The sequence below is a fragment of the Leclercia adecarboxylata genome, from assembly GCF_023639785.1.
Classification (GTDB): Bacteria; Pseudomonadota; Gammaproteobacteria; order Enterobacterales; family Enterobacteriaceae; genus Enterobacter; species Enterobacter adecarboxylatus_D.
Window position 1 is genome coordinate 2,744,780 of the sequence record NZ_CP098325.1, and the last position, 226,395, is coordinate 2,971,174.

Sequence of the window (226,395 nt, forward strand, 5' to 3'; positions counted from 1 at the left end):
CCTGAACTTCTTCATGGCGCTCGTGCAGCGCTTCCAGTTTGGCGACGATAGAGGGCTTCATAGGCGTAAGTGCACCTTTTAATTATAAAATGGGTATGGCGCGCTATTCCAGCCCGAGGCTGTCGCGCAGAATGGTCAGGCGTTCGTCGTCCCCGTCACGGGCAGCCTGTTGAAGTGATTTGGTTGGCGCATGGATCAGACGGTTGGTCAGTTTCCATGCCAGTTCCTGCATAATGACCTGCGGATCGCCGCCCTGCTGAAGGGCCGCCATCGCTTTGGCAGTGAGTTCATTACGAACCTGCTCCGCCTGACCGCGGTATTCGCGGATAGTCTCGCTGACGCTTTGCGCGCGCAGCCAGGCCATAAATTCGCTGGTTTCCTGCTCGACAATCGTTTCGGCCTGCACCGCCGCCGCTTTACGCTGGGCGAGGTTATGGGAAATGATGCTCTGCAGATCGTCCACGCTGTACAGATAGGCGTTCGCCAGCTTGCCGACTTCCGGTTCAACATCACGCGGGACGGCGATGTCCACCAGCAGCATTGGCTGATTGCGGCGGGACTTAAGGGCGCGTTCCACCATGCCTTTACCGATGATCGGCAGCGGGCTGGCGGTGGAGCTGATGATGATATCCGCCTCGTTCAGACGGGCGTCGATGTCGCTCAGGGCGATCACTTCCGCGCCCACCTCATCCGCCAGCGCCTGGGCGCGCTCACGGGTACGGTTGGCGATAATCATCTTCTTCACTTTGTGCTCGCGCAGATGCCGCGCGACCAGCTCGATAGTTTCGCCCGCGCCGACCAGCAGCACAGAGACCGTCGAGAGGGATTCAAAGATCTGGCGCGCCAGCGTACAGGCGGCAAACGCAACGGAAACCGCACTGGCGCCAATGTCGGTTTCGGTTCGCACTCGCTTGGCGACAGAGAAGGATTTCTGGAACATGCGCTCCAGCTCGCTGGCCTTGAGATGGCCTTTTTGCGAGTCGGCAAAGGCTTTTTTGACCTGCCCGAGGATCTGCGGTTCACCCAGAACCAGCGAGTCAAGGCCGCTGGCCACGCGCATCAGATGGCTGACCGCATCGTTATCCTGATGCCAGTAGAGGCTGTTGCGCAGCTCTTCTTCGTTCAGGTTGTGGTATTCGCATAACCAGCGGATAAGCGCTTCGTGCAGGTTATCCTGCTCTTCCACGCTGAGATAGAGCTCAGTCCGGTTGCACGTCGACAGCACCACGCCCCCCTGCACCATTGGCTGGGCAAGCAGACTTTCCAGCGCCTGGTCGAGCGTATCCGGCGAAAACGTCACGCGTTCTCGCAGTGAAACCGGGGCCGTTTTGTGGTTAATACCGAGTGCTAAAAGGGTCATATGAGCGGGAGTAGTACCAGCGTTAATAAGGTTAGCAGGCCGCATCATACAGGATGCGCGAGATCAATAAAAGAGACTGCCCCCTTTCGGAGTAATAGGTTACCAGTTGCTCTTAACCGCTAATTTGATGATTTAGGACAACTTGAGCGTAGACGCTCCCGTGCCCGGGCGCTAGCATTAAGGATTATAACCGCCACGTATCTCAAGGATTTGTCCTCATTATGACCAGACTGATTCGCCTGCTGCCCCTCGCCGCGCTGGTGCTGACCGCATGTTCTATTACGCCACCTAAAGGGCCCGGCAAAAGCCCGGATTCGCCGCAGTGGCGTCAGCACCAGCAGGAGGTGCGCGGTTTAAGCCAGTACCAGACCCGCGGTGCTTTTGCGTATCTGTCGGATCGGCAGAAAGTGTATGCCCGCTTCTTCTGGCAGCAGACCGGCCAGGACCGCTATCGCCTGCTGTTGCTTAACCCGGTGGGAAGCACGGAGATGGAGCTGATTGCTCAGCCAGGCAGCGCGCAAATCACCGACAATAAAGGGCAGAAATATACCGGCACCGATGCTGAAGAGATGATCGGCAAGCTGACCGGGATGCCGATTCCGATCACCAGCCTGCGTCAGTGGATCCTGGGGCTGCCGGGCGATGCCACCGACTACAAGCTCGACGACCAGTATCGTCTGAGTGAGGTGAACTACAGCCAGAACGGTAAAAACTGGCACGTGGTTTACGGCGGCTACGACAGCAACACCAAACCGGCCCTGCCGACCAGCCTTGAGCTGACCGAAGGCGGCCAGCGCATCAAGCTGAAGATGGATAACTGGATTGTCAAATGATGACCCACTGGCCCTCTCCCGCAAAACTGAACCTGTTTTTATACATCACCGGCCAGCGTGCTGACGGTTATCACACCCTGCAGACGCTGTTTCAGTTTATTGACTACGGCGACACCCTTTCGGTTGAACCTCGTCAGGACGGGCTGATTCGTCTGCTCACCCCGGTGGAAGGCGTGGCGGATGAAGATAACCTGATCGTCCGCGCTGCCCGCCTGCTGATGGCCGCGGCGCAGCAGAGCGGTCGCCTGCCAGCGGGAAGCGGCGCGGATATCAGCGTGGAGAAGCGCCTGCCGATGGGCGGCGGTTTGGGCGGCGGGTCGTCAAATGCCGCCACCGTGCTGGTGGTGCTCAATCACCTGTGGGGCTGCGATCTTTCGGTGGATGAACTGGCTGCGCTCGGGCTGACGCTCGGCGCCGATGTGCCGGTGTTTGTCCGCGGGCATGCCGCCTTTGCCGAAGGCGTGGGTGAGATCCTCACCCCGGCAGAACCTGCCGAAAAATGGTACCTGGTGGCCCACCCGGGCGTCAGCATTCCGACCCCGGTTATCTTTAAGGATCCGGACCTTCCACGCGATACGCCCGTCCGGTCAATAGAAACGTTATTAAACTGTGAATTCAGCAACGATTGCGAGGATATCGCAAGAAAACGTTTTCGCGAGGTTGATGTCGCGCTTTCCTGGCTGTTAGAATACGCGCCGTCGCGCCTGACTGGCACAGGAGCCTGTGTCTTTGCTGAATTTGATACGGAATCCGCCGCACGTCAGGTGCTCGAGCTGGCTCCAGAGTGGCTGCATGGTTTCGTAGCGCGTGGTATGAACATCTCCCCGCTACAGCAGGCCATTCTGGCGCAATCTGAGTTTCGGTGACAACGTCACCCTGTTCCAGACGTTGCATCGCGCTCTTTAATACACCGCCTGGATAGCGTTCGCCTGGCCCGCACAGTTTACGGCGACACTATCCACCACTGGACGCATGCCTGAGGTTCTTCTCGTGCCTGATATGAAGCTTTTTGCTGGTAACGCCACCCCGGAACTAGCACAACGTATTGCCAACCGCCTGTACACTTCTCTTGGCGACGCCGCCGTAGGTCGCTTTAGCGATGGCGAAGTCAGCGTACAAATTAATGAAAATGTACGCGGTGGTGATATTTTCATCATCCAGTCCACCTGTGCTCCAACTAACGACAACCTGATGGAACTGGTTGTTATGGTCGATGCCCTGCGCCGTGCTTCCGCTGGCCGTATCACTGCTGTAATCCCTTACTTTGGCTATGCCCGCCAGGACCGTCGCGTCCGTTCCGCACGTGTGCCAATTACCGCAAAAGTTGTTGCTGACTTCCTCTCTAGCGTCGGCGTTGACCGTGTTCTGACGGTTGACCTGCATGCCGAGCAGATCCAGGGCTTCTTTGATGTTCCGGTTGATAACGTATTCGGCAGCCCAATCCTGCTGGAAGACATGCTGCAGCTGAACCTGGATAACCCGATTGTGGTTTCTCCGGATATCGGCGGCGTGGTTCGCGCCCGCGCTATCGCCAAACTGCTGAATGACACCGACATGGCGATCATCGACAAACGCCGTCCACGCGCTAACGTTTCTCAGGTGATGCACATCATCGGTGACGTTGCTGGCCGTGACTGCGTGCTGGTTGACGACATGATCGACACCGGCGGCACTCTGTGCAAAGCCGCCGAAGCGCTGAAAGAGCGTGGTGCTAAACGCGTATTCGCTTACGCAACTCACCCGATCTTCTCCGGCAATGCCGTAAACAACCTGCGCAACTCCGTCATTGATGAAGTTGTCGTGTGCGACACCATCCCACTGAGCGACGAAATCAAAGCACTGCCAAACGTGCGTACGTTGACCCTGTCCGGGATGCTGGCCGAAGCGATTCGTCGTATCAGCAACGAAGAATCCATCTCTGCGATGTTCGAACACTAATCGGCCGCAGTCTGAAAACCCGCTACGGCGGGTTTTTTTGTCTGTGGCATCTATTTGTATGATTAATGCCTCCTTCACCTGCCATTGATATGACAGATGATGCGCAACTGGATAATGATTGTGAAAAACGCTTCCTCTCATGTTCTTCCCTTCCGCGCCCTCATCGACGCCTGCTGGAAAGAGAAATACACCCTGTCGCGGTTTACCCGTGACCTGATTGCCGGGATTACGGTGGGTATTATTGCCATCCCGCTGGCGATGGCGCTGGCTATTGGCAGCGGCGTGGCGCCGCAGTATGGCCTGTACACTGCCGCCGTCGCCGGGATTGTGATTGCCCTGAGCGGCGGGTCTCGCTTTAGCGTCTCCGGGCCCACCGCGGCCTTCGTGGTGATCCTCTATCCGGTTTCTCAGCAGTTCGGGCTTGCCGGATTGCTGGTGGCGACCCTGATGTCCGGGGTATTTTTGATTCTGTTCGGCCTGGCGCGCTTTGGCAGGCTGATTGAGTACATCCCGCTTTCCGTCACCCTGGGCTTCACCTCCGGGATCGGTATTACCATCGGGACCATGCAGATTAAGGATTTTCTTGGCCTGCAGATGGCCCATGTACCGGAACACTACCTGCAAAAAGTGGGGGCGCTGGTGATGGCGCTGCCGACCACCAACCCCGGCGATGCCGCGATCGGCGTGGTGACGCTGGGCACGCTGATCCTCTGGCCGCGACTGGGCATCCGCCTGCCGGGGCACCTGCCCGCCCTGCTGCTGGGCTGTGCGGTGATGGGGGTGGTGAACCTGCTGGGGGGCCATGTCGCGACGATTGGTTCACAGTTCCACTATGTGCTGGCCGATGGTTCACAGGGTAACGGTATCCCGCAGCTTCTGCCCCAGCTGGTACTGCCGTGGGACATGCCCGGCTCAAGCTTTACCCTAAGCTGGGACGCCCTTCGCGCCCTGCTGCCTGCCGCGTTTTCCATGGCGATGCTGGGGGCGATTGAGTCGCTGCTTTGCGCCGTGGTGCTGGACGGCATGACCGGCACCAAACATAAAGCCAACAGCGAACTGGTGGGTCAGGGGCTGGGCAACATCATCGCCCCGTTCTTCGGCGGGATCACCGCCACGGCGGCCATTGCCCGTTCAGCAGCGAACGTTCGCGCCGGGTCAACCTCACCGGTTTCGGCGGTGATCCACTCCCTGCTGGTGATCCTCGCCCTGCTGGTGCTGGCGCCGCTGCTCTCCTGGCTGCCGCTCTCGGCCATGGCCGCCCTGCTGCTGATGGTGGCGTGGAACATGAGCGAGGCGCATAAAGTGGTGAACCTGCTGCGCCGCGCGCCGAAGGACGACATCATCGTGATGCTGATCTGCATGTCGCTGACCGTGCTGTTTGATATGGTCATTGCGATAAGCGTTGGCATTGTGCTGGCCTCCCTGCTGTTTATGCGCCGTATCGCCCGTATGACCCGTCTGGCCTCGGTGAACGTCACGGTGCCGGATGACGTGCTGGTGCTGCGGGTTATCGGTCCGCTGTTCTTTGCCGCTGCCGAAGGTCTGTTCAGCGAACTGGAGTCGCGCCTGGCGGGGAAACGGATCCTGGTGCTGAAGTGGGACGCGGTACCAGTGCTGGATGCTGGCGGGCTGGACGCCTTCCAGCGTTTTGTGCAACGCTTGCCGGAAGGCTGTGAACTGCGGGTGACCAATCTCGAATTCCAGCCCCTGCGCACGATGGCGCGCGCAGGAGTGCAACCCATTGCGGGTCGTCTGGCGTTCTATCCGAACCGCGAGGCGGCGTTAGCGGATCTGTGACATCCTCCGCTGCATCATGATCCCGATCGCCTGCTGGAGCCACTCAAGCACCGCAGGCGTCATCCAGGTCCCCTTCATCAGATGCGGCTCCTGCTGCATGGCCAGGCGGAATTTTTGCTGGGTAACGGGGTCAGTCCCGGCATAGGACTGGAACAACGCCAGCCAGTTCTCCGCCAGTTGCTGCGCTTGTGGAGTCTCTGCGTTCAGCCCTTCCCGGCTCGCCTGATGCAGCTTTGCCACCAGGGCAGGCCACTCCATCATGCGATCAAAATAGTGCGCGCGGGTGAACGCCATCTCTTCTGGCGTCAGGTAGCGCGCCCAGATTGCCAGCTTGCTCTCGGCAAACGCCCGGGTGATGTAATCAAGGATTTCAGCGTTGATCCCCGTCTGCTCGCGCATTTGCGGCTCCACGCTGTGCATTTCATTCAACCGGGTCAGGAATGCCGGATTGCTCGCGGTATCCTGCTCAAGCTGCGTCATCCAGCGCGTTGCCAGATCGGTAGCGCGCGGGTCGGCAACGTCCACCTTTTCCACCAGCAGGCTCTGCACCTCTGCCACCAGCCCTGCCCAGATCCCGTCCAGGGCGTCGCTCTGCTGCGCAAAGGGTAATACCTGTAACTCTTCTTTACTGAACCAGCGATCGTACATCGTCATTAACTCCAGCGTCTGTAACCAGGATTCCAGATCGGGCTCGGCACCTGCGGCCATCGCGCCCCGCAATCCCATCAGCTGGTCCCGCAGCGTCTGTATGCCACGCAGCTGTTTATCCAGCAGGGCGATTTGCCCACTCAGCACATCCACCATGGAGCGGGGATCCCGATCGAGAATCTGTTTGATTTCGGCAAGTTCCAGCCCCGCTTTGGCCAGCACCTGGATTCGGTGCAGCCGCTGTACGTCCGCGAGGGTATAAAGTCGGTAACCTGCCGCACTTCTGGCGGAGGGAAGCAGCAATCCGGTTTGCTCATAATGGTGTAACGTACGAACGGTGATCCCCGCTCTCTTCGCCAGCTGGCCAACCTGGATTAACATGACTGCTCCTTTTATCTCGCCATCAGGGTCACTCTGGCGCCTTACGTTACGTGAGGGTCAAGTAAAAAGGCAAAAAAAAACGGCTTCCGAAGAAACCGCTTTTCGCGCTGTGACAGGTTAACTGTGCTTATGCTGATCGCGACGGCAGCGTTTATCGTAATGGCGCACCCACCAGTATTTGTCGCAAACCTGTTCGTGGCCGCTGACGCGAGCCCCCGCCAGCCACAGCACTGCACCCAGGAAGATGCTCAGCACCGCGCCATGCGCGAAGTATTGCGGCAGGTCAAGTTGCGGGAGCTGGTTTAAAATGGAATAACCGACGCCGACAACCATGACGACTAATCCCAACCCCATCAACATGTTACCGAGTAGCGAAGCGTTTTTGCGTTTCATATGTCACCTCCGGAACTTTGGGTTGTCAGGGAATAATCTCCCTAATCCTTGTGTGTAAAGTATAGACAACACCCTTTTTGCGGAGTGCGCGAGCGATCACAAATACGGACTTCTGAGCAACAAAACTTTACAAATAAGCCTTTGAGTAGCATGAAATTCTAATGGTTCAAAGGCGGTATTATTCAGATTTTGCACGTTGGCACGCAGAATTTTGTCAACCGACGCGGCAGACAGTACACTACGCGCCAGTCTTAGCACTTTCAGGAACAAAAACGTGACGATTAAACTGATAGTCGGCCTGGCCAACCCCGGCGCGGAATATGCGGCTACCCGCCATAATGCTGGCGCATGGTATGTAGATCTGCTGGCCGAGCGGTTGCGCGCTCCCCTGCGTGAAGAACCTAAATTTTACGGGTTTACCTCACGCATTAACCTGGCCGGAGCCGATGTGCGTCTGCTGGTGCCGACCACGTTTATGAATTTAAGCGGTAAAGCCGTTGCCGCTATGGCGACTTTTTATCGCATTAACCCGGATGAAATTCTGGTGGCGCACGACGAACTGGATCTGCCGCCGGGCGTGGCAAAATTCAAACTGGGCGGCGGCCACGGCGGGCATAATGGCCTGAAAGACATCATCAGCAAACTGGGCAATAACCCCAACTTCCACCGCTTACGCGTGGGGATCGGCCATCCGGGGGATAAAAACAAAGTTGTCGGTTTTGTCCTCGGTAAGCCACCGGTTTCCGAGCAGAAACTGATCGACGAGGCGGTAGACGAAGCGGCGCGTTGCACTGAAATCTGGCTGCAGGATGGGTTAACCAAAGCCACTAACCGTCTGCACGCTTTCAAAGCGCAATAACCGGGGCAAAGCGCCTTTTTTGCCCCGCAGCCTGCGGGTTACGTGTATAATAGGCGTAGTTATTTACTTTTCTTCGACTCGTTAATGTTAACGTGTTGAATATCAAGACATTAAGGTGATTCAGAAATGGGATTCAAATGCGGTATCGTTGGTCTGCCTAACGTTGGCAAATCCACCCTGTTTAACGCGCTGACTAAAGCGGGCATCGAGGCGGCGAACTTCCCGTTCTGTACCATCGAGCCAAACACCGGTGTCGTACCCATGCCCGATCCGCGTCTGGATCAGCTCGCGGAGATCGTAAAACCGCAGCGTATTCTGCCGACCACCATGGAGTTCGTGGACATCGCAGGTCTGGTAAAAGGTGCCTCCAAGGGCGAAGGTCTGGGTAACCAGTTCCTGACCAACATCCGTGAAACCGAAGCAATCGGCCATGTTGTGCGCTGCTTCGAGAACGACAACATCATCCACGTGAACAACAAAGTGGATCCGGCTGACGACATCGACGTCATCAACACCGAGCTGGCGCTTTCTGATCTCGACACCTGCGAGCGCGCCCTGCACCGCGTGCAGAAGAAAGCCAAAGGTGGTGATAAAGACGCAAAAGCGGAACAGGCTGCGCTGGAAAAATGTCTGCCACAGCTCGAAAACGCAGGCATGCTGCGCGCGCTGAAAAACCTGACCGACGAAGATAAAGCGGCGATCAAATACCTGAGCTTCCTGACCCTGAAGCCAACCATGTATATCGCTAACGTCAACGAAGACGGTTTTGAAAACAACCCATACCTGGACAAAGTGCGCGAAATCGCGGCGGCGGAAGGTTCTGTCGTTGTGGCCGTGTGTGCGGCTGTCGAGTCTGATATCGCCGAGCTGGACGATGCCGACCGTGAAGAGTTCATGGCCGAGCTGGGTCTGGAAGAGCCAGGTCTGAACCGCGTGATCCGCGCCGGTTATGAGCTGTTAAACCTGCAGACCTACTTCACCGCGGGCGTGAAAGAAGTGCGCGCATGGACCATCCCTGTCGGCGCCACTGCTCCGCAGGCGGCGGGTAAGATCCACACCGACTTTGAGAAGGGCTTTATCCGTGCCCAGACCATCGCGTTTGAAGACTTTATTGCTTATAAAGGCGAACAAGGCGCGAAAGAAGCCGGCAAGATGCGTGCGGAAGGTAAAGACTACATCGTTAAAGATGGCGATGTGATGAACTTCCTGTTTAACGTTTAATGTCTTAATTAAGCCGCTTGCCTTGGCTTATTCAGATATAAAAATCCACGCGCTTGCGTGGATTTTTTATTGGAAGAAGCTTATTGAAAGTACAGTCGGAAGGAAAACGCTCCACCCATTTTGACACCATCCACATAGGCTTCTCCTTTCGGATATCTGTCTACAGCACCGGGTCCAAATCTGTTTAATAAAAAGACTGAGGCTTCATATTCCGGCTTCAAGGCCCACCAGGTGATGGCATTATCTGACGTACACTCAGCACATGTGAGACGCAATGTATATTTCTGTTTTTTAATAATTTTCACCTGGTTAAAATCAAACCATGCGTAAGCATTGTCTTCAAGAGTTTCCATATTGATAACCTCATTGGCTACCTTCTTTCCTGACTGATCCAGTAACGTCAGCGTTAAGGGGCCATGATTTTGTCGTGCAAAGGTAGCCAGCATCAATTCAACCCCTTTGAGGGTATCCGTTTCGGCGATAATGGTCTGTTCAAAGTAACGACCTGGGATGAGATACCCGTAACTGGTATTAAACAGAGGTTGTTCAACAATCTCGGAGTGCCACGTTCTGAGATCTAAAATTTTTACTGTCGCAGGGTAAGTCGCTGTGAATAGACCTGTTATCATCACCAGAGAAATGATGGTTTTTACAACCTTATTTCTCAGGTACGCAATCACCTTTGCTATTACTAAAGAACATGCGGGTAAAAATCCAAAGAAATATCTGGCCTGCATTGCACCTGTATAGCCCGTTTTTAAATGCATGTCTCTGATAGTAAAGAAGTATATAATAAAGAAAATAAAAAATGCCACGATCAACGAGCATGTGACAGTGAAATAAGATCCATGCCTGGATGGCCTTTTAATTAATACATATCCAAACATCACCGCCAACATAGTCAAAATTGTTTTAACGACGAATATTCTAATTTCACTGTCAGCAATATAAATATGCCCATAGGGGATAGTCAGGGTGACCAGATTGCCGTTGAGAAAGTTACCAACAAAATCAGCCAGGGCCAATCTTGTTGCAGTCGGGTTTTCAACGAAAAACCATGTTGCAGGCGTGCCCTGCGGGGCAGGATAAAATCCCCCATATGTTCTATGTACGCTAATAAAATAGATAACTACGACCGCAACTGATAAAATTATAACTATCCCTTGTTTTACAGATAAATTCTTAACAATTTTTATTACTCTGGCAAAATTAAGGCTCGCAACGCAGAACATCATGCAGATTATCGCCAGTGAACCCGTGGCTTTACTGAGTGAAGCAATAAGCCCGCCTGCGCAAATGGAAATAATAAAGGCCGTTGATGGTTTTCTATCGTTATCAATCTCTATCAACCCTACCAGGCCATAGATTACTAAAGTACAACCGAGCATATTTATCTGATCGTTAGTGACTGCGCTACCTAAAAGTACAAACATTGGAATAACTAATAAGAAAGTGCCACCCAAAAAGGTAGCAAGACTGGACCCTGTGGTCTGGTATAACATCCGACATGTGAGCGCAATGATAAGAAGAGAGATAAACATGTTTACATATCGGCCTACATATGCAAATACATCCTGCATATGTAATATCTTGGTTAACTCGCCTACAATAACGTAATATAATGCTGGATGATTCAGATAATTAAATTTAGTACTCGCGTAAATCAAACCTGCATTGTAGTCCGGAAAACCATTTTTGATAACATCAATAATATATCCCATATGAGCAAACCCGTCAGGGAAGAATCCAGGGCTATAGGATTGAGAATAACCTACTGCCAGCATCAGATAAAACAAGCAAAGAAAAATAACGATAACAACAACACTGAGTTTTTGTTTTTTCATCTCAGTCATCTCAGGCTAAGGGAGTATAAGTAAAAAAAACAATCGCCAACAACCGTTGTTATTCGACTTAATATTACCGCCATGACAATGTCAATCTCAGCAAAGAAAGGTTTTAACAACAGAATCAGCAAAAATTCCCGGATACCCACCCCTGCGGGCGAACCCGGTGTGACCAAACCTGCAAGCCACGCGATGACATAGGCTCCAATGAGAGGCAAAGTCTGGGCGAGAGTCAAGGTCCAGCTATCGACAATTGAATAGAGTACGCAAAGGAACACGGTACCTGATATAAGCAGGAACAAAAAGTAACGGATAACTGCCTTAATTAAACCACTCTGACCTCGCCATTTAAGGCCCCATGCAACTAATAGTACGGTAATAATAAAGAGGGACAGGCCATATACAATGCTGAAAGCCGGATATAACAAGGGTAACATCCACAGGACAAATCCGGCACCGGTCAGAACCAATAGCAGTAACTCCAGAAAAGCGCTTTTGGCTATCGCTTTTCCGGAAAAGCCGTAAGACATTGCCAAAAATTGCCTTCCGGCAAACTGGAATATATTGCCAGGCACATATTTCGCCAGTTGGGTCAGCCCATATATTCGGGTGGCAATCCGGGCACTGATAGTTTGCTCAAGCCCGAGCATCAGCAATCGCCACGCTGCGGCAAGGATAATATTCGCCGCACCGTAAACGCCTGCCAGCAGCAAAATTAACAGCAGCAACGTAACGGTAAACGTATTATCCGGCACCTGTGACCAGTATGCATTGATTCTGTGGACAACAAACAGGACACTCAACAGGGCAATAACGCTACCAGCATAATTGAGTGCCTTACGTAGGTTACTCTTTGTCATACGGCACGCACAGCAACATAGTCCAGGGGAAAGGAGAGGAAACTTCAAGTACCTTGAAATACTGGCCGGTAAAATTGATAAAAGCATTTTTTGACCAGTGCTGAATATGTCCGGGCGTGTTACCGAATTTTTTCAAATACTTACCGCGAGCCATATTCAGCGCGCACCACACAGGTTCACGTGGAACGCTAACGATAAGATAATGTTTAACCAGACTCTGCAAGACTTTCATCGCCTGGTCTGGATCCTCCAGATGTTCCATCACTTCACAGCATACGACGAGATCCGCACTATCACTTTCAGGTTTGAGATTGTAGATACTTTTAGCGTTGAATACATCAGCCATAAGACCCGCACTTGCCGCATTTTCTCGCGCTATAGAGATAACATCATGAGAAAAATCACTGCCAACCGCCTGTAATCCCTGCGCGTTCCACTTGTTGACCCAAAAACCTTCCCCGCAGCCAACCTCATGAATAGTCTTTGGATTAGCTCGGCTCACAAAGTTCTCGAGAGAGGAGTCAAATCCCTTCATCATCCATTTTACAATGGGATTTTTAGATCCGTACTTATCAAAAGCGTTTCCGAAAACTACCCCGTCTTCTGATTTTCCGCCCGATACTTTAAAACCCATAAACACCTCTTCTATTTTTGATCTTTATTATTAGCGTGAGTAGTTGGGCCGGACTCGAGTTGAGCGACCTTAAAACGCAGATCTTCCAGAAGCTTTCTGTTAGCGGATAAAAGATCCGTAACAAAAGCAACCAGAATGGTCTGAAAACCCATACCCATTAGTATCGATGCCAGGATTAATGACTGAACATAACCATTACCGTCGCCGGTAAGGTATTTATAGAGGAAACGAACGCCTAATAAAAATCCGGCAGAAAAAAGTACGATGCCTATCGTGCCAAAAAAGCGGAATGGGCGATAAATAATAAAAATCCGGACAATAGTAATAATACTTCTTTTGATATAGGAAGAAACACTTTTTACCAGACGCGAAGGCCGTAAGTCGTCGTTGACACGAACTGATACTGAGGTAATGGTAATATTTTTTTGTCCGGCCTGAATAATGGTTTCTAATGTATAAGTATAGTCATTGAATACCATTAATTTTTGCGCAGTTTCACGCGACATAGCCCTGAAACCGCTCGGCGCATCGGGAATAGTGGTATTACTTGCCACACGTACCACCCAGCTTCCGATTTTCTGGAGGTATTTTTTTATGGGTGAAAAGTGTTCAATAGTGGAAATGGGTCGTTCACCGATGACCATTTCTGCGCGATGCTCGAGTATAGGCGCCACAAGCAGCGGTATGTCATCAGCACTGTATTGGTTATCAGCATCCGTATTCACAATGACATCAGCATTCAAATTCAGACATGCATCCAGGCCTGTCATAAAAGCTTTAGCAAGGCCTTTATTACCTGCATGCTTAACAATATGATCAACGCCGTTTTGTCTGGCCACGTTAACAGTGTCGTCGGTACTGCCGTCATCAACAATCAGCCATTCCACCGTATCAAAACCAGCAATCTGTCTGGGTAGGGCTTTCAAAGCAATTGCAAGAGTTTCAGCTTCATTAAAGCAGGGGATTTGTATGATTAATTTCATTACCCTTCACCTTACATTTCTTCTTGATTGATTTTTCTACCGCTTCCTTATTGAAGGTTACACTTTATATACAAAAAGTTTGCTTTACAAACTTCACCTCTATGAAGTTTTGTTTTAATGATGACATTCTAAAAAGTGTTGCCTGGATCGCAAAGTTACTAAAATATATTCTGATAACTTATGGTTTGCTATTTTACCGTTCGGAATCGGGCGAGAATAATAGTGATATATCCGCTGTGTTCTGAGGCATATAAGTATTCTCTTTCCAACACTAACTTGTATAACATTCTGCCAGGTTAGTCCCCTGACGCAGCAAACCCCCTCCGGTACGCCAAAGGCGTCGTCGACAGCTGATTCCTGAAATGATGGCGCATCGTCGCCACGCTGCCAAACCCCACCTCTTCCGCGATACGCTCAATCGACAGCTGGCTGTTTTCCAGCAAGTCCTGGCTGCGGCTCAGGCGGGCATTGAGCAGCCACTGGGCGGGGGTTTTACCGGTTGTCGCGGCAAAGCGGCGCAAAAAGGTTCTCGGGCTCATGCCGACAAATTTCGCCAGCGACCCGACGCTGTGCGGGGCGGCAAGGTTTGCCAGCAGATGATCGAACAGCGCGCCCAGACGGTGCCCCTCATAGGCAACGGGCACCGCCTGCTGGATAAACTGGGCCTGGCCGCCGTCGCGATGCGGCGACACCACCAGCCGACGCGCCACGCGGTTCGCCGCTACGCTGCCATAATCCCGGCGCACCAGGTGCAGGCAAAGATCGATACCTGCCGCGCTGCCGGCGGACGTCAGCACATCGCCGTTATCGATATACAGCACGTCAGGGGTCACCTGAATGGCCGGGTAGCGCTGCTGCAATAAATCGGTGTAACGCCAGTGGGTGGTGGCCTGGCGGTTATCAAGTAATCCTGCGGCGGCGAGCACAAACACGCCGGAACAGATCGACAGGATCCTCGCGCCACGACGATGCGCCGCGACAAGCTGCTCGCACAGCGCGCCGGGAACCGGGACATCCGCCCCCCGCCAGCCGGGTACGATAATGGTTCCCGCCTCACTCAGCAGTTCCAGCCCACCATCCACCACCAGCCTGAAACCGCCCGTTGCGCGCAGCTCTCCCGAATCAACACCCGCCACCGCAAAGCGATACCAGTCGTCGCCCATCTCGGGACGGGCAAGGGCAAAAATTTCAACGGCAATACCAAATTCAAAGGTACAGAGTCCGTCATAGGCCAGCACAACGACAAGAGGGTTATTCATCACAGCACTCAATGCTTTTTGTCATGATCTTGATGTTATATGGCATTTCTGCCAGCTGTCAAAACCGCTTCTCAACCGTAGAGTAAAGACTCAATTACGGAGGTGTTTATGAGCTATGTGACTGATTATCCTGCTGCGCCAGCAGAAACAGCGGTGAACCATTTTTTACAGCGCCTGAGTGTGGAAACGGACTGCGATGATGTCCACACCGCATTCAAGGAGGGCGATATCGATTTTGTCCTGTTGCACGTGGTGGGAAGCCCGGAGGCGTTTGCCCGTCGCCATATTCCGGGTGCGCTACACCTGCGCCACCGGGATATGACCGAGCAAAGAATGGCGGAGTGGCCTGCCGACACCCTGTTCGTGGTGTATTGTGCCGGGCCACACTGCAACGGCGCCGACAGAGCCGCGCTGAAGCTGGCGCAGATGGGCCGTCCGGTAAAAATTATGATTGGCGGCATGACCGGATGGGCCGACGAAGGCTTTGCTTTTAACCCTCAGTAACATACAGCGCCCCGTTATTTTGCGGGGCGCTGTGATCCTCTTACCTGCCCGATGCCGGGTAGATCGTCTCTTGCGGCAGCACCCGACGGTCAAAACGTCGCAAGCCATAGTAGAGCGCCGCGGTACAGAACCAGCCAATCACCCATGAGACATCATTGTCGGCAAAAATCCAGGTCAGTGACCCCTGGTAGAGCGGGTTTTCAATAAACGGCAGCTGGATCAGCACCCCAACGGCATAAACGCTGATAGCAAACAGGTTCCAGTGGCCATAGCGTCCCTGGGCATCAAACAGCGCCGGGATATCCACCGCTTTACGGGAAATAATAAAGTAATCGGTCAGGCTGATGGCACTCCACGGCACAAAGAACGCCAGCAGGAACAACAGGAAATGGGTGAAGTGTTTCAGGAACGCAGGTTCGCTGAGCAGCGCAATCACGCAGGAGATCGTGACCATCAGCACCACAAAGGCGATTCGGCTCTTCTGGCTCAGCTTGGTCTGTTTACGAAAACCCGACACGATGGTGGTGAGCGACATAAAGCTGCCGTAGGCGTTCAGGGTAGTAAAGGTGATTTTGCCGAAGCAGATCGCAAAGTAGATCACCATCGCCATCGCCTCGCTTTTGCCCAGCCCGACAATGTAACTCACCTCATGGCCCTTGAAGGCGCTGCCGGCAATCGCCGCGGTGATCACCCCGAGGGTCATCGAGGCCTGGGTGCCCAGCACAGTGCCGCTGAAGACGGACAGGAAAGTTTTCACCCCGGAAACGTCGCGCGGCAGGTAGCGGGAGTAGTCAGACACATAGGGGCAAAACGCGATCTGCCACGAAGATGAGAGCGACACCGCCAGCAGGAACATCGGCATTGAAAAGTGATTGTTTTGCGCGACAGCACTCAGATCGCTGGACATCAGCAGGGCGATAAACAGGTAGACGAATGCCAGCACCCCCACCACGCTGGCGACCTTTCCGAGTTTGTGGATCACGCGATATCCCAGCACCGCAATGACGATGATGATCGCACTGAAGAGGATCATACCGGCCACGTTCGACACCGACAGCAGCCGGGCCATGGCTTGCCCGGCCAGCACCGTACCGCTGGCGGAGAAGCCAACATACATCACACACACCAGCACCAGCGGAATGACGGCACCGAGCACGCCGAACTGGGCGCGGCTGATGATCATCTGCGGCAGACCGAGGCGCGGCCCCTGCAGGGCGTGAAACGACATCACCACTGCGCCCAATACCTGCCCCACCAGCAGGCCAACAATCGACCACACCACGTCGCCACCCAGCACCACCGCCAGCGCACCGGTCACAATGGCGGTGATCTGCAAATTGCCGCCAAACCACAGCGTAAACTGACTGAAGGGGTGGCCGTGCCGTTCATTATCCGGGATGTAATCGATGGATCGCGTTTCCGAGATCCGCGCTCCGCTTTTCCTGGATTGCTCTTCTGAAGATGAAAAAGACGACATAGTTTCCTCTCTCAATGGATGATTCATGACCGTCAGACACCCTGCCTGTAATGCGCAACGCCATATGACAGAACATGTATATACAACCATGCCGTCCCCTCCACACCCGTCGAATGATGAATTTGTGAACTGAACTGTGAATAATTTGTAATTAATATGAAAAATATCTGTATCTCGGACCAGGCATCAGTCCACACTCAGAGAAGGCATCGTCGCTGCTGACACACATTCAGCGCCATCATAAATACCCGACAGGAGTGCAGATGAGTAACAACAGACGAGCGGTTCCCGGCATTCGCCACTACGCCGGTCCGGCGGGGGGCTGGGGAGCCTTAAAAGCCACCGCGATTGCCGTGCGCACCCAGATGGACGCCTTCGACGCCCCCGCCACCCTGCTGCGCACCAACCAGCCGGACGGCTTTGACTGCCCGGGCTGCGCCTGGCCCGATAAAGAACACAAATCCACCTTTCAGTTCTGCGAGAACGGTGCCAAAGCGGTGACGTGGGAAGCCACGACAAAGCGCGTCACACCGGAATTTTTTGCGCAGCACACCCTAAGCAGGCTATGGGCGAAAAGCGACTATGAGCTGGAAGGCTACGGACGTCTGACCCATCCCATGAAGTACGACCCGCAGAGCGATACTTTCCGCCCGGTAGAGTGGGACGAGGCCTTTGCCCGTATCGGTGAGGTGTTGCGCGGCCTGGCGCCGGAACAGGTGGAGTTTTACACTTCCGGGCGCGCCTCGAACGAAGCTGCGTTCCTGTATCAGCTGTTTGCCCGGGAGCTGGGTACCAATAATTTCCCCGACTGTTCCAATATGTGCCACCAGGCCACCAGCGTCGGTCTGCCCCGCTCCATCGGCATCGGTAAAGGCACCGTCTCGCTGGAAGATTTTGACCATACCGACCTGGTAATTTCCATCGGCCATAACCCGGGCACTAACCATCCGCGAATGATGGGCACCCTGCACGAGCTGGCCCGCCGCGGCGTGCCGATTATCGTCTTTAACCCGCTGCGCGAAACGGCGCTGGAGCGTTTTGCCGATCCACAAAGCGTGCGTGAGATGGCGACTTACAGCGCCACCGATATCGCCTCAACTTACTATCAGGTGAAAGCCGGGGGCGACGCCGCCGCCTTAAAAGGCATCGCCAAACATCTGCTGGTGCTGGACGCTTTAGATCATGACTTTATCGCCGCCCACACCCAGGGGTTTACCGACTTCGCTGCCGATATCGCCGCCACGAGTTGGGAGGCCATTGAACGCGAATCCGGCCTGAAGCGCGCCGATCTGGAGAGCGTGGCGCAGATCTACGCTAAATCCAGCGCCGCCATCATTACCTACGGCATGGGGATCACCCAGCACAACAAGGGCACCGCTAATGTGCGCCTGATTGCCGATCTCCTGCTGCTGCGGGGCAATTTCGGCAAACCCGGGGCGGGCATCTGCCCGCTGCGCGGCCACTCTAACGTGCAGGGCAACCGTACGGTGGGGATCACTGAAAAGCCGACCGCGGCGTTTCTGGATAAACTGGGCAGGGTGTTTGGCTTTACTCCCCCAGCCGCCCACGGCCATGACGCGGTGCAGGCCGCCCAGGCGATGATCGACGGCCAGGCAAAAGCGCTCCTCTGCCTTGGGGGCAACTTCGCGGTGGCGATGCCCGATCACGATAAAGCCTTTCCGGCGCTGAAAAGCCTCGATCTGAATGTCTGTATCGCCACCAAGCTGAACCGCACTCACCTGCTGGTCGGCAAGGAGACGTATCTGCTCCCCTGCCTCGGTCGCACGGAACTCGATATGCAGCAGAGCGGCCAGCAGTCGATCACCGTCGAAGACTCTATGTCGATGGTGCATGCCTCCAGCGGCAAGCTGAAACCCGCCTCTCCCTGGCTGCGTTCTGAACCGGCCATTGTCGCCGGGATCGCCCATGCCACGCTGCCAGACAGTAAAACCGACTGGCTGGGGCTGGTAGAAGATTACGACCGCATCCGGGATTATATTGAGCAGACCCTGCCCGGCTTTGAGAACTTCAACGCGCGCATCCGGGTGCCCGGCGGATTCCGCATGCCGCTGCCGCCGACAGAGCGCGTCTGGCCCACCGCCAGCGGCAAAGCGATGTTTTCACTGTTTGATGGCGTGGCGGAGAACAGCCCGGGCGTTGGCGATGACGTGCTGCGCCTGGTCACCTTAAGAAGCCACGACCAGTACAACACCACCATTTATGCTCTGGATGACCGCTATCGCGGGGTGTTTGGCCGTCGCGACGTGCTGTTTATGAACGAAGAGGACATGCAGCGACTGGGACTGGAGCATGGCGATCGGGTGGATATTCACACTGCCCTGCCCGGCTCAGGGCAGCGCCTGAACGACATCACCCTGGTGGCGTACAGCATCGCGCCGGGCACGGTTGCCGCCTATTACCCGGAAGCGAACGTGCTGGTTCCCCTGAATTACCTTGATAAAGAGAGCGGCACGCCGTCTTATAAATCGGTGCCCGTGCATTTAACCCTGCGTTCAAAACAGATCCGCTCCCTGTAATTTCCCGCCACGTCCTTAACCGATCCGGCGTTTCGCCCGGATCGGTTAGCCGTCTTCATATAGACAAAATAATCATTTTAGTCCACACTGAGACATAACCTTTTTACCCGATGCGGGAGTATTCCATGACCAGGCATCTTAATCCTGCCTCTGACACTCGCGGCGATCGCGACCTTATCGCCATCCGGGCGGCGATGAACATCCTCGATAAGTGGGGCTGCACACCCGAGCAGCAGCAGAACATCCTGCAGCTTTCCCGGGCGGCGCTGTACAAGTATCGTCACGGTGATACCAAATCCGCCTCCCTCAGCCACGATCAGTTAACCCGCATCAGCTACCTGCTGAACATGCACTCGGCGCTGCGCATCGTGTTCAGCAACCCCGAGAACGTGTACGGGTTTATGACCATGGCCAACCACAATGCCTACTTCAACGGTGCCACGCCGCTGTCGCTCATTGAGGGTGGAGAATTCGGCAATCTTCACGAAGTGGCGAAACGGGTGGACGTGCTGCGCGGAGGCCTCGCCGGATGATCCATCCCGACATCCCCCGTACCGCGGTGGTGCCCATTAAGGGCTACCGACTGCTGCACACTAAGTACCCTGCCATCTATGTGTTTGAAGACGTCGCCACGCCCGAGGCGTTTGACGTGCTGTATGAGATCCAGAAGCTCACTAACCCGCGTCTGTCGGATGAGGTGGGCAATCTCAGTCTGTTGCCGCGTAAGGAGTGGGTGCTGGGGATACGCGGGGCGCACTACGCGATGGCCGCCTTCACCCACGTCAACCCGGACGGCAGCCGCTTTTCCAACGGTGATTATGGCGTCTATTACCTCGGCGACAGCAAAGAGACGGCGCTGGCCGAAATCGTCTACCACTGCGATCTCTACTGGCATAACGTGCCGGGCCTGAAATTCGAACGCTTCGAGTACCGCTGCCTGGAGACCGAGCTGGGCGGCTGTGCTTTCGCCGACATCACCGGCCTGTCGGACGCACATCCCTGGTATCATCCCACCGACTATAGCGAGCCGCAGCGGTTGGGTGCCAGCCTGCGCGTGGCGGGCGAGACTGGCGTAACCTATCGCTCGGTGCGCAGGCCGGGCGGCATCTGCTGGGCGCTGCTCACCCCCAAACCGATAACCAGCATTATCCAGACCTCGCTGCACCAGATTATCTGGGACAAAGGCATCGTCAGCGTCGGCCTGGTCACGCCGGTCAGCAAATAATCTGCTTCAGACGGTTTCGGCAGGCTCAACATCCAAAACAGAGGTACCGTAAGAGTTATCGATGGTACACAGCCAGCGGTCGTTTTCCAGACGGAAGACATAAGTCGCACGACGGGTTACCGCTGTCGTGCCGCCCTCTTCATCCGGGAAGAAAAGCTGGGTCTCCATGATAACCAGCGCGTCTCCGCCCCCTTCGATGATCTGCATTTCGCCCTGCTTCACGATGAGCTGATCCTGAAAATAATCAGCGATGGAGGTAAAGGCGCTGCGGATATTGTCTTTACCTTTCACGATCATACCGGGCTTGACCACCAGCGAGGCGTCCTCAGCGTAATGCTCCATCAGCGAGTCGAAATCTTTGGCTGTGATCGCCCTGTCACACGCCTTGATGATCTGGCGAAGCGGATGTTCGTACATGTGCGTTTTCCCTGTTCAGTGGTTGACTGTATTGAATCTACCATCAGACTGCCAATTGTGCAGACCGGGCAAGCAAAAGTGCATCCGACTGGCATTTCTGGAAGACGTCTCGCAAAGCCTGTCGTATTGCAGACTACGCCAAAAAGTACCCCGCCGCACAGAACGCCACGACTCCGGCAATCACCGTAGCAAATAGCCCACGGGTAATAATGCCCACCAGGGTAGCGACCGCAGCCGCCAGCAGCGAGATGCTGATCCCGGAGTCCGTCATGGCGGGTTTACTCATCAGCTCGGCGGCGACCAGGGCGGCCATAATGGCGGTGGGGATAAAGCTCAGCCACTGCAGCAGCACCTCCGGCAGGCGAAAGCGGGAGAGCAGTAATACCGGCACGGTGCGCATCAGGGCGGTGACCAGCGCAGAGGCGAGGATCGCCAGCAGAATATTTCTTTCCATCTTATTTTCCTTTCCGGGCGCGTAACAGCAGCGTCGCCAGCGTGGCGGCAAGGGATGCGGCGACAATCACCACCATACTGAGCGACGTGCTCCCGGCCATCAGCAGCGTGATGACCACCGCGACGGCAATGTTCAGGGTTTCCAGCACTTTTCTCCGACTGGCAAACCACATCATCAGGATCAGGCCGATAAACATCGACACCAGGCTGAAGCCCAGCCCCTCCATCAGTGACGCGGGCAGCGCGGTTGCCAGCCAGGCCCCGGCCACACAGGCGATAATCCAGTTCAGCCAGGCTGTGATATTCAGCCCCAGCATCCACGGATAGCTGATTTTGCCCTGCGGGCTGGCGCGCTGCACCGCCACGCCAAAGGTTTCGTCCGTCAGCAGCAGCCCGCTGACCACTTTCTGCAAGGTGGTGTAGTCGCGAAAAAAGACGCTCATGGAGGAGCTCATCAGCAGATAGCGCAGGTTGACCAGCAGCACGCTCAGCACCACCGACGCCATTTCCGCCCCTGCGGCCCACAGGGAGTAAAACAGAAACTGCGCCGAACCGGCGTAGAGGGCACTGGCCAGCAGCGCGATTTGCCCGGTGGTAAAGCCGGAGAGCGTGCCGATTGCCCCGGCAGCAAAACCGATGCTCCAGTAGCCTGCAATGGTGGGGAGACAGGCGGTAATACCGGCCCGAAATTCGTCCGTCGCGGACGACCGCAGCCCGGCATGTAACTTCATCAACATTGTTTAATCCTATATATTGCTCACTTAAGTAACTATCTTAAGAATCATTAACAATCGCTATAGTAAAATCCTGCTCAGCAGTGAAATTTACTCAGGTGAAGGAGACGCGGCGTGGGGCAAGTAAAACGCGATGAGATAAGCCTGTGGCGCGACAGCCAGCTGCACGGCGGGATGGAGATCCTGCAAGCCACCTGCTACGAACACAGCTACCCGCCCCATTTTCATGATGAGTTTGTCATCGCCGCCTTTGCCCGCGGGGCGCAGCGCACCCGGGTGTGCCGACAAAACGGGATTGCCGCCGCAGGGTCGGTGATGGTTATCGCCCCCGGCGAGGTCCACACCGGCGAGGCAGTGCAGCGGGACGAAGGCTGGGATTACTGCGCATTCTATCCGGGCGAGACGCTGGTCAACGAAGTGGCGCAAACGGTGCTCAGCGGCAAGGGCGAGGTGAATTTCGGCCAGGAGGGCATTCGCCACGACCCGCTTATGGCCCGCCGCATGCTGCAGGCCGCCAGCGTGATGAAGCAGAGCAACGACCCGCTGGAAAAAGCGTGCGTGATGTACCAGATCCTCAACCTGCTGGTGGGTCATTACGGCGAGCGCAGCGTCAAAGGCGCACGCCAGCCTTTTTTGCGCGCGGATATCCGCCAGGCGATAGACTTTTTGCACAGCCACTCTGCCCTGCCCCTGACGGTAAAAGAGATTGCCCAGGCGGCAGGCTTGAGCGAATTCTATTTTATGCGCACCTTCCAGAAGATGACCGGCCTGTCGGTGCATCAGTACCTGACGCAGATCCGTCTGATGCGCGCCAAAGCGTTACTGGCCAAAGGGATTGGCGCCGCGCAGGTTGCCAGCGATATCGGCTTCTTTGACCAGAGCCATTTGATCAAACATTTTCGCGCCCATTTCGGTACCACGCCGGGGGTGTTTGCGGCGGCGTCTGTTTAAGATTTTGTAGGCCGGGCAAGCGAAGCGCCCCGGCACTCTTCTTTAGTACAAAACTTACTTAAGGAACCGTATATGACTGCACATTTTTATAGCAAATAACCCGGTCATAAAGACCGGGTTCAGCCAGGCGAATCCCCTTCTCCCGGCGTGCTCATGAATACTCCCGTCGTCAATGCGGCCTCAGGCTGAAGAGGATATTTCCGGGCTCTTTAGCATTGCAATCAACGCGATACTGCCCAGGATGACGACCGCAGCCAGTGACACCATCTCCTGAAGACCAACGGCCGCCGCTATCTGCCCACCTGCAAGTGCGCCGGTGCCTATGGCAGCATTGAAGATGGCAACATAGATGGCTGATGCAGGCTGAGCAGCCTCTTTCGCGCAACGGAGCAGCCAGGTCTGCAATCCGACGAACACAATAGCGATAGCGGCGCCCCACGTCGCCAGAAGCACACCTGTGAACCAGAGAGGAAGTGAGGCAAAACGCTTCATACCCAGTAACCCCAGCGCACCCGTGCTGAGGAGCAATGAGACCAGAATCAGCAACTTAATATGACGATCAATCAGCTTACCGGCAACGACATTCCCCAGCAGTCCGGACAGGCCTGAAATCAGTAACAGACCAGAAACAGACGCCGTTGGAACATCCCGGGTTTTGGTCAGCAAGGGCTCAAGGTAGGTGAATGCCGCAAAATGCGCCGAAATAATGCAGGCAGTCGCCCCATAGATAACCAGAAGTAACGGATTTTTAACCAGGCCACGATAAACATCCAGCCTCAGTGGCTGGGGGGCCTTCAGGGTTGGGAGCGACCAGAGTAAGGCAAAGGCGGCAGCCAGTGACAGCAGGGAAATCATCGTAAATGCGTGACGCCAACCGGTCATCTCTGCAACAAAACTGGCCAGGGGTACACCCATCACGCTGGCCGCCGAAACGCCGCCAAAAATCACTGAGGTGGCCAGACCCAGCCTGTCTGGCGGAACAAGTTGTACGGCTACTGAGCCGATCAGGGCCCAGAAAACACCGTGTGCCAGTGCCCCCGCCATACGTGCCGTCATAAACAGACTCATGGTGTGAACCTGCGTGACGGCCAGGCAAGAGAGCGCCAGAAACAGCATCAGTACAACAAGCAGCGCCTTACGCGATATGCGCGACGGCATCGCTCCGGACAACAAAGCGGCCAGTGCGGCAACCCAGCCATAAGCCGTCACGGCAAGGCCCGCTCCGGATTCAGTCTGATTCAAATCTTTCGCCAGCGCGCTGAGCATACCCACCGGGGCAAGCTCGCTGGTGACAATTGAAAATGCGCTGATGCCGAGCGCAGTGACGGCTAACCAGGTGCGTGCAGGCGCCGGGCTTACCTGTAAAACGGTATCGTTCATGTCATAAATACTCTTCAAAGAAAGCGGGGAAATATCTGAAGCGCTTCGGGGTCGGACAGAATCAGGCTCCCACGCCTTTCATTCCTTCTGGCGTGTAGCGTTCTCCCACAACCGGGAGAGTGGATAGCGCGATACGCAACGCGTCCAGTTCGGCACAGCTGAGCCTGACATCAAGCGCCACGGCGTTTTCGCTAAGATGCTTAAGATTGCAGGTGCCCGGTATGGGGACAATGTTGTCTCCCTGCGCAAGTAACCAGGCCAGCGCAATCTGGGGAGGCGTGCAGGATTTGCTGACCGCCAGAGCGGTTATCACCTCCACAAGAGAGTGGTTTTTTGCCAGATTTTCGGTCTGGAAGCGCGGCAGCGTGCTGCGAAAATCCCCGTTTTGAGGTACCGGCTCATGTTGGAATCTGCCCGTCAGAAAGCCCCGTCCCAGAGGTGAATAGGCCACGAATCCGATCCCAAGCGCTTTACACAGGGGAATGACGCTGGCCTCTGCCTCGCGACTCCAGAGAGAATATTCTGTCTGAACCGCCGCGACAGGGTGTACCGCGTGAGCGCGGCGGAGCGTCTCGGCACTCACCTCGCATAACCCGATATGACCAATTTTTCCCTCCTTAACCAGCTCCGCCAGACCGGCCATCGTCTCTTCAACAGGGGTTTTACCGTCAATGCGGTGCACGTAATAGAGATCAATGTGCTCCACGCCAAGACGTTTAAGCGACGCTTCGCAGCTCTGGCGCGCATAGTCCGGGGTATTGCAGAGTTGTCTTTTGTACTCGCCGGGCTGACGCACAATGCCAAATTTTGTGGCCAGCTTCAGGGTTGGCCGACGCGTTTTGATGAATTCCCCGAGTAACGTCTCATTATGCCAGGGGCCATAAGTATCAGAGGTGTCGAGAAAGTTAATCCCCAGGTCCAGCGCCCTGTCCAGCACGGCCAGTGAGGCCTCGTCGTCACGGGGACCATAAAATTCGCTCATGCCCATACAACCCAGGCCAAGTGCAGAGACAGTGAGGGATGACGTCAGATTACGTTTTTGCATGTTTATCTCCTTGTGAGGAATGCAGTATCATCCTGCGATAAGTGATAAAACAGAGCTGAAAACGGATACCCGTTTTCCATAATCGGAAAATATGAAAGCAGATTTTAACTGGGATGATACGCGGGTATTTCTGGCCATTGCCCGCGCAGGTACGCTGAGTGGCGCAGCCGAGGCCATGAATATGGGCATCGCCACGCTCTCAAGAAGGCTGGATCGCCTTGAAAGTTCACTGGCGGTCCCGTTGTTCAGCAGGCATCAGAGCGGGTATCGCTTAACGGATGACGGTGAGGCGCTTCTGGAACGTGCGGAGGCGCTTGAAAGTGCAGGGCTGGCCTTCGGAGAGTCTGCAAGGTTACAGATTAACGTCGCCGGGCTTGTCCGGCTGGCGACATCCGACAACCTGGCCACGCATTTTATTCTTCCCTCGCTTACCGGATTGCTGGATAACTATCCCGACCTGCGGGTGGAGGTGCTCAGCGGCGTGTCGTCGGTAAATCTGCACCGCAGGGATGCCGATTTAGCGATACGTATGGTTAAGCCTGACAGCGGAAATCTGACGCTGAAGCGACTTGGCACCCTGGGCTTCGGGCTCTACGCCGACAAGTCATATTTAAAAAAATGGCAGGGCGAGGCCACAGAGTTACTGCTCAGTCACGGGCAGTATGTTGGCTGGTCAGAATCTCATCAGCACCTGCCCGCAGCCCGGTGGATAACGCGAATGCTGCGGGGCAGGCCCTGCCGGTTAGAAGCGAATACGCTGGTGGCACAATTATCGGCCGTTGCAGCGGGTCTGGGGCTTGGCATTTTGCCGCACTTTATGGCAAGGACACACGCGCTGCACTGCGTCAGTTCAGACATCGGCGTGGATCAGACATTATGGTTAGTGATGCACTCAGACCTGGCACACTCCCGGCGTGTCAGGGTCGTTGCGGATCACTTAATCGCGGTATTTGAAGAGAGCAAAGATAGCCTCGCCATGCCCTGAACATTCGCACACACCGGGCCCGCTGACTGCAGGCCCGGGGATATCACTCACTCCTTCACGCGCGCCCTTTTCCCTCTCTGCTCCTCCTCACTCTCCGCCGCTTTCACCAGCGTAAAGTTAAAGTTCACCTCCGTATGCTCCCCATCCAGATCGCGTGCCTGGGCCACCGCCGCGTCCGTAATTTTCACCGGATCCGCAATCAGCTCCGCACGCGTGGCGAAGGCAAAGTCATCCCACAGATATTCATCCCCGTTCAGGTTGATCTGGGTGGTCAGATGCTTGTACCCCGGCGCCGACACAAAGAAGTGCACGTGGGCCGGGCGGTTGCCGTGGCGGCCAATGGCGGTCAGCAGCTTCTGGGTTGGACCATCCGGCGGGCAGCCGTAGCCGCACGGCACAATGCTGCGCACGGCGTAGCGACCGTCGTTGCCGGTGCGCACGCGGCGGCGCAGGTTGTATTCGCTCTGGGACTGGTCGAAGAACGAGTAGCCGCCGAGGGTGTTGGCGTGCCAGATATCCACGATAGCGCCTGCCACCGGCTTGCCGTTCAGATCGGTTACCTGGCCCTGCAGCCACATCGTTTCCGCCTGCTCCTGGCCGTCGTCCATGCGGGCAAAGCCTTCGCTCAGCGGGGCGTTGGCCACGTACAGCGGCCCTTCGATGGTGCGCGGGGTGCCCACATGGTTGCCGGATGCCGCCTCTTTCTCGTCGGCACGCATGTCCAGATAGTGTTCCAGCCCCAGGCCGGCCGCCAGCAGCGCCGCCTCCTGGCGGCCGCCCAGCTCGTTAAGGTAGTTCACCGCAATCCAGAACTCTTCATCGGTCACGTCGAACTGCCTGATGGTCTTGCACAGATCGCTCAGCAGCTGGTGCATGATGTTCTTTAAACGGTCGTTGCCGCCGGTAGAATTCAAGCCGCTGCTGATAGCCAGTAAGGTGTCCAGTTCGGTTTGGTGTACAGGATTCACAGACATTGCCTCTTCCTCTTTGTAGGGTACTTGTTGTAGTTATTGCGACGACGAGTTTTTGTTCTGAATGGATGACGGATGCGTACACAGAGGCTGGACGCTAATCTCCATCCACGGGTAGAGCGGCAGTCCGGTCAGGATGTCGTGCAGCTCCTGGTTGTCCGCCACGTCAAAAATGCTGACGTTGGCGTACTGCCCCACCACGCGCCAGATGTGTGGCCATTTGCCTTCGCGCTGTAAGCGCTGGGAGTAGGCTTTCTCTTGCGCTTTGATGGCTTCGACGTCTGCCGAAGGCAGCGACGACGGGATGTTGACCGTCATTTCTACTTTAAAAAGCATCGGGTTTTCCTTTAGTTACGTGCGTAATGACGCAGCTTGTCTTCGTCGATCTCAATGCCTAATCCCGGCCCCTGGGGTAATGTCACCTCTCCCTGGCTGAAATCCAGCGGACGTACCACGATGTCATCCTTCAGCAGCAGCGGGCCGAACATCTCGGTGCCCCATTGCATCTTCACCGTCGACCAGGCGTGCAGCGAGGCGACGGTGCCGAGGGTCCCTTCCAGCATGGTGCCTCCATAAAGCGCCACCCCTGCCGCCTGAGCCACGTGCGCCAGCTTCAGGGCCTGTACCGGCCCGCCCGCTTTGGCGATCTTCAGGGCATACACGCCGGTAAAGCCGCCGCTCGCCAGGGCGTAGCCGTCATGGCTGGTCGCCACCGCTTCGTCGGCCAGGATCGGCACCGTAAAACGCTGGCTGAGGGTGATGAGCCCTTGCCGGTCCCACAGCGGGATCGGCTGTTCCACCAGGTCGATACCGCCCGCCTGCAGCCGGGTCATGCCTTTGATGGCAGTGGTCAGATCCCAGGCCTGGTTGACGTCCACCCGCACGCTTACCTCGTCGCCCAGCGCGGCCTTGATCGCCAGGGCGTGACGAAGGTCCACCTCCAGCCCGCGGGCGCCAATTTTCAGCTTGAAGGTATTGTGTCGCCCCTCCGCCAGCAGGCGTTTGCCCTCTTCGATGTCTTTTTGCGTGTCGCCGCTCGCCAGGGTCCACAGCACCGGGAGGCGATCCGTCAGCGCCCCGCCCAGCAGCGCGCTTACCGGCTGCCCCAGCGCCTTGCCCTGCGCATCAAGAAACGCGCTTTCGAGGGCCGATTTAGCAAAGGTGTTGCCCTTCACATGGGCATTCATTTTGTCGGCGAGCGGTGCCACGCCGCTGAACGACTGGCCGCACAGCAGCGGCGCCAGATAGGTCTCAATGGCGGATTTGATCGCCTCCGGGCTTTCCGGGCCGTAGCTCATGCCGCCGATGGTGGTGGCTTCGCCCCAGCCGGTGACGCCGTTTGCACAGGTCATTCTGACAATAGTGAGGGTCTGGCAACCCATGGTCGCCATCGACAGCTTGTGCGGGCGAATGGTGGGAATGTCCACCAGCCAGCAGGCCAGGGATTCAATGGTGAGGGTCATGTCGTGCTCCTGCGGGTTAAAAAGGTCAGCACCTGCTGGTTAAAGGCCTCCGGGCAGGCGACGTTCGACAGGTGCGAGGCCGGTAGCGTGACGGACTCCGTCTGCTTCGCCTGGGCCGCGAGCCAGCGGGCGTCCTGCACGGTCGTAACCGGATCCTCCTCACCTGCGATGGCCAGCATCGGGTGCCGCATGGCGGAAACCTCTTCGCGCAGATCGGCGCTCGCCAGCGCTTCGCAGCAGGCGGCGTAGCCTTCAGCGGGCGTGTCGGCCAGCGCGTCGATCAGTAGCTTCACCCTTCCGGGATTGCTTTGACGATATTCCGGCGTGAACCAGCGCTCCGCCGCCGTGCTGGCGACCGGGTCCATCCCCTGCTGGCGCACGGTTGCGGCCCGCTGCTGCCAGCCGCTGTATTCGCCGATTTTCGCCGCGGTGTTCGCCACCACGATGCGTTCAAAGCGCGACGGGGCGTGGCGGTTGAGCCACAGCCCGGTCATCCCCCCCAGCGAGATGCCGCAAAAACAGGCCTGATCCACATCCAGATGATCCAGCAGGGCAATCACGTCCTGGCCCAGGGTGGCGAGCGTGACGCCCGCGTCCGGCAGCGGCGAGCGGCCGTGGCCGCGGGTGTTGTAGCGCAGTACGCGAAAATGGCGGGTAAAGTCGGCCATCTGCCCCTCCCACATCTGCCAGGTGGTGCCCAGCGAGTTGGAGAGCACCAGCAGCGGCGCCGCGTCCGGTCCGTCGAGGCGATATTCCAGATCCATTCACGCCTCCTCGGTTTCAGCGTTAAGGGCGAAGGTCAGCGCCACCGGGGTGACGGACTGGAGATACTCCGCCGTCACGTCGCCAAAGAGTTCACGCACCAGGATGCCGTCCGCCGTGATATCCATCACCGCCATGTCGGTGTAGATCCGGTCGATGCAGGCCATGCCGGTCAACGGATAGGTGCAGGCCTTGACGATCTTGCACTCCCCCTGACGGGTCAGATGTTCGGTCATCACATAGACGCGCTTCGCGCCGATCGCCAGATCCATCGCCCCGCCGACCGCCGGGATCGATGCAGGTTCCCCGGTGCTCCAGTTCGCCAGGTCCCCGCGCTCCGACACCTGATAGGCCCCCAAAACGCAGATATCCAGGTGGCCGCCGCGCATCATGGTGAACGAGTCGCCGTGGTGGAAATAGCAGCCGCCTGCCAGCAGCGTCACCGGCTGTTTTCCGGCGTTAATCAGCTCGGGATCCTCTTCTCCTGGCGCAGGTGCCGGGCCCATGCCGAGGATGCCGTTTTCGCTGTGCAGGAAGATCTCGCGATCGGCGGGCAGATAGTTGGCAATCCGGGTCGGCAGGCCGATCCCGAGGTTCACGTACGCCCCTTCCGGAATGTCCCGGGCGATGCGTTCAGCCAGCTGTTGGTGGGTCAGTTTATTCACGGGTTCTCCTTATGCGGTCTGCGGCAGGCGTTGCGGCGCAACCGTCACCACGCGCTGGACAAAAATTCCCGGCGTGACCACCGCCTCCGGGTCAAGCTCGCCGAGGTTCACCGTCTCGCTCACCTGCGCAATGGTGCAGCTGGCGGCGGCGGCCATGATCGGCCCGAAGTTGCGCCCGGTTTTGTCATAAACCAGGTTGCCCCAGCGGTCGGCCTTCAGGGCTTTAATCAGGGCGAAATCGGCTTTCAACGGGTACTCCAGCACGTAATCCTTGCCGTCGATGTGCCGGGTCTCTTTGCCCGCCGCCAGCTCGGTGCCAAAACCGGTGGGGGTGAAGATCGCCCCCAGCCCGCTGCCGCCCGCCTGAATGCGTGCCGCGAGGTTGCCCTGCGGGACCAGCTCCAGCTCCACTTCGCCACGACGGTAGAGGTCGTCAAACACCCAGGAGTCGGTCTGGCGCGGAAAGGAGCAGATCACCTTTTTCACGCACCCGGCCTTCAGCAGCGCCGCCAGGCCATAGTCGCCGTTCCCGGCGTTGTTGCTGATCAGGGTCAGATCCCGTGGTCTGCGGCGGATCAGGGCATCCAGCAGCTCGGCAGGCTGTCCGGCCGCGCCGAAGCCGCCCACCATCACCACCGCGCCGTCAAACATGTCCGCCACGGCGGCATCGGTGGCGGCAATCCGTTTATCAATCATTTGCTTACCTCGTTGTTATTCGTTGAGGGCAGGCTGCGCAGGGCGATCCACGCCAGCAGCGCATAGGCCATCAGCAGCAGGGAGACCGGCCAGGAGGCGTCAAAGTGCATCAGCAGCGCCACCGCCAGCATCGGCCCCAGACCGCCGGAGAAGATCGAGCCCACCTCATGCCCCAGCGCCAGGCCGGAGTAGCGCACGCGCACCGGGAACAGATCGCTCATGATGCAGGGCTGGGTGCCGATCATCGCCCCGTGGCAGAACGGCAGGCCGAGCAGCATCGCCAGCATGATCCAGCCGTAGTCGCCGGTAGAGAGCAGCCAGAAGAACGGGAAGGCCATCACCAGCAGGCCAATGACGCCGATGTAGTAAACCGGCTTCAGGCCGATGCGATCCGAGAGCGCGCCCCAGAACAGGATCGAGAAGAACTCCACCAGCATCGCCAGGGTCACGGCACTGATGATCTCCCCGGTGCCGATGCCAATGTGCTTCGCGTAGACCACCGAGAAAGTGAAGAAGATATAGGAGGCGCCGTTCTCCGGCAGGCGCAGGGCGATGGCCTGCAACAGCGCTTTCGGGTGCTCGCGCACCAGCACCATCAGCGGGATCTTCTCGTGTTTTTCTTCGGGCTTCGCCTGGGTAAAGGCCTTGCTCTCCCGGATGTTTTTGCGGATATAGACCCCGACCAGGAAGATGACGATGCTCAGCAGGAACGGCACGCGCCAGCCCCAGCTCATCAGCTCCTCTTCCGGCAGCTTTTGCACCAGATAGAAGGCAAACGCCGAGAGCACAAACCCGCCGGAGACCCCCATCTGACTCCAGGCGGTAAAGAAACCGCGACGGGATGCGGGCGCGTTCTCGCTCAGCATCAGCACCCCACCGCCCCACTCGCCGCCGGACGCCACACCCTGTAAAAAGCGCAGGGTGATAAGCGAGATCGGCGCCCAGATGCCGATCTGCGCGTAGGTTGGCAGCAGGCCGATGATGAAGGTGGTGGCTCCCATCAGGGTCAGGGTCATGATCAGCGTCATCTTGCGGCTGTAGCGATCCCCGATATGGCCGAAGACGATCCCGCCCAGCGGCCGGGCGAGGAAGCCCACCGCAAAGCCGGAGAAGGCCAGCAGCGTCCCCTGCATCGGGTCGCCGCCCACCGGGAAGAACAGCGGGCCAAACACCAGCGCCGCGGCGGTGCCGTACAGGAAGAAGTCATACCATTCCAGCGCATTCCCCAGCACCGAGGCGAACACCAGCTTGCGCATCTGTCCGGCATCCTGCGGTTGTACTGCCGAAGCGGGGGTGTTTTCAGTCACGACATTGCTCATCAGCGTTACCCTTATGGTTGGTTTTACGCTTCCACGTCATGCCCTATGGCATGGTAGCGACGGTTGAAGTAGACCAGCCCGCGCGGCGTCTCGCTGATGCGTATCGCCTGCACCTGGCAGTAGAACACCGTGTGGCTACCCACTTCATGGCAGGTGTCGATCAGACAGTCGAAGCTGGCGACGGACGAGCTCAGCACCGGCGCGCCGCTGGCCATCACCTGCCAGGCGTCATAGGCGAAACGCTGCTCGGAGCGCAGGCTGGCGTTGGCGAAAACCCCGGAGAGATCCTGGTGATCGCTGGAGAGCACGTTGACGCACAGGGCCCGGTTCTGTTTGAAGTGTTCGTTGGCATAGGAGTTGCGGTTCATGCAGACCAGCAGCGTCGGCGGCGAGTCCGTGACGCTGCAGACGGCTGAGGCGGTAAAACCAAACTTGCCCGCCGGGCCGTCGGTGGTGATCACGGAGACCGCACTCCCCAGTTGCGCCATGGCATTACGAAATTCGGTTTGCAGTGTCATAAGGTATTCCTCACAGATCGATCACTAAGCGGGCGCTTTTTGCCCGGGAACAACACAACAGAATCTGGTCGCCGTCGGCTTTCTCTTCGTCGGTCAGGTAGCTGTCCCGGTGGTCCGGCTCGCCTTCCAGCACGTCGGTCAGGCAGCTGCCGCAAATCCCCTGCTTGCAGGAGACGCAGACCTTCAGCCCGGCCAGTGCCAGCGCCTCGACGATGCTCTGGTTCTCCAGCACCTGCACGGTGATGCCGCTGGCGGCGGCGAACACTTCGAAGGCCGCCCCGCCGGTGACCACGTCGGCGCTGAAGCACTCCTGATGCACCTGCTCCGGGCGATAACCGAGGCGGGTCGCCTCGTCGCTGACCGCATCCATCAGCCGCGCCGGGCCGCAGGTGTATACGTGAGTGTTGGCCGGGACGTCACTCAGCACGGCCGCCAGGTTCAGGCGCTGACTGTCGCTGAAGTGCAGATGAACGCGGTCGGCCCAGGCCGCCTGTTCCAGCTGAGAAATAAACACCGCCTGTTCCCGCGTCCGGGCACAGTAGTGCAGGCTGAACGAGCGCCCGCTGGCATGCAGTTCGGCGGCCATCGCCAGCATCGGGGTGATGCCGATCCCGCCGCCAATCAGCAGGCAGTGGCTGGCGGACGCCTCCAGCGCAAACAGGTTGCGCGGATCGCTGACCTGAATGCGATCGCCAACGTTCAGGGCGTGGGCGGCAAGAGAGCCCCCCTGGCTTTTACTCTCTTTCAGAATACCGAGCTGGTAGTGGCGGCGATCTTTCGGGTCGCCGCACAGGGAGTACGGACGCACCAGGTCTTCTGCCAGATGCAGATCGATATGCGCCCCCGCGCTGAAGGGCGGGAGGTCGATACCGTCAGAATGCGCCAGCGTCAGCAGGACCACCTCGCCCTGCAACTCCCGCCTGATAACCTGTAATGTCAGCATGTCGACTCCTTAACGCATAAACAGGCCGCCGTTGATGTCCCAGGTCGCCCCGGTGACAAACGACGCCTGCTCTGATGCCAGCAAGGCCACGGCCTGTGCGACAAACTCTGCCTCACCTAACTTGCCCACCGGGATCATCGCCAGCAGCCCGGCCATCTTCTCTTCCGGTACCAGGGCGTGAACCATCGGCAGATCCATCGGACCCGGGGCAATGGCATTGACCGTCACGCCGGATTTGCTCAGCTCGCGGGCAAAGACTTTGGTGAGGGTCAGGATGCCGCCCTTTGAGGCGGCGTAGTGGGCCCCGGAGGCGGTACCGCCGTTCTGCCCGGCCAGTGACGCCAGGTTGATGATACGGCCGTAGCCTTTCCCCGCGAAGTAGCGCCCCATGGTCTGGCAGCCGACAAAGGTGCCGCGCAGGTTGGTGGCGATCACCCGGTCGAACTCGTCGACGTCAATCTCCATCACCGGGGTGGCGAGGGTCAGCGCGGCGTTGTTCACCAGCACCTCCAGGCTGCCGAAACGCTCGAGGGTGGCTGCCAGCGCTTTGGCAAAATCCTGCGGCTGGCGGATATCCAGCCCCAGCGCCAGGACTCTGCCCTGCCCGTCATCCAGGCGATCCGCCGCCTGCTGCGCCCGGGCGGCATCGACGTCGGTCAGCACCACCTGATAACCCTGCGCCAGCAGGTGGGCGGCAATCACGTTGCCGAGACCGGCGGCGGCGCCGGTCACTAATGCGGTTTGCGTCATGGGGGGCTCCTCAGAGGATGTAGCCGATGCTGTGCAGCACATCGTCGCTGTTGACCAGGCGGATCACCTTCTGGGTAATCAGCAACGTGCCGTCCTGCGGCGTCAGGTGCCAGGTGATGTCCGCCGCGTAGTGGCGGCTGTGCCCCTTGCGGTGCTCCCACAGGGACTGCGCCCCGCGCACCACAATCAGATCCTCGCTGGACGACAGCAGACGGAAGCGCGACAGGGTACGCAGCGTTCTGGCCCGCGGCGTGGTGGAGATCGACTCCCCGCTGTAAAGGCGCTTCACCCGGCGCTCGCGCATGTGGTGATCGTCGCAGGCGTAGTTAAGGGTATTTTTAAAATCGGTTTCGTTCGGGTCGATGGGCACCACGTACAGGCCGTCGCGCTGCCACAGATCCAGCCAGGCGTTGAACTCGCCCTGGTCCAGCAGATCGCCTTCGAGGTTGATTACGGACATGGCCGCAAACAGGACAGAATCTGAGGTCATCATTTTTCGCTCTCCGTCATCAATTTCTTCCACTGCTGATAGGCTGCACGCATGCCGGTTTCGGCGCTGACGTCGCTGCGCAGGCCATCGTCGGTGCGGTACTCTCCGGCGAGTCCCCGGTTGAGCATGATCCACAGGTCGTCCCCTGCGGTGGCCCCGCGCTGAACGCGCTCCCAGGCTTCGGAGTCATCCGGGGTGCCAAAGCCCATCGGCCCCTGGAAGTGTTCGTGCAGACGCAGGCGCGCCTGGTTGGCAATCTCCGGCCCGCCGTCCATGGTGATCACCGCGTGGTGAATTTCGGTTTCCATTACGGAGATGGGCTGCAAAACGCGGAAGAAGGCCATGGAACAGGCGATGTTCGGGAACAGGTTGAGGTTGAAGCCGGAGCCGCCCACCGCGCGCACGATGCGGCGCACCTGATCTTCGTCGTGCTCTTTGCGCAGTTCGTCTGCCAGCCCGACGAAGCGCTCCGGGATCGGCGCGTCGAGGTTAGCATCCAGATCCACCAGCTCGGGGATCATCACCATCACGCTGTGGCCATTGCCGAGATCTTCCACGTAGCCGCTGCCGTCCACGAAGTTGAGCATCTCTTCGGTCTGCTTATCGACGGAGCTCAGGAAGGAGCGGTGCACCACCGGGAAGTGGTAGCCGTCGGTGGTGTTCTCCAGCTGAATTTTCCAGTTGCCCGGGAAGCGGAAGCGGTGCGCAGGCCCGGTCTTGATCGGGTAGCCCGCTCCCTGCTTCATAAACAGATCCATCCACTTCTTCGCCGCGCCGAGGAAATCCTCCAGGGGTTCGATCGCCTCGTTAAAGGTGGCGAAGACCATCCCGGCATACTGTTCGGTACGCAGCGATACCAGCCCCAGCTCGTTTTTCTCCAGCCTGTCGGCATAGCTTTCCGGATGCGGCACGCCGCGCAGGCTGCCGTCGAGGGCGTAGCCCCAGCCGTGATACGGGCAGACAAAGCTGTTGGTCTTGCCGCTGCGGTGTTCGCAGACGGTGGCCGCGCGGTGGCGGCAGCGGTTCAGCAGGGTGTGAATGGCGCCTTTACGGTCGCGCACCACAATCACCGGCTGGGTGCCAATTTCGGTGGTTTTGAAGCTGCCGGTCTCCGGGATCTCGCTGACGTGCGCGACCCAGACCCAGGTTTTGCTGAAAATACGCTCCAGTTCGAGCTGGAAGAGTGCGTCTGAGGTGTAGAGCGACGTGTGGACGCGGTCATGTTTTACCAGGCTCGCAATCTCTTCCCTGCCCGGAACCGTCTGCGCCGTGGTATCGATATTCTTGACATTGATGAGGTGGTCACACTGCATAATCTTTCTCCTGCTGGCGGTCGGGGTTCTAGTTTTTGTCAGGGACAGGTAACGCATCCGCCGCATGCCAGTGGCTCACCGGCCGGCTGAACAGGTTGCGGGTGGTGAAACGGTGCATGGTCATTTCACCCGCCTCGCGACGGAAAATAATCTGCAGCTCGGCGGCATTCAGATGCGCTCCCCCGGCGGTAAAGGCGGAGGTTTGCAGCATCTGCCAGCGGCCATGCAGCTCGCCGTCGGCATCGTAATAGAGGGCTTCGGAGCACAAAAAATGGCCGTTCAGGGCGAAGTGCGCGGGGGTGCGGACGTAGCCCGCCATCATCGCTTCGATTGCCGCCCGCCCCTGGTGTCTACCCAGCCGGGTGGCATAAGGCTCACCCAGCCCTTCCCAGCAGGCGTCTGCGCTGAACAGGGCCCCGATGGCCTGCACCGTCGCCATGTCGTCCAGCCGATCGCACAGCCGCATGTAGGTGCTGATGCAGACCCGGGCTGCCTGCTGATCTTCAAGCTGCTGTAAACGCAGAGCATCCTGTGGGCTCATGACTGACTCCGTTACTGAATAATCAGTTCGCGACCGACGCGGGCTTCGATCTTGCAGTACTTCCACAGCTTGCTGTCGCCGTCGCCCACCGGGGTGGTGCGGAACAGGTTGCAGGCGGCTACCACGCTGTCGAGGGTGTCGGCATCGGCCAGCACGTAGGTGGTCCAGGGCGAGGTGGTGGACGGGCCGACCATCAGGCGGTCATCGTCCATGTTGCCGATAACACGAATGCCCTGGGTTTCGTCGATGCCCTTCATCATCACGCCGAACGCGGCCCACACCTGTTTAGCTTCCGCCGGGGTGGCGTCAAAGAAGTTCTGGTTCACGCCGATGCAAAACAGCACGCGTAAGGTTGTTGTCTGACTCATCTGTTGCTCCTTTGGTAAAAATTACAAATAACCCGGCAGAGGCTGGCCACCGAAATAGACCGTACCGGCGTTGAGATAAGAGAGATCGCCCATGAAGGCGTGCTGGGTGATCACCATGGTGTCGCGCACGTAGCGTTGCAGCGGGCTTTTCATGGTGATGCCGCCCATGCCGTTCAGCGCCAGCGCCTGACGGGTGACCTCGGCGGCCACGCGGGTGACATGGGTGGACGACAGACGCAGGGCGTTGATCTGCCCGCAGGCCGGTTCATCCCCGGCGAGGATGCACTGCCATACGTCGTCGATGGCGTCATAGAACCAGGCCCGGGCGGAGCGCAGATCCGCTTCGCAGCGGGCAATCTGCATCTGCGCCTGGGGACGGTCGGCGAGGCGCGGCGCGCCGGTCACCGACTGCTGGCGATGGGCAATGGCATAGATTTCATTGAGGGCGGCGCGGGCGACGCCGAGGGCCACCACCGACAGCACCTGGGTCGCCAGCGACAGCACCGGGTAGCGGTAGAGCGCCCCGTCCAGGTTAAGCGTCCCGCCGCGAACGAAGGTCCATTCCCGGGGCACAAAGGCGTCGTTCACCACCAGATCGTGGCTGCCGGTCCCGGCCAGGCCAACGGTGTTCCACACCGGGTCGATCTGCACGCTTTCACGCGGCAACACCGCCATGCGCGGGAGGGGTTCACCGCTCTCCGGCAGGATGCCGACGCCAAACACCGAGGCCCCCATGCTGCCGCTGGCAAAGCCCCAGCGGCCGGAGACGCGGTAGCCGCCGTCCGCCAGCACCGCTTTCTGCGGCGGGAAGATGCCACCGGCAAAGACCACGTCCGGACCGTCGCGGTAGAGCTCTTTTAAGGTCTCCGGGGGCAGCGCCCCGAGATAGAACGGGCTCATGCCGAAGCTGGCGACCCAGCCTGCGGAGCCATCGGCGGTGGCAATCTGCTCGATCAGCTCACAGAACTGCGCCGGGGAACACTCCTCGCCGCCGTAAATTTTTGGGACTAATGCGCGATAGACGCCAATCTGCTTAAAGCGGGCGATGATGTCGTCAGAGATATGGCGCTGTTGCTCAAAATCGGCGCTGCGGGTGGCGACTTCATTCAGCAGTGGAACGAGTTCCTCACGAACATGAACGGCAGACATAGCTTCCTCCCAAAAGAGTGTGCGGCCCGCAGAGAGACGAGTGCTGCCGCAATGAGTGGTACTCACTGAGTTATTGTTAAAACTGAAGGGTGAAACGGGATGGTTAGCGGCGTCGTCGTCCGGACAACCACTCAGCCGCCTGGACCAGCAGCCCCTCCTGCCCTTTGGCCGCGACGAGCTGCAGCGCCACCGGGCGTCCGTTGAGGGTGCCCGCGGGCAGGGTCAGCGCCGGATGGCCGCTGAGGTTAAAGGGACGCACCAGCCGGGTGAGGTTCACCACGGTCAGCGGATCTTTCGCCTCGTCCAGCGTGGGCGGCAGTTCGGGCAGGGTAGCCAGCGCCAGCAGCGGGGTCTTTGCCAGTTGGGCATCTACCTGGGCGGTAAACGCCTGGCGGATCGCTTCTGCGGCGGTCAGGGCACCGGCATCGATATCGGCCCCGGCGCGGATGCGGGTGGCGACATCGGCAGAGACCCGCTCATCGCTCAGAAGCGGGTTAAACGCCTGCCAGTTTTCGTGGCTGATGAGGGTCAGCCCGGCGCGATGGGCATCGCCCAGCAGCGGGAGTTCAATCTGATGCGGCCGCAGATCGGCCTGGGCTAAGAAATCCAGCAGCAGCGCGTCGATATCGCTTAGCGCCGCCGGGATAAAACCGATGGCGGGCAACTCCTGCAGCGGGGCGTCAACCGGCAGCGCCAGTCGGATCAGCACATCGCGCAGGACGTCGGCACGGCGGGCGAAAATCCCCACGCAGTCCAGCGAACTCTGGGCGGGCATCACCCCTTTCCGGCTGAGGCGGCCATAGGTCGGCTTTAAGCCGAGGATGCCGCAGCAGGCGGCAGGCATGCGCACCGAGCCGCCGGTGTCGGTGCCAAGCGCAAAATCGACCTCGCCGGAAGCCACTACCCCGGCAGAGCCGCTGGAGGAGCCGCCGGGGATCAGGTCGGGAAATAGCGGGTTCACCGGCGTGCCGCCCCAGGAGTTGATCCCGGTAACGCCAAACGCCAGCTCATGCAGGGCCGTTTTTCCGGTCAGGACGCAGTGCTGCCCGAGAAGGGTCTTAACCACGTCGGCATGTTCAACAGCCGCCGGGTTAGCCGCCAGCGCCGGGCAGCCGGCACGGGTGGGAAAGCCTGCGATGTCGAGGGTGTCTTTCACCGCGAAGCGAAGGTCGCCCTCACCGAGGGTGAACTGCGCGACGTAACCATTGCTCTCAGTAACTGGCTGCATAATTCGCACCTTAACCAGAAAAAACGAATCATATTCGGCCGGGGCAGTCTTCGCTGCGGTTCGACCCACGTTGCTTCAGGTCAATCATGGAATATTTAGATGAATATTCAAGTAATATTTCACGTTAATTTTACGAAAAAATAACACTGAAACATTTTGTTAACACATGTGGATAAGTGGGTCAGGACAATGAAAAATAACAATAAACCCTGAGCAGGAAGGAAAAAAAAGCCGCCCTGTTTACCCGGACGGCTTTTTAAATAAATTCTTTATTTACAGACTGTTATAACAAATATCTACGCCGGTCACAAAACCGCAATTCTCCCGGCACTGGCTTCAGAGCTCGTTGAGATTGTCGAGCACCTTTGAAAGGGAGAGGTTCATTTTTTCCCTCTGGGCGGCCGTCATTCCCTTGAAACCCTTCTCGAAAACCTTGCTGGTCAGACGGTGGGCTTCAGTCACTTTTTCGCGTCCGGCATCGGTAAGCATCACCTCGGTGACCCTGGCATCCTGCATGCTGCTGGCGGTGGTCACCAGGCCGTCATCGCGCAAACGACCGACGATTTTGGTGACGGTGGGCATTTTGGCCATTGCATATTCGGAGATCTGCGAGATGCTGGCCTTACCGTACTGCTCGGTAATCATCAGCACCCGAAAGCGGGACACATCGAGCTGCACCTTTTTCAGTGTGATTTCCATGACTTGCGTGTAGCGCGCATAGACGTTGACGATCCAGTAGAACGGGAACTCTTCGCGGTGAAAGGTGGGGCCGGTGTCTGACGATGTGTTCGTTTGACTCATGAAATGACGTTCCAGAAGTGATGCAATGGCTGCAATTATACCCGCTATTTACCGCCCGCTATAGCCCGATCGCACCCTGCCCCTGGCTGTTAACAAATCTCTGCGCCGCAAAAGCCGATCGATATCGCATTATGATTCGAAAACGCTACGTGATTAACATTTGCGTATCATTTTTTGAACATAATATTGACGTTCATATCTGCGGTTTCCTATACGTTAGCGCACGTGTTCAGGTTGCACGAAATAACAACAATACCTCTAACCGCCATGTGGAGCATTTCATGAACGACAGCCCATCGATGGAACAGACACGTGCCAACGTGCTGGCTCCGCCTTCGTCTGCTGACGGCACGCTCGATCCGCGTCAACAGCGAGTGATCAAAAAGTTATTCCGCAGACTCATCACTTTTTTGTTCATTCTGTTCGTCTTCTCGTATCTGGATCGCATCAACATCGGCTTTGCCGGTCTGACGATGGGCAAGGATCTGGGCCTGACCAGCACCATGTTTGGCCTGGCGACAACGCTGTTTTATGTGATGTACGTCATCTGTGGCATCCCCAGCAACGTGATGCTGAGCGTGGTGGGCGCCCGCCGCTGGATTGCTATTCTGATGGTGGTGTGGGGGATTGCGTCCACGGCCACGATGTTCGCTACCGGCCCTAACAGCCTGTACGTGCTGCGCATGCTGGTGGGGATTGCCGAAGCGGGCTTCCTGCCGGGGCTGCTGCTGTATTTAACCTTCTGGTTCCCGGCGCACTACCGCGCCCGGGCCAACGCCCTGTTTATGATTGCCATGCCGGTGACGATGGCACTGGGATCGCTGGCTTCCGGGTACATTCTCAACCTCGACGGGGTGATGAACCTGAAGGGCTGGCAGTGGCTGTTCCTGCTGGAAGGCTTCCCGTCGGTAATTCTGGGCTTTGTGGTCTGGTTCTGGCTGGACGACAGCCCGGATAAAGCCCGCTGGCTGACCCAGGATGACAAGGCCTGTCTGAAGGAGATGCTGGAGGCGGATCGCCTGAACGCCCAGAGCACCCAGCTGCGGGAGCAGGCGGCGCTGGCGCCGCAGCAGCGCAGCGTGATGCGCGAGCTGTTCACGCCGACTATCATGCTCTACACCCTGGCCTACTTCTGCCTGACTAACACCCTCAGCGCCCTGAGCGTCTGGACGCCGCTGATCCTGCGCAGCATCAGCGAGGAGAGCAGCAACGTGACCATCGGTATTCTGAGCGCCATTCCTCAGGTGTGTACCATTGTGGCGATGGTCTGGTGGAGTAAAAGGTCCGACAAGCGCAACGAGCGGAAAGTCCACACCCTGCTGCCGTATCTGTTTGCCGCCGCAGGCTGGATCCTGACCGCCACCAGCGCGAATCCGATGCTGCAGTTCACCGGGATCGTAATGGCCTCGTCAGGAGCCTTCGCCGCGATGGTGATCTTCTGGACCACCCCGGATCGTTCCATCTCCCTGCGCGCCCGCGCATTGGGTATTGCGGTGATCAACGCCACCGGGATGACCGGTGCCGCGCTGGGGCCCCTGCTGATGGGGCTGATGAAAGATATCACCGGCAACTTCAACGCCGGGATCTTCATGGTGGCCGGTTTCCTCGTGCTGGGCGCGGCGGTGATTGCCTTGATCCCGATGAAGCACGCGACGAAGCAGGCTGAGGCGTTGAAAGGGTTGCCGACGAACGGGTAATTTTTAGCACCTGTGCGAGATTGCCGGGTGGCGGCTACGCCTTACCCGGCCTACAGGTCGATTTTGACTTTGTCGGCCCGGCAATGGAGGTGCCGACAAAGTTCGCCACGCCAAAGCCCAGCAGGATCAGCGAGATGGTCTCCACGCTCACCTGCCCCACCGTCTCAAGGAACGGTCGCAGGTAGGTAAAGAGGGCAAAATGCCCGCTGAAGATCAGAATGGTGGCCAGCAGGCCGCCCACCATCCCCGGACGACGCAGCACCCGCACCAGCAGCCGGGCGTTTACGCGGATTGTCGGCCAGTCAGACGCCACAGGCGATCTGACCGGCCCGGAGAGTTACAGCCAGCTCTGCTGGACAGGTGTGCCTTCGGTGCGATCCGCCCGGGGCATCTCGATGGCCAGCGTTGACAGGTGTTTGGCCCACAGATCGGCCACCCATTTCACGCCGCGGGCGGTAAAGCGTGCCTGCGACCAGGTACGCTCGTTTTCTCCCACCCCGCTGTGCAGGGTAAAGTAGCCCGCATCGATGTGGTGCTGCGGCGGAACCAGATTGCCGCCGACGCGCTGCATGATATTACGCTCCAGCAGGAACTCCCGGAACTGGGGCTCCTTAGCCTTGAGGATCTTACAGAGCTGGCGGAAGCCCAGCGACTCCTTCACCTGCACGAACTGATCAAAGAACGCCGCCTTTGGGGCCCAGAGCGCAAGCTGCTCCTCGGCACGCTGGCGTTTTTCATACTGCTCGGCCCAGGCGCGCGCCGCCGCAGCCGGATTGGTGAAGTCCGGGATGTTGACGTTTCTCTCCTGCTCCTGCCAGCGATCGAGCATGGCGGCCGTGAAGCCCGGGGAGATACGTGAAACCGTCAGCAGGGAGTCCCGTTTGTTCAGCAAAAACTCCTGCCGCATTTCACCTTCGCGCTCATACAGGCTGGTCGTGACCGGCTGCGAAAGACGCTGCGCCGTTTCCAGGCTTTGCACCATGCGCTTCACCTCGGTATGGGCAATACCGGTCAGCTTGGCGATTTCGCGGCTGCTGATGGTGGCAAGCTGGCCACTGGACTGGAAAGTTTCAACAGGAATTACCATAGGTTTCACCCCTCACTCATACATTACTCGGGTAATTTGCTCTAATAGTATACAAATACCTGTTCAAATATCCAGTATAATTTTTAAACGATCGCCATCAAAGCCACGCCACGCCTAAGTTACGGTAATCAGGGCTGTTTCTGGCTCACCCTTTTTTCGGCGACGCCAAAATGCGCCGTATCACCCTGGCCGTGTTCTCCGCTACCCTGCACGCGCTGAAGCTGAATGACCTCGCCGCGCTGCCAGGCGTTGGCGCCTTCTGCAACCGGATGAGCTACGATATCGGCCCGCTGGGCTTTTATCTTTTGCGTATCGATCCTCAGACGACTGTCGCGATCCGCCAGCAGCGCCGGATCGAGCTGCCCCTCTCCGGTAAAGCCCATCATCAGCGCGGGTATGCCAAGCGGCAAGGTTTTGTCGCGATCCGTATGCCAGGTGTGCCAGGTTTTGCCGTAGGTGTTGACGATTTTATTCATCAGCGCCTTGTCGGCGACCGCAGGCAGGCCGGGTGCCACCAGGCTGCCCGATTTCACTTCGTACTGATGGCTGTGCCAGAGCTTTTTCTCCTCCGGCGGCAGGGTATTAAACAGGCGCTCGCTGATGATGTACTCCACCCCCATCAGGCGGGCATCTTTCGTGTTGCCGTCATAGATGACCGCCTGCATGACCTCTTCATTGAGCACGGTCACGTAGTGATGGGCCTCCATCTGCCCGTTTTTATCCCCGCTGTAAAAATGAAAGCCGTCCAGGTAGGCGCTGATGGCCTCCACCGGCGGCCGCGACTGGATAACCTGGGCCCCCGTCTCCAGGGTACTCAGGGTAGCAGAGGTGCCTTTGCCCGGAAGCGGTGCCTGCGGCGGCGTATTATTCGCCCCGCAGCCGACAAGCAGCAGGACAGCAAGATTCAGAGGTAAGGATTTCATTGGCACTCCTTTTCATAAAACCTGGTTATGAAGGTAGTGCAGATGCGGCAAGCCAGCCAGACCGGGTGAGTGGTCTGGCTGGTGCCCGGTCAGAAGAAATACTTAAAGCGCAGACGGCCACCGTAGCGGGCGTCGGTGTCGCCATCAGCCTCTTTCGGGTGGGCATCGATCCAGGACGCGTACGCCCCGAGATAAATATTGAAGTTTTTCATTTTCATGACATTGGGAAACAGATACGACGCATGCAGCGTATGAATATCGTAATTGCCCGGATGAGTTATCCAGCACTCGCCGTCACAGTCGGCGTTCAGTCCGGTCGCGTTAAATCTGTCTATCTCGTTATGGGCGTAGATATAGCCCAGCTCAGCGTTTTTCCACAGGCCGTTGATCGCGGCGGTAAAGTCCGTTTCGTCGCTGGCATCCATGTAGGCGGTATTAAGATTGACCACCACGCCGTTATCGGGATCGGTTTTTTGCCCGTTCCAGCGCATCGTCAGGCCATAGCCGGTACGATCGGACTGATCGATCCAGCGGCCCGTCGCATCCCGGTAACCGTAGGCGTTATCCACCAGGTTGCTCTCCATTGCCACCGCGGTGGAGAAGCGCCCTTCTGACCAGGCGATAACCGGGCGCACATAGGCGACGTTTTTATCGTTATCCAGCGCCATACCGTGATACTGCTTATCGACAAACAGCGAGCTGCCATTTTCCAGCAGGGTGTTAACCTCAAGGTACCAGTTACCCAGATTCTTGCTCAGCAGGAGGTTACCGCCGCTGTCGCTGCGCCCGCGCCCCTCTTTCATCATGTAGATGTAGCCGTAACCGTCGCTGTAGAGATCGTTTGCCGTATTGCCGGAATACTCAACGAAGGTGTCCTGGTTGAGCGGGAACATGTCATAGGCTTCGAAGCGCCCGACTTTGACTTTCCAGTCATTCTCCTGGCCAAAGAAGAATGCCGCGTCATCCAGGTTCATTCTGCCGGTCACATCCGCCAGCGGCTGTACCGAGAAACCGGCAAACTGGCCGTTGTCCATTCGCCGGTAGCCGTCAAAGCCCAGCAGCAGGCGGCCATTGATATCCCAGCGCTCGTTGTTTGACGGAGCCCAGTCTTTGTTGGGGCTGGTGCGCAGGGAGGTCAAACTGCCGCTGCGGCTGGCGGCGTCCATATTCAACTCCACATCGCCATAGAAGCGCAGGTCGCCGTAGCCTGACAGGGTCAATGTGGGCGCAGGCGTCGCCGGAGGTTCGGCGGAGACCAGGTTCACCGTCGGGGCGTGTTGTGCCTGCTCCAGGCGCGCAATCTGGGCTTCGGCTTTTGCCAGGCTGGCTTCCAGCCGGGCGATTTTCTCCTCCATGCTGTCCGTCCGGGTGGCGGCCAGCGTGGTGACAGGAATACAGGCGCTGACCAGCAGCGCAATATAATGTATACGCATAGATTCCATCCTGATGATTTATTATTAATTCCACTGTTGCGTTATGACTTTGCAAATTCACCGTTATTTAAATCCGTCACAACGGCATGCATTTTCTGTTCATCGAGGCGGTAAAATTTAATTGCCACGGCGGTAAACAGATAAAAGAGTGACGGGATGAGGGTAAATAACCAGATCACCCCTTGCACCGCCTGAGGTGATTGCACGGCGGCGCTGGATTGATATTCAAACCCGGCCAGCACCCAGCCCAGAATAGCGCCCCCGACGGCGACGCCTAATTTAATGACAAAAATATTGGCAGCGACGTTCATACCGGTAATTCGACGCTGGGTTTTCCATTCGCCGTAATTATTGGCGTCGGTGATCATAGACCACTGCAGCGCACCGTTTCCGCCCTGCACCGTCTGAATAAGGAAATGGGCTACCAGCGGGATCAGCCAGAATTGCACCGGCAACCAGAAGCAGACGATGCCCAGCCCGGCATTAAGCAGGTTGATCCAGAATGAGAGTTTGATTTTGCAGAAGCGGGAACCCAGCGGCTGCGCCAGTAGCGAACCCAGCATCGAGGCGATCATCCCGCCCAGCATAAACAGCGAGATAATATCCGTGCCCTGGCGCAGGACGGTATTGACGTAATAGACCACCGCCCCGCCGCGGATCACCACCGCTATCAGCATCATAAAGTTGTAGACGGACAGAATGCGCCACTGCTCATTGCGAAACAGAATTTTGACGTCACGGACAACATTGAGGTTTTCTTCCTTAATTGGCTGGACGCGCTCTTTGGTGGTGGCAAAACAGATGATAAACATCAGGCAGCCAATGACCCCGAAAATGGCCATCGCCACCTGAATGCCGCTCGCGCGATCCTGGGGATAGAGATAATCCGCCAGCGGCAGAATGCAGGCAGTGCCCAGAGCCCCACCCAGCGGGGTGATGGCAAAACGCCAGGACTGCAAAGAGAGGTTTTCTCGCGGATCGGAGGTAAGGGCCGCCCCCAGCGAGCAGTAGGGAATATTGATGGCGGTATACATCAGGGTCATAAAGATATAGGCCGCCACGGCATAGACCACCTTGCCGCTGTCAGAGAATGACGGGATGGTATAGACCAGTACGCAGCTGACCGCGAACGGAACGCAGATCGCCAGCAGCCAGGGCCGAAAGCGTCCCCAGCGTGAGGAGGTGGCATCAGCGATGGCGCCCATTATCGGGTCGGTAATGGCGTCCAGCAGTCTGACCAGTAAAAACATTGTCCCCATTACCGCTGGCGGCAGCCCGTAAATATCCGTATAGAAATAGGCGAGGATCGCCACTGATGAATCGAATACGATATGGCTGGCCGCATCGCCCAGGCTGTAACCTATTTTCTCTTTTACCGCTAATTTTTCCGTTGCCGACATTCAGGTTTCTCCCTGTTATTTATGTATCCGGTTATTTCTGCTGTCGACATAATCTCCCCTTAGCTTCCCGTGCAATCCATTATGTTTTCTCGCTAAGAAGTTATGATTTTCCCTTTATGTGATCCGCGTAGTTAAGGGTTATTTACGCAACTAATAAATTGCGCAGGATATATATTTTTGCGTGGATTCCCGGTGCTGAATACGCACCGGTAAATAGTCTGGTTTTGTGCAAAATGTTACTTCTGACACGCGAAGTGACAAATATTCGTCTAAGGTTTTCAGGTGAAAGACGGCAGCGGCCGCGCTGCCCGGAGAATCCAGGAGAACAACCATGATGAGACCTCAGCAGCACGCAGCACTGCGGCTGGCAATTGGCGGCATCCTGCTTGGGATAACTGCCTTCAGCTATGCGGACGAACCGAATGGCGCGAAGAAACAAGCGCCGGACATTCTGTTTGGCCCACTGTTTAACGATGTGCAAAGCGCCAAACTCTTCCCCGATCAAAAGACCTTTGCCGATGCCGTACCGAAAAACGATCCCCAGGCGATCCTCGCCGACTACCACATGCAGCGTAAACAGTCCGGGTTCGATCTCCGCCATTTTGTGGAGATGAACTTCACCCTGCCGACCGAAAAAGAGAAATATGTGCCGCCAGCAGGCCAGACGCTGCGGGCTCATATCGACGGGCTGTGGCCGGTGCTGACGCGCACGACCTCCAGTGCCGGGAAGTGGGATTCGCTGCTGCCGCTGCCGCAACCCTACGTGGTGCCGGGCGGACGCTTCCGTGAGATTTACTACTGGGACAGCTACTTCACCATGCTCGGGCTCGCAGAGAGCGGCCACTGGGATAAAGTCGCCAGCATGGTGGACAACTTCGCGTATGAGCTGGACAGCTGGGGCCACATTCCCAACGGCAACCGCAGCTACTACCTGAGCCGCTCCCAGCCGCCGTTCTTTGCCCTGATGGTGGAGCTGCTGGCGACGCACGATAAAGAGGCGCTGAAGAAGTACCGTCCGCAGATGGAAAAAGAGTATGCCTACTGGATGGAAGGGGTTGATGCCCTTCAGGCAGGCCAGGCCAGCCAGCGGGTGGTGAAGCTGGACGATGGCGCAGTGCTTAACCGCTACTGGGACGACCGTGACACGCCGCGCCCGGAATCCTGGCTGGATGATATCAACACCGCGAAAAAATACCCCAGCCGCCCGGCAACGGAGATCTACCGGGATCTGCGCGCTGCAGCGGCTTCCGGCTGGGACTTTAGCTCGCGCTGGATGGACGATCCGAAGCAGCTGGGGACGATCCGCACCACCAGCATCGTGCCGGTGGATCTGAACGCCCTGATGTTCAAAATGGAAAAACTGCTGGCGAAGGCCAGCCAGGAAGGGGGAGACAGCGAAGCAGCCAGCCGCTATGAGGGGCTGGCCGCCGACCGTCAGAAAGCCATGGAGCGCTACCTGTGGAATGATAAACAGGGCTGGTACGCCGATTACGATCTGAAAACCAAACAGGTGCGCGACCCGTTAACCGCCGCGGCCCTCTTCCCGCTGTACGTCAATGCGGCCTCGCAGGAGCGCGCGGACAAAACGGCGAAAGCCGCCGAAGCCCAGCTGCTGAAAGCCGGGGGGATCTCGACCACCACCGTCAACAGCGGCCAACAGTGGGATGCACCTAACGGCTGGGCGCCATTGCAGTGGGTGGCTACCGAAGGGTTGCAGAACTACGGCCATAAAAAAGTGGCGATGGACGTGACGTGGCGCTTCCTCACCAACGTGCAGCACACCTACGATCGCGAGCAGAAGCTGGTGGAGAAATATGATGTCTCTACTACCGGCACAGGCGGCGGCGGTGGCGAATATCCGCTTCAGGACGGCTTTGGCTGGACCAACGGCGTAACGCTGAAGATGCTGGACCTGGTATGTCCGCAGGCCAACCCTTGCGACAAAGTACCCGCCACGCAGCCCGCGGCCAACGATGAACCGGCAGAAACGCAGAAAAGTGTCGGACAGCAGTAATACACAGGCCGGATTGCCCGGCGGCGCTACGCTTGCCGGGCCTACAAGGTCAAAGGCGACATGTAGGCCGGGTAAGGCGTAGCCGCCACCCGGCATCTGCACCGGTGCGGCCGATACCCCCTCACCCTGACCCTCTCCCTCAGGGAGAGGGAGAACAGCACAAAAAAAACGGCTCTTTTTAAGAGCCGTTTTTATGGGTTTCAGGCGCGTCGCACCATCCTGTAAACCAGCAGCACGATAATGGCACCCACCACAGCCACCAGAAAACTTTGCAGGTTAAATCCGGATACACTGCCGCCGATGCCAAACATCGTTGCCAGCCAGCCGCCGACAACCGCACCTACGACCCCAAGGATACAGGTCACAATAAAGCCGCCGCCATCACGTCCCGGCATGATGAATTTTGCGATAACGCCAGCAATCAGACCAAATACAATCCAGGCGATGATACCCATAGTAATGCCCTCTTGCAGAGTTAAGCTTGCGCGGAACACCGGCCCGCGCAGGTAATACTAAGTATAGGCAATCGCGGGAAAACCAGTTTTACTACACCGACTTAATTGCGGATGAGGCGAAAAAAATAATTAGCGGTTTGTATTAAGTTCCGCTATGGCGTGCCGATAACGCATCCACAGACTGTCATCAATGAAGGAGCCCCGGGGCGTGAGTAATTACAGTGAGCAGTTCCTGAAAACTAATCCGCTGGCTGTTTTGGGTGTACTACGCGATCTGCAAAAAAATGATGTGCCCGTGCGTATCAGCTGGGGAAACAACCAGTTCATCAGCAAAATTCTGGATGCGACGCCGGAGCGTCTGGTGATGGATTTAGGCAGTCAGGAGTATGAAAACCGCTCGGTGTTACGCGCAGAAAACATCACCGTGGCCGCCGACACGCAGGGTGCCAAGGTCGAGTTCGGGCTGCCGCGGCTGGAACAGGGGAACTACCAGGCGCTGCCCGCTTTTATCTCGCCGCTGCCGGCCTCGGTATGGTGCATTCAGCGCCGGGAATATTTCCGCATCAGCGCCCCGCTGCATCCGGCCTACTTCTGCAAAGCCAGAATGCCAGACAAAAGCGTGATCCGTTTTCGTCTGCACGACCTGTCGCTGGGCGGCATGGGCGCCCTGATGGATACCGCCAAACCGGAAGGTCTGGTTGAGGGGATGCGTTTTTCGCAGATCGAACTGGATATGGGTGGCTGGGGCCGCTTCTTTTTCGATGCGCAGCTGATCACGGTGAGCGAACGTAAAGTGGTGGACAGCAAAAATGAAACCATCACTACGCCGCGTCTGAGCTTCCGTTTTCTCAACGTCGGGCCAGGCCCGGAACGCGAGCTACAGCGGATTATCTACTCGCTGGAGCGTGAAGCGCGGGAACGCGCTAACAAAGTGCGTTGATCGCGACCGGGCAGCGCATGGCTGCCCGGCAGCAGATTACATGGCGTCCATCGCTTTTTGCACTTTCCAGATATAGCGCGGTGCCTGCGGTGCGGGGTGGTTATTAACGACATGCTCAAAGAACTCGTCTTTATCCATATCGTTGATTTCGGCTATTGCCTTTTTGCGATCCGACGAGAAGGTACGCAGCAGCGCGCCCGCGCCGTTAACGTACGACACCACCAGCGCATACTGCATCACTTCCGGATCCTCAATCCCTTTCAGGATCCCGTGCTCCAGAATGCTCAGATAGGCGGTACCCATGGAGATATTGCGCTCCGGGTTTTTCAGCTCGCTGGTGGAGGGTTGCCCGCTCCAGCCCATATGCCGGTAAACCTCGCGTCCGGCGGTGGACGCTTTAAGCTGCATCAGGCCCACCGCGTTGGATTTACTCACCAGATTCGGGTTGCCGCCCGACTCCACCGCAATAATGGCGGTTACCAGACGTGGGCTGACGCCCCAGGCCTCACCGGCTTTTTCGCTGATCGGCATCCACTGCATCGCCCGTTTAACCGGAACTTCCGGGTTCCAGTCCGGCTTCTGGTAATCCTGCTTTGAACTGCATCCTGCAAGCAATACAATCAGAAAAGCAAACCATCTCAATTTCACGTCATCTGTCCTTATGGTCATTCATCGCTGTTACCCTATCCTCCGCTTGATGAAGGACGCGCTCAGGCGGCATGATATATACATTCAGCTTTATAAGTCAGCAAGGAAATGCCATGTCTCAGTTTCATCTCATCGCACCATCAGGTTACTGCATTAATCAGGAAGCGGCGCAGCGGGGCGTGGCGCGATTACTGGAAGAGGGCCATCAGGTACAAAATCAGACGATTATACCCCGCCGCCAGCAGCGATTTGCCGGTACAGAGGCAGAGCGCTTGCAGGATATCAACGCCCTTGCCCGCCTGCCCGGTGCCAGTCAGATTGTGCTGGCGGTGCGCGGCGGATATGGTGCCAGCCGTCTTCTGACGCAAATCGACTGGCAGGGGCTGGCGAAACGCCAGCAGCAGGATCCGCTGCTGATCTGCGGCCACAGTGATTTCACTGTGATTCAGCTGGGCCTGCTGGCGCTGCACAACGTCATCACCTTCAGCGGCCCGATGCTGGCGGGCAACTTTGGCGCGCCAGAACTGAACGCCTTCACGGTAGACCATTTCTGGCGCGCGCTGTGCAACGAGACCTACTCCGTCGAGTGGCAGGGGGAAGGTCCGCAGTGCAAACGCGAAGGCCAGCTGTGGGGCGGCAATCTGGCGATGGTCGTGTCGCTTATCGGCACCCCCTGGATGCCCGCCATTGAGAACGGCATTCTGGTGCTGGAAGACATCAACGAACACCCGTTCCGCGTGGAACGTATGCTGCTCCAGCTGCACCACGCGGGCATTCTGGACCGCCAGCAGGCGATTGTGCTGGGCAGCTTCAGCGGCTCGGCGCCTAACGATTACGATGCCGGATACGATCTTGCGACCATGGTGGATTACCTGCGCGCCCGGGTGTCAGTACCCATTATCAGCGGGCTCGATTTCGGCCATGAACAGCAAACCGTCACCCTGCCGCTCGGGGCGCAGGCAACGCTGGTTCACGCGGCGGGGGATACCCGTTTAACTCTCAGCGGCCACCCAACGCTCCAGGCGTAAAAAAAGCCCCAAAAGGGCCGGATTTCCACGGCTTAAGGGGCGCGAATATGATAGGGTTTTAATAACAGTCACCACGTCAGGCAGGGAGTACGCACACATTGGATGCCGCAGCAATAATCAGTCTTTTTATCCTGGGTTCAGTTCTTGTAACCTGCAGTATTTTATTGAGTTCATTTTCATCGCGTCTTGGCATCCCCATTCTGGTTATTTTCCTTGCTATCGGCATGCTGGCGGGTGTTGATGGCGTCGGCGGCATTCCCTTCGATAACTATCCCTTTGCGTACATGATCAGTAACCTCGCCCTGGCAGTGATCCTGCTGGATGGCGGAATGCGCACCCAGGCCAGTTCGTTTCGCGTGGCGCTGGGCCCGGCCCTGTCGCTGGCGACGGTGGGGGTGCTCATTACCTCCGGCCTGACCGGGATGATGGCGGCGTGGCTGTTTCACCTGGACCTCATGGAAGGCTTGCTGATTGGCGCGATTGTGGGCTCAACCGACGCCGCAGCGGTCTTCTCGCTGCTGGGCGGCAAGGGGCTGAACGAGCGTGTCGGCTCGACGCTGGAGATTGAATCCGGCAGTAACGATCCGATGGCGGTGTTTCTCACCATCACCCTGATTGAGATGATCCAGCAGCATGAAACCGGCCTGAGCTGGATGTTTGCCTGGCACATCATTCAGCAGTTTGGTTTAGGCATCCTCTTTGGCCTCGGCGGGGGCTACCTGCTGCAACAGATGATCAACCGTATTTCGCTGCCGGCCGGGCTTTACCCGCTGCTGGCGCTGAGCGGGGGGATTTTGATTTTCGCCCTCACCACGGCGATGGACGGCAGTGGCATTCTGGCGGTCTACCTGTGTGGCTTCCTGCTGGGTAATCGCCCTATCCGCAACCGCTTTGGCATTCTGCAAAACTTCGATGGCCTGGCGTGGCTGGCGCAGATCGGCATGTTCCTGGTGCTGGGGCTGCTGGTAACGCCGTCGGATCTTCTGCCGATTGCTGTTCCGGCGCTGATGCTGTCGCTATGGATGATCTTCTTTGCCCGCCCGCTGTCGGTGTTTGCCGGTCTGCTGCCGTTCCGGGGCTTTAACCTGCGCGAGCGGGTGTTTATCAGCTGGGTGGGGCTGCGCGGTGCGGTGCCGATCATCCTCGCGGTATTCCCGATGATGGCCGGGCTGGAGAACTCCCGTCTGTTCTTTAACGTGGCGTTCTTCGTGGTGCTGGTGTCGCTGCTGTTCCAGGGTACCTCCCTCTCCTGGGCGGCAAAAAAAGCCAAAGTGGTGATCCCGCCGGTGGGCTGGCCGGTCTCCCGCGTGGGGCTGGATATTCACCCGGAGAATCCCTGGGAGCAGTTTGTTTATCAGCTCAGCGCCGATAAGTGGTGCGTGGGCGCCTCGCTGCGCGATCTGCATATGCCTGAAGAGACGCGCATTGCCGCCCTGTTTCGCGATAACGCCCTGCTGCACCCCACCGGCAGTACCCGGCTGCGCGAGGGAGATATTCTGTGCGTGATTGGTCGCGAGCGTGACCTGCCCGCCCTCGGCAAGCTGTTCAGCCAGTCGCCGCCGGTGGCGCTGGATCAGCGCTTCTTCGGGGACTTTATTCTGGAAGCCAGCGCCAAATTCGCCGATGTGGCGTTGATCTACGGCCTGGAGGAAGGGCTGGAGTACCGCGATAACCAGCAGACCCTGGGCGAGATTGTGCAGAAGCTGCTGGGTGCGGCACCTGTTGTCGGTGACCAGGTGGAGTTCGCCGGGATGATCTGGACGGTAGCCGAGAAGGCAGATAACGCGGTGATGAAGGTGGGCGTGCGCGTGGCGGAGGATGCTGAAGAGTAAGGTGCTCTCTGTAGGCCGGGTAAGCGCCGGCGCCACCCGGCGTTTGGCACCGGCGCTGTGCGGCCTGATGCCCTCACCCCGGCCCTCTCGCAAACACTAAAAAGGGCAACTGACGTTGCCCTTTTGCGTTTATATCGTAACGACCGGTACCCGGGGCGCCAGCGCGGTTAACAACTCATACCCGACAGTGCCCGCAGCGGCAGCAACATCGTCCACTTTCACCTCGTTGCCCCACAGCTCAACCGGCGTCCCGATCCCCGCCTGCGGGCAAGGGGTGAGATCAATCGCCAGCATATCCATCGACACGGTACCCACCGTGCCGGTGCGTACGCCATCCACCCACACCGGCGTGCCGGAAGGGGCAATACGCGGATAGCCGTCGGCGTAACCGCCGGCGACAATACCGATCCGCTGCTCGCCCCGGGCGCGATAGCGGCTGCCGTAGCCCACCGTATCCCCCGCTTTCAGGGTCTGAACGCCGATAATCTCGCTGCGCAGGCTCATCACCGGCTTCAGGCCGCTGTTGGCGATATCCTGCCACTGCCCGGACGGTGAGGCGCCATAAAGGATGATCCCCGGACGCACCCAGTCAAAATGCGCCTCCGGATGCCAGAGCGTCGCCGCCGAGTTGGAGAGCGAGCGTGGGCAATCCAGCCCCTCTGCCGCCTGCTCAATGCGCATCATCGGGTCGGCGATGCCGTCCGGTTTTTCCGCATCGGCAAAGTGGGCCATCAGGGTCATCTCGCCAACGTTCTTCAATGCCCGCAGCTGTTGCCAGACGCTGTGAACGCGCTCCGGCTGGAAACCGAGGCGGTTCATGCCGCTGTTCACTTTCAGATAGATATCGAGCGGGGCATGAAGCTTTGCATTTTGCAACGCCTTGACCTGCCAGTTGCTGTGCACGCTGGTGGTCAGGCGGTATTTATCAAACAGGGGCAATTCATCGCTGTGGAAGAAGCCTTCGAGCATCAGAATGGGCCCTTTCCAGCCGCGCTCGCGCAGCAGGATCGCCTCTTCGAGATTGAGCAGCGCAAAACCATCAGTCGCGCTTAATGCACTCCAGACGCGATCCAGACCGTGGCCATAAGCATTGGCTTTGACCACCGTCCAGACGCGTGAAGCTGGCGCAGCGCGACGGACAATTTGCAGGTTATCCTTCAGGGCCTGCAGATCCAGCTGAGCCAGAACGGGACGGGACATGACAGCTCCTTGTTAGTTATGCGCGCCGTGTAAATGCTGTGGACGTGACGGAGTGAATCCCGGACGGTAGCGCGCGACACTTAAATCATCAAACGGAATAGCGGGTGTGCGCCCGGAGATCAAATCACTGAGTAACTGCCCTGACCCGCAGGCCATCGTCCAGCCCAGCGTACCGTGTCCGGTGTTCAGCCAGAGGTTTTTAAAGGGTGTCCGCCCGACCACCGGCGTGCCGTCCGGGGTCATTGGACGCAGCCCGGTCCAGAAGGTCGCCTGTTCAATAAAGCCGCCGCGCGGGAACAGGTCGCCAACGACCATCTCCAGCGTCTCCCGGCGCGGTTGCAGCAGTTCAGTGTTAAAGCCGACGATTTCCGCCATTCCTCCCACGCGGATCCGGTTATCAAAACGGGTGATCGCGATTTTGTATGTTTCATCAAGGATAGTTGAAACCGGGGCACCGCTGTCCTCTTTCACCGGGATGGTGAGCGAATACCCCTTCAGCGGATAGACCGGAATATCCACAATGCCTTTCAGCATGGCGGTGGAGTATGAGCCGAAGGCCATGACGTAGGCGTCGGCCTTGACCACTTCATCGCCACACAGCACGCCGTAGATGTTATCCCCTTCATACAGGAGCTTATCGACGGAGGTGTTGTAGCGGAATTTGACGCCCGCCTGCCCGGCCATCTGCGCCAGATTCTGGGTAAAGAGCTGGCAGTCGCCGGTTTCGTCATTGGGCAGACGCAGACCGCCGGTGAGCTTATGCGCCACCTCGGCGAGCGCCGGTTCCACCTGCGCCAGCTGACTGGCCTCCAGCAGCTGATACGGAACGCCCGCGTCCTCAAGGACGGCGATATCACGGGTCGCGTTTTCGTACTGCTGAGCGGTGCGGAACAGCTGCAGGGTGCCCCCCTGGCGGCCTTCATACTGGATACCGGTGGAAGCGCGCAGCGCCTTCAGGCAGTCGCGGCTGTACTCTGCCAGACGCACCATCCGCCCTTTGTTTTCCATATAGTGCGAGGTGTCGCAGTTGCGCAGCATCTGCCACATCCACTTAAGCTGGAACTGCGTGCCGTCAAGGCTGATGGCCAGCGGCGCATGGCGCTGGAACATCCACTTAATCGCCTTCAGCGGAACGCCCGGTGCCGCCCAGGGCGCCGCATAGCCCGGAGAGATTTGTCCGGCATTCGCAGCGCTGGTCTCCAGGGCTGGACCCGGCTCCCGATCGATAACGGTCACATCATGCCCGGCCTGACTTAAATACCAGGCGCTGGTTACGCCAACGACGCCACTTCCCAGTATGACAACACGCATAGCCACTCCATTTATAAGCAAAAGAACAATCTTCTGGTTACATATTGATAACTCAGTTGAAAATATTATTCAACATAGGCATTTTTTATGGTGACTTACCTCACACCTTCCCCATGTGGCGGGGCTGGCGGGTATTTGGCATCTCCTGCTACGCGGCATTTTTAACCAGCAGATTATGCTGTTGACCACCCTATTTTCACCATCGCCGCGACGGGAAATCGCAAAGAAAAAAAATAGCGTGCCAGCACGCTTTTGAATGCTGTGTTCTATGCTTGAAAAGAGGTTCTCCAGACAGAGAGAGCTACCAACAATGAGGGCGCGCTAATGGCTACTATTGATTCCATGAATAAGGACACCACACGTCTGAGCGATGGACCCGACTGGACATTCGAGCTGCTGGATACCTATCTGGCTGAAATTGATCGGGTGGCGAAACTCTACCGTCTGGACGCCTACCCCCATCAAATCGAAGTCATTACTTCCGAACAGATGATGGACGCCTACTCCAGCGTCGGGATGCCCATCAACTATACCCACTGGTCGTTTGGTAAAAAATTCATTGAGACCGAACGCCTCTACAAACACGGCCAGCAGGGGCTGGCGTATGAGATCGTCATCAACTCCAACCCCTGTATTGCCTACCTGATGGAAGAGAACACCATCACCATGCAGGCGCTGGTAATGGCGCACGCCTGCTACGGGCACAACTCGTTTTTCAAAAACAACTACCTGTTCCGCAGCTGGACCGACGCCAGTTCGATTGTCGATTACCTGATTTTCGCCCGGAATTACATCACCGAGTGTGAAGAGCGCTACGGGGTGGAAGAGGTTGAGAAGCTGCTGGACTCGTGCCACGCGCTGATGAACTACGGCGTGGATCGCTACAAACGTCCGCAGAAGATCTCCCTGCAGGAGGAGAAAGCCCGGCAGAAAAGCCGCGAGGAGTATCTGCAAAGCCAGGTGAATACGCTCTGGCGTACCCTGCCGAAACGGGAAGAGGAGAAAGCGGTGCCTGAAGCGCGCCGTTACCCTTCCGAGCCGCAGGAGAACCTGCTCTACTTTATGGAGAAGAACGCTCCGCTGCTGGAATCCTGGCAGCGTGAGATCCTGCGCATTGTGCGCAAGGTGAGCCAGTACTTCTACCCGCAAAAACAGACCCAGGTGATGAACGAAGGCTGGGCGACCTTCTGGCACTACACCATCCTTAATCATCTGTACGACGAAGGCAAAGTGACCGAGCGCTTTATGCTGGAGTTCCTGCACAGCCATACTAACGTGGTGTTCCAGCCGCCTTACAACAGCCCGTGGTACAGCGGCATTAACCCCTACGCACTGGGCTTTGCGATGTTCCAGGACATCAAACGTATCTGCCAGAACCCGACGGAAGAGGATGAATACTGGTTCCCGGATATCGCCGGGTCCGACTGGCTGGAGACGCTGCATTTCGCGATGCGCGACTTTAAAGACGAGAGTTTTATCAGCCAGTTCCTGTCCCCGAAGGTAATGCGTGACTTCCGCCTGTTTACGGTGCTGGATGACGACCACAATAACTACCTGGAGATTTCGGCTATCCACAACGAAGAGGGGTATCGCGAGATCCGCTCCCGCCTCTCGGCTCAGTACAACCTGAGCAATCTGGAGCCCAATATTCAGGTCTGGAACGTGGATCTGCGCGGGGATCGCTCCCTGACGCTGCGCTACATCCCGCACAACCGCGCGCCGCTGGACAAGGGGCGCAAGGAAGTGCTGAAGCACGTGCATCGTCTGTGGGGCTTTGACATTCTGCTGGAGCAGCAGAACGAGGACGGCAGCGTGGAGTTGCTGGAGCGTTGCCCGGCCAAGGGTAATATGTTGTAGTTCGCTGCGGCCTGTTTGCCGGGTGGCGCTTCGCTTATCCGGCCTGCGCATAAAAAAACCTCTCAAACGAGAGGTTTTTTATTTTAGCGTCCGTGGATGGCCAGATCCCCCGGAAGGGTTTTCTGCATCCGGTGCCAGATCTCGCCGCTTTCGCGGCCGTAGCGACGTACGGTTTCATACACCTGGTCGTGCTGGCCTTCGGCGCAAAGTTCGCTCAGCTTGTGGTAGAAACCCAGCGCCAGGCTGCGGGCTTCCGGGTTGGCGAAGTAGTGACGACCGATGCGGGTATAGAGCCCTTTCATGCCGTTGAGGATCAGCCCGTAGATGGGGTTGCCGGAGGCAAACGCCAGTCCGCGGAAGACGTTGTAATCCAGCAGGGCAAAGGCATCGGCGTGATCTTCTACCGCCGTGGCGCGGGCCAGGACCTCCTGCGCCTTATCCGGGTGCTGGCGAAACGCCGTGCGGATAAAGATGGTGGCGATGTTGGTGCGCACGGAGAGCAGGTTGTCGATCAGCTGGGGCACGCTTTCGTGATCGAGGCGCGCCAGCGTCTCAAGAATATTCAGACCCGACGTTTCCCAGAAGTTATTCACTTTGGTCGGTTTGCCGTGTTGGATCGTCAGCCAGCCGTCGCGTGCCAGTCGCTGCAACACTTCACGTAAGGTAGTACGTGTGACGCCAATCAGTTCAGAGAGTTCGCGTTCTGCGGGAAGGATCGAGCCTGGGGGAAAACGGTTATTCCAGATGCTCTCAATAATGTACTCTTCCGCGAAACCCGCCGGGCTTTGCGCCTTTATGACCATAGTGAGTTTTCCATTCCACTGCTTTTTACAAAATTCACTCATCATACCAGAGGCAGACAGAGGCAGATAGCGCAGCGAGGCGAGAAAAAAGGGATCGCCGTTTTATTTTTATCATTTAAAAAACGCGACATGCGCCCCTCCCCACGCCTCATTTGCGTATACTTAAGGCGTAATTATGTGACGGGCAAGGAAATCTGTTGTGGAAATGTCGTATCGTCGCGCCCTGTGGCGCAATTTTTTAGGCCAGTCCCCTGACTGGTACAAACTGACCCTGGTTGTCTTCCTGGTTGTTAACCCGCTTATCTTTATCGTCAGCCCCTTCGCCGCAGGCTGGCTGCTGGTGGGCGAGTTTATCTTTACCCTGGCGATGGCGCTGAAGTGTTATCCCCTGCTGCCGGGCGGCCTGCTGGCCTTCGAGGCGGTCGCAATCGGCATGACCAGCGCGGAACATGTGAGAGAGGAGCTGGCGGCGAACCTGGAAGTGCTCCTGCTGTTGATGTTTATGGTGGCCGGGATCTACTTTATGAAGCAGCTGCTGCTGTTCATCTTTACCCGCCTGCTGCTGAGCATCCCCTCGAAAACCATGCTGTCGCTGGCATTCTGTCTTGCCGCCGCCTTCCTGTCGGCCTTCCTCGATGCCCTGACCGTGGTCGCGGTGGTGATAAGCGTAGCCGTCGGCTTTTACGGCATTTATCACCGGGTGGCCTCTTCCCAGCCGGAATCCGGCATGCAGGATGACAGCCACGTCGACACCCATCAGCGCGACGTGCTGGAGCATTTTCGCGCGTTTCTGCGCAGCCTGATGATGCACGCTGGCGTAGGTACGGCGCTCGGAGGCGTGATGACCATGGTTGGCGAGCCGCAGAACCTGATTATCGCCAAAGCCGCGGACTGGAATTTTGTGGAATTCTTCCTGCGCGTGGCACCCGTCAGCGTGCCGGTGCTGGTGTGCGGCCTGCTCACCTGCTGGCTGGTGGAGAAGGGCAAATGGTTTGGCTATGGCACCCAGTTGCCCACCCAGGTGCGTGACGTCCTGCGCCGTTACGACGACGAGAGCCGCAGCCAGCGTACCCGCCAGCAGAAGCTGGCGCTGATTTCCCAGGGCATCATTGGCGTCTGGCTGATTATTGCCCTGGCGTTTCATCTGGCGGAGGTGGGGCTGATTGGCCTGTCGGTGATTATCCTGGCGACCACCTTTAGCGGCGTGACGGACGAACACGCTATCGGCAAAGCCTTTACCGAAGCCTTACCTTTTACCTGTCTGCTGACGGTCTTTTTCGCGGTGGTCGCGGTAATCGTCGACCAGCATCTTTTTGCGCCGATCATTCACTTCGTGCTGCAGGCCAAGCCCGACGCCCAGCTGTCGCTGTTTTATCTGTTTAACGGCCTCCTGTCGGCAATCTCTGACAACGTGTTTGTCGGCTCGGTCTATATCAACGAGGCGAAAGCGGCGATGGAGAGCGGTGTGATTGACCGGCAGCAGTTTGAGCTGTTGGCGGTGGCGATCAACACCGGCACCAACCTGCCTTCGGTGGCGACGCCAAACGGTCAGGCGGCTTTCCTGTTCTTACTCACCTCTACCCTCGCCCCGCTGATCCGCCTCTCCTATGGCCGGATGGTGTGGATGGCACTGCCTTATACCGTTGTGCTAACCGCGGTAGGTTTGCTGTGCGTCAAAATTACCCTCATTCCTTTTACCCAATGGATGCTGCAGGCGGGTATACTGGCGACGCATTAAGTGAGTCAGCCGGGCGGTCACGCGCCCGGCTGTTCTCGTGCATGATAAATATCCGATTACGTTATATTTTGCGCGCCGAGGCTGGCGCGCAAATTGATTTCGTTTACACTGCGCTTTCTATACCTGCTCCAGGGAAATGATTATGTTGAAATTTTTGAACCAGTGCTCGCGTGGACGCGGGGCGTGGTTGTTGTTGGCCCTGACCGCCTTCGCTTTAGAAATGGTGGCATTGTGGTTCCAGCACGTGATGATGCTGAAGCCATGCGTGCTGTGTATCTATGAACGCTGCGCGCTGTTTGGCGTGATGGGCGCAGGTCTGGTGGGTGCCATCGCCCCGAAAAGCCCGCTGCGCTATGGCGCTATCGCTATCTGGCTCTACAGCGCCGGTAAAGGCCTGCAGCTGGCCTGGGAGCACACCATGATCCAGCTGCACCCGTCCCCGTTCCAGACCTGTGATTTTGCCGCCAGCTTCCCGAGCTGGCTGCCGCTGGACAAGTGGCTTCCGCAGGTATTCGTGGCCAGCGGTGACTGCGCTGTCCGTCAGTGGGAATTCCTGACCCTCGAGATGCCGCAGTGGCTGGTGGGTATTTTTGCCGCTTACCTGGTCGTGGCGCTGCTGGTGCTGATCGCCCAGCCGTTTAAACCGAAAAAACGCGATTTGTTTGGAAGGTAAAGCAAAACGGCAACGCTGTTGCCGTTTTTAGTGTTTGCGCCCTCTCCCTGTGGGAGAGGGGCGGGGTGAGGGCATCAGGCCGCACTAACAAAAAACCCGCCTCGGCGGGTTTTTTATTAGCTGCGGTTAGGGTGATTCAGGATATGGTCTTCCCAGTCCCGCACCTCAGACTCTCGCACCGCAATGTGGCGCACGGAGATCCGCTCGCCGTGCATCGCAGCTTTCGAGCCAGCCAGCAGCGGATGCCACTTCGGCAGATCTTTCCCTTCCGCCAGCAGGCGGTAGGCGCAGGTGGGCGGCAGCCATTCGAAGGTGGGCAGGTTGTCGCGGGTCAGCTTGATGCAGTCTGGCTCCAGTTCGAAGCGACGCTCGTAGTTGCGGCACTGGCAGGTTTTGATGTTCAGCTGATTACAGGCGACGTTGGTGAAATAGATCTCGTCCGAGTCTTCATCCATCAGCTTATGCAGGCAGCACTGCCCGCAGCCGTCGCACAGCGATTCCCACTCGGCGTCGGTCATGTTGTCGAGAGTTTTGCTTTGCCAGAAAGGGATTTCGCTCATAAGGATGTCCACACGTCAAAATAAAGCGCACCTTATAACCAGTCTGGCACCTCGATGCAAGTTTTGCCGCCCTTTTAAGGCGGCAAGCAGGGATTACAGCACGCGGGTTTTCAGTGACAGGCCGTTGACGGCGATCTCCAGCTCATCGCCGCCGTTCAGCGGGCCGACCCCTTCCGGAGTGCCGGTGAGGATCACATCGCCCGGTTTCAGGGTGAAATAACGGCTCATATAGGCAATCAGCGGCACAATTTTGTGGATCATATCGGACGTGGAACCCTGCTGACGCACTTCGCCGTTAATTTTCAGGCTCAGGGTGGTGTTCTGCGGGTCATCCTGAAATTCCGAGGCCGGTACGAAGCCGGAGATCGGACAGGAATTATCGAAACCTTTGGCTTTTTCCCACGGCTGACCCGCTTTTTTCATTTTGCCCTGCACCTCGCGCAGGGTCAGATCCAGCGCCACACCATACCCGGCAATCGCTTTCTGCACATGATCTTCAGAAGCCTGACGCAGCGTGGCGCCAATCAGCACCGCCAGTTCCACTTCGTGATGAACCGAACCCAGCCCCTGCGGGATCGCCAGCGGCTGGCGGATATCGCAGAGTGCGGTTTCCGGTTTAATGAACAGCACCGGCTCGTCCGGAACCGCGCTGCCCATTTCCTGAATATGCTTTGCGTAATTACTGCCTACACAGACGACTTTACTGACCGGATAATCCAGCAATGCGCCTTGCCAGTTATGATGCTGATACATAATGATCCTCTAAAAAGGTTAATGTAACGCTGACAGATAATTCTTAAACTATTTTTTCCCCTGCGCCTCAAGGTGCTGTTTGAGTAAATTCTCTTGCGGTGGAGGAAGTTGTAAATAATAGCCCTGTTCGGCTAACGCGCTTTTCACTTTTTCCAGATCGGCGTTCTTCAGTTGCTTGCGCCCGTCAAGCGGCATCAGCATCACCATCTGCGGCTTCCCGAAGGTCTTCATCAGTGCCTCAGGCACGCGGGAGAAATCGTCCTTTTTTTCGACATAGAGATAGGTCTGGTCGCGTTGGGTACTTCTGTAGATCACACAAAACATATATTTACTCAGAATTAACGGGGAGGGTGACTTGCCTCAATATAGTTGTGACTATAACATGCCTGATACTCTTCGGAATATCACGACGCATACGCCGTGGTAAAAAGCAAATTGAGTAAGGCCAGGATGTCAAACACGCCAATCGAGCTTAAAGGCAGTAGCTTCACCTTATCAGTGGTTCATTTGCATGAAGCAAAACCCGAGGTTATTCGTCAGGCGTTAGAAGACAAAATCGCGCAGGCGCCCGCATTTCTTAAACATGCGCCCGTCGTCATTAACGTAAGCGACCTCGAAGCGCCGATTAACTGGCAGCAGTTGCAGCAGGCAGTCTTATCCACCGGCCTGCGGATTGTTGGCATCAGCGGCTGCAAAGATGCCGAACTGAAAGCCGAAATCGATGAGGCGGGTCTTCCGCTGCTCAACGAAGGCAAAGATAAAGCCCCACGCGCCGAGTCCCCTGCCCCGCCTGAACTCCCTGTTACCCCCGTCACAAAAACGCGATTGATCGATCTGCCGGTGCGTTCCGGTCAGCGTATTTATGCGCCAAACTGTGACCTGATTGTAACTAACCACGTCAGCGCTGGCGCAGAGCTTATCGCCGATGGCAATATCCATATTTATGGCTCAATGCGGGGTCGTGCACTGGCAGGCGCCAGCGGCGATCGCGATGCGCAAATTTTTTGTACCCACCTGGAGGCGGAGCTGGTCTCCATCGCAGGTGTTTACTGGCTGAGCGATAACATCCCGGCCGAATTTTCTGGCAAAGCCGCTCGTCTGCGTCTGGCAGACAACGCTTTGACCGTTCAACCGTTGAATTGATCCCTTTTTAACAAGGAATTTCTATGGCACGCATTATTGTTGTTACTTCGGGTAAAGGAGGCGTTGGCAAGACCACCTCCAGCGCGGCCATCGCTACTGGTTTGGCCCAGAAGGGAAAGAAAACCGTCGTTATCGACTTCGATATCGGCCTGCGTAACCTCGACCTGATTATGGGTTGCGAGCGCCGCGTGGTTTACGATTTCGTGAACGTGATTCAGGGTGATGCCACGCTGAATCAGGCAATGATTAAAGATAAGCGTACCGACAACCTTTATATTCTGCCCGCCTCACAGACGCGCGACAAAGACGCGCTAACCCGTGAAGGCGTGGAAAAAGTGCTCGATGAGCTGAAAAAAATGGACTTCGATTTCGTGGTGTGTGATTCACCTGCGGGCATCGAAACCGGTGCGCTGATGGCGCTCTACTTCGCCGATGAAGCGATCATCACCACCAACCCGGAAGTGTCGTCCGTGCGCGACTCCGACCGTATTTTGGGTATCCTTGCCTCAAAATCCCGTCGCGCAGAGAATGGCGAAGAGCCGATTAAAGAGCACCTGCTGCTGACCCGCTATAACCCGGGTCGCGTGAATAAAGGTGATATGCTGAGTATGGAAGACGTGCTGGAGATCCTGCGCATCAAACTGGTTGGCGTTATCCCGGAAGATCAATCCGTGCTGCGCGCCTCTAACCAGGGTGAACCGGTTATCCTCGACGCTAACGCAGACGCCGGTAAAGCGTATGCGGACACAGTAGATCGTCTGCTCGGAGAAGAACGTCCTTTCCGCTTCATAGAAGAAGAGAAGAAAGGTTTCCTCAAACGCCTGTTCGGAGGATAAGTTATGGCATTACTGGACTTTTTTCTCTCGCGGAAAAAAAGCACCGCCAACATCGCAAAAGAACGCCTGCAGATCATCGTCGCGGAACGCCGCCGCAGCGATGCGGAACCACACTATCTGCCGCAGCTGCGCAAAGACATCCTGGAAGTGATTTGTAAGTATGTGCAGATCGACCCGGAGATGGTCACCGTACAGCTGGAGCAAAAGGACGGGGATATCTCGATTCTGGAGCTCAACGTGACCCTGCCGGAAGCGGAAGAGTCGCGTTCATAACGGCACAGCCGGGCGGCGCTGCGCGTGCCCGGCCTGTGCTCTTCTATCCCCGGCTGGCCGGGGACAGGTTAATTTTACTGCGGATACTCTTCCAGCAGCGCATTCAGGCGTTCTGCCATTAACTCCCCGCGCCATCCGGCAATCAGTTCCGGCGTCCCGTTTTGCGGTTTCAGCTTCCAGTGCGCGTTCAGCAGCTGGTTGATCTGACGGCGTGAAGCCAGCAGCTCGGCGCTGACTTTGCTCTCCGTTGCGACTTCCTGAACCAGGGCTTTGATTGCCTTGAAGGCTTTGCGATAGCCGGGCATATCCATCAGGTTCAGCAGCGGCTCCGGGAGCGCCTCTTCCGGCAGTTGCTGGGCTTTGGCTACCAGCGCCAGCAGCGTTTTACCGTGGAAACGGATCTCGGAACCCGAAAGGCCGATGCTGTCCAGCTCGCCCAGACTGCCCGGCATGTAACGCGCAACGGCCCACAGATGCTCCTCACGCACCACAAAGTTTACCGCCAGATCGCGCTCGCGGGCCTTGCGCAGACGCCAGTCGGCCAGTAGTTGCAGGCAGGCCAGCTGGCGGGTGCGCAGCTGCCAGGCGTTGCTGATATCGCGCCAGGCCTCTTTCGGATCGGTCACTTCCTTACGGCGCTGCTGCGTCATGCGGCACTCGTTCAGGGCAGCAGGCAGCCAGCCGGAGGTTTCAGCCTCTTTCATCAACTGGCCGGCAATCGGCAGGAGATAGAACACGTCGGCCGCCGCGTAGTCGAGCTGACGCTCGGTCAGCGGGCGCGCCAGCCAGTCGGTACGGGATTCGCTCTTGTCGATAGCAAGGCCGGTGTACTCTTCCACCATGGCGGCAAAGCCCCATGACAGCGGACGCCCGGCAAAGGCGGCGAGGATCTGGGTATCGATCAGCGGCTCCGGCATGATGCCGAAGGTGTTGAGGAAAACTTCCAGATCTTCACTCCCGGCGTGCAGATATTTGGTGATGGCGGTGTCCAGCAGCAGCTCGCGCATTGGCGCCCAGTCGGTGATCCCCAGCGGGTCGATAAGCGATACCTTTTTGCCGTCATACAACTGGATCAGGCCCAGCTGCGGATAATAGGTGCGGGTACGAACAAACTCGGTATCCAGCGCGATGGCGGCTGCATCGCGGGTAACATCGCACAGCGAAGCCAGTTCGTCGTTGGTGGTGATCATCTGGTAGTTCAAATCATATTCTCTTTGGTTTGCGCCCAAAAAAAAACGCTGGCCAGGCCAGCGTTTCTGGGTGACTAACACGAAGCTCAGCCTTTATTGTCCACTTTGGCGCGCGCTTCGTCACGTAATTCTCGTCGTAATATCTTCCCGACGTTCGATTTTGGCAGTTCATCGCGAAACTCCACCAGCTTCGGCACTTTATACCCGGTAAGGTGACGACGGCAGAAGGTGATCAGCGCCTCTTCGCTCAGGGCTGGATCTTTTTTCACTACGAAGATTTTGACCGTTTCACCGCTGCTGCCTCCCGGAACGCCTACCGCAGCCACTTCCAGTACGCCGTTGTGCTGCATAACCACATCTTCGATCTCGTTCGGATAGACGTTAAAACCGGAGACCAGGATCATATCTTTCTTACGATCGACGATGCGTAAGAAGCCTTCGTCATCCATCACCGCGATGTCGCCCGTGTGCAGCCAGCCGTCCTTGATGATTTCGTCGGTCGCGTCCGGACGCTGCCAGTAGCCCAGCATCACCTGCGGGCCTCGGACGCACAGCTCACCCGGTTCGCCATGGGGCACTTCGTTGTCGTCGTCATCCACCAGTTTGGCTTCGGTGGAGGGTACCGGCAGGCCAATGCTGCCGCTGTGATAGTCGATATCATGCGGGTTTACGCTCACCAGCGGGGCGCATTCGGTCAGGCCATAGCCCTCCAGCAGATACTGGCCGGTCAGTTTGACCCAGCGCTCGGCTACCGCCTGCTGCACCGGCATCCCACCGCCCGCCGACAGATGCAGGGTGGAGAAATCAAGCTGCTGGAACTCTTTGTTATTCAAAAGCGCGTTAAACAGGGTATTTACCCCGGTCATGGCGGTGAACGGATATTTTGCCAGCTCCTTCACCAGCCCCGGAATATCACGCGGATTGGTGATGAGTACGTTCTGCCCGCCAAGCTCGATAAACAGCAGGCAGTTCATGGTCAGGGCGAAGATGTGGTAGAGCGGCAGCGCGGTGATCACCAGCTCTTTGCCACGATGCAACAGCGGCCCGTAGGTGGCATTCACCTGTTCGAGGTTCGCCAGCATGTTGCGGTGGGTAAGCATCGCCCCTTTCGCCACGCCGGTAGTACCGCCTGTATATTGCAGGAACGCCAGATCCTGCGCGACGATTTCCGGCTTAACGTACTGCATCCGGTAGCCCTGATGCAGCGCCCGGCGGAAAGAGATGGCATCCGGCAGATGGTATTTTGGCACCAGGCGTTTGACGTATTTAACGACGAAGTTAACCAGCGTCCCTTTGGCGGTGGAGAGCTGGTCGCCCATGCGCGTCAGTATGACGTGTTTGACCTGCGTCTTATCCACCACTTTTTCCAGGGTGTGGGCGAAGTTGGAGACAATCACAATCGCCGAGGCGCCGCTGTCGTTTAGCTGGTGTTCAAGCTCGCGCGGGGTATAGAGCGGGTTGACGTTAACCACAATCATCCCGGCGCGCAGAATGCCGAACAGCGCGACCGGATACTGCAGCAGGTTAGGCATCATCAGCGCCACGCGATCGCCCTTCTGCAGGCCTAATCCCTCCTGCAGATAGGCGGCAAAGGCCCGGCTGCGCTCTTCCAGCTTACGGAAGGTCATTACCTCGCCCATGTTCACAAACGCAGGCTGATCGGCGTAACGCGTCACGGAGTTTTCAAACAGTTCAACCAGGGATTGATAACGGTCAGGATTTATCTCTGCGGGAACATCCGCAGGATATCGGTTAAGCCAAACCTTCTTCACTACATCACCTCTGAAATGCGTGTTCGTCGTCATCACAACCCCGGTTAATAAACAAGTCGTTAACATAATATTAACTCAGCGTACCAGTTTATTTATTGTCCGGATTTAAGGTTGCGAAGCGCGTCACTATTTATTTTTCTTATTACCGTGGAAAAAACGAAACAGCGGACGGGCCGCTGTTTGTTAATCAATAATAACAATCACTTACTCTGTTACTATCGTCCGAACCTGAGCAGGGCCAGGGCCGTAACCTGGCCATCCGCCGTAGCCGTATCCATAGCCATAACGCCATGGATGCGGTCCCCAGTACCAGGGATCCGGCGGCGGCATCATCACCTGCTGCTGTACCCGCCAGCGTTTGTAGCCGTTGGCCTGCATGGTCATGAATTTATACGGAGTATTGCCGACTTTACCCTGCTCTGAGCCAGTGATCGGCCCCACCACGGTGATCAGCTGCCCACGGAAATCCACAGGATCGAGGAAGCCGTTAACGTCGGCGTAGATCCGGCCCCGTGAAGCTTCTCCCAGAACCGGACGTGCGCCGCTGTCCAGGGGCACGGTGGCAATCTCCAGACGGGTTTTACCCTGCTGGTTGATGACTTCCACCACTTTGCCGCCGAAACGGGCCTCCTGGCCGACATAGAGTTCCGGGGCGTTCATCACCCGGACCAGATCCTGCTGCGGCGTCGGGCTGCTGCCCTGAATCGCATCAGGTACCGAAACACATCCCGTTAACGCCAGGGCGAACGCCCCGACGGTCAGCAGACGAAAAGCATATTTTTGAAGCGCCATGATGCGACTCCTTTTTCTCAGGCTCTTATACTGAGATTCACTCCCGGCCCGGAAGTTTCTTCCACGCGACGGTGTTTCGCAAATAAACCGGCTCGGCTTTCTCGACCGCCACGGTTTTACCTGCCTCCAGCATCTGACAGGCAATGGGCAGCATATCTTCAGCCGCGGGCAGCAGCATCTTGCCGTCAACCAGGGTCAGCCCGCTGTCGTTCGCCATATCCGGCCATGCCGGCCAGCCGGTGCCTACCGTCGCCCATTCGCCGGAGAGCTGCTTCATGCGTTCACCTGCCGCTTCTGGCGTAAGCACCGCTTCGCTCTCTTCCCCGTGCCAGACGCCCTGCTCGTCGCGGGTATATTCCGCCCAGTAGACTTCGCCCATGCGGGCATCGATCGCCGCCAGCACGCGGGTCGCGCCGGTAGTGCGCCACGCGCCCTGGGCCATGGTCGCCAGGGTCGAGACGCCGATCATCGGCAGCTCAGCGCCCAGCGCCAGCCCCTGGGCTATGCCGATACCGATGCGCACGCCGGTAAAGCTGCCCGGGCCGCGGCCGTAGGCCAGCGCGTCGAGATCGGTAAGGGAGGTATTGCCCTCGGTGAGGATCATCTTCACCAGGGGCAGGATTCGTTGGGTGTGTTCCCGGGGGCACTCTTCGAAATGCGCACAGAGCGTGCCGTCATTCCACAGGGCAACGGAGCAGGCCTCTGTCGCGGTATCGATAGCCAGAATTCGCATGTGTTGTCGCGCTCTCGCAGTGGTCAGTCACAAAAAGGCGCGCATTTTAGCACACCCATCAGCAAATTACTGCGCCTGCGACGCGGCAAGGAAACGCACCGCGCGATCGATATCCCGGGTGCGCGGCGCCGGAGGCAGGCTGGCAATAAAGGTGGCACCGTAAGGACGCATCACCAGGCGGTTATCGCAGATCACCAGCACCCCGCGATCGTCCACGTCGCGGATCAGACGCCCCACCCCCTGCTTCAGGGTAATGACCGCATCGGGAAGCTGTACCTCATCAAAGGGATCGCCCCCGCGCAGGCGGCAATCTTCCATTCGCGCCTTCAGCAGGGGATCGTCCGGGGAGGTAAAGGGCAGTTTGTCGATGATCACCAGCGACAGTGCATCGCCGCGCACGTCTACTCCTTCCCAGAAGCTGCTGGTCGCCACCAGCAGGGCATTGCCCGCCGTGACAAACTGCTGCAACAGCTGGCCTTTGCTGGTTTCACCCTGCAACAGCACCGGCAGCGTCATGGTGGCGCGGAACTGCTCCGCCAGGTCGCGCATCATCGCGTGGGACGTGCAGAGCATAAAGCAGCGGCCATTGTTGGCCTCAATCATCGGCTTGAGCATCGCCGCCAGATGGCGGGCGGCGCCGGGCTGATTGGGCAGCGGCAGGTTGCGCGGCACGCAGAGCAGCGCCTGGGTAGCGTAATCAAACGGGCTTGGCAGCAGCAGGGATTTGGCCTGCTCAATCCCGAGACGTTCGGTGAAGTGGTGCAGATCGTCATTCACCGACAGCGTGGCGGAGGTGAAGATCCAGCTGCCCGGTTTTTGCACCATCACCTCTTTAAACTTATCGGCCACGGTGAGCGGCGTCAGGGCGAGGGTAAAGTGGCGCGAGTTGCATTCGTACCAGTAGCTGTAACCCGGCTGGTTGAACTCTTTCAGCCGTTTCAGGCGCGCGCGGTAGAGGGTGGCCCGTTCAAAGGCGGCATCGAGCAGCGCAGAGCGTCCGAGCGAGAGCTTCGCCACGTCATAGCAAAGCTCCAGCGCGTCATCGAGCAGTAGCAGCGCGCGCTGAATATGCTGATCGGCCAGCAGTTCGCGCAGATTGCCGCGAAAGCCCGGGTCGCCCAGCTGCATCCGGAAATCCTGAGTGCTTTGCGCCAGGCGGTCGGCGCACTTCTGTAGCTGCTGGGTATCTTTCAGTTCAGTGCGGTAAGCGATGGTGAAATCTTTCGCCAGATCCTGCAGCTGGCGGCTGGAGAGCGACTGGCCGAAATACTGGCTGGCAATGTCGGGGAGCTGATGGGCTTCGTCGAAAATCAGTACCTCGGCTTCGGGGATAAGTTCGCCAAAACCGCCCTCTTTCACCACCATATCCGCCAGGAACAGGTGATGGTTGACCACCACCACGTCCGCATCCATCGCCGTTTTACGCGCTTTCACCACAAAGCAATCTTTGTAGAGCGGGCAGTCGCTGCCCAGACAGTTGTCGTTGGTGCTGGTAACCAGCGGCCAGGCGGGTGAGTCTTCCGCCACGCTGGCGCAGGTGCTGATATCGCCGTCCAGCGTCTGGTTGGCCCAGCTGCGCAGGATGATGACGTCGCTGAGGGTCTGCACCGGCAGATCCCCGCCCGCCAGCGCCTGCTGTTCGAGACGCTCAAGGCAGAGATAGTTGGAACGCCCTTTCAGCAGGGCCAGACGGCCTTTGTACTTGAGGGCCTTAGCGACGGTCGGCAGATCGCGGCTGTAAAGCTGATCCTGCAGCGCTTTCGAACCGGTGGAGATGATCACCTTTTTTTTGGCCCGCAGCGCCGGAGCGAGGTAGGCGTAAGTTTTACCGGTGCCGGTACCTGCTTCTACCACCAGCGGCTCAGCGCTGTCGATGGCATCGGCGACCGCGTGCGCCATCTGGCGCTGCGGCTCGCGCGGCTTAAAGCCAGGAATTGCCTTTGCTAACTGTCCGTCTGCTGCGAAATCGTCTGCCACTCTGCCCCCTGTATTTTTGCACAGGGATTATGTCAGGCCGAGGGTCCTGGCGCCAGTCGAGAGTGACGCAGGCAAAACAATATGGCAGTCTTGCCCGCGGAAACTCACAATAACGAGGAAACGTATATGACAATTGTGCGCATTGATGCCGAAGCCCGCTGGTCAGATGTGGTGATCCACAATCAGACCCTGTACTACACCGGCGTGCCGGCGAACCTGGATGCCGATGCTTATGAGCAGACGGCGAATACCCTGGCCCAGATTGACGCGGTGCTGGAAAAACAGGGCAGCGACAAATCCCGCATTCTGGATGCGACCATTTTCCTTGCCAGTAAAGATGATTTTGCGGCGATGAACAAAGCCTGGGATGAGTGGGTTGTGGCAGGCCACGCGCCTGTACGCTGCACGGTACAGGCGACGCTGATGAAGCCGCAGTATAAGGTTGAGATTAAGATTATCGCTGCGGTGTAAGCGGCGTTACTCCTCTTCATCATCCTCAAAACGCGCCACAATCCGCTCGCCGGTATGGGTGGCGCGAAGCTCTTCAGCCACCTGGGAAATCGCCTGTCCGCTGCTCATCCCCTGGGACATCAGCTCCTGGATGCGCTCGACGGCCTTTTGCTGCTGCTCATGGCTCAGTGAAGGTAAACCTGCAAACATCGTCAACTCCTGCTAAATTATCAGCGCTAATTATTTCACGCTGCCCGGTAGTCTACCACCCATGAACTCGTTATCCCCCACTGTTTTGACATTGCCCTGGCGTCCTGACGCCGCAGAATTCTGGTTTGCCCCCTTAAGCCATCTGCCATGGGCAATGCTGCTGCACTCGGGCCATGCGGATCACCCTTACAGCCGCTTTGATATTCTGGTGGCCGATCCGCGCGCCACGCTGGTGACTCAGGGCGCAGACACGCTGATCAACGGCGTGTCCTCCAATGCCTGCCCGCTGAGCCTGCTCCAGCAGGCTATTGACGATATGCACCTGCCCTGCGCTCCAAATCCGGACCTGCCCTTCCAGGGCGGCGCGCTGGGGCTGTTCGGCTACGATCTGGGCCGCCGCTTCGAGCAATTGCCGGAGATGGCCGAGCGGGATATCGCCCTGGCGGACATGGCGGTGGGCCTGTACGACTGGGCAATTGTCGTCGATCACCACAAACAGCAGGTGTCGCTGGTGTGCCACACTGATATTGACGCCCGGCTGGCCTGGCTCGAAGCACAGCAGAGGCCCGGGAACAAACCCGCATTCCGGCTGACCTCCGGCTGGCAGGCCAATATGACCGCAGCGGAGTACCATGACAAATTTGACCGCGTGCAGGCCTTTCTGCACAGCGGTGACTGCTATCAGGTAAACCTGGCCCAACGTTTCGAGGCGCATTACGAGGGCGATGAGTGGCAGGCGTTTACCCGGTTGAATGCCAACAACCGCGCCCCGTTCAGCGCCTTTTTACGCCTTGAAGAGGGGGCGATCCTGAGCCTCTCTCCGGAGCGTTTTATTCACCTGGCGGAGGGCACCATCCAGACTCGCCCTATCAAAGGCACCCTGCCGCGGCTGGCGGATGCCGAAGCCGATCGCCAGCAGGCGGAGAAGCTTGCCGCCTCGCCGAAAGACAGGGCGGAAAACCTGATGATCGTCGACCTGATGCGCAATGACATTGGCCGGGTGGCAGAGCCAGGAAGCGTGCGGGTGCCGGAGCTGTTCGTGGTGGAGCCTTTCCCTGCCGTGCACCATCTGGTGAGCACCATTACCGCCCGACTGCCGTCGTGCAGAACTGCGTGCGACCTGCTGCGCGCCGCTTTCCCCGGGGGGTCGATCACCGGCGCGCCAAAAGTGCGGGCGATGGAAATTATCGACGAGCTGGAGCCCCACCGCCGTAACGCCTGGTGCGGCAGCATCGGCTATATCAGCCTGTGCGGGGGCATGGATACCAGCATCACCATTCGTACCCTGACGGCGGTAGCCGGACAGATTTACTGTTCCGCAGGCGGCGGGATCGTGGCCGACAGCCAGGCCGCGGCGGAATATCAGGAAACCTTTGATAAAGTGAATCGTATTCTGCAACAACTGGAGCGCTAACTGGTGAATACCCACGATCTGACCCTGGACAACTTTTTATCGCGTTTTCAGCTTTTGCGCCCGCAGGTGAACTACACCGCCCTGAACCAGCGTCAGGCGGCGGTGTTGATCCCGGTGGTCCGTCGGGTGCAGCCGGGCCTGCTGCTGACCCGCCGCTCGGCCCAGTTGCGTAAGCACGCCGGTCAGGTGGCCTTTCCCGGCGGGGCAGTAGACAGTACCGATGCCTCATTAATCGCCACCGCCCTGCGCGAGGCCGAGGAAGAGGTGGCGATCCCGCCGCACAAGGTCGAGGTGATCGGCGTTCTGCCGCCGGTGGACAGCGTGACCGGTTTTCAGGTGACGCCGGTGGTGGGCATTATTCCGCCGGATCTGCCCTACCGCGCCAGCGTTGACGAAGTGGAATCGGTCTTTGAAATGCCGCTGGCGGAAGCCCTGCGTCTGGGGCGCTATCATCCGCTGGATATTCAACGTCGTGGCCAGGATCACCGGGTGTGGCTCTCCTGGTATCAGCATTATTTTGTCTGGGGCATGACGGCAGGAATTATTCGTGAGCTGGCGCTGCAGATCGGCCTGAAACCTTGACTATACTTTACATTCGTCCTTTTTTTGCGCCTTTGCGATCTTCCTCTCGCTATTAGTTTATCCGGCGTTAACCATTAGTTTAATTCATGTGAATAGTTAAGCTGACGACAGGGTTCCCTCTTACACTATGCGAAGTTATTACATCGTTACTGGAAACCCGGTAACCCTGTCAGGAGTGTTAAAGTGATTAGTATATTCGACATGTTCAAAGTGGGGATTGGTCCCTCTTCTTCCCACACTGTAGGGCCGATGAAGGCCGGTAAACAGTTCGTCGATGACCTGGTCGAAAAAGGATTACTGGATAGCGTTACCCGCGTGGCCGTAGACGTTTACGGTTCGCTCTCGCTCACGGGTAAAGGCCACCACACCGATATCGCCATTATTATGGGTCTGGCCGGAAATATGCCGGACACCGTAGATATTGACGCCATTCCGGCGTTTATTCGCGACGTGGAAACGCGCGGCCGTCTGCTGCTGGCGAATGGCCAGCACGAAGTGAATTTCCCTCAGGACGACGGCATGCGTTTTCGCAGCGACAACCTCTCGTTGCATGAAAACGGGATGCAGATCCACGCCTTCAGCGGCGAGAAAGTGATCTACAGCAAAACCTATTACTCTATCGGCGGCGGCTTTATCGTCGACGAAGAGCATTTCGGCCAGGACGTGACGGGCGATGTGAAAGTGCCTTACCCGTTTAAATCGGCGACAGAGATGCTGAATTACTGCAAAGAGACCGGCCTGTCTCTTTCCGGCATGGTGATGCAGAACGAGCTGGCGCTGCACAGCAAGAAAGAAATTGAAGACTATTTCGCCAACGTCTGGCAGACCATGCGCGCCTGTATCGATCGCGGGATCAACACCGAAGGCGTGTTGCCTGGCCCGCTGCGCGTGCCGCGCCGTGCCTCTGCCCTGCGCCGCATGCTGGTGACGACGGACAAATACTCCAACGATCCGATGAACGTGGTGGACTGGGTGAACATGTTTGCCCTCGCGGTGAACGAAGAGAACGCCGCCGGTGGACGTGTGGTCACCGCCCCAACGAACGGCGCCTGCGGTATCGTTCCGGCGGTGCTGGCCTATTACGATCACTTTATCGGATCCGTGAGCCCGGACATCTACATCCGCTACTTCCTCGCCGCGGGCGCGGTAGGTGCGCTGTATAAGATGAACGCCTCCATTTCTGGCGCTGAAGTCGGCTGTCAGGGCGAAGTCGGCGTAGCCTGCTCGATGGCGGCGGCCGGTCTGGCCGAGCTGTTGGGCGCCAGCCCGGAACAGGTGTGCGTGGCCGCAGAGATCGGCATGGAACACAACCTCGGTCTGACCTGTGACCCGGTTGCGGGACAGGTTCAGGTACCCTGCATTGAGCGTAACGCCATTGCCTCGGTAAAAGCGATCAACGCCTCGCGCATGGCGATGCGCCGCACCAGCGAACCGCGCGTCTCGCTGGATAAGGTCATCGAAACCATGTACGAGACCGGTAAAGACATGAACGCCAAATACCGCGAAACCTCCCGCGGCGGCCTGGCTATCAAGGTGCAGTGCGACTAAACCTCTGAAAGCGCCTCTGCGACTTTCGACTCTCATACTCTTTTCGCCCATCTGCTACGGATGGGCGAATTTCATCGACTTTTCTCGTTACCTTTAATCAGGCCTACTACACTAGCCAGGTTGCCACGGGCATTCACGCCAGTGGCTCTTCGGGTGGCCGTGGCATGCAAACAGCTCACAGGATAATTAAAAATTATCGCCGCAAACGCATAATCGTCTGCCTTGCGCTGTCACTTTCTACCCTGGTTTGCACGCTAATAATTGGCTTTATTTCGCAGCGCAATTCAAACCAGCAGTCCACCGTTGCCTTTGTGTCCCATGCTGTCGATACGCTGGACAAGATCCTGCAGCCGCTGGAAACCGGGCGGGACGTGGTGCAGCCCCTGATTGGCCAGCCCTGCGTGGAGATTAATTTTTTACTGCGCAAACAGGCCGCCACCCTGCAAACCGTGCGCTCCATCGGCCTGATCAAAGACGGCGTTCTTTACTGCTCGAGCATGTTCGGCAGTCGCGATATCCCTATCAGCCAGTTCCAGCCTATGCTGCCCGCATCACAGCCTTTACTGCTGCTGACAATGGACCAGCAGGTGATAAAAGGCAGCCCGGTGCTGATCCAGTGGTATCCGGCGCCAGGCAAGAGCGAGGATGGGGTCATGGAGATTGTGAATATCGATCTTATTGCCCGAATGCTGCTGGAGCCGCAGTTGCCCATTATCAGTGACGTTAACCTCAGCGTGGGCGGTAAGCATCTGAATTATGAAGGCAAGCTCTCAGACACGCTGGTCGCCGACGCTGAAGACAACGTTTACCAGCAGGCTTCCCTCCACTTTCCCTTTACCATCAGCGTTAACGGCCCGGGTCTGACCGCGCTGGCGCTGAAAAGTCTGCCGTCACAGCTACCGCTGGCGGTGATCTTCAGCGTGCTGGTGGGGTATATCGCCTGGCTTGCCACCGCCAGTCGCATGAGCTTCACCCGGGAAATTAACTTTGGTCTGGCGTCCGGTGAGTTTGAGCTGTTTTGCCAGCCGCTGATCGATGCCAAAAAACAGGATTGTATCGGCGTGGAAATTCTGCTGCGCTGGAACAATCCGCGCCAGGGGTGGATCGCCCCGGATATCTTTATCCCGCTGGCAGAGGAGCATAATCTGATTGTCCCTCTCACCCGCTACGTGCTCATCGAAACCGTCCGGCACCTCGCAGTGTTCCCCACCGCTCCGGGATTTCATATTGGCATCAACGTGGCCGCCAGCCATTTTCGCGGCGGCGAACTCCTTCACGATCTGAACCGCGTCTGGTTTAGCGCCGAGCCCGCGCAGCAGCTGGTCATTGAATTAACCGAACGCGATACCCTGATAGAAATGGATTTCAACATGGTGGAAGAGCTGCATCAGAAAGGGGTGAAGCTGGCGATTGACGATTTCGGGACCGGCAGCAGTTCGCTCTCATGGCTGGAGAAGCTTAACCCAGAGGTGCTGAAAATTGATAAATCCTTTACCGCCGCCATCGGCACGGACGCCGTCAACTCGACGGTAACGGACATTATTATTGCTCTGGCCCAGCGTCTGAATATTGAACTGGTGGCGGAAGGGGTCGAAACCAGCGACCAGGCGAGACATCTGCGTCTGCATGGCGTTGATATACTGCAGGGGTTTTTGTACGCGCGGCCCATGCCGCTGCGGGATTTCCCGCAATGGCTGGCGGAGCGTTCACCTCCGCCAGCCTCTCACAACGGCGATATGATGCCGTCGATATCCTGATTACTCTTCTTCGTCGTGGGCAGACTGCTCTTTAACAATGCGCACCAGATCAACGCGGTAATCATTGGCGGTCACGATGGTGATCTTCAGCGGCGGTAATTCAAGCACATCGCCCGCACGCGGGATCTGGCCATTTATGGCAATCACCAGGCCGGCGACCGTTGCAATATCCTCATCGTGGTTGGTCAGGTGCTCAAGCCCCAGCGTATGCTGCAGCGCGTGCACATCCGTGGTGCCTTTAACCAGCCAGCCGTCGCCATCATTGACGATTTCAGGCGTTTCGTCGGCATCCGGGAACTCACCGGCAATCGCCTCCAGCACGTCCAGCGGCGTTACCAGGCCCTGCACCACGCCAAACTCGTTGGTCACGATAACAAAGCTGCCGCGGGCACGGCGCAGCACGCCAAGCAGGTTAATCGGGTCAAGCGTTTCCGGTACCACGATAGCAGGCGACGCGGCGGCAATGGCTTCTACGTCCACGCCCTCTTCCAGCGCCACCAGCATCTCTTTTGCACGTACCACGCCGATAATCTCGTCCAGTTCGCCGCGGCACACCGGGAACAGGCTGTGCGGGGAGGAGAGCAGCTGCTGGCGGATTTCCGCCACGCTCAGGCTGGCATCCACCCAGCTGATTTCACCCCGGGGAGTCATGATGCCACGCAGCGAGCGGGAGGCCAGCGACAGCACGCCGTTAATCATATAGCGCTCTTCTTCAACGAAGGCCCCTTCCGGAACCGGCACCGGGACATGGTTATCGTTGTCCTGCTGCGCTTTGGCTTCACGGCGCCCCCCCATCAGACGCAGAATCGCATCAGCGGTACGGGCGCGCAGCGGCTGGTTCGACTGCTGGCGAATAAAGTTGCGGCGGGCAATCTGGTTAAACATCTCTATAATGATTGAGAAACCAATTGCGGCGTACAGATAGCCTTTCGGAATATGGAAGCCGAAACCTTCTGCCACCAGGCTCAGACCGATCATCAGCAGGAAGCTCAGACAGAGCACCACCACGGTCGGATGCTGGTTGACGAATCGTGTCAACGGTTTCGAGGCGAGCAACATCACCGCCATCGCAATGATCACAGCGGCCATCATCACCGGCAGGTGGTTAACCATACCGACGGCGGTAATCACCGCGTCGAGGGAGAAGACGGCGTCCAGCACCACAATTTGCAGTACCACCACCCAGAAGCTAGCGTAGCCTTTACCGTGTCCATCGTCATGCTGGCGGTTTTCCAGCCGTTCATGGAGTTCGGTTGTGGCTTTGAACAACAGGAATATACCCCCCAGCAGCATGATCAGATCGCGCCCTGAGAAGGTGAAGTCGAAAGCGGTGAACAGCGGTTGCGTAAGCGTAACCATCCACGAGATCACCGACAGCAGCGCAAGACGCATAATCAGCGCCAGCGACAGACCGATTAAACGTGCTTTATCTCGTTGTTTAGGCGGAAGTTTATCCGCAAGGATAGCGATAAACACCAGGTTATCGATGCCGAGAACGATCTCAAGCACCACCAGCGTGAGCAATCCTACCCAGATTTGCGGGTCCATTAAGAATTCCATGACAAGCTCCTGCTAAAGGAATGACAAAACGGCGCCGCGAAAGATGCGGGCGAAGCGGTAAAGGACGAAAACAGTGAGTGGCGCGAATCGCCGATTAGGCTGGCCAGAGCTGGCCGGGTGTGTGACTGGCGTCGGTGACGGTCCATACAGTGGGCTGCTGCCCAATACTCCTGACAATTAAACGGATGTTAAACATATCAGAGACATGAGCTTTTTGGCAAAGATTTACTTTCCTTTGCAAACAGATGTTTCCGGGCTTTTTTTGATCACAGAAATATCTCGGTGGCTTAGGCTAAATTACGGATCTTCATCACATAAATTATTTTTTCGATGTCTAAAATAAATCGCGTAAGTCTTAGTTAATTGAACTCTAACCCTTATCTGAATCGATTCGTTCTTTCGAAGATGATCTCTAATGCTCTCCTCACCCGGAGCATTAACGATAATAAAAGGAGGTAGCAAGTGACTATTGCTATTGTTATAGGCACACATGGTTGGGCTGCAGAGCAGTTGCTTAAAACCGCAGAAATGCTCTTAGGCGAACAGGAAAACGTCGGCTGGATCGATTTCGTTCCCGGTGAAAACGCCGAGACACTGATAGAGAAGTACACCGCGCAACTGGCAAAGCTGGACACCAGCAGCGGCGTGCTGTTCCTTGTTGACACATGGGGTGGCAGTCCGTTTAACGCCGCAAGCCGCATTGTGGTCGATAAAGAGCAGCATGAGGTCGTGGCCGGGGTCAACATCCCGATGCTGGTTGAAACGCTGATGGCCCGGGATGACAACCCGAGCTTTGATGAGCTGGTTGCGCTGGCCGTCGAAACCGGCCGCGAAGGCGTAAAAGCGCTGAAAGCGAAACCGGTTGAAAAAGCCGCACCGGTCGCGGCAGCTGCCCCTGCTGCCGTCGCGAAAACCGCCGCCCCGCTTAAGCCAATGGGCCCGAACGATTACATGCAGATTGGTCTGGCGCGTATCGACGACCGACTGATCCACGGTCAGGTCGCCACCCGCTGGACCAAAGAGACCAACGTGCAGCGCATCATTGTCGTCAGCGATGAAGTCGCCGCCGATACGGTTCGCAAAACCCTCCTTACCCAGGTCGCTCCGCCGGGCGTAACCGCCCACGTGGTGGACGTCGCCAAAATGATCCGCGTTTACAACAACCCGAAATATGCGGGTGAGCGCGTCATGCTGCTGTTTACCAACCCAACGGACGTCGAACGTATTGTTGAAGAAGGGGTGAAAATCACCTCCGTTAACATCGGTGGTATGGCTTATCGCCAGGGCAAAACCCAGGTGAACAATGCTGTGTCGGTGGACGAGAAAGACATCGAAGCGTTCAAAAAACTCAACGATCGCGGTATCGAGCTTGAAGTGCGTAAAGTCTCTACCGACCCGAAACTGAAAATGATGGATCTGATCGGCAAAGTCGCGAAATAAGCCAGAGCGGGTCGACAAATTTCACACTTAAGTCTGTTAAAGCTATAGGAGAAGTACAATGGAGATTACCACTCTTCAGATTGTGCTGGTGTTCATCGTCGCGTGTATAGCGGGTATGGAGTCCGTACTAGATGAATTTCAGTTTCACCGTCCGCTGGTCGCCTGTACGTTAATCGGCGCCGTTCTCGGCGATATGAAAACCGGTATCATCATCGGTGGTACCCTGGAGATGATCGCCCTCGGCTGGATGAACATCGGTGCGGCTGTTGCGCCCGATGCGGCTCTCGCCTCCATCATCTCTACCGTGCTGGTTATCGCCGGCCACCAAAACATCGGTGCCGGTATTGCGCTGGCCATTCCGCTGGCAGCAGCAGGCCAGGTACTGACCATCATCGTGCGTACTATCACCGTTGCGTTCCAGCATGCGGCAGATAAGGCGGCAGAGAATGGTAACCTGACGGCCCTGTCGTGGATCCACGTTTCGTCCCTGTTCCTGCAGGCCATGCGTATCGCTATCCCGGCGGTCATCGTGGCAATCTCCGTGGGCACCAGCGAAGTTCAGGGCATGCTGAACGCCATTCCTGAAGTGGTTACCAGCGGTCTGAACATTGCTGGCGGCATGATCGTGGTCGTGGGTTATGCGATGGTCATCAACATGATGCGCGCAGGCTACCTGATGCCGTTCTTCTACCTCGGCTTCGTGACTGCGGCCTTCACCAACTTCAACCTGGTGGCACTGGGCGTAATTGGTGCGGTAATGGCTATCCTCTACATCCAGCTCAGCCCGAAATATAACCGCGTAGCCGGTACAGCGCAGGTTGCTGGTAATAACGATCTCGATAACGAACTGGACTAGCAGGTGAGCGAAATGGTTGATATGACTAAAACTACCCCTCAGAAAAAACTGACCCCGGGTGATATTCGTGGCGTGTTCATTCGTTCAAACCTGTTCCAGGGTTCATGGAACTTCGAACGTATGCAGGCGCTGGGCTTCTGCTTCTCCATGGTACCGGCGATTAAACGTCTGTATCCCGAGAACAACGAAGCGCGTCGTCAGGCGATTAAGCGTCACCTGGAATTCTTCAACACCCATCCTTACGTTGCGGCTCCGGTTCTGGGCGTTACGCTTGCGATGGAAGAGCAGCGTGCCAACGGCGCAGAGATTGACGATGGCGCCATCAACGGTATCAAAGTGGGTCTGATGGGACCGCTGGCTGGCGTGGGTGACCCCATCTTCTGGGGCACCGTGCGTCCGGTCTTCGCTGCACTTGGTGCCGGTATCGCCATGAGCGGTAGCCTGCTGGGTCCTCTGCTGTTCTTTATCCTGTTCAACGTGGTGCGTCTGGCCACCCGCTACTACGGCGTGGCGTACGGCTACCGTAAAGGTGTGGATATTGTCCAGGATATGGGCGGCGGCTTCCTGCAGAAACTGACTGAGGGGGCGTCAATCCTCGGCCTGTTTGTCATGGGGGCGCTGGTGAACAAGTGGACGCACGTGAACATCCCGCTGGTGGTCTCAACCATCACCGGCCAGGATGGTCAGACGCGTGTGACCACGGTGCAAACCATTCTGGACCAGCTGATGCCGGGCCTGGTGCCGTTACTGCTGACCTTCGCCTGTATGTGGCTGCTGCGTAAGAAAGTGAACGCGCTGTGGATCATCGTCGGCTTCTTCGTTATCGGCATCGTCGGTTACGCTATCGGTCTGCTGGGTCTGTAAGTTTTCACTGAATACAGCGGGGGCATGAAGGCCCCCGTTTTTTTATCCGGAGGATGAATGACGGTCACGGACATCGTACTGGTTGTCTTTATTGTTGCCCTTCTGGCGTATGCCATCTACGACGAATTGATCATGCCCCGCCGCAACGGCGAGACGCTGCTTTCAATCCCCCTGCTGCGCCGCGGTCGCGTTGATGGCATCATCTTCACCGGCCTGCTGATGATCCTCATCTATAACAACGTGATGAGTCAGGGAGCATTACTGACCACATGGTTATTATGTGCCTTAGCATTAATGGGGTTTTATCTGTTCTGGGTCCGGGCACCGAAAATAATCTTTAAATCCGCTGGGTTCTTTTTCGCCAATGTCTGGATAGAATATAACCGCATTAAAGAGATGAATTTATCTGAAGATGGCGTGCTGGTGATGCAATTAGAGCAGCGACGCCTGCTTATCCGGGTGCGGAATATTGACGACCTGGAGAAGATATACAAACTACTTGTTAGAACTCAATAAGATAGAATAATAGCACTGGCTATATCTGGCTAAATATTTAGCAATGCTATATAGCCAAGGCTATATTATTTCGTAGAATTCACACTTTAATATTAACGTTATTTTCACAATAATATTTAAATGAAAATCGTTATCAACAAGTGATCTGAATAATACCTGTCTGCTGTTGTTTTATATTCTCAAAATATGTTAAGGTTGCGCCCGTCGTTGGGGAGTAGCCGATTTCCGGTTTGCCGGAAATGTACGTGTCAACATACTCGTTGAAAAACGTGGCACGTACGGATTGTTCTGCTGAAGCAGAAAAATCAGGCGAGACCATAGACGCATCTACTGCTGTTTACTGGGGGCGGTGATGTGTCATATGGATATTCCCGGTCTGGACGCATTTATGAACCTCTCAGCAACACTTCTTCTGGCCTTTGGTATGTCGATGGACGCGTTTGCCGCTTCCATGGGAAAAGGCGCCACGCTGCATAAACCTAAGTTCTCTGAAGCCCTGCGTACTGGCCTTATCTTTGGTGCTATCGAAACCCTGACGCCGCTGATTGGCTGGGGCCTTGGGATGCTCGCCAGCCAGTTTGTCCTGGAGTGGAACCACTGGATCGCCTTTATCCTGCTGACCTTCCTCGGGGGACGTATGGTTATTGAAGGTATTCGTAATGATGTCGATGAAGAAGAGCCCATCCACCGTCACGGGTTCTGGCTGCTGGTGACCACAGCTATCGCCACCAGCCTGGATGCGATGGCCGTTGGCGTAGGGCTGGCTTTCCTGCAGGTGAACATCATTGCCACCGCGCTGGCGATTGGCTGCGCGACCTTTATTATGTCCACCCTCGGGATGATGATTGGCCGGTTTATCGGCCCGCTGTTAGGGAAACGCGCCGAGATCCTCGGCGGCATCGTATTGATCGGTATTGGCGCACAGATTATGTGGAGCCACTTCGCCGGTTAACCGACTCGCTGCCAGCAGTGAAGACTAAAATCTGTCTGGCAGCTGAAATGTTCATGTTTTGCCAGGGCTTCCCACACGTCCGGTTTTGCCCGCCATGCAAAAGGCGTCATCTGTAAAAGCTCCACCGCCTCTTCGCCGCTCAGCGACATGTTATAGGCCAGCGACTGCGCTTCTCTGAGCGCAAAGCCCGTCAGCTGCTCCGAATGGGGCGCATGCAGCAGAACCTCGTCGTAAATCAGCCCTTTCAGCTCCATCAGATGGCGCGGCCCTGGCGTCACGGTGATTACCCAGCCGCCCTCTTTCACTACCCGCGCCAGCTCTTCTCCTTTGCAGGGGGCGTAAATGCGGACGACCGCATCCATACTGTTCTCTTCAAACGGCAAACGATGGCTGGACGCCACGCAGAAGGTCACCTGCGAGTAGCGTTTTGCCGCGGCGCGAATAGCGGATTTCGAAACGTCCAGACCAAAGGTCGCAGCCCCCTTCTCCCGGGCAGTTTGTGCAAAGGCGGCCGTGTAGTAGCCTTCTCCGCAGCCAATATCGAGTACCGACGTCGCGCCAGCGGGCAACAATGCCGCCAGCTTAGCGGCGACCGCGTCGCGCAGGGGTTGATAGTGGCCGGCATCAAGAAAGGCTCTGCGCGCCTGCATCATCTCTGCGCTGTCGCCCGGATCGCGTGACCGCTTATGCTGCACCGGGAGCAGATTGACGTAGCCCTCTTTCGCCATATCGAACCGGTGCCCCTGCGGGCAGGCGTAACTTTTATCCGTTTGCGCCAGCGGCGCGTGGCAAAGAGGACAGCAGAATGTCATGGTAACTCCGGGCAATCATAAAGGGCGAAAGTGTACCGCTAATCGCCCCGCTATAAAACGGCCTTAACGCATTACGATAAGATGGCTTGAGTCGGCCGGGAGCCCATCCGGTTTGATGTTTTCGATGCGCAGCACGTCGCCCATGATCTGACTGAATACCGGCGCCGAGACCGCCCCGCCGTAGTAGGCGCCGTTTTGCGGATCGTTAATCACCACCGCCAGGGCAAAGACAGGCTTACTGGCCGGCGCGACGCCAGCGGTATAGGCCACATATTTGTCGACATAGTTGCCGCCATCATCAATTTTCTTCGCGGTGCCGGTTTTCACCGCCACCCGGTAATCACGCACCGCCGCTTTGATCCCGCCCCCGCCCGGGAGGGCCACGCTTTCCATCATATGTTCCACCTCCTGCACAATCGACGCAGGCATCACCTGGGTGCCGATGACCGGCGGGTCGATGCGGGTGATAGAGAGCGGGCGCTCCAGGCCGTAGCTGCCGATGGTGGCATAGACGTGGGCCAGCTGTAAGGGGGTGACCATCAGCCCGTAACCAAACGCGAAGGTGGCGCGATCGAGCTGGCTCCAGAATTTACGCTCCGGCAGCAGGCCGCTGCTCTCGCCCGTTAACCCCAGACCGGTGGAACGGCCAAAGCCAAACCCGTGGTAGGTATCCAGCAGGCGCTGGATCGGCATCGCCAGCGAGAGACGCGACACCCCCGTATCGCTCGATTTTTGCAAAATGCCGGTCAGCGTCAGCTCCGGGTAGTAACCCACGTCGCGGATGCGGTGTCCGGCCAGGGTATAGGGATGGGTATCAATAACGCTGTCCGGCTGCACCAGCCCCTGCTGGAGGGCGGTCATCAGCACCAGCGGCTTGACGGTGGAGCCGGGTTCGAAGGTGTCGCTGATGGCGCGATTACGAAAATCGTTGAGCGTGGCGCCTTCCCGGTTGTTGGGATTAAAATCAGGGAAGCTGGCCATCGCCAGGATCTCGCCGGTCTGAACGTTAATCAGCACCGCTGCCCCCGATTCCGCTTTATTCCACGCCACGGCGTTGTCCAGGGCATCTTCCGTGATGGTTTGCAGCCGTTCATCAATGCTCAACTGGATGTTGTGCGCCGGAACAGGCGGGATTTCGGTAATGTTTTCGATCACACGTCCGAAGCGATCTTCCCGCACCCGGCGCAGGCCCGGTTTACCGGTTAGCTGTGAGTTAAAGCTCTTTTCGATGCCCTCTATGCCCTGCCCGTCAATATTAGTGAAGCCAATCAGATTGGCGGCCACGTGTCCGGCCGGATAAAAACGACGGGACTCATCGCGCAGGCTGATCCCCGGCAGTCGAAGCTTTTCAATCCATTTGGCCTGAGAGGGGTCGACCTGGCGAGCGAGATAGATAAACCGGCCCTGCGGATTGCCATTGATGCGTGCGGCCAGCGTGGGGAGCGATAAATGCAGCGCGCTGGCTAACGCCTGCCAGCGCTCGTCATATCCGACGCCTCCTTTTGCCAACACCGTTTTTGGATCCGCCCATACCGCCTGCACCGGCACGCTCACGGCCAGGGGGCGCCCCTCCCTGTCCATTATCATTCCCCGGGGGGCGTTAATCGCCACTTCCCGCAGCGAGCGCATATCCTCCTGCTTAACCAGCGGATCGGGCTTGACGATCTGCAGCCAGGCGACCCGGCCCAGCAGAAAGAGCAGACTCCCAAGGATCACCATGCAGAGAAGAGCAAAACGTAACGGCGTAAAATTTGCTGCGGGATTGACGGATTTCTTTTTCACCAGGGCTCCAGGGCTTGATAACAACGCCCTGATTTAACGGCAAATCTGAACGGCACGGGTGAAAACAATGCTAATACTCTCGCAGCTTTGAAACAAACTGCTAACAGAGACGCATGTTGTAACACTTTGAAAAATATGCATTAAAAAGCCCCGCATAGGCGAGGCTTTATATCTCTGCAACTGAAACGTCGGAACGCTTCAGACCAGGCAGGGTTTTGATCAGATAGCGGTTACGTTAACAGCAGCCGGACCTTTCTGGCCGTCCTGAATTTCGAACTCAACGTTCTGGCCTTCGGCCAGAGTTTTGAAGCCGTTACCCTGGATTGCAGAGAAATGTACGAATACATCTTTGCTGCCGTCAGCAGGAGTAATGAAACCAAAACCTTTAGACTCGTTGAACCACTTAACTTGACCTTTAATCTTTGCCATTTGCAAAATTCCTTAGAATGTTTTCTTCGCCCGCGGGCATTCACTGAGATAAAACTGAGACATTACTGCATGAGGCACTAATATAAGGTTCGGCAGAGAAGCGGTATTCAACGACAACGTGTTTACTCAGGACTTCTTTACTGAAAATGCCACACATAAACAGAACTGTACCTCGTTTGACCCAAACCGTGTTATCACACACAACTTAAATAATGGCAAGCCATTTTTAAACGTGTCTCGATCAGCCGCACAAATTCAGGGACTGATTTGCCACAATCTGCACAGTAATCCACGTATGTGTATAGCTGGCCCGTATGTTGCTGGATCAGTGACCGTCAGGGTAGACGCTGTTATCAAAGACTTTTTTACCTTAGACCAATAACTTCATATCGTCCAGCAAGCGAAGCCGATTTCCTGCAACATCTATTTCTGTTAGAACATTTGGTAAAAACTTATGCTGTTTTGATCACAACGGCAGACATTAGTATATCGGTAAAAACAGCCAATATCGCTTCGCTTGTTTAACTTATATACACCCTGAGGTTGAACGCGGCTATGCACCAAAATAATGATATTTTTATGAACCTGCCTCAAAAAAAGGCAATCAAAACGTTTCGATTAAAATAAAATATGAATCGCGTCGATTTAATACGGAATAAGTACTAACGAACACAAAATAGTTTATACGGATAAATATTGACCAATACGCAGTGGCTGAAAGTTTTCGACGTCTGAAGATATATTCTTAAGTGCCTGAGCCAGTTCTTTAACAGGTTCATCCAGTGATTCATCCGCCAGTTCAAACACTCCCCAGTGGATTGGAATCGCCCGCGGCATGCCGAGCTGTTGCCAGAGCGCCACCGCCGACTGCGGATCCATATGATGCATCGACATAAACCAGCGTGGCGCATAGGCTCCGACAGGTATGGCCAGGGTATCCAGTTTTCCCAGTCGTTCGGGGATGGTCAGGAGCTCCGGGGTATAGCCCGTATCGCCGCTAAACCAGAAGCGCTGATTTTGCCCTTCAAAGACCCAGCCACACCACAACGAGCGATTACGATCCCACAGGCTGCGCATGCTCCAGTGCTGCGCCGGAACCGCAGTAAACACCAGCCCTTCATAAACGTAGCTTTGCCACCAGTCCAGCTCCACAACCTGCTTTGCCCCTCGACGGCGGCACCAGGCGCCCAGACCTAATGGCACAAAAAAGGTCAGCTGCGGGAAACGGCGCAAAAGCTGGCGCACCGTTGCGGAGTCCAGATGATCAAAATGGTTATGCGAAATCACGACGGCATCCAGTTGCGGTAACGCCGCGACGCTCATTACAGGGGGCGTTTTCCTTGTCGGCCCGGCAAAAGTTACCGGCGAGGCGCGCCGGGAAAAAACCGGATCGGTCAGAATGTATTTTCCGCTCAGGCGCAACAGCAGACTGGCGTGTCCCAGCCACCAGACACCGTCTTCTTCAAGCGTATTCAGGGTGACAGGCTGCCACCACTGGCGGATAAAGGCGTCATAGCCTTCTGCAGGGGGCTTGGGCAATCCGGCAGCTTTACGTTCTTTCCGCCAGCGTTCAACATCACCGGGTTGATGGCCAGAAGCATCCGTATTGCGAAAGCCCTGTGGGGTATGATGCGCGAGGGAGGCGTTATACCAGGGATTACTCCAGGCCACAGACACCTCCCTTAGCTGATTAGCGTTCGGCGACCAGACGAATAAAATCGTCGTCCTGGCTGTTTACCGTCTCTTCCGGCGCTTTTGGTGCTGCCTTCTCTTCCGGCTCATTGGCTTCGCACAGGCGACGCAGCAGGACATTCTGTCGTTTCTGCAGGTCGACTAACGTCTCCAGCAGCTCAATCTGCTCACTGGTGCGGGAGCTTGCACGGTTCACAAAAAACCACAGCACCAGCCCTACAATCAGCAGCACGACCGAGATTGCCAGAGATGCCACGCTGAACATCCCGGAATTCACTAACTCACCCATTTCACCCCCTAATAAAAACGCTTATTTTACCACTCGCGTTAAGGAAGGAAATCATTTGCGATAAAAATGACAACTACCATGGGATAAACTTATTGATAGAACAAATACCGCTAAAGAACTGTACATCCTGGTCGCACATCACATTAATGGTCTGCGTCCAGAGCAAAACACAGGCCAGCAACACTAAGACCAGAATAACCCAGCGTATTTTTTTCACTCCACTCTCCGTACCCTAACTGCCTGATGCCAGGTTATCATGCGCAACTTAAACCATGCCTAACTGTAACGTGAAGGCTAAGCTTTCGGAATCATATACTTGTTTACGTGATTGTATCGATTACTCTAAGCGGCAATTATTCAAAAAAATGAGGTAATGATGCGCTTTTTTATTCGCACATTGATTGTTATAGCACTCATCTGGACAGGTTTGCTGCTCGCAGGCTACGGCGTGCTGACGGGCAGTAAAGAGAATGCTGCCGGGTTGGGTATTCAGTGCCAGTATCTTACCGCGCGCGGGTTCAGCACGACGCAGTATATTCATTCAGACAGTGGCATCATCGGCCTCTCCCGCTGCCCGCTGCTAAGAAAAACCGACACCGTCATCGATAACGGCTGATTAAAAGCATAAAAAAACGCCGCCATCAGGCAGCGTTTTTTACGGCGATAACAATCAGAACGGATAATCGTTATAGCCCATCTGCTCAGAGATCTTACGCGCCGCCGTGTGCAGCATTTGAACGTACTCGTGCAGATGCTCTTCAGAGAAACGCAGTGTCGGGAAGGAGATACTGAGACCGGCGATCACCACCCCAAAACGGTCGAATACCGGTACGCCGATGCAGCGCAAGCCTTCTTCCTGCTCCTGGTTATCTTCGCCATACCCCTGCTCACGCACTTTATCCAGCACCTGCAAGAGTTCCTCGGTGGTGGTGATAGTGCGTTCGGTGCTGCGTTTGTACTCCACGTTCTCGAGGATCTGCTTCACTTCGTCACGGTCGCGCCATGCCAGCAGAACTTTACCGATAGCGGTACTGTACAGCGGGTTGCGACGGCCGATACGGGAGTACATACGCAGGTTGTACATGGAGTCGATTTTATGGATATAGACGATACTGTCTTCATCCAGAGCCCCCAGATGCACCGTCTCTTTCGTCAGACGCGACAGTTCACGCATCTGAATATCCGCGCTACGGATCAGGTCGACGTTCTGCAGGGCGCGCGCCCCCAGTTCGAATAGCTTCAGGGTCAGAGAGTACTTTTCAGACTCCCCTTCCTGTGCAACATAACCCAGTGATTTCATGGTCTGTAAAAAGCGATAAACGGTGCTTTTTGACATCATCACACGCTGGGACAGCTCAGTAATACCAATTTCGCGCTCTTCACCAAGCGCCTGCAGGATGCCGAACACCTTTAACACGGATGAAACAGAATCTGGCTGTTTATCCAAATCCGCGATTGCCATTAATCACCTCAACGCAAGTGTTTTATAAAATTCAGAACCGGTTTTTATTATAAATTCGCTGCTGCGTTGCTGCAATCAATCCTGGCTTACCTGGTTACAAATCTGCGACATACAACCGAAATAACAGTGATAATATCCTTACCCTGTTAATAATAACCTCCAATGCACATTAATTCTCATGACTACAACTTCCACAGACGGCCTGCCGACACCGCAACGCTACGGTGCGATTGCGACCATTATTATCGGTATTTCAATGGCCGTACTGGATGGCGCCATCGCCAACGTGGCCCTGCCGACCATTGCCAGCGATCTTAACGCCTCTCCCGCCAGCTCGATCTGGATTGTAAACGCCTATCAGATCGCCATTGTTATCTCCCTGCTGTCGTTCTCTTTTCTCGGGGATATGTTTGGGTACCGCCGCGTCTATCAGTGCGGGCTGGTCGTATTCACCCTGACGTCTCTCTTCTGTGCCCTTTCGGACACGCTGCACATGCTGACGCTGGCGCGCATCGTGCAGGGCTTCGGCGGCGCGGCACTGATGAGCGTGAATACGGCATTGATTCGTCTCATCTACCCGCAGCGGCATCTGGGCCGGGGCATGGGGATCAACTCCTTTATCGTGGCCGTGTCGTCTGCGGCGGGGCCGACCATCGCCGCAGCGATCCTCTCCGTGGCCTCCTGGCAGTGGCTGTTTTTAATCAACGTTCCGCTGGGGATCGTGGCGTTGCTGTTCGCCCTGCGCTTTTTACCGGCCAACGGGCCGAAAAGCAGCATGCCCAAATTTGACCTCCCGAGCGCGGTGATGAACGCCCTGACCTTCGGCCTGCTGATCACCGCCCTGAGCGGGTTTGCTCAAGGGCAGTCGCTTATGTTAATTGCGGGCGAGGTCGTGGCGTTGCTGGTGGTTGGCTTCTTCTTCGTGCGTCGTCAACTGGCGCTGCCGGTGCCGTTACTGCCGGTCGACCTGCTGCGTATTCCCCTCTTCTCTCTCTCCATCTGCACCTCAATATGCTCCTTCTGCGCCCAGATGCTGGCCCTGGTCTCGCTGCCCTTCTTTCTGCAAAGCGTCATTGGTCGTACAGAAGTGGAGACAGGTTTACTGTTAACGCCCTGGCCGCTGGCAACGATGGTGATGGCGCCGCTTGCGGGCTATCTGATTGAGCGGGTGCATGCAGGATTACTGGGTGCGATGGGGTTAGTGGTGATGGCGACGGGACTTTTCGCGCTTGCCCTGTTGCCTGCGGCTCCTCACGATCTGGATATCATCTGGCGAATGGTGCTGTGCGGGGCGGGTTTTGGCCTGTTCCAGTCGCCCAATAACCATACCATTATCACCGCCGCTCCCCGCCATCGCAGCGGTGGCGCCAGCGGGATGCTGGGCACTGCCCGCCTGCTGGGTCAGAGTACCGGCGCGGCGCTGGTGGCGTTGATGTTCAACCTGGCCGGGCAAAGCGGCACGCACCTGGCGCTATTGACCGCCGGTTCACTGGCCACCGTCGCGGCCATTATCAGCGGGCTTCGGGTGACCCAGCCTCGTTCCCAGGCATAAAAAAAGCGCGTCGTTCGACGCGCTTTTTTATTATCCAACCGAAGCTGTTACTTCAGGTATTCACCGTTACGCAGCGCTTCAATACGCTTATCCAGCGGCGGGTGAGACATGAACAGCTCGCTCAGCGATTTCGATTTACCGTTGATGCAGAAGGCCATCATGGTTGAGGCTTCCTGCGGCTCATAGCTGGTTTTCAGACGCTGCAGCGCGGCAATCATCTTCTCACGGCCAACCAGTTTGGCTGAGCCCGCATCGGCGTGGAATTCACGATGACGGGAGAACCACATGGTGATGATGCTCGCCAGAATACCGAATACCAGTTCCAGTACCATTGAGACCGCAAAGTAGATCAGCGGGTTGCCGTTGCTGGATTCGCCTTCCTCACGATCGCCACCCATAAAGCCTGCGGCAATCTGGGCAATAATACGTGAGATGAAGATAACGAAGGTGTTCACCACCCCCTGGATCAGGGTCATGGTGACCATATCGCCGTTAGCAATGTGGCTGATCTCATGGGCGATAACCGCTTCCGCTTCATCACGGCTCATGTTCTGTAGCAGACCGGTACTCACCGCAACCAGCGAGGCGTCACGACGCGCACCGGTGGCGAAGGCGTTGATGTCCGGCGCGTGATAAATCGCCACCTGCGGCATGGCAATACCTGCCTGGCGGGACTGGTTAGCAACTGTGGTCATCAGCCACTGTTCCATATCGTTACGCGGTTGCTCAATAACCTCACCGCCAACGGATTTAAGTGCCATCCACTTGGACATCAGCAGTGAGATAAAGGAGCCACCAAAACCAAACAGCAGCGCCATAATTAACAAACCCTGAACGCTGCTCGACTGAATTCCTGTCAGGCTGAGAACCACCCCGAAGACCACCATGACCGCAAGGTTGGTGAGCAGGAAGAGCGCGATTCGCATCATAATATTCTTTTAACCTCAGTTTAACAAAACGCACTATGCGATTACCCACATCGTATGGGTATTCCGCATATTTTCAAGGATTGCAGCGGCGTAAGTCACCAGAAAGACACAACTTTACATAATGAAATGACTGCCTGACGGCAGAATGCGGTTAACAAAAAAACAGGCACAATTTCTTGTGCCTGTTGGGGGAGATTATTTAGCCGGAGCGGGGTTGCCGGCGGGCTTGTCTTTTTCCAGTTTTGCCAAATCGATAGCGATTTTCACCGTCTCATCGAGATACGGATCCGGCTCCTGGTAATCCTTCGGCAGGTCGTCCAGTTTTTTGAGGGCTGGCTTACCTTCACGTTTGAAGCGATCGTTGATACGCGCCAGACGTGTCGCATCATCCTCTTCGTTCTCTTTCAGACGCTGCGCGTAATTAAGAGAGACGATATTCCGTTTCGCCTTCAGGGCATTGAAACGGGCAATATCCTTGATGATGTACTGGAACTCCGGATCTTTGGCGATGCGGTCGTCGTGCTGCTTCAGCAGCGCCGGACCAAACTGGGTCATGTCACCCGACTTCACGTAGGTGGCAGCGTTAACGCTATCCCACGGCAACGCGTTATCTTCGAACTTCTCACCGGTTTCCGTCTCTTCGGTTCCCGTCGGCATGATGATATCCGGGGTCACGCCTTTACGCTGGGTACTGCCGCCATTCACGCGGTAGAACTTCTGAATGGTGTACTGTACCGAGCCCAGAGCAGGCCATTCCGGACGCAGCATCTGATCGTAAATACGGTTCAGGGAGCGGTACTGCTGCACCGTACCTTTACCGAAAGTCGGCTCGCCAACGATCAATGCCCGGCTGTAATCCTGCATCGCGGCGGCAAAGATCTCTGAGGCCGAAGCACTAAAGCGATCGACCAGCACCACCAGCGGGCCTTTATAGTACACAACGCCATCGGTATCCGCGTCTTCACGCACTTTACCGTTGTTGTCACGCACCTGTACCACCGGACCGGACGGAATAAACAGACCGGAAAGCGAAACCGCTTCAGTCAGTGCTCCACCGCCGTTAGTACGCAGATCGATGATTACGCTCTTAACGTTCTGTTTTTCAAGTTTCTGCAGCTGAACTTTGACGTCGTCCGTCAGGCCCACGTAGAAACCTGGAATATCCAGCACGCCAACCTTGTCTTTACCCACGGTTTTTACCGACATTTTCACCGCGCGGTCTTCCAGACGGATACGCTCGCGGGTCAGGGTAACGATACGGGTCTTGGTGCCTTTACCTGCAGGCAGAATTTCCAGACGGACCTTACTGCCTTTTGGCCCTTTGATCAGGGCAACCACGTCATCCAGACGCCAGCCGATGACATCGACCATGTTCTGGCCTGGCTGACCAACACCAACAATGCGATCGCCTACGCTAATCGCCTTACTCTTGGCCGCAGGACCACCGGCAACCATGGAGTTGATCACAGTGTAATCGTCATCCATCTGTAGTACCGCGCCAATCCCTTCAAGAGAGAGGCTCATCTCGGTGTTGAACTGCTCGGTGTTACGCGGAGAGAGATAGTTGGTGTGCGGATCGATTTCGTGCGCGAAGGCCGTCATCGCCAGCGAGAACACATCTTCACTGTTGGTCTGCGCCAGGCGACGAATGGCAAATTTGTAGCGGCGGGTCAGCGTCTCGCGGATCTCTTTCTCATCCTTACCGGTGAGTTTGAGGCTCAGCTCGTCATATTTAACTTTGCTGTCCCACAGCTGATTCAGCTCGGCTTCATCTTTTGGCCACGGCGACTTGCTGCGGTCAAGATTAAAGGTGTCGTTACCCGTGAAGTCCATCGGACGTTCAAGCACCTTAAGCGCATACTGATAGCGCTCAAAACGGCGTTTCTGCGACAGGTTATACAGGTCGTAGAACAGGTCCAGCTTGCCGCTGCGTAACTCATCCCCGACCTGGGTCTGCTTTTTAGCAAATTGTTCGACATCGCTTGCCAGCAGGACGTTATGGCTGTAGTCCAGCAAGTTCAGATAGCGGTCGAAAATTTTTGTCGAAAAAGCCTGGTCGAGATCGAACTGACGATAGTGCGAACGGGTGAAGCGCGACGTCACGCGCTCACTGACCGTCGCGTGCTGAGTCTCTTCCTTCAGAACCGGAATTTGATCGACACGCGTAATCTCGTCCACAGCGAAAGCGTGGCCTGTTATTGCAAACAGGCCAGCCAGCGCGGTGAGCTTAAAAAAAGTGTTCATGCCGGGCTTGGCCTCCGTTTTAGAACAACAAGTGTTCTGCGCGTACAATCATTGACAGACCAGAAGTCAGCTGTACACGAACGCCATCTTTGGTGATTTCCAGTACGGTGGCATCCATAGCATTGTTACCCGCTTTTACCTTCAGAGACTGACCCACGCTGAGCGCGGTGATGTCAGACACAGGGGTATGGCGCGGCTCTTCACGAGGCGCGCGTGGGGCTTTTGCCGCCGGTTGCTCAGCACGTGGCTTACGCTCGGTATTCTCTTTGCGACGCGGTGCAGGACGTGGCTTACGTTCACGACGAGGCGCTTCTTCCTGGCCATTGGCCGCGGCTGCTTCGCGTTTTTTAGCCTGCTGTTCAGCTCGCTGAGCCTGAACGCGCGCTTTAGCTTCTTCGAGCTGCTTACGTGCGTGCTCAACGTGTTGCTCATCCAGCACACCGCAAGGGTTGCCGTCGAGATCAACACGCGTCGCGCCCGCTTTGATACCGTAAAGGTAACGCCAGCTCGAAGTATAAAGACGTAAGGCGGAGCGGAGTTGGGTTTTGCTGAGGTTCATCTCACCTTCAACACGCTCTACCAGATCCTGAAAAATACCAATTTTCAGGGGACGAGCTTCGCCTTCGGCACTAAAACATTGAGGAAAACGTTCGGCCAAAAACGCGATAACTTCTTTACTGCTATTCAACTTAGGTTGATTTTCCATGAAATTTCCTGATTACAACGGACGTTGCCGACAAGCCGCAGGCATGAACAGGCGACATTATAATGACGCCATCCGTAAATGCTACGTTATCCGTTGATTATCCTGCGACGCTCGCAAAGAATTTGTGATAATCGGTCGCGGCGAGAACGTTTTCAAGATTCGCCACCAGCTCGCGCAGCCCCTGCTCATCATCGGCTGTAAAGCGATTAAAGACAGTGCTGTCGATGTCCAGAACACCAATAATCTGATTGTTTACTTTCAGAGGAAGGACGATTTCAGCATTGCTCGCGCTGTCGCAGGCGATGTGCCCGTCGAACGCGTGAACGTCATCCACACGCTGCACCTGGTCTTGCGCCACTGCAGTACCGCACACGCCGCGCCCGACCGGAATACGCACACAGGCAAGCTTGCCCTGGAAGGGCCCAAGTACTAAAGTTTCACCTTCCAGCAGATAGAAACCGGCCCAGTTCACATCGGACAGACGCTCAAAAAGTAATGCGCTGGTATTCGCCAGAGTGGCTAAGAAACTGGTTTCACCTGCCATCAATGCCTGAAAGTCACGGTTTAGGTCCGTGTAGAATTCTGTTTTGTTCATTATTCAATCACTTGGTTGTCTTACAAAGTTACAGCATAGCTTATTAAAATAAGCATTATTTACGTTCATGCTCAAGATGAATCCATTCATGAGTTAAGATAACTATTAACTATCCTTTTTTAGCGCGACCGATGGCTCTTAAATCACCGAAAATAACGCCGACGAAAAAAATCACCGTGCATACGGTCGGCGATGCGCTGCCTCGTGCACATTATCAGCGTTGTCCGCAATGCGATACGCTTTTTACGTTGCCAAAGATGAAATCATACCAAAGTGCTTTCTGCCCGCGCTGCAACGCAAAAATCCGTGATGGTCGCGACTGGTCGCTGACCCGGCTGGCGGCGATGGCCGTCACTATGATGCTGCTCATGCCCTTTGCCTGGAGCGAGCCGCTGCTGCAACTGCACCTGCTGGGCGTGCGCATCGATGCCAACCTGATGCAGGGGATCTGGCAGATGACCCGCCAGGGCGATCCGCTTACCGCATCGATGGTTTTGTTCTGCACCGTCGGCGCGCCGGTGGTGCTGGTGGCGGCTATCGCCTATCTGTGGCTCGGCAATATTCTGGGGATGAACCTGCGCCCGGTACTTCTGATGCTTGAGAAGCTCAAGGAGTGGGTGATGCTGGATATCTACCTGGTGGGGATTGTCGTCGCCTCCATTAAAGTGCAGGACTACGCTTACCTGCAGCCAGGCGGGGGCTTGTTCGCGTTTATAGCGCTGGTGATATTGAGCGTGCTGACGCTTATCCACCTGAACGTCGAGCAGCTCTGGGAACGCTTTTACCCCCAGCGCCCCGCCACCCGCTACAACCCCGAACTGCGCGTCTGTCTGGGCTGCCACTATACCGGCCTGCCCGACGCGCGCGGCCGCTGCCCGCGCTGCCATATCCCCCTGCGCGTGCGGCGGCATAACAGCCTGCAAAAGTGCTGGGCGGCGCTCATCGCCTCGCTGGTGTTTCTTATTCCCGCCAACCTGCTGCCGATCTCGGTGATTTACGTTAATGGCGGACGGCAGGAGGACACTATCATGTCGGGCATCGTCTCGCTGGCGCACAGCAACATCGCCGTGGCGGCGGTGGTGTTTATCGCCAGTATTCTGGTGCCCTTTATCAAAGTGGTGGTGATGTTTACCCTGCTCGTCAGCATTCATTTTAAATGTGAACAGGGGCTGAGAACCCGCATACTGTTGTTGCGTTTCGTTACCTGGATTGGCCGCTGGTCAATGCTGGATCTGTTTGTTATTTCGTTGATGATGTCGCTGATCAATCGCGATCAGCTCCTTGCTTTTACTATGGGACCCGCAGCGTTCTATTTCGGCACTGCGGTGATTTTGACTATTCTTTCAGTGGAATGGCTGGATAGCCGCTTACTTTGGGATGCACATGAGTCAGGAAACGCCAGCTTCGCCGACTGAAGCGCGAGTTAAAACAAAACGTCGTATTTCGCCATTCTGGTTACTGCCGGTTATCGCTCTGATGATCGCCGGCTGGTTAATCTGGACCAGCTACGAGGATCGCGGCAATACCATCACTATCGATTTCCAGAGCGCCGACGGCATCGTTGCAGGCCGTACCCCCGTGCGTTTTCAGGGGGTAGAGGTCGGTACGGTCCAGGATGTGACGCTCGATAAGAACCTGAATAAAATCGAGGTTCGCGCCAGCATCAAATCCGATATGAAAGATGCCCTGCGCGACGAGACGCAGTTCTGGCTGGTCACGCCCAAAGCCTCGCTGGCGGGTGTTTCCGGTCTGGATGCGCTGGTCGGGGGTAACTACATCGGGATGATGCCGGGTAAAGGCGAGCCAAAAGATCACTTCACCGCCCTGGATACGCAGCCGAAATACCGGCTGAACAATGGCGATCTGATGATCCATCTGCACGCACAGGATCTGGGCTCGTTGAACAGCGGCTCGGTGGTCTATTTCCGTAAGATCCCCGTCGGTCGGGTGTATGACTACGCCATCACCCCCAACAAGCAGGGGGTGGTCATCGACGTGCTGATCGAACGACGCTTCACCTCGCTGGTGAAAAAAGGCAGCCGCTTCTGGAATGTGTCCGGTGTGGATGCCGACCTGAGCCTGAGCGGCGCCAAAGTGAAGCTGGAGAGCCTGGCGGCGTTGGTAAATGGTGCTATTGCCTTCGATTCACCGGACGGTTCCGAGCCCGCCACCCAGGAAGATAACTTCGGCCTGTACAAAGATCTGGCCCACAGCCAGCGCGGCGTCATTGTGAAGCTCACCCTCCCCTCTGCGGATGGCCTGAAGGAAGAATCCACCCCGCTGATGTATCAGGGGCTACAGGTTGGACAGCTCACCAAAATGACGCTCAATCCTGGCGGACTGGTGACCGGTGAGATGACGGTAGATCCGAGCGTGGTGGATTTGCTGCGCAAAAACACGCGCATTGAATTGCGTACGGCGAAACTGTCGTTGAGCAACCCCAGCGTGAGCAGCCTGCTGACCGGCAGTACGTTTGAACTTATCCCCGGCGGCGGCGAACCGGTAAATCAGTTTGTGATAGCCCCGGCCGATAAGGCGCTGTTGCAAAAACCCGGGGTCCTGACCGTCACCCTCAACGCACCGGAAAGCTACGGTATCGACGCCGGGCAGCCGTTGATTCTGCACGGCGTGCAGATTGGCCAGGTGCTTGAGCGCACCTTAACCAGCAAAGGCGTCAGCTTTGCGGTGGCGATCGATCCGCAGTACCGTGAGCTGGTGCATGGCGACAGCAAATTCGTGGTCAACAGCCGGGTGGACGTCAAAGTCGGGCTCGACGGTGTCGAGTTCCTGGCGGCCAGCGCCAGCGAGTGGATCAGCGGTGGGATCCGGATCCTGCCGGGCGAAAAAGGCGCCATGCGCGACAGCTACCCGCTGTATGCCAACCTCGACAAAGCCCTGGAAAACAGCCTGAGCGATCTGCCGACCACCACCCTCACGCTGGTGGCCGACACCCTGCCGGACGTACAGGCCGGTTCGGTAGTGCTGTATCGCAAATTCGAAGTGGGTGAAGTGATTCTGGTTCGTCCGCGCGCGAATGCATTCGATATTGAACTGCATATCAAGCCGGAATACCGCAAGCTGCTCACCAGCAACAGCGTGTTCTGGGCGGAAGGTGGGGCCAAAGTCCAGCTTAACGGCAGCGGCCTGACGGTGCAGGCCTCTCCCCTCTCCCGCGCCCTGCGCGGGGCCATCAGCTTTGACAACCTGAGCGGGGCGAGCGCCGGCCAGCGTAAAGGCGACAAACGGATCCTCTATCCTTCTGAAACCGCCGCCCGTGCGGTTGGCGGCCAGATCACCCTGCATGCGTTTGATGCGGGCAAGCTCGCTGAAGGGATGCCGATACGCTATCTGGGGATTGATATCGGGCAGGTCCAGAATCTGAAGCTGATCACCGCCCGCAACGAAGTCCAGGCCACGGCGGTGCTGTACCCGGAATATGTCGATAACTTCGCCCGCGCCGGGACGCGTTTCTCGGTGATCACTCCGCAGATTTCCGCGGCAGGGGTGGAGCATCTCGATACTATTCTCCAGCCCTATATCAACGTCGAGCCCGGCCAGGGCAAAACGCGCCGCGACTTTGAACTGCAGGAGGCGACCATCACCGACTCACGCTATCTTGACGGCCTGAGTATCGTGGTGGAGGTGCCGGATGCGGCGTCCCTCGCCATCGGTACGCCGGTGCTGTTCCGCGGCATGGAGGTGGGTACGGTGACCGGGCTGACGCTGGGCACGCTCTCCGACCGGGTGATGGTGGCCCTGCGTATCAGCGATCGCTATCAGCATCTGGTGCGTAACAACTCGGTGTTCTGGCTGGCGTCAGGTTATTCCCTGGACTTTGGCCTGACCGGCGGCGTGGTGAAAACCGGGACCTTTAACCAGTTTATTCGCGGCGGTATTGCCTTCGCGACGCCGCCGGGCACCCCGCTGGCGCCGAAATCCCAGCCTGGCAAGCACTTCCTGCTGCAGGAGAGCGAGCCAAAAGAGTGGCGCAGTTGGGGAACCGCCCTGCCACGCTAACCCTTTCGCTCCGGTGTCAACCCACCGGAGCGTTTGTGGTACACTGCGCGCCTCTTTGACTCCCTGTGGTGCGCTCGTGTCTCAACGTTCCGTCTATCTACCAGAAGAATTTCTGGCTCAAATGCGCCAGGCCCTGCCTGATCCCCTTTCTCTCGATGCGTTCATCGCCGCGTGCCAGCGTCCGCTGCGCCGCAGCCTGCGCGTCAACACCCTGAAAATCAGCGTGGCGGATTTCCTTTCGCTTGTCGCCCCCTACAACTGGCAGCTGACGCCGGTGCCGTGGTGTGAAGAGGGATTCTGGATCGAGCGTGAGGACGAAGAGGCGCTGCCGCTGGGCAGCACCGCAGAACACCTGAGCGGGCTGTTTTACATTCAGGAAGCCAGCTCCATGCTGCCCGTTGCAGCGCTGTTTGCCGATGGCAACACCCCCGACCGGGTGATGGACGTGGCGGCCGCTCCCGGCTCCAAAACCACCCAGATTGCTGCGCGGATGAACAATCAGGGCGCGATCCTCGCCAATGAATTTTCTGCCAGCCGCGTGAAGGTGCTGCATGCGAATATCAGCCGCTGCGGGATCAGCAACGTGGCGTTAACCCATTTTGATGGCCGCGTGTTTGGCGCGGCCTTACCGGAAGCCTTCGATGCGATCCTGCTGGACGCCCCTTGCTCCGGCGAAGGGGTGGTACGCAAAGATCCTGACGCGCTCAAAAACTGGTCCGTCGCCAGCAATCTTGAGATCGCCGCCACCCAGCGCGAGCTTATCGACAGCGCCTTCCATGCCCTGCGCCCGGGCGGCACGCTGGTCTACTCTACCTGCACCCTGAACCGCGACGAAAACGAAGCCGTCTGCCTGTGGCTGAAAGAGCAGTATCCCGATGCCGTTGAATTCCTGCCGCTGAACGACCTGTTTGCCAGCGCCGATGAATGCGTCACGCCAGAAGGGTTCCTGCACGTGTTTCCGCACATCTATGACTGCGAAGGCTTCTTCGTGGCGCGCCTGCGTAAAACTGCCGCCATTGCGCCACTGCCCGCGCCAAAATTCAAGGTCGGTAACTTCCCGTTCACACCGCTCAAAACCCGTGAGGCCCAGCAGATCGCTACCGCAGCCAATCAGGTAGGCCTGCACTGGGATGACAGCCTGCGCCTGTGGCAGCGTGATAAAGAGGTGTGGTTATTCCCGACGGAGATTGAGCCACTTATCGGCAAGGTGCGTTTTTCTCGTGTCGGCATTCGCCTGGCGGAGACGCACAATAAAGGTTACCGCTGGCAGCATGAAGCGGTCATCGCCCTGGCAGGCGAGCACAACAACTTTGCACTAACCCAGGCAGAAGCGGAAGAGTGGTACCGTGGACGCGATGTCTGGCCGCAGGCAACCCCAACCGGAGATGATGCAGTTCTGACGTATCAGGGTTTTCCCGTAGGGCTGGCAAAAAAAGTGGGTTCGCGCCTGAAGAACAGCTACCCGCGCGAGCTGGTTCGCGATGGTCGCCTGTTTACCGGTAACGGTGAAGAGCGCTAAAAATAGCACTTTTTTACTGGCGCTTTTGCTCTCCATTGACCAGGCTGAAAAGTGGGCGACCATACTGGTCGTACCAGACCACAGCATGATACTGGAGAGCATTATGACGAAAACCAATGTGCGCATTGGCGCATTCGAAATCGATGATGCCGAGTTAAGCGGCGATACGCAGGGCGAGCGAACGTTAACTATCCCTTGTAAATCCGATCCCGACCTGTGCATGCAACTTGACGCCTGGGATGCAGATACCAGCGTCCCGGCTATTCTCGATGGAGAACACTCAGTCCTGTACCGTCAGCATTACGACCAAGGTTCCGATGCCTGGATCATGCGCCTTGCCTGATTCAGAGAGAACCCGCCCGCAGGCGGGTTATTTATTCCCAAAATCCCCGCTTCCCTGAATCATCCCCTACAATATCAATACGGTAGTAAATGCTGAGGGGCATGATGTACGCACTGGTATTATTTATCTGTTATCTGGACGCAGGCTGTGAAGATCTGGTGGTGGATGTGTATCGCACCGAACCCCAGTGCGAAGCATCGATGGACGACCAGCGTATCCGCCACGGCGGCTGCTATCCGGTTGAAGATTTTATCGACGGCTTCTGGCGCCCGGCGCAGGAGTATTCTGATCTGTAATCATTGCAGCTGCGCCAGCGTCAGGGTGCCGCCAAACACCGCCCCGGTATCGATATAGTGCAGATTCTGGCAGTCATAGCGTTCTCTGAGCGGCGTATGGCCGAACCAGAAGTGATCCGCCCCATCAATTCCCTTCTCGCTACCGTTCATCACTGCCTGCAGGCGATCCCGGTTCCACAGTATGGGCTGCTTCTCAACTGGCTTATCCCGTACATAGCGCGATGAGGGGTAATCAGCATGGGCAATCACATTAATACCGTTGGCGCAGTTGATTTCGATAATCCAGGGCAGCGTTTCACAGCGCCTGAACAACCCTATCGCCTGCTGCTGCTGTTCGCCTTTTAATTCCGCGAACCAGTCACCGCCATTCATCATCCACAGGCCAAATTGATTATTATGCAGGGCGTCCAGCGCCATCTGCTCATGGTTGCCGCGCACGGCATAAAACCACGCTTCATTGACTAATTGCAGGCATTTCACGCTGTCCGGGCCGCGATCGATTACATCGCCGACGCTAATAAGCAGATCCTCATACGGATTAAAATGCCGGTGCCTTAGCGCCTTTATAAGCATCTGATAACAGCCGTGAAGATCGCTTACCACCCAGACGTGCCGCCAGTTGTGACCATCAAGTTTGAGATACATAGCGCCTCCTCAGGATCAGTATAGCCCCTGCGAAGTACGGCAATAATAAGAGTGAAACCGCCGTTCGGAATAACCTCAATCGACGTTAAACAAAGCGGAAATAAAGGTTTAGCAGCTCTTAAATCAATATCCGATGGCCTTTAAGATAATTGCAGAATTATAAAGAGGTCTTCATCGTGTCAAATACTATCCTGCCTGTTGAGGTGTCATCAGCACACCGCTCTTCTGTAATCATAGCCCTGGCGAAGGGGGAACTGATGCCGGGTCCCCTTTGGCATAAACGTGATTACCGGCTGAAATTCTTCCTGCGCACGTTGCTGTTCTGGTCCTCCACTACCCGTATGCTGGAGACGCTCTCCCGGCGCGACGATTTTCCCCTGCTGCTGAAGGCGCAAAGCACCCTGCCGGTGAAAACCCAGCGTCAGTACCTGACCCGTGGATTAAGTGCAGGCGAACGGGCCGACGCCATTCTCCATCATTATGCCTGGGTTGACGCGCTCCCGAACGCCAGCCTGGCCCGGATCTTTACCAGCCCTACCCCGCAGGTGCTGTTGCAGTTCGCCACCAAAGACGACGCCAGCTACACCCTCTACGCCACCAGTGCGGTTAAGGCTGAACGCGAGGGCGAAACCACGCTCTGGCTACGTGCCGCGGATAATACCCTGCTGGCGAGCCTGACCTTCAGCGTGACCCAGGTAAACGGGCAAAGCGCGCTGGTGATTGGCGGCCTGCAGGGACCGCGCCGGAATGTGGGCAGGGAAACAATCAAGAATGCGACTCGCGCCTGTTATGGCCTGTTTCCGAAACGTATTCTGCTGGAAGCGATTTTTAATCTGGCAAAACAGTCAGGCATCAGTGCCCTTTATGGCGTCAGTGATGAAGGCCACGTTTTGCGCGCCCTGCGCTATCGCTTCAGTAAAGGACGTCATCTTCATGCCAGCTACGACGAATTCTGGCAATCCCTGGGCGCTACCCGCTGCGGGGCCTTCCGCTGGGCTCTGCCAGCAGGAATGGAGCGTAAATCACTGGAGAGTATTGCCAGTAAAAAACGCGCTGAATACCGCCGTCGTTTTCAACTGCTTGATGAGATTGAACTGGCCATCAGCCAGCGCTTTAGCCACTAATACCTGCTTTCACCGGTAACAGGCAAAAATTTAACACAACCGCTAAAAAGCGCTGGACTTTGGCCGGGCGGAGTGTGGTATGGTTTAACGAAGAACAGGGAATGTTGCCTGACTGTTAAAGTTCGCAACAGGAAAATGCGTTAACTTTCAACAGATAAAAAGAGACCGAATACGATTCCTGTATTCGGTCCAGGGAAATGGCTCTTGGGAGAGAGCCGTGCGCTAAAAGTTGGCATTAATGCAGGCTAAGTCGCCTTGCACTTTAAGAATAGATGACGACGCCAGGTTTTCCAGTCCGCAACAAAAGTGGCCTGAAAAAAAGCGTTAGCCTGTCCTTAAATACAAAAACCGCAATGCTTCCGAAGAGAAGCCTGCGGTTTTTTTATTGGAAGCGGGAAGCTAGCAGAGCGTACTGGCGCGCTCGATAAACGGCGCCAGGCTCATCTTCTGCCCCGGGTTTGCCGGGTCATCAATCTGGATAATCGCGATCGGCTGGCCGTTGCTCTTACCGCTGTCGACCTGCTGCTGCGCTACCTCGTTCAGGGGATACTGCACCAGGGTGCTGGGATTAATGGCATACAGCGCATGGCCCGGACGGCAGGTCAGCATCACCTCTTCCCGGTTGAACGCCCATTTGTCTTTGCCCACTTCAAACCGGCTGACGGTGATCACCTGCGGTGCTGCCAGTGCCGTGCCGGAACAGGCCAGCAATATTAGAGAAAGTACTGTTTTTTTCATTGTGTTCCACCTCGTCAGAAGGGTTCCCAGGTCGCGAACAGGCTGACTGTTGCCAGAACCAGCGCCCCCAGCACAACCTCAGTCTGTGTCATCCTGATAAAATACCGTTGCGCACGTCCGTCGTCAGAACGAAACCGCGGCACCAGAACATACCGATTCACCAGGGCAATTACCACCATCATTGCCACCAGCGCACATTTCAACAACAGCATACGTCCCCAGGCGGAGTGCCACGGCAGCATCCAGCCCTGGATCAGCAGCGTATTCATCACCCCGGTGAACACGACGCCCGCCACCGCCAGATGGCCGTAGCGAGAGAATCGCATCATGGTGTGGATGGCGGCACGCTGCCTGCGTCCGCGGGACAGCCGCAGGCAAAAGAGCAGCGGCAACAGGCCACCCACCCAGCCTGCGGCACATAAAAGATGCAGACCATGATTGCTGCGCTGGAACAGGCCCGTGACGCCATCGTGCATCGCCGCGTGTCCGGTTCCTGCCATCAGGAAAAACTGCGCGGCGGTGAACAGCAGGATCAACGGCATCGCTTTTCCCGGCTGCAGCCAGGCTACCCAGAGGGTGATCAGGGCCAGGATCATCTCCCACAGCCAGACCCGACCAAACTGGGTCGTCAGCACCGCCTGCAAGGTGGACGGGCTGACCACGTCTGGCCAGCCGTTGCCCATCATTCCGCCCTGTAGCGCCAGCATCATCAGCGCGGCGAAAAGGCTCAGGAGCGCGACCATTTTTTGCTGTTCGCGAAAACGACGCGCCAGCAAACGCCGCAGCGAAACGGGCGCCAGCCATGCCCCGTACAGCGCATTGCCAAACAGCACCATCAGGGCGGCAAAATGGGCGAAGCGCAGCGTGACGTAGCAGAACGCCAGCATCTTATTTCACGCTAAAACGGTAGCTGCCCCCGGTCTTATGACCATCCACGGAGACGACGTGCCAGTCGACCTTGTAGTTCCCTGGCGTCAGCGGAGCGGCCATCGGCACAATCATCTGGGTCGGGTCCTTCTCGTTGCGTTTTACTGCCCCGAGCGCAACCGGCTGCTGTTTATCATCCGTGACGGTTACGCCGCTGAACCGGGGCTCGATGCCCTCAGAGAAATTGAGCGTCAGCGCCTGTGGCGCCGCGTCAACGGCGGCATCGGCAGCGGGATACTGGTGCTGCAGATGGGCATGAGCAAAGACAACCGGCGTTGCAAGCGTGGAGAGCAGCAGCGTGAGGGCGCTGAGCGAGCGGGAAAGGCGTAGTGTCATCACATATATTCCTTTTTGTTATGCCTGATTGTCAGAGGATAACTCTGTATAATGATCCAGTCGAGGATCATCCTGTCCGGGCTTGTCAACGCCCCGGCGTTTGGGTAACGTTGCCGGCAAATGAAGGAGACGGTTATGCATATTAATCTCGCCACCCTCCCCCAGGAGGAGATGGACAAAGTGAATATCGATTTGGCCGCCGCAGGCGTGGCATTCAAAGAGCGCTATAACATGCCGGTGATCGCCGAGGTGGTTGAGCGTGAGCAGCCTTCGCATCTGCGCGACTGGTTTCGTGAGCGTCTGATTGCCCATCGATTAGCCTCCGTCAACCTCTCGCGCCTGCCGTGGGAGCCGAAAGTTAAGTAAACTTACCCACAGTTACAGTTCCTTACACTGTTTATGCCAGGATAAAAACCCCTGATACATTCAGGGGCTTTATGAATCTCTGCGACTCCGTGTATAAGGAAATCACGATGTCCCACTGGAATATTGCTGCCGCACAGTACCGTGCAAATCACCATTGTGTTGATGACCACATCACGCACCACCTCCGTTTTATTACCGCCGCCGCTCGCCAGCAGTGCAATTTAGTGCTCTTTCCGGAGCTGTCATTAACCGGCCCGACCCTCCCCGATGGCCAGCTTCCTGCCCCGCCCGACGGCCAGCAGCTGACGCCACTTATTGATGCCGCCCATACCTACAACGTCTCGGTCATTGCCGGGATCACCCTGGAGACCGGCGGGAAACGCCAGCCCGGCGTGGCCTGGTTTACCCCTAACCAGCCTAAGGCCAGGTTCTACCCCCATGGGGCCGGCGCCTGCCTGGAGAGCCGCTTTGGCGGCCTGAGTATCGTTGATTCTCAACCCGATCACCCCAATATTGCGTCTGATGCCGCCCTGTTCACCCGCGGTATGGCGGTGAGTGAAACCGGCTGGTCTGCCACCTTTTCACAGCTACAGCGTTTTGCCCATCGCTATGCTATCGCCGTCCTGATGGCGAACCGCGACGGCGGCAGCGCTCTGTGGGATGCGAAAGGACAATTAATCGTCCGCGCCGATCGTGGCGAGCTGTTATTGACCGGGCGCTTTGTTGAGCAGGGTTGGCAAGGTGATATCATTCCATTACGCTAAACCTTTTACGGCCAGGAGAGAGCCATGCTACGTGTCATCGACACCGAAACCTGTGACCTGCAGGGGGGCATTGTGGAAGTCGCCTCTGTCGACGTTGTGAACGGGCAGATCGTCAATCCACGCAGCCATCTTGTCCGTCCGGATCGTCCTATCAGCCCGCAGGCGATGGCTATCCATCGCATTACCGAGGCGATGGTCGCTGACAAACCCTGGATTGAAGAGGTGATCCCGCACTACCACGGTAGCCCCTGGTATGTGGCGCATAACGCCAGCTTCGATCGCCGCGTGCTGCCCGAGATGCCCGGAGAGTGGATCTGCACCATGAAGCTGGCGCGGCGCTTATGGCCGGGGATCAAATACAGCAATATGGCGCTCTATAAGTCGCGCAAACTCAGCGTGAGAACGCCGGAAGGGCTGCATCACCACCGGGCCCTGTACGACTGCTATATTACCGCCGCATTGCTCATCGACATCATGAACACCACCGGCTGGACCCCGGACGAGATGGCCGACATCACCGGACGACCGGCGCTGCTGACCACCTTTACCTTCGGGAAATACCGTGGCAAAGCGGTGGCAGAAATCGCGGATAAAGATCCGGGCTATCTCCGCTGGCTGTATAACAACCTCGAGCGGATGAGCCCGGAGTTGCGTCTGACGCTGAAACACTACCTGGGGGGATCCTGATCCACCTCTGCCGCCTGGCTTGTTAAGGTCTCCTGAGCCAGGCCAACCAGGAACGCGTACTCCAGGGCCACCCCTTCATAGGATTTGAAGCGCCCGGACTTCCCACCGTGCCCGGCATCCATATCGGTGCAGAGCAGCAGTAAATTGTCGTCGGTCTTCATTTCCCGCAGCTTCGCCACCCATTTCGCCGGCTCCCAGTACTGCACCTGGGAGTCATGCAAACCGGTGGTCACCAGCATGTGGGGATAAGCCTTCTCCCCGACGTTGTCATAGGGACTGTAATCTTTCATGTAGCGATAGTAGGTCTCGTCCTGCGGATTGCCCCACTCTTCGTACTCCCCGATGGTCAGCGGGATAGATTCGTCCAGCATGGTAGTCAGGACATCCACAAAGGGGACCTGGGCTATCACCCCTTTGAACAGTCCGGGACGCTCGTTAATCACGGTGCCCATCAGCATTCCGCCCGCGCTGCCGCCCATGGCAAAGCACTGGCTCCGATCGCCATAACCCAGCCCCAGCAGCCCCTCGCAGACGTCGAGGTAGTCGTTGAAGGTGTTTTTCTTTTTCAGGAACTTGCCGTCTTCGTACCATTTTTGTCCCAACTCCCCCCCGCCGCGGATATGGGCGATAGCGAAGACAAACCCGCGGTCAAGCAGGCTTAAGCGGCTGCCGCTGAAATCCGCGTCGATGCTGGAGCCGTACGAGCCGTAGCCGTAGATGAGGATCGGGTTTTTGCCCTTGCGGAAATGGTGCTTGTGGTAGACCAGCGAGACGGGCACTTCGGTGCCGTCCCGGGCGACAATCCACACGTGCTCGCTGCGATAAAGTTCGGCATTAAACCCTTTCACCTCGGCCTGCTTCAGCACCCGGCGCTGACCGGTGTCCATATCCAGCTCAAACAGGGTGTCCGGGGTGGTCATGGAGGAGTAGCCATAGCGCAGGCGGGAGGTTTCCGGTTCAGGATTGTAGCCAATCCAGGTCACGTAGGCGGGATCGTCGAAGGCAATACCAATCACTTCCCGGGTTTTACGGTTGATCTGCCGCAGGCTGGTGAGCCCGCGCTGGCGCTCTTCCACCACCAGCCAGTCCGTAAAGAGCGTGAATCCTTCGAGCATGACCTGATCCCGCGGCGGGATCAGCACCTCCCACTTGCGTTCATCGCGGACCTTGGTTTTATAGAGGCCAAAGTTTTTCCCCTCCCGGTTGGAGCGCAAATAGAAGGTGTGCTGGAAGTGATCGAGACTGTACTCATGATCCTTACGCCGCGGCATAAAGCACAGCGGTTGAGCGTCGGGCAGTTCGGCATCCAGCAGCAGCACCTCGGTGGTGGTGGCGCTGGCCAGGAAGATAATCACATAGTGCTTAGAGGTGGTCTTATGCAGGCTGACGTAAAAGGTTTCGTCTTTCTCCTCATACACCAGTTCGTCGCTCTTCGACGAGGTACCCACCGTGTGCCGCCACACCTGAAAAGGGTGCAGGGTGGTGGCGTGCTTTTTAATGTAGTAGACCGTTTCAGAGTCGTTGGCCCAGATGAAGTCCGGGGAGACGTTATCAAGCATCTCCGGATACCAGTTCCCGTTCTCAAGATTACGAAAACGTAAGCCGTACTGTCGCCGCGAGAGATAATCTTCGGCGAGCGCCATAGTGGCATTATCCGGGGATACCGCCATTCCGCCCAGGGTATAAAACTCGCTGTGCGCTGCACGCTGGTTAGCATCCAGCAGCGTCTCCCACTCCTCCCACTCGGCGCAGAGTACCGACTGGCGCTGATAGATGGCGTATTCGTTACCGGGTTCATAAACGTGGCGGTAACGATAGCCATTTCGACTCCAGGGGGCGGAGACATCACGCTGCGGGACGCGCTCCACCATTTCAGCGAGCAGGCGATCCTGCAGCGCCTGCTGCGTCGCCATGACCCGGCGGCCATAGTCGTTTTCCGCGTGGAGGTAGTCCAGCACCTCCGGCTGCGAGCGGCTATCGTCGCGCAACCAGTAATAGTTGTCGATGCGCGTATCACCGTGCGCGGTGAGAGCGTGCGGTATGCGTTGGGCTTTAGGTGGCATGGCGTTATGATTCTTTTACGTTTAACACCCTATAAGGTTGGCAAAACATGCGCACGATGCAAGCGAAACGGTACCCGCAGGGGTAAAAAACTAGCCGGGTAACGCTTGTTTTTGCTGGCGAATATCCTGCTCAATCCCTTCCCGTACGTCCGCCGGGATTTTCAGCGCATCGCCCAGCGCATTGAGATAGCTGCGCTCCATAAAGTGATCGATATCGATTGCTGCACAGCTCAGGAAGTAGAGTTCCAGCGCCTCCTCTTCGTTCTGGATCCCCTGGGCCAGACGCGCAGGATCGAGAGGTTGTTCGATGGCGCGCGCCACCAGCGCCCTGCCCTGCTCCTCCACGCCTGCTTCCCGCATCTGCTGTTCAATGGCAGCCCGCTCCTGGTCATCGATATGGCCGTCACTTTTCGCGGCGAAAACCAGCGCCAGGATCAGTCTTTCGGTGCGCACGTCCAGCGGCGAGGCCTGCTGGCCAAACTGCGGCTCGTCCTGATGCGCGCTGCGGATCCTGTCTTTGTACTTGTTCCACAGCACGGTACCGGCAATGGCACCCCCGCCGGCAAGCAGGGCGCCTGTGCCGTATTTGCTGAGTAATTTGCGCGAGGATTTATTCGCCACCAGCAGCCCGGCCAGGCCGCCAAGCGCGCCCGGCGTCAGCATTTTGCTTAAGCCCTCACCGGACGATGACGACCTTTTCTGCCCGAGCAGAGACTGTAGTTGATTCAACCAGTTTGACATGTTTACCCTCACTAAACGGTGGAAGAATTTCTCAGCGTAAGCGAGGGGATGTCAGGAAATGTCTGCATCAGCAAAAGAAGCGAAAATTCACCTCTTCGACGACAGATACTGCGCCTTGCCCGCTTTACAGTCGATCTTCACCTGATAGTGAATATCGGTATTCTTGCCGCGCACCGTCAGCGGTACCGTCCAGCTGTCGCTCTCCCCTTTCACCTGCTTAGGGTTGATCCAGGCTACCGGGTCGGCCTGGCCCAGCGTTTTCTGATCGTCCGCCCAGCGCACAATGCGGTTTTGCAGATAATCCCGCTTCACGCTGGCGGCAATCCCTTCGGCATCCTGACCTTCACAGGTCGGGAATTTCACGGTTTTTTCGTCTGCTGCATGGGCCGTCAGGCTGGCGGCCAGCAGTGCTATTGCTACCCCTGTTTTGTTCATCACGCTCTCCTGTTTTGGTTCAACAAAAGCATGGTCGAAAAACGCTGCGATGCAAATAACCGCCTGTCTACCTGATGGGTTTTCGCAACACAAGACAGACGCAAACGTTTTCGTTTATACTGCGCGCAACTTTTTCAGGGGAATTGTTATGACTCGTTTAGGAACTGCGCTGCGTCCGGCAGCGACGCGTGTGATGCTGCTCGGCTCGGGCGAACTGGGCAAAGAGGTGGCCATTGAGTGCCAGCGTTTAGGGGTTGAAGTGATCGCCGTTGACCGCTATGCCGATGCCCCGGCGATGCACGTTGCTCACCGCTCACACGTCATTAATATGCTTGATGGCGATGCCCTGCGCGCCCTGATTGTTAAAGAAAAACCGCACTTCGTCGTGCCGGAAATCGAAGCCATCGCTACCGACACCCTGCTGGCGCTGGAAGCCGAAGGCCAGCGCGTGGTGCCCTGCGCCCGCGCCGCAAAGTTGACCATGAACCGGGAAGGTATTCGTCGCCTGGCGGCGGAAGAGCTGTCCCTGCCCACCTCAAGCTACCGTTTCGCCGACAGCAAAGCCGATTTTTTGCAGGCCGTCGCCGAAATTGGCTACCCGTGCATCATTAAGCCGGTGATGAGTTCCTCCGGCAAAGGGCAGAGCTTTGTGCGCAGCGCCGAACAGCTGGATAAGGCCTGGGATTACGCCCAACAGGGTGGCCGCGCCGGAGCCGGACGCGTGATTGTCGAGGGCGTGGTGAAGTTCGATTTTGAGATCACCCTCCTGACCGTCAGCGCCGTTGATGGCGTCCATTTCTGCGATCCGATTGGTCATCGCCAGGAAGATGGCGACTACCGTGAATCCTGGCAGCCGCAGCAGATGAGCCCGCTGGCCCGGGAACGCGCCGAGGAGATCTCCCGCAAAGTGGTGCTGGCCCTGGGCGGCCACGGCCTGTTTGGCGTGGAGCTGTTCGTCTGCGGCGACGAGGTGATTTTCAGCGAAGTCTCCCCGCGCCCGCACGACACCGGCATGGTGACCTTAATCTCGCAGGATCTCTCTGAGTTTGCCCTGCACGTTCGCGCTTTCCTCGGCCTGCCGGTAGGCGGCGTGCGTCAGTACGGCCCGGCGGCGTCGGCGGTGATCCTGCCCCAGCTCACCAGCCAGAACGTGACCTTCGATAACGTCGATGCCGCCGTGGGCGCTGGCCTGCAGCTGCGTCTGTTTGGTAAGCCTGAGATCGAAGGCTCGCGTCGCCTGGGCGTGGCGCTGGCGACGGGCGACAGCGTGGAAGTCGCTGTTGAACGGGCAAAAAATGCCGCCGCCAGCGTGCAGGTTGCAGGATAAAAAAACGGGCCGAAGGGCCCGTTTTTATTGGCGTAGGCCGGGTAAGCGCAGCGCCACCCGGCAAAAACCTTACTGCTGCGCGCCTTCTACCGCTTCGCGTGCCAGCTTAGTGATGCGATCCCAGTCGCCCGCTTCCATTGCGTCCGCCGGAACCAGCCAGGAGCCACCGATGCACAGCACGCTCTTCAGCGCCAGGTAGTCGCGGTAGTTTGCCGGAGAGATACCGCCCGTCGGGCAGAAACGTACGTTAGCGAAAGGACCTGCGATAGCCTGCAGCGCTTTGGTGCCGCCGTTGGCTTCCGCCGGGAAGAATTTAAACTCCTGCAGGCCGTAGTCCAGACCCAGCATCAGCTCAGACACGGTGCTGATGCCCGGGATCAGCGGGATGGAGCCTTCGGTAGCGGCTTTCAGCAGAGGCTCGGTCAGGCCAGGGCTGATGGCGAACTGCGCACCGGCTTCGGTCACTTCAGCCAGCTGCTGCGGGTTCAGCACGGTGCCAGCACCGATGATGGCTTCCGGCACTTCTTTGGCGATGGCGCGAATGGCATCCATTGCACAGGCAGTACGCAGCGTGACTTCCAGTACGCGTACACCGCCCGCAACCAGCGCTTTCGCCATCGGGACTGCGTGTTCCAGCTTATTAATCACGATAACCGGCACTACCGGGCCAGTTTTCAGGATTGCTTCTGCACTTGTATTCCAGTTTTTCATCAGAGTTTTTCTCTCGCCAGATCGATAATTCTTGTCGTCTTAAAACGTAATACAGGTCGCGCCCTGTTCTGCACCCGAGAGGTTCTCGCGTAACGCGCTGAACATTTCGCGTCCCGTTCCCACGCGCGATGCGCTCAGGTCAGGAATATGCGGCTTACGTGCGGCCAGTACCGCCTCATCCACCAGTAAGGTCAACTCGCCTGTCTGACCGTTAACGCGAATGATATCGCCATCGTACACTTTCGCCAGCAGTCCACCGTCGTATGCTTCCGGGGTGACGTGAATGGCGGAAGGCACTTTACCCGATGCACCGGAGAGGCGTCCATCGGTAACCAACGCAATTTTGAAACGGCGGTCCAATAATACACCAAGTGGCGGCATTAGTTTATGTAATTCTGGCATTCCGTTCGCTTTGGGTCCCTGATGACGGACAACAACAACGCAATCTTTGTCCAGCAGACCGGCTTCAAACGCCGGCAGCACGTCATGCTGGCTTTCGAAAACAACCGCCGGGGCTTCAATAACCTGATTTTCCACCGGCACCGCAGACGTCTTCATCACCGCCCGGCCCAGGTTGCCGTTCAGCACTTTGGTGCCGCCGTGGTGGGAGAATGGCTTGTCGAAGGAGGCGATCACGCTGTCGTCCAGCGAGGCCTGCGCCCCTTCGCGCCAGTCCAGCTCGCCCTCGTTCAGCCACGGCTCTAAGGTGTAGCGTTTCAGGCCGAAACCGGCCACGGTGTTGACATCTTCATGCAGCAGGCCGCCTTTCATCAGCTCGCGCATCAGCACCGGAACGCCGCCCGCAGCCTGGAAATGGTTAATATCGGCCGGGCCATTCGGGTACAGACGGGTCATCAGCGGCACCACTTCAGACAGATCGGAGAAATCATCCCAGTTGATCAGAATGCCTGCCGCACGCGCCATCGCCACCATATGCATGGTGTGGTTAGTGGAGCCGCCGGTCGCCAGCAGAGCCACGATGCCATTCACGACCACTTTCTCGTCCACCATTTTTCCAAGCGGCATCCACTCGTTGCCGTTACCGGTCAGACGAGTGACCTGACGGGCAGCAGCGGCGGTCAGCGCTTCGCGCAGCGGGGCGTCAGGATGGACAAATGACGAACCTGGCAGCTGCATCCCCATAAACTCCACCACCATCTGGTTAGTGTTGGCGGTACCGTAGAAAGTACAGGTTCCCGGGGCATGGTAGGACGCCGCTTCGGACTCGAGCAGCGCCATACGATCCACTTTGCCTTCGGCATAGAGTTGGCGAATACGCACTTTCTCTTTATTAGCAAGGCCGCTCGCCATCGGGCCTGACGGCACAAAGAGCGCAGGCAGATGACCAAACGACAGCGCCGCCATCGTCAGACCCGGGACAATCTTGTCGCAGACGCCGAGATAGAGCGCGCCGTCAAACATGTTATGGGACAGGCCAACCGCCGTGGACATGGCGATCACTTCACGGCTCAGCAGCGACAGCTCCATCCCGTCCTGGCCCTGGGTTACGCCGTCACACATGGCCGGCACGCCGCCCGCCACCTGGCCAACTGCATTCGCCTGGTGCAATGCTTTACGAATGATGTCCGGGTAGGTTTCGTACGGCTGGTGCGCCGAGAGCATGTCGTTGTAGGAGGTGATGATGGCGATATTGTTACGCAGCATGCTTTTCAGCGAGGCTTTATCTTCAGGCTGACAGGCAGCAAAACCGTGCGCCAGATTACCGCAGGCCAGCTGCGAACGATGAACCGTGTCGGACTTCGCCTGCTGGATGCGAGCGAGGTAGGCAGAACGGGTCGGTTTTGAACGCTCAACGATGCGTTGTGTTACCCGTAACAATGTCGAATTCATAGAAGCTCCTGTCATTTATCTGTCCGCGCTCTGGAATTAACAAAGTGTTTAGCAGGTAGTAACATCGCTGAAACGCTTGATTGCCGGAGCTCTGGGGCAAAATCGCTCCGGGCAGTGTAATAAAAAAAGCTCCGGGTGGAAATGCACCCGGAGCTTAAATGATTAATTATTGTGCGCTGGCCTGAGCCAGATCATGTTACCGGTAAAATACCCCGTAGGGATTAACGGTAACCTTACTCAAACTCGTTCCAGGAACGACCATCACGGGTGATCATTGCCACCGAGGCAACCGGTCCCCAGGTGCCCGCCTGATACGGTTTCGGCGCATCCTGATCCGCCGCCCAGGCTTCAGTGATAGAGTCGACCCACTTCCACGCCTCTTCTACTTCGTCACGGCGGACGAACAGCGCCTGAATACCGCGCATGGTTTCCAGCAGCAGACGTTCATAAGCATCCGCCAGATGCGTCTGGTTGAAGGTTTCGGAGTAGCTCAGATCCAGTTTAGTGGTCTGCAGGTTGTGCTTATGATCCAGCCCCGGCACCTTGTTCAGCACCTGAATGTCCACGCCTTCGTCCGGCTGCAGACGGATGGTCAGCTTGTTCTGCGGCAGCTCCTGCCAGGACTCTTTGAACAGGTTCAGTTCCGGGTTTTTGAAGTAGACCACGACTTCAGAGCATTTAGCAGGCAAACGTTTACCGGTACGCAGGTAGAACGGAACGCCCGCCCAGCGCCAGTCGTCAATATCCACGCGGATCGCCACAAACGTCTCGGTATTACTGGATTTATTCGCGCCCTCTTCTTCCAGATAGCCCGGAACTTTTTTGCCCTGGGCAAAGCCGGCGGTGTACTGGCCGCGGACCGTTTTCTCGCGCACGTTGGAGCGATCGATACGGCGCAGGGACTTCAGTACTTTTACTTTCGCGTCGCGGATGCTGTCCGCGCTAAGATCCGACGGCGGAGACATGGCAATCATGCAGAGAACCTGCAGCAGGTGGTTCTGGATCATATCGCGCATCTGACCGGCCTGGTCGAAGTAGCCCCAGCGCCCTTCAATACCCACCTCTTCCGCCACCGTGATCTCAACATGATCGATGGTGCGGTTATCCCAGTTATTCACAAACAGGGAGTTGGCAAAGCGCAGCGCCAGCAGGTTCAGTACCGTCTCTTTACCGAGATAGTGGTCGATACGGTAAACCTGGCACTCTTCAAAGTATTCCCCGACCTGATCGTTGATTTCCCGGGAGGTCGCAAGGGAGGTGCCCAGCGGCTTTTCCATCACCACGCGCGCTGGCTTGGCGTTCAGGTTCGCTTCACCCAGCCCTTTGCAGATGGCGCCGAAGGTGCTTGGCGGCATGGCGAAGTAGTTAATGGTGACGCGATTCTTTTGATCGAGCATTGCGCTCAGGTTGGCAAATGCCGACGTGTCGTTAACGTCGAGGTTGCAGAAATCGAGACGTCCGCTCAGCTTATCCCACAAACTTTCATCGATTTTCTCTTTCATGAAAGTTTCCAGTGCTTCACGCACGACTTCGGTATACGCGTCCTTATCCCAGTCCGCACGGCCCACGCCCAGGATGCGGGTATCCGGGTGAATTTGACCCGCTTTTTCCAGTTGATACAGGGAAGGCAGCAATTTACGGCGTGCAAGATCGCCTTTCGCGCCGAAAATGACCAGGTCACATGCCTGGGCTGTTTGCGTTACCGCCATGTCATTCTCCTCAGTTGGATATCCTGGTGCTTTTGCCAGAATATCGTTGTAATTTTATTACATGCACTGTACTGCTTTTACGTCATTACCGAAACCATTTGCGCTTATCCTCCCGTGCGATAACGCGATATTTCGCCCGGGGCGCGAACAGGCTCGGTCATGGCGGTCAAAATTTATTCTTCCAGGCCGTTGCTAAAATCCGACAGCGATCAAGTAATGAAAAAAAACAACAACATTTTTTCCATGGACTGACCCTTTCGGCAGATCACAGGCGTATATTCTTGCTAATTCGTATCGCGATTTCACCCATTTATGAAATCGCTTCCACCGATGAGCGCCGTGTTAAAAATGAACATGCTGGAAAAAATCCAGTTTCAACTGGAACACCTTAGCAAATCCGAGCGAAAAGTGGCTGAAGTAATTCTCGCCGCGCCTGCTCAGGCCATTCATTCCAGCATTGCCGCCCTGGCGCAGGAGTCCGGGGTGAGCGAACCCACCGTCAACCGGTTCTGCCGCAGCATGGAGACGCGTGGATTCCCTGATTTTAAACTGCATCTGGCGCAAAGTCTGGCGAACGGTACCCCTTATGTGAACCGTAACGTCGATGAAGACGACAGCGTGGAGGCTTATACGGGCAAGATTTTCGAATCTGCCATGGCAACGCTGGATCAGGTGCGTCAGTCGCTGGATATGACGTCTGTTAACCGCGCTGTCGATCTGCTGACTCAGGCAAAGAAAATTGCTTTCTTTGGCCTCGGCTCATCCGCCGCGGTCGCCCACGATGCGATGAACAAGTTTTTCCGCTTTAACGTCCCGGTTATCTATTCCGACGACATCGTGCTGCAACGCATGAGCTGTATGAATTGTAACGAAGATGACGTGGTGGTCCTGATATCCCATACTGGCCGTACCAAAAGTCTGGTAGAACTGGCCCAACTGGCGCGTGAAAACGATGCCATGGTCATCGCACTTACCACCACAGGTACGCCACTGGCGCGTGAAGCGACTCTGGCGATCACCCTCGACGTGCCGGAAGACACCGATATCTATATGCCGATGGTGTCACGCCTGGCGCAGCTCACCGTCATCGACGTGCTGGCCACCGGTTTTACCCTGCGCCGCGGGGCGAAATTCAGAGATAACTTGAAGCGCGTCAAGGAAGCGCTCAAGGAATCGCGTTTTGATAAAGAATTGTTCATAAAGAGCGATGTTCCCTGATCGTTAACGACTAAGTTGTTTCTTTTTTCGGCATTCGGTAAGTTTCCAGTTGCTATCAAGACGGACAACGTGCCGAATCATTGTTCACGCAACACCAGGTTGTTTCACACAACGGAGTATTACATGTCCAGAAGGCTTCGCAGAACCAAGATCGTTACCACCTTAGGCCCGGCTACTGACCGCGATAATAACCTCGAGAAAATCATCGCCGCAGGCGCCAACGTAGTGCGTATGAACTTCTCTCACGGTACGCCGGAAGATCATAAATTACGTGCAGACAAGGTCCGTGAGATCGCGGCAAAACTGGGACGTCATGTTGCTATCCTCGGTGATCTGCAGGGTCCTAAGATCCGTGTTTCCACCTTTAAAGAAGGCAAAGTTTTTCTCAATATCGGGGATAAGTTCCTGCTCGATGCCAACCTGAGCAAAGGTGAAGGCGATAAAGAGAAAGTCGGTATCGACTACAAAGGGCTCCCTGCTGACGTGGTACCGGGCGATATCCTGCTGCTCGACGACGGCCGCGTTCAGCTGAAAGTGCTGGAAGTGAATGGCATGAAGGTGTTTACCGAAGTGACCGTTGGCGGCCCGCTCTCTAACAACAAAGGCATTAACAAGCTGGGTGGCGGCCTTTCTGCCGAAGCCCTGACCGAAAAAGACAAAGCTGACATCATCACCGCCGCAGAAATCGGCGTGGATTATCTGGCCGTCTCCTTCCCGCGCTGCGGCGAAGATCTGAACTATGCCCGCCGCCTGGCGCGCGATGCAGGCTGTGATGCCAAAATCGTTGCCAAAGTGGAGCGTGCGGAAGCGGTCTGCAGTCAGGATGCGATGGATGACATCATCCTGGCTTCCGACGTGGTGATGGTTGCCCGTGGTGACCTGGGCGTTGAAATTGGCGACCCGGAACTGGTCGGGATCCAGAAGGCGCTGATCCGCCGTGCGCGTCAGCTTAACCGCTCTGTGATCACCGCGACCCAGATGATGGAATCGATGATCACTAACCCTATGCCGACCCGTGCTGAAGTCATGGACGTGGCGAACGCCGTGCTCGACGGCACCGATGCCGTGATGCTGTCAGCTGAAACCGCTGCAGGTCAGTATCCGGCAGAGACCGTGGCCGCGATGGCGCGTGTCTGCCTGGGTGCCGAGAAGATCCCAAGCATCAACGTCTCTAAACACCGTCTGGACGTACAGTTCGACAACGTGGAAGAGGCGATTGCGATGTCCGCCATGTATGCGGCGAACCACCTGAAGGGCGTTACCGCCATCATCACCATGACCGAATCCGGCCGTACCGCGCTGATGACCTCCCGTATCAGTTCCGGCCTGCCGATCTTTGCCATGTCACGTCATGAGCGCACCCTGAACCTGACCGCCCTGTACCGTGGCGTGACGCCGGTGTTCTTCGACAGCAATAATGACGGCGTAGCCGCGGCAAACGACGCCGTGAACCTGCTGCGCGACAAAGGCTACCTGGTTTCCGGTGATATCGTTATCGTGACCCAGGGTGATGTCATGAGCACCATTGGTTCGACCAACACCACCCGCGTGATGACCGTCGAATAATCCGAGGGTTGTGCCGGGTGGCGCTGCGCTTACCCGGTCTGGGTGACTCTTCCCTCTCCCCTTTCGGGAGAGGGGGACTTTTATTTCTTCGGATACAGCTCTTTGCGCTTGTATGGCTCTTTCTCGCCGGGCTTGCGCGTCTTCAGCAGCTTCAGGATCCAGGTGTACTGCTCCGCATGGGGGCCTACCAGGATCTCCACCTCTTCGTTCATCCGGCGCGCGATTGTATTGTCATCAGCGGTGAGCAAGTCATCCATTGGCGGACGCACTTCAATCGTCAGGCGGTGGGTTTTGCCATCATAAATCGGGAATAACGGGATCACCCGCGCCTGGCATACCTTCATCAGCCGGCCAATGGCAGGCAGGGTCGCCTTATAGGTGGCAAAGAAATCGACAAACTCACTGTGTTCAGGCCCGTGGTCCTGATCCGGCAGATAATAGCCCCAGTAGCCCTGGCGAACGGACTTAATAAAAGGTTTGATGCCGTCGTTACGGGCATGCAGGCGGCCGCCAAAGCGACGACGTACCGTATTCCACACGTAATCGAAGACCTTATTCCCCTGATTGTGGAACATCGCCGCCATTTTCTGCCCCTGCGAGGCCATCAGCATCGCCGGAATGTCCACGCCCCAGCCGTGCGGCACCAGGAAGATCACTTTTTCGTCGTTGCGACGCATCTCCTCGATGATCTCCAGCCCTTTCCAGTCAACGCGGCTGATGATTTTTTCCGGCCCGCGTAAAGCCAGTTCCCCCATCATCGCCATCGCCTGTGGCGCGGTGGTGAACATCTCATCAATGATGGCCTCACGCTCTGCCTCGCTCTTTTCCGGGAAGCAGTAAAAGAGGTTTATCTGCGCGCGACGGCGGGCGCTTTTACCCAGCTTTCCCGCCAGACGCCCGACTTTGCCGAGGAGCGGATCGCGTACGGATGCCGGGAGCATCGCAATCCCCGCAAAGGCATAGACACCCAGCCAGGCGCCCCAGAAGCGCGGATGACGAAAGGATTTCTCAAATTCCGGAATATATTCACTGTTGTTTTTTTGGGTTTCCATGCTTTTTCCAGGGCGGGTGATGCTTAAAAGAGTGATGCGTTAGTTTAGCGAGGCCATGCGCAAGGCACAAAAGAAAAAGCCGGTGCAGTTACGCACCGGCTTGTATCACTGCAGAATTAATCCAGCGTCAGCTGCGGAATAACCTCTTTGACCTGCGCCAGATAATCGGTGCGGTCTTTACCGGTCAGCCCTTCAGTACGCGGCAGCTTGGCCGTTAACGGGTTGACCGCCTGCTGGTTGATCCATACTTCATAATGGAGGTGCGGGCCGGTAGAGCGTCCGGTATTACCAGAGAGCGCAATACGGTCGCCACGTTTCACTTTCTGGCCCGGCTTCACCAGCAGCTTACGCAGGTGCATATAGCGGGTGGTATAGGTGCGCCCGTGACGGATGGCAACATAATAGCCTGCAGCGCCGCTGCGTTTTGCCATCACCACTTCGCCGTCACCGACAGCCAGCACTGGCGTACCCTGAGGCATGGCGAAGTCCACACCACGGTGCGGGGCAACGCGACCGGTAACCGGGTTCAGACGACGCGGGTTAAAGTTCGAAGAGACACGGAACTGTTTTGAGGTCGGGAAGCGCAAGAAGCCTTTTGCCAGGCCCGTACCGTTACGATCGTAGAATTTGCCGTCTTCAGCGCGGATGGCGTAATAATCTTTACCATCAGAACGCAAACGAACCCCCAGCAACTGGCTCTGCTCGCGCTTGCCGTCGAGCATTTCGCGGGACATCAGCACCGAGTACGAATCGCCTTTTTTCAGCTTACGGAAGTCCATCTGCCACTGCATCGCTTTAATGACTGAACTAATTTCACCGCTGGTGAGCCCCGCGTCACGGGCACTGGCAACGAAGCTGCCACCGCTCAACTTACCTTTGATAGCGCTGTTAACCCAGTCGCCCTGCTGCATTTCGCTGCTCATCTTGAAACCGTTTTCAACGCGATCGTAGGTGCGGGTTTCACGACGGGAGACTTCCCAGGTCAGGCGCTGCAGGTCGCCGTTATCGGTGAGGGTCCAGGAGAGCTGTTGGCCAATTTTCAGGTTTCGCAGATCTTTATCAGAGGCGGCAAGCCGGCTGATTTCGCTCATATCGATACCGTACTGATTCAGCACGCTGCTTAAGGTATCGCCCGTTGACACAACATATTCGTGCACACCCACTTCGGCTTCGGTTTTTTCGTCCAGCTCATCCTGAGGAATGGCTTCTTCTTCCTGTGGCGCCTGATCGATAGGCTCACTGGCTTCCGGCAGCAGCGAGCGGATTTCATTCTTTTCCAGCTCGATGGTCCTGATAACCGGTGCGGAATTAGGGTGGTAGACAAAGGGTCGCCAGACGGCGACCGCTAAGGTGAGAACTGTAAGCGACCCCAGCATGACGCGGTGGGGCCGGGGCAGATTGTTAAATGCCAGGGCGACAGAGCGGGCTATCTGTTGCACGTAATCACTTCCTCGTTAATCTCCTTTCAGGCAGCTCGCATACTGGTTCGCCAGTTGGCTGAGGAACTGCGAATAGCTCGCTTTGCTCAACTGGATAGAGGTTCCCAGTGGGTCAAGGGTGCCCATACGCACGGACGTACCCCTTGCCACGGCTTCAACGACCGCTGGCCTGAACTGTGGCTCAGCAAAAACGCAGGTCGCTTTTTGCTCAACCAACTGTGTTCTGATTTCATGTAAACGCTGCGCACCAGGTTGAATTTCCGGATTCACGGTGAAGTGGCCAAGCGGCGTAAGACCGTAGTGTTTTTCGTAATAGCCATAGGCATCATGAAAAACGAAATATCCTTTACCTTTCAATGGTGCGAGCTCGGTACCCACCTGCTTGTCGGTTGCGGCAAGTTGTGCCTCAAAATCCTTCAGGTTGGCGTCTAGTTTGGCTCGACTTTGCGGCATAAGTTCCACTAATTTTTCGTGGATTGCAACCGCCGAAAGCCGCGCTATTTCTGGTGACAGCCAAAGGTGCATATTGTAATCACCATGATGGTGATGCTCGTCACCTTTTTCCGCGCTACCATGATCATGATCGTGGTCGTGATCGTCGTCATCGTCCCCTTTCATGAGAAGCGGTTTCACGCCTGCAAGGTCAGAGATGTTAACCTGTTTAGACTCGGGCAACTGATTCGCCGACTTCTGCATGAAGGCTTCCATATCCGGGCCGATCCATACAACTAAGTCCGCGTTTTGTAAGCGTTTTACATCGGAAGGACGCAGAGAGTAGTCATGTTCTGACGCGCCATCAGGCAGTAAAACCTGGGTTTCAGTGACCCCATCTGCGATAGCGGATGCGATAAAACCGAGCGGTTTAAGCGAAGCGACTACGGCGGCGTTAACATCTTGTGCTGTTGAACCCCAAAGTGCAGCGGATAGTGCTGCGAAAAGAAGCGTATTTTTCTGTAACATAATGCGACTTATCATCGTAATGAACGTGTGGAATGTGATATTATAACATTCGATGACTTCTGCAAGCATAAATTGACATGACGAATCTGGTATCTCTCGAAAATATTTCGGTTTCATTTGGTCAGCGCCGCGTCCTCTCTGACATTTCGCTGAATCTGAAACCTGGCAAAATTTTGACCCTTCTCGGTCCAAACGGTGCGGGTAAGTCCACGCTGGTGCGGGTCGTACTGGGCCTGGTAGCACCGGACTCGGGCCTGATCAAGCGTGACCGGCAGCTGCGCATAGGCTATGTGCCTCAAAAGCTGCATCTGGACGCCACGCTGCCGCTGACCGTCAGCCGCTTCCTGCGACTTCGCCCCGATACGCGTAAAGAAGATATTCTTCCGGCGCTTAAGCGTGTGCAGGCGGGGCATCTTATTGACGCGCCTCTGCAAAAGCTATCCGGTGGCGAAACCCAGCGCGTGCTGTTAGCCCGTGCTCTGCTGAATAAGCCGCAGCTGCTGGTGCTCGACGAACCGACTCAGGGGGTGGATGTCAACGGACAGGTTGCGCTGTATGACCTGATCGACCAGCTGCGTAAAGAGCTGGACTGCGCCGTCCTGATGGTCTCCCACGACCTGCATCTGGTGATGGCCAAAACGGACGAAGTGCTCTGCCTGAACCACCATATCTGCTGTTCCGGCACGCCGGAGGTGGTTTCCATGCATCCGGAATTTATCTCGATGTTTGGCCCACGCGGCGCTGAACAGCTGGGCATTTATCGCCACCATCACAACCACCGCCATGATTTGCAGGGACGGATTGTCCTTCGCCGGGGAAACGGTAACTCATGATTGAACTCTTACTGCCCGGCTGGCTGGCCGGGATGATGCTCGCCTGCGCGGCGGGTCCACTGGGCTCGTTTGTCGTCTGGCGCCGGATGTCCTACTTTGGCGATACGCTGGCGCACGCCTCTCTGCTGGGCGTCGCCTTTGGTTTACTGCTGGATGTGAATCCTTTTTACGCGGTGATTGCGGTGACCCTGCTGCTCGCGGCAGGTCTGGTGTGGCTGGAAAAACGCCCGCACCTGGCGGTGGATACCCTGCTTGGGATCATGGCCCACAGCGCCCTGTCGCTGGGTCTGGTGGTGGTGAGCCTGATGTCCAATATTCGCGTGGATTTAATGGCCTATCTGTTTGGCGATCTGCTGGCGGTCACGCCGGACGACCTGATCGCCATCGCCATCGGGGTAATGATTGTCCTGGCTATTCTGCTCTGGCAGTGGCGCAGCCTGCTGGCGATGACCATTAGCCCGGATTTAGCCTTTGTTGATGGCGTGAAGCTGCAGCGCGTAAAACTGCTCCTGATGCTGGTTACCGCGTTGACTATTGGCGTGGCGATGAAGTTTGTCGGGGCGTTGATCATCACCTCCCTGCTGATTATCCCCGCTGCTACCGCGCGTCGTTTTGCCCGTACGCCGGAACAAATGGCCGGTGTGGCCGTGGGTGTGGGGATGATTGCGGTGACTGGCGGATTAACCTTCTCGGCGTTTTATGACACCCCAGCCGGGCCGTCCGTGGTGCTGTGTGCGGCTACGCTGTTTATCTTCAGCATGATGAAGAAGCCTGCCAGTTAATTCATTTTTCCCCTCTCCCACAGGGAGAGGGGAAAGGGTGATTACGGCATCTGCGGCGGCGTAATGCCAAAGTGATCCCAGGCTCTTACCGTCGCCATGCGCCCGCGCGGCGTACGCTGTAAAAAGCCCTGCTGGATCAGATACGGCTCCAGCACATCCTCGATGGTTTCCCGCTCTTCGCCAATCGCCGCCGCCAGGTTATCCAGCCCGACCGGCCCGCCAAAGAATTTATCCAGCACCGCCAGCAGCAGCTTGCGGTCCATATAATCAAAACCTTCGGCATCGACGTTCAGCATATCCAGCGCCTGGGCAGCGATATCCAGCGAAATGGTGCCGTCGTGTTTCACTTCGGCAAAATCACGCACCCTGCGCAGCAGGCGGTTGGCGATACGCGGCGTGCCGCGGGAACGCTTCGCCACTTCGAAGGCCCCCTCCTCGCTCATATCCAGCCCCATGTAGCGCGCGCTGCGACTCACAATGTGCTGGAGATCGGGCACCTGATAAAACTCAAGGCGCTGGACGATGCCGAAACGATCGCGCAGCGGCGAGGTTAACGACCCCGCGCGGGTGGTGGCGCCAATCAGCGTGAAAGGCGGCAGATCGATTTTAATCGAACGCGCGGCCGGGCCTTCGCCAATCATGATATCCAGCTGGTAGTCTTCCATCGCCGGATAGAGCACCTCTTCCACCACCGGCGACAGGCGGTGAATCTCATCGATAAACAGCACGTCGTGGGGTTCAAGGTTGGTCAGCATCGCCGCCAGGTCGCCCGCCTTTTCCAGCACCGGGCCGGAGGTAGTGCGCAGGTTCACGCCCATCTCGTTGGCGACAATATTGGCAAGCGTGGTTTTTCCGAGTCCCGGCGGGCCGAAAATCAGCAGGTGGTCGAGGGCATCGCCGCGAAGTTTCGCCGCCTGGATGAAGATCTCCATCTGCGAGCGCACTTGCGGCTGGCCAATATACTCATCAAGCAGCTTCGGGCGGATCGCCCTGTCCACCAGATCTTCTGCCTGAACGTTGCCTGCCGAGACCAGACGGTCTGCTTCAATCATCCTTTACCTCACAATGCGGCGCGAAGCGCTTCACGAATCAGGGTTTCACTGGTAGCGTCCGGTTTAGCCACTTTGCTGACCATCCGGCTCGCTTCCTGAGGTTTATAGCCCAGCGCCACCAGCGCGGCAACCGCTTCCTGTTCCGCATCGTCTGTGGCCGGGCCCGACGGCGAAGTCAGCACCAGGTCGGCTGCAGGGGTAAACAGATCGCCATGCAGACCTTTGAAGCGGTCTTTCATCTCGACAATCAGGCGCTCGGCCGTTTTCTTACCGATGCCCGGGAGTTTAATCAGGGCGGCGGGATCTTCGCGCTCAACGGCGTTAACAAACTGCGGAGCCGACATTCCGGAGAGGATCGCCAGCGCCAGTTTTGGCCCCACGCCGTTGGTTTTAATCAGCTCTTTAAAAAGAGTACGCTCCTGCTTGTTGTTAAAGCCAAACAGCAGTTGAGCATCTTCACGCACCACGAAGTGGGTGAAGACAATCGCTTCCTTGCCCGCGTCCGGTAACTCATAGAAGCAGGTCATCGGCATATGCACTTCATAGCCTACGCCTGCGGCTTCCAGCAGCACTATCGGGGGTTGTTTTTCTAAGATGATGCCTCTGAGTCTGCCTATCACGTGACGCTCCTGCGTTAAGGGCTAAAAGTTACCGCTGCCATAATAAAAAAAGGCTGGATAAACATCCAGCCTGATTTCACACATTTAGCGTAATCGTCCGCGGGCCAGGTTAAGCCGCGACTCGCTAATCTGCATCGCGTTCTGGCTAACGTGACAATGGGTAATGGCAATGGCCAGCGCATCGGCGGCATCAGCCTGTGGATTAGCGGGCAGTTTTAACAGGGTGCGCACCATGTGCTGCACCTGGCTTTTATCTGCGCCACCGTTCCCCACCACGGTTTGCTTGACCTGCCGCGCGGCGTATTCAAACACCGGCAGATCCTGGTTCACCGCAGCGACAATCGCCACGCCGCGCGCCTGACCAAGCTTCAGCGCCGAGTCGGCGTTCTTCGCCATAAACACCTGTTCGATGGCGAAATAGTCCGGCTGGAACTGGGTGATGATCTCCGTCACGCCCGCGTAAATGAGCTTCAGGCGCGACGGCAGATCTTCCACTTTGGTACGGATACAGCCACTGCCCAGGTAGGTCAACTGACGCCCGACCTGACGGATAACGCCATAACCGGTGATGCGTGAGCCCGGGTCGATACCGAGAATAATTGCCATCACGCCGCTCCGGTTATCGGTTTACGTTGGGCCATTACAGCGTAGCCGCAACCTCGTCGGAGATTTCACCGTTGTGGTAAACTTCCTGCACGTCGTCGCAATCTTCGAGCATGTCGATCAGACGCAGCAGTTTCGGTGCGGTTTCCGCATCCATGTCCGCTTTGGTAGATGGGATCATGGTGACTTCAGCCGCATCGGCTTTCAGGCCCGCCGCTTCCAGAGCATCACGCACTGCGCCCATCTCTTCCCACGCGGTATAGACGTCAATCGCGCCGTCGTCATAAGTCACAACGTCTTCAGCTCCGGCTTCCAGCGCCGCTTCCATGATCGCGTCTTCGTCGCCTTTCTCGAAGGAGATCACGCCCTTCTTGCTGAACAGATACGCAACGGAACCGTCAGTGCCCAGGTTGCCCCCGGTTTTGGTGAAGGCATGGCGCACTTCGGCAACGGTACGGTTACGGTTGTCGGACAGACATTCAATCATCACCGCCGTGCCGCCAGGACCGTAGCCTTCATAAATGATGGTTTCCATGTTCGCGTCTTCATCGCCGCCTACGCCACGGGCGATAGCACGGTTCAGGGTGTCACGGGTCATGTTGTTGCTCAGCGCTTTATCGATCGCGGCACGCAGACGCGGGTTAGAGCCGGCATCGCCGCCACCCAGACGCGCTGCGGTGACCAGCTCACGAATGATTTTGGTGAAGATCTTACCGCGTTTGGCATCCTGTGCCGCTTTGCGGTGTTTGGTGTTGGCCCACTTACTATGACCTGCCATAAAAAACTCTCCAAAAGGCGCGCCCTCTCAGGCGGCGTTAATTACAAATTCTTCAATCGCCTGCCGGTTGCTCCACGACTTGGTTAACGCTGCGGCTTCGGCCGCATTAACCCAGCGGTAGGTCAAATGTTCGGTGAACACGATCTCCCGCTCGTGAGGAAGCGCAAGGCAGAACCAGGATTCTGTATTGCGTTCGGTCCCCGGCGCATAGCGATGACGTAAATGGCTAAAGATTTCAAAATCCACCGTGCGCTGACAGTCCTTCAGGGTCAGTTGCTCGCGGGCAACGTCAATGGTGACCTCTTCCTTTACTTCGCGCGCGGCGGCCTGCAACGCGGTTTCTCCCTCCTCCAGGCTGCCGGTAACCGACTGCCAGAAGGCGGGATCGTCGCGTCGCTGTAACATCAGCACCCGCTTCGTGTCTTCTGCATAAATGATCACTAACACGGAAACGGGAAGCTTATATGTCATATCAGTTTTTCTCTTCCTTTTTCACCACGTCGATACCCAGTTCGCTCAGGGAGGCCGGGTTAGCGAAGCTTGGCGCTTCGGTCATCAGACACGCAGCGGCGGTGGTTTTCGGGAAGGCGATAACATCACGAATGTTGTCGGTGCCGGTCAGCAGCATGGTCAGACGGTCCAGACCAAACGCCAGGCCTGCATGCGGCGGTGTGCCGTACTTCAGGGCGTCCAGCAGGAAGCCAAACTTCTCGCGCTGCTCTTGTTCGTTAATGCCCAGAATGCCAAACACGGTCTGCTGCATGTCGCCGCTGTGGATACGTACGGAACCGCCGCCCACTTCGTAACCGTTGATCACCATGTCGTAGGCGTTAGCGACCGCCTCTTCCGGTGCCGCTTTCAGCTCTGCCGCGGTCATCTCTTTTGGCGAGGTGAACGGGTGGTGCATTGCGGTCAGACCGCCTTCGCCGTCGTCTTCGAACATCGGGAAGTCGATAACCCACAGCGGCGCCCATTTGGCTTCGTCAGTCAGGCTCAGATCTTTGCCCAGCTTCAGACGCAGCGCGCCCAGCGCGTCGGCAACCACTTTCTTGTTGTCGGCGCCGAAGAAGATCATGTCGCCGTCCTGGGCTTCGGTACGCGCCAGAATGGATTCGACGATCTCAGCATTCAGGAATTTCGCCACCGGGCTGGTGATGCCCTCGATGCCTTTCGCGCGCTCGGTGACTTTGATGTAAGCCAGGCCTTTCGCACCGTAGATCTTGATGAAATTGCCGTAGTCGTCAATCTGCTTACGGCTCAGGCTTGCACCGCCCGGTACGCGCAGCGCGGCGACGCGGCCTTTCGGATCGTTGGCCGGGCCAGAGAAGACCGCGAACTCCACGTCTTTCAGCAGGTCAGCAACGTCTACCAGCTCCATCGGGTTGCGCAGGTCTGGTTTGTCAGAGCCGTAGCGACGTTCCGCCTCAGCGAAGGTCATGACAGGGAAGTCGCCCAGATCCACGCCCTTCACGTCCTGCCACAAGCTGCGTACCAGCGCTTGCATCACTTCACGCACTTGTTCAGCGGTCATGAAGGAGGTTTCGACGTCGATCTGGGTAAATTCTGGCTGACGGTCAGCACGCAGGTCTTCGTCACGGAAGCATTTCACGATCTGATAGTAGCGGTCGAAACCGGACATCATCAGCAGCTGTTTGAACAGCTGTGGAGACTGCGGCAGCGCGTAGAATTTGCCTTTATGAACACGGGATGGCACGAGGTAGTCACGCGCGCCTTCCGGGGTCGCTTTGGTCAGCATCGGGGTTTCGATATCGAGGAAACCGTGATCGTCCATAAAGCGGCGCACCAGGCTGGTGATTTTCGCACGGGTTTTCAGGCGCTCGGCCATTTCCGGGCGACGCAGGTCGAGGTAGCGATACTTCAGACGCGCTTCTTCGGTATTGACGTGGTTGAAGTCCAGCGGCAGTGAATCTGAACGGTTAATGATGGTCAGATCGGTCGCCAGCACTTCGATTTCGCCGGTCGCCATGTCGCTGTTGATGTTCTTTTCGTCACGCGCACGCACGGTACCGGTCACCTGGATGCAGAACTCGTTACGCAGTTCAGCAGCCAGCTTTAACGCATCGGCGCGGTCTGGATCGAAAAACACCTGCACGATGCCTTCACGGTCGCGCATATCGATAAAGATAAGGCTGCCAAGATCACGACGACGGTTGACCCAACCACACAGGGTCACCTGCTGTCCGACGTGGGACTGACGCAGCTGCCCGCAATATTCTGTACGCATGAGATATCCCTTAACTTAGCCGCAGGCTACAAGGTCGCAGCTTTCTGTATGTCAAACTGGATGAAAAAAGGCGGCTATTATACTGGAAATTCCGCCAGACGATAAGAGAGAAGCGCGCCAGACGCGCGTTTGCTGCTCGCATCTTGCATATTCTCACAAAATTTAACAAAAATATCAGACCTGGAACAGGCTGGCTCAGCGTAAGGTATTGGCCAGGCTAACTCTTTAACAGGAAAAACCATGTTCACACTCGACGCCGCCCGTACCGCCCTTGTGGTAATTGATTTACAGGAAGGTATCCTGCCCTTTGCCGGGGGTCCGCATACCGCCCAGGATGTGGTCAGCCGCAGCGCACGTCTGGCAGAAAAATGCCGCGCCAGCGGCGCGCCGGTAGTAATGGTGCGCGTGGGCTGGTCCGCCGATTTCGCCGAGGCGCTGAAGCAGCCGGTGGATGCCCAGGGCGCGGCCCATGCCCTGCCGGACAACTGGTGGGACTATCCGCTGTCGCTCGGCAAGCAGGAAAGCGATATCGAAGTGACCAAACGCCAGTGGGGTGCCTTCTACGGTACCGATCTGGAGCTACAGCTGCGCCGTCGCGGCATCGACACTATAATTCTGTGCGGGATCGCTACCAACATTGGCGTGGAATCCACTGCGCGCAACGCCTGGGAGCTGGGCTTTAATCTGGTGATCGCCGAAGATGCCTGTAGCACGGCCACCACCGAGCAGCACCAGGCCAGCATGACCCATATCTTCCCGCGCATTGCCCGGGTACGCAGCACCGACGAGATTATCAGCGCACTATGATCTATCTGGGGTTACCCCAATGGTCGCACCCGAAATGGGTGCGGCTGGGGATTACCGGTCTCGAAGAATATGCCCGCCACTTTAACTGTGTGGAGGGCAATACCACGCTGTACGCGCTGCCTAAACCCGAGGTCGTGGCGCGCTGGCGGGAACAGACCGGCGACGACTTCCGCTTCTGCTTTAAATTCCCGGCCACCATCTCCCATCAGGCCGCGCTGCGTAACTGTGATGATTTAACCGCCGAGTTTTTCACCCGTCTGTCGCCGCTTTCCGACCGCATCGGCCAGTACTGGGTGCAGCTCCCCGCCACCTTCGGGCCCCGGGATCTGCCCGCGCTCTGGCAGTTTCTCGACGCCCTGCCACGGGAATTTACCTACGGCGTTGAAGTCCGTCATCCTGAATTCTTTATAAAAGGCGAAGCCGAGAAAGCGCTTAACCGGGGCCTGCACGAGCGTGGTGTCAACCGGACGATCCTCGACAGCCGTCCCGTTCATGCCGCCACGCCGCACAACGAAGCCATCATCGAGGCGCAGCGCAAAAAACCGAAGGTGCCGGTGCATGCGGTGATGACCGCCAACAATCCGATGGTGCGGTTTATCGGCAGCGATAATATGCCGCAAAACCAGGTGCTGTTTGCCGTCTGGTTGCAGACCCTGGCGAAGTGGGAACAGACCGCCACGCCCTATCTTTTTTTACATACCCCCGATATCGCCCAGGCGCCGGAACTGGTCGATGCTCTCTGGCAGGCCTTGCAGGCCGTGGCGCCGTCCATCGGCAACGCCCCCACTATTCCGCAGCAATCTTCTCTTTTCTGATCTCAGCCCCTATCATATGAAGTGCCATCTGCAAAAAAACAGGGAGTTTGTATGGTTTGCGCGCTGTATGCGGTGCTGGGTGCGTTACTGTTAATCAAGTTTTCGTTCGATGTTGCGCGCCTGCGGATGTCGTACCGCGTCTCTTACGGCGACGGAGGGTTCTCTGAACTGCAGACCGCGATCCGCATTCATGGCAATGCGGTGGAATACATTCCGGCGGCCCTGATTTTGCTGCTGTTTATGGAAATGAACGGCGCGGAGACCTGGATGGTGCATGTCTGCGGCCTGCTGCTGATCCTTGGACGCCTGATGCACTACTATGGCCTTCATCAGCGCCTGTTCCGCTGGCGCCGCTCCGGCATGAGCGCCACCTGGTGTTCGCTTGTGCTAATGGTGCTGGCTAACCTGTGGTATATGCCCTGGGAGTTGGTTTTCTCCGTGCATTAGCGCACAATACGCCCCTTTATTTTTCCCGGATTTTTACGTTATGTCAGATCGCGACACGCTTTTTTCTGCGCCTATCGCCAGTCTGGGCGACTGGACCTTCGATGAACGGGTGGCTGAAGTCTTCCCGGATATGATCCAGCGCTCGGTCCCCGGCTATTCCAATATCATCTCCATGATCGGCATGCTGGCGGAACGTTTTGTTCAGCCGGACACGCAGGTCTACGATCTGGGATGCTCGCTGGGCGCAGCTACGCTGTCGGTTCGTCGTAACATTAAGCACGACGGATGCAAAATTATCGCCGTGGATAACTCTCCGGCGATGGTCGAACGCTGCCGCCGTCATATCGATGCCTGGAAAGCGCCCACCCCGGTTGAGGTGGTCGAGGGCGATATCCGCCATATCGAAATCAAAAACGCCTCCATGGTGGTGCTGAATTTTACCCTGCAATTCCTGGTGCCTGACGATCGTCAGCTGTTGCTGGACAAAATTTATCAGGGGCTGAACCCCGGTGGCGCGCTGGTGCTGTCGGAAAAGTTCAGCTTTGAAGATGCCACCGTTGGTGAGCTGCTGTTCAACATGCACCACGATTTCAAACGTGCCAACGGCTACAGCGAGCTGGAGATCAGCCAGAAGCGCAGCATGCTGGAGAACGTGATGCTGACCGACTCGGTTGAAGCCCACAAAGCCCGTCTGCACAAGGCCGGTTTCGAACACAGCGAGCTGTGGTTCCAGTGCTTTAACTTTGGCTCACTGGTGGCGCTGAAAGGCGGTAACGCATGATTGATTTCGGTAACTTTTATCAGCTGATTGCCAAAAATCACCTCTCCCACTGGCTGGAAACCCTGCCCGCGCAGATTGCCGCCTGGCAGCGAGAGTCGCTGCACGGTCAGTTTAAGCAGTGGAAGAACGCGGTTGAATTTCTGCCGGAGATGACGCCTTACAAGCTCGATCTGCTGCACAGCGTTACCGCCGAGAGCGAAGAGCCGCTGAGCGAAGGCCAGATGCTGCGTCTTGAAAATCTGATGCGTAACCTGATGCCGTGGCGCAAAGGGCCGTTTTCGCTGTACGGGATGCAGATTGACACCGAATGGCGTTCAGACTGGAAGTGGGAGCGCGTCCTGCCGCACCTCTCCGATTTAACCGGGCGCACCATTCTGGATGTCGGCTGCGGCAGCGGCTATCACATGTGGCGTATGATTGGCGCGGGTGCCCATCTGGCGGTGGGCATCGACCCCACCCAGCTGTTCCTCTGCCAGTTCGAAGCGGTACGTAAACTGCTCGGCAACGACCAGCGCGCGCACCTGCTGCCGCTGGGCATTGAGCAACTCCCCGCGCTGGCGGCGTTCGACACCGTCTTCTCGATGGGCGTGCTCTATCATCGCCGCTCCCCGCTGGAGCACCTCTGGCAGCTGAAAGATCAGTTGGTCAACGGCGGCGAGCTGGTGCTGGAGACGCTGGTCGTCGAAGGCGATGAGAACACCGTGCTGGTGCCCGGGGATCGTTATGCCCAGATGCGTAACGTCTACTTTATTCCGTCGGCGCTGGCGCTGAAAAACTGGCTGGAGAAGTGCGGTTTTGTGGATATCCGTATCGCGGACGTTTGCGTCACCACCACCGAAGAGCAGCGCCGCACCGGGTGGATGACCACCGAATCCCTGGCCGAGTTCCTTGATCCGAACGACAGCAGTAAAACGATCGAAGGGTATCCGGCCCCGGTCCGTGCGGTGTTGATTGCCACCAAACCGTAATTTCCCCTCTCCCCGCACGGGAGAGGGAACAAAAAATAGATAAAAAAAGGCCCCTGTTGAATTTGCAGGGGCCTGGTACAAACAAGCATCATATTGGGCGACATGATGCGCGGTAAAAACTGGTTTCAGCGGCGATACTGCTCGATTATCGCCTTCATTCGGGCTACCGACTCTCCCTCTACGCCATAGCGGGAATATTCATCCGCTTCGGCATCCGTCGACATCGACAACCCTGTATTGCGATAGCGCATGGGTGATGGCCACCACTTGCCTGCCGAGCTGTGAAGCTCTTCAACCCCTGCCTCTAAGAACGTCTCCAGGTTGGCGGCGCGAACGCCAGCACCTGCCATTATTATTGGAACACCTGATTGCGCTTTTAGTTCCTTAATTAATGAAATACCTTTTTCCGCAGACGACTGCTGCCCGGACGTCAGCACCCGCGCCACCCCCAGTTCCGCCAGCTTTTCAAAGCCTTGATGAGGATTGACGCACATATCAAAGGCGCGATGAAAAGTTACCGCCATCCCCTGCGCGGCGGCCATAATCTGGCGCATACGCGGCATATCGATTTCGCCATCCTCATCCAGCAGGCCGGTCACCAGCCCCGGATAGCCCAGGTCTTTTACGCAGGCGATATCCTCGAGCATGGCGTTGAACTCGCTGCTGCTGTAGCAAAAATCCCCGCCGCGGGGCCGGATAATCGGATGAACCGGGATACTCACCGCCTGACGCACCGATTTCAGTACGCCATAAGAGGGGGTCAGCCCGCCCTCTTTCGGGGCGGCACAGAGTTCAATGCGATCGGCGCCATGCTGCTGCGCAGTCAGGGCACACTCCATGCTGTAACAACAGATTTCCAGCAATGCCATAAAAGCTCCTTATTGTTCGCTGGCGACAATCTCTTCGATGGTCCAGGGGTGAAACTTCACCGTCACGCTGCCGTCGGTGACCGCCAGAGTGGGGTTAGGCAGGCGCTCGCGCTCCCCTTTGGGCGAGCTGGTTTTAACAAAGATCCCAGGCTGGCTTAGCCCCTCGTCAGAGAGCAACGCCAGGGCGCGGGCATTCAGCGTGTCCGGGTCGCCGGGCAGGACGATTTCGATATGTTCCCAGCCTTCGTGGGGATAGCGTTTTTCACCCGGCCAGGGCAGTTCAACCACGTCAAAGCGCCAGTGGGCAACGCACACCGGCTCATGCAGCTTAAACAGGCAGATAGGACGGCCATTGATGTTGTTTTCTGAGAGCAGCTCGCCGCACTGCTCAAACCCTCGCCGCCAGCGTTCTGCGGTGGCGTTCTGATGGCAGCGCAGGGAGATGTGGTCCGCCGCGAGGGGGGTGATATCCAGCCCCAGGCGAGCGGAAAGCGCCGCAAAGGCGTCGATGAAACGCGGTAAGTCGGCTGCAATGTCCTGCAGCTCGTCAACAGATTGCCAGTTCGCCATCATTAATACTCTTGTCGTCATGCAAAAGCGTTAATTTACTCTGTTGCCCGCCTGCGACCAACCGCTGATTTGAGCCGGTGCTGACGGCAACGGGCAATTGCAGTATACTCCCGGCCTAATTTCTTTAACTGACACGACAGCATGATGGTCGCGTCAAAAATGTAAGGTATCCCGGTGAATATTCAGGCTCTTCTCTCAGAAAAAGTCAGTCAGGCACTGATTGCTGCAGGCGCACCTGCAGACTGTGAACCGCAGGTTCGTCAGTCAGCGAAAGTACAGTTTGGCGACTATCAGGCCAATGGCGTGATGGCAGTGGCTAAAAAACTGGGCATGGCGCCGCGACAACTCGCAGAGCAGGTCCTGACGCATCTGGATCTTACGGGTATCGCCAGCAAAACCGAAATCGCCGGGCCGGGCTTTATCAATATCTTCCTCGACCCTGCTTTCCTGGCGCAGAACGTCGATGCCGCGCTGCAGTCTGACCGTCTGGGCGTGGCCCAGCCGCAGGCTCAGACCATCGTTGTCGACTACTCCGCCCCGAACGTGGCGAAAGAGATGCACGTCGGCCACCTGCGCTCCACCATCATCGGTGACGCCGCGGTGCGTACCCTGGAGTTCCTCGGACACAACGTGATCCGTGCGAACCACGTCGGCGACTGGGGCACCCAGTTCGGCATGCTGATCGCCTGGCTGGAGAAACAGCAGCAGGAAAACGCCGGTGAGATGGCGCTGGCGGACCTCGAAGGTTTCTACCGTGACGCGAAAAAGCACTACGACGAAGACGAAGCCTTCGCCGAGCGCGCGCGTAGCTACGTGGTGAAACTGCAGGGCGGCGACGCGTACTTCCTCGAGATGTGGCGCAAGCTGGTGGACATTACCATGTCCCAGAACCAGATCACCTACGACCGCCTGAACGTCACCCTGACCCGTAAAGACGTAATGGGTGAAAGCCTCTACAACCCAATGCTGGCCGGTATCGTGGCCGATCTGAAGGCCAAAGGCCTGGCGGTCGAAAGCGAAGGCGCGACGGTGGTATTCCTTGATGAGTACAAAAACAAGGAAGGCGAACCGATGGGCGTCATCATCCAGAAAAAGGATGGCGGCTTCCTCTACACCACCACCGATATCGCCTGCGCCAAGTATCGCTACGAGACGCTGCATGCGGATCGCGTGCTCTATTACATCGACTCCCGACAGCACCAGCACCTGATGCAGGCGTGGACCATCGTGCGCAAAGCTGGCTACGTGCCGGATTCCGTACCGCTGGAACACCACATGTTCGGCATGATGCTGGGTAAAGACGGTAAGCCGTTCAAGACCCGCGCAGGCGGCACCGTGAAGCTGGCGGATCTGCTGGATGAGGCGCTGGAGCGTGCCCGCCGTCTGGTGGCCGAGAAAAACCCGGACATGCCTGCTGACGAGCTGGAAAAACTGGCTAACGCCGTCGGTATCGGTGCGGTGAAATATGCGGATCTCTCCAAGAACCGTACCACCGACTACGTCTTCGACTGGGATAATATGCTGGCGTTTGAAGGTAACACCGCGCCGTACATGCAGTATGCCTATACCCGCGTGCTGTCTGTCTTCCGTAAGGCTGACATCGATGAAAGCGTGCTGGCCCAGGCGCAGGTGACGATTACCGAAGATCGTGAGGCGCAACTGGCAGCGCGTCTGCTGCAGTTCGAAGAGACCCTCTCCGTGGTGGCCCGCGACGGTACGCCGCACGTGATGTGTGCCTACCTGTACGATCTGGCTGGCCTGTTCTCTGGCTTCTATGAGCACTGCCCTATCCTCTCCGCCGAAAGCGAAGCGGTCCGCAACAGCCGCCTGAAGCTGGCGCAGCTGACGGCGAAGACCCTGAAGCTGGGTCTGGATACCCTGGGTATCGAAACCGTAGAACGTATGTAAAAACAAACCCGGCGAAAGCCGGGTTTATTGTTTTGTAGCCCCGGTAAGCGCAGCGCCCCCGGGGAATTTTCACAAGATCAGAAGAACTTCCGCAGATATTCCGTCAGACACAAAATCGCCATCGCCTGACCGTACGGCATGGAGGTCAACGGGATCTGGCGATAGAATTCCAGATCGCTGCCCATCCCGGTGCCGAACGAGGTTTGCAGCAGCTCACCTTCCGGGGAGATGTTTTTCACAATCCCGCGAATGGCTTTCTCCGCCACCTCCGTATACTCCGGCCCCACATAGCGCTTGCGCACCGCTTTCAGGATCCCGTAGCTGAACCCTGCCGTGGCGGACGCCTCCAGGTAGGAGTCTGGATCGTCGAGTAGCGTATGCCACAGGCCGCTTTCGTCCTGGCACTTCGCCAGCGCGGCAATCTGCGCATTCAGCACCTGCACCAGATAACGGCGCACGGCGTTGTTTTCCGGCAGTTCCACCAGCTCGAGGAAATCCGGGATCACAATCGTCAGCCAGCTGTTGCCGCGCGCCCAGCGGGCGTTAGCAAAGTTATGCTGACCGTCGTAGCTCCAGCCGTGGAACCACAGGCCGGTCTCCCTGTCCATCAGGTTCTGCACATGCAGCAGGAACTGATACACCGCCTCTTCCACGTACTCTGGCTTGTTGAGCAGTTTGCCAATCTTCGCCAGCGGCAGGACGGTCATCATCAGGGTGTCGTCCCACATCTGCTGGTGGTTCTCTTCCGCCAGGGTGATGTGCTGCATGCCGCCGTGTTCGGTGCGCGGCATCTCGTTCATCGCCCACTCGGCCCAGCTCTCCAGCCACGGCAGCCAGGCCGGGTTGCGCGTCTCTTCATAGCGATACGCAAGGGTCAAAAACGGCGACATGGTGTTAACGTTTTTGGTGGTGGCCCCCTCGGCAAAACGGTCGGTAAACCAGCTGTCGATGATGTCGCGCATCGCTTCATCCCCGGTCTGGCAGTAATACTGCCAGATACCGTAGAGACCCACTCCGTGGGTCCACTCCCAGCCCGCCCAGCCTTTGGTGTCGATGACCCGCCCGTCGTCCAGCCGCAGTAAAAACTCGCCGGTTTTATCGTGAATGTTCACCAGGTTATGCGTCACTTTTTGGATCAGCGTTTTCAGCTCATCTCTGGCGATAAAACGCTCTGGCTGACGCAGTAACGGGCTATGTTTGACAGGCCAAACCTTCATAATCTTAACCTCTGTTGTAAGTCGAATTCAGTGGAGCACGTTCTTTCAGGGACGGTGCAGCGGGCTTATTACGATTCAGATAACCGATGTTGTTGTTACCCCACAGGCAGTCGTAAGGCATACCGGCCAGCATCTCAACCGTGGCACGGGCCTGCGGTGTGGCGGTTTCCGGCATCGCGCGGCCAGACTCACGCATTTTGGCCGTCTCTTCGCGCAGCGTGCTGTGCGTTTGTAAGTTCAGCTTGAAGCGCAGCGACACCAGGAAGCCGCAGCACAGCACCAGGATGGTCCCCACGCTCAGGATCATCAGAATGGTGTGGCTTACCCCTTCCGGCTGCACTTTCTGGCCGCTCACAAAGCCGGACATCTGCATCACAATCCCCACCAGCATGATGGCACCCGCCTGAGAGGCCTTACGGGTCAGGGTCATGATGCCGGCGAAGATCCCTTCCCGGCGCTGGCCGGTGATGACTTCATCCACGTCAGCAATGTAGGTGTAGGTGTTCCATGGAACGTAGTTGATCCCGCCGCGGCCCAGCCCCGCCAACGCGGAAACCAGCAGCAGCAGCGCGTAGATATCGCTCATCCCGGCATAATAGAGCCCGGCGTACGACATGGACGCGAGACCAAACAGCACCACCACCATGCGGTAGGACGGCGCCGGTCCAAAGCGGATGCACAGCGGGATCATGGCGATAACGGCGAGGAACTGGAAGATAGCCATGGTGCCCAGCAGGTTGGAGGCCATGGAAGCTTCCTGCATCAGGACAAAGACCACGTAGTAGGTGAAGACGGCGTTGAACACGTCCTGGGCGATATAGCCCCCAAGGTACATCCCCAGATGCTGACGGAAGATTTTGATCCGCAGGGTGGAACTCAGCTCCACGAACAGACGGTTCAGGCTCTGGCCGAGGGTCAGTTTTTGCTTCTCCTCTTCGGCGCGCAGCGCGGCTTCGCTCCACTCTTCACGCGGACGTTCCCAGGTGAAGAACCAGACGAAGGTCAGCATCAGGGCACAGAGCACCGAGAACACCAGGCTGGCATAGAAGAAGGAGACGGCGTTGTCTTTCCCGAAGTGGGTCAGCAGAATACCCGGCAGGAACGAGGCCAGAATCGCCGACATCTGCGCCATTGAGATACGCGCCCCGGAGAATTTGGTTTTCTGTTTGAAATCGTCGGTCATCTCCGGCACCAGCGTTTCGTACGGGACCAGGATCATGGTGTAGACGATATCGAAGATGAGATAGGTCAGCAGGTAGTACCAGAAGCCCATATCCCCGACCCACATCAGCGAATAGCTGAAGACGCACGGGATACCCAGCAGAATAAAGAACTTACGGCGGCCAAAGCGTTTGCCAAACCAGGTGGTCCCGAAGTTATCGGTCAGGAAGCCCATCAGCGGACTGACGACGGCATCAAGAACCCTGGCCGCCGCAAAGATGAAGGTGGCCTCAATCGGCGTAAGACCACAGAAAGTCGTGTAGAAATACAACAGCCAGGCAGCGGTCAGCGCTGTCGTTCCCGCCCCGAGAAAATCGCCCGATCCGTAAGCAAGATAGTTCGCGAGTCCAATTTTACGTGTTTTCATTACCGTCGACCCTGTAAGTTTCAGATGACTCCCGGTTAACCCGGAGCTAACGGGAGTGACTACAGGGTTACAGTAAGAGTATCGCTACCGGGATACCTTTCTGTTTCTGCCATCACGGCGGGGCAACTGGCAAAAATGCAAAGAGATTTACTACGCGTGTCACTCTTTTATAAAACAGCGTTTCTCTTGCTTCAAAAGGCGGGGTCAAAAATGCGAGCCAGTCATCAGAATGGCCTGATAACTGGCGATAAAGCATTCAGATATCCTCCGGGGCCGTCTCTTTTGTCGGCAAGCAGCTTATCCAGATCAGATAAATCAGCCCTGCACAGCCGGTCAGGCTACTGAGGGCGCTGACGATCTGATCCGCACGAGCGGCATCTGTCTGGAAAAGCAAAACACGGTAAAGACCGTTGAGAATCAACGGCAGGATCAGCAGCTGTGTCAGTAGCCCCCCGCCAAACCACCATCCCGATCTTCCTGCATCGTGCATTCTGCGGATCCCGAGTGAGATCAGGGGCAGCAGCAGTATTAAAGGCGCAATAGCACTGAGGGGAAGCCAGACATACCAGGCCCATACCAGCATCATGCCACCCCGGGCGGTTGAATCGCTAACGGATACGGCAAGGAGGAGATAACTCATTGCCGCGATGAATACAAAAATCATGATATTAATTACGATAAATGACCAAAACGCTTTCCGCGTTGCGCGGCCCGTATAGACAAAGGTCTTTTTCCAGCCGTCAAAATAGCAATGCTTAATACTTTCGTTCATATCTTCATCCTTTACGCGTTATATCCCTGACGTTATCAAAAATCACTTATTGAGTTTTTTCGCGACCATCAATGAACCGACCTTCAGCGCCTCTGACATTAACAATAAAATTAGCGCTACCGCTACTCCCCCTGAATGTATATATTGCACAAGCCAGGGCAAAAAGGAGAGCGACGGAACGACCAACAGCAGGCGCAAAGGGGTCTGCGCGGCCACCAGATAGCAGACCTTTCCCCAGGCCACGAGCAGCAATGCCGCTGAAAACACAATGGACAAGGTTAATATCATTGAAAGAATAAAGACAACCATCAGCCAGACTCCTTCCCCATGCTCTGAATAGAGCGCGCGAAAGTTATTAATATCAGCCAGGAAGGGAATACGCCGCTGGATAATATTCTGCCCGATATAGATTGCCAGATATAAAATATCCATGGCGCCCCAAAACAGACAGACCTGGCGAAAGTGCATTTTCATAGTTTTGTCCTTTTACATTAACAGCGATCCATCGTTGACAGGTATCTGTCATATTCTCTCATTGCGTAGCCTACCCTGCCCGGATGATGACATCCAGCAATCTTCTTTTCATGACCACGGCAGAAAAAAACAGGGAACAGAGAGGAACAGCAGAAAGGAGAAAGCACATCATGCCGTTCAGATCCGGGGAACTGAACGGCGCAGGCCGTTAGCGGTAGTTAACGATCACTTCGTTACGCTGTACCTTCAGGGCGGGGATCAGGCGACCGCCGCCGGGAACTTCCCAGATAAAGCGCAGCGGCTCAACGGCAGGCACGTTATTGAAAGCGTGTGTCGTGCCGCTGGCCCCGTCCAGCTCGGTGCAGCGCGTCTGGGAGCATAACCGCACCCGCAGACCGGCGGGGATCGGGCCATTCAGCTCGTAGCGCCAGGCCACCAGGGTCATCAGGCCCGATACCGGCTGCTTCGCCGAAAGCGGGCGTGACGAGGCCGCCACGCCGCGGTTGTTCAGGGTCAGGCCGATGCTGCTGTCCTGCCATGCCCCCTCCCCTGCGGCCTGGGCCATCATCGGCAGGGCCAGTAACCAGAGTAATTTACGCATCACTGGCCTCCAATGCTGGCGGTCATGCGGATGTGGCGATTGTCCGACAGCTCCATATTCGACAGCACAACCAGCTGCGTCAGGCTGCGGCGCAGGAAGCGGGACAGCAGCGGACGCAGGGCGTGATTGACCAGCAGCACCGGCGGCGCGCCAAGCATCTCCTGGCGCTGCAACGCCTCCTGGGTTTGCGCCAGCAGACGATCCGCCAGCCCCGGCTCCAGACCGCCGCCGCCCTGCAGCGCCTGCAGGAGCAGTCGCTCAAGCGGCGTGTCGAGCCCAATAACCTGCACTTCGCCGGTGCCCGGGAACCACTGCTGGGTAATGGCGCGGCCCAGCGCCACGCGCACCACCGCCGTCAGCTCGTGCGGATCGTTTTGCAGCGGCGCATGCTCGGCCAGGGTCTCCAGAATGGTACGCATATCGCGGATCGGCACTTTCTCGTCGAGCAGGTTCTGCAGAACTTTGTGCAGCGTGGTCAGGGTCAGGACGCCCGGAACCAGATCTTCGGTCAGCTTCGGCATCTCCTGGGTTACCCGATCGAGCAGCTGCTGCGCCTCCTGGCGACCAAACAGCTCCGCCGAGAACTGGCCAATCAGGTGATTCAGGTGCGTTGCCACTACGGTACTGGCTTCCACCACCGTATAGCCCTGGATTTGCGCCTGCTCTTTCAGGGCGCTTTCAATCCAGATTGCGGCCAGGCCAAAGGCCGGGTCGATGGTCTGTTCGCCAGGCAGCGTCCCCGCCGCCGTGCCCGGGTTAATCGCCAGCCAGCGGCCAGGATAGGCGTCACCGCTGCCGATCTCGACCCCTTTCATCAGAATACGGTAGCGCGCAGGGGGCAGATCCATATTGTCGCGGATATGCACCACCGGCGGCAGGAAGCCCATGTCCTGGGCGAATTTTTTACGGATACTGCGGATACGCCCCAGCAGCTCGCCGTCCTGCTGGAAATCAACCATCGGGATCAGGCGATAGCCCACTTCCATCCCCAGGGAGTCTTCCAGCTGGACGTCATTCCAGGTGGCCTCCACCGCCTGGGTATTTTCCGGCATTTTCACCGGGGCAGGTTCGGCTTTCGGTTTGGCGTCGCGGCCACGCAGCCACCAGGCCAGCCCCAGCAGCGCGGCGGTAAACAGCAGGAAGACGAAGTTCGGCATGCCCGGCACCAGGCCCAGCAGGCCGAGTACCGCCGCCGACAGCATCAGCACGTTCGGGTTGGCGAACAGCTGGGTCACCATCTGCTCGCCGACGTCCTGGTCGGTGGCGACGCGGGTGACGATCACACCCGCCGCGGTGGAGATTACCAGCGCCGGGATCTGGGCAACCAGACCGTCACCGATGGTCAGCAGGGTATAGCTCTCTGCCGCCTGCCCCATCGCCATGCCGTGTTGCAGCACACCGACCAGCAGGCCGCCCACCACGTTGATCACCATGATCAGAATACCGGCGATGGCGTCGCCGCGAACAAACTTACTCGCACCGTCCATCGAACCGTAGAAGTCGGCTTCCTGGGTCACTTCGGCACGGCGTTTTTTCGCTTCATCTTCGCCAATCAGACCCGCGTTCAGGTCGGCGTCAATCGCCATCTGTTTACCCGGCATCCCGTCCAGTACGAAACGTGCGCCCACTTCTGCGATACGCCCCGCACCTTTGGTGATAACCATAAAGTTGATGATCACGAGGATGATAAATACCACGATCCCGATGGCGAAGTTGCCGCCCACCAGGAAGTGGCCGAAGGCCTCAACCACCTTACCTGCCGCCGCGCCGCCGGTATGGCCCTCCATCAGAATGATACGGGTGGAGGCCACGTTCAGCGCCAGGCGCAGCAGCGTGGTGAACAGCAGGATCGTCGGGAAGGCGGCGAACTCCAGCGTGCGCTGGGTGAACATCGCCACCAGCAACACCATAATGGAGAGCGCGATGTTGAAGGTGAAAAGCAGGTCGAGGATAAATGCCGGTAGCGGCAATACCATCATCGACAGAATTAGCAGGATGAGGATCGGCCCGGCCATGATCTGCCATTGGGTCGATTTCAGGTTGCCAGGCAAGCGTAACATTGCCACCAGATTAGCCATCAGAGTCCTTCTCGTTCATAAAATCCAGCGCGGCAGGCACCGGGAGATTCTCAGGTTTCACAGGCCGTTGACCGCCCGCCAGACGCCAGCGTTTCAACTGCCATACCCAGGCCAGTACTTCCGCTACCGCGGCGTACAGCTGGCCTGGGATTTGTTGTCCAATTTCCGCATGCCGGTAGAGCGCACGCGCCAGCGGCGGGGCCTCCAGCATCGGAATACGATTTTCATTACCAATTTCACGGATGCGCAGCGCGATAAGCCCTGCCCCTTTCGCCACCACTTTTGGCGCACTCATTTTGTCTTCGTCATACTGCAGCGCAACGGAGTAGTGGGTCGGGTTGGTGACGATAACATCCGCTTTTGGCACATCCTCCATCATCCGGCGACGTGCCGCGGCGCGCTGCATCTGGCGAATACGCCCTTTGACGTGCGGGTCCCCTTCCATCTGCTTATGTTCATCCCGGATGTCCTGGCGGGACATGCGCAGTTTTTTAATGTGGCTGTAAATCTGGAAGAAAACGTCAAAACCGACCATCGGGATGATGGAGAGCACCACCAGCAGAGAACAGAGCCCCACCAGATTAAGCGCGTTGCGCATGGCGGTGAACGGCGATTCGCTGATCAGACGCATCATCTCCGGCCAGTTATGCCAGATAAAAAAGCCCGCCACGCTGCCCATCAGCGTCGTTTTCATCAGGGCTTTCAGCAGTTCGGCGGCAGACTGCGCAGAGAACATTCGCGCAATGCCGGGCAGCGGGTTCAGTTTGGAGAATTTAAACTGCAGCGACTTACCGCTAAAGACCAGCCCGCCCAGCATCACCGGCGACACGATAGCCACCAGCACCACGCCGGTGATCAGAGGCAGCAGCGCGACCATCGCGCCTTTGATCAGCAGGATAATCTGGCTGAGGATCAGGTTTGGGTCGTTGACCATGCTGTGATCGAAGCGCAACCCGGCTGAGAGCATGCCGGCCAGCCTGCGGGCAAGGGACTCCCCGCCTGTCCAGATAATGCACACGCCGACTAATAAAATCAGCAGCGAGGTCAGTTCTCGGGATCGGGGTATTTGCCCTTCCTCACGCGCTTTTTCAAGTCGGTGGGGTGTGGGGGCTTCTGTTTTGTCGTCGCTGTCTTCTGCCACGGCAAGCATCTCGCAGGTAGAGGTCTGGACGATATGATGCCAAAGCCGCGCGTGACCAATGGGTTAATTAGGGGCGATAAAAGGGCTGATTTAGGCTATTCGGTCGTATCAGCGAGGGGGTTTAACCTGCTCAGCTTGTTTGCGACGACGTGCCACCAACGATGAGGCGAGGGATTCAATCTCTTTAAAGTCCTTTGAGGCGCTGCTTCTTAGCACCATATTCCACTTGCTGAGTACTCGCGCATTCACCACCAGCTCGCTCCCCTCTTTCAACCGGCCATTGCTGGCAAGCCAGTTCGCTACATCTGCCCACTCCCAAAGTGGGGACTGGCCGGTAATTCGCTGAATGGGGCAAGGAAAATCGCCGCCGCCGCGCGTGCCGTCTTTCAGCATGGCGATAGCCTGGCGAGACAGGTCGGTCATTTCCGCGATGTCGCTCAGGCCGACCAGGGCAGAGTCGACAGACTGTACGATCGCCCCGATGCCAGCCGATTCGATGTCGTTGACCGCTGAGGCGATAGCATCATCTAAGGTTTCAGCCTCCCGATCAAAGGTGAGATAGACGGAGTTGCCATATGCGCAGATTAGCGCATCGTCACAGCCGCTTGCATACAGTGCGTCTTCCAGTCCTTCAGTCCCGCAGGTTACGCCTGAGAGGGTCAGAGTGAAGTTAAACAGCGCCATAGTACCTCTTCATTTTGTTGTTAGCGTCACTTCTTAATCGATAAGGCATGGCCGCAACCACGCCTTACCGGGCTAAATCAAAGGCAATGTTTTACGTTGCGGATGATTTGCAGGGCATGGTTTTCTGCATTTTTCGGCGTCGACCATATACTCATCTGGTGATCCCAATGATCGCCTTCTGGGTTACCACAGCGCAGCTTGCAAAAGCAGTGCGCTGAATGTCCCGGCGGAACCCAAACCCAACCCTTACTCAGGGCATAATCGATAGCCCTCTGAATATGCTTGTTCGGATGTCTCTTCATTGGCCTCCGTTAACAGAAGTCTATTTTGAGTGTTGACACTTGTCAACGTAAAATAGTCATGCGTCCGTGTCGTCACTCGCCTGAAATTGCTGTCTACGGCCAGCAAAAACCCTGAAAAGACTAACAGAATTCATTATTAAAAACGGGGTGACGTCGTGGCAGATTGCCAAATCTGGAAAGCGGATCGTAATGAGGGATGAAACAGATGCGCAAAGAAAAATGCCACCTGTGCAGGTGGCGTTTCTGCCGGGTGGCGCTGCGCTTACCCGGCCTACAATATCCTGCAATATCGACATATTGTGGGGTCTTTGTAGGCCTGTGCAAGCGCAGCGCCGCCAGGCATTTTCAGCCGAGCGTAGGTTATCAGAAGCCTAAGCTGTCCAGCAGGTCGTCCACCTGATCCTGGCTTGCCACGACACCGGCTTTGGTGGTGTCGAGCTGTGGGCCATTCAGCAGGCTTTCGTTTTCCCGTTGCGGACGCGCGGAAGGTTCCGGCATGTTCTCCAGCAACACCATCAACAGCTGGCGCTCAATCTCCTGGATGACGTCCATCATGCGCTTGATCACCTGACCGGTAAGGTCCTGGAAATCCTGCGCCATCATGATCTCCAGCAACTGCGCATTGGTGAAGCTGGTATGACCCGGTACGGCACCAAGGTACTGACGAGTGTCGGTGACCAGCTCGCGGGCGTCGGAGAGTTCGATTGGATTTTCGAACCACTCGTCCCAGCGTTTGGTCAGCGCTTTTGCGCCCTTTTCCATCTCGTCCTGATGCGGCTGAGACGCTTCAACACTGTTCAGCGCACGCTCTGCCGCCTGGGCAGTCATCTGTACAACATAATCAAGACGATCGCGGGCATCAGGAATCGCTTCCGCTGCCTCTGCAATCGCCTGATCCAGTCCCAGCTCACGCAGGCTGTCGCGCAACATACGCGTCAGGCTGCCGATCCGGGCAATTATGTCGCCGGGTGAATGCTCATCCGTAGGTTTAATCGAAGGCTGCATCATCTCCCGTACCTCACATGCCGAGTTTCTCGAAGATCTTACCGAGTTTTTCTTCCAAAGTTGCAGCGGTGAATGGCTTCACCACATACCCGCTTGCGCCAGCCTGGGCCGCAGCAATGATGTTCTCTTTCTTCGCTTCGGCGGTGACCATCAGCACAGGCAGAGAGGCCATGGCGCCATTCGCGCGAATGGTTTTGAGCAGCTCCAGACCGTCCATGTTCGGCATGTTCCAGTCGGAAATGACAAAACCAAAGCCGCCGGCATTCAGTTTGTTCAGCGCATCAACGCCGTCTTCTGCTTCTTCAACGTTGTTAAAACCCAGCTCTTTCAGCAGGTTGCGCACAATGCGACGCATGGTGGAAAAGTCATCCACAACCAAAAACTTGAGCTCTTTGTCCGCCATAAAACTACACTCCTCGTTAAATACGTATTGCCTGTCCGGCACTGATTTTCGCCAGCATTTGCTGACTAACCTGACTGAGATCGACCACTTCGCTGACGCCACCCATATTGATGGCCTCGCGCGGCATGCCGAACACCACACAACTTGCTTCATTCTGCGCGATGGTCCAGGCGCCAGCCTGGTGCATCGCCAGCATGCCGGCGGCGCCGTCGTTGCCCATCCCCGTCAGGATCACCCCAACGGCGTTGCGCCCCGCGTGTTTCGCCACCGAATGAAACAGTACATCCACCGACGGACGGTGCCGGTTAACCGGCGGCCCGTCATGAATTTTGATTTGATAGTTTGCGCCGCTGCGCGCCAGCTCCATATGCTTGTCACCCGGGGCGATATAGGCATGCCCCGGCAAAACGCGCTCGCCATCTTCCGCCTCCTTCACGCTTATCTGACACAGCTTATTCAGACGCTCCGCGAACGAACGGGTAAAGCCTGGCGGCATATGCTGAGTAATCAGAATACCGGGGCTGGAGAGCGGCAATGGCTGGAGTACATGGCGAATTGCCTCTGTTCCCCCGGTAGACGCACCGATAACCAGCAATTTTTCCGAACTCAGCAGCGGGCCGGCTTTCAGCGTGGTGGGCGTCGCCAGCGGCTTATGCTGGGCCACCCGCGCTCTGGCCGCGGTACGGATCTTCTCGGCGATCATCTCGCTGTACGCCAGCATCCCCTCGCGAATGCCGAGCTGCGGTTTGGTGACGAAATCCACCGCCCCCAGCTCCAGCGCCCGCAGCGTGATTTCGGACCCTTTGCCGGTCAGCGAAGAGACCATCACCACCGGCATCGGGCGCAGACGCATTAACTTCTCCAGGAAATCGATGCCGTCCATACGCGGCATTTCGACATCCAGCGTCAGCACGTCGGGGTTATATTTTTTGATTAAATCCCGGGCTACCAGCGGATCGGGGGCCGTCGCCACCATTTCCATGTCGCTGTGGCTGTTGATAATCTCGGTCATGATCTGGCGCATTAACGCCGAATCATCAACTGACAAGACCCTGATTTTACTCATGCTTTATCCTTACTCAGCGCATATACCGTCTGGCCACGCAGGCTAAACTCGCGCACAAGATTGCTGAAGTTCTCCGAGTGCCCGGCAAACAGTAAACCGTCAGGTTTGAGCAACGGAACAAAGCGGCGCAGGATCTCCTGCTGCGTCGTTTTGTCGAAATAAATCATCACGTTACGACAGAAAATAGCGTCAAACGGGCCCGCCACGCTGTACTGCTTCTCCAGCAGGTTGACCATGGAGAACTCCACGGCATTCGCCAGTTCACTCCGGACCCGCACCAGCCCTTCGTGCGGACCAGTACCGCGCATGAAGTAGCGCTGAAGCTGCTGGGGTGACAGCGTTTTCAGCTCCTCCTGGCGATAGATCCCGCTCTGCGCTTTTTGCAGCACCTCGGTATCGATATCGCTGGCGATCACCTTCCAGCGGCCCGGCGCGGTGCCCAGGGTGTCCGCCAGGGTGATGGCGAGCGAGTAAGGCTCCTCCCCGGTCGACGCCGCCGCGCTCCAGACGCGGTACTCCCCGCTGCGGCGGCGCGCATGCTCCGCCAGCACCGGGAAGTGATGGGCTTCCCGGAAAAACGCGGTCAGGTTGGTGGTCAGCGAGTTGATAAACGCCTGCCACTCTGCGCTGTTCGGGTTTGCTTCCAGCATCCCCAGGTAGCGGCCAAAATCATCCAGTTCGAGCGTTCGCAGGCGACGCACAAGACGGTTGTAGACCATGTCCCGCTTGTGATCGGCAAGCACGATCCCCGCACGCTGGTAGATTAACTGACATATCCGACGAAAATGCGCATCGGACAGCGCAAGGCGCTGTGTCATCTGTAACAATAATGACGATTGCCCTGAGGGCAGTGGTGATGTCATAGCGCCTTCTTAATCACTTTCAGGATCCGACTGGTACGGTCTGCGACCGCCCGACTTCTGTTACTGCTTCAACACGTTCATTCACATTAAAAACAGCCACCAGCGAGGTAAGATGATCCGCCTGGCCGGCTAACTGGTCGGTGGCCGCCGCGGCCTCTTCTACCAGCGCGGCGTTCTGCTGGGTCACCTGATCCATCTGGCTTACCGCCAGCGCCACCTGCTCAATGCCGCGGCGCTGTTCATCGGATGCTGAGGCGATTTCGCCCATGATGTCGTTCACCTGGGTGACCGAACTGACAATCTCGGTCATGGTTTTCGCCGCGGTGTCCACCAGCTCAGAACCCTGCTGGACGCGCGACACCGACTCTTCAATCAGCACCTTAATCTCTTTTGCCGCATTGGCGCTGCGGCTCGCCAGGTTACGTACCTCGCCGGCCACCACCGCAAAGCCACGCCCCTGCTCGCCCGCGCGGGCGGCTTCAACCGCCGCGTTCAGCGCCAGAATATTGGTCTGAAACGCAATGCCGTCGATCACGCTGATAATGTCGCCAATCTTTTGCGAACTGGTGGCAATCTGATTCATGGTGTTCGCCACGTGGGAAGCCTGTTCGCCTCCTTTCCTTGCCGTCTGCGCCGCACTCTTCGCCAGACCGGACGCCTGACGGGCGTTGTCGGCGTTCTGGCCGACGGTGGCGGTCAACTGCTCCATGCTGGCCGCCGTTTGCGCCAGCGATGCCGCCTGCTGCTCGGTGCGGGAAGAGAGATCGTTATTGCCTTCGGCGATTTCGGCGATCCCGGTGTGCATGGCGTAGCTGCCCTGCCGCACCTCGGAGACCGTCTCACGCAGCGATCCCTGCATCGCTTTCAGGCTGGCGAAAATTGCCGAAATTTCGTTTTTACCGTACACCGCCACCGGCCGCGCCAGATCGCCTTTCGCAATGCTGTCGAAATGGCTGCTGATGATCGCCAGCGGCTGGACAATCATCTTGCGCGACCAGAGCAGCGCGGCGCTGGTCAGTAACGCCGCCAGCACAATCATGGTGGCGAAAATCACGCCGGACATGTGGTAGCTGTTGCGGCTGTCGTTACTCGCCACCTGCACAAAGCTGTTCATCTCCTGCTGCCAGGCGTCGGTGCTGGCATCAAACGCCGCCTGGGACGCCTGCACCGGCGCGGTGAGGAAATCGGACAGCTGGTTGTTTTCAAGCCAGGTGGCCTGATGCTCCAGATCGCTGTGCCACTGGGTGAAGGCGCCCTGCATTGCCTTCTTCAGCCCGGCGTCTTTGGCACTTATCGCCGCCTGGTCGTTGAACGTCCTGTAGAGCTCGCCCGCCTGCTTCAGGCTGCTGCGCGCGGTGGTCATCAGCCCCTTGATGTCATCGGGCGGATAACTCAGCGCGGTTAAGGTCCCCGCTTTATTCAGGGCCGTACTGGCCTGCAACAAGACTGCCCGGCTCTGGGTAAGCAGCGCGCGCTGCTGATTGCTGCTCTCCATCTCCTGCAGATTCTGATAACCATCGCGAAAAGCCCAGAACGACAAGCCATTACTGCCAACCTGCAACACCCCGCAGAGAATCAAAATCAAAAACAGGGTGGTCGAGATACGAATACGATTTAACATCCACGCTCCCATATAGCGGCCAGCAGCCGCGAATTAACGTACGATCAAAATGTTTCCCAGTTCTCATCTTTTCCGGTTGCCACTGCGCGTACATAAGCCGGTGCATTGACCGGCGCGGCCGGTTGCTGGCTGACGCGCGATGAAACCGTGTTTGTTGGTATAGAGGTAAGTCGAAACGCCGAGACGGCCATCTTCAGACGGCTCGCCTGCTCTTCCAGCTGTGCCGCAGCGGCTGCGGACTCCTGAACCAGCGAGGCGTTTTGCTGTGTGACACGATCCATTTCCGATACCGCCAGGGCTACCTGGTCGATACCACGACTCTGCTCATCCGACGCAGAGGCGATTTCACCCATGATGTCCGTTACGCGGGTAACGGCATTCACGATGTCATTCATGGTTTCGCCCGCGCTCTCTACCAGCACCGAGCCGGTGTCAACGCGCGCGACAGAGTCCTCAATCAGGGCTTTAATCTCTTTTGCCGCGTTTGCGCTGCGGCTGGCAAGGTTACGCACTTCGCCGGCGACGACCGCAAAGCCGCGGCCCTGCTCCCCGGCGCGCGCCGCTTCTACCGCCGCGTTCAGCGCCAGGATATTGGTCTGGAAGGCGATGCCGTCGATGACGCTGATGATGTCGGCGATCTTCTTCGAGCTGCCGGCGATGTCGTGCATGGTTTTCACCACACCGTCCACTACCTTGCCGCCGCGCTGGGCGGTTTCAGAGGCACTGTTCGCCAGCTGTGACGCCTGGCGGGCGTTGTCCGCATTCTGCTTCACGGTGGCGGTTAACTGCTCCATGCTGGCTGCGGTCTCTTCCAGCGCCGACGCCTGTTGCTCGGTACGGGAGGAGAGATCGTTGTTACCCATCGCGATTTCGCTGGTACCGGTATAAATGGCATCGGAACCCTGACGCACGTTGGTCACCGTCTCGCTGAGCGAGCGCTGCATATGGTCTACAGTGACGGCCAGTTGGGTGATTTCGCTGCGCCCGGCGATGGTCAGGGTCTGGGTCAGATCGCCGCTGGCAATGTGACGGATGTGGTCGATGACGCGGTTTAACGGGTTCAGCAGGGTATGACGAATACCGTACCAGACGCCCACCAGTACGATGGCCAGCGCCAGGGCCAGGATGCCCATCTGCCATTTGGCGAAGGTGTAATCCTTCACGCTGGCATTGTAGGCGTTCTGGTTACGCGCGTCGGACGCGGCGACATACTCCCGCAGGGCAGTACCCAGCGCGTTCTGTTTTGACTGGGTCGCCTGGGCGAAATAGGCGTCCATATTGCCGTTATCAAGGAACTGGATCAGCTCCGTCAGCGCCGCGGCATAGTCCTGATATTTGTCATTGATGGCCTGGCTCACCTGCTCCATTGAAGGCTGGGGTGCGATGGCGCTGTATGCTTTGAAGTGTTTTTCCGCTTGCGCAAGCGTCGTGCGGGCGCTGTTCATCAGCTCAGTTTGCTGATGCGAAGGATCGGACACCATGCGCGCGGAGGCGCGGCTCAGGTTGATGCGCGTTTGCAGCAGGTAATCCCAGCTGGAGGTGATTTCACTTTGTTGAACCCGGAACGCGTTAGAGACTGCGAAACTGTCCTGGTTGGCCTTAATAGACGAGAAAAACAAACTGCCGGAAACGAGCTGCAGCAAAGCGAACACAGCCAGCACTAACATCAGCATGGTGACAACGCGCATACGGTTCAACATACAACACCTTCTCATAGATTTGTTCTCGGTGTTATCGGCACAACTGACAGGAACTTTACATTTGCGAAAGGGAAAAGCGGAGGTTCAGAACGCGACGTCGACCACGAGAGTATCGCTGTAGTTGCCCGCGGGCGGCGTGGTCTGGTTGGGAAGGACACGGGCGGTGTAGTTATAGCTGCGTAACAGGCCATCGGCGCTGACCTGCGAGGAGGCCCCGCTGGACCAGCGTTCGCTGCCGCTGCTGCCCCAGCGGTTGGCGGTAGCCTCTTTATAGATTTCATAGCTCATGCGGTTGTTGCCGCTGGCCATCCGGCGCACGTTGTTGCTGGCGTTGGCGCCGTTATTAATCCCGATGGTGTAGACGCTGCCCTTGGTGCAGGTGACGGAGATCGCCTGCGAGACGGTGGGAAAATTCTGCACCAGCGGCGCGCTGTTAAAGTTGACGTTCGGGGTGGTCATCGCGCTGCAGTCGTTGGTGACGGTCATGTTGAGAGTGAGGCTGGTCAGGGCGGTACCGGTTTGCGGGGTGGTACAGAGCCCCAGCACGCCAACGGAGCAGACGCTGTAACTGACGCTGAAGTTAAGCGTCACCTGATAGGGTCCGGCGCTGACGTTCTGCCCGGCGACGGTGCGGAAATAGAGTGGGATACTGTACTGCGCGGAACCGAGCAGATTTAACAGCGTCGAGCCGCTCCAGGTGTAGGCCTTGCCGATCTGCACTTCGCTGCTGGAGGCGCACCCGGACTGGCCACACAGCCGGGTGGGGATCGCATCGGTAATTGTGGCGTTATCGGTACGCTTCATCGTCGCCCGGTTGTTGGCAGAAAGTGTGGCCCCGGTGAAGGTCAGAGTCACCGAATCGTTGGTAAGCAGGTTGAGCACCCTGTCGCAGTTCACTACCAGGGTGCCGGTGGTTGCCACTTCATTACTGCCGCTCAGGGCGAAGGACGTCACGCTGCCAAAGCTGGCGTTGACGGTGCTGACCCGGCACGCGCCCCAGCTGGTGGCAGAAAACAGCAGCAGGAACAGCACCAGCAGCAGGCGTTTCATGGTTCCACCCGGCAGGTCAGCGGTCCGTAGGTTTGCAGCTTATGCTCCGGGTTGGCGGCCAGTGTCAGGGTAACGTGGCAGCGTTTGCCCGCGGGCGTACTGACCTCGAGGGCGTTCACATCCGCCAGATCTTCCAGCCAGGCGAGCCCGTCATAGCCGACCACCACCGGCGCCCTGCCCGGACGCCGCACCTGGCTGCCAAGGGGGATCGCCTCCCCGGCGCCATCGTGGAGGATCACGCTGGCGACCCGCTCCTGCTCCATCGGGAAGTCGACCAGATAGCCGCTGTTGCGCCGCAGGGCGATGCGCCGTTCGGTCTCTTTCAGGCGGGTGTCAGCAGGCAAATTGAGGGTGTTAATGCTGTAGCTCGCCGGATAGTAGGCCGATACGCCGCTAATCAGCAGATAACCGTTGCGGTTGGTTTTGCCCACCGGCTGGTTTTCATAGCTGACCGGCACGTCCGGCTGCCCGTCGGTGCTGACCACCACAAAGGCGTCGTTGATTTTGTTGGCGGCAAAGAGTTCGCCGTCCATCAGCACCAGCGAGCCCATCGCCTCGCCCCACCAGGTCATCATGTCGCGCTCGCCGTAGCCACCGCCCTGCAGCTCGATGTTGTTATTACGCCACCCCAGGGTCGCCTGCTGATAGTTGCTGGCTTTTGACTGGCGCGCCCACGCCATATTCCAGCTGAAGCCGCCGTCGGTGGGCATCGAGTGGTTGTAGTTGAGGCGCTGGGTGCTGCCGGCATCCGGGGTATTTTCGAAAGTGACGGCGGCGCTGTCGCGCTCGCCAAGGGGGATCTGCAGCGACAACGCCACCGTCCAGTCGCCCTGCTGCTGATCCCGGCTGGCGGCAAGATAAATACTGCTGCTGCCCCACAGGTTACGGCTCCAGGAGAGGTTCAGCAGCTCGGTTTTCTGGTCATCAAAGCTCTGCACCCCGATCCATGCCGCCCCGATATTGCCGTAATCGCCCATATTTAAGGTGAGCGAATACTGATCGGTATTGCGGCTCAGGCTGGCGACAGGCTGGTCGTGTTCATCGTAAACGGTGGGCTGATCGTAAAGCGCCAGGTTACCGAAGCCGCGATCCCGGCGGCTGTGCTGGGTGGCAATACTGAAGGCGTTGGTGCTGTACTGATAGCCCCAGTTGATCTGCCCCCCGGTATCGCCGCGCATTTTGCTCTGGGTCCAGGCGCTGTTCACCACCCCGAAGCGTCCGAGCTTAACGATGGTTCCCGCCCCGCCGAGGGCCAGCTCCTCCGCCCCTTCGGCGTGGCCTTCCAGAGTCAGCCAGTCGGTCAGGCCGTAGCGATAGGAGCCGCTGCCCGCCGCCGGGCCGTAGTCAAAATTTTTGATACCGTAATTGCGCCGCAGGCTGCCCAGGGTCACGGCTCCGTCGCTGAGCCCCTGTCGCAGCAGATCGCTGGTGACGTAGAACGGCAGCGTGGTACTCACCTGGCGCCCCAGCGCATCGGTGGTGACCAGAACCGCATCCCCGGCACCGTTGATGTAAGGCAGATTGGTGAGGGTGAACGGTCCCGGTTGCAGGCGGGTGGAGCCCGCCCGGTAACCGTTGACAAACAGATCTACCGAGGTAGGCACTGCCGCTTCGCCGGAAAACTCCGGTAGCGGCCAGGTGACCAGATCCGGGCGCAGGGAGAAATCCCGCCCGTAGCTGATCCCTCCCATGCGCACGCTGCTGCTCCAGCTCAGGGCGTCGCTGATCACATCCCCGGCGGTCCAGAGGGTGGCATCTTCTTCATCGGTGAACATCAGGGTGGTGTCGTAGCGGACATACCCCTCCTGCTGCCCGCTGTCGCCGGAGAGATTTTCCCGAACGTAACCGGTGGAGGATAGCGATCCCCGGTTGTCAAAATAGCGGAACTCGTGCCACAGGGCAGCCTGGCCGCCGCTGTGTTCGGTGTGGTTGGTGTAAAAATCGTAGTTAAGCAGCGCCCCTTTGCCATAGTGGGGCGTGCTGCGCGCCATCTGACCGCTGAAGGGGGTGACACGCGCCCCGACCCACTCCCGGGGCACGCTGAGCAGCAGCCGTTGGCCGGTGCTGTCGTACTCGGTGCGCACCCCCTCAAGACGGCTGACGTTCACCTCGCCCGGCGGCACATGTTCGGCGGGCAGCCCGGCGCGGCGCAGATCGGCGCTCGCCACGAGGTACTCGTTCTGCCGCCGGGTGACGGGCACCACCAGCCCGGTGTCGTAATGGTTGAGGATCAGCGCCAGCTGGAAGACCGCCTCGTCATTCACCGACTGCGGCGCAGGCGGCGGAGGCAACATATCGTCACCGGGATCGGCCCAGCTTGCTGAACTGACGCAGAGCAGGATAAGCATCGACGGCTTCAGTTGACGGGGGCCGACTGCCATTCGGTATCCCTGGCATTAATCTGCGCCCGCATCTGGCCCGGCTTGTCGATTCCGGACGGCAGCGGCCAACTGCGCGTGCTGCCCGGAAGCACGTATCCCAGCAGGCCATCGGCGAGGGTGCGCTTCTGGCTTCCCTGTTGTAGCGTGACCTGGCTTAGCCGGACATGCACATTGCCCTGGTTGCGCACCTGCAGGGCCGGTTTGCCATCGTCGCGGATCACCCGCCAGTTCAGATCCCGCGTTTCGACCAGGGCGTGGTGCGCCCCATCCTTGATGGTGGCAATGCCCTGACCGTAGACAAACAGCGGGATGGAGTAGCGCATCTGCAGTTTCAGCCCCATCTGCGGCGTCTGGTTATCCTGCGGCTGGGGGATCTCATCCACGATGATGCGGTAGGCCTGCTCCACTCCGGCCGGAACGTTGCTCTGTTTGATCAGGCGGATTAACTGTTTGCTGCCCTTCGCGATGGTCACGATCGGCGGGCTGGCGACGACATCCTGCTGGGCGGTGTAGCGTTCAAGACCGTTCTCCTGACGCCAGCGCACGATCCTCACCTGCATGGTGGTGGCGCTGTTGCCCTGGTTCTGCACCCACAGCTCCGTCGCTTTGGTGTCGGCGGAGAGCCAGGGATCGATAGGCCACAGCAGAATGGTTGCCGCCCCGTGGGCGGTGTTTAGCGTTGCACCCAGCGCCATCAGCAGGCACAGCGTGCGGTATCCTGGAATTGCCTTCATCGTCCTTCTCCCTTTATCACCATGACAAGGTCACGGTGAGTTGATCGGAATAATTTCCGGCCGGGCTGAAGCCGGTCAGAAGCGCCACACCAAAAAGCGGTAGCGCAATGTTGTTGCTGTTGGTGTAGGCCACGGACACCGCCTGGTTCACCCCGATCTCACTGTTGGCCGCCAGTGAACTGCTGCTGTAAAGGCGATACGGTACCTGGCTTGTTCCCCCGGCCCGCTGCATATTGCGCACCGAGGTGTAGTGCTGCCCGCCGTCAATGCTCATGCTCAGCGCCACCCCGGGGGTACAGGCGATGGTGAGGGAACCGTTCGGCACAAAGCTGGTGTTGACCTGCCCCCGCTCAACCCCGCTATGGGTGCCAAAATCCAGGGTACCCAGCAGGCCACCGCTGCCTGCGGCGACTGAACAGCCGGGAGTGATAGTGGCGCTCACCTGAAAGGATTGCGTCGTCACCGCATGGCCGTTTCTCACCGCAAGCAGCAGCATGCTCAGGATAAAAAAAGCGCGCAGTTTGCCCTCTCCCGCATAACGGAGCGTTAGTAGGTTCACGCTCATTAAAATGTACTGGCGTTAATAGGTGACGCTGACGTTGATGGTGTCGGTGTAGGTGCCAGGTACCACGGTGACGCTGTTACCCCCGCCGGTGATGCGGCCGTACAGGGTATAGCTGTCGACGCCCCCGGCGGTGGAGGTCACCGGCAGCGGCGCGTTATTGGCGATGATGTTGTTAAACCCACCGTCGCTGAAAAGGCTATAGGCCACGCCCTGGCTGGTATCGGCGGCATTCACCAGGTAACGCGCAGGGGTGCCAGGCGTCCCGATCACGGTGCCGGGCGCCGTGGAGTTGGTGTTGCCGGTAATGGCGACCGTGTAGCTGGCGGTGGTGCATTGAATAGTAAAAGTGTTCCCGCCGCTGGCCCCGGTGAGCTGGGTGGTCAGCGTGGAAAAGGTGGCCGGATGGGTACCAAAATCAAGGGTACCGAAGTTAATGCCATCCTGAGTCGGGGAGCCGTTAATCAGGCAGCCGTTGGTCAGGGTTAAGGTTGCGCCAATGGTGCCGCTGCTGGTGACGGCCTGGGTATTGCCGGACGCCACTGCCAGAAGTCCGCCGCCTAACAGCATCAGGAGTTGTTTATTCATTTGTTGCCCTCCGGAACATGTCACATGGGGTTATCACCGTTTTCTGATAACGCTCAGACTGTTAGCACCCATCATGCTGCTGTCCGGGTGGTTATTGTGAAATTTAGTTTATGGTTCGTTGCTCAACCACTTTTTACGCCCCCACTCATACTTTTACCGTATTGACATAAATTTACTAATTAAAACAATTAAGTAAGAAAATGCATCGCCGATTATGTAAGCAAAACGGGAAGATATATTGGTTAAAATGTGATCTGCATCACGATATATCGTTAAAAAGCCACCAACAAAATTTATAAATATTAAAAAAATATTGAAATGACGCCTGAATTACTTCAATTTAGGTAACCGATATATTCATGAGCTGAATAATAAAAAAGAGAAAAATCAGCAAATTAATTTTAACTTATTGAAATCGGGGTATTTTGGGTGGCAAGTGCAAACAGACTCACGGTCTTTATCGTGATCTTTATGCTGGCGGGCATTTTGTCCGGGGCGATGATTCATGAGTATGCATCGGCAGAGGCCATCGCGGCCTGGTCAGACAATATAACGTTACTGACTGACATATTTTTGCGACTGATTAAGATGGTGATCGCGCCGCTGGTATTCAGCACCCTGACGGTGGGGATTATGCGTCTGGGCGAGACCGCCACCATCGGGCGCGTGGGCGGTAAAGCGATGGTCTGGTTTATCAGCTCGTCGGTGCTCTCCATCCTGGTCGGTCTGTTTATTGTCACCCTGCTCCACCCGGGCAGCGGTCTGAATCTGGCTATTCCGGCCGGAACGGTTGAGACCGGGCTTGCCACCGGCGGCATGACCCTGAAGGGTTTTCTTTCCCATACCATCCCCACCAGCATTGCCGGAGCGATGGCCAATAACGAGATCCTGCAGATCGTGGTGTTCTCCATGTTCTTTGGCATTGCCGGGGCTTCGCTCGGCGAGAAATTCAACGCCCCGCTGGTGGCGGCGCTGGATGTGGTTTCTCACATCATGCTCAAAGTGACCGGCTACGTGATGTACGTCGCGCCGCTGGCGATCTTTGCCGCCATCTCCTCGGTGATCGCTACTCAGGGGCTGGGGATTTTGCTGAACTACGCCTCGTTTATTGGTGGCTATTATCTGGCGATTGTTCTCACCTGTCTGGTACTGATGGCAGTGGGTTACATGGTACTGAAAAACGAGATTTTCCGGCTGGTCAGCATGCTGAAAGATCCGGTGCTGGTGGCCTTCACCACCAGCAGCTCTGAAGCGGCTTATCCGAAAACGCTTGAGCAGTTAACCCGCTTTGGCTGCTCGCGCAATATCGTCTCGTTTGTGCTGCCGATTGGCTATTCGTTTAACCTTGTCGGGTCGATGGTTTACTGCTCGTTTGCCTCGATGTTTATCGCTCAGGCCTACAATATTCATCTCACCTTCTCAGAAATCACCGTGCTGATGCTCACCCTGATGCTGGCGTCAAAAGGGATTGCCGGGGTACCGCGCTCGGCGCTGGTGGTGCTGGCCGCGACGATCCCGAGCTTCCATATTCCGGTGGCGGGGATCCTGTTGTTGATGGGGATCGATCATTTCCTGGATATGGGGCGTTCAGCGATTAACGTGCTGGGGAACGGCGTGGCGACGGCGATGCTGGCGCAGAATGAGGGGCTGTTAGAAGACGGTGAATTGGTCGAACAGGAAGTTTGCTAGTTCAGTGAAAAGGTTCCGTTCACCTTATGTTCAGCAGAATATGAGGTGAACAGAACCTGTGAACGTGATAAGGGGGCCACCGCGGCCCCCTTATCAATCCCCGCGGCCCCGCGACGAAATCGGTGCTTCGCACTACGCTCACCTCCCGACCGACTGCCTGCGGTCGGCTCAACTCGACATCCTGTCTCGATTCGCCTCTGGCCGCCATCCCTGGCGTCCAGCCCTTGTCAGCCGGTCTCCGGTTCGCCGATTTCAGCGGGGACTCAACACCCGTGCCACATTCAAGCCGCAAAGAAGGTTAAGGGATCGTGAGTCCGGCTGAAAATCGCCGAAGCGTTTCCTGTAGGCCGGGGCGAGGCGCATGGATGCGCCGAGAGGGCGTGACCTACATGGATGTAGGATCACGCCCGACCCGATAGCCGGAGGGAATAAGCTGAGGGCACCGCGAAGCGGCGATTTTCCTGGCCGGGAGCCGGGATTGTAAAGGGGGCGGCGGTAGCCCCCTTTACACGTTCACCGCAGAAGAACAGACATGTTGCTGTGAAGCCTTAGTGAACGGAACGATACCACTATGGCAACATATAACTTAAGGTCAGCCTGGCGGCCAGCCTCATCAGGCCACGTGACTCGCCGCCACATCCAGCAGCGCCATCTCATCGCTGTTCAGCAGCTTCTCAATATTCACCAGAATCAACATACGATCCCCAAGCGCCCCCAGACCGGTCAGGTATTCGGTAGACAGCGTGACAGCAAACTCCGGCGCCGGGCGGATCTGCTCGGCGGTCAGGGAGAGCACGTCGGAAACGCCATCAACCACGATCCCGACCACGCGCTGGCCAAGGTTGAGCACGATCACCACCGTGTTGTCATCATACTCAACGTCGCCCTGGCTGAACTTCACGCGCAGGTCAACGATAGGCACGATAACGCCACGCAGGTTGGTCACGCCTTTAATGAAATCTGGCGTGTTGGCGATGCGGGTCACCTGATCATAGCCGCGGATCTCCTGCACCTTCAGAATATCGATACCGTATTCTTCGTCACCTAAGGTGAAAACCAGGAATTCCTGCCCTGATGGCTCGCCGGCCAGCTTGGTTACATTACTCATACCGGTCATTTTTTTACCTTCTTAACTGAATCAGGCGGCTGTGTGCGCCATACGTTGTTCACGATTTAATCCCTGAAGCGCCGAAACATCGACGATCAGCGCCACACTACCATCCCCAAGGATGGTGGCGGCTGAAATGCCAGGTACTTTGCGGTAGTTGCTTTCGAGGTTCTTCACCACCACCTGATGCTGACCAATCAGCTGATCGACCAGCAGAGCGTAGCGGCGGCCTGCGCTTTGCAGAATGACCACAATCCCCTGCGTGGCTTCGGTTTTGGCACCGTCCACGTCAAACACTTTCCACAGTTCCACCAGCGGCAGGTATTCGCCACGCACTTCCAGCACGCGCTCGCCGCCTGCCAGCGGATGCAGATCTTCTTCACGCGGCTGGAGTGATTCCATCACCGCGTTCAGCGGCAGGATGAACACTTCGTCCGCGACTTTTACCGACATGCCGTCGAGGATCGCCAGCGTCAGCGGCAGCAGAATGCGGATGGTGGTGCCAGAGCCCTGCTTCGACTTGATCTCAACGTGGCCGCCCATCTCCTGGATGTTACGTTTCACCACGTCCATGCCCACGCCACGGCCGGAGACGTCCGTCACCTGCTCAGCGGTGGAGAAGCCCGGGGCGAAGATCAGCATGCCCACTTCTTCGTCGGTCATGTTTTCGCTGACCGCCATCCCCTGGGAGATCGCCTTCGCCAGAATACGCTCGCGGTTAAGTCCCGCGCCGTCATCGGTCACTTCGATGCAGATGTTGCCGCCCTGGTGTTCCGCGGAGAGGATCAGGTTGCCGACCGGAGATTTTCCTGCCGCAACACGGTTTTCCGGCAGTTCGATCCCGTGGTCAAGGCTGTTACGCACCAGGTGCGTTAACGGATCGATAATGCGTTCAATCAGGCTCTTATCCAGCTCGGTGGAGCTGCCCATCAGGGTCAGCTCAATCTGCTTGTTGAGCTTACCGGCCAGATCGCGCACCAGACGCGGGAAGCGGCTGAAGACGTACTCCATCGGCATCATACGGATGGACATCACCGATTCCTGCAGGTCGCGGGCGTTGCGCTGCAGCTGGCCCATGCTGGTGATCAGATCGCCATGGTTGACCGGGTCCAGCTCGTTAGAGCGCTGGGCCAGCATCGACTGGGTGATCACCAGTTCGCCCACCAGGTTGATCAGCTGATCCACCTTTTCAACGGCCACGCGGATACTGGTCGATTCGCTGGAACGTGCGGCCGGCTTTTCGCGCTCGCCACGGTTTGGCGCGGCGGATTCGCCCGGAACGGCTTTCAGCGCAGGGGCGGCAGGCGCTACCGCCGGAACCTCAGGCGCAGCAACAACCTCAGCGGCTTCGGCCACCGGTGCATCAATAGCCGCTTCAAAGTCGATCTGTTCAGGTTCAATGACAAAACAGAGCACCGCGACCACGTCATCTTTGCTGATGCCGCCGTCGAGGTTAGCCGCCAGCGTGTCTTTGCCTTTCACCACGTTGCTCAGGGTGGCGAGATTGCTCAGCTCTTCTTCGAGAAGGTTAACTTCGCTCTCTTTCAGACCGGACAGCACCACCCGCAGGCGGTCGTCGGCGGCGGGTGTGGCCACCGGGGCCGCATCCACGACGCTCAGTTTTGCCGGGCTGACGGCAACGGCTGCCGTTTCGCCTTTGGCTTCCAGCGCTAACTGACGCAGCGCGTTGCAGATATATTCAAAGCTGGCAGCGTCCGGCTCTTCCGAGCTTTTATAGGCATCGAGCTGTTCCTGCATAATGTCTTTCGTTTCCAAAAACAGGTTAATAATGTCGGTATTGAGCTGCATCTCACCGCGTCGGGCTTCATCAAGCAGGTTCTCCATCAGATGGGTGGTCTCCTGCAAAACGGTAAAGCCAAACGTACCGGCGCCCCCTTTAATGGAGTGAGCTGCACGAAATATGGCGTTAAGCTGCTCTGAATCCGGTGCCTCAGGCACCAGATCCAGCAGATGTTGCTCCATATCCGCCAACAGTTCGTCGGCTTCATCAAAAAATGTCTGGTAAAAATCGCTAATATCCATGCTCACGCTATCACCTCGGATTGGCTGGTGGCGATGTTGGAACGGCAGCCGAAGGCTCAGCGCCTGGCTGTTTTAAATCATCCAGTGACTCATTCTGGCTTTCGGCGTTTTCGTGCAGGATGGCCTGCTCCGCCTGCTGGTTGAGCACTAAGAGACTAATACGACGGTTGATGGCATCTTCCGGCCCGCGGTCGGTCATGCGCATGGTGGCAGCCATGCCGACGACGCGCAGCACTTTGCCATCGTCCAGCCCGCCGATCACCAGCTCACGACGGGATGCGTTGGCACGATCCGCCGAGAGCTCCCAGTTGCTGTACCCTTTTTCGCCACCGGCGTAAGGGAAGTCATCGGTATGGCCGGAAAGGCTGATTCGGTTCGGGATCCCGTTCAACACCGGCGCAATCGCCCGCAGAATGTCGCGCATGTAGGGCTCCACCTCGGCGCTGCCGGTTTTAAACATCGGACGGTTCTGGCTGTCGATAATCTGAATGCGCAGCCCCTCCTGGACCAGATCGATCTTCAGGTGCGGACGCAGGGCGCGCAGTTTCGGATCCGCCTCGATCAGCTGATCCAGATCGCCGCGCACTTTTTTCAGACGGCTCTGCTCCATGCGTCTTTTCAGCTCGTCGATGTTCGGCTCGCGCTTCACTTCGCCCTGCTTCTGGGTGTAATCATCTCCACCGCCCGGGATCGGGCTTTCGCTGTTGGAGATTCGCGGACCACTCGACACCGCCGTCGCCAGTGGGGTACGGAAATACTCTGCGATCTGAATCAGCTCTTTCGGGCTGGAGATAGAGATCAGCCACATCACCAGGAAGAACGCCATCATGGCGGTCATAAAGTCCGCGTAGGCGATTTTCCAGGAGCCACCATGATGGCCCCCGTGCCCTTTATGCTTGCGCTTTTTGACTATGACGATGGGATGGGACTGGTTTTTCATGCGTCCTCAGTGCTCGTCTGCTGGTTCGGGTTCTTCACCGCGCGCACGTGCTCTTCGAGTTCGATGAACGACGGACGCTCGCTGGAATAGAGGGTTTTACGACCAAACTCGACCGCGATTGGCGGCGCATACCCGTTGAGGTTAGAAAGCAGCGTGATCTTCACGCACTGCATCATTTTGGTGGTTTCGGCACTCTTCTGGCGTAATACGGTGGCCAGCGGAGAGATAAAGCCGTAGGCCAGCAGGATCCCGAGGAAGGTTCCCACCATCGCGTGGGCGATCAGCGCCCCCAGCTCTGCCGCCGGGCGATCCGCCGAGGCCAGGGCGTGTACCACCCCCATTACCGCCGCAACGATACCGAACGCCGGCAGGGAATCGCCCACCATCGCCAGGCTGTTGGCCGGGACTTCGGCTTCGCTCTCGTGGGTCTCGATCTCTTCGTCCATCAGGGCTTCGATTTCGAAGGTGTTCATGTTGCCGCTGATGATCAGGCGCAGGTAGTCGACGATAAATTCGAGCATCATCTTGTCGGCGATAATGCGCGGGTAGCTGGCGAAGATCTCGCTCTCTTTTGGATTCTCAATATCCCTTTCCAGCGAGAACATCCCCTGTTGACGCGACTTGGCCATCAGGCGATAGAGCAGCGCCAGCAGATCCATATACATACTTTTGGTGTATTTCGAACGACGGAACAGTAACGGTAACGCTTTTAACGTTCCCTTGATCGCCTTGCCGTTGTTGCCAACGATAAACGCCCCCACCCCTGCACCACCGATAATAATCAGTTCGGCCGGTTGATAGAGTGCCCCAAGGTGTCCGCCGGTCATCATATAACCGCCGAAAACTGTACCGAGAACTACCAGGTAACCTAATACGATAAGCACGACATCATCCTTCCGCTAGTGACTGTAGCCAGGATGCGCAGGTCGGGGTTTATCCGTCTGCGGGGTAAAAAAAAGCAGCGGTAATCTCTTACCGCTGCTGGATCCTTGCCCACACGTTCGGGTTAAACAGCCTGTTCGATCTGTTCATCCAGCAGTTGTGGATTACTATCGGCAGCATCCCGGGAAAGTTTACGTCTTTTTACCGCACGGGATGGTGGTTGGCACAAACTGCAGGCAAAGCTGCCAGCTGGCTGATGCGCGTGGGTGATGAAGTTACCGCTGCAGCAGTTGCAGCGAGACAGCTCCAGCAAGCCGCTTTCAACAAAACGCACCAGCGTCCATGCACGGGTCAGGGCCAGCAGAGGTCCTTCTTCAGGCTGCGGGCACTGCTCGAGATACAGTTTGTAGGCTTTAATCACTGCATCAACGCCGCTGCATAAGCCGGTTTTGAGCAGGTACTGCCAGGCATTACAGAACATGGAAGCATGGATATTTTGCTCCCAGGTCATAAACCAGTCGGTTGAAAATGGCAGCATGCCTTTTGGTGGTGGGCTGCCACGTAATTCTTTATACAGTTTGATAAGGCGGCCACGGCTCAGCTGGGTCTCACTTTCAAGCATTTGCAAGCGAGCACCAAGCGTAATCAGTTCCATGGCCAGCTGAATATCACGCGCTTCCTGAACAATGCTCTTCTCACTCATTTTTATGCTCTTTTCTTACGGGCTACGTCATCAGGCTGGCTGATTTCGTTTAGCAAACGGGTGGAAAGCAGAATACCGGTGTGAACCTGTTGCAGGTCATCCACGCGGGATTCCTGGGTCAGTTGCGTAATAGTCTGGTGATTATCAAAACGGAACTGGCAAACCAGCTGGTTAGTTTCAGCCAGTTTAACCATCTGCGGCAGCGTTAAGCCGCCAAGCGTTGTTGCCATTTCTTCCTGAATGCCCAGACGGAACATCGCAGAGGCTTTATCCTGGCTAATCAAACGTTGTGCAAGCAATAAATATGACAGATTGATGTCATAGATGTGTTTTAGCAATTCGGATGTGTTCATTTATCCCTTCCCGAATAACACTTTAATTTCTTGTGCGGTCGACCCGCACCCCGTGATGTCGCCGGGAAAACCCCGGTAAAAAAAAGAAAAGGCTAAAACGCATAGTTGAATTAAGTTTTGTATCGATGAATCACGTCAAGAAAAACAAAGTTTGTCTCTTACACATTTATCACTTCTTACAATTAACTAAGATTTTTCCTAATTCGCGGCAACTTTACCCGTCCGGTTTACCACATACAATGTGGCTTCGCCTGAAATTTAAAATAAATGTGACGCAGATCACATAATTTGAGTGAATTGGAACCAAAAATCCATCAGCACACCTTCTAATTTGTCTACTTTTTGAACGATTAATCAAAGAATATATTCTTCGCCCACGAATATTCATGCAGAAGTATGAACAAAGGCGGCATGTTACTTGCTGGTTATTGACATAACACAAATTTGTAACAAACGAGGAAATATCTATCACAGAAACACTTGATTTATTCCGTTTAAAAACAGCGAGTTAGATAAGTAATTAAATAAAGTGATTGCTCTGTGTGATCATTCAATAAGTGAAGTGTTTGCAAAAATTATGTTTAAGATTTGCAGGCTTAAATTGTATGATTTACGTTAAGTGAGCGCATTTTGGGCGTTTATGCAAGTCTTCCGCTATTCATTGCATAAGAATAATTAATGAATAATTATGATAAGCATCACACTAATGCCATCTTTGGCGCTTGCGCAAAAAAAGCATTCGCGCTAATGCTGAAGTATGTGCCAAAGCCACACATCCAGGGTGGGTAAAATGAGCTATTCGCATATCCTTGTTTCTGTTTCAGTTTCTCCCGAAAGCCACCAATTGTTAGCCAAAGCAGTTTCTATCGCCAGGCCAGTGCAGGCGCGCATCACGGTCGTCACTCTGGCGGCAGAACCTGAGATGTATAATCAACTGGCAGCGCCCATGCTGGAAGATATTCGTGGGGTATTACAGCAAGAAACCCGACAATTTCTTGAGGATCTTATTGCCCGTGCAGAATATCCCATCGCGCAGGCTTTATGCGCGACGGGTGAATTAAGCGAGCAGATAAGTGATATATGTCAAAAGCAGGATATAGATTTAGTGATATGCGGAAACCATAACCGCAGTTTTTTTTCACGGGCAACCTGTTCCGCGAAAACAATAGTCAACAATGCTCATGTTGACGTGCTTTTAATTCCACTCAGCGCAGAATAAAACGCTGAGTGGAATATATTCAGGCCAGTTTAGGGAAAGTTACGACCTTTTTTTGCAGATTGCTCTCCACGCTGCGGGGAGTGATCTGGTTTAAATCCTCAATGAAGCGCGCCTGCCAGCGGTCAATGTCATTGTCACGGATGACCTTCATCATCTCAGCATGGCGTGAAATACGCTCGGTTAGCGGCATATTCAACGCACGATGCAGTGCATTCGCCACATCGTCCCGATCGTAGGGATTGACGATCAGCGCCGAGGTCAGCTCATTAGCAGCACCGGCAAACTGCGACAGCACCAGCACACCCGGGTCGGCCGGATCCTGCGCCGCCACGTACTCTTTCGCCACCAGGTTCATCCCGTCACGTAGCGGGGTCACCAGGCCGACATCGGCATAGCGGAACACCTTCATCAGGATCTTGCGATCAAAGTGCTGGTTCAGATAGAAGAGCGGCGTCCAGCCCAGCTGGCCGTAACGGCCATTAATGCGTCCGGCTTCGTTTTCAAGCTGGTGACGGATGTCCTGATAGGCCTGCACCTCACCACGTGAGGTTGGTGCGATTTGGGTATAACGGATCTTACCGTGGTGCTCGGGATATTTCTCCAGCAGGGTCTCGTAGGCCTGAAAACGCTCCGGCAGCCCTTTGGAATAATCCAGACGCTCAACGGAAAAGATGTTTTTTACATTCTTTAACTCTGCTTTAAGCTGCGCCAGCTTAGGTGGCAGCGGCCCGGAGGCTTGCTCGACAATCTCTTCCGGTTCAATGCCAATAGGATAAACCTCGGTCTGGAAGCGCTTGCCCCAGGCAGAGTGCGTCCGGTTGTCATGTGCCGTCAGGCGCGTTTTGCTGGCCACGGAATCGAGGAACGCCAGCCTGTCGTTTTCGGTCTGGAAGCCCAGCAGATCGTAATCGCACAGCTCCTCCAGCAGCTCCTCGCCGGGCGGCAGCGCGTTGAAGATCTCGGAGGTCGGGAACGGAATATGCAGGAAGAAGCCGATCCGGTTGTTCACACCGCGCTTGCGCAGCTCACCGGCAAACGGCAGCAGGTGGTAGTCGTGGATCCACAGCACGTCGTCCGGCTGGATCAGCGGCAGCAGCTTGTCGGCCAGCAGGCCGTTAACCCGCTGGTACCCTTCCCAGGCTTCGCGTTTATACTTCACCAGATCCAGGCGATAGTGGAACGCAGGCCACAGCACGGCATTGGAGAACTGGCTGTAATACTCGTCGTAATTCTGCTCACTCAGATTAAACGAGGCCCAGGTGATGTTCCCGCGTGTCACCTTTTTTAGCGGTTTGTCCTCATCACCAATTTCCCCACTCCAGCCAAACCAGAGCCCACCCGTACTTTTTAACGCCCCCAGCACCCCAACGGCCAGGCCACCTGCGCTGGCTTTTTTATCATCCGGGGGAGCGATGCGGTTAGAAACTACGATCAAGCGACCCATAAGGTTTTCTCCTGTTAATTTGCGCTATTTCTTGTTCTTGTTGATGGTTAGCGGCTTTTTTTACCCATTGCCAGACATCAGGTACCGTCGCCAGCCGCCAGCTGGCTTTGGTCTCACCCGTGCCGACCTTTACTGATACCCCTTTAAGCTGATTCACCACTTCAAAGCCATGCTCATCGGTGAGGTCATCACCAAAGAAAACCGGCGTTCTGCCGAGGAAAGGCGCTTCATGCATAAAGGCAGAGATAGCCTCGCCTTTGTGGATCCCCCTCGGTTTGATTTCGACCACGCATTTACCCGGCTGGAGTGACAGCTGCGGATTGTCGTGCACCACCTGCTCCGCCAGGGCGAAAATCGCCTGCTCGTGTTCAGGGGCCTGACGGTAGTGGAGCGCAAACGCCATCCCTTTGGCCTCAAGCTCGGTCCCCGGCAGCCCTAAAAGCGCCGTCGTAAACTGCGCATGCAGCGTCTGGACCAGATCCGGGGGAAGGGAAACGGATTGCGAATGACCATGGATGTCGCGGCGCTCGGCTCCGTGTACTCCGGCAAGCGGGAAACGGTAGGGGTCGGCAAGCTTGTCCAGCTCACCCATTGAACGCCCTGATATCAATGCCAGTGCCCCATCATTCAGCTGTGCAAGCTGATGGAGTGCCTGTAACACGTCTGCGGGGACCACCACCTCATCGGGATGCGGCTTGATAGTGGCAAGGGTCCCGTCGAGGTCGAAAAAGTACGCAAAGTTTTCTGATAGTAAAGGCGGTGAAGTTAACGTATCGGCCACCCTGATCCTCCTTACAGTTGGCGAGATGAAAAACGGTGAACATCTCAGTAGCCATGTAAGTATAGACAGTGTGACGGGGCTCGCCATTTGACACCCCCCTTCCCGCTGCGGCTGGAAAGGGGGGCTACACTTAAAAGTTAGGTCGGGAAAGCGGGGAAAAGCGGTTAAAGGGTGCGCTTTGCTTTTTGTTTGTAACGGTCGAAGATCACCGCCGCCAGCAGGATGAGGCCACGTACCACATACTGAGAGAACGGGGAGATGTTCAGCAGATTCATCGCGTTCTCGACGGTACCCAGGATGAGGATCCCCGCCACCACATATGAGATTTTTCCGATGCCGCCTTTCAGCGATACGCCACCCAAAACGCAGGCTGAGATGACGATCAGCTCATAACCGATAGAGGTCATCGGCTGTCCGCTGGTCATACGCGAGGCCAGAATAATTCCCGCTGCCGCCGACACCAGACCAGAAAGCACGAAGATGATGATCTTGGTGCGAACCACCGGAACACCCGCCAGACGCGCGGCCTCTTCATTACCGCCAATCGCCAGGGTATTACGGCCAAAGGTGGTTCTGTTCAGCAAGAAACCAAAGATAATCAGGCAGCCGACGGTCAGCCAGATAGGGGCAGGCAGACCGAGCCAGTTGGCATAGCCGAGGGTAAAGAAGCGCTCGTCTTCAATCCCTACCGCTTTGCCGTCAGAGATGATGTACGCCAGGCCGCGCACAATCTGCATGGTGGCAAGGGTGGTGATCAGGGCGTTGATTTTCAGACGCGCAATCACAAAGCCGTTCACCAGCCCGCTGAGCACGCCCAGCAGCAACCCGGCCGCCACACCAATCCACAGGCTTTCGGTCATGTTAATGACCACGGCCGTGGTGACCCCGGCGCAGGCGATAACTGACGCAACCGACAGGTCGAAATCGCCGGATGCCAGGCAGAACAGCATCCCGCAGGCGACCATCCCGGACATGGAGATCGCCAGGCCCAGCCCCTTCATATTGATAAAGGTGGCGAAGTTAGGGACAAAGATAGCGCAGGCGAGGAACAGCACGGCAAACACCACCAGCATGCCGTATTGATCCCAGATTCGCCCAAAGCTGAAGGCCGACTTCGGCGCTCCGGATGTAGTGACAGAGGACATCTTATTCTCCTTACTCAGGCGACAGCCTGGCTGACTTTAGGCATGGCGAGGCTTAACGCCTGCTGTTCATTCGCCTGTTCATGTAACAGTTCACCGGCAACGGCGCCTTCACGCATCACCACGATACGGTCGGCCACGCCCAGCACTTCCGGCAGATCGCTGGAGGCGAAGAGCACCGCCACGCCACGTTTTGCCAGGGCATAAATCACGTTATAGATTTCGTGCTTGGCCCCCACGTCAATACCGCGGGTGGGTTCATCAAGCAGGATTACTTTCATCTCCTCCGACAGCCAGCGGCCGAGGATGGCCTTTTGCTGGTTGCCACCGGAGAGGTTCATGATCAGCTGTTCCGCTCCCGGCGTTTTGATATTGAGTGAACGGATGTGGTGATCGGCATTGCTGACTTCCCACGTATCGTTAATCAGACATCCGGCGCGGATGGTCTTGCGGCGGGCCGAGATATTGATGTTATCCCGCACCGAGTGCACCGGAATGATCCCCTCAGCTTTGCGGTCTTCCGGGCAGAGCATCATCCCTGCGCGAATGGCGTGGGCCGGCTTCTGAATATCCACAGGCTGCCCGTCGATAAAGACCCGTCCCCCGGTGATGCGCGTCCCGCCAAACAGCCCTTTCATCAGCTCGCTGCGCCCTGCCCCCACCAGTCCGAACAGGCCGACGATCTCACCGCTGCGCACGGTCAGGCTGATCGGCGTGCGTACGCCTGGCGCTTTGACCTCTTCGAGGCGCAACAGCTCGCCGCCGTACTGGCGCGGCTCCCAGTGATAGATATCACCCAGCTCGCGTCCCACCATCGCCTGTACCAGCTGGTCGTGGTTGACCTGCTGCATATCGGTGAAGGTGCGAACATAACGGCCATCTTTAAATACGGTGATCGCGTCGCTAAGGGCGAAGATCTCTTCCATACGGTGCGACACGTACAGAATGATGCGCCCCTCTTTGCGCAGCTCGCGGATCACCCGGAACAGGTTCTCAATTTCGCGCGCCGACAGCGAACTGGTCGGTTCATCAAAGGCAATAACCTTGGCATTACGCGCCAGCGCTTTGGCAATTTCCACCATCTGCCACTGGCCGATGGAGAGGTACTTAAGCGGGGTCTGCGGGTCGATATCCAGCCCCAGGTGTTTGAGCTGCAGACCGGCTTCATAGTTGAGCAGCGAGCGGTTAACGAATCCGCCTTTATGGGGAAGCTGGCCAAGATAGATGTTCTCCGCGACGGTCATCTCCGGCACCAGATGCAGCTCCTGGTAGATGATGGCGACACCCGCGTTCAGGGCGGCGGTGGTGTCAGCAAAGGCGACCTCGTTGCCCTGGATGGCCAGGGTACCTGTCGTGGGGCTGTAGTTGCCGCTGAGGATCTTCAACAGCGTGGATTTTCCGGCGCCGTTCTCCCCCATCAGGGCGTGAACCTGACCCGGATAGCAGTCAAAGCTGATGTCGGTCAGCGCGTTGACACCGGGAAAGGTTTTGCCGATGCCGCGAAAAGAGAGATACGGTTCAGACTGTTGCATAACGTCTCCGAGGATCGAGTAGTGAACGTCTGGCCCCCCACGGCTGCGGGGGGCGCAATCACAGTAAATTACTTACCGCCCAGTCCTTTTTTCTCCAGCTCTGCTTTAAAGTTGTCACGGGTGATCAGCACCACGTCGGTCACTTCGGTGAATTTCGCAGGCTCGGCCCCTTTGGTAACCCAGTTGTAGAGCATTTCGCTGGACTTGTAGCCGTGAACGTCCGGGCTTGGCAGCAGGGAGCCGTAGAAGCCGGTGGCCTGCGCTTTAGAGAGTTCGCTTACCGCATCCACGCCGTTAATGCCGATACCGATAACGTCAGCCGCTTTGAAGCCCTGGCCTTCGGTAGCGCGCACGCCGCCCAGGACGGTGTTGTCGTTCATCCCCACCACCAGCCAGTGTTTCACTTCAGGGTGCTGCACCAGCATGGAGTTGGCTGCGTCAAACGCGCCCGGGATGTCGTTAGATTTGGTTGGCACTTTGTAGATCTGTTTTTCCGGGAAGCCAGCCGCTTTCAGGGCATCCATCGAGCCAGTCGTACGGCGGCGTGCGGTATCCAGTTCGTCGGCGGTGATCGCCATGACCGCGGTGTCTTTCACGTCCCAGCCGCGTTTTTGCATCTCTTTATACAGCTCCTGGCCCTGACGCTCGCCGATTTTGGTCGCCGCCATCATCACCAGCGGGACGGTATCCATCGGCGCGCCTTTGGCGTTGACGAACTGATCGTCCACCGCGATGACCTTCATGTCATAGCCACGCGCTTTCGCCACGATAGCGGAACCCAGTTTGGGATCCGGAGTACAGATGACAAACCCTTTCGCGCCGCTGGCTGCCAGGCTGTCGATGGCGTTCAGCGTTTTCTCACCGTCCGGCACGGCAATTTTGATCACCTCAAAGCCCAAATCTTTCCCGGCTTTATCGGCAAATTTCCACTCCGTCTGGAACCAGGGCTCTTCCGGTTGCTTGACGAGAAAACCGAGCTTTAAGTTCTCCGCCATAGCGGATTGTGACATAACGGCGGCCAGACCGATGGCCGCCAGCGCTTTAGTAAATTTGTGCATGGTTAACTCCAGCTTTAGCGTTCTATTTTGTAGGGGAAAAACAACTAAAATTTGTTTAATCGGACTTAAAACAAGGCATTAGCGCCAGTTGTGCAGGAAGCGCATTTGCTTGTGATAGTTTTAGCGGGAAATTAATCATCCATAAGAGAGCGCCATCACACCGCAGAATTACAGTAATTGCGTACATACATTCAGCGAAAAATGACATAACTATGCGGGTATTTGTCGGACAATTAGAAAGGGCAAAAGCAGATTAGTCCATAAGATTAGCTAAGAAATCCTTGTGATCCGGGCGCGCTGGCGCCCGGCCCATTGTTACCAGGGATAGTAGATGTGACCGGCGTGATCGCGCACCGGCGCCTCATCGCCCAGCAGGCGGGCAGAGAGAATCAGGGCGAAGTCGAAGGCATGGCCTAACCCCTTGCCGCTGATGAGGTTGCCATCCTCCACTACCGGGGCATCGACATATTCGCCATCCCCGATATCCTGCCAGAGATCGCCCGAACAGACGTAGCGACGGCCTTTCAGCAGGCCATTACCGCCCAGCACGCGCGCCGCAGCAGAACAGATGGGGGCGATGAATTTACCCGCGTCGTCATGTGCCGTCACAAAGCGCACCACGTCGGCACTGGCGGCCAGATTCACGCTCCCCTGCGGGCCACCCGGTAACACGACGGCGTCGTAGCGACTGTCGATTTTTTCGCTGAGAGTGCTGTCCGCAACCATCGGGATAGTATGGTAGCTCACCACCGCGCGCGATTCGGCGCAGGCCAGGGTTTCTACCTCAATGTGCAGGCGACGCAGGATATCAATGGTGATAATCGCTTCCGCCTCTTCAAATCCGGGTGCCAGCAGCACCGCAACTTTTGCCATGATGTACTCCAATCAATGAAACATAAAACAATGTTTCATTTTTACAGAGCGCAGAGGGTTAAACTCCCTGCGCGATCACATTACGCACTATTTTCTGCAAAAATGATCCTGCGCAATTTTCTACAGTTGTAAAAAGAAATTAATAGTAAGAATTATCCCACTCTCTGCGTATTAATAAGTGTTGATGTGTCTGCTAAGCACATTTTTTCGATTAATCAAATTACTCATCGAAAAATGCTATCGCCACAACAAGATAACCCCAATAAATTTCCTTAATTTTCATTGTCCTAGAGTTTTTTACGCTCTTTATTTTCATAAACCTTTTTTATTAACCCGTGAAAAGTAAGGTTTAGTAAGGATATATTTATAAGGATTTTCTTATAACGATGCGGCTGATATGATGAATTTATCCGGTGCCAGAAATGAATATCGGATCACATACACGGAGAACGGAATATCTTTATTCTGTGGTGAACTATCATTAATGCTGATGATTTACCAGGTTACATAAACGAAGAAAAGGGAATGGTTATGGCAGTCTCGGATATGATCAACAAGCTCAATACGCAAATGAACCTTGAGTTTCACGCCTCAAATCTCTATTTGCACCTCAGCGAATGGTGTTCAGAACATAAGCTAAATGGTTCCGCTACCTTCCTGCGCTCCCAGGCACAGAGCAACGTCACGCAGATGATGCGCGTTTTCGATTTTCTGAAACAATCAGGCGCTATGCCGGTACTGAAACCGGTGGATATGTCGGCTGAATACTGCACCTGCCTGGAAGCTGTTTTTCAGCGCACCCTGGAAGAGTACGAGCAACGCTGCCAGACGCTGCATCAGTTAACCGATGAAGCGCGTAAAATGCAGGATATTTCCACGCTCAACTTCCTGAATGATATTGAAAAAGATCAGCTGCAGGATGGCGTTTTACTGAAAACCATTCTCGAAGAAATTCGTCAGGCGCGCCGCACCGGCGTGGGTCTGGAACAGACCGATCGTCACCTGCTCAATATTGTTGACCACCAGCATCACTGATCCCGCGCATCATGCTTAATACCCGGCCTCTGCCGGGTATTTTTGTTACAGAAACGTTGCCAACCCACTGCTTTTATTAAACTTTAACAAATCAGATCTGGCTCCCACTGAATAACCTTACTTCGTGTAATGATTTAGCAAAATTTCGCTTTCTTTATACGAGGGATATTCATGGTTACCGTTGAGTTTCTGGTCATTATCTTGTGCCTGTTAATCGGCACCCGGTTCGGTGGTATGGGGCTGGGCCTGATAAGCGGCATTGGCCTTTTTATTCTTACGTTTGTCTTTGGTTTACAGCCCGGCAAACCGCCGGTGGATGTGATGCTGACGATCCTGGCGGTCATCGGCTGCGCGGCCACCCTACAGACCGCCGGGGGGCTGAACGTGATGATGCAGTGTGCCGAACGTCTGCTGCGGCGGCATCCGCAACACATTACCCTGCTCGCCCCCTTCACCACCTGGATGCTGACCTTTCTGTGCGGCACCGGACATGTGGTCTACACCATGTTCCCGATCATTGCCGATATCGCGCTGAAAAAAGGTATCCGCCCGGAGCGGCCTATGGCCGTCGCATCCATTGCCTCGCAGATGGCCATCACCGCATCCCCGGTCTCGGTCGCCGTGGTGTCGCTGGTGTCGATCCTGGCCGCGCAGCACGGGATTGGCCATGCGTTTGGCATTCTGGAGATCCTCGCTGTTTCCGTCCCGGCCTCGCTGTTCGGCGTGGCGATTGCTGCCTTATGGAGTTTGCGCCGCGGCAAAGATCTGGCCGACGACGAAGAGTTTCAGGCCCGGTTGCAGGACCCCGAGCAGCGTAAATTTATTTATGGCACCACCGAGACGCTAATGAATCAGCGTTTCCCGAAGCAGGCCTGGTGGTCTACCTGGATCTTCTTTGCCGGTATCGCCGTGGTGGTGCTTCTGGGCGCCCTGCCCGAGCTGCGTCCGGCCTTTGAAGTGAAAGGCAAAATGACGGCGCTGTCGATGAACCTGGTGATCCAGATGATGATGCTGATTGCCGGGGCCGTGATGCTGATGGTCTGCAAGGTTAATCCCGGGTCCATCTCAAACGGCGCGGTGTTTAAGGCCGGGATGGTGGCGATCTTCTCGGTATTTGGCGTGGCATGGATGAGCGACACCTTTTTCCAGGCGCATCTGGAGGAGCTGAAGATGGCCCTGGAAGGGGTGGTAAAAAGTCACCCCTGGACCTATGCGATAGTGCTGTTCCTGGTATCGAAACTGGTCAACAGCCAGGCGGCCGCGTTGACGGCGGTGGCGCCCATGGGGTTAATGCTGGGGATTGAGCCGAAAATGCTGATTGCCTTCTTCCCGGCGTCGTACGGCTATTTTGTGCTGCCCACCTACCCCAGCGATCTCGCCTGCATCGGCTTTGACCGCTCGGGCACCACGCGCATCGGCAAGTTCATCATCAACCACAGCTTCATTTTGCCGGGGCTTATCGGGGTAAGCTGTGCCTGTGCGATGAGCTACCTGCTGGTCCAGACCTTCATGTAACGCGCATTCCGGGCGACGCTCGTCGCCCGTTATCATTATTTTCACAAAACCATTTCTAAATTCGAAACGTCGGTTTATTTTAGTGAGATTCGCCCTGCGGCGTAAACTTCAGCTCAATCAGCGCAATGGCTTTCTGCACGGCGCGCAGCGTGACAGGGTCGGCTGAAGCAGGATTACTGGCGAAATCGATGTTTTTCAGCTGGCTCGACATCTTTTCGCGCACCTCTGCGGGGGCGATGATTTCAATCACATCAAGGATTTGTTTGATGACCAGCTGGCATGCAACGACGTCAGAGATCAGTTCCTGATCGGCACTGAGGTTTTGAGACATAGGCTTCTCCTGTTTGAAAGGCCGCCATAGTAGCAAAACGTCAGCATTGATGCGGCGTACAGGCACAAAAAAACCTGCCGAAGCAGGTTTTTTATCAGAACATCGCGCCTGGCGGTACGTCCTTGAAGGTCTTGCAGTAGGATTCGAACATGCTTTTCAGGATTTTGCGCAATTTCATCATTATGCTCCGGCTAAATGTTATGCAGGTGTTATCGTTGATGCGCTTATAATATGACCTACATCACAAAAATCAATCTTTTTGTGATATTCATCACGCCAGTTTATTTAAAGCAAAACAGCGTTCCGATTAAAAATAAATATAATTCATAGCGTTACCGGACAAATGTTCCTGTAAATTTTTAAAAAAAAGTTTAAGCGGCAGAGGAAAAATGACCGAGAAACTCTCCGGCAAAGCGGCAAGCGGGATCTCCCCCGCTGCGCTGTTAGTGGCTGGCGCATTCTTTATGGAGTTCCTGGACGGCACGGTGATCGCCACGGCGCTGCCCGATATGGCAAAGAGCTTTGGCGTGCAGGCGGTGGATCTCAACATCGGGATCAGCGCCTATCTCATCACGCTCGCGGTACTGATTCCGGCCAGCGGCTGGATCGCCGATCGCTTCGGCGCCCGCAAGGTCTTTACCCTCGCCCTGGCCATCTTCACCCTTGCCTCGGTGCTGTGCGGTCTCGCCACCAGCGTCGACCAGTTTGTCGCCATGCGCGTGCTGCAGGGGATGGGCGGCGCACTGATGGTGCCGGTAGGTCGCCTTGCCGTGCTGCGCACCACGCCAAAACATCTGTTGATTACCGCCATCGCCACCCTCACCTGGCCCGCACTGGTGGCCCCCATCATCGGCCCGCCGCTGGGTGGGTTTATTACCAGCTACGCCAGCTGGCGCTGGATCTTCTTTATTAACGTTCCCCTGGGGCTGATAGCTATCGCGCTGGCGCTGCGCATCATCCCGGATATCTGTGAAGAGACCCGCCGCCCGTTCGATACGCCTGGCTTTATCGCCACCTCGGTGGCGATGGTGAGCCTGGTCTATGCCATGGAGATGATGGGGGCGGAGCAGGTGAACACGGATGTGACCCTTGCGCTGCTGGCGACTGGCGTGGTGACGATGATCTATGCCCTGCGCCATTTCCGACGCGCCGAATGGCCGATGATCCGCCTCGATGCCCTTCAGGTGCCCACCTTTCGCGTGACGATGTTTGGTGGCTCGCTGTTTCGCGCCTCCATCAGCGCCGTGCCCTTTTTGCTGCCGCTGCTCTTTCAGGTGGGATTCGGGATGGACGCGTTCCACTCGGGTTTACTGGTGCTGGCGGTGTTCGTCGGCAACCTGACCATAAAACCTGCGACCACGCCGCTGCTGCGCGGGCTGGGGTTCAAAAAGCTGCTGCTGATTAACGGCGCGCTGAACGTGCTGGCCCTGCTGGCCTGCGCCTTCCTGACGCCGCAAACCCCGGTGTGGGTCATCATGCTGATCCTTTATCTCGGGGGCGTTTTCCGTTCTATCCAGTTTACCGCCATCAGCACCCTCGCCTTTGCCGACGTGCCTTCGCCGCAGATGAGCTATGCCAACACGCTGTTCTCCACCGCGACGCAGCTGGCGGTTGGGCTGGGGATTACGCTCGGTGCCATCGGGATCCGTATCGGCGAACTGATCAGCGGGTGGCTGGGAATGGAATCGCTGCCGGGGATCAGTTTCCGGCTGGCGTTTGTGGCCATTGCGCTGGTGTGTCTGCTGGGGATGGTGGATACGCTGCGGCTGGTGAAGGATGCCGGCAGCGCGGTATCCAGAAAACAGGCATAAAAAAAGCCAGCGCAAGCTGGCTTTTTACTGGCTCTGGCAACTTAGCCGATAATGCCGCGAACAAAGGCTTCAATCTCTTTGTCCTGGCAGTTCTCGAAGAAGCACTGCTGGAAGCGCTGACCGGTTACTGCGGTTTTGACCAGCTCAGGATCGATAGCGCGCAGGGTGTCGAGATAGTTCTCTTTCACGACAGCCGCTTTCACCTGGTTCAGGATGCCCGCGTTACGCACCTGAGGCTCTTTACGCTCTGGCGGATACCCTTCGCCTTTGCGGCCGGTAAAGGCTTTTTCAAAGATAAAGCGCACGTTCAGCTCTGCGCCCCAGCCGAAGCCTTTAGCAAATGGCAGGGAGAGCGCGTTACCGTTGTTGATCTGCGCAAACAGGAAGGCGTCAGCCGGATCGATGCAGTAACCACACACCACGCCCGGATGGATGTTCAGGGACATCAGCGCGCCCTGGCCGGTACCGCAGCCGGTCACCACGAAATCAACTGCTTTTGAATTCAGCAGGATGCTCGCCATGATCCCCAGGTGGATATAGGTCAGGTGGTGATCGTTTTCGTCGCTCATCCCAACGTTATAAACAGGGAAACCTTTCTCATCAGCAACGGCGTTCAATTCCTTGAGGATGATGGCGTTTTTTGGCGCCTGGCTGTTTTCCATCATCAGTGCAATTTTCATTCTTCGTCTCCTGAATGCGATGCGGGGCACCCCGCTGTGAATAGCTTACCTGTTAAACCTTACTACTAAGCAAACACACTTTCAAATTAAGTGAAAAATAGTTTCAAAAAACAAAGATGCGCTCACAATTTTATGATCGAAAGGGTTTTTACCGCCGACTCATAAGCAAGTGACATATCATTGAAGGAGAGGGATGCTCGTGGCAAAGAGAAGGGACAGAACAGGCGGTTATTCCAGGCATTGCGCTACGCGTATGGCGCTAGTATAGGTTATTTCAACGCATTCAGAGTGTTCTATGAAGAGATTATGCACGGTCGGACTGGTGCTGTTACTGGCCGGTTGCGGCATCACCCGCAAGGCTGAAGTCCGCAGCGTCGATGTCAACTCGGGGGTCGTCAGGCTCGATTATGGTCAGCCCCTGTTCCAGACCTCGTATGATGATGCTTATGTCACAAGCGGCACCGCGACCCGCGAATGTCAGGCCATGGGATACAGCACGGCTCAGGCTTACGGTCAGCCGATCGAAACCTGTAGCGTGATCAGCGGCTCGCTGTGTCTGAATAAAACCGTGACTATCCAGTACCAGTGCCACGGCTATGCCCCCGCGCCTGCCGTCACCACGTCCGCTTATTATTAATTGGGTTGCCAGCGCTTATGCTGGCAATAATATTATAAACACGAAACAGAATAATTCTCATTAATAAATATAGAATAGCCGCAATGCGTTTTATTCCCATTCGTATTTTGGTTATTCAAATATTTATTTTACTTTTTGCAAATAAATTAATAACAAATTATAGTGGCGCTCACGTTGACCTGTTAATAATAAAACGGAGCTACACCATGCTTAAAACTGAAATGATCGACAAGCTCAATGAGCAAATGAATCTCGAGCTTTACTCCTCCCTGCTTTACCAACAGATGAGCGCCTGGTGTAGCTATCACAGTTTCGAAGGCGCGGCGGCATTTATGCGTCGTCACGCGCAGGAAGAGATGACCCACATGCAGCGTCTCTTTGATTATCTTACCGATACCGGCAGTCTGCCACGCATCAGTCAGGTGGCATCGCCGTTCGCAGAGTATGCGTCGCTGGACGAACTGTTCCGCGCCACCTACGAGCACGAACAGCTGATCACCCGGAAAATTAATGAACTGGTTCATGCGGCCATGACCAGCCAGGATTATGGCACCTTTAATTTCCTGCAGTGGTATGTGGCAGAACAGCATGAAGAAGAGAAACTGTTTAAATCCGTTCTCGATAAATTGTCGCTGGCCGGTCAGTCGGGTGAAGGGCTGTACTTTATTGATAAAGAGCTGTCGACGCTCGACGGGCAAAATTAATATTCGTGCGGCGCCTTCAGGCGCCGCGTTATTATTAATGGCGCAGTTTTATGTTGTATTAAACCAACCTCTCTCTACCCTCCCCGCCATCGCCGCCTCACTTTTTTGATTATTTATAAGAAACGTCGCTTATGAACCGGGTGAATAACCCCCTTTTATGGACATACGACCTGGGCTGGACTAAAGCTAAACTCGTAAAGTTAAATTTACAGAGGTTGTAACGCCGGTTTGACGAAGCTTCGCTTTTCCCTTACTCTGCGCCGCAGATTTTGTCGTCATGACGTCGGGTTTTAGAGGAAAACGTGAAGAACAGAACGCTGGGTAGTATTTTTATCGTCGCCGGAACGACGATTGGCGCGGGGATGCTGGCGATGCCGCTGGCGGCGGCGGGCGTCGGCTTTGGCGTAACGCTGGTATTATTGGGCGTTCTGTGGGCGCTGATGTGTTACACCGCCCTGCTGCTGCTTGAGGTGTATCAGCACGTTCCCGCCGATACCGGGCTGGGGACGCTTGCCGGGCGTTATCTGGGGCGGTTTGGTCAGTGGATCGCTGGCTTCAGCATGATGTTCCTGATGTATGCCCTCACCGCGGCCTATATCAGCGGCGCCGGGGAGCTGATTGCCTCCAGCGTCAACGACTGGTTTAACGCCGATATCGCTCCCACCACCGGCGTGATCTTCTTCACCCTGATTGGCGGCGGCGTGGTCTGCGTCGGCACGTCGCTGGTGGATCTGTTCAACCGCTTCCTGTTCTCGGCAAAAATCATTTTCCTGGTCGTGATGCTGGCGCTGCTGGCGCCGCATATTCATAAGGTCAACTTACTGACGCTTCCCCTGGAGAAAGGGTTAGCGCTGTCGGCGATCCCGGTGATTTTTACCTCGTTTGGTTTTCACGGCAGTGTGCCGAGCATTGTCAGCTACATGAATGGTAACGTGCGTAAGCTGCGCTGGATCTTTATGACCGGCAGCGCCATTCCGCTGGTGGCCTACATCTTCTGGCAGCTGGTGACGCTCGGCAGCATCAACTCGTCGAGCTTTATGGGGATGCTGGCCAGCCATAGCGGGCTGAACGGCCTGCTGCAGGCGGTGCGCGAAGTGGTCGCATCCCCGCACGTTGAGCTGGCGGTGCATCTTTTTGCCGACCTCGCGCTGGCGACCTCCTTCCTCGGCGTGGCACTGGGTCTGTTTGATTATCTGGCAGACCTGTTCCAGCGCAGCCGTACGGTCAGCGGACGTATCCAGACCGGGGCGATCACCTTCCTGCCGCCGCTGGCCTTTGCGCTGTTCTATCCCCGGGGTTTTGTAATGGCGTTAGGTTATGCGGGGGTGGCACTGGCGGTACTGGCTCTGCTGTTGCCGTCGCTGCTGGTCTGGCAAAGCCGTAAACACCATCCTGAAGGCGATTACCGGGTGCCGGGGGGTAAGCCTGCGCTCTGTCTGGTCTTTGCCTGCGGGATCGCGATAATTCTCGTGCAGTTCGGCATTGCAGCCGGGCTGTTGCCAGAGGTGGGATAAATAATCGCCGGGTGGCGCCACGCTTACCCGGCCTGCTATCCCCGCAGGCCCGCGCAAGCGAAGCGCCGCCGAGCGCTGTTAATGCAGACAGCAGTTCTTGAATTTTTTGCCGCTGCCGCACGGACAAGGGTCGTTGCGCCCCACTTTTGTCCCGTTGATCACCGGCTGCTGAGCGACCGGCTCCTGCGGGTTGGCGCTCCAGTAGTTATACAGGCGAAGCGCCGCCGGGCGGATGTTATCGATGCTCGCCTGGAACTCCTCTTCCGTTAAGGTATCCAGACGCTCAAAGTTCTCTTCCGAACCGTGCAGCGCAATCAGATTCAGATCGGCACGCAGGGATTCTGGCAGGGATGACCAGTCGGTCAGCGCCACGCCGCGCATATAGCCGAAGCACCACTCTTCCACCACGGTATAGGTTTGCCCCTCGACATCGTTCATGCCGAACATCGGTTCAAACTGATCCGGGTAGTCGCTCAGACGCTCGGCGATATCGTTCATGTGCTTGAAGCAGAGATCGATAAAGCGGTTCATCTCGCGCTCGTTCTTCCAGCGCGGAATGTTTTTCTCCCCACCCCATACCGCCACCAGCCAGCGGTCCGGCTCCACCACCACCGGGCCAGACAGTACCGCGGTCAGCATACCGTCGAGTTCTGAGACGTCCATAATGGACTCGTCGTCATGGCCGTAGGTCATCAGGGTCTCTTCCAGCCACTCCATTTCGGTTTCGTTTAACGGGCCTTCGCTCATGGTACTTCTCCTGCAGAATAGAATTGCGTGCAGGGTAACACAGAAACCGCGCCTCCCCTGCTAATTGCACGGGCTATGCTGGTGCAAAACGGCGCAAATCGTGACCGTTGCACAACTTATGGGCTTTGTTGTTAATGAGATGTGATCCCCGCTGTAATTTCACTTCGTGGCGCCGGGGGGCTTAAAACGGCGCTCTATACTGAAAATTGTCTAAACATGGCAATACGCTGCCCGTTCTGGCAACCATTTTGCTTAACATTGTTCTGTCGGGGAGATGCGTCAGACAACCTCGCCTGTTTCTGCAGTTTGTCGTCCGTTTAGTGCAGTCCATTTAGTGCAATGCGTTTTGGATTGGGTACGCCTCAGGGCGTACGACTACACAGGGTTCGTGCAAAAAATCACTCAGAAAAGGTACATAATAATGTCGCTGAAATTCATCAGAAGTCCTCTTTCTCTTGTCATGGCAGGCTGCCTGGTCACGGCGTTTTCCGCCCAGGCTGATATTGTGATCGGTGTGGCGGGTCCCTTTACCGGGCCGAATGCAACGTACGGGGATCAGTACTGGCACGGCGCAACCCAGGCTGCGGAAGACATTAACGCCGCAGGCGGCATTAATGGCGAGAAGATCAAACTGGTGCAGGGCGATGACGCCTGTGAACCGAAACAGGCCGTCTCGGTCGCCAACCGTCTGGTAGACCAGGATAAAGTCAAAGCCGTGGTCGGCCACTTCTGCTCCTCCTCCACCATGCCAGCCTCTGAGGTCTATAACGACGCGGGCGTGCTGGCCATCACCCCCGGCTCCACTAACCCGCAGATCACCGAGCGGGGCATGAGCGACATGTTCCGCATGTGCGGGCGCGACGACCAGCAGGGACAGGTCGCCAGCGATTTCATTATTGATAAGCTAAAAGCCAAACGGGTGGCGATCATCCACGACAAAGATACCTACGGTCAGGGTCTGGCGGATGCCACCAAAGCGGCGCTGGCGAAACGCGGCGTTAAGGACGTGATGTACGAAGGGCTGTCCCGCGGTGAAAAAGACTTTAACGCCCTGGTGACCAAAATTGGTGCCCAGAAGCCGGACGTGGTCTTCTTCGGCGGCTGTCATCCGGAAGCGGGTCCGCTGGTGCGTCAGATGCGTGAGCAGGGCGTGCAGGCGAAATTCTTCTCCGGGGACTGCATCGTCAACGAAGAGATGGTCACTGCCGCCGGCGGCGCGCAGTACACCAATGGCATCTATATGACCTTCGGCAAAGATCCGCGTCTGATCCCGGAAGGCAAAGCGGTGATCGAGAAGTTCCGCGCCAGCAAGTTCGAGCCGGAAGGCTACACCCTCTACGCCTACGCCTCTGTACAGGCCATTGCAGCGGCCTTTAAAGCCGCAGGCGGTGCCGATCCGGCCAAAGCCAGCGAATGGCTGAAGGCCAATTCGGTGGATACCGTAATGGGCAAAAAATCCTGGGACAGCAAAGGCGACCTGAAAGTCTCCGACTACGTGGTGTATCAGTGGGACGACAAAGGCAAATATAAGGAAGTGCAGTAACCGGACGGAATCACGCTCAACGTCGGTATGGCGACATACCGACGCACTATAACCAACGGGCCGCCTCCCCCGCGGCCTGAAACACGAGCGCGCGATGATGGAAACTTTCTTTCTGCAGCAGTTAATCAATGGCTTAACGCTGGGCTCCGTCTACGGATTGATAGCCATCGGCTACACCATGGTATACGGCATTATTGGCATGATTAATTTCGCCCACGGCGAAGTCTATATGATCTCCGCCTACCTCTGCGCTATCGGCCTGGCGCTCCTCTCCTTCTTCGGGCTGGAATCTTTCCCGCTGCTGATCCTCGGCACGCTGGTCTTTACCATCGTGGTGACGGGGGTGTACGGCTGGACCATCGAGCGCATCGCCTATAAACCGCTGCGTAACTCCACGCGTCTGGCCCCGCTGATCTCCGCCATCGGCATGTCGCTGATCCTGCAAAACTACGCCCAGTTAAGCCAGGGGCCGCGCCAGCAAGGGGTGCCCACCATGCTGGACGGCGTGCTGCGCTTTCACATTGGCGAGGGCTTTGTGCAGATCACCTACACCAAAGTCTTCATCCTGATCGCCTCCTTCACCGGCATGCTGGTGCTCACCTGGATAATCAGTAACACCCGTTTAGGGCGGATGTGTCGCGCGGTGCAGCAGGACCGCAAGATGGCGTCGATCCTGGGCATCAACACCGACCGGATCATCTCCCTGGTGTTCGTGATTGGCGCGGCGATGGCCGGACTGGCGGGGGTGCTGATCACCATGAACTACGGCACCTTTGACTTTTACGCCGGGTTTATCATCGGGATTAAGGCCTTTACCGCCGCCGTGCTCGGGGGGATCGGCTCCCTGCCCGGCGCCATGTTAGGGGGGCTTATCCTCGGGATTGCCGAGGCGCAGTTTTCGGGCATGGTGAACTCCGATTATAAAGATGTGTTCTCCTTTGGATTGCTGGTAGTGATCCTTATTTTCCGTCCTCAGGGACTGCTTGGCCGCCCTGTGGTGGCCAAAGTATGAGGGAAGCAAAATGACGTCACAGATCGTTTCGCAGCCCGTGGATCACGACGGGTTTTCACTCAAACGCTGCATCCTCGATGCCATTTTTGCCGGGATGGTCGCGCTGATTATCTTTGGTCCGGTGGCGGGCGTGGTGCTGGATGGCTACAGCTTTAACTTCGAAGGGCGGCGGCTGGTGTGGATCATCGCCACGGTGATGACCGGGCGTTTTTTACTCAGCGCCTTCTTAATGACCGCGCCGGGCAGACGCGTGCTGGCGCGTTTCGATAACGATAACTCGGGGGTTTACGTGCGCCCGCCGGAGTACAAAAGCCGGATGCGCTGGATCCTGCCGCTGATCGTCACCCTGGCGGTTTGCTTCCCGTTTGTCGCCACCAAATACGTGCTGACGGTGGCGATCCTCGGCCTGATTTACGTCCTGCTCGGGCTCGGGCTGAACATCGTGGTCGGGCTCGCGGGGCTGCTGGATCTGGGCTATGTCGCCTTTTACGCGATTGGCGCCTACGGGCTGGCGCTGGGTTATCAGTATCTGGGGCTCGGCTTCTGGAGCATGCTGCCGCTGGCGGCGCTAATGGCCGCCGCCGCCGGCGCGTTGCTCGGCTTCCCGGTGCTGCGAATGCACGGCGATTATCTGGCGATTGTGACCCTCGGTTTCGGGGAGATCATCCGCCTGGTGCTGAACAACTGGCTCACCTTTACCGGCGGGCCGAACGGTATCTCCGCCCCGCCCCCTACCCTGTTCGGGCTGGAGTTTGGCCGCCGGGCGAAAGATGGCGGCGTGCCTTTCCATGAATTTTTCAACCTGACGTTTAACCCTAACCTGAAGTTCATCTTTATCTACGCCATTCTGCTGCTGGTGGTGCTGCTGGTGCTGTACATCAAGCACCGCCTGACGCGGATGCCCATTGGTCGCGCCTGGGAAGCGCTGCGCGAAGACGAAATTGCCTGTCGCTCCCTGGGCCTTAACCATGTGCTGGTGAAGCTCTCGGCCTTTACCCTCGGGGCCTCCACGGCGGGGATCGCCGGGGTGTTCTTCGCCACGTATCAGGGGTTTGTTAACCCCACCTCGTTCACCTTTTTTGAGTCGGCCCTGATCCTCGCCATCGTGGTGTTAGGCGGGATGGGCTCCACCGTCGGGGTGGTGCTGGCGGCTTTTGTCCTGACCGTCACCCCGGAGCTGTTGCGTACCTTTGCCGAATACCGCGTGCTGCTGTTTGGCGTCCTGATGGTGGTGATGATGATCTGGCGCCCGCGCGGGCTGATCCGCATCAACCGCACCGGCTTTGCGGTGCGTAAGGGCGTGGCACCATGAACGGGACCATCTTGAGCGTGGAGCATCTGATGATGCACTTTGGCGGCATTAAGGCATTAAACGACGTCAATCTTGAGGTACAGCGCGGCTCCATCACCGCCCTGATTGGGCCGAACGGCGCGGGCAAAACCACGGTATTCAACTGCCTGACCGGTTTTTATCGGGCCTCCGGGGGCAATATTCTGTTCAACACCCGGAGCAAAACCACCAACGTGATTCAGGTCCTCGGACAGAAATTCCAGCCCGGTGACTGGATCAACCCGGCGCGGTTCGGCCAGCGGTTGTTCTACAAAATGTTTGGCGGCACCCACCTGGTGAACCGGGCCGGGCTGGCGCGTACTTTCCAGAATATCCGCCTGTTCCGGGAGATGTCGGTGGTGGAGAACCTGCTGGTAGCCCAGCACATGCGGGTGAACCGCAACCTGCTGGCCGGGGTGCTGAACACGCCCGCGTATCGCCGGGCGGAGAGCGACGCCCTGGACAGGGCATTCTACTGGCTGGAGGTGGTGGACCTGGTGGACTGCGCCAACCGGCTGGCGGGGGAGATGTCTTATGGCCAGCAGCGGCGGCTCGAAATCGCCCGCGCCATGTGCACCGGGCCGGAGATGATCTGTCTCGATGAGCCCGCCGCCGGGCTGAACCCGGTGGAGACCCATACCCTGAGCAACATCATCCGCTATCTGCGGGATAACCATGGCATTACGGTGCTGCTGATTGAGCATGACATGGGGATGGTGATGGAGATCTCCGATCATATCATCGTGCTCGACCACGGGGATGTGATTGCCCAGGGAAAACCGGAGCAGATCCAGCACGACGAAAAAGTCATTGCCGCCTATCTGGGCACCGACGAGAGCGAGGTCAGCGTATGAGTGAGGCAATGCTGGAGTTTCGTCAGGTGGACGTGTACTACGGGGTGATCCAGGCTTTGAAGCAGGTCTCCCTGCAGGTGCACCCGGGCGAGACCGTGGCGCTGATCGGCGCTAACGGGGCGGGAAAGTCGACGTTGCTGATGTCGATTTTCGGCCAGCCGCGGGTACGCAGCGGGCAAATCCTCTTTTGCGGCAACGATATCAGCCATAAATCGACCCACTATGTCGCCTCGGGGGGCATTGCCCAGGCCCCGGAAGGACGGCGCATCTTCCCGGATATGACCGTCGAAGAGAACCTGCTGATGGGCACGATCCCCATTGGTAACCAGTACGCGGCGGAGGACCTGCAGACGATGTTTGACCTGTTTCCGCGCCTGAAGGAGCGGCGTAAACAGCGGGCAATGACCATGTCCGGCGGCGAGCAGCAGATGCTGGCCATCGCCCGCGCCCTGATGAGCCGCCCCAAATTATTACTGCTGGATGAGCCAAGCCTGGGGCTAGCGCCCATCGTGGTGAAGCAGATCTTCCAGACCCTGCGGGAGCTGACGCGCAACGGGATGACAATTTTCCTCGTCGAGCAGAATGCGCATCACGCCCTGAAGCTCTCCGACCGCGGTTATGTGATGGTCAACGGGCAGATCCGCCTCAGCGGCAGCGGCGAAGAGCTGCTGGGCAATCAGGATGTCAGAAAAGCCTATCTGGGTGGCGCGTAGGCAAAGTCCCTGGCCAGTCAGGCCTCCCTGGCTGGCATGACTATGCATAACTGTGCATCACTATGGATGGAGGTCGTCCGGGAGCTGGTCATAGTCCACTTTTTGCAGCTTAAAGTTGGTCACCCAGGATTTACCCGCCTCCTGCTCAGAAACAAACGGGTATGTTGGCGTCAGCTCTTTCGCCTGGATCCCGGTCCACACCGAGAAGAAATCGAGGAAATCATTGGCGGAACGCCGGGCTTTGATCAGGCGATGCTCTTTATCGTCGCTCGACAGGATCATAAACGGCACCTGATAGTTTTGCTGGTAAGCATCACCGTGAGCCATATATTGCCCCCCGGTCAGGCGGCCCTTATAGGTGAGACCGTGATCGGAGAAGTAGACCATTGAGAAACTTTCACCGGTGTTCTGCAGCTGCTGATAAAGCTGCTTTAACAGGGCGTCGGTCTGGGTAATGCTGTAGATATAGCAGGAGGTCTCTTTCGACTGCACAAACTCGGCGTATTTTCCCTGGGTGCGTTCGCAGGCCTGCGGATGAGAACCCATCAGATGCAGGACGATAAGCCGCGTTTCCGTTCGCGGAGCCGACAGCACCTGCTGCGTCATCTGCAGTAAGGCTTCATCCCGGGGATTGTTTTCATCTTCGTAATAACCCTTTCTGAGAAACTGCACGTCATCCGCACGCTTCGCAATACTGGCAATGGCCGTGTCGTACTCGCCAATCTGCCCCTGATTGGAGAACCACCAGGTCTGAAATCCGGCGCGATTCGCCAGGGTGACGAAGTTGTTTTGATACTCCGGGGTGCCGCCGCTTACCCGGCTCAGGGAATGCCCGAGGGAGGTTTGCGTGGAGGCGCTGGCGGCGACGAAATCGGTAAACAGCGTCCCCTTCACGGTGCTGGCAAAGGGGGTATTATTCCACTGCCCGCCAAAGGCCCCCAGCGCATCCCGGCGCGCGCTTTCGCCGATCACTACCACGTAGTTCTGGTAGCGAGGCTTTACCGCCAGCACGGTCCAGTTGTCCTTCATTTTGGCCAGCTCCAGCATATGCGCTTTTTCTGTGACCACTTCCCGATTGTTGATGACTACGTCCTTCACAAAGCGGAACACCGGATAGCCCACATCCATCAGGGTAAAGTGTCCCCAGTACACCAGGTTTTTAAGGGGGGTCATAAAGAAACAGAGCACGGCAAAAACCAGACACAGCATATCGACACGGCGCCAGACCTGTCCGGGTACAATTTTGCGCCGCAGCGCAACCACGCCTGACGCCAGAATAACCAGTGACACCAGGTAGCTGTGCCACGGGAATATCGTCAGGATCTCCACGGACTCATTAAAATTGGTGGAATGTAATGCTAACAGCGTATTGAAATTTGGCGCGCCATAGGCCTGTTGAAAAGGAAAGTAAAGGGCGGCCAGCAGTGTGCAGAGGGCAATAACCCCTTTCTGCAAACCGGGGGTTATTCTCCAGAGCACTAACAGCACGCAGCAAAATGCCACCGAATAGATCGGGCTGAATGAATAGCCGAAAGAAGAGTTGATCAGGACCGACTGTAGAAAATAAAAAGCGATCCAGGGATTAAGCGTAATATCGCGCATCCAGAGGGTATATTTGCTGGCTGTTATATTCATATTTATCCTAACCCGCAATATGTCGCAGCGAAACGCTGACGGCAAGGATCAACAAACCGCCGGTAAAGGCGATACAGGGATAAAAGTGGATCGCTGTAGAGAGAAACTCACCAAAAGATAGAGTGCGCGGGCGGTAAGATCAACGTCTTGTAACAGTATATTTATAAAACTGAAGGCGTATCATCATAATTGATACATCATTGTGTGGTAATGCGCCTTTCCCGCTTTCAGGGAAAGGCCGAAATACACTAATTAAATATTAAACCATAATGAATTCGCATTATATTTACAGCTTTTCAATATGATTTAGCGATGCCGAATAACCGGTTTTTGCCACTGCCTTTAATAAAGTCTCCGTCGGGAAACCTTCCGCGACGATAACCTCGGTTTGTCGGGTCTTTAATGAGGCTTTTGCCTTCACGACCCCTTCCGTTTCACGCAGCGCCTGGTTAACCGAAATCACGCACAGCGAACAGGTCATGCCCTGCACATCCAGCACGACCTTTTGATTCGCAGCGTGGGCAAACAGCGGCAGCAGTAAACATACGCCAGTCAACAGTCGTTTCATTCCATCACCTCATAAACCCAGGCCACTACCGTGGGGTAGAACAGCACCAGCAGCAGCACCGGCAGCGAAAGCCAGAACAGGAATCGCATCTGCCCCAGGGTTAAGCGCCCGGTACACCAGAGCCGTTTAGAAAAATAGAGCCGCCAGAACACCCGCAGCATCAGCCCAAGGGAGAGCACGATCATGGGAATGCGCAGGAACTCAAGCTGGCTGAGCCCGGCAAAACCGGCCGCCGAAATGCCAAACAGCAGATACAACAGCGGCCCGACACAGCAGAGCCCGGCGGTCACGGCAGCCGCGGCTGCCGTCAGCAGGGTGAGACCTGCCCCCTTAGCGTTGTTCGGTGGAGACATAGTTATACGCAAACACCTTTGGATCGTAGAAATTGAGCGGATCGCCATCCACTTCGGCATAGGGATAGCCAAAGTTGTTGACTGCGCCCTGCTCTGTCGCCGGGTACAGTTCAAAATCGCGACCGTAGTTAAAGCCCACCCAGTTCATCTCCCAGTTGCCAAACAGATAAGCGTTCACCGCCTGCACATCCGGATCCTGATGGGCTTTTTTCTCCGCCAGACGCATCTTGGTGACGTCCGCCGGATCGCACGGCAGCCAGCCGTAACCCGCCAGATAAAACTCCGCCCGACAGTGCTGTCCGCCGCTGACGTCCGCCACGCCCGCGCTATCGGCTTTACCGAAGGCGCTGGCAGAGTAGCGCTCCAGCTTGTTGGCTCTGCCCAGACGGATGCCAAAAAGCTCCCGCGCCGGGATACCGCTGGCGCGCGCCAGCGCGACGAATACCGAGCTGATGTCGGTGCATTTGCCGCTGAGCTTGCCGCTTTGCAGAATGGTCGCCACATCGCCGGTGCCGCAGCCAATCACGTCGTTATCACGCTCCATATGGCTGCTGACCCATTCGTAAATCAGCCGCGCTTTCTTCAGCGGATCGGTCTCGCCTGCGGTGATTTTCTCCGCCGTTTCGCGCACCAGGCCATCGACCGGGGTATGCGTTGTTGGCAGCAGATACGGCTTCACCGCCAGCGGGTAAACAATCTGCTCCGGTGCCTGCCAGTTTTTCAGCGCGTCATGTTTCAGCGGCTCCCAGTCTGCCGTTTCGATCTCCAGATCGAGCTGGAGCAGCAGCTCGCCTTCGCTTTTCGGCCAGGTGGCGAACAGGGTTTTGGCGCCGTAGGTATTGTTAGTCGTGACGTATGCCTGCTGGTAGTTGCCGGTAAACGACAGCCCGGTCATCTGCTGAAAGGCGGTATCCACCGGAAGCGGGATCCAGAGTTTTACCACGCCGCTGGAGCCCTGCGGTGGTGCAAGTTTATAGGTTTGCGATAAGACAAAACGGCGGCGCATCACCGGTGCGGCTAGCGGTGAGCCGCTTTTCACCGTCTGGCTGGCCACGGCCGGGCCCACTAAACCTGCGGCAGAGAGAAGAACGCTGTTTTTAAGAAATTGTCGACGCTGCATGGCTATCTGTCCCTTGAAAATGAATCTGGCGTCGGCGAAACGGGCCGGCAGCACAGAGGCACATCACAGCAGACAGGCACTGGCGCAAAGCGATGGGGTTTATTCATCAATAACAGACCTGTTAACTGTGAATGAGAGAAATTTTAGAGTGGGTATTAGGCGCTTTTCAGCACCTGTTGTACAGGTGTAAGGTCAAAAAAAGGGGGATTACCCCTGAAAATTGCCGGGCAGAGTGAGAGAACAGACGCGCCGCGCGCATCATAATAGGTGACGGGAATCTCAAAACAGAGCATTGGCATAATCGTCCATGCCATAAGCCAGTAGTTCCATAACATTATAAATATGAAAACCCTACTGTTAAATCTTTAAAGACGCAGCTTTAAGATGCTATTTCCCATAGTATTTCCGGGGACAAAGTCTGCGAGGGAAGCATTATTTTCTCCTAATATTAAAAATGAACGCGGCCAGGTCAAACTGCGAAACAACGTTATCACTGTCATTTATTTTCACCACCATTCAGAGGTATGAAATGAGTAAAATGTGCTTAACAAAATTATTGTCGGCTGGTTTGCTCGGATTGATGGTCTTTTCCACTTCAGCAATGGCGAAAGAAATTGAAGTGGTAAATATTTCAAAGATTGATGGCATGCCCTGGTTTAATCGCATGGGGGAAGGTGTCACCCAGGCGGGTAAAGATCTGGGCATTAAAGCCTCTCAGGTAGGCCCTTCCAGCACCGACGCCCCGCAGCAGGTTAAAATCATTGAAGATCTCATCGCCAAAAAAGTCTCAGCGATCGGTATTGTCCCGAATGATGCCGATGTCCTTGAGCCGGTATTTAAAAAGGCGCGCGAGGCTGGCATCGTGGTATTAACCAATGAATCCCCCGGTCAACCCAGCGCCAACTGGGATGTCGAAATTATCGATAACGAAAAATTCGCAGCCGACAACGTTGAAGAGATGGCAAAAGCCATGGGCGGTAAAGGAGGCTATGTTATTTACGTCGGCAGCCTGACCGTGCCACAACATAATCTGTGGGCGGATTTGTTCGTGAAATACCAGAAAGAGCACTACCCGGATATGCATGAGGTTACCAGCCGTATGCCGGTGGCCGAGAATATCGACGATGCCCGCCGCACCACCATCGACCTGATGAAAGCCCACCCGGATATGAAGGGGATTGTCTCCTTTGGCTCACAAGGGCCCATCGGCGCGGGCCGCGCGGTGAAAGAGAAACGGGCGAAAGGCAAGGTGTTCGTGTACGGCATGATGATCCCGTCCCAGGCCGCTTCGCTGATCAAAAGCGGTGATATCGCCATGGGCATCACCTACGACCCGGCCTCTGCGGGTTACGCCATTACCGCCGTCGCGGATAAGGTCCTGAAAGGGCAAGAGATTACTCAGGGTCTGGAGATCCCGAACCTCGGTAAAGCCGATGTGGATACCGAAAAACGCATCATCAAATTCCACAAAGTCCTGCGCGTGACCAAAGAGAATATCGACAGCCTGTATTAATTCGTTGGTTTGGCACGCCCTGAGATCAGGGCGTGCCGTCTGAGCCCAAAAGAGGTCGTCATGGAGCCGTTTATTTCACTGGGTCATATCAGCAAAACGTTTTACGGTGTGAAGGCGCTGGATAATATCGCGTTGACGTTATTTCCCGGGGAGGTTCACTGTCTGGCCGGGCAGAACGGCTGCGGCAAATCCACGCTGATTAAAATTATTTCCGGCGTCTATAAACCCGATCCTGGATTTGAGATCGTGATTGACGGTAAAACCTGGTCCCACCTCTCCCCCATCGACTCGGTCAAAGCCGGGATCCAGGTTATCTATCAGGATCTCTCCCTGTTTCCCAATCTCACCGTGGCGGAGAACATCGGTATCCACCAGCATCACCGTAATCTGCTGGTGAATAAGAAAGAGATCCGGCGCATTGCCGCGCTCACCGTGAAAAGCATTGAAGCGGAGCTGGATCTGGATGCGAACGTGGAGTCCCTGCCCATTGCCCAGCGCCAGATTGTGGCGATCTGCCGGGCCCTTGCCCAGGACGCCAGGCTGATTATTATGGATGAGCCCACCGCCTCGCTCACCATGCAGGAGGTAAAAGGCCTGCTGCGGGTGATCGGCGATTTAAAAAAGCGAAATATCTGCGTCGTCTTTGTGAGTCACCGTCTGGACGAAGTGCTCTCCATCTCCGATCGCATCAGCGTACTGAAAAATGGCACGCTGGTTGGCACCTTCCCTGCCAGCGACATTAACAATAAAAAACTGGCTTACCTGATGACCGGGAAGGAGTTTTCGTATGCGGTGCTGCCGCCGATAGAAAAATTGGGCGACGTGGCGCTGACCATCAATAACCTCACCAAACAGCACCAGTATAAAGACATCTCTTTTACGCTCCATCAGGGGGAGATTCTGGCCATTACCGGGCTGCTGGGTGCAGGCAGAACGGAGCTCTGCCTGAGCCTGTTCGGGCTTACGCAACCCGATGCCGGGGAGATACTGCTGGAAGGTCAAGCGGTGCACTTCGCCAGCAACCGGGATGCCATCAACGCCGGTATCGGCTACGTCTCCGAAGACCGGATGAGCACCGGCCTGGTGATGGACCAGTCGATCAATGACAATATTATCTCCACGGTACTTCGACGCCTGAAAACGCCGTTTAAGTTGTTAGACAGATCTAAAGCCGACCGCATCGTCAGCGATTTAATTGAACAACTAAGCATTAAAATTGGCAGCGTGGATCTGCCCGTAAATACGCTCTCCGGGGGCAACGCCCAGCGCGTGGCGATTGCTAAATGGCTGGCGATCAACCCTAAGGTCCTGATCCTGGACTCCCCCACCGTCGGGGTCGACATCGCTAACAAAGCGGGGATCTATCAAATTATCTCCGCCCTGTCCCGCCAGGGCATTACGGTGCTGATGATCACCGATGAGATCGATGAGGCATACTTTAACAGCCACCGCATTTTAGTCATGCGCAAGGGCGAAATCGTTGCGGAAATGCTGCCGGAAAAGACCTCAGAAGCCGCGCTGGCGGAGGTGGTTAATGGCTAATACATTCGGGGTGAGAACCCATGAGCTGTTTTTAGGGCTGACCATTATCGTCATTGGCGGTTACCTGTCGTTTGCCAGCAGCGACTTTCTGACCCTTGGCAATATCTACGATCTGATCAACAACTACGCCATGCTCACCATTCTCGCCTGCGGCCTGTTTATTGTGCTGATCTCCGGCGGGATCGATATCTCCTTTCCGGCCATGACGATTATTTCCCAGTACGTTATGGTCACCCTGATTCAGGGCACCACCGGCAACTTTGCCATTGCTTTTGCGCTCTCCGGTGGGCTGGGACTGCTGCTCGGGTTGATCAATGCCACGCTGGTCAATCGCCTCAATGTGCCCTCAATTATCATCACCATTTCAACGCTGAATATCTTCTATGGCCTGCTGCTTTACCTCACCAAAGGGGTCTGGCTGTACAGCTACCCGGAGTGGTTTGAAGAGGGAGTAATGCTGTTTAAATTCACCGCCGCGGACGGCTACGACTATGGCTTAAGCCTGCCGATCCTCACCCTTATCGTGGTGGTGGCGTTAACCGGCTTTATCATGAATAAAACCAGCGCCGGACGGATGATTTACGCCATGGGCGGGAATCGCGAGGCGGCCTCCCGGATGGGATTCGGCATCTTTAAAATGCAGCTGTTTGTTTATGGCTATATGGGGCTGATGTCCGGGGTGGCTGGCGTGGTGCAATCCGCCACCGTGTTGACCGTCGCGCCCGACTCCCTGCTGGGCTATGAGCTGACGGTGCTCGCCGCCGTGGTGTTAGGCGGAACCAGTATTGTCGGCGGACGCGGCACCTTACTGGGTACCCTGCTGGGGGTCATTTTACTGGCCGTATTACAGAACGGCCTCAATTTGTTAGGCATCTCCTCTTACTGGCATACGGTGGTCACCGGTGTCGTGATCGTCACCAGCATCAGCATGACGGCATGGAGTCAGCGTAAAGGTCAGGGAGTCGTCGTATGAGTGCCAATAAAACCCAGGATCGCGTCGAGATTTACCTCACCGTGCTTATCGCCGCGGTCGTTATCGCCTTTAGCTTCCTGATTCCTTCGGTGTTCTGGTCGTCAGCTAACTTCCAGTCCATCGCCTCACAGATGCCGATCCTCGGGGTGCTGGCCCTCGCGATGGCGGTGACTATCCTCACCGGCGGGATAAACCTGTCGATCATCGCCACCATGAATGCCTGCGGACTGGTGATGGCCTGGGTCGCCACCCACTATCCGCCCACCTTCAGCAGTCTGCTGCTGGTGCTGGCAGCCGGGTTAGTCATGGCCCTGGTTATTGGGTCGGCGATCGGATTTTTAATCGCCGTGGTGCGGGTTTCGCCGATTTTAGCCACCCTGGGCATCATGACCCTGCTGAAGGGCATTAATATCCTGATCTCCAAAGGTTCGGCGATCTCTAATTTCCCGGATTATATACTGGTGATAAACAGCACCAGTATTCTCGGTGTCCCGCTGCCGCTGCTGGTGTTTCTGGCGGTGGTTATCGTGCTCTGGGTGATCCTCGAAAAATCCGCCTTCGGGCGAACCCTCTACCTGATCGGCTCTAACGAACAGGCGACCCACTACGCCGGGATTAACACCCGCAAAACCCTTATCTGGGTCTATGTGCTCTCTTCTGTCCTGTGCGTGATTGCCGCGCTGCTGATGATGTCGAAGCTGAATTCGGCCAAGGCCTCTTACGGTGAGTCTTACCTGCTGGTGTCGATTCTGGCGGCGGTTCTCGGCGGGGTGAACCCGGACGGGGGCTTTGGTAAGGTCTTTGGCATGGTGATGGCGCTTGTTCTGCTGCAGATGCTGGAGAGCGGCCTGAATATTCTGGGGGTAAGCAGCTATATCACCATGGCCCTGTGGGGCGGACTGCTGTTAACCTTTATTTTCCTGAAAGGGGCGAAGCTCTCGCGTCTGTTTGGTAAGCCCTGACGCAGCTCATTGCTGCCGGGCTAATCATCCTGCTTATCATGACGGATGGGATGGCCCTGGCTGTCGTAGATGATATCGTCATCTCCCGCAGCCCAGGCGCTCGCTACAGCGAAGGCGAATAACGCAGTAATCCAAACCAGTATTTTCATTTTGCCCCCCCTCGCGAAGATGTCTTTATGAGCGAGTAAATACTTTTAACAGAATAGTTATCCCTGATGCATAGCGGGTCGAACGGAAAGGTGATTAATTTTGCTGACTACGAGGAAAGTGTGAGGCTGAGGTAAATTTCAGGCACAAAAAAACCACCTTTCGGTGGTTTCACGACACTGCTTATTGCTTTGATTATTCTTGTCTTTCCCATGGTAGCCGGAGTGGGACTTGAACCCACACAGCGCGAACGCCGAGGGATTTTAAATCCCTTGTGTCTACCGATTCCACCATCCGGCCTCGGGAAGAAAGTGGAGGCGCGTTCCGGAGTCGAACCGGACTAGACGGATTTGCAATCCGCTACATAACCGCTTTGCTAACGCGCCTTAAATCTTTTGTCTTGCGACTGACGCCCGCTATTGCGAACGTCTTAAATTTGGAGCGGGAAACGAGACTCGAACTCGCGACCCCGACCTTGGCAAGGTCGTGCTCTACCAACTGAGCTATTCCCGCATTCATCAAGTCATTACGCTAATCACTTGATTTTGCTATCGACTAACGGACCGTGCCGTCGTTCGATGCGTTGCATTCTACTTACCTGACGTTTTGAGTCAACGTTAATTTTCACCCCAACAGATCGTTTGCTGAAAATTACGTCGAAACGATCACTGATCAAGCAAATCGCCACGTGCGGCGTTCAAATATTGCAACATTGACCACAGCGTCAGTACCGCTGCGACCATAAACAGGCCAATACCCGCCCACTCTACCCATTCGTTTGGACGCCACAGCATCCATACCAGCGCCGCCATCTGCGCGGTGGTTTTAACCTTACCGATCCAGGAGACCGCCACGCTGCTGCGTTTACCCAGTTCTGCCATCCACTCACGCAGGGCAGAGATGATAATTTCACGGGCAATCATGGTCGCCGCAGGCAGGGTAACCCACCAGCTGTGATAGTGCTCAACCACCAGCACCATGGCGATGGCCACCATCACCTTGTCTGCCACCGGGTCGAGGAAGGCGCCAAAACGGGTGCTCTGGTTCCAGCGACGGGCGAGATAACCGTCAAACCAGTCGGTCACTGCCGCAACAAAAAAGATGAGCGCACATGCGAAAGGTGCCCAGACAAAAGGCAGATAAAACGCCAGTACAAAGAATGGAATGAGAACGACGCGGAAAAGCGTCAGCAACGTAGGGATATTTAATCGCATAGTGACGGTAACTGTTTGTTGTCAGTAATTATTAGCCCTATGTTGCTACAGAGCCCTCAATGTTTCAACGAGTAGTAGATCTTTTCTGCCAGCCCTTGCGAAATACCTGGCACTTTTGCGATTTCCTCTACGCTGGCGTTGAGTAATCCTTGCAAACCGCCCATATATTTCAGCAACATCTGGCGACGTTTTGGCCCGACCCCTTCGATCGTTTCCAGCGTGCTGGTATTTTTTACTTTCGCCCGTTTTTTGCGGTGACCGCTAATGGCGTGATCGTGCGACTCATCGCGAATATGCTGGATCACATGTAACGCTGGCGAGTCCGGCGGCAGGCTAAAGCCCTCCCCTTCCGGTTCCAGGAACAGGGTTTCCAGTCCGGCCTTACGATCGGTACCTTTTGCCACACCTAACAACAGCGGATGATGCTTATCCCAGGTCACGTCCAGCTCGGCGAATACCGATTTTGCCTGGGCGAGCTGGCCTTTACCACCGTCAATCAGGATAACGTCCGGGATCTTACTCTCTTCGATGGCTTTACCGTAGCGGCGGCGCAGCACCTGGTTCATGGCGGCGTAATCATCCCCGGGGGTGATATCCGTAATGTTGTAGCGCCGGTATTCCGCACGCAGGGGCCCGTTCGCATCGAACACCACGCAGGAGGCCACGGTCTGCTCCCCCATCGTGTGGCTGATATCGAAACACTCCATGCGTTTCACTTCCGGCAGCTTAAGCACCGTCGCCAGCGCAACAAGACGCTGATGAACGGTCGACTGCTGCGACAGTTTGGTGGTCAACGCCGTTGCCGCATTGGTGCGCGCCAGCTTCAGGTAGCGGGCTCGATCGCCGCGCGGTTTGGTCTGAACGTTTACCCGCCGCCCTGCCAGCTCCGACAGCGAATCTGACAGCAACGTTTTATCGCTCAGATTGAAATCGAGCAAAATTTCCGACGGCAGGGTGCGCATCTGGCTACCCTGCAAATAGAACTGGCCGACAAAGGTCTCGACCACTTCCCCCAGCTCCGTACCGCCTGGCACCTTCGGGAAATAGCTCCGGCTGCCCAGCACTTTGCCCTGACGGATAAAGAGCACGTGTACGCAGGCCATACCCGCATCAAACGACACGCCAATAACGTCCAGATCGTCGCCGGTATTGGAGACGAACTGTTTTTCCGTAACCCGTCGCACGGCCTGGATCTGATCGCGGATCCGCGCCGCCTCTTCGAAGTTCAGCGCCTGGCTGGCCTTCTCCATGCGGGCGATCAGCTGGTTCAGAACCTGGTCGTCTTTTCCGGCGAGGAACAGGCGCACATACTCCACCTGCTGAGCATATTCCTCTTCGCTGACCAGTCCTTCCACGCACGGCCCAAGGCATCGACCAATCTGATACTGCAGGCAGGGGCGAGATCGGTTGCGATAGACGCTGTTTTCACACTGGCGAATCGGGAAGATCTTCTGCAAGAGCGCCAGGGTTTCCCGCACCGCGTAACCGTTAGGGAACGGGCCGAAGTATTCACCTTTGGCGTGCTTGGCCCCGCGATGGGTCGCCAGCCGCGGATGGGTATCGCTGCTGAGGAAAATAAACGGATAGGATTTGTCATCGCGCAGCAGCACGTTGTAACGCGGCTGATACAGCTTGATGTAGTTATGCTCCAGCAACAGCGCTTCGGTCTCTGTGTGGGTCACAGTGACGTCAATCTGCTGGATCTGAGCGACCAGCGCTTCTGTTTTGCGGGAGGCAAGATTGCTGCGGAAGTAGCTGGAAAGACGCTTTTTAAGATCTTTCGCTTTTCCGACGTAGATAACCGTCCCGCCTGCGTCGTACATCCGGTAGACGCCTGGCTGGCTGGTGACGGTTTTCAGGAAAGCACTGGATTCAAACACTTCACTCACTGACTAATTAGGGTCTCGGCATTGCACAGACCATGACGGATGGCCAGGTGAGTGAGTTCGACATCGCCATGAATGTTCAGTTTACTGAACATTCGGTAGCGGTAGCTGTTCACCGTTTTCGGGCTGAGATTAAGCTGCTCAGAGATCTCATTCACCTTCTGGCCTTTGGTAATCATCAGCATAATCTGCAATTCTCGCTCAGACAAACTGGCAAACGGTGATTCAGTCTTTTCTGGTTCAATCTGGCTGAGCGCCATTTGCTGCGCGATATCGGAAGCAATATAACGTTGCCCGGAATAGACAGACCGGATAGCGTTGACAACTTCCTGCGGAGCAGCACCTTTGCTCAGATAGCCCGCGGCGCCCGCCTGCATCACTTTTGCAGGAAGAGGGTTTTCGGTGTGAACCGTCAGCATGATCACTTTGGTATCAACCCAGGCGCGCGCGATTTTACGCGTTGCTTCCAGGCCGCCAATACCGGGCATGTTCATGTCCATCAGGACGACATCAGCAGTATTCGTCCGGCACCATTTAACGGCATCTTCACCGCAGCAGGCCTCGCCAGCAACTTTTATACCTTTAATATCTTCAAGAATGCGTCGTATCCCTGCGCGCACCAGTTCGTGGTCATCAACAAGAAGGACGTTGATCAAAGGAAATTCTCCAGAATAGGGATAACGCTACAGACAGTTAATTCGGCTTATATTAACGTTTTTTATCGCAAACTAAAAACGTTAAAAAATGCATGCCTGCGAAAAGACTCTTTTTTTTGGAAATTAACTTGTACATCAACTGGAAACGGAAACCTTGCTCAATGCGGTTCTATGATCGCTTTTAAGCATGAAGTTTTCAAAAATTGACGAAATTTAAGGGCTATTTTTCCTGTTTTATAATGCCCCCAATAATTTTGTAACAATAATTAACGTTTACATCACCTTATCCAAACATTAATCAGGGGATGAACTCGCAAAAACCGCAGAGCAGACGGCGGTTTAATTAAATAAACAAAACGGGGATAAGCACAAAAAACAACCACTGCATTTTTCTTGATGGCTTGTGGTATACTCCGCCGCCTTGAACTTTGATCTATGCGCTCCAGCGCCGTTTTTATGATGAGGAAAATAAATGAGCACACCTGATTTTGCCACTGCTGAGAATAATCAAGAACTGGCACAGGAAGTCTCCTGCCTGAAATCTCTGCTGACCCTGATGCTGCAGGCAATGGGCCAGGCGGACGCGGGTCGTGTGATCCTTAAGATGGAACGCCAGATTGCGCAGATGGAAGATCCGTCTCAGGCTGAAGTATTTTCCAGCACCGTTAAGCAAATCAAGCAAGCTTACCGTCAATAAAACAAAAACGGCTGAACGCAATGCATTCAGCCGTTTCCTCGTCTGCCACGCAGAACAGAAGTGTAGTCAGATAATCCCCGTCGCCGCCGCATAGCAGGCAATCTGCGTCTTGTTTGGCGCATTGAATTTCTTCTGCATATTCTTCTGATGGAAATTCACCGTATTTTCAGAAATAGACAGAATGATGGCTATTTCTGCCGAGGTCTTCCCTTCCGCTGTCCACTTCAGAATTTCTTTCTCGCGCTTGCTGAATTTCATTTCCGGTGGCGTCACCATTTCATGCTCCAGCCGCAGCAGCGTCGTCAATGCCATTTGCACCAGCATTTGCAGCCGCATTTCAACCACTTCCCCCGCAATCATGTTCGCTGACAGGCTGGTACTGGAGACCGAGAGAAAGCCCATCGAATGATTAGGCAACATCAGACACTGAGTGATCCCTTTACGCAGTCCATGGTCACGCGCGCCATCCCATAAGGACTGGGCATCTGCGAACAGAGCATCGTTCCAGGGTAAATGTCCGTGAACGAAATTCTCGGGTTTCAGCACCGGATCGATGGCGAAATAATTTTCCGCCTGATACTGCGCCATCCACTGCTGCGGATAGGTGGAATGCACCGACACTTTGGGTCGTGTGAACGGTACCGGATGACGAACGCAGAGGGCAAAGAAATCGTATCCCAGGCTCTGAGTTTGTCGCTGAAGTTCGGGATATACCTCGTCGGCTGCTGTCATCTCCTGAAATCGGAGATAGCATTCCCGTCGCCATGTAAAAAAGTCTAAATCCTTCATACCTGCTGAAAGAAACCCCTGTAAAAGATAATCATTATTATGATTTCTTAAATTAACACATAAATCTTATTTATATGTATAAAATATCGACCCCAGGGTAATTATCTACACATTTTATGCACTTAGGCTGATTATGGCGGGATAAAATCGCGGGAGCATTCATTTGAGGAGTGAATATTTTGCTCCGGAGATTAATTCCGGAGCAATTAAAAACAAATATGCTACTGCATCAGGAATTTTTCCAGAAATTGCCGGGTGCGAGGCTGCTGAGGATTAGCAAATAGCACTTTTGCCGGGCCCTGCTCAACGATACGCCCCTGATCCATAAATATCGCCCTGTCCGCGACGTCACGGGCAAAACTCATCTCATGGGTCACTATCACCAGGGTACGTTTCTCCTGCGCCAGCTGGCGGATGGCATTCAGTACCTCCCCCACCAGCTCCGGATCCAGCGCGGAGGTCGGTTCATCAAACAGGATCACGTCTGGGCGCATGGCCAGCGCGCGGGCAATGGCCACACGCTGTTGCTGCCCACCGGAGAGACGGCGCGGGTAGCTGGTCTCTTTACCGGAAAGCCCCACTTTTGCCAGCAGCTCGCGAGCGCGGGCGGTGGCCTCCTCTTTGGGTTCGCCTTTGACAATCACCGGCCCTTCAATAATGTTTTCCAGCACCGTGCGATGGGGAAAGAGATTAAAACTCTGGAAAACGAAGCCAACGTGCTGGCGCAGACGACGGATCAGCCCCTTTTGCTGACCCAGCGATTTACTGGTATCAATGGTGATATCCCCCACGCGGATGGTGCCGCCTTCAGGGTGTTCCAGCAGGTTAATACTGCGCAGCAGCGTGGTTTTACCGGAACCGCTAGGCCCGATAATCGCCACCACTTCCCCCTCCTGCACTTCCAGATCGATGCCGTGCAGCACCGTCTGGCCGTGAAATTTCTTCACCAGGTTTTTAACGTCGATAGCACTCATTTCGGATCACGCTCCTGGCGGTTAAGCTGGTTTTCAAAATAGTTTTGCAGCGCCGACAGCACCGTCGCCATGATCCAGTAGATCAGCGAGGCGGCCAGATACATGGTAAAGACCTCCAGGGTGCGCGAGGTAATCAGCTGCGCCTGGCGGAACAGCTCCGGCACCTGGATGGTGGCCGCCAGCGAGGTGTCTTTCACCAGGCTGATAAAGCTGTTGCTCAGCGGCGGCAGCGCCACGCGCGCGGCCTGGGGCAGAATCGCCCGGCGCAGGGTTTGCCACGGCGTCATGCCAATACTGGCCGCGGCTTCCCACTGGCCTTTATCAATAGAGGAGATGGCCGCACGAAGGGTTTCGGCTGCATAGGCGGCAGTGTTGAGCGACAGGCCAATCATCGCCGCCGGGATCGGATCAAGCTCGATACCAAACTGCGGCAGGCCGTAGTAGATCATAAAAAGCTGGGCAATCAGCGGCGTACCGCGGAACACGGAAATATAAAAACGCGCCAGCCAGCGTAAAGGCAGCAGAGGCGACAGGCGCATTAACGCCAGCACAAAGCCCAGCACCAGACCAAAAAACATCCCGCCAATACTCAGTTGCAGCGTAAACACTGCGCCTTTCAGCAGGAAGGGCAACGAATCAATCACCAGTTGTATACTTTCTTGCATTATGATTTTTCTGCCTGTGATTTAGACATGAGGATGATAGGCAAAGAGAGCGGGCGCCCCGCCGGTATGAATGAACAGTATCGGACCTTCATCTTTGAAGCGCTTCTGTTCGATGCCGTCGATAAGGCCGGCCATGGCTTTGCCGGTATAGACCGGATCCAGCAGGATCCCTTCCAGACGAGCCAGCAGTTTGACCGCTTCCGTGCCTTCATCGTTTGGCGTGCCGTAGCCCGGCGCAAAATAGTCATCCCACAGAATGATATCCGCCTTCGCGCTCACCTCCAGCTGCTGCGCCACTGCCTGTTGCAGCGTCACCACCTTCGGTTTTTGATCGGCAATACTGCGTGACACGGTGACGCCAATCAGTTCAACCTCGGGCATGAGCTGCTCCAGCCCTACCGCCAGCCCGGCATGGGTGCCTGCACTGCCGGAGGCCACAACGACCGAGGTGATGCCAACCGCCCCTTCACACTGCTGGGCAATCTCCAGCGCGCTTTCGACGTATCCCAGCGCACCCAGCGCGTTCGAACCACCGACCGGGATCACATAAGGACGAAATCCCTGGGCTTCAACGCGGGTCGCGAGTTCGTTCAGCTGCGCCACAGGATCGGTCAGCGCGTCGCACATCTCCACCTGCACGTTGAACAGGTCCAGCAGCAGACGGTTGCCGTTGCTGAGGTAGTTTTCCGCCTTCGTGCCGATTGGGTTTTCCAGCAGGGCGATACAGTGCAGCCCCAGTTTTGCCGCTACGGCCGCGGTCTGGCGCACGTGGTTCGACTGGATGGCACCGGCGGTAATCAGCGTGTCGGCCCCCTCGCGCAGCGCATCCGCCGCCAGGAACTCCAGCTTACGCAGTTTGTTGCCACCCATTGCCATGGGCGTCACGTCATCACGTTTGATAAGGATGTCGCGCCCGAGATAGTCCGATAAGCGCGGCAAGTACTCCAGTGGCGTCGGCGCGCCGATAAATTCCAGGCGCGGAAAACGCGTCAGATTCTGTAATGACATGAAAACCTCCATAACCCTGTCTTATTCTGATTTTTTAATTATGCACGCTGACGGCGAGGAAATAAAAAAGGCGCTTATCAAAGCGCCTTTTTTTTCAGTCAACTGCTTACTTTGTGACGTCTGCCCCGAACCATTTTTCGGACAGCGCCTTCAGGCTGCCGTCTTTCTGCATTTCTGCAATGGCGCCATCAACGGCTTTCACCAGATCTTCGTTGTCCTTGCGGATCGCCACGCCAGCTTCCTGACGGGAGAAGGCCTCACCGGCTACGGCCAGGGTATCTTTGGTTTTCTTCACCAGATCCAGCGCCGCCAGACGGTCAACCAGAATGGCATCGATACGGCCTACGCGCAGATCCTGGTACTTGGTCGGGTCATCATCATAGGTACGAATATCAACGCCCTGCACGTTCTGGCGCAGCCACTCTTCGTAGTTAGTACCCAGACCAACACCGACTTTTTTGCCTTTCAGATCGGCGGCAGTTTTAATTGAACCTTCGTTGCCTTTTTTCACCAGCGCCTGGATACCGGATACGGTATACGGGGTGGAGAAGTCATATTTTTTCTTACGTTCGTCAGAGATGGTGACCTGGTTAATCACCACATCGATACGTTTTGAGTCCAGCGACGCCAGCATGCCGTCCCATTTGGTCGGCTTCAGGGACGCTTTAACGCCGAGGTGTTTTGCCAGCTCTTCGGCGAACTCCACTTCAAAACCGGTCAGTTTTCCGTCGTCACCCTGGAAGCTGAACGGAGGATAGGTTCCTTCCAGCCCAACCAGCAGCGTGCCGCGCTCTTTAACTTTATTTAAAAGGCCTTCTGCTGCGAAGGTCTTCACGCTCATACCCGCAACCAGCGCAACGGCCATTACACCCATCAGCGCCTGACGACCCAGAAGTGCAAATTTCATACATACCCCGATATCTTTGGAATTTTGAGTGTAGTGTAGGGTGTTCAGCCATAAGGTCAAACACGACTCCGCTACATGTTATTCATTTTTAATATATATCAGTAGTTGTTTCACGGTGGACTTTCTGCTTCACCGTCGCCGGCATTTGCGATTTATATTGCGCATATTTGCGCAGCGCAATCCGGTAGTTGTTGGTGCTGGTCGCAGGCAGCCACGGCTCCAGATTTTCGTCCAGATAGCCGTCGGTCAAAAGCTCGCGGGAAGTATTTAGCGAGGTCAGATGCTGGCCAAGGCGACGCAGACGGACAACGTATTCCCGCACCGTTCCATGGCTCATCTCAGTCTGTTCAAACAGGAACTGCTTGAAGCCGATAATGTCGAAAAAGTCGCTCTGCTCTTTGCAGTGCAGATCGCCACAAAAACGACATAGCGCCACCCACTCTTTTTGCTCTTCCAGCCATCCGGCTTCATCCAGCAGGGTATCGAGACGGGAGATCGCAATTTTATTGACGATCTCTCCACGACGGACCAGCGTGATGCGGTCGAGCAATTTATGGCAATGGGCGCAATGCGTCTGGCTGTGTTTAAAGTCTTTCAGGTAGCGGCTTAATGGCCGTCTTTTAGATTGCTGCACCGTCATGATAACTCCTGGTTGTCAATACGTTGTGCGGCACTTAACGGGTGACAGAGATCACCTATAACTTACCCAGCTTGGTACGTAAGCGTTTAATGGCCTGACTATGCAGCTGGCTAACCCGCGACTCCCCCACTTCCAGCACGGCACCAATCTCCTTGAGATTGAGCTCTTCCTGGTAATAAAGGGTCAGCACCAGTTGTTCGCGTTCCGGTAATGCCTCGATGGCTTCCATCACGCGCTGGCGAACGTTGCCTTCCATTAACTGGTGCAACGGGTTTTCCTGCTGATGATCGTCCGTCACCAGTTCGATGCTATCGCCATGCTCTTCGCGCCACTCGTCGTAAGAGAAGAGTTGGCTATTATTGGTATCGAGCAACATCTGACGGTAGTCGGCAGTGGTGATCCCCAGACGATCCGCAACTTCGGTTTCCGTTGCGTTACGTCCGAGCTCTTGCTCCAGTTGCCCCATCGCCTGCGCGACTTCGCGTGCATTGCGTCGGACGCTGCGCGGCACCCAGTCCCGGCTGCGCAGTTCATCCAGCATCGCACCACGAATACGCTGTACTGCGTAAGTCGTAAATGCCGTTCCTTGCAGAGCGTCGTATCGGTCGACTGCATTCAATAACCCGATACCGCCCGCTTGTAGCAGATCGTCCAGTTCCACACTCGCCGGCAGACGTACCTGAAGCCGCAATGCTTCATGGCGCACCAGCGGAACATAACGCTGCCACAGCGAGTGTTTATCCATTACACCTTCAGCGGTATAGAGTGAATTCACGATAAACAGCCCTGCGTTAGTTGAGTTATCGGCATGATTATCCGTTTCTGGAGGGTTTTTAATCGTGTGAATAGGGGGGGGAATGGGGGGTTATTTTGAGAGTTAAGTTAAACGTGGATTTATTGCAGCAAGGATAAAAAATTTATCCTTGCTGCTTAAAAGGAAAATTACAGAATAGCGTTATTTATTAATATCATAAATTTCGCCCACCGAGAAACTTTCTGGCTCACGCCCTTCACAATAATTTTGCCAGCACTTATGCAGCATCTGTTCAACATAACCCGCGATACTTTCTTTCTGATTATGTTTAATTTTCATATTGTTACGCAGATTCATACGAATCGAATACAGTTCATTCAGACGCTGCGTCCAACCCACTGCATTCGCAACGTATTCTTCTTTGCTGTGTGCAATAAATTCAGGTAAACCCAGGGAGTACATAATTGATGCCCCCTGACGTGATACCAGCGTTTCCCCTGAAAGGGATACTGTCGGCACCCCCATCCACGCCGCATGGCTGGTTACCGTTCCGCCAGTGAACGGGAAGGTATCCAGCAGCAAATCGACCTCGTTATGCGCCTTCAGGTAGGATTGCATATCGGTTGCTTCACGCAGCGTGATGCGATCCTTATCGATACCACGAATCTTAAATTTATGCTCCAGTTCTGGCCACATGACCATTGGCATATTGGCAACGATCATACGTGATGTTGGCACGGCCAACAAAATCTCTGCCCAGGTATCAAGCACGCTGTCATTCACTTTATTCGGACGGTTAAAGCTGCCGAATGTGAAATAACCATTTTCCAGTGCTGGTAACTCGTTTATTTCAGGGCTATTTTCTTTTGTGCCAAAATTGCGTGGCAGTGAGAGATAAATTAGTTTTTCGGTGAACTGAGCCTCAAGCGCCGGATCTTTTGGTACCGGGAAAATGGTCGCGTAATAATCCATAGTTGGCAGGCCCGTGGTAGCATGATAACCCACCCAGGAGATCTGTACAGGCGCCGGTTTTAACGCGAACGTCATCAAGCGGTTAAACGCTGTATGCCCGGCGAGGTCGATAAGAATATCAATCTGATCCTGTTTGATCATTTCTGCTAGTTCAGTGTTACTGGTATGCTGAACCTCTCTCCATCCATCTGCCGTTTTCTCATAATAATCTGTTCCAGCATTTCGACCATAAGCAGGCGCGCTGTTATAGGCAAAGAGTGCAAATTTGTTTCTATCAAGCGCATCCCAGACGGGTAAAAAGAAGAAGTTAACGGGATGGTTTTCTTTGAAATCGCCTGAGACAAAGCCAATGCGTAATTTGCGGTTGATATCTTTATCTACCGGTTGGTAACCCGCAAATTTCTGCTGTTCTGCCCAGCGCATAGCACCATTGGCAAAACCTAAATGACATTCTAATATTTCCTGAAGGGTTGAATTGCCACTATGAGTCAAAATAAACGCCAAAGAGCCCATATTACCGAAATCGACTAACGGGTTCTTTATCGATTGCTTCAGGAATGCAATACCTTCGTCTGTTTTGGCTTGTTCGCAAAGGCAACTGCCCAACAGGCTGACCATTTGTTTGCTGGTTGGAACTAACTCCACTCCTTTACGAGCACAATATTCCGCACGCTCCAGCGTTTTACTCTCTTTATGCAACGTGCCCAGCAGATACCAGTCAGGGCCGCTGGTATTATCGCAACGCAAGATAGCCCTAACTAAACGCCCCGCCTGCCATGACATACGGTATTCGTATAACGCCATAGCCAACTCTGAATAGATAAACAGACTGGTGGAATTAAATGAGAGCATACGTGTAAGAGCAAGAATTACCGCAGGGTAGTCCGCAACGCGTTTGTAAAAACGAACAAGATAGTAGTTGCCGTTTAAGGACTTTTGAAGAATCGACAACTTCTCTACCACCAGTTCACGTGCCTGAGCATTCTCACCTTTGATAATAAGTTTGTTAATTTCAATGATCATATCCGCGTCAACTTCCGGCTCGGTACCAGTTTGCGCGGATAGTGTCATTTTTTTTTCTTGTTTTTCAAACTCACTTGAATAGAATCCACCTGCGGTTTCATTACTGGAAAACAGCAGTAGCGCAGTGGCAATGCGCCCTACCTCAGTTATATCCGCTTGGTTAGCCAACAACTGGTAATAACGCTTCCACCCGATGACAGAGCATGTTAATAACCCTTTGAATATCAATCCTTCAAACAACTGATGATTATCTTCGTCATGGTTTAGTTTTGCGCTATTCATCAACGTGCGCTCTTCATCGCTGACGTTCACCATTTCGCCCCAGAGATTGATAAGTCTACTAGTATCAGGTTGGGCCTGAAGTTGTGCCGTAACAGATGGCACGACATTTAACTCGTGTTTCTCAGAGACAGGCTCCACCTCACGCTGGTAGTGTAAGCCAGCAATATTGGTTTTAAACAGAGCGATCAGCGCAGTCAGGACTTTTTCCCGGTGCGAATGTTCCCCTGGCTCCAGCGGGTCGTCATCAGGCAGACGAGTATGGAAAACGAGCTGTTCAAAGCTGACGCTTAGCGGCCAGGCTTCACCCAGAATATCTAGGATCGCTAGCGTAGTTATATCATCCGTAGCAATCGGCGTCCCATCATGCCCGGCCAAAAGATTAGGGCTATGGCGAATATGTTTGCTTTTGCGACGGAAGCTTCCTGCCCAATGCATCCCCATCAGACGGCCATAGTCGATGCTTTCAAGAACTTCACCGTTTCTGCTTGCATCCACTAATAAGCTGAAGCGTCGAGTACGGTTGACCGCAATGTCCAGGTATTGCTGGGTTAAAATCTTCCCGGTGCCGTCAGAGATTTCCAGCCAAGACTGCGTAATGTCATCATTAAAACAGCTGGCATGTTCAGTCGCAGGCCGAAGATCGCCTACATAAGTCAGCCCGTTGTTCTCGATTCGCTCGTTGAATTCAACTAAATAGCTAGCGGTGTGACTGCTGGTCAGATAGTGATGGCTAAGCAGCACATCCGAAAGTTCCTGAGATTTCTCATTAGTATTAGTAATCAGTTTTTTCGTTGTGCTGGTTTCAACTGTCATTTGGTCAAGCCAGGCCAACATGGCGCGGGCGTGATCTATTTGCTGAGTGTGATTGTCGGCCCGACTACTATGGATCTGCATCGCATCGCGGATCGTTTCCGCGAACTTAGCGCCCGGTTGACAAAACCAGTCAATCGCGATGATCCCTTTACTGCTTAAACGCTGGTGGCAGGAAAACAAAATCGCATCAATAAGCGAATTTGATAAATACGAGAAGCTACCCTGCACAATGATAAAATCGAATTTACCAAGATCGGCTTCAAGAAATGTTTCTAGTGATGCTGAATAAAGCTGAAGATTGTCCCCGGCATTCGCCAGCATCCTCTGCATAACGTCCTGACGTTTTTCAGTTTCTAGTTCGATACCCACAAATGTAGCGTATGGGTATTTAAGAGATGTAGCGAGTAATTCTTCTCCTTTTCCACATCCCAGAACTAGCACAGAGGCATGGCGAGCGCGAGTTGTCTCCACACCGTACAACCACGCAGCAGCGCGGATGTGTTCAATAGAGCTATAAAGACGACGAGCTCCGGAGGGCGAAAATTCAACCGGAGTTTCCTTATTGGCCACGCTGTTCATGGATTTACCTCTTATTTTGATATGCCGGAAGAGTAGCAAAGACCATGACTTGCCAATTAAAGGAAGAGCTGGATTTATTACCCTTAATTCGCGCTTATCCCCACATAATAAAAAAGGCCAGCCCTGAGGCTGACCTTTGTCAAACAAAAAGCGATATTAACGCAGCAGGGACAGAACGCCCTGTGGAACCTGGTTCGCCTGAGACAGTACAGAAGTACCAGCCTGCTGCAGGATCTGCGCGCGAGACATGTTGGATACTTCGGTCGCGTAGTCAGCATCCTGAATACGGGACTGTGCAGCAGACAGGTTGGTGATGGTGTTGCTCAGGTTAGAAATGGTAGATTCGAAACGGTTCTGAATCGCACCCAGGTCTGAACGCTGGTTATCAACTGCTTTAATTGCTGCGTCAACGTTTTTCAGAACGTCGCTGGACAGAACGTCAAAACCACCATCCAGCACGTTTACGGAGCGTGAATCTGTACCAACGTTGCTCAGGTTTACGGTACCCGTACCAGTGGCAGTAGTAATAGTATTGGTTAATGTGTTAGTTACGCCACCACCAGCATCTACAGTTGCAGTTGCGGTGTCAGTTGCATAAGTTTCACCAATGCCAGTTGCAAATGCCTGAGTTCCGGTATCGCTACCGACTTTATTAGCACCCAGTTTGTTCCACTCAGAGTTAGCATTAATGCTGATATCGATAGATTCGTTATCGTTAGCACCAACCTGAATTTTAATATCTGTACCAGCAGCGTTACCGGACAGGATTTTGCTGCCGTTGAACTGAGTCTGCTGAGCAACACGGTTGATTTCCAGCAGACGCTGGTTAACTTCAGACTGGATGGAGTCGATGTCGGAAGCAGAGTTAGTACCGTTCTGCGCCTGAACTGACAGCTCACGAATACGCTGTAAGTTGTTGTTGATTTCGTTCAGGGAACCTTCAGCAGTCTGCGCCAGGGAGATACCGTCGTTGGCGTTACGGGAAGCCTGGGTCAGACCCTTGATGTTAGAGGTGAAGCGGTTAGAAATCGCCTGACCTGCTGCATCGTCTTTAGCGCTGTTGATACGCAGACCGGAGGACAGACGCTCGATTGCAGTACCCAGGGAAGACTGAGATTTGTTCAGGTTGTTCTGAGTAGTCAGGGACAACAGGTTAGTATTGATAACTGCCATAATTTTCTTTCCTTCAAAATTGGGTTTAGGTTTCGGTGCCTAACACTCACGGCGTCTCTCACCGTCAACAAGGTTATCGACGGGTCGCCAAAAGACTTTAGAATCAATTTTTAAAAATTTTTAATGTGTTGATAATTATACAATTTTATTAAAAATTCGCTTGTAACCCTTTCTGAAAAGCTCCTCCCTAACGCAAACGAACCTCGCCATTTTCGTGCTTCCTGCCAACCATCAAGAGCGATTTATGTTTTCTGGTAGCGTCCAATACCCGCGGCAATCCCTTCATATACCCTATTCAGTGGCGGCTTATTCGTAGATTATTTTTTTTTCCAGGCCGTAAACTTTTACGCCAAGACGCCGATAAAGAGTTCTGAACTACTTTCGTCTTTTAAGGAAAATATGCATGGCTACTATCAGTAATCTCGGGATAGGTTCTGCAGGACTCGGGGATTTGTACAATCAGTTAGAAGCAGCGGAAAGAACCAAGCTGACGACGATCACTTCCCAGCAAACGACGTATAACGCGCAATTAAGCGCATACGGCAAACTGCAGAGCGCCATGACCAGTCTGCAAACAGCCACTGCGGCACTGGGTAAAACGACGACCTGGAACTCCACCTCTGTTAGTAGCACCAACACAGCATTCACTGCGACAACAACATCGGACGCAGCTATCGGCTCTTATACGGTAAACGTCAATCAGCTTGCAAAAGCACAGTCTCTGACGACAGGAACCATTACCAGCAATACCGAGGCGTTAGGCGACACAACCGGTGCTACGCGCAAGATTACCATCACCCAGCCGGGTACAGAAAAACCGCTGGAAGTGGAATTGTCAGATTCCGATACGTCCTTAAACGGTATTGCCAGCGCCATCAATAAGGCCAACGGCAATGTGACTGCAAGCGTGATCAAAGCGAAAGACGGTGATTACCGTTTGATGCTGACGTCCAAGTCAACCGGTACAGATGGTGAAATGACGATTAAAGTCACCGATGATGACAAATTACAAGCTGCGATTGGCTATGATTCCAGCACAAAAACGGGTGCGTTGAAGGTTCAAACTGTGGCACAGAATGCCACTATCGTCGTGAACGATATTACGATTGAGCGTCAGTCAAACACGATTTCCGATGCAATACCGGGGGTGACATTCAATCTCAAAGCGGAAAGTAAAGCCGACGAATCACTGGACATCACCCGTGCAACTGATGCTAACCAAAAAGCGATTTCCGATTGGGTTACTGCATATAACTCGCTGCAATCGACAATCAACAGCGTCACCAAATATGTTGCTGTCGAAGCTGGGGCTGACAGCCAGTCCTCAAGTAATGGTGCCCTGGTCGGGGATGGCAACGTCCGCGGTATTCAGTCTCAGCTGCGTGGTTTGTTGACGGAAGTACAAAGTGGCTCGCTGCAGATCATGGCTCAACTGGGGATAACTCAGGATCCTAACCGTGCGACGGATGGCACCCTGGGCAATTTAAAAATCGATTCCGACAAACTGAAAAAAGCCCTCAGCGACAACCCTGACGCTGTTCAGCAGTACTTTATCGGTGATGGAAAAACGACAGGCCTCGCTACCAAAATGAGCAAGGCACTGGACTCCATGCTGAGTACGAGCGCGGGCAGTACCGGTGTGATTCAGAATGCTAAAGATGGCATCAACGCAACCATCAAAACGCTCGGTAAGCGATATGACGCCATGGAAGCCTCCATCGAGGCAACTATGGAACGCTATAAAACACAGTTTACGAGTTTGAACGTACTCGTGACGAAAATGACAAATACAGGCAACTACCTGACTCAACAGTTCTCAAGCTCATCGTAAATTCAGGAGTAAATATGTACAACACCTCTGGTGTTCAGTCCTATCAGCAGATAGGGGTGGAAAGCGCGGTAATGAACGCCAGTCCACATCAGCTCATTGTCATGTTGTTTGATGGGGCGCATAGCGCCCTTGTCCGGGCGCGCCTGTTCCTTGAGGCAGGCCAGATGCCGGAGAAAGGCGAGGCTCTGTCTAAAGCCATTAACATCATCGACAATGGCTTAAAGGCTGGCCTGAATATGGACGTCGACAGCGACTTGCCGGGCAATCTCGCCGCACTTTACGAGTATATGGTTCGCCGCTTATTACACGCGAACTTACGTAATGATGTCGAAGCGATCGTCGAGGTTGAGGGCTTATTAAATAACATTGCGGACGCGTGGAAACAAATCGGCCCCAATGCAGCCTCTATTTCAGGATAATTTTGATGAACAATCCTAGCTCAGCTCTCAACAACTGGCATGCTCTGCATGCCCTGAGTATTGCCATGCTGAACCTTGCTCATACCGGTCAATGGGATGAGCTTATTGAAAAAGAAGTGGAATATGTTCAGTTAGTCGAAGGCATCTCGCATAACCCTATCTCGTTATGCCCGCCTGCACAGATTGAACAGGCACGCTTTATTCTTGAAAAAGTGCTGCAGAATGAGACTGAGCTTAAGGCATTGCTGAAAGTGAGAATGGATGAGCTGCGCCAGTTGATCACCCAGACCGGCAAACAACAGTCGGTCACTTCCACTTATGGCAGGCTGTCAGGCAATATTCTTTATCCAGAAAATTTCACTAACAACACCCCGTTATGAATTTGATGATCCATACTCCAGATGTCCGCCGAAACGGCATCTGGAGCACGGAAGATGAAAAACCCCACCCTCTTGCAGTTCTTCCATTGGTATTACCCTGAAGGCAGTAAACTCTGGCCGGAAGTGGCCGAGCGCGCTGATGGCTTAAACGATATCGGTATCAACATGGTCTGGCTGCCCCCGGCCTATAAAGGCGCGACCGGCGGCTACTCGGTCGGCTACGACTGCTACGATCTCTTCGACCTTGGCGAGTTCGACCAAAAAGGATCTGTTCCCACCAAATACGGCGACAAAAACCAGCTGCTGGCCGCTATCGATGCACTGAAACGCAACGATATCGCGGTGCTGCTGGACGTGGTGGTGAACCACAAAATGGGCGCCGATGAGAAAGAGTCGATTCGCGTTCAGCGTGTCAACGCCGACGATCGCACTCAGATCGATGACGAGATCGTCGAGTGCGAAGCCTGGACCCGCTACACCTTCCCCGTTCGCGCCGGGAAATACTCAGAATTTATCTGGGACTACAAATGCTTCAGCGGTATCGACCATATCGAAAACCCGGATGAAAATGGCGTCTTTAAGATTGTCAATGATTACACCGGCGACGGCTGGAACGATCAGGTCGATAACGAGATGGGGAATTTTGACTACCTGATGGGCGAAAACATCGATTTTCGTAACCATGCGGTGACCGAGGAGATCAAATACTGGGCGCGCTGGGCGATGGAGCAGACCCAGTGCGACGGCTTCCGTCTGGATGCGGTAAAACACATTCCGGCCTGGTTCTATAAAGAGTGGATCGATCATGTGCAGGAGGTCGCACCTAAGCCGCTGTTTATCGTGGCGGAATACTGGTCGCATGACGTCGAGAAACTGCAGCAGTATATCGATCAGGTTGAAGGCAAAACCATGCTCTTCGACGCCCCGCTGCACATGAAGTTTCACGAAGCCTCCCGGCAGGGTCGGGATTACGACATGAGCCAGATCTTCACCGGCACGCTGGTTGAGGCCGACCCGTTCCATGCGGTGACGCTGGTTGCAAACCATGACACCCAGCCATTACAGGCGCTGGAAGCGCCGGTTGAAGCCTGGTTTAAGCCGCTGGCCTATGCGTTGATTTTGCTGCGCGAAAACGGTGTGCCCAGCGTCTTTTATCCTGACCTGTACGGCGCGAGCTATGACGACACCGGCGGTGACGGCGAGACGTACCACATCGACATGCCGGTTATCGAGCAGCTCGATCAGCTGATCCTCGCCCGTCAGCGTTTTGCCCACGGCATCCAGACCCTGTGGTTCGATCACCCCAACTGTATCGCCTTCAGCCGCAGCGGCACCGACGACGATCCCGGCTGCGTGGTGGTGCTCTCTAACGGTGACGAGGGGGAGAAAACCCTTACCCTGGGAGAGAACTACGGCAATAAGAGCTGGAGAGATTTTCTCGGCAACCGGGAAGAGACGGTGACTACCGACGAAACCGGCACCGGCGTCTTTACCTGCAACGGCGGCAGCGTCAGCGTGTGGGTGATGGAAGAGGTGTTATAAGCTGTAAGGCCGGGCGGCGCTCGCTGCCCGGCCTGCTTTTGGCTATGGCAGCTTGCTTTCGAGCGGATTCTTGCTGAGGTAAGTTGCGCACTCCACGGTCGGATGATCGACACGCTGCAGGATCATGCCGTCATACTCAATGGCCGAGCCTTCACGCTCCAGCGGGTAGATATCCAGCTTGCGGGTGACGTTGTAAAAATCGTCGGAACGCAGCATGATTTTCCCCGGCACGGCCACCACCCGCTGCCACTGACGGCAGTCCAGGGTATCCCCTTCTTGCGTCACCACCAGCGTCGCGATCGCTTCCGGGCTGACCAGGCTGCTTTGCGGCCCTTTCGACTGCCAGTACCCCGCCAGCTCAGCCGGGACAGGATGTTTGACCACGTCCTGATATCTGTCGACCTGCACACAGCCGGTTAAGGCCAGCAGCCCCGCCATAATTGCTATTTTTTTCATCATGATTCCGTCTACGGAGAAAAAAAAGAGTGTGGCATTAAAGCGAGGGTGGTGCCAGCACCAGAAGGCCTAAACCTGCATGCTCATGACGTCCTGATACGCCTGCATCAGCTTGTTACGCACCTGGATGCCCATCTGCATCGACACCGACGCTTTTTGCATATCGGTCATCACATCGTTCAGCCCGATGCCCGGCACGCCCATCGTGAATTTTTCGCCCTGCACGCGCGCTGCGGTTTGCGTGTCGCTGATCCGGTCCAGCGCCGCATGCAGCTGGCCTGCGAAGCTGACGGTTGACTGCACGTCAGCCACATTCTGATTACGGGCGGTCATCGCCGTTGCCTGAAGCTGGCTGATGACGCCTTCAATCCCCTGTATTGCCATGACTTTCCCCTGATGGATTTTTACGCGCTCAAGAGTAGCAGTCTGTCAATGAGATAAAGGCGCTAAATAGCGTTAAAAAACCAGGTTATTTGACGCATAGAAATTCCCGTTTCAACAAATAATGGCACAGCCATGATTATGGAATTTTTGTTGTGTTTGCCGACCCGGGAGTCTGTTTTGTTTCTCCACACCAATAATGAAATCCACGATGAGTCACGAGGTGCGCTATGACTGCGTCCGCAACATCAGGCCCTCAAACTAAATCTCTCGAATGGATGAGCCGCCTGCGCGCGAACCCTAAAGTGCCATTGATTGTGGCAGGTGCTGCCGCTATCGCTATCGTGGTCGCTATGGTCTTATGGGCCAAACAACCTGACTACCGCACCCTGTTCAGCAACCTCTCGGACCAGGATGGCGGCGCTATCGTCACCCAGTTAACCCAGATGAACGTCCCCTACCGCTTCGCGGATAACGGCGGCGCGCTGGAAGTCCCTGCCGATAAAGTTCATGAACTCCGCTTACGTCTCGCCCAGCAAGGTCTGCCGAAAGGCGGCGCGGTCGGGTTTGAGCTGCTGGATCAGGAAAAATTCGGTATCAGCCAGTTCAGCGAGCAGGTTAACTACCAGCGCGCGCTGGAAGGCGAACTGGCCCGCACCATCGAAACCCTGGGCCCGCTGAAGAGCGCCCGTGTTCACCTGGCGATGCCAAAACCGACGCTGTTTGTGCGTGAACAAAAAGCCCCGTCGGCCTCGGTCACCGTTAATCTGCAGCCTGGCCGCGCGCTGGATGAAGGGCAGATTAGCGCCGTGGTGCATCTGGTCTCCAGCGCCGTGGCGGGTTTACCCCCGGGCAACGTGACCCTGGTGGATCAGATGGGTCGCCTGTTAACCAAATCCAATAATGGCGATCGCGATCTGAACGACGCGCAGCTGAAATACGCTACCGACGTGGAAAGTCGCATTCAGAGCCGCATTGAAGCAATTCTCGGCCCGATTGTCGGGACACCTAACGTCCACGCCCAGGTTACCGCGCAGATCGATTTCTCCAATAAAGAGCAGACCGAAGAGCAGTATCGTCCGAACGGCGATGCCGCCCAGGCGGTGATGCGCTCGCGTCAGGTCAATGAAAACCTGCAGGTCGGCGGGCCAAACCCTGGCGGCGTACCGGGTGCGCTCTCTAACCAGCCTGCTCCGGCCAACACCGCGCCAATCAACGCCCCGGCACAGAACCAGCAGAACGGTCAGAATGGCCAGCAGGCTAATCAACAGCAGCAGCAAACGGCGTCCGCCGCCAGTTCAGGCCCGCGTACCAGCAGCCGCAACGAAACCACTAACTACGAAGTCGATCGCACCATCCGTCACACCAAAATGAACACCGGTGATGTGCAGCGTCTCTCCGTGGCGGTGGTCGTCAACTACAAAACCCTGCCGGACGGTAAGCCGCTGCCGCTGACCGCCGAGCAGATGAAACAGATCGAAAACCTGACCCGTGAAGCCATGGGTTACTCCGAGAAGCGTGGCGATACCCTGAACGTGGTGAACTCGCCGTTCAGCGCGGTTGACGATACCAGCGGCGAGCTGCCGTTCTGGAAAACCCAGGCGTTTATCGAGCAGATGCTTGAAGCCGGTCGCTGGCTGCTGGTGGTGATTGTCGCCTGGCTGCTGTGGCGTAAAGCGGTTCGTCCGCAGATCGTCCGCCGTGCCGAAGAGGCAAAAGCGCTGAAAGAGCAGACCATGCTGCGCCAGGAAACAGAAGAAGCGGTGGAAGTCCGTCTGAGCAAGGACGAACAGATGCAGCAGCGCCGCGCGAACCAGCGCATGGGTGCTGAAGTGATGAGCCAGCGTATTCGCGAAATGTCAGATAACGATCCGCGCGTCGTGGCGCTGGTCATTCGCCAGTGGATGAGTACAGAAAATGAGTAACCTTACCGGAACGGATAAAAGCGTCATCCTGCTGATGACCATTGGCGAGGACCGGGCGGCAGAGGTGTTTAAGCACCTCTCCCAGCGCGAAGTGCAGGTTCTCAGTTCGGCGATGGCCAACGTGCGTCAGATCTCCAACAAACAGCTGACTGAAGTGCTGGCAGAGTTTGAGCAGGAAGCGGAACAGTTCGCGGCGCTCAACGTCAACGCCAACGAGTACCTGCGTTCGGTGCTGGTCAAAGCGCTCGGCGAAGAGCGCGCGGCCAGCCTGCTGGAAGATATTCTCGAGACCCGCGATACCGCCAGCGGCATCGAAACGCTCAACTTTATGGAGCCGCAAACCGCTGCCGACCTGATTCGCGACGAGCATCCGCAGATCATCGCCACCATCCTGGTTCACCTCAAGCGTGGCCAGGCGGCCGATATTCTGGCGCTGTTCGACGAACGCCTGCGTCACGATGTGATGCTGCGTATCGCGACCTTCGGCGGCGTCCAGCCGGCGGCGCTGGCGGAACTGACCGAGGTGCTGAACGGCCTGCTCGACGGCCAGAACCTCAAGCGCAGCAAAATGGGCGGCGTGAGAACGGCTGCCGAAATTATCAACCTGATGAAAACCCAGCAGGAAGAGGCGGTTATTACCGCAGTACGCGAGTTCGACGGCGAACTGGCGCAGAAAATTATCGACGAGATGTTCCTGTTCGAAAACCTGGTCGACGTGGACGACCGCAGTATCCAGCGCCTGCTGCAGGAAGTGGACTCCGAATCGCTGCTTATCGCCCTCAAAGGCGCCGAACAGCCGCTGCGCGAGAAGTTCCTGCGCAACATGTCCCAGCGTGCGGCGGATATCCTGCGCGACGACCTTGCCAACCGTGGCCCGGTGCGTCTGTCTCAGGTGGAAAACGAACAGAAAGCGATCCTGCTTATTGTGCGTCGTCTGGCAGAAACCGGCGAGATGGTGGTAGGCAGCGGCGAGGATACCTATGTCTGATGAACTGCCGTGGAAGGTCTGGACGCCAGATGACCTCTCCCCTCCTCGCGCGGAATTTGTGCCAGCGAGCGTGACGCCTGACGAACCCGGTGAGGACGACGATGCACCGGAATTAAGCGAAGAGGAGCAGCGCGCGCAGCAGCTGGCGCAGATCCAGATGCAGGCCCACGATCAGGGCTATGCGGCCGGCCTGAACGAAGGTCGGCAGAAAGGTCAGGATCAGGGCTATCAGGAAGGTCTGGCGCAGGGGCTGGCGCAAGGGCTGGAGCAGGCGCGCTCACAGCAGGCGCCGATCCATGCCCGCATGCAGCAGCTGGTGAGCGAGTTCCAGAACACGCTGGACGCGCTGGACAGCGTTATCGCCTCACGTCTGATGCAGATGGCGCTGGAGGCGGCACGTCAGGTGATCGGCCACACGCCGCCGGTGGATAACTCGTCGCTGATCAAACAGATCCAGGGCCTGTTGCAGCAGGAGCCGCTGTTCAGCGGCAAACCGCAGCTGCGCGTCCACCCGGACGATCTGCAGCGCGTGGAAGAGATGCTCGGCGCGACCCTGAGCCTGCACGGCTGGCGTCTGCGCGGCGATCCGACCCTGCATCACGGCGGGTGTAAAGTCTCCGCCGACGAAGGGGATCTGGATGCCAGCGTGGCAACCCGCTGGCAGGAACTGTGCCGCCTGGCGGCCCCGGGAGTCATCTGATGACCGCACGCCTCACCCGCTGGCTCAACACCCTCGACAACTTTGAAACCAGGATGGCGCAACTCCCCGCCGTGCGTCGTTATGGCCGTCTGACCCGCGCCACCGGCCTGGTGCTGGAAGCCACCGGCCTTCAACTGCCGCTGGGGGCCACCTGCATTATTGAACGGCCAGACGGGAACGAGATCCACGAAGTTGAGAGCGAAGTGGTCGGCTTTAACGGCCAGCGCCTGTTCCTGATGCCGCTGGAAGAGGTCGAAGGCGTCCTGCCCGGCGCGCGCGTCTACGCCAAAAATTTATCCGGCGACGGCCTGCACAGCGGCAAGCAGTTGCCCCTCGGCCCGGCGCTGCTTGGACGCGTACTGGACGGCGGCGGTAAGCCGCTGGATGGCCTGCCCGCGCCCGATACTACCGAAACCGGGGCGCTGGTAACCCAGCCCTTCAACCCGTTACAGCGAACGCCGATCGAGCATGTGCTGGATACCGGCGTGCGTCCGATCAACGCCCTGCTGACCGTCGGTCGCGGCCAGCGTATGGGCCTGTTTGCCGGCTCCGGCGTCGGCAAATCGGTGCTGCTCGGAATGATGGCCCGCTACACCCAGGCCGACGTCATCGTGGTGGGGCTGATTGGCGAGCGTGGCCGTGAGGTAAAAGACTTTATCGAGAACATCCTCGGCCCCGAAGGGCGTGCCCGCTCGGTGGTGATTGCCGCCCCGGCAGACGTCTCTCCCCTGCTGCGTATGCAGGGCGCCGCCTATGCCACCCGCATCGCCGAAGATTTCTGCGACCGGGGGCAGCACGTGCTGCTGATCATGGACTCCCTGACCCGTTACGCGATGGCCCAGCGTGAGATCGCCCTGGCGATTGGCGAGCCGCCGGCCACCAAAGGTTATCCGCCCTCGGTGTTTGCCAAACTACCGGCGCTGGTTGAGCGCGCGGGTAACGGCATCAGCGGCGGGGGCTCGATTACCGCGTTTTACACGGTGCTGACCGAAGGCGATGACCAGCAGGACCCGATCGCCGACTCGGCACGTGCGATCCTCGACGGCCACATCGTTCTGTCTCGCCGTCTGGCCGAAGCGGGCCACTATCCGGCCATCGATATCGAAGCCTCGATCAGCCGTGCGATGACGGCACTGATTACCGAGAAGCATTACGCCCGGGTGCGTAACTTCAAGCAGCTGCTCTCCAGCTTCCAGCGCAACCGCGATCTGGTCAGCGTCGGGGCCTATGCCAAAGGCAGCGACCCGATGCTCGACAAGGCGATTGCCCTGTGGCCGCACCTGGAGGCGTATCTGCAGCAGGGTATTTTTGAGAAAGCCGACTGGGAAAGCTCGATCCAGGCTCTGGAGATGATTTTCCCGCAGGTGTAACCGAATAGAGGGCGAATGTCATGGCACAACACGGCGCATTAACCACGCTAAAAGATCTGGCCGAGAAGGACGTTGATAATGCCGCGCAGCAGCTTGGCGCGATGCGCCGCGGGTGTCAGCAGGCGGAAGAGCAGCTGAAAATGCTAATCGACTACCAGCATGAGTATCGCACCAACCTCAACACGGATATGGCCCAGGGCATCGGCAGCCAGCGCTGGATCAACTATCAGCAGTTTATCCAGACGCTGGAAAAAGCCATCGAACAGCATCGCCAGCAGGTGCTGCAGTGGACCGAGAAGGTTGAGCGGGCCCTGAACCTCTGGCGAGAGAAGAAACAGCGTTTACAGGCCTGGCAAACCCTGCAGGATCGCCAGCTTGCCGCAGCCAACCTGGCTGAAAGCCGTCTCGATCAGAAAAAAATGGATGAATTTGCCCAGCGCGCAACAATGAGGACACCGGAATGATCACCCTTCAACAACTGCTTTCGAGCGACAGCGAACTTACGGCTGGCGCCCGGGGCGGCAAAGCGGCCGACGGCACCCAGGACTTTCTGGCCCTGCTTGCGGGCGCATTAACCGATGCCAAAGGCCAGGGCAAAGAGGCCGGTCTGACGCTGAGCGATCTGCAGGCATCGGGCGGTAAGCTCGCGAAAGCGGCGCTGCAAGCCGGTGCGGACAAAGCCGGCGTTGACGCCGACGCCGGAGAGCTGGCCGAACTGCTGGCGCGACAGGATCTGACCTTAACCGACGAAAAAACCACCCAGCCGGGGCTGACGCAGGGCCTGCTGCCGGTTGCCAAAAGCGACGTGCTGAAGAGCCTGACCCAGGCGGCGAAAGATGCGGACAGTAAAACTGAACTCAGCGAAGACGAGCTGGCGGGATTAAGCGCTTTAATGGCGATGCTGCCCCACCAGCAGACCGCCACCGCCTCTCCTCAGCCGGTAAACGCCACGAGTCTTGACGTGAAGGCGGCGGTCACCAGCGATCGCGGGCGTCAGCCAGCCCTGGATACCGATGCCCTGGGCAGCGCGAAAGCTGTCGCTCAGGACAAAGGTGCCTCCTTAGCCGACAGCCAACTGACGCCAGCCGTCGCCGCAACGACCATCAAACAGGCGGCAGAGAGCACCCCGTCCCCGACCGGGCCAACCGCCACCATGGGGCCGATTGTCAGCAATCATACTTCTGTCCAGGGGACGTTTGCCGCCGCGCCGGTGGTCAGCGCCCAGTTGGGCAGCAACGAGTGGCAGCAGACCATCAGCCAGCACATTACGCTGTTTACCCGCCAGGGCCAGCAGAGCGCCGAGCTGCGTCTGCACCCGGAAGATCTGGGCCAGGTGCAGATCACCCTTAAGCTGGATGATAACCAGGCCCAGCTGCAAATGGTCTCAGGCCATAGCCACGTTCGCGCGGCGCTGGAAGCGGCGCTGCCGGTTCTGCGCACCCAACTGGCGGAGAACGGCATTCAGCTGACGCAGAGCAGTATCAGCAGTGAAAACTTTAGCGGCCAACAGCAGGCCTCTTCTCAGCACCAGCAGCAGGCATCCCGCTCCGGCAATGCTGGCGGCTTCGATGAAGAGAACGATGAGCTGCTGGCAGTACCGGCCTCCCTGCAGTCTGCCGCACGTGGAAACAGCGCTGTCGATATCTTCGCCTGAACCTAAACGCCAGAGGTAGCGTGATTATCCCCGTCTTTTCGACCCTTTGACGGCGACGGGACACGGGATAATCACCACATTAGCAGTCCCGAAACAGGAAGCACGCAACAGATGACTGACTCCGCCATCACCAAAAAAAGTAAGCGTTCCATCTGGATCCCGCTTCTGGTGTTAATTACGCTCGCCGCCTGCGCAACCGCAGGTTACAGCTACTGGCGTATGAATAAAGCCCCTTCAGCCGAAGCCAAAGTGGAGCCGCCACCGCCAGCGGCACCGGTCTTTTTCGCGCTGGATACGTTCACCGTTAACCTGGGCGACGCCGATCACGTGTTTTACGTGGGCGTGACGCTGCGTCTGAAAGACGAAGCCACCCGCGCGCGCCTGAGTGAGTACCTGCCGGAAGTGCGCAGCCGCCTGTTGCTGCTGTTTTCTCGCCAGGATCCTGCCCAGCTCTCTACCGATGAAGGTAAACAGAAGCTGGTAGAAGCCATCAAGCAAACGCTGGCCGCGCCCCTGATCAGCGGTCAACCTAAACAGGAAGTCACTGACGTTCTGTATACAGCTTTCATTCTGCGGTAACGACATGGGCGACAGTATTCTTTCTCAGGCGGAAATCGATGCGCTGCTCAACGGCGACAGCGATAAGGCCGACGAACCCAAAGCGGGCCAGGCGGGCGAAAGTGACATTCGCCCCTACGATCCTAATACCCAGCGTCGCGTGGTGCGCGAGCGTCTGCAGGCGCTGGAGATCATTAACGAACGTTTCGCACGTCAGTTCCGTATGGGGCTGTTTAACCTGCTGCGTCGTAGCCCGGATATCACCGTCGGCGCGATCCGCATTCAGCCATACCATGAGTTCGCACGTAACCTGCCGGTGCCGACGAACCTCAACCTGATCCACCTGAAGCCGCTGCGCGGCACGGGCCTGTTCGTCTTCTCGCCAAGCCTGGTGTTTATCGCCGTGGATAACCTGTTTGGCGGCGACGGACGATTCCCCACGAAAGTGGAAGGCCGCGAGTTCACCCATACCGAACAGCGCGTCATCAACCGCATGCTGAAGCTGGCCCTTGAGGGCTACAGCGACGCGTGGAAAGCGATCCATCCGCTGGACGTGGAGTATGTGCGTTCCGAGATGCAGGTGAAGTTCACCAACATCACCACCTCGCCGAACGACATCGTGGTGAACACCCCGTTCCACGTGGAGATCGGCAACCTGACCGGTGAATTCAACATCTGCCTGCCGTTCAGCATGATTGAGCCGCTGCGCGAAGTGCTGGTTAACCCGCCGCTGGAAAACTCCCGCCATGAAGATCAGAACTGGCGTGAGAACCTGGTCCGCCAGGTTCAGCACTCCCAGCTGGAACTGGTGGCAAACTTTGCCGACGTGCCGCTGCGTTTGTCGCAAATCCTGAAATTAAAACCCGGCGATGTCCTGCCGATAGAAAAACCCGACCGCATCATTGCGCATGTGGATGGCGTGCCCGTGCTGACCAGCCAGTATGGCACCGTTAACAATCAGTACGCGTTACGCGTTGAGCACCTGATCAACCCGATTTTGAATTCTCTGAATGAGGAACAGCCCAAATGAGTGATATGAACAATCCGTCCGATGAGAACACCGGAGCACTGGACGATCTGTGGGCTGAGGCGTTAAACGAACAAAAGGCACCGGCCAGCAAAAGCGTTGCCGATGCCGTATTCCAGCAGCTGGGCGGCGGTGACGTCAGCGGCACGCTGCAGGATATCGATCTGATTATGGATATCCCGGTCAAGCTGACCGTGGAGCTGGGCCGTACCCGGATGACCATCAAGGAGCTGCTGCGCCTGACGCAGGGTTCGGTGGTGGCGCTGGACGGTCTGGCCGGTGAGCCGCTGGATATTCTGATCAACGGCTACCTGATTGCCCAGGGTGAAGTGGTGGTTGTCGCTGACAAGTACGGCGTGCGTATCACCGACATCATCACCCCGTCTGAACGTATGCGCCGTCTGAGCCGTTAAGTATGAAAACCCAGGCAATCGTCTCACAACCCTCTGCCGTTCCAGGCTTACCGCTGCTTCAGGTCAGCGGCGCGCTGCTGGGGATCATTGCCTTTATTCTGATTGCCGCCTGGCTGGCAAAACGCGTGGGTCTGGCGGGCAAAACCGCCGGTGCGCGCGGGTTAAAGCTCGCTGCCAGCACCTCGCTGGGCCCGCGTGAGCGCGTGGTGATCGTGGAAGTGGAAGACGCCCGGCTGGTGCTGGGTGTCACCGCCTCACACATTAATATTCTGCATAAATTGCCGCCTGCGCCGGTCTCTGAGGAGAGTCGCGCAGAGGAACAACCGGATTTTCAGTCCGTGATGAAGAGTTTGCTTAAGCGTTCCGGGAGATCGTGATGCGCCCTGTCTTAGCCCTTACGCTTGCAGGTCTTGGCCTGTTTGCTCCCGCCGTGTATGCCCAGTTGCCAGGCCTTGTCTCCACGCCGATGGCCAATGGCGGTCAGAGCTGGTCCCTGCCGGTGCAGACGCTGGTGTTTATCACCTCCCTGACCTTTATTCCGGCTATTCTGCTGATGATGACCAGCTT

226 protein-coding genes, 3 tRNA genes, 4 pseudogenes and 1 riboswitch (2 of these 234 only partly in view) are annotated in these 226,395 nt (G+C 56.4%); of the genes and pseudogenes, 88 read left to right on the top strand and 145 right to left on the bottom strand.

Annotated elements, in window-relative coordinates:
• Nucleotides 1-61: the 5' portion of a peptide chain release factor 1 gene (gene prfA / locus NB069_RS13055; RefSeq protein ID WP_250584167.1), read on the bottom strand. It extends 1,022 nt beyond the left edge of the window; the window shows 61 of its 1,083 coding nt (coding positions 1-61); its start codon is at nucleotides 59-61; the stop codon falls past the left edge of the window.
• A 42-nt stretch (nucleotides 62-103) separates the two neighbouring features.
• Nucleotides 104-1,360 (bottom strand): glutamyl-tRNA reductase, encoded by a 1,257-nt coding sequence (gene hemA / locus NB069_RS13060; protein ID WP_250584169.1) that lies wholly within the window; start codon nucleotides 1,358-1,360, stop codon nucleotides 104-106.
• A gap of 221 nt (nucleotides 1,361-1,581) precedes the next feature.
• On the opposite strand from hemA, the gene lolB reads away from it, so the two are divergent.
• From lolB to dauA, 4 genes are all read left to right on the top strand, one after another.
• Nucleotides 1,582-2,193, top strand: coding sequence for a lipoprotein insertase outer membrane protein LolB (gene lolB, locus NB069_RS13065; RefSeq protein WP_250584171.1), 612 nt, complete (start codon nucleotides 1,582-1,584; stop codon nucleotides 2,191-2,193).
• A complete protein-coding gene (gene ispE, locus NB069_RS13070; RefSeq protein WP_250584173.1) occupies nucleotides 2,190-3,059 on the top strand; it encodes a 4-(cytidine 5'-diphospho)-2-C-methyl-D-erythritol kinase in 870 nt (289 codons plus the stop codon). Before lolB ends, ispE begins: the two co-directional genes overlap by 4 nt.
• Before the next feature lie 124 nt (nucleotides 3,060-3,183).
• Nucleotides 3,184-4,131, top strand: a complete 948-nt coding sequence (gene prs / locus NB069_RS13075) for a ribose-phosphate diphosphokinase (RefSeq protein ID WP_003856663.1) — start codon at nucleotides 3,184-3,186, stop codon at nucleotides 4,129-4,131.
• Nucleotides 4,132-4,251: 120 nt separating this feature from the next.
• Entirely contained in the window at nucleotides 4,252-5,928 is a 1,677-nt protein-coding gene (dauA, locus tag NB069_RS13080) for a C4-dicarboxylic acid transporter DauA (RefSeq protein ID WP_250584175.1), read from the top strand.
• Here dauA and NB069_RS13085 read toward each other — a convergent pair.
• Both NB069_RS13085 and ychH read right to left on the bottom strand, forming a co-directional pair.
• A complete protein-coding gene (locus NB069_RS13085; RefSeq protein WP_250584178.1) occupies nucleotides 5,914-6,957 on the bottom strand; it encodes a MerR family transcriptional regulator in 1,044 nt (347 codons plus the stop codon). The genes dauA and NB069_RS13085 overlap by 15 nt on opposite strands.
• A gap of 117 nt (nucleotides 6,958-7,074) precedes the next feature.
• The gene (gene ychH / locus NB069_RS13090) at nucleotides 7,075-7,350 is read right to left on the bottom strand and encodes a stress-induced protein YchH (RefSeq protein WP_250584180.1); all 276 of its coding nucleotides are present in this window, start codon (nucleotides 7,348-7,350) and stop codon (nucleotides 7,075-7,077) included.
• Between the two features lie 274 nt (nucleotides 7,351-7,624).
• Here ychH and pth point away from each other — a divergent pair, with 274 nt between their 5' ends.
• Nucleotides 7,625-8,209 (top strand): aminoacyl-tRNA hydrolase, encoded by a 585-nt coding sequence (pth, locus tag NB069_RS13095; protein WP_039030723.1) that lies wholly within the window; start codon nucleotides 7,625-7,627, stop codon nucleotides 8,207-8,209.
• A gap of 126 nt (nucleotides 8,210-8,335) precedes the next feature.
• Nucleotides 8,336-9,430 (top strand): redox-regulated ATPase YchF, encoded by a 1,095-nt coding sequence (gene ychF / locus NB069_RS13100; protein ID WP_250584182.1) that lies wholly within the window; start codon nucleotides 8,336-8,338, stop codon nucleotides 9,428-9,430.
• An 80-nt stretch (nucleotides 9,431-9,510) separates the two neighbouring features.
• On the opposite strand, the gene NB069_RS13105 is transcribed toward ychF, so the two are convergent.
• From NB069_RS13105 to ftrA, 5 genes are all read right to left on the bottom strand, one after another.
• Nucleotides 9,511-11,274, bottom strand: coding sequence for a glycosyltransferase family 39 protein (locus tag NB069_RS13105; RefSeq protein WP_250584184.1), 1,764 nt, complete (start codon nucleotides 11,272-11,274; stop codon nucleotides 9,511-9,513).
• Between the two features lie 5 nt (nucleotides 11,275-11,279).
• A complete protein-coding gene (locus tag NB069_RS13110) occupies nucleotides 11,280-12,134 on the bottom strand; it encodes a hypothetical protein (protein ID WP_250584186.1) in 855 nt (284 codons plus the stop codon).
• Nucleotides 12,121-12,768, bottom strand: coding sequence for a class I SAM-dependent methyltransferase (locus NB069_RS13115; protein WP_250584188.1), 648 nt, complete (start codon nucleotides 12,766-12,768; stop codon nucleotides 12,121-12,123). Before NB069_RS13115 ends, NB069_RS13110 begins: the two co-directional genes overlap by 14 nt.
• A gap of 11 nt (nucleotides 12,769-12,779) precedes the next feature.
• Nucleotides 12,780-13,751 carry a glycosyltransferase family 2 protein gene (locus tag NB069_RS13120; RefSeq protein WP_250584190.1) on the bottom strand — a complete coding sequence of 324 codons (972 nt, stop codon included), beginning with the start codon at nucleotides 13,749-13,751 and terminating at the stop codon, nucleotides 12,780-12,782.
• A gap of 296 nt (nucleotides 13,752-14,047) precedes the next feature.
• Nucleotides 14,048-15,010 carry a transcriptional regulator FtrA gene (gene ftrA, locus NB069_RS13125; RefSeq protein ID WP_250584192.1) on the bottom strand — a complete coding sequence of 321 codons (963 nt, stop codon included), beginning with the start codon at nucleotides 15,008-15,010 and terminating at the stop codon, nucleotides 14,048-14,050.
• A 108-nt stretch (nucleotides 15,011-15,118) separates the two neighbouring features.
• Between ftrA and NB069_RS13130 the strand changes: the two genes are divergently transcribed.
• Nucleotides 15,119-15,514 carry a rhodanese-like domain-containing protein gene (locus NB069_RS13130; protein WP_250584195.1) on the top strand — a complete coding sequence of 132 codons (396 nt, stop codon included), beginning with the start codon at nucleotides 15,119-15,121 and terminating at the stop codon, nucleotides 15,512-15,514.
• 40 nt (nucleotides 15,515-15,554) lie between these two features.
• On the opposite strand, the gene NB069_RS13135 is transcribed toward NB069_RS13130, so the two are convergent.
• Complete coding sequence (locus tag NB069_RS13135) at nucleotides 15,555-16,940, bottom strand: purine-cytosine permease family protein (RefSeq protein ID WP_250589515.1); 1,386 nt, start codon at nucleotides 16,938-16,940, stop codon at nucleotides 15,555-15,557.
• 314 nt (nucleotides 16,941-17,254) lie between these two features.
• Here NB069_RS13135 and NB069_RS13140 point away from each other — a divergent pair, with 314 nt between their 5' ends.
• The 3 genes from NB069_RS13140 to NB069_RS13150 all read left to right on the top strand — a co-directional run bounded on the left by NB069_RS13140 (nucleotide 17,255) and on the right by NB069_RS13150 (nucleotide 20,753).
• Entirely contained in the window at nucleotides 17,255-19,528 is a 2,274-nt protein-coding gene (locus tag NB069_RS13140) for an FdhF/YdeP family oxidoreductase (RefSeq protein WP_250584197.1), read from the top strand.
• Between the two features lie 125 nt (nucleotides 19,529-19,653).
• Nucleotides 19,654-20,061, top strand: coding sequence for an MbcA/ParS/Xre antitoxin family protein (locus NB069_RS13145; RefSeq protein ID WP_250584199.1), 408 nt, complete (start codon nucleotides 19,654-19,656; stop codon nucleotides 20,059-20,061).
• Nucleotides 20,058-20,753: an RES family NAD+ phosphorylase gene (locus tag NB069_RS13150; protein WP_250584201.1), complete on the top strand. Its 696-nt coding sequence runs from the start codon at nucleotides 20,058-20,060 to the stop codon at nucleotides 20,751-20,753. Before NB069_RS13145 ends, NB069_RS13150 begins: the two co-directional genes overlap by 4 nt.
• 6 nt (nucleotides 20,754-20,759) lie before the next feature.
• On the opposite strand, the gene NB069_RS13155 is transcribed toward NB069_RS13150, so the two are convergent.
• The 3 genes from NB069_RS13155 to NB069_RS13165 all read right to left on the bottom strand — a co-directional run bounded on the left by NB069_RS13155 (nucleotide 20,760) and on the right by NB069_RS13165 (nucleotide 22,360).
• Entirely contained in the window at nucleotides 20,760-21,170 is a 411-nt protein-coding gene (locus NB069_RS13155) for a YybH family protein (RefSeq protein WP_250584203.1), read from the bottom strand.
• A 133-nt stretch (nucleotides 21,171-21,303) separates the two neighbouring features.
• Nucleotides 21,304-21,624: an AzlD domain-containing protein gene (locus NB069_RS13160; RefSeq protein WP_250584205.1), complete on the bottom strand. Its 321-nt coding sequence runs from the start codon at nucleotides 21,622-21,624 to the stop codon at nucleotides 21,304-21,306.
• A gap of 1 nt (nucleotide 21,625) precedes the next feature.
• The gene (locus tag NB069_RS13165) at nucleotides 21,626-22,360 is read right to left on the bottom strand and encodes an AzlC family ABC transporter permease (RefSeq protein ID WP_250584207.1); all 735 of its coding nucleotides are present in this window, start codon (nucleotides 22,358-22,360) and stop codon (nucleotides 21,626-21,628) included.
• Nucleotides 22,361-22,471: 111 nt separating this feature from the next.
• Between NB069_RS13165 and NB069_RS13170 the strand changes: the two genes are divergently transcribed.
• Complete coding sequence (locus tag NB069_RS13170) at nucleotides 22,472-23,308, top strand: AraC family transcriptional regulator (protein WP_250584209.1); 837 nt, start codon at nucleotides 22,472-22,474, stop codon at nucleotides 23,306-23,308.
• A 180-nt stretch (nucleotides 23,309-23,488) separates the two neighbouring features.
• Here the strand turns inward: NB069_RS13170 and NB069_RS13175 are convergent, their stop codons facing one another.
• Complete coding sequence (locus NB069_RS13175; RefSeq protein WP_250584211.1) at nucleotides 23,489-24,688, bottom strand: MFS transporter; 1,200 nt, start codon at nucleotides 24,686-24,688, stop codon at nucleotides 23,489-23,491.
• Nucleotides 24,689-24,749: 61 nt separating this feature from the next.
• Nucleotides 24,750-25,733, bottom strand: a complete 984-nt coding sequence (locus NB069_RS13180; protein ID WP_250584213.1) for an aldo/keto reductase — start codon at nucleotides 25,731-25,733, stop codon at nucleotides 24,750-24,752.
• Between the two features lie 91 nt (nucleotides 25,734-25,824).
• Between NB069_RS13180 and NB069_RS13185 the strand changes: the two genes are divergently transcribed.
• Entirely contained in the window at nucleotides 25,825-26,718 is an 894-nt protein-coding gene (locus tag NB069_RS13185) for a LysR family transcriptional regulator (RefSeq protein ID WP_250584215.1), read from the top strand.
• A 47-nt stretch (nucleotides 26,719-26,765) separates the two neighbouring features.
• Here NB069_RS13185 and catA read toward each other — a convergent pair whose 3' ends face one another.
• From catA to NB069_RS13270, 17 genes are all read right to left on the bottom strand, one after another.
• Entirely contained in the window at nucleotides 26,766-27,692 is a 927-nt protein-coding gene (gene catA, locus NB069_RS13190; protein WP_250584217.1) for a catechol 1,2-dioxygenase, read from the bottom strand.
• Between the two features lie 33 nt (nucleotides 27,693-27,725).
• Nucleotides 27,726-28,025 (bottom strand): muconolactone Delta-isomerase, encoded by a 300-nt coding sequence (gene catC / locus NB069_RS13195; RefSeq protein ID WP_250584219.1) that lies wholly within the window; start codon nucleotides 28,023-28,025, stop codon nucleotides 27,726-27,728.
• A gap of 11 nt (nucleotides 28,026-28,036) precedes the next feature.
• Nucleotides 28,037-29,152, bottom strand: a complete 1,116-nt coding sequence (locus NB069_RS13200) for a muconate cycloisomerase family protein (protein WP_250584221.1) — start codon at nucleotides 29,150-29,152, stop codon at nucleotides 28,037-28,039.
• Nucleotides 29,149-29,916, bottom strand: a complete 768-nt coding sequence (gene pcaD, locus NB069_RS13205; protein WP_250584223.1) for a 3-oxoadipate enol-lactonase — start codon at nucleotides 29,914-29,916, stop codon at nucleotides 29,149-29,151. The genes NB069_RS13200 and pcaD overlap by 4 nt, the downstream gene beginning before the upstream one ends.
• Entirely contained in the window at nucleotides 29,917-30,579 is a 663-nt protein-coding gene (locus tag NB069_RS13210; RefSeq protein ID WP_250584225.1) for a 3-oxoacid CoA-transferase subunit B, read from the bottom strand.
• Nucleotides 30,580-30,588: 9 nt separating this feature from the next.
• Nucleotides 30,589-31,275 carry a 3-oxoacid CoA-transferase subunit A gene (locus NB069_RS13215; protein ID WP_250584227.1) on the bottom strand — a complete coding sequence of 229 codons (687 nt, stop codon included), beginning with the start codon at nucleotides 31,273-31,275 and terminating at the stop codon, nucleotides 30,589-30,591.
• A complete protein-coding gene (locus NB069_RS13220) occupies nucleotides 31,272-32,531 on the bottom strand; it encodes an MFS transporter (protein WP_434543627.1) in 1,260 nt (419 codons plus the stop codon). The genes NB069_RS13215 and NB069_RS13220 overlap by 4 nt, the downstream gene beginning before the upstream one ends.
• Nucleotides 32,532-32,617: 86 nt before the next feature.
• Entirely contained in the window at nucleotides 32,618-33,112 is a 495-nt protein-coding gene (locus tag NB069_RS13225; RefSeq protein ID WP_250584231.1) for a flavin reductase, read from the bottom strand.
• Between the two features lie 10 nt (nucleotides 33,113-33,122).
• Entirely contained in the window at nucleotides 33,123-34,055 is a 933-nt protein-coding gene (locus NB069_RS13230) for a PDR/VanB family oxidoreductase (RefSeq protein ID WP_250584233.1), read from the bottom strand.
• A 9-nt stretch (nucleotides 34,056-34,064) separates the two neighbouring features.
• Complete coding sequence (locus tag NB069_RS13235; RefSeq protein ID WP_250584235.1) at nucleotides 34,065-34,805, bottom strand: SDR family NAD(P)-dependent oxidoreductase; 741 nt, start codon at nucleotides 34,803-34,805, stop codon at nucleotides 34,065-34,067.
• Nucleotides 34,806-34,815: 10 nt separating this feature from the next.
• Nucleotides 34,816-35,295 carry an aromatic-ring-hydroxylating dioxygenase subunit beta gene (locus tag NB069_RS13240; RefSeq protein ID WP_350223418.1) on the bottom strand — a complete coding sequence of 160 codons (480 nt, stop codon included), beginning with the start codon at nucleotides 35,293-35,295 and terminating at the stop codon, nucleotides 34,816-34,818.
• On the bottom strand, nucleotides 35,295-36,608 hold the full coding sequence (locus NB069_RS13245; protein ID WP_250584239.1) for an aromatic ring-hydroxylating oxygenase subunit alpha: 1,314 nt from the start codon (nucleotides 36,606-36,608) through the stop codon (nucleotides 35,295-35,297). Before NB069_RS13245 ends, NB069_RS13240 begins: the two co-directional genes overlap by 1 nt.
• 28 nt (nucleotides 36,609-36,636) lie before the next feature.
• On the bottom strand, nucleotides 36,637-37,149 hold the full coding sequence (locus tag NB069_RS13250) for a nuclear transport factor 2 family protein (RefSeq protein ID WP_250584241.1): 513 nt from the start codon (nucleotides 37,147-37,149) through the stop codon (nucleotides 36,637-36,639).
• Nucleotides 37,150-37,160: 11 nt separating this feature from the next.
• Complete coding sequence (locus NB069_RS13255) at nucleotides 37,161-37,517, bottom strand: hypothetical protein (RefSeq protein WP_039030753.1); 357 nt, start codon at nucleotides 37,515-37,517, stop codon at nucleotides 37,161-37,163.
• Between the two features lie 21 nt (nucleotides 37,518-37,538).
• Nucleotides 37,539-38,666 carry an acyl-CoA dehydrogenase family protein gene (locus NB069_RS13260; RefSeq protein ID WP_250584243.1) on the bottom strand — a complete coding sequence of 376 codons (1,128 nt, stop codon included), beginning with the start codon at nucleotides 38,664-38,666 and terminating at the stop codon, nucleotides 37,539-37,541.
• A gap of 103 nt (nucleotides 38,667-38,769) precedes the next feature.
• Nucleotides 38,770-39,894: an amidase gene (locus NB069_RS13265; RefSeq protein ID WP_250584245.1), complete on the bottom strand. Its 1,125-nt coding sequence runs from the start codon at nucleotides 39,892-39,894 to the stop codon at nucleotides 38,770-38,772.
• A 336-nt stretch (nucleotides 39,895-40,230) separates the two neighbouring features.
• Nucleotides 40,231-40,695, bottom strand: a complete 465-nt coding sequence (locus tag NB069_RS13270; RefSeq protein ID WP_250584247.1) for a MarR family winged helix-turn-helix transcriptional regulator — start codon at nucleotides 40,693-40,695, stop codon at nucleotides 40,231-40,233.
• Nucleotides 40,696-40,976: 281 nt separating this feature from the next.
• Between NB069_RS13270 and hpaX the strand changes: the two genes are divergently transcribed.
• Entirely contained in the window at nucleotides 40,977-42,392 is a 1,416-nt protein-coding gene (gene hpaX, locus NB069_RS13275; RefSeq protein WP_250584249.1) for a 4-hydroxyphenylacetate permease, read from the top strand.
• A 76-nt stretch (nucleotides 42,393-42,468) separates the two neighbouring features.
• On the opposite strand, the pseudogene NB069_RS13280 reads toward hpaX, so the two are convergent.
• The 5 genes and pseudogenes from NB069_RS13280 to NB069_RS13300 all read right to left on the bottom strand — a co-directional run.
• Nucleotides 42,469-42,663: pseudogene (locus NB069_RS13280) on the bottom strand (MFS transporter); the annotation flags it as partial.
• A 66-nt stretch (nucleotides 42,664-42,729) separates the two neighbouring features.
• Nucleotides 42,730-43,479 carry a phage antirepressor KilAC domain-containing protein gene (locus NB069_RS13285; protein WP_250584251.1) on the bottom strand — a complete coding sequence of 250 codons (750 nt, stop codon included), beginning with the start codon at nucleotides 43,477-43,479 and terminating at the stop codon, nucleotides 42,730-42,732.
• Nucleotides 43,480-43,607: 128 nt separating this feature from the next.
• The gene (locus NB069_RS13290; protein WP_250584253.1) at nucleotides 43,608-44,402 is read right to left on the bottom strand and encodes an OBAP family protein; all 795 of its coding nucleotides are present in this window, start codon (nucleotides 44,400-44,402) and stop codon (nucleotides 43,608-43,610) included.
• Between the two features lie 89 nt (nucleotides 44,403-44,491).
• The gene (locus NB069_RS13295) at nucleotides 44,492-45,835 is read right to left on the bottom strand and encodes a carbohydrate porin (protein WP_250584255.1); all 1,344 of its coding nucleotides are present in this window, start codon (nucleotides 45,833-45,835) and stop codon (nucleotides 44,492-44,494) included.
• 41 nt (nucleotides 45,836-45,876) lie between these two features.
• Nucleotides 45,877-47,235: a glycoside-pentoside-hexuronide (GPH):cation symporter gene (locus tag NB069_RS13300; RefSeq protein ID WP_250584257.1), complete on the bottom strand. Its 1,359-nt coding sequence runs from the start codon at nucleotides 47,233-47,235 to the stop codon at nucleotides 45,877-45,879.
• 331 nt (nucleotides 47,236-47,566) lie between these two features.
• Here NB069_RS13300 and treA point away from each other — a divergent pair, with 331 nt between their 5' ends.
• Entirely contained in the window at nucleotides 47,567-49,249 is a 1,683-nt protein-coding gene (gene treA, locus NB069_RS13305) for an alpha,alpha-trehalase TreA (RefSeq protein WP_250584259.1), read from the top strand.
• A 200-nt stretch (nucleotides 49,250-49,449) separates the two neighbouring features.
• Here the strand turns inward: treA and NB069_RS13310 are convergent, their stop codons facing one another.
• On the bottom strand, nucleotides 49,450-49,704 hold the full coding sequence (locus tag NB069_RS13310; protein WP_039030762.1) for a GlsB/YeaQ/YmgE family stress response membrane protein: 255 nt from the start codon (nucleotides 49,702-49,704) through the stop codon (nucleotides 49,450-49,452).
• Between the two features lie 208 nt (nucleotides 49,705-49,912).
• On the opposite strand from NB069_RS13310, the gene ycgR reads away from it, so the two are divergent.
• On the top strand, nucleotides 49,913-50,644 hold the full coding sequence (ycgR, locus tag NB069_RS13315; protein ID WP_250584261.1) for a flagellar brake protein YcgR: 732 nt from the start codon (nucleotides 49,913-49,915) through the stop codon (nucleotides 50,642-50,644).
• A 36-nt stretch (nucleotides 50,645-50,680) separates the two neighbouring features.
• On the opposite strand, the gene emtA is transcribed toward ycgR, so the two are convergent.
• On the bottom strand, nucleotides 50,681-51,292 hold the full coding sequence (gene emtA / locus NB069_RS13320; RefSeq protein WP_250584263.1) for a membrane-bound lytic murein transglycosylase EmtA: 612 nt from the start codon (nucleotides 51,290-51,292) through the stop codon (nucleotides 50,681-50,683).
• Nucleotides 51,293-51,405: 113 nt separating this feature from the next.
• On the opposite strand from emtA, the gene ldcA reads away from it, so the two are divergent.
• Nucleotides 51,406-52,320, top strand: coding sequence for a muramoyltetrapeptide carboxypeptidase (gene ldcA, locus NB069_RS13325; protein ID WP_250584265.1), 915 nt, complete (start codon nucleotides 51,406-51,408; stop codon nucleotides 52,318-52,320).
• A gap of 98 nt (nucleotides 52,321-52,418) precedes the next feature.
• Nucleotides 52,419-54,134: pseudogene (locus tag NB069_RS13330) on the top strand (potassium/proton antiporter); the annotation flags it as partial.
• On the opposite strand, the pseudogene NB069_RS22625 reads toward NB069_RS13330, so the two are convergent.
• From NB069_RS22625 to NB069_RS13340, 3 genes and pseudogenes are all read right to left on the bottom strand, one after another.
• Nucleotides 54,090-54,188, bottom strand: a pseudogene (locus NB069_RS22625) (hypothetical protein); the annotation flags it as partial. The pseudogenes NB069_RS13330 and NB069_RS22625 overlap by 45 nt on opposite strands.
• Nucleotides 54,189-54,281: 93 nt before the next feature.
• Complete coding sequence (dadX, locus tag NB069_RS13335) at nucleotides 54,282-55,352, bottom strand: catabolic alanine racemase DadX (RefSeq protein ID WP_250584269.1); 1,071 nt, start codon at nucleotides 55,350-55,352, stop codon at nucleotides 54,282-54,284.
• Between the two features lie 12 nt (nucleotides 55,353-55,364).
• Complete coding sequence (locus NB069_RS13340; protein WP_250584271.1) at nucleotides 55,365-56,663, bottom strand: D-amino acid dehydrogenase; 1,299 nt, start codon at nucleotides 56,661-56,663, stop codon at nucleotides 55,365-55,367.
• A gap of 324 nt (nucleotides 56,664-56,987) precedes the next feature.
• On the opposite strand from NB069_RS13340, the gene NB069_RS13345 reads away from it, so the two are divergent.
• On the top strand, nucleotides 56,988-58,520 hold the full coding sequence (locus NB069_RS13345) for a SpoVR family protein (protein WP_250584273.1): 1,533 nt from the start codon (nucleotides 56,988-56,990) through the stop codon (nucleotides 58,518-58,520).
• Between the two features lie 83 nt (nucleotides 58,521-58,603).
• On the opposite strand, the gene fadR is transcribed toward NB069_RS13345, so the two are convergent.
• Entirely contained in the window at nucleotides 58,604-59,323 is a 720-nt protein-coding gene (gene fadR, locus NB069_RS13350; protein WP_250584275.1) for a fatty acid metabolism transcriptional regulator FadR, read from the bottom strand.
• A 199-nt stretch (nucleotides 59,324-59,522) separates the two neighbouring features.
• Between fadR and nhaB the strand changes: the two genes are divergently transcribed.
• Nucleotides 59,523-61,061: a sodium/proton antiporter NhaB gene (nhaB, locus tag NB069_RS13355; RefSeq protein ID WP_250584277.1), complete on the top strand. Its 1,539-nt coding sequence runs from the start codon at nucleotides 59,523-59,525 to the stop codon at nucleotides 61,059-61,061.
• A 142-nt stretch (nucleotides 61,062-61,203) separates the two neighbouring features.
• Complete coding sequence (gene dsbB / locus NB069_RS13360) at nucleotides 61,204-61,734, top strand: disulfide bond formation protein DsbB (RefSeq protein ID WP_250584279.1); 531 nt, start codon at nucleotides 61,204-61,206, stop codon at nucleotides 61,732-61,734.
• 116 nt (nucleotides 61,735-61,850) lie between these two features.
• Here dsbB and NB069_RS13365 read toward each other — a convergent pair whose 3' ends face one another.
• The 3 genes from NB069_RS13365 to NB069_RS13375 all read right to left on the bottom strand — a co-directional run bounded on the left by NB069_RS13365 (nucleotide 61,851) and on the right by NB069_RS13375 (nucleotide 63,371).
• Nucleotides 61,851-62,294 carry a YcgN family cysteine cluster protein gene (locus NB069_RS13365; RefSeq protein ID WP_250584281.1) on the bottom strand — a complete coding sequence of 148 codons (444 nt, stop codon included), beginning with the start codon at nucleotides 62,292-62,294 and terminating at the stop codon, nucleotides 61,851-61,853.
• A 93-nt stretch (nucleotides 62,295-62,387) separates the two neighbouring features.
• Nucleotides 62,388-63,047 (bottom strand): fumarylacetoacetate hydrolase family protein, encoded by a 660-nt coding sequence (locus NB069_RS13370; protein WP_250584283.1) that lies wholly within the window; start codon nucleotides 63,045-63,047, stop codon nucleotides 62,388-62,390.
• 48 nt (nucleotides 63,048-63,095) lie between these two features.
• A complete protein-coding gene (locus tag NB069_RS13375) occupies nucleotides 63,096-63,371 on the bottom strand; it encodes a YcgL domain-containing protein (protein WP_139565391.1) in 276 nt (91 codons plus the stop codon).
• 126 nt (nucleotides 63,372-63,497) lie between these two features.
• Here NB069_RS13375 and minC point away from each other — a divergent pair, with 126 nt between their 5' ends.
• Genes minC through minE form a run of 3 tightly spaced genes read left to right on the top strand, consistent with a single transcriptional unit; the run spans nucleotide 63,498 to nucleotide 65,299 of the window.
• Nucleotides 63,498-64,190, top strand: a complete 693-nt coding sequence (gene minC / locus NB069_RS13380) for a septum site-determining protein MinC (RefSeq protein WP_250584285.1) — start codon at nucleotides 63,498-63,500, stop codon at nucleotides 64,188-64,190.
• Between the two features lie 23 nt (nucleotides 64,191-64,213).
• Nucleotides 64,214-65,026 (top strand): septum site-determining protein MinD, encoded by an 813-nt coding sequence (gene minD, locus NB069_RS13385; RefSeq protein WP_032611473.1) that lies wholly within the window; start codon nucleotides 64,214-64,216, stop codon nucleotides 65,024-65,026.
• A gap of 3 nt (nucleotides 65,027-65,029) precedes the next feature.
• Nucleotides 65,030-65,299 (top strand): cell division topological specificity factor MinE, encoded by a 270-nt coding sequence (gene minE, locus NB069_RS13390; RefSeq protein ID WP_032611475.1) that lies wholly within the window; start codon nucleotides 65,030-65,032, stop codon nucleotides 65,297-65,299.
• A 74-nt stretch (nucleotides 65,300-65,373) separates the two neighbouring features.
• Here minE and rnd read toward each other — a convergent pair whose 3' ends face one another.
• The 5 genes from rnd to NB069_RS13415 all read right to left on the bottom strand — a co-directional run bounded on the left by rnd (nucleotide 65,374) and on the right by NB069_RS13415 (nucleotide 71,763).
• Entirely contained in the window at nucleotides 65,374-66,501 is a 1,128-nt protein-coding gene (gene rnd / locus NB069_RS13395; RefSeq protein ID WP_250584287.1) for a ribonuclease D, read from the bottom strand.
• A gap of 74 nt (nucleotides 66,502-66,575) precedes the next feature.
• Nucleotides 66,576-68,261, bottom strand: a complete 1,686-nt coding sequence (gene fadD / locus NB069_RS13400) for a long-chain-fatty-acid--CoA ligase FadD (RefSeq protein WP_250584289.1) — start codon at nucleotides 68,259-68,261, stop codon at nucleotides 66,576-66,578.
• A gap of 204 nt (nucleotides 68,262-68,465) precedes the next feature.
• Nucleotides 68,466-69,053: a Slp family lipoprotein gene (locus NB069_RS13405; protein ID WP_250584291.1), complete on the bottom strand. Its 588-nt coding sequence runs from the start codon at nucleotides 69,051-69,053 to the stop codon at nucleotides 68,466-68,468.
• A 37-nt stretch (nucleotides 69,054-69,090) separates the two neighbouring features.
• Nucleotides 69,091-69,786, bottom strand: a complete 696-nt coding sequence (gene tsaB / locus NB069_RS13410) for a tRNA (adenosine(37)-N6)-threonylcarbamoyltransferase complex dimerization subunit type 1 TsaB (protein ID WP_250584293.1) — start codon at nucleotides 69,784-69,786, stop codon at nucleotides 69,091-69,093.
• A 66-nt stretch (nucleotides 69,787-69,852) separates the two neighbouring features.
• Nucleotides 69,853-71,763 (bottom strand): ATP-dependent DNA helicase, encoded by a 1,911-nt coding sequence (locus NB069_RS13415; RefSeq protein ID WP_250584295.1) that lies wholly within the window; start codon nucleotides 71,761-71,763, stop codon nucleotides 69,853-69,855.
• A gap of 126 nt (nucleotides 71,764-71,889) precedes the next feature.
• Between NB069_RS13415 and NB069_RS13420 the strand changes: the two genes are divergently transcribed.
• Entirely contained in the window at nucleotides 71,890-72,234 is a 345-nt protein-coding gene (locus NB069_RS13420) for a RidA family protein (RefSeq protein ID WP_223073874.1), read from the top strand.
• Between the two features lie 6 nt (nucleotides 72,235-72,240).
• On the opposite strand, the gene NB069_RS13425 is transcribed toward NB069_RS13420, so the two are convergent.
• Entirely contained in the window at nucleotides 72,241-72,423 is a 183-nt protein-coding gene (locus NB069_RS13425) for a YoaH family protein (protein ID WP_039030781.1), read from the bottom strand.
• Nucleotides 72,424-72,484: 61 nt separating this feature from the next.
• On the opposite strand from NB069_RS13425, the gene pabB reads away from it, so the two are divergent.
• The 4 genes from pabB to NB069_RS13445 all read left to right on the top strand — a co-directional run bounded on the left by pabB (nucleotide 72,485) and on the right by NB069_RS13445 (nucleotide 77,724).
• Nucleotides 72,485-73,837, top strand: coding sequence for an aminodeoxychorismate synthase component 1 (gene pabB / locus NB069_RS13430; RefSeq protein ID WP_250584297.1), 1,353 nt, complete (start codon nucleotides 72,485-72,487; stop codon nucleotides 73,835-73,837).
• A 3-nt stretch (nucleotides 73,838-73,840) separates the two neighbouring features.
• Nucleotides 73,841-74,419, top strand: a complete 579-nt coding sequence (locus tag NB069_RS13435; RefSeq protein ID WP_250584299.1) for a CoA pyrophosphatase — start codon at nucleotides 73,841-73,843, stop codon at nucleotides 74,417-74,419.
• 183 nt (nucleotides 74,420-74,602) lie between these two features.
• A complete protein-coding gene (sdaA, locus tag NB069_RS13440; protein WP_250584301.1) occupies nucleotides 74,603-75,967 on the top strand; it encodes an L-serine ammonia-lyase in 1,365 nt (454 codons plus the stop codon).
• A 164-nt stretch (nucleotides 75,968-76,131) separates the two neighbouring features.
• On the top strand, nucleotides 76,132-77,724 hold the full coding sequence (locus NB069_RS13445; RefSeq protein ID WP_250584303.1) for an EAL domain-containing protein: 1,593 nt from the start codon (nucleotides 76,132-76,134) through the stop codon (nucleotides 77,722-77,724).
• On the opposite strand, the gene yoaE is transcribed toward NB069_RS13445, so the two are convergent.
• A complete protein-coding gene (yoaE, locus tag NB069_RS13450; RefSeq protein ID WP_250584305.1) occupies nucleotides 77,725-79,284 on the bottom strand; it encodes a CNNM family cation transport protein YoaE in 1,560 nt (519 codons plus the stop codon).
• The gene (locus tag NB069_RS22630) at nucleotides 79,272-79,430 is read right to left on the bottom strand and encodes a protein YoaL (protein ID WP_434543587.1); all 159 of its coding nucleotides are present in this window, start codon (nucleotides 79,428-79,430) and stop codon (nucleotides 79,272-79,274) included. Before NB069_RS22630 ends, yoaE begins: the two co-directional genes overlap by 13 nt.
• A gap of 316 nt (nucleotides 79,431-79,746) precedes the next feature.
• On the opposite strand from NB069_RS22630, the gene manX reads away from it, so the two are divergent.
• The 5 genes from manX to mntP all read left to right on the top strand — a co-directional run bounded on the left by manX (nucleotide 79,747) and on the right by mntP (nucleotide 83,912).
• Nucleotides 79,747-80,724 carry a PTS mannose transporter subunit IIAB gene (gene manX, locus NB069_RS13455; RefSeq protein WP_250584307.1) on the top strand — a complete coding sequence of 326 codons (978 nt, stop codon included), beginning with the start codon at nucleotides 79,747-79,749 and terminating at the stop codon, nucleotides 80,722-80,724.
• 58 nt (nucleotides 80,725-80,782) lie between these two features.
• Entirely contained in the window at nucleotides 80,783-81,580 is a 798-nt protein-coding gene (locus tag NB069_RS13460; protein ID WP_039030788.1) for a PTS mannose/fructose/sorbose transporter subunit IIC, read from the top strand.
• Nucleotides 81,581-81,592: 12 nt separating this feature from the next.
• Nucleotides 81,593-82,444, top strand: coding sequence for a PTS mannose transporter subunit IID (locus NB069_RS13465; protein ID WP_039030789.1), 852 nt, complete (start codon nucleotides 81,593-81,595; stop codon nucleotides 82,442-82,444).
• 57 nt (nucleotides 82,445-82,501) lie between these two features.
• The gene (locus NB069_RS13470) at nucleotides 82,502-82,960 is read left to right on the top strand and encodes a DUF986 family protein (RefSeq protein WP_250584309.1); all 459 of its coding nucleotides are present in this window, start codon (nucleotides 82,502-82,504) and stop codon (nucleotides 82,958-82,960) included.
• A 197-nt stretch (nucleotides 82,961-83,157) separates the two neighbouring features.
• Nucleotides 83,158-83,348: riboswitch (yybP-ykoY riboswitch) on the top strand.
• The gene (gene mntP / locus NB069_RS13475; RefSeq protein WP_138369404.1) at nucleotides 83,349-83,912 is read left to right on the top strand and encodes a manganese efflux pump MntP; all 564 of its coding nucleotides are present in this window, start codon (nucleotides 83,349-83,351) and stop codon (nucleotides 83,910-83,912) included. It begins immediately after the preceding riboswitch.
• Here mntP and rlmA read toward each other — a convergent pair.
• The 7 genes and pseudogenes from rlmA to mgrB all read right to left on the bottom strand — a co-directional run bounded on the left by rlmA (nucleotide 83,909) and on the right by mgrB (nucleotide 89,133).
• Nucleotides 83,909-84,724 (bottom strand): 23S rRNA (guanine(745)-N(1))-methyltransferase, encoded by an 816-nt coding sequence (rlmA, locus tag NB069_RS13480; RefSeq protein WP_250584311.1) that lies wholly within the window; start codon nucleotides 84,722-84,724, stop codon nucleotides 83,909-83,911. The two genes, mntP and rlmA, sit on opposite strands and share 4 nt — an antisense overlap.
• Before the next feature lie 63 nt (nucleotides 84,725-84,787).
• Nucleotides 84,788-86,506, bottom strand: a complete 1,719-nt coding sequence (ftsI, locus tag NB069_RS13485; RefSeq protein WP_250584312.1) for a peptidoglycan glycosyltransferase FtsI — start codon at nucleotides 86,504-86,506, stop codon at nucleotides 84,788-84,790.
• A 219-nt stretch (nucleotides 86,507-86,725) separates the two neighbouring features.
• Nucleotides 86,726-86,935: a transcription antiterminator/RNA stability regulator CspE gene (gene cspE, locus NB069_RS13490; RefSeq protein ID WP_001062678.1), complete on the bottom strand. Its 210-nt coding sequence runs from the start codon at nucleotides 86,933-86,935 to the stop codon at nucleotides 86,726-86,728.
• 12 nt (nucleotides 86,936-86,947) lie between these two features.
• Nucleotides 86,948-87,092: pseudogene (locus tag NB069_RS13495) on the bottom strand (DUF2627 domain-containing protein).
• 524 nt (nucleotides 87,093-87,616) lie between these two features.
• On the bottom strand, nucleotides 87,617-88,606 hold the full coding sequence (locus NB069_RS13500; protein ID WP_250584314.1) for an MBL fold metallo-hydrolase: 990 nt from the start codon (nucleotides 88,604-88,606) through the stop codon (nucleotides 87,617-87,619).
• Between the two features lie 19 nt (nucleotides 88,607-88,625).
• Nucleotides 88,626-88,916 carry a YebO family protein gene (locus NB069_RS13505; RefSeq protein WP_250584317.1) on the bottom strand — a complete coding sequence of 97 codons (291 nt, stop codon included), beginning with the start codon at nucleotides 88,914-88,916 and terminating at the stop codon, nucleotides 88,626-88,628.
• A 73-nt stretch (nucleotides 88,917-88,989) separates the two neighbouring features.
• Nucleotides 88,990-89,133, bottom strand: coding sequence for a PhoP/PhoQ regulator MgrB (mgrB, locus tag NB069_RS13510; RefSeq protein WP_039030795.1), 144 nt, complete (start codon nucleotides 89,131-89,133; stop codon nucleotides 88,990-88,992).
• A 159-nt stretch (nucleotides 89,134-89,292) separates the two neighbouring features.
• Here mgrB and NB069_RS13515 point away from each other — a divergent pair, with 159 nt between their 5' ends.
• Nucleotides 89,293-89,532: a YobH family protein gene (locus tag NB069_RS13515; RefSeq protein WP_250589516.1), complete on the top strand. Its 240-nt coding sequence runs from the start codon at nucleotides 89,293-89,295 to the stop codon at nucleotides 89,530-89,532.
• Nucleotides 89,533-89,586: 54 nt separating this feature from the next.
• Here NB069_RS13515 and kdgR read toward each other — a convergent pair whose 3' ends face one another.
• Complete coding sequence (kdgR, locus tag NB069_RS13520; protein ID WP_250584319.1) at nucleotides 89,587-90,378, bottom strand: DNA-binding transcriptional regulator KdgR; 792 nt, start codon at nucleotides 90,376-90,378, stop codon at nucleotides 89,587-89,589.
• A gap of 178 nt (nucleotides 90,379-90,556) precedes the next feature.
• Here kdgR and NB069_RS13525 point away from each other — a divergent pair, with 178 nt between their 5' ends.
• Entirely contained in the window at nucleotides 90,557-91,930 is a 1,374-nt protein-coding gene (locus tag NB069_RS13525) for an MFS transporter (RefSeq protein WP_250584321.1), read from the top strand.
• 47 nt (nucleotides 91,931-91,977) lie between these two features.
• On the opposite strand, the gene htpX is transcribed toward NB069_RS13525, so the two are convergent.
• The 4 genes from htpX to NB069_RS13545 form a co-directional block, all read right to left on the bottom strand.
• On the bottom strand, nucleotides 91,978-92,859 hold the full coding sequence (htpX, locus tag NB069_RS13530; protein WP_039030798.1) for a protease HtpX: 882 nt from the start codon (nucleotides 92,857-92,859) through the stop codon (nucleotides 91,978-91,980).
• A 195-nt stretch (nucleotides 92,860-93,054) separates the two neighbouring features.
• Nucleotides 93,055-95,103 (bottom strand): carboxy terminal-processing peptidase, encoded by a 2,049-nt coding sequence (gene prc / locus NB069_RS13535; protein WP_250584323.1) that lies wholly within the window; start codon nucleotides 95,101-95,103, stop codon nucleotides 93,055-93,057.
• A 19-nt stretch (nucleotides 95,104-95,122) separates the two neighbouring features.
• Nucleotides 95,123-95,809 carry an RNA chaperone ProQ gene (gene proQ, locus NB069_RS13540; protein ID WP_039030800.1) on the bottom strand — a complete coding sequence of 229 codons (687 nt, stop codon included), beginning with the start codon at nucleotides 95,807-95,809 and terminating at the stop codon, nucleotides 95,123-95,125.
• Nucleotides 95,810-95,906: 97 nt separating this feature from the next.
• Complete coding sequence (locus tag NB069_RS13545) at nucleotides 95,907-96,404, bottom strand: GAF domain-containing protein (RefSeq protein WP_250584325.1); 498 nt, start codon at nucleotides 96,402-96,404, stop codon at nucleotides 95,907-95,909.
• A gap of 131 nt (nucleotides 96,405-96,535) precedes the next feature.
• Between NB069_RS13545 and yebS the strand changes: the two genes are divergently transcribed.
• The 5 genes from yebS to NB069_RS13570 all read left to right on the top strand — a co-directional run bounded on the left by yebS (nucleotide 96,536) and on the right by NB069_RS13570 (nucleotide 102,579).
• Entirely contained in the window at nucleotides 96,536-97,819 is a 1,284-nt protein-coding gene (gene yebS, locus NB069_RS13550; protein WP_250584327.1) for a membrane integrity lipid transport subunit YebS, read from the top strand.
• On the top strand, nucleotides 97,788-100,421 hold the full coding sequence (locus NB069_RS13555) for a PqiB family protein (RefSeq protein ID WP_250584329.1): 2,634 nt from the start codon (nucleotides 97,788-97,790) through the stop codon (nucleotides 100,419-100,421). The genes yebS and NB069_RS13555 overlap by 32 nt, the downstream gene beginning before the upstream one ends.
• 76 nt (nucleotides 100,422-100,497) lie before the next feature.
• Nucleotides 100,498-101,940, top strand: coding sequence for a 16S rRNA (cytosine(1407)-C(5))-methyltransferase RsmF (gene rsmF / locus NB069_RS13560; protein ID WP_250584331.1), 1,443 nt, complete (start codon nucleotides 100,498-100,500; stop codon nucleotides 101,938-101,940).
• Nucleotides 101,941-102,043: 103 nt separating this feature from the next.
• Nucleotides 102,044-102,283 (top strand): YebV family protein, encoded by a 240-nt coding sequence (locus NB069_RS13565; protein ID WP_250584333.1) that lies wholly within the window; start codon nucleotides 102,044-102,046, stop codon nucleotides 102,281-102,283.
• Nucleotides 102,284-102,387: 104 nt separating this feature from the next.
• A complete protein-coding gene (locus NB069_RS13570) occupies nucleotides 102,388-102,579 on the top strand; it encodes a YebW family protein (protein WP_039030805.1) in 192 nt (63 codons plus the stop codon).
• Here NB069_RS13570 and pphA read toward each other — a convergent pair whose 3' ends face one another.
• The gene (pphA, locus tag NB069_RS13575; protein ID WP_250584335.1) at nucleotides 102,580-103,224 is read right to left on the bottom strand and encodes a protein-serine/threonine phosphatase; all 645 of its coding nucleotides are present in this window, start codon (nucleotides 103,222-103,224) and stop codon (nucleotides 102,580-102,582) included.
• A 176-nt stretch (nucleotides 103,225-103,400) separates the two neighbouring features.
• On the opposite strand from pphA, the gene NB069_RS13580 reads away from it, so the two are divergent.
• A complete protein-coding gene (locus NB069_RS13580) occupies nucleotides 103,401-104,348 on the top strand; it encodes a VirK/YbjX family protein (RefSeq protein ID WP_250584337.1) in 948 nt (315 codons plus the stop codon).
• 399 nt (nucleotides 104,349-104,747) lie between these two features.
• On the opposite strand, the gene NB069_RS13585 is transcribed toward NB069_RS13580, so the two are convergent.
• The 3 genes from NB069_RS13585 to yobA are packed head-to-tail and all read right to left on the bottom strand — an operon-like array spanning nucleotide 104,748 to nucleotide 106,349.
• A complete protein-coding gene (locus NB069_RS13585; protein WP_250584339.1) occupies nucleotides 104,748-105,086 on the bottom strand; it encodes a YebY family protein in 339 nt (112 codons plus the stop codon).
• Between the two features lie 14 nt (nucleotides 105,087-105,100).
• Complete coding sequence (gene copD, locus NB069_RS13590) at nucleotides 105,101-105,973, bottom strand: copper homeostasis membrane protein CopD (RefSeq protein WP_250584341.1); 873 nt, start codon at nucleotides 105,971-105,973, stop codon at nucleotides 105,101-105,103.
• A 1-nt stretch (nucleotide 105,974) separates the two neighbouring features.
• Nucleotides 105,975-106,349, bottom strand: coding sequence for a CopC domain-containing protein YobA (gene yobA / locus NB069_RS13595; RefSeq protein ID WP_250584343.1), 375 nt, complete (start codon nucleotides 106,347-106,349; stop codon nucleotides 105,975-105,977).
• A gap of 135 nt (nucleotides 106,350-106,484) precedes the next feature.
• On the opposite strand from yobA, the gene NB069_RS13600 reads away from it, so the two are divergent.
• From NB069_RS13600 to exoX, 3 genes are all read left to right on the top strand, one after another.
• A complete protein-coding gene (locus NB069_RS13600; RefSeq protein WP_250584345.1) occupies nucleotides 106,485-106,715 on the top strand; it encodes a DNA polymerase III subunit theta in 231 nt (76 codons plus the stop codon).
• A 107-nt stretch (nucleotides 106,716-106,822) separates the two neighbouring features.
• Nucleotides 106,823-107,479, top strand: coding sequence for a nitrilase-related carbon-nitrogen hydrolase (locus tag NB069_RS13605; RefSeq protein ID WP_250584347.1), 657 nt, complete (start codon nucleotides 106,823-106,825; stop codon nucleotides 107,477-107,479).
• A 24-nt stretch (nucleotides 107,480-107,503) separates the two neighbouring features.
• Nucleotides 107,504-108,166 carry an exodeoxyribonuclease X gene (exoX, locus tag NB069_RS13610; protein WP_039030812.1) on the top strand — a complete coding sequence of 221 codons (663 nt, stop codon included), beginning with the start codon at nucleotides 107,504-107,506 and terminating at the stop codon, nucleotides 108,164-108,166.
• On the opposite strand, the gene ptrB is transcribed toward exoX, so the two are convergent.
• The 3 genes from ptrB to yebF all read right to left on the bottom strand — a co-directional run bounded on the left by ptrB (nucleotide 108,148) and on the right by yebF (nucleotide 111,405).
• On the bottom strand, nucleotides 108,148-110,229 hold the full coding sequence (gene ptrB, locus NB069_RS13615; protein ID WP_250584349.1) for an oligopeptidase B: 2,082 nt from the start codon (nucleotides 110,227-110,229) through the stop codon (nucleotides 108,148-108,150). The two genes, exoX and ptrB, sit on opposite strands and share 19 nt — an antisense overlap.
• Nucleotides 110,230-110,319: 90 nt before the next feature.
• The gene (locus NB069_RS13620) at nucleotides 110,320-110,970 is read right to left on the bottom strand and encodes a tellurite resistance TerB family protein (protein WP_250584351.1); all 651 of its coding nucleotides are present in this window, start codon (nucleotides 110,968-110,970) and stop codon (nucleotides 110,320-110,322) included.
• 87 nt (nucleotides 110,971-111,057) lie between these two features.
• The gene (gene yebF / locus NB069_RS13625; protein ID WP_250584353.1) at nucleotides 111,058-111,405 is read right to left on the bottom strand and encodes a protein YebF; all 348 of its coding nucleotides are present in this window, start codon (nucleotides 111,403-111,405) and stop codon (nucleotides 111,058-111,060) included.
• 148 nt (nucleotides 111,406-111,553) lie between these two features.
• Between yebF and purT the strand changes: the two genes are divergently transcribed.
• Nucleotides 111,554-112,732: a formate-dependent phosphoribosylglycinamide formyltransferase gene (gene purT, locus NB069_RS13630; RefSeq protein WP_250584355.1), complete on the top strand. Its 1,179-nt coding sequence runs from the start codon at nucleotides 111,554-111,556 to the stop codon at nucleotides 112,730-112,732.
• Nucleotides 112,733-112,801: 69 nt separating this feature from the next.
• Here purT and NB069_RS13635 read toward each other — a convergent pair whose 3' ends face one another.
• The 3 genes from NB069_RS13635 to zwf all read right to left on the bottom strand — a co-directional run bounded on the left by NB069_RS13635 (nucleotide 112,802) and on the right by zwf (nucleotide 117,003).
• Complete coding sequence (locus NB069_RS13635; RefSeq protein WP_039030817.1) at nucleotides 112,802-113,443, bottom strand: bifunctional 4-hydroxy-2-oxoglutarate aldolase/2-dehydro-3-deoxy-phosphogluconate aldolase; 642 nt, start codon at nucleotides 113,441-113,443, stop codon at nucleotides 112,802-112,804.
• A 39-nt stretch (nucleotides 113,444-113,482) separates the two neighbouring features.
• Complete coding sequence (gene edd, locus NB069_RS13640; protein WP_250584357.1) at nucleotides 113,483-115,294, bottom strand: phosphogluconate dehydratase; 1,812 nt, start codon at nucleotides 115,292-115,294, stop codon at nucleotides 113,483-113,485.
• Nucleotides 115,295-115,527: 233 nt separating this feature from the next.
• Nucleotides 115,528-117,003, bottom strand: coding sequence for a glucose-6-phosphate dehydrogenase (zwf, locus tag NB069_RS13645; RefSeq protein WP_250584360.1), 1,476 nt, complete (start codon nucleotides 117,001-117,003; stop codon nucleotides 115,528-115,530).
• A gap of 312 nt (nucleotides 117,004-117,315) precedes the next feature.
• Here zwf and NB069_RS13650 point away from each other — a divergent pair, with 312 nt between their 5' ends.
• Together NB069_RS13650 and pyk are read left to right on the top strand one after the other, a co-directional pair.
• On the top strand, nucleotides 117,316-118,221 hold the full coding sequence (locus NB069_RS13650; RefSeq protein WP_250584362.1) for a MurR/RpiR family transcriptional regulator: 906 nt from the start codon (nucleotides 117,316-117,318) through the stop codon (nucleotides 118,219-118,221).
• Nucleotides 118,222-118,344: 123 nt separating this feature from the next.
• Nucleotides 118,345-119,787, top strand: a complete 1,443-nt coding sequence (gene pyk / locus NB069_RS13655) for a pyruvate kinase (protein WP_250584364.1) — start codon at nucleotides 118,345-118,347, stop codon at nucleotides 119,785-119,787.
• An 80-nt stretch (nucleotides 119,788-119,867) separates the two neighbouring features.
• Here pyk and lpxM read toward each other — a convergent pair whose 3' ends face one another.
• From lpxM to znuA, 3 genes are all read right to left on the bottom strand, one after another.
• Nucleotides 119,868-120,839 (bottom strand): lauroyl-Kdo(2)-lipid IV(A) myristoyltransferase, encoded by a 972-nt coding sequence (lpxM, locus tag NB069_RS13660; RefSeq protein ID WP_250584366.1) that lies wholly within the window; start codon nucleotides 120,837-120,839, stop codon nucleotides 119,868-119,870.
• Nucleotides 120,840-120,955: 116 nt separating this feature from the next.
• On the bottom strand, nucleotides 120,956-122,278 hold the full coding sequence (gene mepM / locus NB069_RS13665; RefSeq protein ID WP_250584368.1) for a murein DD-endopeptidase MepM: 1,323 nt from the start codon (nucleotides 122,276-122,278) through the stop codon (nucleotides 120,956-120,958).
• Nucleotides 122,279-122,293: 15 nt separating this feature from the next.
• Complete coding sequence (znuA, locus tag NB069_RS13670) at nucleotides 122,294-123,238, bottom strand: zinc ABC transporter substrate-binding protein ZnuA (RefSeq protein WP_250589517.1); 945 nt, start codon at nucleotides 123,236-123,238, stop codon at nucleotides 122,294-122,296.
• A 77-nt stretch (nucleotides 123,239-123,315) separates the two neighbouring features.
• On the opposite strand from znuA, the gene znuC reads away from it, so the two are divergent.
• Together znuC and znuB are read left to right on the top strand one after the other, a co-directional pair.
• Entirely contained in the window at nucleotides 123,316-124,071 is a 756-nt protein-coding gene (gene znuC / locus NB069_RS13675; RefSeq protein ID WP_250584370.1) for a zinc ABC transporter ATP-binding protein ZnuC, read from the top strand.
• Complete coding sequence (gene znuB / locus NB069_RS13680) at nucleotides 124,068-124,853, top strand: zinc ABC transporter permease subunit ZnuB (RefSeq protein ID WP_250584372.1); 786 nt, start codon at nucleotides 124,068-124,070, stop codon at nucleotides 124,851-124,853. Before znuC ends, znuB begins: the two co-directional genes overlap by 4 nt.
• Before the next feature lie 41 nt (nucleotides 124,854-124,894).
• Here znuB and ruvB read toward each other — a convergent pair whose 3' ends face one another.
• The 6 genes from ruvB to aspS form a co-directional block, all read right to left on the bottom strand.
• Nucleotides 124,895-125,905 carry a Holliday junction branch migration DNA helicase RuvB gene (gene ruvB / locus NB069_RS13685; protein WP_250584374.1) on the bottom strand — a complete coding sequence of 337 codons (1,011 nt, stop codon included), beginning with the start codon at nucleotides 125,903-125,905 and terminating at the stop codon, nucleotides 124,895-124,897.
• An 8-nt stretch (nucleotides 125,906-125,913) separates the two neighbouring features.
• Complete coding sequence (gene ruvA, locus NB069_RS13690) at nucleotides 125,914-126,525, bottom strand: Holliday junction branch migration protein RuvA (RefSeq protein WP_250584376.1); 612 nt, start codon at nucleotides 126,523-126,525, stop codon at nucleotides 125,914-125,916.
• Nucleotides 126,526-126,609: 84 nt separating this feature from the next.
• Nucleotides 126,610-127,131 carry a crossover junction endodeoxyribonuclease RuvC gene (gene ruvC / locus NB069_RS13695; RefSeq protein ID WP_250584378.1) on the bottom strand — a complete coding sequence of 174 codons (522 nt, stop codon included), beginning with the start codon at nucleotides 127,129-127,131 and terminating at the stop codon, nucleotides 126,610-126,612.
• A 34-nt stretch (nucleotides 127,132-127,165) separates the two neighbouring features.
• On the bottom strand, nucleotides 127,166-127,906 hold the full coding sequence (locus tag NB069_RS13700) for a YebC/PmpR family DNA-binding transcriptional regulator (RefSeq protein ID WP_039030828.1): 741 nt from the start codon (nucleotides 127,904-127,906) through the stop codon (nucleotides 127,166-127,168).
• 27 nt (nucleotides 127,907-127,933) lie between these two features.
• Nucleotides 127,934-128,377 (bottom strand): dihydroneopterin triphosphate diphosphatase, encoded by a 444-nt coding sequence (nudB, locus tag NB069_RS13705; protein ID WP_250584380.1) that lies wholly within the window; start codon nucleotides 128,375-128,377, stop codon nucleotides 127,934-127,936.
• A gap of 1 nt (nucleotide 128,378) precedes the next feature.
• Nucleotides 128,379-130,151 carry an aspartate--tRNA ligase gene (gene aspS, locus NB069_RS13710; protein WP_250584382.1) on the bottom strand — a complete coding sequence of 591 codons (1,773 nt, stop codon included), beginning with the start codon at nucleotides 130,149-130,151 and terminating at the stop codon, nucleotides 128,379-128,381.
• A gap of 240 nt (nucleotides 130,152-130,391) precedes the next feature.
• On the opposite strand from aspS, the gene NB069_RS13715 reads away from it, so the two are divergent.
• From NB069_RS13715 to cmoB, 5 genes are read left to right on the top strand one after another with little or no spacing between them, the layout of a single operon-like run.
• On the top strand, nucleotides 130,392-130,958 hold the full coding sequence (locus NB069_RS13715; RefSeq protein ID WP_250584384.1) for a hydrolase: 567 nt from the start codon (nucleotides 130,392-130,394) through the stop codon (nucleotides 130,956-130,958).
• Complete coding sequence (locus NB069_RS13720) at nucleotides 130,955-131,773, top strand: DUF72 domain-containing protein (RefSeq protein ID WP_250584386.1); 819 nt, start codon at nucleotides 130,955-130,957, stop codon at nucleotides 131,771-131,773. The genes NB069_RS13715 and NB069_RS13720 overlap by 4 nt, the downstream gene beginning before the upstream one ends.
• Nucleotides 131,774-131,824: 51 nt before the next feature.
• Nucleotides 131,825-132,220: an MAPEG family protein gene (locus tag NB069_RS13725; RefSeq protein WP_250584388.1), complete on the top strand. Its 396-nt coding sequence runs from the start codon at nucleotides 131,825-131,827 to the stop codon at nucleotides 132,218-132,220.
• 40 nt (nucleotides 132,221-132,260) lie between these two features.
• Nucleotides 132,261-133,001: a carboxy-S-adenosyl-L-methionine synthase CmoA gene (cmoA, locus tag NB069_RS13730; protein WP_250584390.1), complete on the top strand. Its 741-nt coding sequence runs from the start codon at nucleotides 132,261-132,263 to the stop codon at nucleotides 132,999-133,001.
• Nucleotides 132,998-133,969 carry a tRNA 5-methoxyuridine(34)/uridine 5-oxyacetic acid(34) synthase CmoB gene (gene cmoB / locus NB069_RS13735; RefSeq protein WP_250584392.1) on the top strand — a complete coding sequence of 324 codons (972 nt, stop codon included), beginning with the start codon at nucleotides 132,998-133,000 and terminating at the stop codon, nucleotides 133,967-133,969. The genes cmoA and cmoB overlap by 4 nt, the downstream gene beginning before the upstream one ends.
• Before the next feature lie 125 nt (nucleotides 133,970-134,094).
• On the opposite strand, the gene cutC is transcribed toward cmoB, so the two are convergent.
• Nucleotides 134,095-134,838, bottom strand: a complete 744-nt coding sequence (cutC, locus tag NB069_RS13740; protein ID WP_250584394.1) for a copper homeostasis protein CutC — start codon at nucleotides 134,836-134,838, stop codon at nucleotides 134,095-134,097.
• Nucleotides 134,839-134,847: 9 nt separating this feature from the next.
• Nucleotides 134,848-135,408, bottom strand: coding sequence for a VOC family protein (locus NB069_RS13745; RefSeq protein WP_250589518.1), 561 nt, complete (start codon nucleotides 135,406-135,408; stop codon nucleotides 134,848-134,850).
• A 174-nt stretch (nucleotides 135,409-135,582) separates the two neighbouring features.
• Between NB069_RS13745 and argS the strand changes: the two genes are divergently transcribed.
• Nucleotides 135,583-137,316 carry an arginine--tRNA ligase gene (gene argS / locus NB069_RS13750; RefSeq protein ID WP_250584396.1) on the top strand — a complete coding sequence of 578 codons (1,734 nt, stop codon included), beginning with the start codon at nucleotides 135,583-135,585 and terminating at the stop codon, nucleotides 137,314-137,316.
• Between the two features lie 77 nt (nucleotides 137,317-137,393).
• On the opposite strand, the gene NB069_RS13755 is transcribed toward argS, so the two are convergent.
• From NB069_RS13755 to NB069_RS13850, 20 genes are all read right to left on the bottom strand, one after another.
• Nucleotides 137,394-138,533 (bottom strand): glycoside hydrolase family 88/105 protein, encoded by a 1,140-nt coding sequence (locus tag NB069_RS13755; protein WP_250584398.1) that lies wholly within the window; start codon nucleotides 138,531-138,533, stop codon nucleotides 137,394-137,396.
• 4 nt (nucleotides 138,534-138,537) lie between these two features.
• Complete coding sequence (locus tag NB069_RS13760; protein ID WP_250584400.1) at nucleotides 138,538-140,121, bottom strand: MFS transporter; 1,584 nt, start codon at nucleotides 140,119-140,121, stop codon at nucleotides 138,538-138,540.
• 256 nt (nucleotides 140,122-140,377) lie between these two features.
• Nucleotides 140,378-140,893, bottom strand: coding sequence for a DUF805 domain-containing protein (locus NB069_RS13765; RefSeq protein WP_250584402.1), 516 nt, complete (start codon nucleotides 140,891-140,893; stop codon nucleotides 140,378-140,380).
• Nucleotides 140,894-140,935: 42 nt separating this feature from the next.
• Nucleotides 140,936-141,367 (bottom strand): arginine:ornithine antiporter, encoded by a 432-nt coding sequence (locus NB069_RS13770; RefSeq protein WP_250584404.1) that lies wholly within the window; start codon nucleotides 141,365-141,367, stop codon nucleotides 140,936-140,938.
• A gap of 208 nt (nucleotides 141,368-141,575) precedes the next feature.
• Nucleotides 141,576-141,968 (bottom strand): flagellar protein FlhE, encoded by a 393-nt coding sequence (gene flhE / locus NB069_RS13775; RefSeq protein WP_250584406.1) that lies wholly within the window; start codon nucleotides 141,966-141,968, stop codon nucleotides 141,576-141,578.
• Nucleotides 141,968-144,046: a flagellar biosynthesis protein FlhA gene (flhA, locus tag NB069_RS13780; RefSeq protein ID WP_250584408.1), complete on the bottom strand. Its 2,079-nt coding sequence runs from the start codon at nucleotides 144,044-144,046 to the stop codon at nucleotides 141,968-141,970. Before flhA ends, flhE begins: the two co-directional genes overlap by 1 nt.
• Nucleotides 144,039-145,187 (bottom strand): flagellar biosynthesis protein FlhB, encoded by a 1,149-nt coding sequence (gene flhB, locus NB069_RS13785; RefSeq protein ID WP_250584410.1) that lies wholly within the window; start codon nucleotides 145,185-145,187, stop codon nucleotides 144,039-144,041. The genes flhA and flhB overlap by 8 nt, the downstream gene beginning before the upstream one ends.
• Before the next feature lie 108 nt (nucleotides 145,188-145,295).
• Nucleotides 145,296-145,871: a helix-turn-helix transcriptional regulator gene (locus tag NB069_RS13790; protein WP_250584412.1), complete on the bottom strand. Its 576-nt coding sequence runs from the start codon at nucleotides 145,869-145,871 to the stop codon at nucleotides 145,296-145,298.
• 77 nt (nucleotides 145,872-145,948) lie between these two features.
• The gene (locus tag NB069_RS13795; protein ID WP_250584414.1) at nucleotides 145,949-146,173 is read right to left on the bottom strand and encodes a hypothetical protein; all 225 of its coding nucleotides are present in this window, start codon (nucleotides 146,171-146,173) and stop codon (nucleotides 145,949-145,951) included.
• 363 nt (nucleotides 146,174-146,536) lie between these two features.
• On the bottom strand, nucleotides 146,537-147,181 hold the full coding sequence (gene cheZ, locus NB069_RS13800) for a protein phosphatase CheZ (protein WP_250584416.1): 645 nt from the start codon (nucleotides 147,179-147,181) through the stop codon (nucleotides 146,537-146,539).
• 10 nt (nucleotides 147,182-147,191) lie between these two features.
• Complete coding sequence (gene cheY, locus NB069_RS13805; protein ID WP_039030844.1) at nucleotides 147,192-147,581, bottom strand: chemotaxis response regulator CheY; 390 nt, start codon at nucleotides 147,579-147,581, stop codon at nucleotides 147,192-147,194.
• Between the two features lie 16 nt (nucleotides 147,582-147,597).
• The gene (locus NB069_RS13810; RefSeq protein ID WP_250584418.1) at nucleotides 147,598-148,647 is read right to left on the bottom strand and encodes a protein-glutamate methylesterase/protein-glutamine glutaminase; all 1,050 of its coding nucleotides are present in this window, start codon (nucleotides 148,645-148,647) and stop codon (nucleotides 147,598-147,600) included.
• A complete protein-coding gene (cheR, locus tag NB069_RS13815; protein ID WP_250584420.1) occupies nucleotides 148,644-149,510 on the bottom strand; it encodes a protein-glutamate O-methyltransferase CheR in 867 nt (288 codons plus the stop codon). Before cheR ends, NB069_RS13810 begins: the two co-directional genes overlap by 4 nt.
• 19 nt (nucleotides 149,511-149,529) lie before the next feature.
• A complete protein-coding gene (tap, locus tag NB069_RS13820; protein ID WP_250584422.1) occupies nucleotides 149,530-151,131 on the bottom strand; it encodes a methyl-accepting chemotaxis protein IV in 1,602 nt (533 codons plus the stop codon).
• Between the two features lie 44 nt (nucleotides 151,132-151,175).
• Nucleotides 151,176-152,831 carry a methyl-accepting chemotaxis protein II gene (tar, locus tag NB069_RS13825; protein ID WP_250584424.1) on the bottom strand — a complete coding sequence of 552 codons (1,656 nt, stop codon included), beginning with the start codon at nucleotides 152,829-152,831 and terminating at the stop codon, nucleotides 151,176-151,178.
• 84 nt (nucleotides 152,832-152,915) lie between these two features.
• Nucleotides 152,916-153,881, bottom strand: coding sequence for a Csu type fimbrial protein (locus tag NB069_RS13830; protein WP_250584426.1), 966 nt, complete (start codon nucleotides 153,879-153,881; stop codon nucleotides 152,916-152,918).
• Nucleotides 153,878-156,262, bottom strand: coding sequence for a fimbria/pilus outer membrane usher protein (locus tag NB069_RS13835; RefSeq protein ID WP_250584428.1), 2,385 nt, complete (start codon nucleotides 156,260-156,262; stop codon nucleotides 153,878-153,880). Before NB069_RS13835 ends, NB069_RS13830 begins: the two co-directional genes overlap by 4 nt.
• Complete coding sequence (locus NB069_RS13840; RefSeq protein ID WP_250584430.1) at nucleotides 156,238-156,996, bottom strand: fimbrial biogenesis chaperone; 759 nt, start codon at nucleotides 156,994-156,996, stop codon at nucleotides 156,238-156,240. The genes NB069_RS13835 and NB069_RS13840 overlap by 25 nt, the downstream gene beginning before the upstream one ends.
• 16 nt (nucleotides 156,997-157,012) lie before the next feature.
• Nucleotides 157,013-157,561 carry a Csu type fimbrial protein gene (locus tag NB069_RS13845; RefSeq protein ID WP_250584432.1) on the bottom strand — a complete coding sequence of 183 codons (549 nt, stop codon included), beginning with the start codon at nucleotides 157,559-157,561 and terminating at the stop codon, nucleotides 157,013-157,015.
• Nucleotides 157,562-157,576: 15 nt separating this feature from the next.
• A complete protein-coding gene (locus NB069_RS13850; protein ID WP_250589519.1) occupies nucleotides 157,577-158,128 on the bottom strand; it encodes a spore coat protein U domain-containing protein in 552 nt (183 codons plus the stop codon).
• 447 nt (nucleotides 158,129-158,575) lie between these two features.
• Here NB069_RS13850 and NB069_RS13855 point away from each other — a divergent pair, with 447 nt between their 5' ends.
• Nucleotides 158,576-159,835, top strand: coding sequence for a dicarboxylate/amino acid:cation symporter (locus NB069_RS13855; RefSeq protein WP_250584434.1), 1,260 nt, complete (start codon nucleotides 158,576-158,578; stop codon nucleotides 159,833-159,835).
• 613 nt (nucleotides 159,836-160,448) lie between these two features.
• On the opposite strand, the gene cheW is transcribed toward NB069_RS13855, so the two are convergent.
• The 6 genes from cheW to flhD all read right to left on the bottom strand — a co-directional run bounded on the left by cheW (nucleotide 160,449) and on the right by flhD (nucleotide 165,864).
• Nucleotides 160,449-160,952, bottom strand: coding sequence for a chemotaxis protein CheW (gene cheW, locus NB069_RS13860; protein WP_032611989.1), 504 nt, complete (start codon nucleotides 160,950-160,952; stop codon nucleotides 160,449-160,451).
• 21 nt (nucleotides 160,953-160,973) lie between these two features.
• Nucleotides 160,974-162,992, bottom strand: a complete 2,019-nt coding sequence (gene cheA, locus NB069_RS13865; protein ID WP_250584436.1) for a chemotaxis protein CheA — start codon at nucleotides 162,990-162,992, stop codon at nucleotides 160,974-160,976.
• A gap of 4 nt (nucleotides 162,993-162,996) precedes the next feature.
• Complete coding sequence (motB, locus tag NB069_RS13870; RefSeq protein ID WP_250584438.1) at nucleotides 162,997-163,926, bottom strand: flagellar motor protein MotB; 930 nt, start codon at nucleotides 163,924-163,926, stop codon at nucleotides 162,997-162,999.
• Entirely contained in the window at nucleotides 163,923-164,810 is an 888-nt protein-coding gene (gene motA, locus NB069_RS13875; protein WP_103180094.1) for a flagellar motor stator protein MotA, read from the bottom strand. The genes motB and motA overlap by 4 nt, the downstream gene beginning before the upstream one ends.
• Nucleotides 164,811-164,932: 122 nt before the next feature.
• Nucleotides 164,933-165,511: a flagellar transcriptional regulator FlhC gene (flhC, locus tag NB069_RS13880; RefSeq protein ID WP_103180095.1), complete on the bottom strand. Its 579-nt coding sequence runs from the start codon at nucleotides 165,509-165,511 to the stop codon at nucleotides 164,933-164,935.
• 2 nt (nucleotides 165,512-165,513) lie between these two features.
• Nucleotides 165,514-165,864, bottom strand: a complete 351-nt coding sequence (flhD, locus tag NB069_RS13885) for a flagellar transcriptional regulator FlhD (RefSeq protein WP_039030858.1) — start codon at nucleotides 165,862-165,864, stop codon at nucleotides 165,514-165,516.
• A gap of 790 nt (nucleotides 165,865-166,654) precedes the next feature.
• On the opposite strand from flhD, the gene uspC reads away from it, so the two are divergent.
• Nucleotides 166,655-167,083, top strand: a complete 429-nt coding sequence (uspC, locus tag NB069_RS13890; protein WP_250584440.1) for a universal stress protein UspC — start codon at nucleotides 166,655-166,657, stop codon at nucleotides 167,081-167,083.
• Between the two features lie 19 nt (nucleotides 167,084-167,102).
• Here uspC and otsA read toward each other — a convergent pair whose 3' ends face one another.
• From otsA to NB069_RS13920, 6 genes are all read right to left on the bottom strand, one after another.
• Nucleotides 167,103-168,527, bottom strand: coding sequence for an alpha,alpha-trehalose-phosphate synthase (gene otsA, locus NB069_RS13895; protein ID WP_250584442.1), 1,425 nt, complete (start codon nucleotides 168,525-168,527; stop codon nucleotides 167,103-167,105).
• Entirely contained in the window at nucleotides 168,502-169,308 is an 807-nt protein-coding gene (gene otsB / locus NB069_RS13900) for a trehalose-phosphatase (RefSeq protein WP_250584444.1), read from the bottom strand. Before otsB ends, otsA begins: the two co-directional genes overlap by 26 nt.
• 164 nt (nucleotides 169,309-169,472) lie before the next feature.
• On the bottom strand, nucleotides 169,473-170,453 hold the full coding sequence (araH, locus tag NB069_RS13905) for an arabinose ABC transporter permease AraH (RefSeq protein ID WP_250584446.1): 981 nt from the start codon (nucleotides 170,451-170,453) through the stop codon (nucleotides 169,473-169,475).
• Between the two features lie 14 nt (nucleotides 170,454-170,467).
• Nucleotides 170,468-171,982, bottom strand: coding sequence for an L-arabinose ABC transporter ATP-binding protein AraG (araG, locus tag NB069_RS13910; protein ID WP_250584448.1), 1,515 nt, complete (start codon nucleotides 171,980-171,982; stop codon nucleotides 170,468-170,470).
• 68 nt (nucleotides 171,983-172,050) lie between these two features.
• The gene (gene araF / locus NB069_RS13915; protein WP_250584450.1) at nucleotides 172,051-173,040 is read right to left on the bottom strand and encodes an arabinose ABC transporter substrate-binding protein AraF; all 990 of its coding nucleotides are present in this window, start codon (nucleotides 173,038-173,040) and stop codon (nucleotides 172,051-172,053) included.
• A gap of 315 nt (nucleotides 173,041-173,355) precedes the next feature.
• A complete protein-coding gene (locus NB069_RS13920) occupies nucleotides 173,356-173,913 on the bottom strand; it encodes a DJ-1 family glyoxalase III (RefSeq protein ID WP_250584453.1) in 558 nt (185 codons plus the stop codon).
• Between the two features lie 531 nt (nucleotides 173,914-174,444).
• On the opposite strand from NB069_RS13920, the gene NB069_RS13925 reads away from it, so the two are divergent.
• Both NB069_RS13925 and NB069_RS13930 read left to right on the top strand, forming a co-directional pair.
• On the top strand, nucleotides 174,445-174,948 hold the full coding sequence (locus tag NB069_RS13925) for a non-heme ferritin-like protein (RefSeq protein ID WP_250584455.1): 504 nt from the start codon (nucleotides 174,445-174,447) through the stop codon (nucleotides 174,946-174,948).
• A gap of 171 nt (nucleotides 174,949-175,119) precedes the next feature.
• The gene (locus tag NB069_RS13930; protein WP_250584457.1) at nucleotides 175,120-176,463 is read left to right on the top strand and encodes an anaerobic C4-dicarboxylate transporter; all 1,344 of its coding nucleotides are present in this window, start codon (nucleotides 175,120-175,122) and stop codon (nucleotides 176,461-176,463) included.
• Between the two features lie 79 nt (nucleotides 176,464-176,542).
• Here the strand turns inward: NB069_RS13930 and NB069_RS13935 are convergent, their stop codons facing one another.
• Both NB069_RS13935 and azuC read right to left on the bottom strand, forming a co-directional pair.
• Complete coding sequence (locus NB069_RS13935; protein ID WP_039030868.1) at nucleotides 176,543-176,794, bottom strand: DUF2766 family protein; 252 nt, start codon at nucleotides 176,792-176,794, stop codon at nucleotides 176,543-176,545.
• A gap of 94 nt (nucleotides 176,795-176,888) precedes the next feature.
• Nucleotides 176,889-176,972, bottom strand: coding sequence for a stress response protein AzuC (gene azuC / locus NB069_RS13940; RefSeq protein ID WP_098946254.1), 84 nt, complete (start codon nucleotides 176,970-176,972; stop codon nucleotides 176,889-176,891).
• Between the two features lie 211 nt (nucleotides 176,973-177,183).
• Between azuC and NB069_RS13945 the strand changes: the two genes are divergently transcribed.
• Nucleotides 177,184-178,605, top strand: a complete 1,422-nt coding sequence (locus NB069_RS13945) for an MFS transporter (RefSeq protein WP_250584459.1) — start codon at nucleotides 177,184-177,186, stop codon at nucleotides 178,603-178,605.
• Nucleotides 178,606-178,646: 41 nt separating this feature from the next.
• Here NB069_RS13945 and NB069_RS13950 read toward each other — a convergent pair whose 3' ends face one another.
• Complete coding sequence (locus NB069_RS13950; RefSeq protein ID WP_250584461.1) at nucleotides 178,647-179,285, bottom strand: RpiB/LacA/LacB family sugar-phosphate isomerase; 639 nt, start codon at nucleotides 179,283-179,285, stop codon at nucleotides 178,647-178,649.
• A gap of 295 nt (nucleotides 179,286-179,580) precedes the next feature.
• Here NB069_RS13950 and yecR point away from each other — a divergent pair, with 295 nt between their 5' ends.
• The 3 genes from yecR (at nucleotide 179,581) to tyrP (ending at nucleotide 182,140) form a co-directional block, all read left to right on the top strand.
• Nucleotides 179,581-179,922, top strand: a complete 342-nt coding sequence (gene yecR / locus NB069_RS13955; RefSeq protein ID WP_250584463.1) for a YecR family lipoprotein — start codon at nucleotides 179,581-179,583, stop codon at nucleotides 179,920-179,922.
• A 206-nt stretch (nucleotides 179,923-180,128) separates the two neighbouring features.
• Nucleotides 180,129-180,626, top strand: a complete 498-nt coding sequence (gene ftnA, locus NB069_RS13960; protein ID WP_250584465.1) for a non-heme ferritin — start codon at nucleotides 180,129-180,131, stop codon at nucleotides 180,624-180,626.
• 302 nt (nucleotides 180,627-180,928) lie between these two features.
• Nucleotides 180,929-182,140, top strand: a complete 1,212-nt coding sequence (gene tyrP / locus NB069_RS13965; RefSeq protein ID WP_250584467.1) for a tyrosine transporter TyrP — start codon at nucleotides 180,929-180,931, stop codon at nucleotides 182,138-182,140.
• Nucleotides 182,141-182,218: 78 nt separating this feature from the next.
• Here the strand turns inward: tyrP and NB069_RS13970 are convergent, their stop codons facing one another.
• Nucleotides 182,219-182,887 carry a YecA family protein gene (locus NB069_RS13970; RefSeq protein ID WP_250584470.1) on the bottom strand — a complete coding sequence of 223 codons (669 nt, stop codon included), beginning with the start codon at nucleotides 182,885-182,887 and terminating at the stop codon, nucleotides 182,219-182,221.
• Between the two features lie 421 nt (nucleotides 182,888-183,308).
• On the opposite strand from NB069_RS13970, the gene NB069_RS13975 reads away from it, so the two are divergent.
• From NB069_RS13975 to NB069_RS13995, 5 genes are all read left to right on the top strand, one after another.
• A complete protein-coding gene (locus NB069_RS13975) occupies nucleotides 183,309-184,430 on the top strand; it encodes a branched-chain amino acid ABC transporter substrate-binding protein (protein WP_250584472.1) in 1,122 nt (373 codons plus the stop codon).
• A gap of 97 nt (nucleotides 184,431-184,527) precedes the next feature.
• The gene (locus NB069_RS13980) at nucleotides 184,528-185,442 is read left to right on the top strand and encodes an ABC transporter permease subunit (RefSeq protein WP_250589520.1); all 915 of its coding nucleotides are present in this window, start codon (nucleotides 184,528-184,530) and stop codon (nucleotides 185,440-185,442) included.
• Nucleotides 185,443-185,452: 10 nt separating this feature from the next.
• Nucleotides 185,453-186,754 carry a high-affinity branched-chain amino acid ABC transporter permease LivM gene (livM, locus tag NB069_RS13985; RefSeq protein ID WP_250584474.1) on the top strand — a complete coding sequence of 434 codons (1,302 nt, stop codon included), beginning with the start codon at nucleotides 185,453-185,455 and terminating at the stop codon, nucleotides 186,752-186,754.
• Nucleotides 186,751-187,626: an ABC transporter ATP-binding protein gene (locus NB069_RS13990; RefSeq protein WP_250584476.1), complete on the top strand. Its 876-nt coding sequence runs from the start codon at nucleotides 186,751-186,753 to the stop codon at nucleotides 187,624-187,626. The genes livM and NB069_RS13990 overlap by 4 nt, the downstream gene beginning before the upstream one ends.
• Nucleotides 187,623-188,339 carry an ABC transporter ATP-binding protein gene (locus NB069_RS13995; RefSeq protein WP_250584478.1) on the top strand — a complete coding sequence of 239 codons (717 nt, stop codon included), beginning with the start codon at nucleotides 187,623-187,625 and terminating at the stop codon, nucleotides 188,337-188,339. Before NB069_RS13990 ends, NB069_RS13995 begins: the two co-directional genes overlap by 4 nt.
• 60 nt (nucleotides 188,340-188,399) lie before the next feature.
• Here NB069_RS13995 and NB069_RS14000 read toward each other — a convergent pair whose 3' ends face one another.
• The 4 genes from NB069_RS14000 to NB069_RS14015 form a co-directional block, all read right to left on the bottom strand.
• Nucleotides 188,400-189,974: a sulfatase-like hydrolase/transferase gene (locus NB069_RS14000; RefSeq protein WP_250584480.1), complete on the bottom strand. Its 1,575-nt coding sequence runs from the start codon at nucleotides 189,972-189,974 to the stop codon at nucleotides 188,400-188,402.
• A gap of 286 nt (nucleotides 189,975-190,260) precedes the next feature.
• Nucleotides 190,261-190,542: a heavy-metal-associated domain-containing protein gene (locus NB069_RS14005; protein WP_250584482.1), complete on the bottom strand. Its 282-nt coding sequence runs from the start codon at nucleotides 190,540-190,542 to the stop codon at nucleotides 190,261-190,263.
• The gene (locus NB069_RS14010; protein WP_250584484.1) at nucleotides 190,539-190,895 is read right to left on the bottom strand and encodes a mercuric transporter MerT family protein; all 357 of its coding nucleotides are present in this window, start codon (nucleotides 190,893-190,895) and stop codon (nucleotides 190,539-190,541) included. Before NB069_RS14010 ends, NB069_RS14005 begins: the two co-directional genes overlap by 4 nt.
• The gene (locus NB069_RS14015) at nucleotides 190,873-192,015 is read right to left on the bottom strand and encodes a transglutaminase-like domain-containing protein (protein ID WP_250584486.1); all 1,143 of its coding nucleotides are present in this window, start codon (nucleotides 192,013-192,015) and stop codon (nucleotides 190,873-190,875) included. The genes NB069_RS14010 and NB069_RS14015 overlap by 23 nt, the downstream gene beginning before the upstream one ends.
• Nucleotides 192,016-192,544: 529 nt before the next feature.
• Here NB069_RS14015 and NB069_RS14020 point away from each other — a divergent pair.
• Genes NB069_RS14020 through NB069_RS14035 form a run of 4 tightly spaced genes read left to right on the top strand, consistent with a single transcriptional unit; the run spans nucleotide 192,545 to nucleotide 197,005 of the window.
• Complete coding sequence (locus NB069_RS14020) at nucleotides 192,545-193,528, top strand: autoinducer 2 ABC transporter substrate-binding protein (RefSeq protein WP_250584488.1); 984 nt, start codon at nucleotides 192,545-192,547, stop codon at nucleotides 193,526-193,528.
• A gap of 60 nt (nucleotides 193,529-193,588) precedes the next feature.
• Complete coding sequence (locus NB069_RS14025) at nucleotides 193,589-195,070, top strand: sugar ABC transporter ATP-binding protein (RefSeq protein ID WP_250584490.1); 1,482 nt, start codon at nucleotides 193,589-193,591, stop codon at nucleotides 195,068-195,070.
• Complete coding sequence (locus tag NB069_RS14030; RefSeq protein WP_250584492.1) at nucleotides 195,063-196,043, top strand: ABC transporter permease; 981 nt, start codon at nucleotides 195,063-195,065, stop codon at nucleotides 196,041-196,043. The genes NB069_RS14025 and NB069_RS14030 overlap by 8 nt, the downstream gene beginning before the upstream one ends.
• The gene (locus NB069_RS14035) at nucleotides 196,040-197,005 is read left to right on the top strand and encodes an ABC transporter permease (protein WP_250584494.1); all 966 of its coding nucleotides are present in this window, start codon (nucleotides 196,040-196,042) and stop codon (nucleotides 197,003-197,005) included. The genes NB069_RS14030 and NB069_RS14035 overlap by 4 nt, the downstream gene beginning before the upstream one ends.
• Nucleotides 197,006-197,025: 20 nt before the next feature.
• Here NB069_RS14035 and NB069_RS22500 read toward each other — a convergent pair whose 3' ends face one another.
• The 7 genes from NB069_RS22500 to uvrY form a co-directional block, all read right to left on the bottom strand.
• The gene (locus tag NB069_RS22500) at nucleotides 197,026-197,154 is read right to left on the bottom strand and encodes a hypothetical protein (RefSeq protein WP_284677017.1); all 129 of its coding nucleotides are present in this window, start codon (nucleotides 197,152-197,154) and stop codon (nucleotides 197,026-197,028) included.
• A gap of 211 nt (nucleotides 197,155-197,365) precedes the next feature.
• Nucleotides 197,366-197,452: transfer RNA gene (locus NB069_RS14040), tRNA-Leu, on the bottom strand.
• Nucleotides 197,453-197,464: 12 nt separating this feature from the next.
• Nucleotides 197,465-197,538 (bottom strand) — tRNA-Cys (locus NB069_RS14045).
• Nucleotides 197,539-197,589: 51 nt separating this feature from the next.
• Nucleotides 197,590-197,665, bottom strand: a tRNA-Gly gene (locus NB069_RS14050).
• A gap of 152 nt (nucleotides 197,666-197,817) precedes the next feature.
• Nucleotides 197,818-198,366: a CDP-diacylglycerol--glycerol-3-phosphate 3-phosphatidyltransferase gene (pgsA, locus tag NB069_RS14055; RefSeq protein WP_032612063.1), complete on the bottom strand. Its 549-nt coding sequence runs from the start codon at nucleotides 198,364-198,366 to the stop codon at nucleotides 197,818-197,820.
• A 56-nt stretch (nucleotides 198,367-198,422) separates the two neighbouring features.
• Nucleotides 198,423-200,255, bottom strand: a complete 1,833-nt coding sequence (uvrC, locus tag NB069_RS14060) for an excinuclease ABC subunit UvrC (protein WP_250584496.1) — start codon at nucleotides 200,253-200,255, stop codon at nucleotides 198,423-198,425.
• Entirely contained in the window at nucleotides 200,252-200,908 is a 657-nt protein-coding gene (gene uvrY / locus NB069_RS14065; RefSeq protein ID WP_039030889.1) for a UvrY/SirA/GacA family response regulator transcription factor, read from the bottom strand. Before uvrY ends, uvrC begins: the two co-directional genes overlap by 4 nt.
• A gap of 472 nt (nucleotides 200,909-201,380) precedes the next feature.
• Between uvrY and NB069_RS14070 the strand changes: the two genes are divergently transcribed.
• Nucleotides 201,381-201,605, top strand: coding sequence for a DUF2594 family protein (locus NB069_RS14070; RefSeq protein WP_250584498.1), 225 nt, complete (start codon nucleotides 201,381-201,383; stop codon nucleotides 201,603-201,605).
• A 66-nt stretch (nucleotides 201,606-201,671) separates the two neighbouring features.
• Here the strand turns inward: NB069_RS14070 and sdiA are convergent, their stop codons facing one another.
• From sdiA to NB069_RS14115, 9 genes are all read right to left on the bottom strand, one after another.
• Nucleotides 201,672-202,394, bottom strand: a complete 723-nt coding sequence (gene sdiA / locus NB069_RS14075; protein ID WP_250584499.1) for a transcriptional regulator SdiA — start codon at nucleotides 202,392-202,394, stop codon at nucleotides 201,672-201,674.
• A gap of 221 nt (nucleotides 202,395-202,615) precedes the next feature.
• Nucleotides 202,616-203,368, bottom strand: a complete 753-nt coding sequence (tcyN, locus tag NB069_RS14080; RefSeq protein WP_250584501.1) for an L-cystine ABC transporter ATP-binding protein TcyN — start codon at nucleotides 203,366-203,368, stop codon at nucleotides 202,616-202,618.
• On the bottom strand, nucleotides 203,365-204,033 hold the full coding sequence (tcyL, locus tag NB069_RS14085) for a cystine ABC transporter permease (protein ID WP_250584503.1): 669 nt from the start codon (nucleotides 204,031-204,033) through the stop codon (nucleotides 203,365-203,367). The genes tcyN and tcyL overlap by 4 nt, the downstream gene beginning before the upstream one ends.
• Before the next feature lie 21 nt (nucleotides 204,034-204,054).
• A complete protein-coding gene (dcyD, locus tag NB069_RS14090; RefSeq protein WP_250584505.1) occupies nucleotides 204,055-205,041 on the bottom strand; it encodes a D-cysteine desulfhydrase in 987 nt (328 codons plus the stop codon).
• A gap of 106 nt (nucleotides 205,042-205,147) precedes the next feature.
• The gene (tcyJ, locus tag NB069_RS14095) at nucleotides 205,148-205,948 is read right to left on the bottom strand and encodes a cystine ABC transporter substrate-binding protein (protein ID WP_250584507.1); all 801 of its coding nucleotides are present in this window, start codon (nucleotides 205,946-205,948) and stop codon (nucleotides 205,148-205,150) included.
• A gap of 88 nt (nucleotides 205,949-206,036) precedes the next feature.
• A complete protein-coding gene (gene fliZ, locus NB069_RS14100) occupies nucleotides 206,037-206,588 on the bottom strand; it encodes a flagella biosynthesis regulatory protein FliZ (protein WP_250584509.1) in 552 nt (183 codons plus the stop codon).
• Nucleotides 206,589-206,643: 55 nt separating this feature from the next.
• On the bottom strand, nucleotides 206,644-207,363 hold the full coding sequence (fliA, locus tag NB069_RS14105; protein WP_039030897.1) for an RNA polymerase sigma factor FliA: 720 nt from the start codon (nucleotides 207,361-207,363) through the stop codon (nucleotides 206,644-206,646).
• A gap of 180 nt (nucleotides 207,364-207,543) precedes the next feature.
• Nucleotides 207,544-211,011, bottom strand: coding sequence for a methyltransferase regulatory domain-containing protein (locus tag NB069_RS14110; protein ID WP_250584511.1), 3,468 nt, complete (start codon nucleotides 211,009-211,011; stop codon nucleotides 207,544-207,546).
• 156 nt (nucleotides 211,012-211,167) lie between these two features.
• On the bottom strand, nucleotides 211,168-212,184 hold the full coding sequence (locus NB069_RS14115) for a flagellin (RefSeq protein WP_284677018.1): 1,017 nt from the start codon (nucleotides 212,182-212,184) through the stop codon (nucleotides 211,168-211,170).
• 403 nt (nucleotides 212,185-212,587) lie between these two features.
• Here NB069_RS14115 and fliD point away from each other — a divergent pair, with 403 nt between their 5' ends.
• The 4 genes from fliD to amyA are packed head-to-tail and all read left to right on the top strand — an operon-like array spanning nucleotide 212,588 to nucleotide 216,356.
• Nucleotides 212,588-214,015, top strand: coding sequence for a flagellar filament capping protein FliD (gene fliD, locus NB069_RS14120; RefSeq protein ID WP_250584513.1), 1,428 nt, complete (start codon nucleotides 212,588-212,590; stop codon nucleotides 214,013-214,015).
• 14 nt (nucleotides 214,016-214,029) lie between these two features.
• Entirely contained in the window at nucleotides 214,030-214,434 is a 405-nt protein-coding gene (gene fliS, locus NB069_RS14125; RefSeq protein WP_250584514.1) for a flagellar export chaperone FliS, read from the top strand.
• Nucleotides 214,435-214,439: 5 nt separating this feature from the next.
• Nucleotides 214,440-214,814 carry a flagella biosynthesis regulatory protein FliT gene (gene fliT, locus NB069_RS14130; RefSeq protein ID WP_250584515.1) on the top strand — a complete coding sequence of 125 codons (375 nt, stop codon included), beginning with the start codon at nucleotides 214,440-214,442 and terminating at the stop codon, nucleotides 214,812-214,814.
• A gap of 54 nt (nucleotides 214,815-214,868) precedes the next feature.
• Nucleotides 214,869-216,356, top strand: a complete 1,488-nt coding sequence (gene amyA / locus NB069_RS14135) for an alpha-amylase (RefSeq protein WP_250584516.1) — start codon at nucleotides 214,869-214,871, stop codon at nucleotides 216,354-216,356.
• A gap of 42 nt (nucleotides 216,357-216,398) precedes the next feature.
• On the opposite strand, the gene yedD is transcribed toward amyA, so the two are convergent.
• Complete coding sequence (gene yedD / locus NB069_RS14140) at nucleotides 216,399-216,812, bottom strand: lipoprotein YedD (RefSeq protein WP_250584517.1); 414 nt, start codon at nucleotides 216,810-216,812, stop codon at nucleotides 216,399-216,401.
• 69 nt (nucleotides 216,813-216,881) lie between these two features.
• Complete coding sequence (fliE, locus tag NB069_RS14145) at nucleotides 216,882-217,196, bottom strand: flagellar hook-basal body complex protein FliE (RefSeq protein WP_250584518.1); 315 nt, start codon at nucleotides 217,194-217,196, stop codon at nucleotides 216,882-216,884.
• A 227-nt stretch (nucleotides 217,197-217,423) separates the two neighbouring features.
• On the opposite strand from fliE, the gene fliF reads away from it, so the two are divergent.
• The 11 genes from fliF to fliP all read left to right on the top strand — a co-directional run.
• Nucleotides 217,424-219,118 (top strand): flagellar basal-body MS-ring/collar protein FliF, encoded by a 1,695-nt coding sequence (gene fliF / locus NB069_RS14150; RefSeq protein ID WP_250584519.1) that lies wholly within the window; start codon nucleotides 217,424-217,426, stop codon nucleotides 219,116-219,118.
• Complete coding sequence (fliG, locus tag NB069_RS14155) at nucleotides 219,111-220,106, top strand: flagellar motor switch protein FliG (RefSeq protein WP_156264144.1); 996 nt, start codon at nucleotides 219,111-219,113, stop codon at nucleotides 220,104-220,106. The genes fliF and fliG overlap by 8 nt, the downstream gene beginning before the upstream one ends.
• Nucleotides 220,099-220,806: a flagellar assembly protein FliH gene (fliH, locus tag NB069_RS14160; protein ID WP_250584520.1), complete on the top strand. Its 708-nt coding sequence runs from the start codon at nucleotides 220,099-220,101 to the stop codon at nucleotides 220,804-220,806. Before fliG ends, fliH begins: the two co-directional genes overlap by 8 nt.
• Entirely contained in the window at nucleotides 220,806-222,176 is a 1,371-nt protein-coding gene (fliI, locus tag NB069_RS14165) for a flagellar protein export ATPase FliI (protein ID WP_250584522.1), read from the top strand. Before fliH ends, fliI begins: the two co-directional genes overlap by 1 nt.
• Before the next feature lie 20 nt (nucleotides 222,177-222,196).
• The gene (fliJ, locus tag NB069_RS14170; protein WP_250584524.1) at nucleotides 222,197-222,640 is read left to right on the top strand and encodes a flagellar export protein FliJ; all 444 of its coding nucleotides are present in this window, start codon (nucleotides 222,197-222,199) and stop codon (nucleotides 222,638-222,640) included.
• The gene (gene fliK, locus NB069_RS14175) at nucleotides 222,637-223,830 is read left to right on the top strand and encodes a flagellar hook length control protein FliK (protein WP_250584526.1); all 1,194 of its coding nucleotides are present in this window, start codon (nucleotides 222,637-222,639) and stop codon (nucleotides 223,828-223,830) included. Before fliJ ends, fliK begins: the two co-directional genes overlap by 4 nt.
• A gap of 111 nt (nucleotides 223,831-223,941) precedes the next feature.
• Entirely contained in the window at nucleotides 223,942-224,409 is a 468-nt protein-coding gene (gene fliL, locus NB069_RS14180) for a flagellar basal body-associated protein FliL (RefSeq protein ID WP_039032555.1), read from the top strand.
• Between the two features lie 4 nt (nucleotides 224,410-224,413).
• The gene (fliM, locus tag NB069_RS14185) at nucleotides 224,414-225,418 is read left to right on the top strand and encodes a flagellar motor switch protein FliM (protein ID WP_039032554.1); all 1,005 of its coding nucleotides are present in this window, start codon (nucleotides 224,414-224,416) and stop codon (nucleotides 225,416-225,418) included.
• Nucleotides 225,415-225,828: a flagellar motor switch protein FliN gene (gene fliN / locus NB069_RS14190; RefSeq protein ID WP_250584528.1), complete on the top strand. Its 414-nt coding sequence runs from the start codon at nucleotides 225,415-225,417 to the stop codon at nucleotides 225,826-225,828. The genes fliM and fliN overlap by 4 nt, the downstream gene beginning before the upstream one ends.
• Nucleotides 225,829-225,830: 2 nt before the next feature.
• The gene (fliO, locus tag NB069_RS14195; protein ID WP_250584530.1) at nucleotides 225,831-226,205 is read left to right on the top strand and encodes a flagellar biosynthetic protein FliO; all 375 of its coding nucleotides are present in this window, start codon (nucleotides 225,831-225,833) and stop codon (nucleotides 226,203-226,205) included.
• Nucleotides 226,205-226,395, top strand: the 5' end (the start) of a protein-coding gene (fliP, locus tag NB069_RS14200; RefSeq protein ID WP_250584532.1) for a flagellar type III secretion system pore protein FliP. The gene runs 547 nt beyond the window's last position; only the first 191 of its 738 coding nucleotides appear in the window; it begins with the start codon at nucleotides 226,205-226,207; its stop codon lies beyond the right edge, outside the window. Before fliO ends, fliP begins: the two co-directional genes overlap by 1 nt.

Bases quoted from the DNA above. Each gene is read 5' to 3' on its own strand.
- NB069_RS13620 (WP_250584351.1), bottom strand. From the start codon at position 110,970: ATGTCAAACTGGTTGAATCAACTACAGTCTCTGCTCGGGCAGAAAAGG.
- lpxM (WP_250584366.1), bottom strand. From the start codon at position 120,839: ATGGAAACCCAAAAAAACAACAGTGAATATATTCCGGAATTTGAGAAA.
- NB069_RS13565 (WP_250584333.1), top strand. From the start codon at position 102,044: ATGACGAAAACCAATGTGCGCATTGGCGCATTCGAAATCGATGATGCC.
- NB069_RS13130 (WP_250584195.1), top strand. From the start codon at position 15,119: ATGAGCTATGTGACTGATTATCCTGCTGCGCCAGCAGAAACAGCGGTG.
- NB069_RS13725 (WP_250584388.1), top strand. From the start codon at position 131,825: ATGGTTTGCGCGCTGTATGCGGTGCTGGGTGCGTTACTGTTAATCAAG.
- NB069_RS13925 (WP_250584455.1), top strand. From the start codon at position 174,445: ATGGCAGTCTCGGATATGATCAACAAGCTCAATACGCAAATGAACCTT.
- NB069_RS13720 (WP_250584386.1), top strand. From the start codon at position 130,955: ATGATCTATCTGGGGTTACCCCAATGGTCGCACCCGAAATGGGTGCGG.
- tcyJ (WP_250584507.1), bottom strand. From the start codon at position 205,948: ATGAAATTTGCACTTCTGGGTCGTCAGGCGCTGATGGGTGTAATGGCC.
- NB069_RS13840 (WP_250584430.1), bottom strand. From the start codon at position 156,996: ATGAAGGCAATTCCAGGATACCGCACGCTGTGCCTGCTGATGGCGCTG.
- dadX (WP_250584269.1), bottom strand. From the start codon at position 55,352: ATGTCCCGTCCCGTTCTGGCTCAGCTGGATCTGCAGGCCCTGAAGGAT.
- pcaD (WP_250584223.1), bottom strand. From the start codon at position 29,916: ATGGATCTGGAATATCGCCTCGACGGACCGGACGCGGCGCCGCTGCTG.
- tcyL (WP_250584503.1), bottom strand. From the start codon at position 204,033: ATGCAAGAAAGTATACAACTGGTGATTGATTCGTTGCCCTTCCTGCTG.
- NB069_RS13425 (WP_039030781.1), bottom strand. From the start codon at position 72,423: ATGTTTGCAGGTTTACCTTCACTGAGCCATGAGCAGCAGCAAAAGGCC.
- NB069_RS13605 (WP_250584347.1), top strand. From the start codon at position 106,823: ATGTCCCACTGGAATATTGCTGCCGCACAGTACCGTGCAAATCACCAT.
- livM (WP_250584474.1), top strand. From the start codon at position 185,453: ATGACGTCACAGATCGTTTCGCAGCCCGTGGATCACGACGGGTTTTCA.
- catA (WP_250584217.1), bottom strand. From the start codon at position 27,692: ATGTCTGTGAATCCTGTACACCAAACCGAACTGGACACCTTACTGGCT.
- NB069_RS13420 (WP_223073874.1), top strand. From the start codon at position 71,890: ATGACAATTGTGCGCATTGATGCCGAAGCCCGCTGGTCAGATGTGGTG.
- fliN (WP_250584528.1), top strand. From the start codon at position 225,415: ATGAGTGATATGAACAATCCGTCCGATGAGAACACCGGAGCACTGGAC.
- cheW (WP_032611989.1), bottom strand. From the start codon at position 160,952: ATGACCGGTATGAGTAATGTAACCAAGCTGGCCGGCGAGCCATCAGGG.
- NB069_RS13555 (WP_250584329.1), top strand. From the start codon at position 97,788: ATGAGTCAGGAAACGCCAGCTTCGCCGACTGAAGCGCGAGTTAAAACA.
- ptrB (WP_250584349.1), bottom strand. From the start codon at position 110,229: ATGCCACCTAAAGCCCAACGCATACCGCACGCTCTCACCGCGCACGGT.
- yecR (WP_250584463.1), top strand. From the start codon at position 179,581: ATGAAGAGATTATGCACGGTCGGACTGGTGCTGTTACTGGCCGGTTGC.
- tcyN (WP_250584501.1), bottom strand. From the start codon at position 203,368: ATGAGTGCTATCGACGTTAAAAACCTGGTGAAGAAATTTCACGGCCAG.
- otsA (WP_250584442.1), bottom strand. From the start codon at position 168,527: ATGGGTCGCTTGATCGTAGTTTCTAACCGCATCGCTCCCCCGGATGAT.
- NB069_RS13405 (WP_250584291.1), bottom strand. From the start codon at position 69,053: ATGGCGCTTCAAAAATATGCTTTTCGTCTGCTGACCGTCGGGGCGTTC.
- fliZ (WP_250584509.1), bottom strand. From the start codon at position 206,588: ATGACGGTGCAGCAATCTAAAAGACGGCCATTAAGCCGCTACCTGAAA.
- NB069_RS14070 (WP_250584498.1), top strand. From the start codon at position 201,381: ATGAGCACACCTGATTTTGCCACTGCTGAGAATAATCAAGAACTGGCA.
- NB069_RS13185 (WP_250584215.1), top strand. From the start codon at position 25,825: ATGAAAGCAGATTTTAACTGGGATGATACGCGGGTATTTCTGGCCATT.
- NB069_RS13180 (WP_250584213.1), bottom strand. From the start codon at position 25,733: ATGCAAAAACGTAATCTGACGTCATCCCTCACTGTCTCTGCACTTGGC.
- pabB (WP_250584297.1), top strand. From the start codon at position 72,485: ATGAACTCGTTATCCCCCACTGTTTTGACATTGCCCTGGCGTCCTGAC.
- NB069_RS13120 (WP_250584190.1), bottom strand. From the start codon at position 13,751: ATGAAATTAATCATACAAATCCCCTGCTTTAATGAAGCTGAAACTCTT.
- uspC (WP_250584440.1), top strand. From the start codon at position 166,655: ATGAGCTATTCGCATATCCTTGTTTCTGTTTCAGTTTCTCCCGAAAGC.
- treA (WP_250584259.1), top strand. From the start codon at position 47,567: ATGATGAGACCTCAGCAGCACGCAGCACTGCGGCTGGCAATTGGCGGC.
- NB069_RS13235 (WP_250584235.1), bottom strand. From the start codon at position 34,805: ATGACGCAAACCGCATTAGTGACCGGCGCCGCCGCCGGTCTCGGCAAC.
- cheR (WP_250584420.1), bottom strand. From the start codon at position 149,510: ATGACATCACCACTGCCCTCAGGGCAATCGTCATTATTGTTACAGATG.
- NB069_RS13110 (WP_250584186.1), bottom strand. From the start codon at position 12,134: ATGACAAAGAGTAACCTACGTAAGGCACTCAATTATGCTGGTAGCGTT.
- ftnA (WP_250584465.1), top strand. From the start codon at position 180,129: ATGCTTAAAACTGAAATGATCGACAAGCTCAATGAGCAAATGAATCTC.
- fliK (WP_250584526.1), top strand. From the start codon at position 222,637: ATGATCACCCTTCAACAACTGCTTTCGAGCGACAGCGAACTTACGGCT.
- NB069_RS13760 (WP_250584400.1), bottom strand. From the start codon at position 140,121: ATGAAAACACGTAAAATTGGACTCGCGAACTATCTTGCTTACGGATCG.
- NB069_RS13270 (WP_250584247.1), bottom strand. From the start codon at position 40,695: ATGAGTCAAACGAACACATCGTCAGACACCGGCCCCACCTTTCACCGC.
- NB069_RS13945 (WP_250584459.1), top strand. From the start codon at position 177,184: ATGACCGAGAAACTCTCCGGCAAAGCGGCAAGCGGGATCTCCCCCGCT.
- NB069_RS13230 (WP_250584233.1), bottom strand. From the start codon at position 34,055: ATGCTGACATTACAGGTTATCAGGCGGGAGTTGCAGGGCGAGGTGGTC.
- NB069_RS13515 (WP_250589516.1), top strand. From the start codon at position 89,293: ATGCGCTTTTTTATTCGCACATTGATTGTTATAGCACTCATCTGGACA.
- NB069_RS13920 (WP_250584453.1), bottom strand. From the start codon at position 173,913: ATGGCAAAAGTTGCGGTGCTGCTGGCACCCGGATTTGAAGAGGCGGAA.
- copD (WP_250584341.1), bottom strand. From the start codon at position 105,973: ATGCTGGCGTTCTGCTACGTCACGCTGCGCTTCGCCCATTTTGCCGCC.
- NB069_RS13570 (WP_039030805.1), top strand. From the start codon at position 102,388: ATGTACGCACTGGTATTATTTATCTGTTATCTGGACGCAGGCTGTGAA.
- NB069_RS13300 (WP_250584257.1), bottom strand. From the start codon at position 47,235: ATGTCGGCAACGGAAAAATTAGCGGTAAAAGAGAAAATAGGTTACAGC.
- cmoA (WP_250584390.1), top strand. From the start codon at position 132,261: ATGTCAGATCGCGACACGCTTTTTTCTGCGCCTATCGCCAGTCTGGGC.
- NB069_RS22630 (WP_434543587.1), bottom strand. From the start codon at position 79,430: ATGGACCGTCACCGACGCCAGTCACACACCCGGCCAGCTCTGGCCAGC.
- NB069_RS13200 (WP_250584221.1), bottom strand. From the start codon at position 29,152: ATGACCCTCACCATTGAATCCCTGGCCTGCTGGCTGGTGGACATTCCC.
- araG (WP_250584448.1), bottom strand. From the start codon at position 171,982: ATGCAACAGTCTGAACCGTATCTCTCTTTTCGCGGCATCGGCAAAACC.
- NB069_RS13265 (WP_250584245.1), bottom strand. From the start codon at position 39,894: ATGCAGCCAGTTACTGAGAGCAATGGTTACGTCGCGCAGTTCACCCTC.
- NB069_RS13950 (WP_250584461.1), bottom strand. From the start codon at position 179,285: ATGAAAATTGCACTGATGATGGAAAACAGCCAGGCGCCAAAAAACGCC.
- flhC (WP_103180095.1), bottom strand. From the start codon at position 165,511: ATGAGTGAGAAGAGCATTGTTCAGGAAGCGCGTGATATTCAGCTGGCC.
- NB069_RS13245 (WP_250584239.1), bottom strand. From the start codon at position 36,608: ATGCAGTGTGACCACCTCATCAATGTCAAGAATATCGATACCACGGCG.
- minC (WP_250584285.1), top strand. From the start codon at position 63,498: ATGTCAAACACGCCAATCGAGCTTAAAGGCAGTAGCTTCACCTTATCA.
- NB069_RS13970 (WP_250584470.1), bottom strand. From the start codon at position 182,887: ATGAGCGAAGGCCCGTTAAACGAAACCGAAATGGAGTGGCTGGAAGAG.
- mntP (WP_138369404.1), top strand. From the start codon at position 83,349: ATGAACCTCTCAGCAACACTTCTTCTGGCCTTTGGTATGTCGATGGAC.
- NB069_RS13650 (WP_250584362.1), top strand. From the start codon at position 117,316: ATGAAATCGCTTCCACCGATGAGCGCCGTGTTAAAAATGAACATGCTG.
- aspS (WP_250584382.1), bottom strand. From the start codon at position 130,151: ATGCGTACAGAATATTGCGGGCAGCTGCGTCAGTCCCACGTCGGACAG.
- ldcA (WP_250584265.1), top strand. From the start codon at position 51,406: ATGTCTCAGTTTCATCTCATCGCACCATCAGGTTACTGCATTAATCAG.
- amyA (WP_250584516.1), top strand. From the start codon at position 214,869: ATGAAAAACCCCACCCTCTTGCAGTTCTTCCATTGGTATTACCCTGAA.
- lolB (WP_250584171.1), top strand. From the start codon at position 1,582: ATGACCAGACTGATTCGCCTGCTGCCCCTCGCCGCGCTGGTGCTGACC.
- NB069_RS13150 (WP_250584201.1), top strand. From the start codon at position 20,058: ATGATCCATCCCGACATCCCCCGTACCGCGGTGGTGCCCATTAAGGGC.
- araF (WP_250584450.1), bottom strand. From the start codon at position 173,040: ATGCACAAATTTACTAAAGCGCTGGCGGCCATCGGTCTGGCCGCCGTT.
- NB069_RS13600 (WP_250584345.1), top strand. From the start codon at position 106,485: ATGCATATTAATCTCGCCACCCTCCCCCAGGAGGAGATGGACAAAGTG.
- ruvC (WP_250584378.1), bottom strand. From the start codon at position 127,131: ATGGCAATTATTCTCGGTATCGACCCGGGCTCACGCATCACCGGTTAT.
- NB069_RS13145 (WP_250584199.1), top strand. From the start codon at position 19,654: ATGACCAGGCATCTTAATCCTGCCTCTGACACTCGCGGCGATCGCGAC.
- kdgR (WP_250584319.1), bottom strand. From the start codon at position 90,378: ATGGCAATCGCGGATTTGGATAAACAGCCAGATTCTGTTTCATCCGTG.
- flhE (WP_250584406.1), bottom strand. From the start codon at position 141,968: ATGCGTAAATTACTCTGGTTACTGGCCCTGCCGATGATGGCCCAGGCC.
- NB069_RS13755 (WP_250584398.1), bottom strand. From the start codon at position 138,533: ATGAAGGTTTGGCCTGTCAAACATAGCCCGTTACTGCGTCAGCCAGAG.
- fliI (WP_250584522.1), top strand. From the start codon at position 220,806: ATGACCGCACGCCTCACCCGCTGGCTCAACACCCTCGACAACTTTGAA.
- sdiA (WP_250584499.1), bottom strand. From the start codon at position 202,394: ATGAAGGATTTAGACTTTTTTACATGGCGACGGGAATGCTATCTCCGA.
- NB069_RS13085 (WP_250584178.1), bottom strand. From the start codon at position 6,957: ATGTTAATCCAGGTTGGCCAGCTGGCGAAGAGAGCGGGGATCACCGTT.
- NB069_RS13990 (WP_250584476.1), top strand. From the start codon at position 186,751: ATGAACGGGACCATCTTGAGCGTGGAGCATCTGATGATGCACTTTGGC.
- pgsA (WP_032612063.1), bottom strand. From the start codon at position 198,366: ATGCGATTAAATATCCCTACGTTGCTGACGCTTTTCCGCGTCGTTCTC.
- nudB (WP_250584380.1), bottom strand. From the start codon at position 128,377: ATGACATATAAGCTTCCCGTTTCCGTGTTAGTGATCATTTATGCAGAA.
- NB069_RS13700 (WP_039030828.1), bottom strand. From the start codon at position 127,906: ATGGCAGGTCATAGTAAGTGGGCCAACACCAAACACCGCAAAGCGGCA.
- NB069_RS13810 (WP_250584418.1), bottom strand. From the start codon at position 148,647: ATGAGTAAAATCAGGGTCTTGTCAGTTGATGATTCGGCGTTAATGCGC.
- NB069_RS13155 (WP_250584203.1), bottom strand. From the start codon at position 21,170: ATGTACGAACATCCGCTTCGCCAGATCATCAAGGCGTGTGACAGGGCG.
- cspE (WP_001062678.1), bottom strand. From the start codon at position 86,935: ATGGCAAAGATTAAAGGTCAAGTTAAGTGGTTCAACGAGTCTAAAGGT.
- NB069_RS13585 (WP_250584339.1), bottom strand. From the start codon at position 105,086: ATGAAAAAAACAGTACTTTCTCTAATATTGCTGGCCTGTTCCGGCACG.
- purT (WP_250584355.1), top strand. From the start codon at position 111,554: ATGACTCGTTTAGGAACTGCGCTGCGTCCGGCAGCGACGCGTGTGATG.
- fliJ (WP_250584524.1), top strand. From the start codon at position 222,197: ATGGCACAACACGGCGCATTAACCACGCTAAAAGATCTGGCCGAGAAG.
- NB069_RS14030 (WP_250584492.1), top strand. From the start codon at position 195,063: ATGGCTAATACATTCGGGGTGAGAACCCATGAGCTGTTTTTAGGGCTG.
- cheZ (WP_250584416.1), bottom strand. From the start codon at position 147,181: ATGATGCAGCCTTCGATTAAACCTACGGATGAGCATTCACCCGGCGAC.
- NB069_RS13445 (WP_250584303.1), top strand. From the start codon at position 76,132: ATGCAAACAGCTCACAGGATAATTAAAAATTATCGCCGCAAACGCATA.
- ychF (WP_250584182.1), top strand. From the start codon at position 8,336: ATGGGATTCAAATGCGGTATCGTTGGTCTGCCTAACGTTGGCAAATCC.
- NB069_RS13935 (WP_039030868.1), bottom strand. From the start codon at position 176,794: ATGTCTCAAAACCTCAGTGCCGATCAGGAACTGATCTCTGACGTCGTT.
- NB069_RS13310 (WP_039030762.1), bottom strand. From the start codon at position 49,704: ATGGGTATCATCGCCTGGATTGTATTTGGTCTGATTGCTGGCGTTATC.
- yedD (WP_250584517.1), bottom strand. From the start codon at position 216,812: ATGAAAAAAATAGCAATTATGGCGGGGCTGCTGGCCTTAACCGGCTGT.
- prc (WP_250584323.1), bottom strand. From the start codon at position 95,103: ATGAACACTTTTTTTAAGCTCACCGCGCTGGCTGGCCTGTTTGCAATA.
- NB069_RS13295 (WP_250584255.1), bottom strand. From the start codon at position 45,835: ATGCGTATACATTATATTGCGCTGCTGGTCAGCGCCTGTATTCCTGTC.
- znuB (WP_250584372.1), top strand. From the start codon at position 124,068: ATGATTGAACTCTTACTGCCCGGCTGGCTGGCCGGGATGATGCTCGCC.
- NB069_RS14025 (WP_250584490.1), top strand. From the start codon at position 193,589: ATGGAGCCGTTTATTTCACTGGGTCATATCAGCAAAACGTTTTACGGT.
- NB069_RS13160 (WP_250584205.1), bottom strand. From the start codon at position 21,624: ATGGAAAGAAATATTCTGCTGGCGATCCTCGCCTCTGCGCTGGTCACC.
- NB069_RS13115 (WP_250584188.1), bottom strand. From the start codon at position 12,768: ATGGGTTTTAAAGTATCGGGCGGAAAATCAGAAGACGGGGTAGTTTTC.
- fliM (WP_039032554.1), top strand. From the start codon at position 224,414: ATGGGCGACAGTATTCTTTCTCAGGCGGAAATCGATGCGCTGCTCAAC.
- NB069_RS13745 (WP_250589518.1), bottom strand. From the start codon at position 135,408: ATGGCGAACTGGCAATCTGTTGACGAGCTGCAGGACATTGCAGCCGAC.
- dsbB (WP_250584279.1), top strand. From the start codon at position 61,204: ATGTTGAAATTTTTGAACCAGTGCTCGCGTGGACGCGGGGCGTGGTTG.
- NB069_RS13260 (WP_250584243.1), bottom strand. From the start codon at position 38,666: ATGTCTGCCGTTCATGTTCGTGAGGAACTCGTTCCACTGCTGAATGAA.
- NB069_RS13525 (WP_250584321.1), top strand. From the start codon at position 90,557: ATGACTACAACTTCCACAGACGGCCTGCCGACACCGCAACGCTACGGT.
- dcyD (WP_250584505.1), bottom strand. From the start codon at position 205,041: ATGTCATTACAGAATCTGACGCGTTTTCCGCGCCTGGAATTTATCGGC.
- NB069_RS13835 (WP_250584428.1), bottom strand. From the start codon at position 156,262: ATGGCAGTCGGCCCCCGTCAACTGAAGCCGTCGATGCTTATCCTGCTC.
- NB069_RS13995 (WP_250584478.1), top strand. From the start codon at position 187,623: ATGAGTGAGGCAATGCTGGAGTTTCGTCAGGTGGACGTGTACTACGGG.
- yebS (WP_250584327.1), top strand. From the start codon at position 96,536: ATGGCTCTTAAATCACCGAAAATAACGCCGACGAAAAAAATCACCGTG.
- catC (WP_250584219.1), bottom strand. From the start codon at position 28,025: ATGCTTTTTAAAGTAGAAATGACGGTCAACATCCCGTCGTCGCTGCCT.
- NB069_RS13215 (WP_250584227.1), bottom strand. From the start codon at position 31,275: ATGATTGATAAACGGATTGCCGCCACCGATGCCGCCGTGGCGGACATG.
- hpaX (WP_250584249.1), top strand. From the start codon at position 40,977: ATGAACGACAGCCCATCGATGGAACAGACACGTGCCAACGTGCTGGCT.
- ispE (WP_250584173.1), top strand. From the start codon at position 2,190: ATGATGACCCACTGGCCCTCTCCCGCAAAACTGAACCTGTTTTTATAC.
- fliE (WP_250584518.1), bottom strand. From the start codon at position 217,196: ATGGCAATACAGGGGATTGAAGGCGTCATCAGCCAGCTTCAGGCAACG.
- motB (WP_250584438.1), bottom strand. From the start codon at position 163,926: ATGAAAAACCAGTCCCATCCCATCGTCATAGTCAAAAAGCGCAAGCAT.
- yobA (WP_250584343.1), bottom strand. From the start codon at position 106,349: ATGACACTACGCCTTTCCCGCTCGCTCAGCGCCCTCACGCTGCTGCTC.
- NB069_RS22500 (WP_284677017.1), bottom strand. From the start codon at position 197,154: ATGAAAATACTGGTTTGGATTACTGCGTTATTCGCCTTCGCTGTAGCG.
- minE (WP_032611475.1), top strand. From the start codon at position 65,030: ATGGCATTACTGGACTTTTTTCTCTCGCGGAAAAAAAGCACCGCCAAC.
- flhD (WP_039030858.1), bottom strand. From the start codon at position 165,864: ATGAACACATCCGAATTGCTAAAACACATCTATGACATCAATCTGTCA.
- NB069_RS14020 (WP_250584488.1), top strand. From the start codon at position 192,545: ATGAGTAAAATGTGCTTAACAAAATTATTGTCGGCTGGTTTGCTCGGA.
- znuC (WP_250584370.1), top strand. From the start codon at position 123,316: ATGACGAATCTGGTATCTCTCGAAAATATTTCGGTTTCATTTGGTCAG.
- yoaE (WP_250584305.1), bottom strand. From the start codon at position 79,284: ATGGAATTCTTAATGGACCCGCAAATCTGGGTAGGATTGCTCACGCTG.
- htpX (WP_039030798.1), bottom strand. From the start codon at position 92,859: ATGATGCGAATCGCGCTCTTCCTGCTCACCAACCTTGCGGTCATGGTG.
- zwf (WP_250584360.1), bottom strand. From the start codon at position 117,003: ATGGCGGTAACGCAAACAGCCCAGGCATGTGACCTGGTCATTTTCGGC.
- fliG (WP_156264144.1), top strand. From the start codon at position 219,111: ATGAGTAACCTTACCGGAACGGATAAAAGCGTCATCCTGCTGATGACC.
- exoX (WP_039030812.1), top strand. From the start codon at position 107,504: ATGCTACGTGTCATCGACACCGAAACCTGTGACCTGCAGGGGGGCATT.
- NB069_RS13225 (WP_250584231.1), bottom strand. From the start codon at position 33,112: ATGACACTGCAAACCGAATTTCGTAATGCCATGGCGCAACTGGGGAGT.
- NB069_RS13240 (WP_350223418.1), bottom strand. From the start codon at position 35,295: ATGACCTCAGATTCTGTCCTGTTTGCGGCCATGTCCGTAATCAACCTC.
- NB069_RS13795 (WP_250584414.1), bottom strand. From the start codon at position 146,173: ATGAAGAGACATCCGAACAAGCATATTCAGAGGGCTATCGATTATGCC.
- NB069_RS13765 (WP_250584402.1), bottom strand. From the start codon at position 140,893: ATGAACGAAAGTATTAAGCATTGCTATTTTGACGGCTGGAAAAAGACC.
- NB069_RS14015 (WP_250584486.1), bottom strand. From the start codon at position 192,015: ATGCAGCGTCGACAATTTCTTAAAAACAGCGTTCTTCTCTCTGCCGCA.
- NB069_RS13365 (WP_250584281.1), bottom strand. From the start codon at position 62,294: ATGAGCGAAATCCCTTTCTGGCAAAGCAAAACTCTCGACAACATGACC.
- fliH (WP_250584520.1), top strand. From the start codon at position 220,099: ATGTCTGATGAACTGCCGTGGAAGGTCTGGACGCCAGATGACCTCTCC.
- NB069_RS13290 (WP_250584253.1), bottom strand. From the start codon at position 44,402: ATGAAATCCTTACCTCTGAATCTTGCTGTCCTGCTGCTTGTCGGCTGC.
- cutC (WP_250584394.1), bottom strand. From the start codon at position 134,838: ATGGCATTGCTGGAAATCTGTTGTTACAGCATGGAGTGTGCCCTGACT.
- NB069_RS13505 (WP_250584317.1), bottom strand. From the start codon at position 88,916: ATGGGTGAGTTAGTGAATTCCGGGATGTTCAGCGTGGCATCTCTGGCA.
- NB069_RS13340 (WP_250584271.1), bottom strand. From the start codon at position 56,663: ATGCGTGTTGTCATACTGGGAAGTGGCGTCGTTGGCGTAACCAGCGCC.
- fliT (WP_250584515.1), top strand. From the start codon at position 214,440: ATGAACAATCCTAGCTCAGCTCTCAACAACTGGCATGCTCTGCATGCC.
- cmoB (WP_250584392.1), top strand. From the start codon at position 132,998: ATGATTGATTTCGGTAACTTTTATCAGCTGATTGCCAAAAATCACCTC.
- NB069_RS13285 (WP_250584251.1), bottom strand. From the start codon at position 43,479: ATGGTAATTCCTGTTGAAACTTTCCAGTCCAGTGGCCAGCTTGCCACC.
- NB069_RS13375 (WP_139565391.1), bottom strand. From the start codon at position 63,371: ATGTTTTGTGTGATCTACAGAAGTACCCAACGCGACCAGACCTATCTC.
- ychH (WP_250584180.1), bottom strand. From the start codon at position 7,350: ATGAAACGCAAAAACGCTTCGCTACTCGGTAACATGTTGATGGGGTTG.
- NB069_RS13255 (WP_039030753.1), bottom strand. From the start codon at position 37,517: ATGAGTCAGACAACAACCTTACGCGTGCTGTTTTGCATCGGCGTGAAC.
- NB069_RS13635 (WP_039030817.1), bottom strand. From the start codon at position 113,443: ATGAAAAACTGGAATACAAGTGCAGAAGCAATCCTGAAAACTGGCCCG.
- NB069_RS13545 (WP_250584325.1), bottom strand. From the start codon at position 96,404: ATGAACAAAACAGAATTCTACACGGACCTAAACCGTGACTTTCAGGCA.
- NB069_RS13980 (WP_250589520.1), top strand. From the start codon at position 184,528: ATGGAAACTTTCTTTCTGCAGCAGTTAATCAATGGCTTAACGCTGGGC.
- yebF (WP_250584353.1), bottom strand. From the start codon at position 111,405: ATGAACAAAACAGGGGTAGCAATAGCACTGCTGGCCGCCAGCCTGACG.
- fliL (WP_039032555.1), top strand. From the start codon at position 223,942: ATGACTGACTCCGCCATCACCAAAAAAAGTAAGCGTTCCATCTGGATC.
- NB069_RS13830 (WP_250584426.1), bottom strand. From the start codon at position 153,881: ATGAAACGCCTGCTGCTGGTGCTGTTCCTGCTGCTGTTTTCTGCCACC.
- NB069_RS13220 (WP_434543627.1), bottom strand. From the start codon at position 32,531: ATGCGCAAGCTGGTGTTCGCCTCGGTGCTGGGGAATGCGCTGGAATGG.
- NB069_RS14000 (WP_250584480.1), bottom strand. From the start codon at position 189,974: ATGAATATAACAGCCAGCAAATATACCCTCTGGATGCGCGATATTACG.
- fadR (WP_250584275.1), bottom strand. From the start codon at position 59,323: ATGGTCATAAAGGCGCAAAGCCCGGCGGGTTTCGCGGAAGAGTACATT.
- NB069_RS13715 (WP_250584384.1), top strand. From the start codon at position 130,392: ATGTTCACACTCGACGCCGCCCGTACCGCCCTTGTGGTAATTGATTTA.
- NB069_RS13975 (WP_250584472.1), top strand. From the start codon at position 183,309: ATGTCGCTGAAATTCATCAGAAGTCCTCTTTCTCTTGTCATGGCAGGC.
- minD (WP_032611473.1), top strand. From the start codon at position 64,214: ATGGCACGCATTATTGTTGTTACTTCGGGTAAAGGAGGCGTTGGCAAG.
- NB069_RS13470 (WP_250584309.1), top strand. From the start codon at position 82,502: ATGACGGTCACGGACATCGTACTGGTTGTCTTTATTGTTGCCCTTCTG.
- proQ (WP_039030800.1), bottom strand. From the start codon at position 95,809: ATGGAAAATCAACCTAAGTTGAATAGCAGTAAAGAAGTTATCGCGTTT.
- tar (WP_250584424.1), bottom strand. From the start codon at position 152,831: ATGTTGAACCGTATGCGCGTTGTCACCATGCTGATGTTAGTGCTGGCT.
- pphA (WP_250584335.1), bottom strand. From the start codon at position 103,224: ATGTATCTCAAACTTGATGGTCACAACTGGCGGCACGTCTGGGTGGTA.
- ftrA (WP_250584192.1), bottom strand. From the start codon at position 15,010: ATGAATAACCCTCTTGTCGTTGTGCTGGCCTATGACGGACTCTGTACC.
- NB069_RS13790 (WP_250584412.1), bottom strand. From the start codon at position 145,871: ATGGCGCTGTTTAACTTCACTCTGACCCTCTCAGGCGTAACCTGCGGG.
- araH (WP_250584446.1), bottom strand. From the start codon at position 170,453: ATGTCCTCTGTCACTACATCCGGAGCGCCGAAGTCGGCCTTCAGCTTT.
- NB069_RS13105 (WP_250584184.1), bottom strand. From the start codon at position 11,274: ATGAAAAAACAAAAACTCAGTGTTGTTGTTATCGTTATTTTTCTTTGC.
- tap (WP_250584422.1), bottom strand. From the start codon at position 151,131: ATGTTAAATCGTATTCGTATCTCGACCACCCTGTTTTTGATTTTGATT.
- cheY (WP_039030844.1), bottom strand. From the start codon at position 147,581: ATGGCGGACAAAGAGCTCAAGTTTTTGGTTGTGGATGACTTTTCCACC.
- NB069_RS13250 (WP_250584241.1), bottom strand. From the start codon at position 37,149: ATGAGCCCACAGGATGCTCTGCGTTTACAGCAGCTTGAAGATCAGCAG.
- NB069_RS13175 (WP_250584211.1), bottom strand. From the start codon at position 24,688: ATGAACGATACCGTTTTACAGGTAAGCCCGGCGCCTGCACGCACCTGG.
- NB069_RS13850 (WP_250589519.1), bottom strand. From the start codon at position 158,128: ATGCTGTTAGGCGGCGGACTTCTGGCAGTGGCGTCCGGCAATACCCAG.
- NB069_RS14010 (WP_250584484.1), bottom strand. From the start codon at position 190,895: ATGTCTCCACCGAACAACGCTAAGGGGGCAGGTCTCACCCTGCTGACG.
- edd (WP_250584357.1), bottom strand. From the start codon at position 115,294: ATGAATTCGACATTGTTACGGGTAACACAACGCATCGTTGAGCGTTCA.
- fliO (WP_250584530.1), top strand. From the start codon at position 225,831: ATGAAAACCCAGGCAATCGTCTCACAACCCTCTGCCGTTCCAGGCTTA.
- NB069_RS13370 (WP_250584283.1), bottom strand. From the start codon at position 63,047: ATGTATCAGCATCATAACTGGCAAGGCGCATTGCTGGATTATCCGGTC.
- NB069_RS13770 (WP_250584404.1), bottom strand. From the start codon at position 141,367: ATGAAAATGCACTTTCGCCAGGTCTGTCTGTTTTGGGGCGCCATGGAT.
- znuA (WP_250589517.1), bottom strand. From the start codon at position 123,238: ATGTTACAGAAAAATACGCTTCTTTTCGCAGCACTATCCGCTGCACTT.
- NB069_RS14005 (WP_250584482.1), bottom strand. From the start codon at position 190,542: ATGAAACGACTGTTGACTGGCGTATGTTTACTGCTGCCGCTGTTTGCC.
- NB069_RS13345 (WP_250584273.1), top strand. From the start codon at position 56,988: ATGGCTACTATTGATTCCATGAATAAGGACACCACACGTCTGAGCGAT.
- NB069_RS13140 (WP_250584197.1), top strand. From the start codon at position 17,255: ATGAGTAACAACAGACGAGCGGTTCCCGGCATTCGCCACTACGCCGGT.
- fliF (WP_250584519.1), top strand. From the start codon at position 217,424: ATGACTGCGTCCGCAACATCAGGCCCTCAAACTAAATCTCTCGAATGG.
- NB069_RS14110 (WP_250584511.1), bottom strand. From the start codon at position 211,011: ATGAACAGCGTGGCCAATAAGGAAACTCCGGTTGAATTTTCGCCCTCC.
- NB069_RS13165 (WP_250584207.1), bottom strand. From the start codon at position 22,360: ATGTTGATGAAGTTACATGCCGGGCTGCGGTCGTCCGCGACGGACGAA.
- NB069_RS13930 (WP_250584457.1), top strand. From the start codon at position 175,120: ATGGTTACCGTTGAGTTTCTGGTCATTATCTTGTGCCTGTTAATCGGC.
- ruvB (WP_250584374.1), bottom strand. From the start codon at position 125,905: ATGATTGAAGCAGACCGTCTGGTCTCGGCAGGCAACGTTCAGGCAGAA.
- pyk (WP_250584364.1), top strand. From the start codon at position 118,345: ATGTCCAGAAGGCTTCGCAGAACCAAGATCGTTACCACCTTAGGCCCG.
- tsaB (WP_250584293.1), bottom strand. From the start codon at position 69,786: ATGCGAATTCTGGCTATCGATACCGCGACAGAGGCCTGCTCCGTTGCC.
- hemA (WP_250584169.1), bottom strand. From the start codon at position 1,360: ATGACCCTTTTAGCACTCGGTATTAACCACAAAACGGCCCCGGTTTCA.
- NB069_RS14115 (WP_284677018.1), bottom strand. From the start codon at position 212,184: ATGGCAGTTATCAATACTAACCTGTTGTCCCTGACTACTCAGAACAAC.
- azuC (WP_098946254.1), bottom strand. From the start codon at position 176,972: ATGAAATTGCGCAAAATCCTGAAAAGCATGTTCGAATCCTACTGCAAG.
- fliD (WP_250584513.1), top strand. From the start codon at position 212,588: ATGGCTACTATCAGTAATCTCGGGATAGGTTCTGCAGGACTCGGGGAT.
- flhA (WP_250584408.1), bottom strand. From the start codon at position 144,046: ATGGCTAATCTGGTGGCAATGTTACGCTTGCCTGGCAACCTGAAATCG.
- NB069_RS13460 (WP_039030788.1), top strand. From the start codon at position 80,783: ATGGAGATTACCACTCTTCAGATTGTGCTGGTGTTCATCGTCGCGTGT.
- fliS (WP_250584514.1), top strand. From the start codon at position 214,030: ATGTACAACACCTCTGGTGTTCAGTCCTATCAGCAGATAGGGGTGGAA.
- NB069_RS13845 (WP_250584432.1), bottom strand. From the start codon at position 157,561: ATGAGCGTGAACCTACTAACGCTCCGTTATGCGGGAGAGGGCAAACTG.
- NB069_RS13465 (WP_039030789.1), top strand. From the start codon at position 81,593: ATGGTTGATATGACTAAAACTACCCCTCAGAAAAAACTGACCCCGGGT.
- NB069_RS14035 (WP_250584494.1), top strand. From the start codon at position 196,040: ATGAGTGCCAATAAAACCCAGGATCGCGTCGAGATTTACCTCACCGTG.
- rlmA (WP_250584311.1), bottom strand. From the start codon at position 84,724: ATGACATTCTGCTGTCCTCTTTGCCACGCGCCGCTGGCGCAAACGGAT.